The sequence below is a fragment of the Flammeovirga sp. SJP92 genome (genome assembly GCF_001583495.1).
Lineage (GTDB): Bacteria > Bacteroidota > Bacteroidia > Cytophagales > Flammeovirgaceae > Flammeovirga.
In genome coordinates, this window is the sequence record NZ_LQAQ01000100.1 from 1 (window position 1) to 230686 (window position 230686).

Here is a 230686-nt window from a genome sequence, read left to right on the forward strand (position 1 = left end):
TCGATGTCGGCTCGTCACGTCCTGGGGCTGGAGAAGGTCCCAAGGGTTGGGCTGTTCGCCCATTAAAGTGGCACGCGAGCTGGGTTCAGAACGTCGTGAGACAGTTCGGTCTCTATCTGTTGCGGGCGTAGGAAATTTGAGAGGCTCTGACTTTAGTACGAGAGGACCGAGTTGGACACACCTCTGGCGTACCGGTTGTTCCGCCAGGAGCATCGCCGGGTACCTATGTGTGGAGCGGATAAGCGCTGAAAGCATCTAAGCGCGAAACCCACCTCGAGATGAGATTTCCATATAAGGGTTGTTAAAGATTATGACGTTGATAGGCTTCAAGTGTACGTGTAGAGATACATTCAGCTGAGAAGTACTAATCGCCCAATAGCTTTTTCTTTTACGGTTGAGGTAGTAGGAATACTACCTCAGCAAAGTTTTTCCTTTTCACTGTCAATGAAGTTATAAACAACTTCATGATAGTGATTAAATTCTAACTCATTAGATCATTAAGAACTTGATGGTGCCAATGACGTAGGTGTTCACCTCTTCCCATTCCGAACAGAGCAGTTAAGCCCTACCGTGCTGATGGTACTGGGTTAACCCCCGGGAGAGTAAGTCGGCGCCACATTCATTAAATATAGAAGGTTAGTTAACACAAGATGTTGACTAACCTTTTTTTGTATTATAAAAAATAAATGTTTAAATCTTTTTATATTAAAAGGACTTAAACTAATATTACATCAAGCAAACAATTTTTTAATTTTTATTATAGACTACGATGAGAAAGATTTTTTTTAGTATCTCTTTATTAATGTGTTGTTCATTTTTAATGAATGCGCAAAGTATCAAAGTGAAAAAAGGCAAACTATCAGCTTTATCGAAAGTGACTTCGTATGATGTGGTTTTTTCATATGAAAATATGAATGTAGGTAAGATGACAGAAGAAGATTATGTTGCCGAAAAAGTAAAAGCCTACAATAAGAAAGAAAAAGGAAGAGGAGATGAATGGAAGGGAAAGTGGATCGCTGATCGAAATGAAAGGTTTGAGCCTAAGTTTATAACTTTATTCAATAAAAGCTCCGATGGACAGGTGAAAATTAAGGAAGGTGATTCAAACTGCCCTTATGAAATGCATGTGAGAACTACAGACACAGAACCTGGTTTTAATGTAGGTGTGATGAGAAAAAATGCTTACATCTCAATGGAAATTTCTTTTATTGAAAAAAAGACACAAAAAGTATTAGTGCTTATCGAATTATTGGATGCAAGAGGTAGAAGTGTTCAAGGGTATGATTTTGATACAGGTACACGCTTAGAAGAGGGCTATGCAAAGGCCGGCAAAGGATTAGGCAATTTCTTTAGAAAAAAAGTAATGTAGCAGGAAATAATGCTAAAGTAAAACAGAAAGTGAACTATAAACAGTTATCACTTTCTGTTTTTTTGTGATAAAGCAAGTAGAATAAACTATTATTTCATTGAGTTGAAATCAAGAAATGATACTTAATTACCTTGCTGAATGTTGTGTGATTTTGTTGATATCATTTTTAGCATAAGTGGGGCAAGTCTTATAAGTTCTACAAGATGTAAGACCTAATAACAATAGGCCAATGCAAAAGATAAAAAAGCGTTTCATTATGTTTTAATTCTAATTTATTGTATCATTAAATTACAACCCCTGACATCAGAATTATCAAACCTTCCTAGGACGTAAAACTGATTGGGGGTGTCGCCGGGAGCACCGATATCTTTTGTTTCAATAAAACAGCAAGATTCAATATTTCCCAAATCAACAACATTAATTCCGCCTCTTTTTGTTGTAGATAACGAAAAAGGGTCATTAATTTCTCTAAAAAATACCTTCATCCAAGGAGGGCACTGGAACTGTTCATCACCCAATGAGTATCCTTGTGACAAAAGTTCTGTCATACCATATTCTGAATGAATATTGTCAGTTTGAAAAGCTGATTTTAAAAGTTGATGAACTTCACTTCTTGTCATTTCTTTTCGCCTTCCCTTCATTCCTCCTGTTTCCATTACAATAATATCAGAAAAGTTGGATGGAAAATGCTCAGCGAAATCAAGAAGAGCAAAGGTGACACCAAATAAAATAGCTTTCTCCCCTTTTGCTTGAATTTCAAGCAATTTATGAGCCAACCTTTCATGGTCATTTAGGTAAAAGTCAGAGTATTGACCTGAAGAATCCATAAAATCACTTATCATACAAATCAAAGAAGCATCTTTACGTTCTAAATAACTCGGTAAAAGTGCTAAAATATGTATTTTTTCAAGAGGGCCGTAAATCTCTTGAAAATAGGTTGTTGTAATATTTTTATAATGTAATAAGTCAGAAACATAGTGCTTACTGCGGACAGATCCTGTAGTTCCACTGCTTTGAAAGACACGTTCTACAGGTGAATTATTACATAATACCTGTTGTGTCTTAAAAAATTCAATAGGCATAAATGGAATTTCAGTAATCTTATGTATCTTATTATATGAAACGTTTAGGTAAGAAAGGTATTGAGCATAAATAGGATTTTCTTTTGCTTGAAAATGAAAAGCTTCTAGTGCTGCTTCTTCAAAATCTCTTTCGTCCTTGATCGTAAATATTTTCTTTTTGAATTGATCTATAAATTCCATTAATATATATTGGATTAAACTATTGGTAATAAACTATTTTACCTATTGAGTTCGATAAGCAAAATAACAAAAATTGTAGATAATAATATTAACCACTCTGATAAATCAATTATTAATCATATGATTTCGCAAAGATATAGAACACTATTCATCAAGCTGCCGATTGGAATGTTAATGCTTTCAATATTAATATCCTGTTTTGGTGAACCTGAATTTCCTCTTGAACCAGAAATCGAGTTTGCTTGGATAGAAAATAGTAATACTGAAGCAACACAAGACGATGTCTATCTCGCAATTAAATTTAGAGATGGTGATGGAGATTTAGGGTTGGGACAAATGGATACTGTGGGCCCTTATGCTCCTTATGAGGAAGATAAGTTGCCGGAGGATACAGTGAAAAATAAATACCATAATAATTATTTTGTAACTGTATTGAGAAAAGAAAATGATGGCGTTTATAGACCTGTTGTTTTTGAAGCAAATCAAGATTTTAATGGTAGATTTCCAATGCTGAACAACTCAGACAGAGAACGCCCTTTGGAAGGTGAATTGAGATATGGAATCGTATTATATTATGATGGTACTTTTGAATCTCCATTATTGAAAGGTGATTCTGTAAAGTTCAATATTCATATTGCCGATAGAGCTCTCAATGAGAGTAATATAATCACTACAGAGGGAGTGGAAATTGGGAGCCCAAAATCCAAAGATGATCCAAATACACCACCTCCTGGAGGAGATTGATGAAATTATTGGCAATAAGCGGAAAGTGGTCTTCTTTATGTGATTTTGACCAAAATCAAAGAAATATTTTATACCGTGAAATCTCCTTTGTTATTATCCTTCAAAGTTAATAATAAAGGAGATTTTGTGTAAGCGGATAGCGTCTACAAACGGCATGTAGAGTGATTCTCCTGAGTGATCTGCCACATTCATTAAACCGTGGGAAATACGGACTTCTGGTGAAAGACAGAACATTCGATTATAAATATGCATACCAAAACCCCATGTGAAAGAGACGTTATAACTTTGCAGATTAACAAAAAACTCTTCTCTAGTGGATTCTTGTTTTGTGGCAACCGTAAATGATGGAGTGATACCTCCTAATAAATAGAATCTATGATTTTTTCTTCTGTCCGACTGGTACTTTAGCATGATTGGAAATTCTAAAGTAGTATTAGACTGCAATTGTACCAAATCCTCAGGCTTGACAATGATACTGGAAGGAGGAAGTTGGTAACCTAATGTGTCCATGGTAAACCTTCTTGAATAAAAGGAAACATTAGGAGAGAATCTTAATGCCCAGTGACTGTCTTTGGATAATTTGACATTGAGTAGAAAACCTAGTAGGAAACTCGCTGTAGTTTGTGGAGTAATATAAACAGCGGTTGTATCCGTCCCTTCTACACTGAAGGCATTTTGGGAAGGATCTAATCCTACAGGAGAGGAAACGAAGCCTATTTGAAAACCGTAATGAAATTTCTTTTTATCGAATTTCGGTAGGTTTATGACAGTATCTAATGTTTTTCCAGTGTACTGACTATAGGAGTGATGTTGAAGTCCTAATGTCAGTACAAGGAAAAAAGCTGAAAAAATTATTTTTGACCAGTGTAAACTGAGCTTATTCCAAACGTAAGTGAAGTACATGTTACCTTGTTATAGCCTAACTTCTTCATGATACCAGTGAAAGCATCACCATACGGGAATTGCTCAACTGACTCAGGAAGATAAGTATAAGCGGAGTTATCTTTTGAGACAATCTTTCCAATTAAAGGCAAAATATTCATCGAGTAGAATCTGTAAAGCTGTTTAAAAGGGAAGGATTGTGGTTGTGAGAATTCAAGTACAACTAATGTGCCATTAGGTTTAAGAACTCTTTTGATTTCTGATAGACCTTTTTCAAGATTCTCAAAATTACGCACTCCAAAAGCAACTGTCACAGCTTCAAAGGAATTATCTTCAAAAGGAAGATTTTCAGAATCTCCAATTTGCAAATCAATTTTGTCTGATAAACCTCTCTTCGCTACTTTTTCACGACCTACTTTTACCATACCTTCAGAAATATCAGCACCAGTGATTTTGTCTGGACTTAAAGTAGCCCAAGCCTGTAATGCAAGGTCACCAGTTCCTGTAGCAACATCCAAAATTGTTTTAGGTTGTTGTTTTTTAAGCTTGTTGATTGCAACTTTTCTCCAGTATATATCAATACCGCCACTTAAGACTCTATTCAACAAATCATACTTTGCTGATATATTGTCAAACATGTTTGCAACCTGCTCTTTTTTTCCTTCTTCTCTGTTTTTATATGGGAGTACTGTCATGATTTCTTATTTTTTTATCTAACGATTGTTAGAATAATAGATATGATCTATATTGCTCGTTTAAAGCACTTTTAACATAACTAGAACTTCAAACGTGCCACAAAATTATAACTTTTAGAGTGTAGATCAATTTGTTTTGTATATAAACTTTAAATACTATGATTTTGTTGACAAAATTCCTGATTAAATGACTTCAAAATTCACTTTTATTAAAATTTACGGTAGTAGAATTTTATTTTTTGTCTCGATAATTTTTCTTTTTTCAACTCATCATACTTCAGCTCAGAAACTTAAAAAATCATCTGAACTTAAAAAGTATCTCAAATACGCCAAAGAATCCATTGAATTCAACTTATACAAGGATGCCATTGATGCTTTGTTAGAAGTAGAAGAAGAAGGCCGAAAATTTGATGAATGGAACTTTATGATGGGGTATGCTTATCAGCATGCTTTATACCTCAATAAGAGTAAGTCATTAGGCTACTTTGAAAGTATACAAGATAGAGAAATCTATTACGACATTGATTTTTATGTAGCTAAGGCTTTACATCTGAATCATCGCTTTGAAGAAGCTCATAAATTATTTGATAAGTTTTTGAGAGATTATGAGGAGCTTGATGAAGAAACTGTAGCAATGGTTGAAAGATACAAATCGCAATGTGTGGTTGGACAACAGCTCATGAAAGATTCTTTAGACCTTTTGATCGTTAATTTAGGTGAAAACGTTAACACTAAATACACGGAGATTGCACCTGTTCTTTCAGCGGATGAAAATATGATGGTAATTACTTCCAGAAGAGATGGAGGAGTGGGTGGCGAGATTGATGAGCTATCTGGATTATATTATGAGGATGTGTACGTAACACATAGAAATAAGGAAGGAGAATGGAAGAAAGTAACATCAATTAGTAATAACATTAATTCGGTTCACCATGATGCGGCTGTAGGTCTTTCTCCTGATGGTAATACACTGTTTTTATATCATGCTGATGGGAAAATTGGGAAAAACGGAGAATCAGGTGGAGATATCTATCAAAGTAAATGGAATGGTCTTGATTGGTCAAAACCTCAACCTTTGCCATCTACTATCAACTCTGCTTTTTCTGAAACACATGCTACGATTTCTGCAGATGGAAAATCACTTTACTTTACAAGTACAAGAAAAGGTAAAAAAGCTTTAGGCGGACAGGATATATATGTTTCCCACTTACAGGCAGACGGCACATGGGGTGATGCTGAAAATTTGGGTCCTAATATCAATACAGAATATGATGAAGAAGGGCCTTTTGTTCACCCTAATGGAAAAGTATTGTACTTCAGTTCTAAAGGCCATGATGGAATGGGAGGCTATGATATCTTTTATTCTGAATGGGATGAAGAATATCAGAAATGGGGAAAAGCAAAAAATATTGGCTATCCTATAAACACTGCGGATCATGATGTGTTTTATGTGATTTCTTCTGATGGTGAAAGAGGGTATTTTTCATCCATTAGGGAAGACAGTTTTGGAGGGCCAGATATTTATATGGCAATGATTCCATCTAAAACAATCACATTGATTGCGATGAACGGTGAAATTAGAGATGCAGAAACGAATAACCTTATAGAAGCACAAATCAAAGTTATTGATAATAATACAGGAGAGGTGATTCAAGATCTGAAAGCAGAAGGAGGAAAATACCTGTTTTATTTAGATCCATTTAAAAACTATGGAATAAGAGTAATGCAAAATGGTTATTTATTTCACTCTAAAAATGTCTACATTCCAGAACAGACAGATTACATAGAAATCTCTGAAAATATTGCATTACAAAAAATAGGAGACTTAAAGAAAGAAAAATTAAAAAATATCTTTTTCGAAGATCAAGGTCTCACTCCAACGTCAGAGTATGAGTTGGACGATCTTGCAAAATTTATAAAAAGTGTAGAAGGTTATGTAGTTGATGTCAACGTACATTCTGCAAAATATGAAGGAAAAGATTCTTTAGAAGTATTGAAATTGTCACAAAAAAATGCAGAAAATATTTTTAAAGAATTAGTAACCAGAGATGTAGATATGGAGAAGCTCTCTGTCCATGGCTATGGATGGCAACATCCAATTACTTCTAACCTTTCACAACTAGGAAGACTTAAAAATGAAAGAATTGAATATGTAGTAAGAACACCGGAGGAAATTGTAGTATTTGAAGAGATTATTGAAGATGTAGAAGAACCTTTGCCTCAACTTACCCCACATTTAGGCGAGGTTATGGATATTGCAGGTACAATTACTTTTGCCTTTGGAAGTAATACAATTACAGAAGAAAGTTATAGAATTATTGCTCAAGTTTTTGATGTGATGTACAGATATCCAAATCTGGTAGTAGAAGTAGGAGGACATACAGACAACAGAGGTTCAAAATCTTTCAACTATAAATTAGGAGAGAAACGAGCAAGGATAGTTGTTCAAGAACTTGTAAGAATGGGTATAGAAAAAGAAAGGTTGAAATATAAAACTTTTGGATTCGATATGCCTATAGCTGACAATAACACTGAAGAAGGGCGTAAAAAGAACAGAAGAATTTCTTTTACCCCTCTAATGTTTAAATAATAAATTAAATAAATAATTAACAGACAATATTATTTAAAGAGCGGTTCTTTAAAATAACTCAATAAACTAAAAGAAAGGTAGGAGGTTTTATATTAGAATCATCTATTACTGGAGTCGTACACTTTAAATAATATTGTTTTAGTAATTATTATAAGCTAACAATAATAAATCATGTTTTGGTTCGTAATCAAAACATAACGCTGTTTTATCACTTTAAATTAATCATGAATCTGACTTATAAGATTAACATTATGAAAACCTTTCCCATCTACTTCTTATTACTCTTGCTAGCATTCAATATTACCTCTTTCGCTCAGAGTGATGCTAACAAAAATAAATTAAGAAAAGCACTGAAAGAAGCAGAGACTTATCTTCAATTAGAGGAATATCATTATGTAGAGGAAGAAATGTTAGAAGCAGTAAAATATGCTCCTGAAAACATTCTCTGTAACTACTATTTAGGTATTGCTATTTACAATGATCTAACAAAAAATAGAGTTGACGCTCTGCCTTATTTCCAAGTTGTTTATGACAAAGATCCCGATTTCAGACAAGTGGGCTATTGGATGGGTAAAACCTACCAGTTGTCTCATCAATTTACAAGAGCGAGTGAAATGTACTCCCTTGAAAAGAAGAAATTAGCTTCTTTGAAACCGGAGCAAAAAGCATTAGAAGAAAAAAATATTGGTTATGTAAAAGTAACTGAAACAGAACTCGACCGCTATCTTGACCAGTGCGAGAGAGGGCCTTCATTTATGGCTAATGCTGACAATAAGAATTTATTGAACTTGTCGTTAGCCAATACTTACCTTCCAGATATAACACCGATTATTACGGTGGATGGACAAAAGTTGTTTTTCACTTCTCACAGACAGGATATTTCAAGTCATCACGAGCTAGATCCACATGATCAATTGCCTTATCAAGACGTTTTTTATATGGAGCGAAGAGAGGATGGCTTTTGGTCAACGCCTAAGCCAATGGATGAAATTAACACTGAAGAACATGATGCAGCGATTGCATTATCTTCTGATGGAGACCGTTTGTTTTTATATAGAAGTGTTGGTGCCAGTACATTGAATCCAGGTGATATATATGAATCCAATGATTACAGTGGTAAATGGACTATTCCAAGACCTATTGATGCACCTATCAACTCTTCAGCATTAGAGACACACATGAGTATGTCTTCTGATGGTAAAGTTATTGTTTTTACAAGTAACAGAGAGCAAGAAGATGCTCAGGGCGGTATGGATTTATACATCATTCGTCAATTGCCAAATGGAGATTGGGCACTTCCTCAGAATATGGGTAAAAAAATTAATACTGAATTGGATGAAGAATCACCTTATATTCACCCAAATGGGAAAACTTTATATTTCAGTTCTCAAGGGCATAATAGTATAGGAGGCTTTGACGTATTCAAAGTTGATATTGACCTTAAAACTGGAGATTTAGGAGAAGTAATTCAATTGAACTACCCTGTAAATACAGCAAGCGACGATTTATTTTATGTAATGTCGGCCGACGGTTCAGAATCATACTTCAGTTCAGTGAGAGAAGAAGGTATGGGAGGGTATGACATTTATTGTGTGAAAAATAATGAGTCGAATGCCAGAAGCGTATCTTTCTTTGATTTGGAATTTGAAACTGAAGATAGAAGAAATGTAGACGTCTTAGTGAAACTCATCAATGTTAGAACACAAGAGGTTGAAAAAGAACAACTCTTAAAAGCGAATAGAGGCAAATTGGAGTGGATGCATAGATGTAGTGGAAAATATGCACTTGAAGTTTATGCAGATGGTTATTTATTAAAAACAGATCGTTTTGATTTTGCGAAAATTAATAAGCCGACAGTAAATATTCAAGAAACGTATGAGCTTCAAAAAGTTGCTGTAAACAGATCGGAGCCATTGATGAATGTGTATTTTGATGAGGATCAAACCATCAATATGTCATCATCTTCAATGGAATTGAAAGCGTTAAAGAAGTTTATTGAAGATAATGAAGACTACAGTGTTGAAATAGTGGGACACTCTAATTATAATCCAGAGAAAAGTAAACTGGTTTTAGAGTTTATGTCAAAAACTAAAGCAATGGAAACATTGGAGGCATTGAAAACTGTAGGTATTTCAGATGAGCAATTGGTGGATGAAAATACTGGATATGGCATAAGATATCCTATGTATTTACCTGAAAGTGATTATGCATGGAAAAATGAGCGAATGGAGTACATCGTAAGACCAAAAGGATATTCAAAATTAGCCTCAAGAGCATCTGATTGTAGTGTAACTAAGTATGACACTAGTACTTATGTGGTGAAAGAAACAGAAGCAGTAAGTGATGTGGTAAAAGTAAATGAGGAGTCAATCAGCTATTTACTGTCTGAGTTAAGACAATGTTCTTTCTTGGAGTTGGTTGTTGCTTCCGATGCTAATCAAGAGTATTTAGATTTTTCGAATGAGATATTTACTTATTTTGAAAATAATGGAATTCCGAGAGAACACCTTACACTGCAAATGCAGAAAGATGCTCCTCTTTCAATGCGTTTGAGATATAAAGAAATGAATGATTATGCAGGTGCAGGAACTGTTGCAATATTAAATGCTACACAAGATGAAACTGCAACTGATGATGGGATGACTGTTATATCACCATCTGATGAGATGATTGCTGGTAATAACAATAACAGTGTAAACCCTGAGAATCAAAAAGCTTTACAAACTGCGTCAATTGCTAAAGGAACTGAAGATCTTATTTTTGAGAAGGAGATTGAAGATATGACTATTATCTTCCCATTTGATTCTAAAGATTTTGGACATAGTAAAGATGATACACTTCAAAAAATCAAAGACTATTTGAATGCTAACCTTTCTAAGTCTCTTAAAATCACAGGGCATACAGATAGTAGTGGTCCTGAAGTATACAATCAGTACCTTGGTATGGAAAGAGCAAAATCAGTCGCTTTTTTCTTTAGAGATATTGAAAACCCAAATAGAATTTATGTTGACAGTAAAGGGGAGTTAGAGCCTCTTACTAGTAATGCAACAAGAGAAGGAAGAGCACTGAACAGAAGAATTCACTTTAAATTTGGTATCGTTAATACAGGTGATGCTAAATAGATCTTATAGCATAGATAAAAAAAATAGGCTTCCAAATACTGGAAGCCTATTTTTTTATGTCTAAAGAAATGTAGATTAGTCTACAAATTCATCATATACAGCTACTAAGTGCTCTGAGATCATCTCTGCAGAACGTCCTTCGATGTGGTGTCTTTCAATGAAGTGTACCAACTCACCATCTTTGAATAAAGCAATTGATGGAGATGAAGGAGGATAAGGAAGCATTAATTCTCTAGCTTTTGCAACTGCTTCAGCGTCTACGCCAGCAAATACAGTAGCTAATTGAGAAGGTTTTTTAGTTGATGTTTGTAATGAGTGTAAAACACCTGGTCTACAAGTACCAGCAGCACAACCACAAACAGAGTTAATGACTAAAAGAGTAGTGCCTTCTTTAGCAACAGTCTCTTCCACTTGAGTAGCTGAAGTTAAATCAGCAAAACCATTGTCAGTTAACTCCAATTTCATAGGAGTTGTTAAATGTTCAGGATACATAATTTATATAAATTAAATTTTTCGTTATTCTATAAAAATCCAAGTTCTAATTTGGCCTCTTCAGACATCATATCTGTAGTGTAAGGAGGTTCAAAAGTTAACTCGATTTCAACTTCACTTACTTCTTCAACAGCTTTAACTACTTGTTCAATTTCACCAGGAATTTGCTCCGCTGAAGGGCATGAAGGAGTAGTCAATGTCATAAGAATATGCACTTTATTGAGCGGAGGAATAATATTGATATCATAAATTAATCCCAACTCAAAAACGTCTACAGGTATTTCTGGATCATAAACTGTTTTGATCGCAGTAACAATTTTATCTTTTAAGCCTTCTGTATTTTCCACTTTTGTCTAATTTTTAGATTAACCCTTTGCACTATAAGCTAAAGCGTAAAACTTCATTTGCTTAATCATTGAAGCAAAACCGTTAGAACGTTGCGAACCAATTACACCGTTCATACCAATTTTGTCAAAGAAGAATAAATCTGCATTAATAATTTCTTGAGGTGTTCGGTTATTTAAAACACGGATCAATAAGCTGATAAGACCTTTTGTAATGTCTGTATTACTGTCTGCATTGAAAATAACATGACCGTCTACAAAATCAGTAGTTAGCCACACTTTTGACTGACAACCTTTGATGATGTTTTCATCTACTTTGTCACTTTCATCTATAGCAGGAAGGTCTTGACCCAATTCCATGATATAGAAAATTGTTGATTCTCTATCTCCATCTAAAAGATCAAATTCATCAATGATCTCATTTTGGATCTCCTCTATATTTTTTGTCATTACTGCCATTGTATATCTTAAATTTTAACCAAACATTTTAACTATACGTACCAACCCTTCAATAAATTTATCAACTTCTTCAAACGTATTATAAGCGGAGAATGAAGCCCTAACAGTTCCTTCAAGTCCGTATCTAGCCATGAGTGGTTGAGTACAATGATGTCCTGTTCTTACAGCGATACCACGGGCATCCAACATCATTCCGATATCATAATTATGAATATTTTCAATTACAAACGATAGTACACTCACTTTGTTTTGAGCTTCGCCGTAAATTTTTGCAGTAGGAACTTCTTTCTTTAATTTCTCAGTAGCATAGTCAAGCAATGCTTTTTCGTGAGCGGCAATATTCTCTCTTCCCCACTTATTAATGAACTGAACAGCTACACCAAATGCAATTGTGTCTGCAATATTGGGAGTACCTGCTTCAAATTTATAAGGGAGTTCATTGAAAGTTGTACCATCAAAAGAAACCTCTTTGATCATTTCGCCACCGCCTAGGAAAGGAGGCATAGCATTTAAAAGTTCTTCTTTACCATATAAGAAGCCCATGCCTGTTGGTCCAAACATTTTGTGGGCTGAAGTAACAAAGAAGTCACAATCCATAGCTTGAACATCTACAGTAAGGTGCGCTGCCGATTGTGCTCCATCAATCAATACTTTTGCGTTTACTTCATGTGCTTTTTGGATAATTTCTTCCACAGGGTTGATGGTACCCAAAGCATTTGAAGCATGGTTTACTGCAACAACTTTTACTTTGTCCGAAAGTAATCTTTCATATTCTTCGAAAATAATTTCACCTTCTTCACTAATAGGAATAGGGATTACAGAAGCACCTTTTTCTTTGGCGATCAACTGCCAAGGTACAATATTGGAGTGGTGTTCCATGGTAGATACCAAAACGATATCACCTTCATTCAACACCATTCTTCCGTAAGTTTGAGCTACTAGGTTAATTCCTTCAGTAGTTCCCTTTGTAAGAATAACTTCCTCAGATTTTCCCGCATTAATAAATTCTTGAAGGAGCGTTCTAGTTTCTTCAAATGCCTTAGTGGCTTTATCTGCTAAAGTATGAGCACCTCTATGAACATTGGAATTGTATCCGTCGTAATATTCTTGCAATGCATCAACTACCACTTTGGGCTTTTGATTTGTTGCGGCATTATCAAAATATATTAAAGCATGTCCGTTTACCTCAGTGCTTAGAATAGGAAATTCTTTACGAAGTTGTTCTACATCAATCATTTTCTCTCTTATTTAGAATGAATCTACTCTAATTAAGTTGCAATTTTATATAAAAGTTCGTCTTGTTCAAGTTTCTTAAGCTATTCGTATAAAATAATTGCAAAAAAAGATGATTATATGAACAATTATTAATATTTGGAATAAAATGCTCGAAAAAAAGTCACTTTTTAAGTAAACTAATTTAGACTTCAAAAGTTCTTTTTTCTGCTTACTTTGGAATTATTACCTTTTTGCAACAGCGTCATACTTGCAACATTTTTGCAAATTAACTTTCTAACTATTTATTTTGCAGTATGATTAAAACAATGAGACAAAATATCGTTAAATACGCAGATCAAATAGGATTCACTGGATCTTTATTCTGCCTGATACATTGTATTCTGACTTCAGGAATAATTGTTATCAGTTCTGCTGTGTCTCATAGTGGTGAACATCATCATGATCATGCACATACGCTTGACGTCTGGGGCGTGCTTGATATCACTATGATTTTGATTAGTGGCGTGGCAGTTTTTTTTGCTACCAAAAAGACGAAATCCGATCTCTTAAGAAATGGCATGTGGTTATTTTACACTGTTTACGCCTTCAGTATGATGGTAAAATATGTGGGATATGAACCGCTATGGTTAGCTATTGTTTCTTATGGTGCGTCTATTGGTTTGATTGTTAGTCATTTGATTAACTTAAAGCAAACACATACAAAGCAATCTGAAGTTTGTACGTGTTAGCTCTATCTATTTCTTATTAATTTAAAACTTCTACTATTTCCGTGTTTTTCAGTCGGTAGATAAGACTGAAAAAATCATCTCTATTTAATTCTAGCCTACCTTTTACAATTACCTTTTTGTTGACTAGGTTTTGTCGTTTTGGAGTGTCCAATTCCATCACGGTTTCAGGGCCTGCATTTCCACAGAAAAAACAGTTGGCAAAAGCCATGTAGGAAAGGATACTAGTCCCGTCTTCACTATCAACAGGCAGTATATACCCGCTGATAGTGATCATAGAACCATCAATCATTTCCACTTCTCCACCAAAAATAGGTTCTGAAACTTCAAAGCCTAAGGTTTCATCCATGTAGGTTTTCATTTCAACATGACTGAGCGTTTTCCAAACTTCCTCAGGAGAAATTTGTGCCCATGATGAAGTGGAGAGTATTAGAAAAAAGAGCGATGCGATATATAAAAATTTCATATTATTCTGATAATGCCTGTGATATGTTTGTTTTAGCTGCTTGTATGGCTGGAACAATGGAAGCTATAAAACCAATACTAATAGTGCCAATAAATAAGTACAATTCACCAATAGTAAACGTAAAACTACTAATATTTAAGGATTGGAGCGCTTCAATAGAAGTAGATGCTACCCCAATAGTTGCGTGACTTATTGTTATGCCAATGATGAAACCTAAAAGAGCACACAATAATCCTTCGGTCAATAATAAACCAAAAATATAACTCTGTTTGGTGCCTAGTGATCTCATGTAAGCTAATTCATATTTTCTTTCCTTTAATGAATTATATAAAGAAATGAAGATACTTAAGCCTGAAACAATAATGATAGCAATGGCTAAATATTGTAAAGCTAGGATGACATCGCCTACCAAACTTAATAGTCGAGCAGTTTCATAAGCAGGACTAGCCGCTTGCATAGAAGTTTGCTCATTGATCATTCTTGGTAGTGCTATGGCGCCCATTGGGTTTCTGAACTTAACCAACAAAGTTGTGATTTCTTTTTCAGCATCCTCATGATCGTCATGATAGGTATGTGTTTCATGGCCGTCATGGCCGTCATGGTCGTGCTCATCATGATCCTCATCCTCATCTCCATGGTCATCATGTTTATGAGCATGCTTTTTATGATGTTTATCCTTCTTTTTACCAGACAGGTTACCATAATTTACTTTACTCTTTGGCTCATGTTTATGGACATCCCAAATTGAATTCAAACTGGTCATAATTAAATTATCAATGACAGTTCCCGTTGTCTTTAGAATTCCAACCACCACAAAGTGTTCATCATCATGACTGTGTCCTTCTTCACCCATACCATGAGAACTATGGAAATCATCACCAATTTTCAACCCTAACTTTCGGGCGACGTTCGCTCCAATTGTAGCTTCAAAAGAACTCTTTTCATTCCACATTTTTCCTTCCAAAAGCTGAACTTCGTACAAGTCAGTGTATTCATGAGTGGTTCCGACAATTCTGTAACCTTTATAATTATCACCTAATGACTGTGGAATAGCTTTATCAATAAGTGGGTGCTTTTTTAATCTCATGGCATCTTCAAGTAGTATATTTCCTGTCGGATTATCTACCTGATAAATTGCACAAAGGATTAATTGTAAAGGACTTCCTTTTGCTCCGACAACCATTCCAATGCCAGCTTTATTCTTCTCAAGTGTAGTTTGAAAATAATCTTGAGCCAAAAGAAGTGCAGAAATGATACTTACTCCAAAAGCGAATAATGTAAGGTTGAGTGAAGTGCTAAGAGGTTTGTGCCAAAGGTTTTTCCAGGCAAATTTGAATATATTCATGATTATTGGATACTTTTTAGCGTTAGGATGTGATCTTGAAATTCTTCTTTTAATCGGCTGTCGTGAGTGACAATCACTAAAGCACTATTTTCTTCAGAAGCTATTTCTTTTAATAGGCGAATGACTTCAAAAGCATGGCCATCATCCAAACTTGCAGTAGGCTCATCTGCTAATAGTAAGGCAGGTTTATTAATCAAAGCCATAGCTACAGAAAGACGTTGTTTTTCACCTTCACTCATTTTTTTAGGTGATCTGTCCTTGTGTTTCACTATACCTAACTTTGTCAACAAATGATCAATTCTATTTTTATCAACTTTTTTACCGCCAGCTTGTTGTGCAAAAGCTAGATTCTCAACAACAGTAAGGGCCTGTGCGAAATGAGGTTTTTGGAAAATAATCCCAATATTTTCGCCTCTGAATTGATCCATTTCCTTACTTTTCAGTGTAGAAATATCAATATTATTTATGCTGATTTTTCCTTCTGTACAAGGCAGTAAACCTCCTAATAAGTGCAGTAATGTGGTTTTTCCGCACCCAGAAGGGCCCAATATTAATAATTTATCTCCGGAAGAAATCTCAAAATCTGGGAATGAGATAGTACTTCCTTTTGGATAAGTGTATTGCAGTTGACTCGTTTGTATCATTATGTTTATACTTTGTGACAAAAGTAATAGGAAAGGAAGATTAAATATAACATTCTGATTGATATTGGATAAGATTTATAATTTTAAAAGAACTTTTATAAAAGAGAGCGGAAATGAATGAGAATCGAGAGATATTTTTTTGTACTATATAAAGATTGATTTTTAATGTTTCAATAAATAGAATATTCGCTTTTTGAAAAAGGATGCTCTGATATATTTTTTCTTATGTTTGCTTTACTTAAAGTGTATTCTACTAAATAAATCCTCAAATTTTTTAATCATTTAAAGTATGTACAAAAAACTAATCATTGCAATGACTTTTTTATTCATTGCACTTCAATCTTCGGCTCAGCAATTTCAAACTCCTTCATATGCTTTTTCACATAAAAAAACGGCTTATATCACATTAAATGATGGTACTGAACTGAAAGGTATTTTAAAAGACTTAGACAGAAAGAAGGGTATCATCAAAGCACTTAAGTTTGAAGATGGTGAAGGGAAAAAGCACAAACTATTGGCATCTGATGTAAAGTATATGTACTTACCTCCAAGTGGCTTGGACAAGCTTCAAAAAACAATGGATTTCTTGGGAGATTCTAGAAAATGGAACGATGAGAAATTGGATCAAGATTTATTGAACAAAGGTTTGGTTTACTTTGAGCAAGCAAATGTAAAAATAAAGAAAAAGGAAATGCTTTTATTAGTACAATTATTAAACCCTATGTTTAGTAAAGTAGTGAAAGTATACCATGATCCAATAGCTGGTGAAACAACATCTGTAGGTGTAGGTCCTATGAAAGCTGGTGGTATTGCAAAGTCTTACTACATCAATGTAAACAACGATAAGGCTGCTTACAAAGTAGCTAAGAAAGATTACAAAAAAGAATTTGTTCCAATGTGGAAATCATGCTCTAAAGTAGCAGAACAATATGGTGAAGATGTGAACTGGAGAGATTTAGCAAAGCATGTTCTTTTATACTCTGAGTGTTCAGACGAGAAAAAGGAATTAAAATAATCTACTTTAATTCATAATACACTTATAAGTAGTTCTTGGTGAAATTTTCAAGATATATAAAAAAGACTTTCTTTTTACATGAAAAGAAAGTCTTTTTTAGTAGTACTTTTTTTGATCTAGTTCACTGGTGTTGCTAAAGACCTAGTTTTAGTTCTACCGTTTGTTTTTTGAATGTTCTTGATGGCACTATCAATTTGCATTAAATTATATTTCATAGAACCTTTAGTGAAAGTACTTGAGTTTTCAAGTTTTTCATAGTCTGGAATAAGCTTGGAATATTTTAAAGCATCCTCAACATTATTTTGTAGAATAGCTACAGTCGCTAAGTTGGCGTGCATTTTTTCCAAAAGTTCTGGATTGTCTACTTTAGAAAGAGCCGCTTCCCATTCTTTTTGCAGTTCAGCCAATACAGGTTTTACATCATCAAACGATTTTCTTTTCTTTTTACTTAAAGACAGCAAAGCTCTGATTTCATTAGCAGCTTTTTCAGTTGATGCTTCTAGCTCAGCGATTTCCTTCACACTGATTTTGTAGATAACACCAGTAAACGTTTGTGTGTACCCGACAATCTGATCTTTTAACTCGATTCTTGCATCCTTAATCATATCACGGATAATGTCTGATTGATAGTTTCTTAATTTTCTTTCAATCAACTTCTGACGTTTTTCGGGCTTTTTTGTCATTCTAAGTTGTTGTCTGAAAGTAGGATTAAGCATAAAATCTTTCAGCTTGATGTAGGCTACATCACCTTCCTGTTGATCATTGACTAAAAATTTAATTCTCTTTTCTAAATAAACATCCCCTTGAGCATTAGAAACTGTAAGAAGAGATGAAATATTTGTTTCACAGATGATACTTTCCTTATCAGACGGATCAATGTCCAGCTGAATATTATTGACTTCAAACTTGTCATTAACAAGCTTCACAATAATATCTGGTTTTTGTTCATTTGAAGTGTAAAGTGGTTTCAGTGTTAAATATTTATCAGCAATTTTGTTGAGTGTATCCACACGGCATTCTTCAAGTTGCAAGCCTCTTTTATTATAAGGTAGACTTTTATACTTTTCCTCTAGATTCCTCCAGTCACTCTGATAAATAGGGTTTAACCCAGATTCAATTTCAACAGAATAATATTCCCCTCCTGAGTCGATTGTTTTGGCTGGCGATGTTTCTAGTTCCCAGCTGATATAGCTTTTAGACGCCTTGAATTTTTTTTGAGCATTACAGATGTCAGCAGTAAATAGAATGCAAAGGAGGATTGATAATTGATAAAAAATATGATTTCTCATTGTAAAAAAATAAAGTATTAAAAAGTTGCTTTAAAGTACTACTGCCGTAAATATAGAGATAAAAAGTGATCACATACTTTGTTATATTTTTAAGTTCATCAAAAACTTAATGAAATATAATTTGTATAAAATTTCATATTTAATTGTGAAATTCGTCCATTATTCATAGTTTTATTGCGAAATGAGAAATTCAGTAGAAAATATCGTAAAGTCATGGTGGTGGCACTCAGTTAAATCAAATTGAGTGGCAGACGCGTATAGGCTTTATTTTAAAATATATATTGAAGGCTCGCTGTTCACTCAGTGAGCTTTTTTTGTGCCTTATTTTAAGGTAACAAAGAAAAAATTGGAATGAGTACCTAAAAAACAAAATTAATATACTACGTCATGTATCGATTTAATAACACACATGCACAACTACTGGCAGACACGGTGACACCAGTGAGCATCTATCTTAGAGTAAGAGATAGATTCGCAAATAGTTTATTATTAGAGAGTTCTGATTACCATGGAGCGGATAATAGTTATTCTTTTATTTGCTGTGAACCCATCGCAGAATTTTCAGTTCAGGATAAATTATTAAGGGTTCAATACCCGAATAAAGAAGAGGAAAAAAGAGAGTTAACAACACATGCAGAGGCATTAAAAGAACTATCGACTTTCTCAAAATCTTTTGAATACGAGCAAAAAGAAGATCAGAAGTTTCCTTCTCATGGACTTTTCGGTTACATGACGTATGATGCGGTACAGTCCTTTGAGGAAATTACTTTTGATGATGATAAAACAGATACAGGTATTCCTCAAATCAGATATCAAGCATTTAGATATGTGATTGCGATAAATCACTTTAAGAATGAGTTGCATATTTTTGAACATATTCCTGAAGGGGCTGATTCGGAAAGCAATATTGAGGAAATTAAGTCTTTGATCAAAAGTAAAAACTTCCCTGCTTACCATTTCTCAAGAACAGGAGAGGAGACGACAAACTTCACAGATGAGGAATTTTTGAAAGTAATAAAAAGCGGAAAAGATCACTGTTTCAGAGGGGATGTATTCCAGATTGTACTTTCAAGAAGATACCAACAGGATTTCCAAGGAGACGAGTTCAATGTGTACAGAGCATTACGTTCTATCAACCCTTCTCCTTATTTATTCTATTTCGATTACGGTACATATAAAATCTTTGGTTCTTCTCCAGAAGCTCAGATTATTATAAAAGATAAAAAAGCGACGATTCACCCTATCGCGGGTACTTTCAAACGTACAGGTAATGATAAAGCTGATGCAGAAATTGCTCAAAAGCTTTATGATGACCCAAAAGAGAACTCAGAACACGTTATGCTTGTTGATTTAGCAAGAAATGATTTGAGTAGAAATGGCGATAATGTAGAAGTAGAGGTATTCAAAGAAATTCAATATTACTCTCACCTGATTCACTTGGTTTCTAAAGTAAATGGTCAATTATCAGAAGGAACTGATCCTTTAAGAGTGGTTGCTGACACATTCCCTGCAGGAACACTTTCGGGTTCACCGAAATACAAAGCCATGGAATTGATTGATAAATACGAAAACGTAAGAAGAAGTTTCTACGGTGGAGCGATTGGTTTTATGAGCTTTGAAGGTGATTTCAACCATGCCATTATGATCCGTTCATTCTTGAGTTTGGACAATCAATTACACTACAGAGCAGGTGCAGGTGTAGTCGCTCAATCTTCTGAAGAAAGTGAATTGCAGGAGGTGCATAATAAATTAGCGGCATTGCGTAAGGCAATGGATATGGCAGAAGAACTATAATACAGGGAAGAAAATTTGATGAAGGCAATGAAAATACTTGTTCTAGATAATTATGATTCGTTTGTGTACAACCTAGTACATTACTTAAGAGAATTAGGGCAGACGGTAGAGATATATAGAAATGATAAAATCACTTTGAAAGAGGTAGGGAAATATGATAAAATCCTTCTTTCTCCAGGTCCTGGTATTCCATCGGAAGCGGGAATTATGCCTGAGGTGATCAAAGAATACGGTTCGTCTAAAAGTATTTTGGGCGTTTGTTTGGGACATCAAGCGATTGGTGAAGCATTTGGAGCATCGTTGGAAAACAATTATCCTTTACATGGTGTTCAGGATAACGCTCAAGTAGTAACGCCAGATGCGAGATTATTCCAAGGCTTACCCAATACTTTTAAGATTGGGCATTATCATTCATGGGTGATTCAGTCAGACAGTTTAGAAGGAACACCTTTGAAAGTAACAGCACGTGACGAAAATGGATTTGTGATGGCTGTTCAACACAATGAATTTGATGTACAAGGTGTACAATTTCATCCAGAGTCTGTATTGACAGAACACGGGATGGCAATTCTTAAAAACTGGATTCAAGGCTAACTAATAAAACAACCATGAAAAAGATATTAAACAGACTTTTTGAATACGGTTCTTTAACGGAACAAGAAGCAAAAGAAACGCTTACTAAACTAGCACAAGGGGAGTTTAATCCTAGTCAGATTGCTGCTTTCTTGACAGTATATTCTATGCGTAGTATTACGGTAGAAGAGTTGACTGGTTTTAGAGATGCCATGTTGGAGTTGTGCTTGAGAATTGATTTGGATGACTATGATGCCATGGACCTTTGCGGTACAGGTGGTGATGGTCAAGATACGTTCAATATCTCTACACTATCCTCTTTTATAGTGGCAGGTGCTGGTCAAAATGTGGCAAAGCACGGTAACAATGGTGTTTCATCAGTATGTGGATCATCAAACTTAATGGCTCATTTCGGCTATGAGTTTACAAACGACATTGATACACTAAGACGCAATTTGGACGAGGCAGGGATCTGCTTTATTCATGCTCCATTGTTTCATCCAGCAATGAAAAATGTAGCGCCTATCCGTAGAGAATTAGGAGTGAAAACTTTCTTCAATATGTTGGGACCAATGGTGAATCCATCATTCCCGAAAAAGCAAATTGTAGGGGTATTCAGTTTAGAAATTGCACGTTTGTACGGTTACTTGTATCAACAAACTGACAAGCAATTTGCCATCCTTCATTCATTGGATGTGTACGATGAAATCTCATTGACTTCTCCATTTAAGATTATCACAAAAGAAAGTGAGCGTCTATTGAAGCCGGAAGATTTAGGTTTGCATTACCAGACAAAAGAATCACTTTTCGGTGGAGGAACAATTGCGGAATCAGCAAAAATTTTCACTGATGTATTGGAAAACAAAGGTACACTTCCGCAAAAAGAAGCAGTACTAGCCAATGCCGGTGTAGCGATTGCGACAGGTAAAGGTTTAGCATTTGAAGAAGGTGTGGCACAGGCCAAAGAATCACTGGAATCAGGTGCGGCACTGAATGCATTTAAAAAATTGATTAATTCATAAGGACTATTCGTCTAAATAATAAAAGAGAAATGACAATTCTAGATAAAATTGTTGCCCATAAAAAAATCGAAGTAACAGCAAGAAAAGAGTTATTAAGTGTTCAAGATTTAGAAGGAAGACCATTATTTGACAAAGAACCTGTTTCTGCCAAATCATGGATTACAAGTCCGAATAGATCAGGAATTATTGCTGAATTCAAAAGACAATCTCCTTCAAAAGGTTTGATCAACGGAACTGCCAAAGTTTCTGATGTAGCTGAAGGGTATTATAAAGCAGGTGCATCTGCCATGTCAGTTTTAACAGATCAAGAGTTTTTCGGTGGAACAGTGGATGATTTATTGGCAGCGAGATCTGTTTCTCCAGTGCCCATCATCAGAAAGGATTTTATCGTAGATGAATATCAAATCATTGAAGCTAAATCAATCGGTGCAGATTTTATTCTTTTGATAGCCTCTTGTTTGACTCCTGAAGAAAGTAAGCATTATGCTACAGTAGCAAGAAACTTAGGTTTACAAATTCTTTTGGAAGTACATGACGAGCAAGAATTAGAAGCTCACGTTTGTGATAAAATGGACTTGATTGGGGTGAACAACAGAAACCTGAAGACTTTCGAAGTAAGTATTGAAACGTCAAAAAGGTTAGCTGAATTGATTCCAAATGAGTACGTAAAAGTATCAGAAAGCGGTATCAGCAATATTGAAAATATCAAAGAATTAAAGAAATACGGTTATCAAGGTTTCTTAATCGGTGAGAACTTCATGAAAACGGAAGATCCTGCCAAAGCAGCCATTGATTTTATGAAACAACTGTAGGGGTAGACCTATGTGTCTACCCGAAATATTTTTTAAATATTTAAAATATTTTCCATTTCTGATTGTCAGTATGAAAACGGATACGGTTGATTTGAGGGTAATAATCAAAGCTTCTGTAAAACTGTTCTCTAGCTCCTGACATTTCATATTTACCAAGTACTTTGACATTACTTTGCTTCAAGTAAATCTCAGCAGGAGAGTCTTCCGTTCCATAAACGATTACTTTCCCAGACTTATGGTGAATATCAATGGAGTCCGCTTTGATTTCGATAGATGGATCAATAAAGTAAGCCTTTCCTCTTAGACATAACAGGTGTTTTGGAGCATCAATGTAAGCATTATCAGCACTGTATTCTAGCGATCTTTCACGATCATAGAATTGTTGATTGCAACTAATAATTAGTAAAATGAAACAAGAATATAGTGCTGATTTGATCATGTTCTCAATGAATACATTTTGTGCTCACAAAGATATTTAATCTTGAGGATTTATCTTATTGAATTAAGTCCAATCTATTATCTAATACATTGAACACACAGTTTTTATTGATCTTGAATTCACCTTTTTTGGAAAGCTTATTTACGATTGAGGTAGAATTTGAAGAAAGTATGTTCAAGGGGTTAACAATTTGAATTGTGATTGGATCTTCTTTAGATCCATAAATAATAAGCTCATTGGTAGTAATATTTTGTTTTACTTTAGAACTCTTGATAATTAAATCTTCAAAAGTAATGGATACATTACCGTAATGGGAAATGTATTGTTTATTACTTTCAAAAGTAGAAGAATCTGATTCGGAGATTGGGTATGTAGGTATTCTAATATCTTGTTCATCTTTTTGAGGTAAGATATTAGGGTTGATCAGTAAGTCCAATTTATAGTCTGAATCTAAAAATATTGGTTTTACAAACTCATCATTAAGATCAATGATTTTAATAGGATTGGCTTTTGAAGCATAAAAAATGATCACTTCATCAAAAGCATTGTATTTGACACTGTCATTTACAATTAAGAAATGGCTGATTTCAGTTTGAACATTTCCACTATGTAAGTAGATCTCTGTTTTCTTATCAAAAGAGGAGTGTTCTGATGTGAACTTTGGAGTTAGATTATTTTGTGCAAATATGATGTTTGGAATAATTGAAAGACAAAGAATGAAGATGCTTGCAATAGTTGTTTTCATTTTAATAAAGTATAAGTTATAAGTTTCGTAACATGAATACTGACAAAAAAATAGGTGAAGTAGTCAATTGGAAGGTCTGCGGAATGCGCGATAAGCAGAATATTTCTGATGTTTTAACATTGAAACCAGACTATTTAGGCTTTATTATGTATCCACCTTCAAGCAGGTATATTGAAAGAGAAGACGTTTCTTTTTTAGAGCAAAAATGGAACAGCTCAACCAAAAGAGTAGGAGTGTTTGTGAATGAAACGGTTGAGAATATTCTAGCTTCAGCGAAGAAGTATCATTTTGATGTGATTCAATTACATGGAAGTGAAACACCGGAAGAAGCAAAACAATTGAAAGAAGAAGGGTTGGAAGTTTTCAAAGTGTTTGGAATCAAAGATGAATTTGACTTTTCAGTATTGACTCCTTACGAACCTTATGTGGATTACTTCCTCTTCGATACAAAGTCACCTCAACATGGAGGCACAGGCGAAACATTTGATTGGGGAGTATTAGAACAATATAATTCCACAAAACCTTTTCTTCTAAGTGGAGGGCTTTCACTTGGAAATATTAAGAATATCAGAAAGTTAGATCATTTACCTTGCAAAGGAATTGATGTAAATAGTAAATTTGAGGTATCACCTGCTTTCAAAGATATTGAGCAGTTGACTTCTCTAAGCGATTGGGTGAAATCTATCAACAACAAAAACAAATAATACGATGACATATCAAGAACCAGATCAGAATGGCTATTATGGCCAATTTGGAGGGGCATATATCCCAGAGATGCTTTATCCAAACGTGAAAGAATTGAAGGATAATTATGAGGCTATGATGGCCGATCCAAAATTTAAGGAAGAGTTTGATGGTTTATTAAAAGATTATGTTGGTAGACCTACTCCTTTGTATCACGCAAAGAAGCTTTCAGAAAAATATGGTGCGAAAATCTATTTGAAAAGAGAGGACTTGAACCATACGGGAGCACATAAAGTGAACAATACAATTGGTCAGATTCTTTTAGCGAAAAGATTAAAGAAAAAGAAAATCATTGCAGAAACTGGTGCAGGTCAACATGGTGTGGCAACAGCTACAGTTTGTGCGTTGATGGGATTGGAATGTATCGTGTACATGGGTGAAATTGACATTGCTCGTCAGCGTCCAAATGTAGAGCGCATGCGTTTGTTGGGAGCAGAAGTAATTCCTGCCACAAGTGGTTCAAAGACTTTAAAAGATGCAACAAACGAAGCAATGCGTCACTGGATTAACAACCCAGATGATACTCACTATATCATCGGTTCAGTTGTAGGACCTCACCCTTACCCTGATATGGTAGCGAAATTCCAGTCTGTGATTTCTGAGGAGATCAAAGAGCAATTAAAAGAGAAGGAAGGAAAAGAAAACCCTGATCACGTGATTGCTTGTGTTGGTGGAGGAAGTAATGCGGCAGGAGCATTCTATCATTACTTAAATGAATTGGATGTAAATCTTGTAGCCGTTGAAGCAGCCGGTCTAGGTGTAGAATCTGGTGAGTCTGCAGCAACTACAGCTTTAGGTACTCCAGGTGTATTACATGGTAGTAAAACGATCTTAATGCAGACAGAAGACGGTCAAGTAGTAGAGCCTTATTCTATTTCTGCAGGTTTGGATTACCCTGGTATCGGACCAATCCACGCTTTCTTGTTTGACTCAGGTAGAGCGCAGTTCAAATATGTGACAGATGATGAGGCCATGAATGCAGGTGTTGAGTTGTCACGTTTGGAAGGAATTATTCCAGCCGTAGAATCAGCACACGCTTTTGCAGCATTAGCAAAAATGGATTTCAAGAAAGATGATGTGGTAGTAGTCAACCTTTCTGGTAGAGGAGATAAAGACTTGGAGACGTACATCAAGTGGGGTAATTACTAGAAAATCCTCAAAACATAGATATTGAAGGCTAGCATTCTTTAAGGGTGCTAGCCTTTTTTGATACTTTTTCGGAAGTAAATGACCTCATTACGGAAAGCATAATAGTAAAAGGTTGCGTTTTAAATCATTATTAAAACTCATCTTACAATTACTAAAACAAAAACCAAAATGAGAGATTTATTATTATACATCGCTTTTATACTGTTCATGTCTTCTACTGCAAATGCCCAACTGATTCCAGTAGAAATCGACCTTTCCAAAAAGAATCCTACTTATCCTTTTTTGCCAAAGGATATGCCGTCAGTGATCAATGACCTAGATCAAATCAAACTATCTTCACCTGTATCTGTGCTGACTGAAAATGAAGATTATATCTATGGTACTATCAAGTTCATTCAAGGTGGAACGAATAACCTTATTACTGTTATTCATGTGAAAGATCAGCTGACTGGAGATAAAGTGAAGTTGAAATTGGAAGACATTAAGTCCATCATTCTTACAGGAGAAAAAACAATTTCAGTAGAACAGCTTTCTAATCAGCATAAATCCATCAACTATGTGGGCGATAAAGATATTTCTAGAGTAAAGAAGTTAGGATTTGCTCAAAATCAAGTAACCTATTTTGAGAAAATAAAGATCAAAAAAGGGAAAAAAGAAAAAGAAGCTTTACTGCAGGCTGTGAACTATGAATGTATGGGCTATAATCAAGTGACGTTATATTTTGATCCTCAGTCAAAACCTACTCAAGTAAAGGTTAATTTGGACATCAAAGAGCAAGGATATCGTTACAAAGGTGCAGTGATGGAATTTGTACCTGATGCTTACTATGTGAAAAATAACACCACTGACGAAGTGATTCATATTTCTCAAAAATCATATAAACAATCGAATGGTGAGTATGTGTCATCGGTTTATGAGAATGCTGAATTGGTAAGCAACCTAAAGAAAGGGAATGAAGCGTCTGTGAGTAAATACAGTGAGCAGAACTGGGCTTTCTTTTTATTGAACACAATCAATTACAATAATCAATTGAATGCAACAGTAGAAAGTAAATAGATAAAAGTCTATTTTATTCAGAAAGATAAGTGTAGATTTAAGCAGTAAATCCTAAGTATAGAATGAGGTTCTAACTTTGGGTTTACTGCTTTTAATTTATAGATAAATAAGATGAAGATATATTTTTCAGGTTCAATCAGAGGTGGTAGGGAAGACGCCGAGCTGTATGCCCAAATTATTGAAGAACTAAAGCAATACGGTGAGGTATTGACAGAACATATTGGCCAAATGGATCTTCAAGAAGAGGAAATCACTGATGAACAAATTCACAATCAGGATATGGCTTGGCTGACGGCTTCAGATATAATAATTGCAGAAGTGACGGTTCCTTCATTAGGTGTGGGTTACGAGATAGGAAGAGGTTTGGAGATGAAAAAGCCGATCTATTGTTTTCATAGAACTGAAAAAACTTCAGCTATGATTTCAGGGTGTAAAGAAATAAAAACATTTAAGTATGCTCAATTGGAAGAAATAAAAATACTTTTTTCAGAAATATTTAAAGAGCTGTAAAGTATTTTCAATGAAGATGTTAATAGGGTATGAAGTTTATTGGGAGGCCCAAAGATCCAATTAAATTATTGAACATGTTCATGCTTTTAGATTGGGTTTTTTCTATATTGTATTATTAATACTCTTAGTTTTTATAATTTTCTACTACAATAGATAGAATTACAAGCGATACAAAATTCAAAATTTCATGGGAAAGCGACTTACTTTTTTACTTTATTACCTTATGTCCTCATTGCTTGCAGTAGCTCAATTAGCCAATACAAATCATAATACATTATCATCAAAAAAAGGACAGGTATTGGAGTTTAAAGATCAGAATCAATTACTTTCTCCAAGGTTAGGTTTCGGTTATGCCAATGATGCTAACTACATTTACGTCACTTCAGGTGTTACTGTGAATAAAGAATTTCAGAATACAATAGAAAGATATGATCCTAAAGAAAATCAATGGGAATTGCTGTCAAAGAAGCTTTCACCGCTTCAATATTCAAGCCTGTCACTGAGTAATGATAAATTGTATGTCATTGGCGGTGTCAATAAGAATGGCAGGGTCAGTTCAAAAGTAGTAATATATGATTTAAAGACTGGAGACTTCTCAAAGGGAACAGAACTGTCATCTCCAATATATAGTTGTGGCTCTGCTGTTTGGGGTGGACATATTTATGTTTTCGGAGGAGCCTATGATAAAACATTTTATTCTAAGTCATTAAAAAGATATGATCCCAAAGCAAACACTTGGGAGACACTGACCGATATGCCGTCAAAGAAAAGCACTAAAGGTGAAATCATAGATGGTAAATTGTATACGATAGGAGGTTACAATGGGAAAAAAGCGTCAAACAGTGTGGATGTATATGATATCTCAACAGATAAATGGGGGCATGTATTTGATTTGCCGGTAGAAGTTTCAGCACATGCCACTGCTGTTATCGATGGTAAAATTTGGATTGTAGGCAATTACAATGAAGAAAGTTACTTAGCTTCTATTGATCCGATCAATAAGATATATATTGAGTACAACTCCAATATGAAAGTCAGCCGTCATGGTGGTTGTGCGTATATCAACAATGAATTGTATATTTTTGGAGGAATAACTTCTACGACCGGTAAGGCACTTAGCAGTGTACAGAAGCTTGAAATGTAATTATAAAAAGACATTATAAAGCAAGGTCAATCAGAGCATTATAATCTGATTGACCTTTTTTATTTTAAGTCAAATTAAATTGAAATTTTGAAAAATCTACTATATTGAGTTCGGAAAAGGACGTTTCTATACAGGAATGCACCTTTTGCTTAAAGCTCCTTCAATAACCCAATTTAAAATGAGAAAACTACTAATTATTCTTACAGCATTATTTCTTTTACCGTTATTTTCTTTTGCTCAATCTGATTCATCTAATGTAGAAAAAGAAGTATATCCTTATACTTTTCCTATATGGGGGCAAAAAGTACTAGATAGAGGAATCAAGATGCCCAAGCCAGCAGGTATAGGATTCAATTATGTTTTTAATGAAATGTACCTCAATATTTCAGAATTTAAAATGGCTATAGGAGGTGTTCCTTTAGAGTCTATCGGGGTGGAGGAATTAGGTTTTAAAAAGACAAGAGCTTATGCTCATGGCGGAAATTTTAGAGCTGATTTGTTCATTTTACCTTTTCTTAATGTATACGGATTATTTTCCTATTCTTATGGCGGAACTGCTGTAAATCTGCAACCTCAGATTGGTGGTGTTACATTTCCAGAGTTTAGTTCTGATGTACAATTCAACGCCACAACATTTGGGGGAGGAATGACCTTGCATTATGCCATCAAAAAGTTTTTTATCAGTGCCGATGCTAACATCTCTTCTTCTAAAAGTGCGTTGCTCAACCAAAATGTAGGAGTGATAACATCTTCCTATCGTTTTGGTAGAAGGTTTCAATTTAAGAATGGAACCAAGCTCGCCTTCTATGTAGGAGCCATGTACCGTAACTTTATTAATCATGAAGGGAACACCGGTAGTATTACTCTTGGAGAGGCACTTCCTAATATAGAAGAGAAATATCAAAACTGGTACGATGGGTTATCACCAATTCAAAAAAGATTGGTAGATGAGGTAGAGCAAAAACTAGAAGAACGTTTAGGAGATACACCTTACGACAAAATCACTGATTTACCGATTTCATATTCCATCAAAAAAGATTTGATCAAAAAGTGGACTTTCCAGTTTGGTGGCAACTATGAAATCAATGACCGATGGATGGTGAGAGGAGAGTATGGAGTTTCTGATTTCAGTAAGTTTTTGATGACTGGTGTGAATTATAGATTTGGTTTTTAAGAGCATGTTTGGAATTTTTACTTAAAAAATGTTTCAAAAATGCTCTAAAACCAGCTTTTAGATTTTCAAATAACTAATGAAAAATTAGATACTATCAATATTCTGAAACAATTCAAAGGACTTATTGATTATATTAAGTATCTTATTGATAGATGAAACGTTATTGTGAAGCAAACCAATTTCAATCATGAGAAAGACTATCTATTACATTATCTTATGGTTTATCTACAAGGTATTTTTAAGTGCTTATGATAGATCATCAAAAGTATTAATCAGGTTTAACTATAAATTTTAACAGAAAAAAGCATTGCTGGTTCAGAACCAAGCAGTGCTTTTTTACACATGAAATACAATGAGCTTATCTCAAGCTACTTTCAAAAGTAGTTGAACTGATACTCCAAACTGATTTTACTTTTCTTTCTTTCATTGAAAGCCCTCTTGTATTCGTATTGATACTATTGAGGAGATTGACTAAAGGATCTCCACCTACACCTGATCTTGTAGAACGAACACCGTTTACATTAAACAATTGTTCTGGATTTGGAATAGCCTCTTCTGAAGCTAAAACAAACATTTTATCAACACCAGTACCTTCAACAGTAAATTCAATATAGTTTCCTTCAAGATCAACTGGCACTACATCCTTTTCATACCCTTCAAGAATATTGTCAGATTTATTATCAGAAAAATCAAAAGGTAGTAGTAGTTGCATTTGCCCATCGTTGTCAATCATAAAAACATACAAGAACATATTTCTTTTCTTCCAGCGGGCAAAAAGGGCAGGGTCTTTTTTGAATGCCAGACGCATATTTTGGCCTTCATAAATTTTACCTCCATCAATAACATTTCCGTTATCCAAGTCTTGTAGACATAATTTATAAGGAAAGGCCATATTTGCTGGAGACCTTAAAGTCATCCATTTTTTTAATGCTCCAATTTTTTGAGCTTGATCAGTCAGATTATACTTGAAAGATTGGCTGTTTACATTTACAGGTTCAGCGTAAGTTGGGAGTGTTTTTGTCTCTTCGCTTTGTGCGTTGGCAGATTGTAAAGTCCAAGCATATTTTAATTTTCCATCTTCATAAAAACCGCCTAAAATATATGAAGCATCAAGACTACTTTTAGAAAGCTTAGTTGCTGACTCTCCAAATTCCCCCTCAAGCATTTTATATTTATCACTTGACAGAGGTAGGTTGATAAACAGTTTTACATTTTTCTGTCCATTGCAAAGCATACCATTTACTGTTTTTTGGACTACAGCTGGAGATGGGTCCTTGATGACAGTTTGTTGACCGCAAGTATTTGAAATCATCCATTGTGACGTACTTTCATTGAACGCAAGGGTATGTGTTCCCACTTCCCAAGGTTTTATGATAGAAAATGAAGAGGACTTCAAAGTTTGCAATTCATGGCCAATGCTTGTGATTTGAATATCACTTAACGAGCTTTTAGCTGCATATACTACCAAGTTTGGGTGATTGGCATGTGCCCAAACCTTCACTTCAAAAGCATCACCTTCTTTGATATCATTTAAGTTGCCATTGATTACTTTAGCATAAGAACTTGTCATCCCATCTAAAGTAGAAATCTCGAGTTCAATGCCTTTATCACTTTTCAAGGTTGTTCCTTTATTGATTTTTAAAGCGGCGCCTCCAAGTAGTTTTACTTCTCCAGATGAAGCATTAATTTTCTCTACAAACAATAGAGGATTGTCAGAAGTAGAAACATCTTCACCGAATAAAGCTTTATTCATACGGTTTTCTTGTGCTTCAAATGTTGGAGTCTGTACTTTTCCGTTGAACCTTAATAATGAACGTACTCTTTTTTCTAATGTCGCAACATTTTCTACAGAAGGTGAAGCGTTGATAGCCTGAAGAAAGGCATCTGTAAATGCACCTTGAGGAAGCCCTTCTGTATTTACAGTTTCAGAAGCAGTTTCATTATTTTGAGCGGCAGAAATAATCAATGCCCCTCTTGTAGAAGGAGGAATAGTTTTAGGAACAGAAGTCTTGATATCAGGAAATTTATGATTCAAGCTTCTTGTAACAGGAGTTTCTGCAGTAATGGCATTTCTACTTACAGAACCACTATGACAGCTATCAAAAATAGCCGTAACTGTTGCTTTTTTATTGGTCAAAGAAAGTAAAAAAGCATTTATCTCGGTGTCAAGAATATAATTCTGCTTTCCTTTGTAGGCATCTGAGGGGACAATACATTCTTGTGTTTTATCCGCTTCAAAGTGTCTACTGTTTTCTACTTGAGAACCATGTCCTGCATAATAGAAAAATACAATGTCGTTGGATTTGGTATTATCTTGAAGCCATTTGAATGCTTCCTTCAATCCTTTGGTGGTTGTTTCTTCAGGAGTGTCCAATACTTTAATGACATCAAATTGATATTTGCATTTCAATACATTAGACATGGCGTTAGCATCTCTGACGGCACCATTCAGGTTTCTCCAAGTTAGTGTCTCCCCTGTAGGAGTATCAGGTACATATTTGTCAATGCCAATGATAAGTGCAATTTTCTTGGCATTAGCATCTTGTAAAAGACAAGTAATGGCAAAGACGACGAGTAAAATTGTTTTTTTCATAAAAAAGGAATACAACAGAAAAGGTATTGTTTGTACTATTTATCAAAAATACTAAAATATATAACATCCTCAGATATTAAATCATTGTAAAAAGGAATGTAAATCACTTATTTTATTGAAATATTTTATTAAATGACTATATTTGCTTGTAATATTTTCAATAAAACACGATTATCTTTTACGGATATATCAATGTGATGCGAGAACGAAAAGAAGAAGTAAGATGATCTATTATAGCACTAAACGACAAGCTGAAGAGGCGAGTTTAAAGAAAGCACTCTTCAAAGGGTTACCAGAAGACAATGGTCTTTACATGCCTGAGACAATTGCGAAATTACCTCAAGAATTCTTTGACAATATTGAGAACTTATCATTTCAAGACATTGCTTTTGAGGTGACAAATGCTCTATTGGGTGGAGATGTTCCTTCAGAAGAAATTCGCAAAATTGTAGATGATGCCGTTAACTTTGACGCGCCAATCGTGAAAGTAGTAGATCAAATTTACTCACTTGAATTATTCCATGGTCCTACTTTAGCATTTAAAGATTTCGGTGCAAGATTTATGGCTCGTTTGATGTCGTATTTCTTAGACAAAGGTGAAAATCTACACATTTTAGTAGCAACATCAGGTGATACTGGTAGTGCAGTAGCACAAGGTTTCTTTGGTGTGGAAGGTATTCAAGTGACCATTCTTTATCCTCAAGGAAAAGTAAGTCCTATTCAAGAGCAACAATTGACAACAAATGGTGGAAACATCAAAGCTGTTGAGATTGAAGGTACATTTGATGACTGTCAGCGTTTGGTAAAAGAAGCGTTCCTTGATCCGGAATTGAGTGAGGCGTTGAACCTTACTTCTGCCAACTCAATCAACATTAGCCGTTTGATCCCTCAGTCATTCTACTACTTCAATGCATTTGCACAATTGAAGAGAGAAGGCTTTAAGAAAGTAGTATTCTGTACACCAAGTGGTAACTTCGGTAACCTTTGTGGTGGATTGATCGCTAACAGAATGGGATTGAAGGTTGAAAACTTTATTGCAGCAACCAACTCCAATAAAGTAGTTCCTGTTTACTTGAAAACAGAAGTATTCCAACCGAAAACTTCGATTTCAACAATTTCAAATGCCATGGACGTTGGAAATCCTTCTAACTTCCCTCGTTTATTAGAATTGACAGGAAATTCTTATGAGAAATTGACAAAAAGAATTTCTGGAGCTTGGTATAGCGATGATGATACGGAAGAAACAATGAAAGAGGTGTATGATGAAACACAATATGTAATGTGTCCACATACAGCAATTGCTTACAAGGCATTGAAGGAATATATGGATTCAAATGATTTAGGTAAAAAGACAGCAGGTGTTTTCTTATCTACAGCACATCCAGTGAAATTCGTAGAAATTGTTGAGCCAGTAATCAACAAGAAAATCGAAATTCCTCAGCGTTTGCAAGAAATCATTGACAGACCGAAAGAGGCAACATTAATGCCTGCTAGTTTCAAACAATTCAAGAAATATTTGTTGACTGAAACAGAACTTGTAAAGAGTTAATCAGAAGAATACATCACATTCTTCTTCTTAAAATATATAAGGTGAAAAGTAGTTATTTCAATTACTTTTCACCTTTTTTGTTTTAGTTGAACGCTTAATATCCTTATTTCATTATTATAATGTTAGTAGAAATTACAGATAGAGATGCATGGTTGGCAACAATTGCAAAATCTTTAAAGGCTAATCTTAAAGAAGGTGATGACCGTTTTACTTTCGATAATGAGGTGGGTAAAGGGACTTTCAGCTGTTATAATATTGAAGATGGAATTCAGGTTCGAAGTATTAGTTTCACTTTGAATGAGGAGATTTTATTTAAAGAGCAAGCTAGAAAAAACAAACAGACAATAATTATTAGCTTTTCATTTCAAGGGTTTCCAGAAGGGACTGTTTTTGTAGAGCATCCACAAGAAGTTTTGGGTGAGGAAAAGCAGGTTTTAATTTATTCAGATAATTCCACAATGATTGGTCGGTTTCCAGTGGATAAGCCTAGGATGTTTATTGAAATACACATTCGATTGGATTGGTTGAAACGTAATTATAAGGACTTTATAAATAAAAACCCCAATGTGGATGTAGGTCTTACCACAAATAGATCCTATTTAGCTCGCCAATCTTATACTTTAAAACATCAAAGATCATTAGAAGAGTTGATGTTTACAGAATATCCTGATGAAATCAAGACACCGGTTTATAAGGGTTTAGTTTTAATCATAGTAGCAGACATCTTGAATCAGTTACAAACGTCTACTGAAGTTGTCAAGAAGTTTACATTTTCTAGAGAAGTTCAAGTAGAGTTGGATGATTTGGAAGAGTATATTAAGAGTAACTTGGATAGAGAAATAACGATAGAGATGCTTTGTAAAAAAATTGGTTATTCTAAGACAAAATTGCATAACCTGTTTAAGTCCTACTTTAATTATTCGATGTATGATTACATAAAATACTTGAGATTATCGAAGGCAAAATCCTTATTGTTGACTACAACTTTACCAATATCTGAGATTTCAATACAAGTTGGTTATCAATCTATCCCTCATTTTACTAATAGGTTTAAAAAAGAATTTGGAGTCACACCCGTTCAATTTAGAAAAGGTTATAATACAGAAATGCTTTAATATTCAATTTTTTAGACCTTTTGACTATTTAAATCTAAAAAAAATCAACTTTTTATCTCTCTTCTATTCATCACTCAAAAAGAAATTCTACATCATTTACCCATTCTATTGGTGTTTTTGGTGATAATTATCATTAATAAGTTTGTTTAAGTGTGAACAATTTTGAAATGAACAATCGCATAATTATAAATGGATTTTCTAATAATAGTTTTGTTAAACCATAAACTATATTTGACGTATCAATTAAATAAGTTGCACGTTTTCAAAGAGTTGTTTGTACCTAATTTTATACTAATAAATGATTAATGCATAAGGTCATTTGAACGATTGTATATAAATGTTCTCATTATCCTTAATTAATCAAAATTCTTAATTCCATTATCAAAGTACCTTTTAATACACGAGGAGAGGTACTTGAAATTGATACCTAATAAAATTCTTATTTGAGATGAAGAAGAAAATTACCTTTTCGTTTTTATTCCTGATGTATGTATTGGTGACAATGCCTACTTCTGCATTTGCTATGATTAGCCCTGATAAAGTAAATGCCTTTGCTGATATTATGGCTTGGGTAGTGATTAGTGTTGTTCCTATTGTAGCGGCTGTTATATTCTGGAAAATTCATATCATTCCTGAAGAAATTGCCAAAAAAAGAAATCACCCTCAAGCGGATTCAATTCATATGATGTGTTTACTTTCATTAGTTATGGGCGGTATGTTATGGCCTGTAGCATTGATTTGGGCTTATTCTAATCCACATCAAATTCATGTAACTGATAAACAAGCTTTTGGAGCAGATTCAGGTACAAATGAATCCGAAGAAATTAATAAAACAGACGTTGCTTAATCAAAGCCTAATCTTCAAAATCTTATAAAATCAATAATCATGGTAGATTTAATATTAATTGTTTATTGTCTTATCGTTTGGTTAGTATTTATCAAATTCAAATTACTAGCCTGGAACACTACATCAAAAATTATCGTTTTCATCATTCCTGTAATTGGGGTTTCATTCCTGATTTTAGCAATGAACGTACTAATGCCTTCATCAGATGATGTGAGGGTTTATAATAAAACCGTTCAGATCAAAGCCAATGTTCGTGGACGTGTGCAAGATGTTTTAGTACAAGAAAATTCAAGAGTGAATAAGGGTGATACTTTATTTGTTATTGAACAAGCACCTTTCTTAGCTCAGATTGAAGGATTGAATGCTTCAATCAAAAAAGCGGAAGCGTCAGTAAGTGTACAGTATAAAAATGTTGATGCTTTAAGAGCAAGCAGAAGAGCTGTGGAAGCTCAGTTGGAATTACAAAGAACACGTGAGCGTCAATTCCAAGAATTGGTAGATGCTAATGCAGGTAACAAATTTGATTTACAACAAGCTCAAAATAATGTAAAACAATTAGAGGCACAGTTAGCTCAAGTAAGAGCTCAGGAAGCATCTATTTTAGCTAATATTACTGCTGAATACAATGGTCAACAAGTTTCTGTAGCAGAGCTTGAAGCGAAGTTGGAGCAAGCAAAATGGAACTTAGATCAGACAATTGTTAGAGCTCCGATTGATGCGACTGTAGTCAATTTACAGTTACGTCCAGGTGCAATGGCACTTCCTTTAGCGGATTTGATGTCATTGGTAGAAGGCCGTCAAAATATCATTGCATCATTTGATCAAAATGAGTTGCATAAAATTCAAGAAGGTAATGAGGTTGATTTAACTTTCGTGACTCGTCCAGGGGAGATTATTCCTGCAAAAGTAGAGTCTGTAGTTTGGGCATCAAGCAGAGGTCAGTTATTGCCAAGCGGTAGAGTACCGGAGATTGATCAGAACTTACAGAAAAGAGGAAAATATTTGGTGAAATTCTCTACAGAAGAAGATTATAATATTCCAATGGGTGCCAATGGATCTGTAGCGGTTTATACTTCTACAATGCAACCTTTCTATGTGGTTCGTAAAGTAATGATCCGTCTTTCAGCGAAAGTGAACTACTTAATCTTGAAAGCTCACTAAAACTAGACCTTCATTATGCATTTATATAAAAAAATAATCATCTCGCTAAGTGCCTCAATGGTACTTAGTGGATGTCTTAATCTCAAAGATGCCCCCACAGCTGATGAGATGAAGGAAGATAACCAAGCATTGGAGAACATGCAGATTCCTGATGATTGGGTATTTCAAGAAATTGATTCTTCGGCTATTGATTTGAGCTGGGCAAAAGAGTGGGAGACAGCCGAATTGGATTCTATCATCGCAGAAGGATATCGTTTCAATGCTGATATTAATATTGCAGCCTCTAGAATTGAACAAGCCAATGGTGCTTTGAAAATCGCCAACTCAAGGTTGTTGCCAATGATTGGAGCTGGTGCTCAGAATGGTTATAACTTCAACGGCGGTAATCAGACCATCGGATTTGGTATGGTCAACATGTCATGGGAAGCGGATCTCTGGGGGAAACTTCGTTATGCTAAAAAAGGCACTGAAACGATGATTTATTCTGCCGAGTATGGCAAGCAGAAATTAGAACAGGTATTGGCGGCTACTATCGCAAAAGCTTGGTATACTTCTGTCTTTATTAATCAACAGAAAGAATTGGTCAATAAGGCTATTGAAGCAACTTCTGAAATGGCGACTTTAAATGCCGCTAGATTGAAGATTGGTGTAGCAAAAGAGTCGGATGTATTGCAAATGAATGCTCAAGAAGCAAAGTTCAGAGAAACTTTAGTGAAACTGGAGCAGATTGAAAAAGATACAAAACGATCAATTGAGTTATTAATCGGTAGATACCCTAAAGGGGAGATTGAAGTAGCATCGGCTCTTCCTGTATTAACAACTGAGGTTCCAGAAAATCTGCCAATGCGTATGTTAGAGAATCGTCCTGACATCATGATCAGTCAATTTGCGGTTGAAAGAGCATTCTACAATACAGAAGTAGCAAAAGCAGCACGTTGGCCACAAGTCAGCCTTAATTCTTCTTTTGGTGCGGTAAACGGAACGACACAGGCACTATTTGGTTTGTCGAATCCATTGGTTACTGTAGGTGCAAACTTAGTTACACCAATCTTCACTTGGGGTGCAATCAAATCGAACATTGAGATCCAGAATGAAGCACAGAAACAAGCAGTTTTATTTTACGCAAAATCGTACCTGACTGCATTAAGTGAGGTGGAGACAAGCTTAAACGGTATCAATGCAGTGGAAGGTAGATTTGTTCAGTCGTCTATTGCATTAGAAAACTTAGAACGTACTTACCAATTGTCGGAGAAGCAATTCAAGATTGGTAATGAAAATATGTTTACCCTATTACAAAAGCAATTACAGCTATTGAATGAAGCGACAAATCAGTTGAACTTGAAGTATGAAAAGATCTCACAGAGAATCAATCTTTATCTTGCTTTAGGTGGTGATTACATTGCGAAAAACTAAAAGCATGTTTGAAACATCTCTTTTAGTAAAAATCTATCCTTTCAGAACGTGAGTTTATTCATTTCCTCACAACCTAAAATGGACAATTTTTACTTCTAAAATATACATTCCAAACATGCTCTAATAGTTTAAATTCAATGAAATTATTTTTATTGAATTCGAATAAATAGGATGAATAATTTGTAATAAACTCTTAGTGTAATTAAGCTCCGTATCATATGATGCGGAGTTTTTTTGTATCTAAATCTTTCTTTTAATTTTAAATAATATATATCGTACGCTTTATATAAGTTAGCTGTTTGGTTTGAGATATTGGAATTTATAAGATGGACAATAGTATTCTATATGCATCAGTTTTAATCCGAATGATTATAGGTAGAAGCACAGTATTTTTTAATTCACTATCAATACTATAGCTTGTAATAACATGTAAAATGCCTTTTTGATTGTGTAAATATTTGTTGAAATGTTAAGCTGTTGATTATAATCATTAACAATTATTGATGAATATCATTAACTAAAGTGTATAAAATACGCATATTTGGATATGTTATTAACACTTACCAAGATTTGACAAAAATGAAATCGCATAAATTATATGCTTTCTTTGTTCTTATCATTGTTGTGACGCTACTAGGTTTGTCTAACCTGAGCAATAACAAGGATGGTCAAAAAGAAAACAAAGAAGTAAAGACAGAACACACGAGTGATGTGCATAATGCACAAGAGTAAACGCAATTGAAAAAAGTATATTTTAGCAGGGTATACTTGTGACAACTTAGTTGATTACCCAATGTTTCGATTAATACCAAGATTAACTCAAGCCTGAGAATTTGGACTATCATAAATTCTGTCATCAGCATATGCTAACAACAAACTATCAGTGCTTGAGTACTGGAGTGAGGTTGTCTTTTTAAGATAACCTCTTTTCGTGTGTATTATTTTCTGAGAAATGCAATTCTGAAAAGAAGAGTGTCACCTTCAAATTTTATCAATAAAGGAACTAAAACAGCATTTGATGGAGGTTTAAAATAGCATTTCAGTTGTGAAGCTGTTAGTAAAAGTTAAATTTTGTTTAGGTGCAAATGAATATCAATAATAATTCATTTCAGGGTGTAAATTGCATATCTGTACATAGTGAGCATTTTATCGATTATGCTTGATATGTCAGTATTAAAACAAAGAAAAGTTTTTGTAAGCAATAATATGGCAGATCATAAAGTACTTCATGATAAAATCCATGAAGTGATTACGGAAGTAGGAAAAGTAGTCGTAGGTCAAGACTACATGGTTAATAGATTATTAGTTGGACTTTTTACCAACGGTCACGTACTTTTAGAAGGTGTACCCGGTTTGGCAAAGACCCTTACAGTAAACACTTTGTCTAACGTACTGGATTTGGATTTCCAACGTATTCAGTTTACGCCTGACTTATTACCTTCTGATTTGATTGGTACAATGATCTACAATCAGAGAGAAGGTAAATTTGAAGTGAAGAAAGGTCCTGTATTCTCTAACTTAGTATTAGCAGATGAGGTGAACCGTTCTCCAGCAAAAGTACAAGCGGCACTTTTGGAAGCCATGCAAGAGAAGCAAGTAACGATTGGTGAAACTACATTTAAGTTAGACCGTCCGTTCTTGGTATTGGCGACTCAAAACCCGGTAGAACAAGAAGGTACTTACCCTCTTCCTGAAGCTCAAGTTGACCGTTTCATGTTGAAGGTATATATCAACTACCCTCGTAAAGAAGACGAATTAGAAGTGATGAGAAGAATGTCGAATCAGTCGTTTGATGATTCTGTTCGTTCTATCTTATCAAAAGAAGATATTTTCGCTATCCGTGATGCGATTAATGACGTGAAAGTGAGTGAAAGCTTAGAGCAATATATTATTGACCTTGTTTTCGCAACACGTTTCCCTAAAGAGTACGGATTAAATGAGGAAGCACAATACATTCAGTTTGGTGTTTCTCCTCGTGCCTCAATCAACTTGCACAGAGCAGCAAAAGCAATCGCTTTCTTCGATGGCAGAGACTACGTTCTTCCAGAAGATATCAAAGAAATTGCTTATGATGTATTAAACCACCGTATCATCCTTAACTATGAGGCGGAAGCAGATGAGGTGAGTACAAAACAAGTTATTGATGCAATCTTGAATAAGGTGAAGATTAGTAAGTAGTTCTGATTTTTATTCTTTAAAAAGGCCAAAGAGTTGTGTTATTTATAATTCTTTGGCTTTTATTTTTTAACTTACAACTACTTTGAAACTATACTCAACTAATATTTTAGTTGCTAACACGATTTATAAAGTAAACTATTTAATTAATGACAACTAAACTGTTACTCGGCGATACATTTCATAGCGGATGTATCCACGAAAGTGCCATCGGTAATTATGCTTTATTTTTTCAAGAATTCTTTGAACGAAATCTGCCTCAGGTTAATGAAGAGGGTATTCTGGTTTATAAACATGAAAAAATAAACATTGAACAACCTGTTGCTCCACAATCTAGTAATTTAGGACAGCTGACTCACACCTTTGGGTTAAGTGAGAAAGAAGAAATGTTGATCGCTTTTTTTTACCTTGCAAAAACAGACCCTCAACTTTTTTCTCCATTTACTTTAATTTTCGATCAGCTTGATGTTCGATTTACATTTGGAGGTCAACTAGAGGGGGATAGACATTTTTATATACCTACTTTGTATACTTTTGTAAGTTTATTTTTTCCTTCAGAAGACAAGCATAAAGCATTATCTTTTCTTTCAAGCAATAATCATATTCTAATTAAGAAAGAGGTAATCCTGTTTAATAAAAATAATTTAGATAATGGAAATAGATATGATGCAGAAATTACAGTTTCAGATAATTATCAAACTTTCCTTTTAGGAGGGAATTTCCCTTCTCCTGATCAAAACCATGACTTTCCAGCTAACAGAAGTAATTCATCGATTCCTTATGAAGATATTGTGCTTTCTGAAAATACTAGAAACGAATTAGTACATTTTGAGAGGATTTTAAAGGTTTACCCTAAACTCTCTAAAAACTCCCCGATCTATAAAAAAATTAGAAAAAGCCACGTAGTTGTTTTTACAGGAGCTCCAGGTACAGGTAAATCATTAACAGCTACAACATTAGGAAATCTATATAATATACCGACCTACACCTTAGATATATCACGAGTAGTCTCTAAATATATTGGAGAATTTGAGAAATCGATGGAAAAGATTTTTTCACAATTAGAAGGTTTTCCTTCTATTCTATTTATTGATGAGGCAGATTCCATTTTCTCAAAAAGATCCGACAATGTTAAAGATTCTAAAGATAAATATGCTAATCAAGAGATGTCATATCTTTTACAACGTATTGAAAGTTTTGAAGGGATAATAATATTAGCTAGTAATGTAAGAGATATCAGGTATAATATGGACCAAGCAATGTTAAGAAGAATCTCTCAGATTATTGAATTCAGTTATCCATCAGAGAAAGAAAGAAAAGAGCTATGGTTGAAAGCTCTAGTGGATGGGTATCAATATGAAAATGAACTTTTGACTGTATTGGCCAGAGATTATCAGTTGACAGGTGCAAATATCAAGAATATTATCTCTGAAGTTTATATTGATTGTATTTTAGAAGATGAATTCTCCATCACATTTGATATGTTGAAACCTTATATAGAAAGAGAATTTTATAAAAAAGATGCTCCTATGGGTGTTTGTACAGATCAAATGCCTGGTCCTACATTGTTAGCTCATAGATTAGGTAGATTAGCAATGCATACAGGTAAAAGAATGTAATATTTTCCTTTAAATGAAAATTCTTCTTTTTTAGCAGAACCTACTGATAATATGGAAGAGTTTTCATTACTCATTCAATAAACTCAAATACGCTATTATTATTGATAAGAACCAAAAAACAATCCAATCAATTTACCTCAAAAACACAAAATATCTTCAAAGTCAGATAAACCTAGGATGCATAAAAATCTCATTTTTTAAGAGATCATTATTTCTATGATTAAATATATGGTGTATTTTGAAATGGATATCAATAAAAGAATAATCATCTTATTATTACTAATTATCTGTAATAGTTGTTTCGGACCTTCTACCAAAGAAAAAGAAGAGTGGTTAAAACTCCCTCCTGAATCTCGCTTTTCCGAGAAAAATATGAGAAGAGTATGGGGACACGCACTTAGAGGAAATAGCGCTGAAATGTATTATGGGTCTAATATTTATGATTTGGCAGTAGCCATAAAAAAGAAAAAAAGTAATGAGAAAATAAAAGAACATCTTTCTAAATTAAATAAAGACGATTTAAATTATAGAAACGATAATATGGGAATGACAATTCTTATGTTTTCTATTTGGTTCCATAATTTTGAGGCCTTTAAATTACTCATACAAGCTGGAGCAGATCCCAACCTTTATAACTATGTATCTGATAATAATGCTATGTTGGAAGCTTCTAGTTTTGCATTCCTTGATGATCGTTATATGAAATATTTAATTAATAATGGAGGTGATGTTAATTCTTTTTCAGATAAACCAAATGACCTAACTCCATTAATGGCAGTTCTAAGTGGTCATAAAGCTTTGGAACATGCCAAATTGCTAATTGAAGCTGGAGCAGATCCTAATTTCGTTCATTACTTTTCAAGAGATACAAGTAAGGTAAGTCCTTGGTCAGGTCTTACAGACAGTTTTTTACATAAGCAAATGGACGTTGCCTATTTTTTTACTTACCGAACATAATTCAGATTATAAAATTTTTAATTACACGAAAAATTATGAAGAGACAAGGGAAGTATCTAAAGCAAAACCTATTTATAAAGAAAACATGATATTAACTGAGCTTCGTTTTCTTGATTTTTCTCTTGACAGTGAAGATTATACCTATAAAATGAAAATTGTTACATTTCTTAATGAAAAAGGATTAGATTATTGGAATTCTAAAATCCCTGAAAAAATACAAGAAAGGTATAAGGATGATCCAGAGTATCTATCAAAATATTAAATGAAGCGGATATTTCAATTCAGAATAAATACAATTTTAGTTTTTATAATTTCACTGATTTGTATTGCATGCAATGAAGAAAAGAAGGAAACAATCAATAATGATATTTCCACCTTATCTAAAATTATAAACCTGACTGTTGTTCCCAATAGTGCAATCTGGGAGGTCAATTCAAAATCAAATGCAGATGGTTTTACTCCTGGCCCTACAGATTATCAACTTTACTGTGTTTTGGATTATGATTCTACTCAAATCCAAAAACTGATGCAGTCGCTTGAAAATCATGATGACTTAAGTGAAGCCAAATTTCTGAATAAGAAGTTCATCAAGAAATGGTACCCTATTTCAGTGCAAGAACAGTTTTACAGCGATGGTAATTATTTGAAATTGAAGTCAAATGTCTATCAGGGACAACCTTTTTATAAAGGTGCCTATCTCAATGGTTTTTTCTTTGTGACTTATGATTATAAGGTTTTTGTTTACTTATATTCAATGTGATTTTTATTATAACAGGTATCAAAGAAAAGTTTCAGAGGCTATATCATGAATATTGATATAGCTTTTTTTATAAACTTACCTCAATAAGACATGATCGGTCACGTCATATTATTATCTTTGTTTCGATAAAAAAGAATTATGGAAGAGACATCATTATATATAGTTCCAACTCCTATCGGGAACCTTGAAGATATAACTGCAAGAGCATTACGTATACTGAATGAAGTAGATACAATTCTTGCAGAAGACACTCGTAATACGGGTAAATTATTGAAGTATTTTGACATTAAAAGCAACTTGCAGAGTCATCATGCTTTTAATGAGCATAAAACGGTAGAAGGATTGATTCAGCGCCTTCAGAAAGGGGAAAAAATTGCTTTGGTTTCAGATGCGGGAACACCTGTTATTTCTGATCCGGGTTATATTTTAGTGAGAGCATGTGGAGAGACTGGCATCAAAGTGGAAACGTTGCCTGGACCGACGGCTTTTGTACCTGCTTTAGTCAACTCTGGTTTGCCGGCTGACCGTTTTACGTTTGAAGGTTTCCTTCCTCACAAAAAAGGAAGACAGACTAAAATCAAAGAGCTTGAAGAGGAACAACGCACAATGGTGTTTTATGAATCACCTCACCGCTTAGTTAAGTTTTTAGAGCAATTGGCTGAAGCTTGGGGCGGTGAAAGAAGAGCGAGTGTTTCTAGGGAGTTGTCAAAGTTTCATGAAGAAACTATGAGAGGAACACTCTCAGAATTAGCACAATATTATACAGAAAATCCTCCAAAAGGCGAGATTGTTGCAGTGGTGGAAGGAAAGAAAATTGAGAAGAAACCAAAAGGCAATAAGTATAAATACAAAGATCAGTAATGAGGAAATTTATTTACGACTTTATAACAACAAACAGTGAGAAGAAATGGTACCCATGGCTATTAGCATTGCTTAGTGGTACTTTTCTAGGGCTTTCTTGGCATGGATTTCTTCCTTTAGTATTTATAGGATTTGTTCCTTTATTGGAAATTGAAAGAGTGATTTCTCTTGACAGCAAACGTTTCAAAGGATGGAGAATTTATGGTTTTGCTTTCCTAGCCTTTTTTACCTTCAATATTGTTGGATACTGGTGGCTTTGGTATGCATCTTATTGGGCTACTTTTGGTGCTTGGGGAGCTAATGCTGCTTTGATGGCATTGCCGTTTTTAGCTTTTTATCATACCAAGAGAATCTCTCAAGGTAAATTCCATCATATTGATTTTGTATGCTGGTGGATCACTTTCGAATATATCCATATGTTCTGGGAGTTTTCATGGCCTTGGCTGAACATTGGTAATGTATTAAGTTTTACGCCTTCTTTAGCACAATGGTATGAATACACAGGTGCATTTGGAGGTACATTATGGATTGCATTGATCAATATCTACTTCTTTAGTTTCATGGTCAATGGGCGAAAAATTGTTTCTATTTTCTTCTACTTATTGATTCCAATTTCTACTTCATTGTATATGTATTACACTTATGAAGGAGTGGGTGAAGAAATTGAAGTAGCGGTAGTACAGCCTAACATTGACTGTTACTCGGAGAAGTTTAGATATAACGCTAGAACTGGAGAACAAAATACAAAGACTTATATTCCTCCACAGGAGCAAGTGAAGCGTATGATGGATCTTACAGAACAAACTATTACTCCAAATACAAAGTTTGTTTTCTGGCCTGAAACATCCATCAGTAACAATATAGATGAGGACCACACGAATAGAAGCCCTGATTTATTACAGATCAAAAAAATGATGTCAAAGTATCCAAATACCACCTTGGTTTCGGGTGCGGATACGTATAAAATTTATGGTGACTCTTCATTGACATCTACAGCAAGACATTCTCAAAATGTAGGTTATTATGATGTTTTCAATACAGCATTAAGAGTGAAGGGTAAAGATCCTATTACTTTTTACCATAAATCACAGTTGGTAATTGGTGTGGAGACCATTCCATTTCCTACTATTTTAAAAGCAATCATTCTCAACTTTGGTGGTAGTTCAGGAGGTTTAGGAAGACAAGAAGAGAGAGACGTTTTTGCTAATGGAGACATTAATGTTGGACCAATTATCTGTTATGAGTCTGTGTATGGAGAATATGTGACCGAATATGTAAAAGCAGGAGCAGATTTTCTTACGGTAGTGACCAATGATGGTTGGTGGAATGATACTCCAGGACATACACAACACCTCGCTTTTTCATCTTTGAGAGCGATTGAAACCCGAAAGGATATTGCAAGATCAGCCAACACGGGCATTTCTTGTTTTATTAATCAGAAAGGTGATATTTTGAAGCCAATTGCCTACGGTGAAATGGGCGCTGAAATTGGAAAAGTGAGAATCAATAAAGAAGAAACTTTCTATACATTATACGGTGATTACATTGCAAGAGTGGCAAGTGCCTTAGCGGTGACAATGCTTCTTGTTGGGTGGTCACGAAGAAAAAACGCTTTACCTATTTAAAAAATATGGAAACTGTTTTCAGAGATTATATTGAAACTCCTCTAGGGCTTATGATGGTGGAAGCCAGTCCTAGAGGAGTTTCAAAAATTCGTTTTCAGGAGGAAGGCGAAGAAATCCTTGATGATATGCCTAACCCGCATACGATGGATGCTATTGAATGGATTGATAATTATTTTCAGGGCAATAGTAAATTGGGATTTGACTTTGCAATTGATTTATCGGGTACTACTTTTCAAAAACAAGTTTGGAAAGAGTTGTGCAAAGTCAAATACGGTAACGTGGCGACTTATCTAGATATTTCAGAAAGAATTGGTAATCCTAAAGCGATCAGGGCTGTTGGTGCTGCCAATGGGCAAAACCCTATTGCACTGGCAATTCCTTGTCACAGAATCATTGGTAGTGATGGCACGCTTACAGGTTACGCTGGAGGTTTAGGTAGAAAAAAGTGGTTATTACAGCACGAAGGGTATATTAAATACGGGCAAGAACAGCTCAGCCTTTTTTAGCCGAATATACTTTTGAAAAAGCCTTTTTTATCTTCTTTCTTATGCTCTTCCTGACCAACAAATGCATGCTCGATATCAAAATTCCTTACAAAAGGAATAAGAGATTCATCAAACATACAAATCAATTCTAAATTGACTCGTGATTTAAAAGCACCAAGTTCTGCTTTCAGTGCATAGGAAACATTCATTTCTTGCTCTCTTTCATGAATGAATTTATCGAAGTTTTCCAATGACATTTCTTGTACGCTAGGTACGTGCCCATAGATCATATTATTGAAGAGGTTGGCAAATTTTGTCACAAACGCTGCAATTAAGATATTGTCCAGTTCCAATAGCATTGCTTCTCTCATCTGCTTTTTGCCCCACTCTGTTCTTGGCAGTGTACTTTCTATAATGCTTTGTTCATCTTCACCGTGCACAATCAGCATGGTTTCAGCTTTCATATCGCCAATAATATCCGTAGTCAATACAAACACATCTTCTTTATAATCTTGACGTAAAAGTCGTTTTTTATCTAAGTCTTTTACTTCAGTGACATTCCGAACTAATATTTCATCTTTCAAAACAGTAGACAAAGCATTGGCTACGTTTCTTAATGCAATATTCGTTATATCATTTATTAAATAAGATTTCTCTATTGAAAATTGGGACTGAATCATAATGATATCTTTGTTCTAATCTAAGTTAATTATACTGTTGCAAAAGTTGGTTTGAATAAAAATTCTGATATATCATTAGCATCTAAAACAAGGCAGACATTTCCATTACCTAAAATTGTGGCACCACTGATAAAACGAGCATTTTCTACAGGTTTACCAAGTGGTTTTTCAATTATTTCTTTCTGTTGCAATAATCGGTCTACAACAAAGCCAATCATCTTATTATCTACAGAAACTACAACAATATTGATTTTGGCTTCTGGGTCTTCTATTTGATCAAAAGAGCGATGGAGTAATTGAGGATTTTGTAGCTCATCTGAAGTATGGCAATCAAAAATATCTCTCAAAAACATCACCGTAATGGTATCATCCAAGTGAGTTGTAACCAAACCACCACCCACTTTGTGGATCGATGATTTTTTGACCGAAATTACAGCTTCTGTGAAGGATAATGGAATAGCATACTCTGTATTATTAATAATGAAAAGTAAGGCAGATTTCACAGCCATAGAAGAAGGCAAGCTCAGACTGAAAGTTGTACCTTGGCCTAATACTGTTTTGATGTTGATTTTACCACCTACAGCATCTACCGCTTTTTTTACAACGTCCATTCCCACGCCTCTGCCACTAACAGAAGTAACATTGTCAACACTGGAAAAACCAGGTTCGAAAATAAATTTCACTACATCGTCATCAGAAAGCGATGCAATGGCCTCTGGAGTTGCCAGCCTTTTTTCAACAACTTTTTTTCTGATTTTATCAGCATCAATACCGTTTCCATCATCAATCACTTCAATTATGACATATTCTTTGTCTGAAGTGGCTTTGAGCTGGATGGAACCTTGTTCTTTTTTTCCGTTTCTTTTTCTCTCTTCAGGCCCTTCAATACCATGACTTACCGCATTTCTGACCAAGTGAATCATTGAATCACTGATAATCTGAAGTACATTTCGGTCAATTTCAATTTCCGTTCCCTGAAGATCAAGATTTACTTTTTTGTTTTCTATGGAAGCAACATCACGGACTATCCGATGAAACTTGTGGAACAAAGCACCTACTTGAACTAGTCGAACACCCATTACAGAGTATTGTAAATCAGATGTGATTCGGTAAAGGCGGGTGTATTCATTGGTTGCTCCCAAGCTTGCACCTTGAGCAATAATTCGATCTTTTTCGATGGCCAATTCCCCTACCAAGTTCAATAAAGTATCCAGCTTAGCCACGGGTACTTGCACAAAATCAGAGAAGGTTATTTTCGATTTTTTATCCTCATCATCAGAAAACTCATCAGCCAGCGGTACCCCCAGAGGTACAGGATGTTCAGAAGCCAGAGCCTCTTTTTGACTCTCGGTCAATTCACCTTCTAACTTCTGTTGGAGCGACTGATCTAACTCTTTATCTTTCTTTTCAGATGATTCTCCTCCTTGGGTTGCCTCAAACTCAATTTCCCCTTTAAGGTTTCTGAGAATAACTTTCAGTTTAGCTCTCATTCCTTTATAAGGTACTTTTTTGTTCACCTTCACCCCTTCAATCATTTCTCCTAGCTTGTCAATCGCTTTGAAAAGATCATTGAAAACCATAGAGGTCAGGGCGATATTCCCTTTTCGAATTTCACTGAAAATATCTTCCAACAGATGCCCAACTGAAGCTACGTCTTCAAAACCCATAGCGGCGGCATTGCCTTTGAGTGTATGGATTATTCTAAAAATTGCTTCCGTGGCTTCTCTGTCAGCATGATTTTTTTCCAACTGGGTAAATAACCTGTTGAGCTGTTCAAAACTATCCTGAGCTTCTGCGAGAAAAATCTGTTTAAGTTCTTCTTCTTTCATTCGGGTAAGTACATGATAAGTAGTAGGTCAAAATTAGTTTTTCAGGTATTATTGTGAGTAAAAGACATACAACGGTTGCTTAGAAAATTGGTTCAACGTTATTAGCAAATGCGACTCACAAAACAACACATATGAAGTAGTGTAAAGTAATTTTGATTTTCTACTTAAGATTAAATAATCTGTCCTATTGCTTCAGTTAACTGTTCAGTAGTGAAAGGCTTCACTAAATAACTGTCCAGTCCTAAGTTCATACCTTCATCAATCACGGCCTGTTGTCCAACGGCACTGATCATGATAATTTTAGAAGTCAGGTCTTCTTCTTTTAGAGTTTTTAGAATATCAAGCCCCAGCATGTCCGGAAGGATATTATCTAGGGTGATTAAGTCGGGTTCTGAGTCTAATGCTAGGTCTATTGCTTCTTCACCATTTGATGCTTGTCCTATTACTTCAAACCCTGCTTCTTCTAGTGCGTCTTTGATAATTGATCGCATGTACAAAGAATCATCAACAATTAATACTTTTTTAGCCATGGGTAAATAAACATTAAATTTTAAATCTTAGATCCTAAAACAGTTTTTAGGTCGTCTTTTGTGATAATCTTAAAGATATCAATCAAGATGATCAGTCGATCTTCAATCTTGATAATACCATTAATATAATCTTGCTCTCCGTGCATTTCAGTAACAACAGCCGGAGTGTAATCTATATCAGCATCGGCAACAGATAAGGTATTAGGTACATCCTTTACCAGAATTGCCATATTGAATTCATGGCTTTCTACTACTAGAGTATAGCCACTTGTTTCGTTGATTGTATTATTGAGAGAAAACTTATCTTCCAGGTCAATAATAGCCAATATATTACCTCTGATATTGGCTACTCCACGCACATAAGAGGGCGTTAAAGGTATTTTTGTGATTCGGGGAGTGATAACCACTTCTTTGATTTGATCTATCCGAAGTCCATATTCTTCCTCTCCTAATCGAAATACAATAATATTACTTTTCTTTTCTTGCTCATCATCAATGGTCACTTTAGCCATATCTACAGCCTCAGCAATTCTTTCTTCTCTTGATGGAGATGCATTGCTTGGTTCTTCCACGTTCATAATAGTGAGGTCTTTTTATTGGGGAGGGGCACTGCAGTACAGCGCCCCGGTTTCATTATTTTAATTTAAACTTACCAACACCCTCCTTCAGTTGAGAGGCTACTTGGTTTAGTTCCTCGGATGTTTCACCCATTTCTTTTACTGATCCAGACATTTCGTCGGCAACACCAGCCACGTTTTTGGTTCCTGCCGCAGTATCTTCTGATACTACTACAATCTTCTCGATGTTTTGTACTACCGAATCAATTGAACCTTTTTGTGTATCCGTTGCTTCCAATACATCTTTAGAAAGTTTCAAGGTTTCCTCACTAGAGTCTAAAATGGTTTTAAATACCTCTGATACATCTTTTGTTGCATCATTACCTACTTTTACAGACTCCTCCATTTTGTCAATGGCTTTTGTGGCTAATCCAACGTCTTTTTGTACATCTTGGATTACTTTCTCAATACCACCTGCAGATTGCCTTGAATCTTCGGCCAGTTTACGAATCTCTTCGGCTACAACTGCGAAACCTCTACCTGCATCACCTGCTCTAGCGGCCTCAATAGCGGCGTTCAATGCGAGTAGGTTGGTTTGTGAGGCAATATCTGTAATCACTGTCAATGCTCTTGAAATTTCTTCTGATCGTTTAGCCAGAATTTCAATAGATTCTGAAGTAGATCCGGCAGAGTTTTCAATGGCGTTCATGTTTTCTACCAAGTGCTTGATGATCATCATACCATTCTGACAAGACTCCATACCAGATTCAGCAGATCGGTTAATGACGTGAGCTTTATTACCGGTATCTTCAGCAGCAGAGAGAATTTCATCTACTAGTTTCGATGATTCATCTGTTCTTGCTACCTGTTCCAACATACCTGATGATATTTCTTGAATGGCAGATACCACCATGTCAGTTGATTTATCCATGATGCCGAATTTTGACTTCATTTGATTCGAAGATCCTGCCACTGTATTGGACATTTGCTCAATTTCAAGCAATAGGTTTTGTAACCCATCCAGGGCTTCGTTCAGACCTTGGGCCATCTGCCCGATATCACCTTCTGCTTTCCCTGTAAATCTTTGAGACAAATCACCTTGAGCCATTGATTTAGTTAGTCCTTGGAACTCGAGAATTGGCTGTGATATAGAAATCAATAAGTTATTGAATGCATCTGCTAATTCTTTCCAAGCACCTTGAGCACTTTCAATTTCAAGACGTTCACTCAGCTTCCCTTGTTCTCCGGCAATTTGTACTACTCGGTTGATTTCTGTGATGAAGTTTTTCAGGTTATCTCTCAATGATCTGTTGTTTTCAATCATTCTACCAATATCTGAATCCAGATTGATATTACCGAGATCTATTCTAGCATCGAAATTACCTTTTGCTAACTCATCTAAGAAATCAGATAGGGCGTTATAAGCTGTTTTAAACTCTGTCACATCCGTAGCATATTTCACTACTTTGAAAATTTTTCCTTCAGCATCCTCAATCGGGTTGTAAGTAGCTTGTAACCATATCTCCTTGCCCGCTTTATTAATACGTTTGTATTCACCGCTGTCAAATACACCATTTCTCAGTTTCTCCCAGAAGTTCTTGTATTCAAAAGTGGTTACATACTCTGGATCCACAAAAATACTATGGTGTTTGCCTAATATCTCCTCTTTTCTATAACCAGTAGTGGTCAGGAAATTATCATTACAATCAGTAACATGGCCTTGAAGGTCAAATTCTACAGAAGATTGTGCTTTCAAGATCGCATTGATTTTACCTCGGTTTTCAGCGTTAGCTAAACGTCTTGCGGTTACATCCTCTGCAATTTGTACCACCTTATAGTAGTTTCCTTCGTGGTCTTGCACTGGGTTATAAGTGGCTTGTAGCCATATCTCATCTCCTGATTTATTCAACTGTTTGTAGACATCTCTATCAAACTCTCCATGACTCAGTTTATCCCAGAAGGTTTTATACTCTTGAGAGTGAGCATATTCTTTTGCAACTAATTTACTGTGGTGAGCTCCCACTAATTCTTCTTTGTTGTATTGTGTATTTTGACAGAAAATATCATTACAGTCAAGAATATTTCCAGAAAGGTCAAACTCTACACGCATGTAACTAGCATCAATCGCAGCAATTTTACCTCGGTTATCCGCGTTGGCAATTCTTCTTGCAGTAATGTCATTGAGGTAGGCGACGATCTTTACATAGTTGCCATCGTAATCTTGAATGGGGTTATAAGAACCTTCTAGCCAAATCTCTCTGCCGTCTTTAGTGATACGTTTGAAAGAATCTACAACATACTGTCCTTTCTGCAACTTGGCCCATAGTTCTTTATTTCTAAGAACTGTATCCTGATCAACTCCCACCAGCACATCGTGTGGATTATTGATCACTTCACCTTCGTTGTATCCCATTACTTCAAGCAATGTGTCATTCATTGCTGTAATTTCACCTTCCATAGAAAGTTCCATTACACCAGAAGATTTTGAAATCGCTTCATCCAAACCATCTTTCTCCACTTGTTGGTCCATTTGAGCGGTCACATCAAATCGAATACCGATATATTTGATAGGTTTACCACTTTGATCCAATACAGGGGCAATTGTAGCATCTACCCAATAATAACCGCCGTTTTTCTTTTGGTTACGGTATTTTACTTTGAAAATTTGTCCCGCTTGTATCGTTTCCCACAGTTCCTTAAATACAGCTTTTGGAGTAGAAGGGTGACGTACAATATTATGAGGTTGCCCTAACAGTTCTTGTTTTGTAAATCCAGAAAGCTCAGCAAATGTGTCATTTACAAAAGTAATATTACCATATAAATCTGTTTCCGACATCAGCGCAGCAGAGTTAAAGGCTGTTACTCTTGATTCAAGCTCGTTCTTTAAAGCTTCAGCTCTTCGTTGGTTTTCGATTTGTTCTGTAATGTCAGTAGCATATTTCACTACTTTCATTGCTTTATTGTTCAAATCAAAAATTGGATTGTAAGTCGCCTGCAACCAAATAATGCTTCCATCTTTCTTCACTCTTCTGTAGACACCTTCATCGTGAACACCTTGTCTTAACTTATCCCAGAAGCGTTCGTATTCTACTGAGTTAGAAACATTATCTTCAACTAATATTCTATGATGTTTACCCATCAACTCATTCTTCGAATAACCAGTGGTTTGCACAAATAAGTCATTACACTCGATCATGAGGCCATCCATATCAAATTCCACAACAGCTTGTACTTCACCAATTGCTTTGATTTTGGCTCTGTTTTCTGAGTTATTCAATCGACGTTGAGTAATGTCCTGTAGGTAGACAACGATTTTCACATAGTTGCCATCGTAATCTTGAATTGGGTTGTAAGAACCTTCTAACCATACATCACTTCCATCTTGTTTTTTCCTTTTGAAGGAATCCACGTAGAATTGGCCTTTTGATAATTTATTCCAAAGCTCTTTATTTTTAGTTATGGTATCTAGATCAGAAGTCAACAATACATCGTGATTTTTTCCTAAAAGGTCGCCTTCGTTGTATCCAAGTGCTTCAAGAATAGTATCATTGGCAGTCATGATTTCACCATTCATCGAAAGTTCAAGTACACCAGATGATTTAGAGATCGCAGCATCTACACCATCTTTCTCAACTTGCTGATCCATCTGAGCAGTGACATCAAATCGAATACCAATATATTTGACTGGCTTGCCTTCTTGATCCAATACAGGAGCAATAGTTGCCTCTACCCAATAATAACCACCATTTTTCTTCTGGTTACGATATTTTACCTTAAAGATTCTTCCAGATTGGATTGTTTCCCAAAGTTCTTTGAATACCGATTTTGGAGTAGAAGGGTGACGTACAATATTGTGAGGTTTTCCTAATAACTCCTCTTTAGTGTAGCCAGAAAGCTCAGCAAAAGCATCGTTGACGAAAGTAATATTACCATGTAAATCTGTCTCTGACATTAAAGCAGCAGAGTTGAAGGCATTTACTCTTGATTCAAGCTCGTTTTTTAAAGCTTCAGCTCTACGTTGTGTTTCAATCTGCTCCGTAATATCAGTAGCGTATTTTACAACCTTAAATACTTTCTCATTCAAATCAAAGATGGGGTTGTATGTCGCTTGAAGCCACATAATACTTCCATCTTTTCTCACTCTTCTATAGACGCCTTCATCATGAACACCTTGTTTCAGCTTATCCCAGAAACGTTCATATTCAATAGATTTGCTATAACTTTCTTCTACCAGTATCCTATGATGATTGCCCATCAATTCTGATTTTGAATACCCTGTAGTTTCCTCAAACAGGTCATTGCAGTCTTGCATTATTCCATTCAAGTCAAACTCAACAACAGCTTGAACATTTCCTAGTGCAGCAATTTTTGCTCTAGTTTCAGAGTTTCTCAAACGTCTTTCTGTAACATCTTCAGCAATCATCACTACCTTATATACTTCACCTTCCTGATTTCGGATAGGGTTAAATGTACCCTGCAACCAAACTTCCTTCCCTTCAGCGGTAATTTCTTTGTAGACATCTTTATCAAAGTTGCCATTTCTAAGTTTATCCCAGAAGTTTTTGTATTCTAGTGACTCACCATGAATTTTCTCTACAAGGTTGATATGGTCTAAACCGATCAATTCATCTTTACTGTAACCCATTCCTTCAGAGAATAAGTCATTGCATTCAATAATACGGCGGTTCAAATCAAACTCCACACGCATGTAGCTCGCATCTATCGCTGCAATTTTACCACGGTTGTCAGAGTTGGCGGTTCTACGAGCTGTTACATCTTCCGCTACTTTAATGATTTTATAAATGTTGCCATCATGATCCCTCACTGGGTTGTAAGTAGCTTGCAACCAAACTACTTTTCCATTGGCATCCTTTCGTTTGTAGACACTTTTATCTGATGCTCCACTTCTTAGCTTATCCCAGAAAGTTTGGTACTCCTGAGACCTGCCATAAACGTCATCTACAAAATTGATATGGTCAAAACCAATCAGTTCTTCTTTGGAGTAACCTACACCTTCAGCAAACAGGTCATTGCAGTCAATAATACAACGGTTAAGGTCAAATTCAACCCTCATGTAACTTGAGTCAATCGCAGCCACTTTACCTCTGTTATCAGCATTGGCCAAACGTCGTTCAGTTACATCTTGAAGGTGAGCAATTACTTTGGCTACATTCCCATCATAATCTTTTACGGTGTTGTATGTTCCTTCAAGCCATTTCACATTGCCGTTGGCATCAATTCTCTTAAAAGTATCTTTGACCGCTTTACCTGATTTTAATTTCTCTTTTCGATTGTTGTCTACTCTAATATGGTCGGATTCTTTAGGAACCAGCAGGTCATGACTTCTGCCAACTAATTCATCTTCTCTATACCCCAAGTAATCCAAGATCTTTTGGTTGACAATATTGATATTGCCCTCTAAATCCATCTCAAGAATACCATTGGAATTTGAAATCACTTCCTCTATCGCCTCTCTCTCTTTCTCATTGTCCATTTGATCCGTTACATTAAAACGAACTCCAATGTATTTGACAGGCTTTCCTTCTGCATCCAACACTGGTGCAATAGTGGCTTGTACCCAATAGTGACTCCCATCTCTGGCTTGATTTCTATAGGTGCCTTGGAAGATCTGCCCATTTTGAACTTTATCCCATAGCTCTTTAAATAATGACTTAGGATTGGCAGGGTGTCTTACAATACTGTGTGGTTTTCCTATTAATTCTTCAGGTGTATAACCTGACAGTTTAGCAAAAGTCTCGTTTGCAAAAGTAATGGTTCCATAAAGGTCAGTTTCTGAAACTAAAGCCGCCGTGTGAAAGATGTTAACAGTAGATTCTAATTCACTTTTTACATTTGAGAATTCTTGCTCTTTCATTGCAATGTCTGTAACATCTAAACCTAGTAATAGGTATTTGTAGAGCTTATTGTTCTCATTGTAGATCGGTGAAATAGTGATCTCCATCCAGGTTGATCCTCCTTCTTTTGTAAGGTTTTTCGTTGTGCCAGTATACGTTTCTCCCTTTTTTACAATGTTAAGAACACTTTCAGAAAAGTTCTTTGGGGTGTCTGGTGAAAGGATTTTTGATAAAGGCTGATTGAACAGCTCTTTGGGTTTGTATCCTAATAACTGTGCAAATCTGTCATTACATGAAAGGATAGTGCCATCTAATTCGGTCTCAGCAACCAGAATTGTTTTGTTTAAAGCTTTTGATTTTTCACGAAGTTGAAGGACTTCTTTCTTCAAGTCATCGCAATCTTCATTTTGAATCTTTTTGGGTCTTTCATTTCCAGCAGAAGAATCGTCACGGCTTAACAAACGATCCTTTTTGATGTTATCTCCTAGTGCCATAGTAGAGCTAATTTTTGATACGGGTAATTTTATGGGTTATAAAGAAAGTCTAGTGATCTCTCAACTTGGTTTTAGAAACTATAGATCAACTTCTACAATCAAATTACGACTTTTTCAAAACAATATTATGGTACAGTTTGTCCAGCTAGGAATATTTATATAGATACTTTAAAAATCCTATTTAAGTTTTAGTTTTTAGGTAGTATTGATATCAATTCTCTGGCTACGCGCATGTAAGCCATTGCTCCAACAGAAAGAGGTGAATATTCAAAAATAGATTGTCCAAATGAAGGAGCCTCTACTAATTTTACATCAATTCCAATGTAATTTTCAAAAACTCTTATCCCAAATGTTTCCTTAATATGAGTGTGGATTTCATGTGTGACGGTCCTTCTTGTATCAAACATGACAGGAAGAATTCCAAGTATAGTAAGCTTGTTATTCAACGATTCTTTGATCTGGAACACGGTTTCAAGGATTTGAGAGAGCCCTTGCATACTTAATACCTCCATTTGCAATGGCACAAATATATGATCAGAGGCGGTTAATGCATTAATACTTAATATAGAAAGAGCGGGAGCACAGTCAATTAATATAAAGTCGAATTTATCACGTACTTTATCAATTGCGTTTTTCAAAATAAACTCTCTTTGCTCTGCATTGATCATGTTTACTTCAGCATCTGCCAATGAAACATCAGAAGGTGCTATGTATACTTTTTCTTTTTTAAGTGCAATTTCTTTGAGATTAGCTTCTTCTGTAAGAACGTGAGTGACTGACTTCTTGTATTCATTTTGAATTCCGAAGTGAAAAGTCATGTTGCCTTGGGCGTCCATATCAATTAACAGCACCTTATAGCTTAGTTTTCCTAAAGCAACACCAAGGTTTGTGGTGGTGGTGGTTTTTCCTGTACCTCCTTTCTGATTTACAATAGCTATAACTTTTGCTTGACGCCCCATATACTAAAAAGTCTTACTTCCTTTGATTGATATTTTTTACCCGCTTAAGTGATTCAATTTTATATGAATTTTCTTTCTGATTGATGAAGTTCGAAAAAAATCTTAAATAATTAAAGTTCAAACTATTTTATTTTCAAAATAAAAAGGCTGTCCATCACTGAACAGCCTCTTTGTACTTTATTTATGAATTACTTAATTCTTAATTAGATTAAGCAATCACCTGTCATTTCTTCAGGTTGATCAACACCAACAATTTTCAATACTGTTGGAGCGATGTCACCTAACTTACCGTCTTTGATTTCACCGTCAAAATCAGGATCAACAAAGATACAAGGTACCAAGTTAGTTGTATGTGCTGTGTTTGGAGAACCGTCAGGGTTTCTCATAACATCTGAGTTACCGTGGTCAGCAATAACGATTGATGAATAACCGTTATCTAAACCAGCTTCAACTACAGCTTTAGCACATTGGTCAACAGCCTCACATGCTGCTACTGCCGCTTCGAATACACCTGTATGACCTACCATATCAGCGTTAGCGAAGTTCAAGCAAACAAAGTCAGCTTCACCTTTTTGTAATTCAGGAACAATTTTGTCTCTGATATCACCTGCACTCATTTCAGGTTTTAAATCGTAAGTAGCTACTTTTGGAGAAGGAGCTAATAAACGAGTTTCACCTTCGAATTCTTTCTCACGTCCACCAGAGAAGAAGAAAGTTACGTGAGGGTACTTTTCAGTTTCAGCAATTCTGATTTGCTTTTTACCCGCACCTTCTAATACTTCACCTAATGTTTGTGATAAATTATCTTTATGGAATAATACATCAACACCTTCGAATGTCTCATCGTACATTGTCATTGTAAGGTATTTGATGTCTAATTTCTTAGTTCCACCCTCTTCAATATCTCTTTGTGATAAAGCTTGAGAGATTTCACGACCACGGTCAGTACGGAAGTTGAAACAAAGCACTACATCACCTTCTTCAATTTTCGCTACAGGCTCGCCGTCCACTGTATTTACTAATGGCTTAACGAACTCATCCGTTACATCAGCATCATAAGAAGCTTGGATAGCGTCTTGGATGTTCGTTACTTTTTCACCTTCAGCGTTAACCATTACGTTGTAAGCTAAAGCAACTCTTTCCCAACGGTTATCTCTATCCATTGCATAGTAACGACCTACAACTGAAGCAATTTGACCAGTAGTTTTAGCCATATGCTCTTCTACGTCAGCAATAAAACCTTTACCTGACTTAGGGTCGCAGTCACGACCGTCAGTGAAAGCATGAACGAAAACTTGATCTTTATCAAAACCTGCAGCACTTGCTGCAGTTAATAATCCTTTTAAATGTCCAACGTGTGAGTGAACACCACCGTCAGAAACAAGACCCATGAAGTGAACTTTTTTGTTGTTCTCTTTCGCGTAAGCAAATGCATCTTGTAATTCTTTAATATCAGCAATAGAACCATCTTGAACAGCTTGGTTGATTCTTACCAACATTTGGTATACCACACGGCCAGCTCCAAGGTTCATATGACCTACTTCAGAGTTACCCATCTGACCTTCAGGAAGACCTACTGCCAAACCAGAAGCCTCTAATTTACTGTGCTTATATTTTTCATATAATGAATCTACGAAAGGTGTATTAGCTTGTGCAATAGCAGACACTTTAGGATCAGGACCAATTCCCCATCCGTCTAAGATCATTAAGATTGTTTTCTTGTTCATGATGATAATTTTATCGTCTTCTTTTTATAATAAAAATGAATGTGGCAAATATACAGTTTGTTAGCACTTTTATAAATGATATTCATCACAATGTAGGTGCAAGATTGGGGCTTTTTAAAGTGTCAAAAAAACCTTTAAGGTCTTCGAAAAGTTAATATGACAAACAAACATGTTACACTAGAATAAATAGAGAAGTTATTCTTGAAATAGTCCTATAAAGTTACAATGTTTTAGTGTATATTTCATGTATCAACTACACTTATACTTAAAAACCCTTATCACACTTATGAATAGCATACCCAAAGCGCTTATTATCGTATTTTCACTTCTATGTTTTTTTAGTTGTGAAAAAGCAGACATTGCAAACACTGCTTCAGCAGTAGAAGGAAATTACCTTGTGACCTCTATTAATGCAAAAACAGGTCAAGGCCAATCCACTTTGCAGACACTTTCTGACAATGATATTATTATATTGAAAAAGGTGGATGATCGTTTGGTTGATGTTCAGATTGCAATCCAATCTGTAGCTGTAAAATTAGGCTCTTCTCAAACAGATTTCCTCAAAACAACGTATCCAGAAGTGACTGTGGAGGGAAATAGAGAGAATGGATCTTTCAAGCTGTCCAAGATCACAAGTTATGACACTAACGCTTCATTGTCTGGTGCTATTAGCGATGACGGACGATTGACAATTTCTTACCGTATTTCTGGTACAGAGTTTTTTTCAATAGCAGCGGTAAGAAGATAAATTTTTGCATAATATTTGTCTAACATCTTTTAACGTTTGTCTTACTTAAACCTAACCTAATAGGTTTTGTGGATTTTTTATTTTTACATATAAAACTAAATATGAAAAAGCTTTTAATACTATTCGTCTTACCTTTAGCTTTATTGACTTCTTGTGGTTCTACTGATGATTTAGCTAATCAAATCATTGATGCTATTGTTTCTTTTGGTGAAGCCTCAGCTAAAATTGATGGTGTTTCTACTGAATTGAATAACTATGCAGGGTATAGAACTTCTGATAACATCACATCAATTTATTTTTCAGACATTAAGTTTGATCTTGCAAATACGGATTTAAAAGGTGAGGCAATCCTTTGCTTCTTACATTCTGATTTAGTGACAGAAGGTAGTAACGTCAATATTTCGATTTCGAATATTGTAGAAATTGGTTTAAATCCTAAAATGGCGGGTGTTGGTATCTTATATTTATCAAATGTTTCAGCAAAAGATCTTTATGATTTAGTATCAGAATACAATAACAGCCAAAGTATTACAAATGTAATCCAAATAGCTGGACAAAAAGATGTAGATGTAAAGCAAGCATCAGTTGCAAATATCTTAGAAGGATACATTAACTTCAGTTTCTCAAAAGTTTCAACGGATAAATTGTCAGGTACATTTAGCTTCAAGGCTTTCAACTCAGATAATGAATCTGTTGAAGTTACAGAAGGTACTTTCACTGATACTCCTAGAGATACAACAAATCTTTAATTAAGTACTAAGTCAAAAATAAATCATAGTTAATTTTGAATTTGTACTTAGATTGATATAAAATACAAAAGAGACGTTTAATGCACTTAAGCGTCTCTTTTTTTTGTGCTTAATTTTCAGTATATTATAGAGCGCCCGATTAACAATAAAACATCTCATGCTATGCTCTATGTACTCTTAGTTACCCTTCCTATTTTCTCCTTTTTTTTACCCCAAGAAAAAGAAAAAAACAACACGTCCAAAGTACTTTTTGAAGTCATTAATTATGATGCAAAACAACTTAATGGACTAGAACTTGAAATCTATGATCAAGAAAAATTAGTAGCTCGTATCAATACCCATAACATTACTTCTATATCCTTACCTAAGGAAGAATATGAGTTTATCCTGTATTATTGCAATGATGTATTTAAAGTAAAAAAAGAAGTAAGTGCCCAAAGCCATCATTTAGTGTTCGTAGTAGGAGAGAAAAATTGTAAAGAAAACTTACTATTCAGTAAATAATCACAAGTAATGGCATTTAATACCTGAAAAGAAAGGAAGTATTCATTCTAAACCTTAATTTCGCAGTCTACAATCTAGATTCGAGGATAAAAAATTAGTAATTAGAATGGAATCAAATACTGAAACAAAACTTACCTTATCAAACCGATTTGATAATATTACAGAGTCAGCTACTTTAGTGATGGCTGTAAAAGCAAGAGAACTTCAAGCTAAAGGTGTCAATGTGATCAAATTGAACCTTGGAGAGCCTGACTTTGCCACTCCACAATATATTCAAGACGCCGCTAAAGAGGCTATCGATGATGGTAAGTTCTTTTCATATCCTCCTGTACCAGGCTACCCTGAGTTAAGAACAGCAATCGCTGAAAAATTACAAACTGAAAACGGTTTGGATTATAAGATGGAAAATGTAGTTGTATCTGCGGGTGCAAAACACTCTATCGCTAATGTGATGCTCAGTATTCTTAATGAAGGTGATGAAGTGATTGTCTTCTCTCCTTATTGGGTGTCTTACACAGATCAGATTGTTTTGGCAGGAGGTAAGCCTGTTATTTTGAAAGGAGAGATTGAAAACGATTTTAAAGTTTCCGCTGATCAATTGAGAGCGGCGATTACTCCTAAAACAAAAGCGATATTATTCTCTTCACCTTGTAACCCTACAGGTACTGTATTCACAAAAGATGAGCTGAGAGAGATTGCAGATGAAGTAAAAAAACACGACGACCTTTACATAGTTTCAGATGAAATCTATGAATACATTAACTTTGGTGGCCCTCACGTGAGTATTGCTTCTTTTGATGACGTGAAAGATCGCACAGTAGTAGTGAATGGTTTCTCAAAGGGTTTTGCAATGACAGGGTGGAGAATTGGCTATATCGCTGCTCCAGTTCATGTAGCAAAAGCGTGTATCGTTATCCAAGGTCAAGTGACTTCGGGTATCAATACGATTACGCAACGTGCGGCTTTGGCGGCATTAAAAGGTGACCGTTCGGTAATTGAAGAAATGAGAGCAGCTTATTTGAGAAGAAGAGACTTACTAAAAGGATTGTTAGATGATATTGAAGGTATAAAAACAAACCTTCCTCAAGGAGCATTCTATATTTTCCCTGATTTCAGCTCTTACTTCGGTAAATCATTCAACGGCCAAGTGATCAAAGATTCATCAGATTTAGCATTATACTTCCTAAACGAAGCACATGTTTCTACAGTAGCAGGTGCAGCTTTTGGAGCACCAAATTGCATCCGTATTTCTTATGCGGCTTCTGATGAAGAACTGGTAGCAGCTTGTGAAAAATTAAAAGTTGCATTAGCAAATTTGAAATAATTGGAAGAGAATAAGAACATGTGAACAGCATGTTCTTACTCATTTTATATGAGTTATCTCTTTTTGTAAAATATTGATATAAATGGCACTAAGTATAAGAGAGGCCTTAGAGAAATTTAATGGCCTAAAAGCTTTAGTTATTGGAGATGTAATGATTGACTCTTACATATGGGGGGCTGTAGATCGTATTTCTCCAGAAGCTCCTGTACCAATCGTTAATGTCAAAGAAAGAGAATCAAGAATGGGAGGAGCGGCCAATGTGGCCAAAAACTTACATTACCTTGGTGCTCAACCTATTTTATGTGCTGTTATTGGCAAAGACAGTCAGGCAGATACTTTTTTAGAACTTTGTGATCAGTTAGGTATTCCAAAAGAAGGATTGATCCAAAGTGCTCAAAGAGTGACTACTGTAAAACACCGTGTGATAGCTAGTGCTCAACATGTGTTGAGAATTGATAATGAAGACAGTTCTCCAATCAATGCTGATGATACAGCTTTGTTGCTTGAAAGAATTGAAGAATTATCAGACCAAGCCGATGTAATTATTTTTGAAGATTATGACAAAGGTGTATTGACACCGGAGTTAATTCAGAAAGTCGTGGAAATTGCTCGTAAAAAAGGTATTCCAACAACAGTTGACCCTAAGAAGAGAAATTTCTTGTCGTATGAAGGTGTAACGCTTTTCAAACCCAATCTTAAAGAAATGAGAGAAGGTTTGAAATTTGATTTCGACGGAGATGTTATTGACGAAGTAAAAGCAGCGACTAAGCTTCTGAAAGATAAAATGGATAATGAACACACAATGGTCACTTTATCTGAACATGGTGTATTTATTTCTAATCATTCCGATGATGTGCATATTCCAGCTCATAAAAGAGAAATTGCAGATGTCTCTGGAGCAGGTGATACAGTGATCAGTATTGCGTCATTAGCTTTAGCAGTTGGTTTGCCTATGGATAAGGTAGCAGGATTAGCTAACTTAGGCGGTGGCTTGGTGTGTGAGCACGTAGGAGTAGTGCCAATTGATAAAGTGGCGTTGCTGGAAGAAGCGGAAAAGAAACTTTAAATATGATTTCAAAAGAAGAAAAAAAAGCTGCATTTAAGACGACTTGGCTGAGCATATTCGGGAATATCATCCTTACCATAACCAAAGGTACAGTAGGGATTCTTGGAAACTCACAGGCGATGATAGCCGATGCCATAGAATCTTGTGCAGATATTATTTCTTCTTTTGTTGTTTTAGCGGGTTTGAATTTCTCAACCAAGGCTCCTGATGATAATCATCCCTATGGTCATGGAAAATTTGAACCTATTGCAACCTTCATTACTGTAGGTTTTTTAGTTGCTTCAGCTTTGATTATTGCAGAGCAAAGTATAGAAAGAATCTTGTCGGGTGCTATTGAGACGCCTTCCTCTTATACATTAATTGTATTGGGAGTGATTATTTTGATTAAATATTTTCTGTATCGTTTTGTAAAATACAGAGGAAAAATTCTCAATAGCTCATCATTGGAGGCAGATGCTGGTCACCACAAAAGCGATGCATTGATTTCATTGTCGGCTTTTATCGGAATTGGAATCTCTATTTATGGTGGTGAAGGTTATGAAGCGGCAGATTCTTGGGCCGCACTCTTTGCAGTAGGAATTATCCTTTTCAACAGTTACTTGTTGTTTAGGCCTGCCTTTGGAGAAATAATGGACGAAAATCTATATGACGATCTTATTGATAAAGTAAAACAGGAAACCGTGAAAGTGGAGGGAGTAATTGACACAGAAAAGTGTTTTATTCGCAAAATGGGTTTTAAATTTTATGTAGATCTTCATATTATTGTTGACGGTGATATATCAGTGAGAGAAGGTCATGATATTGCACATAATGTCAAAGATTCATTGAAAGCTGATTTTAATGAAATTGCTGATATTCTTATTCATGTAGAACCAAGTCCACAACAAGACAAACAATATACTTAAGACTTCCTCTTATTATGGGTTTTAAATCTTTTTTAAGTAAGCCATTGGCCGCTTACATTGTAAAGCAACAAAATGAATGGGCCAATAATCCAAGCCGTTCTCAAGATAAAGTTTTTCAATCTTTGGTTCAAGGTGCGAAAAATACAGCCTTCGGGAGAGATCATAATTTTGGAGATATCAAAAATTATGAAGACTTCAAGAAGAATGTACCTATAGTAGATTATGAAGCCTTACGCCCTTATATAGATAGAATTATCAAAGGTGAGAGTGACGTGCTTTGGAAAGGAGCACCTGCTTATTTTGCAAAAACTTCAGGTACCACTTCCGGGGCCAAATATATTCCTCTGACAAAAGAATCAATTCCTAATCATATTAATTCGGCTAGAAATGCTATGCTGAATTACATTCATGAAACGGGCAATTCGAAGTTTTTAGATAAAAAATTAATTTTCCTTTCTGGCAGTCCTGTATTAGGAAAATCAGGAGAAATTCTTTCTGGTAGACTTTCAGGTATTGTCAATCACCACGTACCGGGGTATCTGAGAAGAAATCAAATGCCAAGTTATGAGACCAACTGTATTGAAGACTGGGAAATTAAGTTAGAGCGAATTATAGATGAAACAATCGCTCAGGATATGTCCTTGATCTCGGGTATTCCGCCATGGGTTCAGATGTATTTTGATCGTATTATTGAAAGAACAGGAAAGTCTATTCAAGAGGTTTTTCCTAATTTCGAGTTGTTTATTTACGGTGGTGTAAATTTTGAACCTTACCGTAAAAAGCTGTATGACTCTATTGGTAAGAATTTACCTTCTATTGAGTTATTTCCTGCATCAGAAGGTTTCTTTGCCTTTCAGGATTCTCAACATGAAGAAGGTATGTTGCTGCAATTGGATTCAGGTATTTTTTATGAATTTATTCCTTCAGAAGAATACTTTGATGAAAACCCGACACGTTTGAAAATTGATGAAGTAGAAGTAGGTAAAAACTATGCATTGATCATCAATTCTAATGCAGGACTTTGGGGCTATTCCATTGGAGATACCGTGAAATTTGTTTCTACCGATCCTTACAGAGTAATTGTATCAGGCAGAATCAAGCATTACATTTCTGCATTTGGAGAGCACGTTATTGGTGAGGAAGTGGAGAAAACAATGAAGTACGCTTTAGAACAACATCCTGAAGTGAAAATCACAGAGTTTTCAGTAGCTCCTCAAGTCAATCCTGCAGATGGATTGCCTTATCATGAATGGCTTATTTCCTTTGAAAATGCCCCTAATGATTTAGATGCTTTTGCACTGACACTGGATAATAAGCTCAGAGAACTGAACACTTATTATGATGACCTGATTACGGGTAGTATCACAAGGACAATCGTAATTACACCTCTTCAAAGAGATGCTTTCCAGCAATACATGAAATCAATTGGTAAACTAGGTGGTCAAAACAAGGTTCCTAGATTGGCAAATGACAGAAAAATTGCTGATAAGATCGTTGAATGGAAAAAATAAATGCAATCTCTCAATAAAAGCTAATATTTATTGGGAGATTTTTTTTATTTTCGATTTCAGAACGAATAAAAAAGTACAGTTTAAGAAATTCTTTAAATTATAAAAGAGCTAATAGTATTTAATTGAGAAATTGGTGCAATACTTATTATAATTTTTGTATTTTAAAGTAGAATTGAATCTTTAATATTAAACCAAGCTAGTTAAAAAATCAAACTACTATCAGGGGTCCAATTATGAGTAAAAAAATAAAAACTATATTACTTGTTGATGATAATGATACGGACAATTTTATCAACAATAGAATAATAGAGCTAACTGATTTCGCTGAGGAAATAGTCATTAAGAACTCTGGTAAAAAAGCGTTAGAGTTCCTTCAAGAACGTTTTGATTACAAAGGTAATTTGCCAAGCTTAATCCTTTTGGATATTAATATGCCAATTGTGGATGGGTTTGTATTTTTGTATGAGTTTGAGGCATTTCCTGAGGAATTAAGAAATCAATGTAAGATCGCCATTCTTTCAAGCTCAGATAACGAGTCAGATATAGAAAGAATTGTCAATAATGAATATGTTATTAAGTTTATAACAAAACCACTTACCGAAGAAGGATTATTAGAAGTGGGAGAATTGCTTTAAGTATAAACCTAAGATATTAAATCAAAAAAGGTACTTGTTTTAGAAAAAGCAAGTACCTTTTTATTTTGTATTCACCAATGTGACAAAACTCTTTTTAGTAGATTTATAATTGATATTTTGATTAATGATGAATTGCTACAAAAACAGTAATATCATCCCTTTGTTCAAAACCTTCAGTTTCATTATCCAGTAAAGTTTCCAGTTCATTTACACAATCTTTGGTGTATTTTAAATAGTATTTCTTCAAGACCTCTCTGAAGCGTAGAGATCCAATTTTACCATCAATACCATTTTGATCTACATATCCATCCGTATACAAACAGATAAGTGTATCTGGCTGTATTTGCATTTCCGTCACTTCAAAACCTTTGCTCTTTTTAATACGTCCGCCAATTGATCTGTTCGTGGATTTTAAAGGAACAATACCATTATTATCTACCAGTAAACCTTTACCTTTTGCACCAGCATATTGGAAACGATAATCGTGGTCTATATATGCCACAGAAATGTCCATTCCGTCATTATTTCCATCTATGTTGGACTGACGTAATTTTTCAAAGAAATAATGATCCAACTGTTCCAGTAATTCAGCAGGAGTATTAGGCAATTCTTCCAAACGGTCTAACGCTTCCAAACCTACCATAGATAACAAGGCACCAGGTACTCCGTGGCCTGTACAATCCCCAACCACTATAAGTGTTCTGTTATCAAATTTTCTTGCGAAATAGAAATCACCTGAAACGTGATCTTTAGGTCTGAATAAGATATTGACTTCTTTGAAAATCTTCTTCAATTCTTCCTGAGATGTCAGCAGTGCCATTTGTATGGTTTTCGCATAACGGATAGAATCAGTCACATTATTCAGTGATTTGGCTAATTCGAGATGGTTTTTCTCAATTTTATCCCTCTGTGATTCTATTTCCTCTTTTTGAGCATTAATCTCTTCATTGGTTTGAGAAAGCTCTTCCCCAAATTGAATTAATTCATCTGTATTTTGCTGTAACTTATTCTGGAAGATGGAAGTTTGGAGATCAATAGCTTTAACATCGTTACTGATATTCAAAAGAATTCCTAAATCGATTGTCCAGTTAAAGATCACTTGGTGTGCAGGAGATAAACTATCCATGATAGGACCGCCATTAATTAACTCTATGGCTAACAGACTACAAAGCAGTATGAAACTGAAGAGAAGAATGTATCTGCTTCTCTTTTTGCCTAGAAACCAATAGGAGGTGACAATGGTAGTGGCCATCCATGCAACCGCATGAGATTTCATTCCTCCAGTTGTCAATGCCAGAACATACAGCATGACATTAATATAGAATAAGTAGAATGTACAGAGTGCCTCCCAATTGACTTTTTCTTTTAGAAGAAAGATACCGATAATGGCCAATATCCCAAAGGATGAAATGATAGTGCCAGGAATAAAACTGATAAAGAAAAATCCAGCGAATGCAAAGAATGTAAAAAGTAAAAAACTATACTTCACTTTTCTCCAAAAGCTTTTCTCTTTGTCTAGCTCAATTTTATTGCCGTACAATAATTGAGTATGAGGGGTAGAATTCATCAAAAAAATATCTTAGTAAAGTAATCATGAAACCTTCTGCAGTAGATCACATCAATGAATAGAAGAAAAATGCATTAGGTTTGTTTGGTATATATAAGTGATAATAAATTATGTAGCAATAATATGACACTTTTGTAGCTATTACGCAGTGTTAAGTGATATTTTTTATTAATAAATGTTTATAAAAAGAAAGTTGAAAGGTGAGGGGTAATAACAAGCTTTTACATTGTTATATGTTCAACAAAAAAGGGTACCTTTTCAGCACCCTAATTAAGTTTTTATTTTAAGCCATAGGCTCCACGTATCATTTTCTCCGCTACTTTGTCTGGTAGGAAGCGTTTTGCGAATGCTAATAATCCGGCATTGCCACCAGAAACATAAATTGGTGATGGTGCCTTCTTTTGGATTACTTTCATGACAGTATCTGAAATTACTTTTGAAGATTCAGCTTCAGACATACTGCCTTTTACACTTTGACGAATATTGTCAGCATAAGGAAAGTATTCAGATCCTTCAGAGCAATTAAAATCAGGTACAATGTTGGATGCAATATGGTTGGGTTCTACCAAAGCTACTGTTACATTGAATTCTTTCATCTCACTTCTGAGTGATTGTGTAAAACCTGATACAGCAAATTTAGTGGATACATATGCAGAATAATATGGAGCAGCAAAACGCCCGTTGAGTGATCCAATATTGATAATAGTTCCTGCACGTCTTTCTCTCATTTGAGGTAAAATCTTTTGAGTTAAATCAATCAAACCAAAGAAATTTACTTCAAATAAGTACCTATATTTTTCCATACTGGTTTCTTCAACGGGACCAATCTGCGATTGACCTGCGTTGTTGATCAGTACATCAATTTTTTCATCTTTTATTTCTTCCCAGCATTGAACAATACTCTCAGGACTGGAAACGTCCAATGCTACATAACGAACTCCCTCTAATTTGTCTTTCGTTCTGTCTGGATTACGAGAAGTGCCAATGACATTATATCCATTTTCTACTGCCGCTTGTGCAATAGATTTACCTATACCTGAAGATGCTCCAGTAATGAATAAGGTCTGCTGATTTTTCATAGTTTATTTATTTTTCACAAAGTTAAAAAGATATGTGAATCAACAGTGAAATAAAAAAAGGTTATCCATCTCAACTTTTCTTAATGTAAACAACTAGAGAGCTGAACAAAACCTGTTCATTATTTTTGATTCATTCCAAATGTAGGGTCAATCTTCAGTTTCAGGCTCCATAGGAAAGCAGGAACTCCAGAACAGACAACAAACAAGAAGAAAGTACTATACCCTAAGTGCTCTTGAATGTACCCCGAAACCATTCCTGGCAACATCATTCCTAACGCCATAAAACCTGTACAGACTGCATAATGTGCAGTTTCATTTTTACCTTTTGAAATATAAAGCATATACATCATTAAGGCGGTGAAACCAAAACCATAAAAGAACTGCTCAATAGCAATTACAAAAGAAATGGCTATGGTATTTTTTAATTCAAAAAAGGCCAACGCCCAATATCCTAAATTGGGTAAATTGAGACAGACTAACATTGGAATCAGCCAAAACTTCAATCCTTTTTTATAAATGGCAACTCCGCCAAGTATTCCTCCAGCCACAAGACAGATAAAACCAATGGTGCCGTACATAAAACCTAAGTCTTCATTGCTCAATCCCATTCCTCCATTCTCGATACTGTCTATTAGAAATGGAGTTGCAATTTTGACTAACTGTGCTTCACCGAGTCGGTATAACAGAATAAATACAATGGCGATATAGATGTCTTCTTTTTTGAAGAAAGTAATAATGGGTGAGTTTAAGATTTTAGAGTCTTTCTTAGCTTTCTTTTTTAAATCAAAGTAAACATAAATAATCACTAAACCTCCAATGACTAGATATGGAATGGTAGACTCAATCTCCAAGAATTTATTGGTTAGCCATCCTCCAAGACCAATAATACAAAGTTGGCTTGCTATAATGGCTACTTCCTTTAATCCTTTGTCTTGTTCTTTTTGTGGTTTTAACGCCTCCTTATTGGGTAAAATAAATTTATGTATAAAAGCAAATAAGACGGTTACAACTCCTAAACCAAGAAAACAATAACTCCAAATGCTAGTATAGTTTTGATCATATTTATATAAAACGCCTGTAAGTGTAACAATCAGTCCTTGACCAACCCACATGCCTATTTTATAAAAAGTACTTCTTATTCCAATAAAAAAAGCTTGTTGGTCATCCCTTAAACCTATCATATAAAAACCATCTGACGCTATATCATTGGTGGCTGATGCAAAGGCTATAATCCAAAAAACAGCAAGAGAATATTGGAAGAAATTTTCCATGGGCAGTGTAAAAGCAACGCCTGCAAAACCACCTCCAATGATAATCTGCATCATGGAAATCCACCATTTTTTAGTGCGTAATACATCCACAATAGGACTCCATAGCGGTTTTATCACCCAAGGCAAGTAGAGCCACGACGTATAAAGAGCAATCTCTGCATTGCTGATCTTTAAGTTTTTATACATGGTTAATGCTACCACATTAACCATAATATAAGGTAAGCCCTCTATTATATATAGACTTGGTAACCACTGCCATGGATTTCTTTCCTTTTGCATCTGTAGAGTAGTTTATATTAGTGAAGTACTTTGACTTTTTTAGATAAAAAGCCACCTGCCTTAAGCATAATCGCATTGCTTATACCGCTTTCATTATAATTGCCATCCAATGCTGTAACAATGTAAGTATATTTTTTTCCTTTTTGAAGGTCGCGGTCCACATAAACCTGCGTTTTATAAGGTTCTTTCTTTACGATAGCATGAATATACTTACCATCTAAATGCCCAAATCCACCCTCCTCATAGCGGTAGATTACATATTTTTTGATGTCAGATCCTCTTTCTCTGTCTTCCCATTGCAACGTAACCCCACGGTCAACGTGCCCGTCACTCCCCGTAATTCTTACTTTTGAAGGAGCTTCCAGTTCTTTAGTTGTCACAGAAGGAGGAAGGACATAGTTTTTATAATTGACCTTGATGGAAGTCGTAACATTCATGGGGTCTTCAAACAGGTACTTCGCACTGAAGAAAGCATTTCCTTTTACTTTGTCATATTTTCTATTGATGTACATTTGTTCCGAAATCTCCTTAGGATCTTCCCACTTAGTGCCTACTTTATATAGCGCTTGACCGATGTATAAATTGGTATTGTAGCAGTTATTGTTCCACCACATCACCACTTCTTCATAAGGAGCAGCACCTAATTTTCTATGCCAGTATACTTGAGGAATCACATAATCAATCCATCCTCTTTTCATCCATTTTACAATATCAGCGTGCAGGTCATCATAATTTGTGATACCGGCTCTTGTATTGGAACCTTTCGGATCTACATTATTATTTCTCCATACACCAAAAGGACTGATGCCAAATTGAACATCAGGTCGTTCTGCTTTCAGTTGCATAGATAAGCTTTGTACAAAGTAATCTACATTATCTCTTCGCCAAGCGTCTTTGTCTTGGAACTGACTTCCATATTTTTGAAATGATTCTTCATCAGGAAATTCTTCACCTTGGATTTTGTAAGGGTAGAAATAATCATCAAAGTGCACACCATCTAAATTATAATGTCTTGCTACTTCCATAATAGCTTCTAATACAAATTTCCGCCCTTCAGGATGTCCTGGGTCGAAGTAGTATTTATTACCATATTTTACAAACCATTCTCTATGATGGAAAAAAGGGTGTCCGGGAGCTAAAGCTGTCGTATCGGCATTCATTGTCACTCTATAAGGATTGAACCAGCCGTGAAAATCCAAATTTCTTTTGTGCGCTTCCTCAATCATAAATTGAAGCGGATTGAAATAAGGGGAAGGTGCTTTGCCTTGCTTTCCGGTAAGGTATTTACTCCAAGGTTCGTATGATGATGGGTAAAAAGTATCAGAAACGGGTCTTACTTGAACAATAACAGTGTTGAAACCAAGTTCTTGAATTTTGTCAAGATAACGGACGTAGTCTTCTCTTTGTTCTTCCGTAGTCGTAAGGTTAGGGGCAGGGAAATCAATGTTGTTCACCGTGGCAATCCATACACCACGAAACTCTCTATTACTTTGGCCTAAAAGATTAGAACAAGTACATAAAAGAGTAATAAAAAAAAGTTGAAGTTGTAAAAAATGCTTCATGTCTGTTGGTAAAATCAATTAAGCCATGAAGATACAGCATTTAACTACTACGACAAATGATATTGAATTAATCCTTCTGTAGGCGATTGAATAATTTCTGGGGCTTCTAATTCACAACTTTCAAAAGCTTGTAGAAGTAAAGGAGAGAAATGATGAGCAATAGAGCCAGTGATTTTTACTTGGGTTGTATTCTTGTTGAAAAAAGGGAGGATGTAATATTGAATAAATTGATGAAACTGTTCTAAAATTAATGCTTTTAGTCGTTCATCATATTGATGATGCTCAATAATAAAAGGAGCAAAAGAAGCGCAGAAGGTATTAGGGTTTTTCTTTTTATAAAGTGCTTCTAATATGTCTTCAGTAGTCAGATTAAAAGTATCTATGAAGTGACTGATCGTTTCCATAGACAGCTGAGTAGTCAAGAGTTTTTGGAGGAAAGCGAGGCCTAAAGTGGCACCACTACCAAAATCACTCAACATATATCCCAATGAAATCGGCTTTTCAATAATTTGTTCTTGTCTATACAGGCAGGAGTTGGCACCTGTACCTAGAATTGCAGCAACACCAGACTGTTTACCCAGCAAACCCCTAGCGGCTCCCATTAAATCTGTATCAATAGTAATATCAGTGGCAGGCAATACAATAGACAATGCATTTTTGACTTTCAATTGTCTTTCCTCAGTACTGCATCCAGCACCATAGAAAAACACCTTCTCTATTTCATTGATTTCAATAGTTTCCTGTAAAGCATTCAGATCTTGTTGAAATGCTTTGCTCAGCTCTTCTTTATCCCAGAAAAGAGGATTGTACCCTGCTGATTTGAAGGTGGAGACTACTTTTTTTTCTGAAACATTCAGTAAAGTCCAGTCTGTTTTAGTTGATCCGCTGTCTGCTATTAATTGAAAAATAATGGAATGATTTAAGTTGAAAAAAGTTTAATCTTTATCCTGAGACTTTTGGAAAACCATCAAGTCTGTGCCATTTCTTTGAAGTGCAAAAACAACGAAGATGATCAGTGCAATGACAAGTACAATGCTTGTAGCGGCCATAATCTTATAAATATCAGTATTGGCCTGTGTTTCCAATTGTTTTTCTTTCAGCTGAATTTGTTGCTGTTGCAATTCCTTTTGCTGTGCTAGCTGAAGCTGAAGGTCTTTATCATTTGCATTAAGTACAGCAGAGTTAAGTTCACCTCTTGTTTGAGCAAGTTCTTGCATTAGACTATTTGAAAGTTCTTTTTGTTTTCTCAACGCTTCCTGTGCTGCAATTTCAGATTGCTCCGCTAATTTCTGTTCTTTTAAAGACTGTACATGTTTAGATTGAGCTTTCTCCAGCGACTCTTGCGTTTCAGCAAGTTGTTGCTGTGTACTTTTCAGCAATTCATTATGTTCTTTGGCACGTTGACTCATATCCTGAATCACGCGGTTATTTTCATCAATATTTCTTTGAAGACGGAATTTATCATCCTTCAGTTCAGAGATTCTCATTTCCAGTGATCGGATAGACCCTTGTTTCATGTCCAGCTTCTGATCATTGGTATTGAGTTCCGCTTCTCTTTCATTCAATCGTTTTTCTAATCGGAGAATATCATCTTTCAGATCAAGGATGCGGTCATTCTGATGTTTTATCTTAGAAAGGTAAGCACCACTTTCAGCTTCAATTTGAGCATTTTTCTTTTCCAACTCATTGATTCGCATTCTTTGATGTTTAGAACCGTCGGCACCAGAAAAAGCGGCATATACACCAAGTACCCCACAGACTAGTAGTCCTATGACTCCCACTCTTACCCAACTTTTTTGTTGAACGAGTTCTTCTTTGAAACCATTTGTATTATTTCTCATTGACTGTTTCGCGAACAATAAATATTAATATGACAGATATATAGAGGAAAAATAACTGAATTAAGCTAAGATAAATTTCCTGAATTTTAAACAGAATGTGATCAACATCCTCTAAGGAATAATGTACTTTAAGTTGAATTATAATATTGTGATTTTCAATTTGTATTCAAAATAAAAATAAAAAAATCACAGGCAAAATATACTTTCATTATACCTGCTTATCACCTGCAATAATTAGTGTAATTAGTACTGTTAATGAGGTGTTTAACTTAAAAATAGATACAAATCCCTTATTTGTTACACAAATTTAATAATAAAACTCGATTTTTTTTGCTTCAAAACCTCGAAATGAAACTTATAAAACTGCTTATCGTACTATGTAAAATGCAATTTTATATGCGTTAAATCATGTGACCTTAGAATAGTACAATAAAAGATTTGTATTGTATAAAATATAGGTTTCAAATAAGTGTTAAAATACTATTGTTATATTACAATTGTATGTTATATTTGCATCCAATATTTTAATAAACGAAAATTATTAGAATAACTCGCTGATAATCAGCACAAGCGTCAGACGGACACTTGATCTTTTTACGAAATAAACTTTTAATGAGAAAGTTTTTACTTATTTTAACCGCGTTTGTATTAAGTATAGGAACCACTGATTTTGCAGTAGCATCTTCAAATAATTCTATTACAAGTGTAAAGGATACGGATACAATAAAGAGAGAAGATTATATAAGAACTTTATATAAAGCTTTCGATCCAATCTGTAGAAAATACGGCATCAATACAAAAGTGGCTATATCCCAAGCAATAGCTGAGCAAGGTTGGGAACTGAGAAAAGACTTCAGAATTTTCAACATTGCATCCACAAACCCTACTAGAAGTAAATTAGTTTACGACAACGGGGAGCAACGTTTCAGACGCTATAGAGTATATACGTCTTTAGAACAAGCGGTGGAGGACTATTGTAAAGTGCTAACTAGTTTCCACACTTACCGCAAAAACGGATTGTTTGAGACCTTAGATCCAAACATGCAAATCGAATCAATTGCGAAAGGTGGATATGCAACAAACCCAAAGTACCAGCAATTGGTAACTGCGGTAATGGAGAGATTTGTATCTCCTGTTGTAGATTATTTACGTGAAGAAGAGGCCCTAGCGAGAAGATCAGAAGAACTTCAATCTGTGGCATCAATTAGTAGCGTGGAAGCACAACACATCCGCTTCTGTTTACCTTCAGGGTATTAGAAGCTGACCCTTTTGACCTAACATATCGAAATTATACGAAACAGGAGATCCTACGAATTGTAAGATCTCCTGTTGTTATTTAAAGGGTGGAACAAATTTCTGTGTTAAATTTTCGTTATCTGATAATTTCTTGATTTTTTTCAAATAACGTTACTCGGGTTTAAGAATAGAGTTAATTGTGCCGTCCATATCTTTATACCCTCTGCGTCCAAGGTCGCGGACAACTTCTCCTTGTGCAAGGAGATCATCCCAGATGTTCATCTCTACGATTTCATAGAAATTTCTTTCATCTTCCTCAGTAGCAAATTGGTAAAGATCTTTCAGACCTTTGCGCTGAATCTCATCTTTGATCAAGATGTCTTTCATGCGTTGAATGAGTTGAGCACATACACCTAATTCAAATTCTGAATTAGCACGGATGGAAACATTAAATTCATAACTGTCTCCTTGGGCAGTGGCCGTAACGCGGGGTTTGATAAAATGCTTCATGAGGCTCTGTTTACATAGTTTTTTGACTTTTTTCTAGACCGGTACACGGTAATGAGACGGGTGTCCTCAAAGATAAATATGTACGATTTGTACTTCCTTTTATCCCTTCGGCAGTGTGAACCATAGCTCTCTGATTTATACGCCTGGTACACGATGTTTAGATAATCTCTTTTTCGCCAATGACGACATCTTTTGGACATCGCATTATAGGCATGGGTGCTGATTTCAATAAACATATAAGCTAGAAAATAAAAAAACGCACAGTCTCCCGTCTAGAGCTTGCACGTCGATGATAAAAATAGATAAGTAACTAGAGTGCCAAGCACTTACATATAATTTAAGAAAAAAAAAGGAGAAATGCACTTTTTGAAGGTGAGCGCCTCTTTGTAATAGGATAGGGCAGGTGAGTTTGGATTTTTCCTAAATCAGATTTCATGAAAAGTTGACCCCATTTTTATTGTATTCTCAAATATGTTGCGTATTTTGAAAGTCCGTGCTCTTAAGTTTAGTAACTTGCACAAAAAATAAATTTAAAGGTATGAGTAAAACTCCTCTCGAAGAAGGGAAAGATTATTACATTGAAAACGGCTTATATGTTTTCACAAAGGAGTATCACTTGAAAAGGGGATATTGCTGTAAGAATCAGTGCAAACACTGCCCTTGGGGATTCAAAAAGAAAAAGCAGAAAACCTCGGTTTTTTAATCAGGTTGGAAACCATAAAAAAAGGATAGATTAAATGTTTGAATTTAATCTATCCTTTTCTTTTTTCTATTGAAAAAAAGTAGGAGGTAAGAGTGAAGTACATAACTTACCTCTTACCTCTTTAGTAAGAATATGTTCCGTAAGGAGAGTGAATGTCTAATGACTTACTTCCTTCTTTTGTCTCTACACGACCAACGATTTGAGCATCAACATTGAATGACTTCGAGATGTCGATGATTGTCTGAGCATGTTCAGGAGCAACATAGATTTCCATACGGTGCCCCATGTTGAATACTTTGTACATTTCGCTCCAATCTGTACCACTGTTCTTGTGAATCATTTCGAAAAGTGGAGGGATAGGGAATAAGTTGTCTTTTACAACATGTACATTGTCTACGAAGTGCAATACTTTCGTTTGAGCACCACCGCTACAGTGAACCATACCGTGAATTTCTGGTCTTAACTCGTCCAATACCTTTTTGATGATTGGAGCATAAGTTCTTGTAGGAGATAATACCAATTTACCAGCATCTAAAGTTAGATCAGCAATGGCATCTGTAAGTTTTTGCGTACCCGAGTAGATCAAGTCATTTGGAACTTGAGGATCGAAGCTTTCAGGGTATTTCTCTGCTAAATATTTTGCAAATACATCGTGACGAGCAGAAGTAAGACCGTTACTTCCCATACCGCCGTTGTATTCAGATTCATAAGTTGCTTGACCGTAAGAAGCTAAACCTACAATCACATCACCACCTTGGATGTTGCTGTTGTCGATTACTTCGTCACGTCTCATTCTTGTAGTTACTGTACTGTCTACAATAACAGTTCTCACTAGATCTCCAACGTCTGCAGTTTCACCGCCAGTACTGTGAATATCAAAACCATTGTCGCGAAGCATTTGTAATACTTCTTCCGTTCCGTTGATTAACTCAGAGATAACCTCACCCGGAATAAGGTTTTTGTTTCTACCAATTGTAGAAGATAAAAGTGTACTGCCTGTTGCACCAACGCAAAGCAGGTCATCCGTGTTCATGATGATTGCATCTTGAGCTATACCTTTCCAAACCGACATATCGCCCGTTTCTTTCCAGTATAAATAAGCCAAAGATGATTTAGTACCCGCACCATCAGCGTGCATGATTGCACAGTAATCTGAATCGCCTGTTAGAATATCAGGAACGATTTTACAGAATGCTTTTGGAAATAAGCCTTTATCTAATTGCTTGATGGCATTGTGAATGTCCTCTTTTGAGGCGGAAACACCGCGCTGTGCATATCGCTCTTGCATGAGATTCAATAGGTTGTAATGAAAATGAAAAGCCCATACCCTGTTATTATTTTAATATTCAATGGGAATGGGCTGATGGCGCAAAATTATACTTTTTGCGGGGATTATTAAATGTTTTGTGTAAGAAAATCTATCTGACGGCTGACTTTCGTTTATATTTTAAATTAATTACAATGTATTAACGCTCCATTGCCACATCATCGGCAGTGATTATCGGTGCTTTATTTCCCCAAGAATTTCTAATATAATTCAATACATCAGCTGCTTCTTGATCAGATAATGCACCTTGTTCAGGCATTGCTCCCGTATACGTCACTCCATTGATCGTGATCGGTTCTTCTAACCCATGCAAAACCTGACGGATGGCCTGATGCTTATTTTCAACTAAATATTTAATGCCTGATAATGGGGGAACCTGTGGCTCAATTCCTTGTCCTTGCTCTAAATGACAATGCATACAGTTAACCATATATACCCCTTGACCTCTTTTAATACTTTCTTGTAATGGATTATAATTTATAAATGAAAATAAGGTTATGGCAGTTAATAATGATAGGTATAGTGTGATTTTTTTCATGATGAATATCTTTAGGTGTTAATTTTACAATTATAATTCAAATGTACTCTTTTTTACAATTACCACAAGTGATAATTATCAATATTCTGAGAAGAATTTTAAGGGTTAATATTCTATTTTCTTCTTGAAAAATGGGCTTTTTGAGTGAATTGAAAAGTATTTCTTAAGAAGACGCAAACTTTTCTAAACCCAACCCAAATAACGCGAAATCATATTTCACAGGGTCATTTTGATCAATCTTTTTTAAATTATCAGTCAGTTCTACTGCCGCCTTCCAATCGGACTGTTTTCGGGTCAATAACTTCAACTTTCTGCTCACTCTTTCTACATGAACATCCAATGGACAGATCAGCTGATGAGGCTGAATGGTATTCCAAATTCCAAAATCTACGCCTTGATCATCTTTCCTGACCATCCATCTCAAAAACATATTGATTCTTTTACAAGCCGACTTTCTAGCAGGCGTAGCAATATGCTTCCTAGTACGCTGTGGAGCATCTTCGTCTTCAAAGAAATAATCATGAAAGGCGATAAGGGAGTTCCCTACATTTTCATCTTTGTCAGAATAACCAATCAGAAAAGCATCCTCTAGTGAATTGTATTTTTGATAATGCTTTTGGAAGAAAGAAAGGAAATACAACGTGTCCACATCATTGAAGGTGCGGTGCTTGAAATTCAGAAAAGGTTTTAAATCACTTTCTGTATGATTGATAATAAAGTCATGAGGAGCATTGTCCATCAAAGTCACTAGCTCTTTGCACTTGTTGATGATGGTTTTTCTTTGCCCCCAAGCTAATACGGCCGCCCAGAATCCCATGATTTCAATATCTTCTTTTTTTGAAAAAGAGTGAGGGATACAGATAGGATCATCTGGTATAAAATTAGGCTGATTATATTTTTCGTAACTGTTTTCAAGAAGTTCGTACATGTCAAAATTATATTTTTGAGTGTTTAGACCCCGAAAAATAGCCCTAAATCACCTTTTTTTCTTAATGATTGTAATATTTCTTCTTTTTTTTTGAAAAAGGTTTGGAGTGAATAGGGTTTTCAAATACCTTTGCACTCGCAAAAAACAGTTGCTCCGTTCGTCTAGGGGTTAGGACGCCAGGTTTTCATCCTGGTAGCACGGGTTCGAATCCCGTACGGAGTACAGGTCTGATTGAGGCTTAAAATCAATACCCCGCTCCGTTCGTCTCGGGGTTAGGACGCCAGGTTTTCATCCTGGGAGCACGGGTTCGAATCCCGTACGGAGTACAGGTCTGATTGAGGCTTAAAATCAATACCCCGCTCCGTTCGTCTCGGGGTTAGGACGCCAGGTTTTCATCCTGGGAGCACGGGTTCGAATCCCGTACGGAGTACAGGTCTGATTGAGGCTTAAAATCAATACCCCGCTCCGTTCGTCTCGGGGTTAGGACGCCAGGTTTTCATCCTGGGAGCACGGGTTCGAATCCCGTACGGAGTACAGGTCTGATTGAGACTTAAAATCAATACCCCGCTCCGTTCGTCTAGGGGTTAGGACGCCAGGTTTTCATCCTGGTAGCACGGGTTCGAATCCCGTACGGAGTACAGATCCTGTTTCAGAAATGAGACAGGATTTTTTTTTTGCTCATTATTTTCAACCTCTTCTTTGCAATTTGTACTGTCATCGCGAACCACAATACATAACTTTTTTTCATCAAAGGATTCATCAAAATTAAGAAAGCTTAGTTTTAATGTACTAATTGTATTAGATCTAATCTTTATTAGGTGTCATTAACATAGTATAACGATGTCTAATCGAGAGCTTAACATTACACAACACCAACTATGGATTTAGGTCGTTATATTGATAAAAACGATGTTCAATCAAATTACTCTTCCATGAAAGTTCAACTATTACTACTATTCTTGCTGGTATCCGCTACTCTAAAAGGGCAAGTTATCCTTATCAATAATAGCGAAGGAGACTCAGTCGCGTTGAAAAAACTCTACATTGATGTGGTAGTCTTAGACAATATCGCTACTACTAAAATGGAAATGCACTTCTATAATTATGGTAGCAGGGTGCTGGAAGGAGAACTTAATTTTCCTTTGGAACAAGGTGCTACAGTCTCCGCTTTTTCACTTGATATTGGTGGAGAATGGAGAGAAGGAGTGGTGGTAAAGAAAGAGAAAGCCACTGAAGTTTTTGAGAACATTGTAAGGCAAAATGTGGATCCGGCAATATTAGAAAAGACTGTCGGTAATAATTTTAAGACAAGAGTTTATCCTATTTTCCCCAAAGAATATAAAAAGTGTATTGTCGCTTTTGATCAAGAATTAAGTAAGAATGATAAAGGACATATTCTTTACAATCTTCCAATGTATTACAAGAACCTACTAAAAGAATTTGAGGTGCATGTAGAAATCATCAATAAATCAGATGTGGAAGTAGATAGTGACAATGCATTGGATATTCAATTCCAAGATGTACACGAATCTACAATTGCGAATTACACAGCTAAAGATACTTTCGTTCAATCTAACTTATCTTTTACATTACCTCAAAAAGGAAAAACCAAAAAGACCAAGTCTACTAAAGGGAAGTTCTCGGCAGATCAGTTTTTCTATGTACAAAGTCAGCCCAAGGCTGTTTCAAAAGATAAAAAGAAACCGAGTAGTATAACTTTCCTTTGGGATGTTTCGGCACATTATAAAGGAAGAGATCTTGAGAAAGAGAAGGAATTGATTAATGAATATTTCAAGTGGAATCAAAATGTAAGTGTTGAGGTAAAGACCTTCAATTATGAAGTGACTACTTCTAAAAAGTTTCAAATCAGAGATGGGAATACATCAAAATTGCTTCAATATATTGAGGGTTTAGAATACGATGGTGGTTGTAAGCTAGGTGAATATTTAAGTAAAGGTATAGTTTCAGAAGAGGTGTGGTTGTTTTCTGATGGTATTTCTAATTTATCAATGGAAGCACTCTTCAGTTTCAATCAACCTTTATATACAATTTCCTCAAGCAGTAGTGTGAATCAAGCTTATTTATCAGCCTTGGCTAATCAAAATTCAGGCGATTATCTTAACCTTTCTTCTCGTTCACAAAAAGACCTTTTAGAGAAAATCAAACAACCTGCGATCCGTTTTTTAGGCATTGAAGTGATTAATGGAGAAGTGGCAGAGGTATATCCTAGTAAGGTAGCTTTGGTGAAGAAGAATTTTGCAATTGCAGGAAAATTGAAGTCGAAAGAAGCGACATTAAAAATCAATTACGGTATTGGTGGAAAAGTCATGGGTTCTGAGCAGGTAACGATTCAGTCATCTGATAAAAAATATGAAATGGTTGAGAAACTTTGGGCACAGAAACAGATTGATGAGTTGAGTGAGTTATCAAAACAGAATGAGGAAGTGATCACTAATTTGGCTTTAAAATATGGTATTGTAACTGATTTTACCTCTTTTATTGTATTGGACAATTTAGAAGATTATGTAACACATGAGATCGTTCCTCCTGCTTCTATGCGAAAGGAGTATTATGCGAAGCTGAAAGAAAAACAGGAGCACAAAACAAAAGAAATGACGACTCGCAAGGATCGTATTTATGCGTCTTTTCAAGAGGATATAAAATGGTGGGAGAATTCTAAGGACATGAGTGAAGTCATTCGAAAGGAAAAATTGAATAAGCCAAAATCTCTTGGGCAGAACAATCGTCAACCTCTTCCTCCTAGAGAATATGTTTCGCAAAAGAAGATTGTATCTGGGATAGTAAAGGAAAACGGAGTGAATCAAGTATTACCTGGTGTGCAGGTGAAGTTAAGAGGAACTTCTCAAAGTGTAGTGACGGATTATCAAGGGAAATTTAGTATTGAAGTGCCACTCAATGGGATATTGGTTTTTACTTTTGAAGGTTTTGATAGTCAAGAAGTAGATGTGCATCAACTTAGCAGGGAACTTTTGGTGACTATGGTAGAAACAATACAGTTTTCTGATGAATTTTTAGATGAGGAAATGATTGAAGTAGGTGTTTCTAGGCAAGCACCTGCACGTACTCAGGCGGTAGAGAGTTTTGCTATTACAGAAGAGTTTGCAGAGGAAACAGTGGTTGAAGAAATGGAGATGTCGGATTCATGGGGAGGCTCAGCAGATGAAGCTGCCGATGTGAAAAGGAAACGCAAACCAAAGAAGACTGTAAAAACTACTTTGATTCCTTATGAGTCAGATGCGAAGTACTTGGAAGCATTAAAGTCGACAGAAAAAAGTAGAAGGCCGTCCAAGTATTATGAATTGAAGAAGGAATATAAAAATGCACCATCCTTCTACTATGATGTCGCTTCCTATTTTTACAGCGAAGGGGACCAGAAAATGGCCTTTCAAGTGTTGAGTAATTTGGCAGAGATTGATTTGGAAAACCATGAAGTATTAAGAAATCTAGGAAGGAAACTACAAGAGTTTGAACGTTATGAAGAAGCGGAATATATCTTTAAGAAGCTGATTGACTTAAGACCTTTTGAACCTCAGAATTATAGAGATTTGGCTTTGTTGTATGTCGATAAAGGAGAATATCAAAAAGCAGTGGATCAATATTACAGTATCATAGAGAGTGAATGGGATGCTGATATTATTTCCCGTTTTGGGAATATAGAGTTAATCATTTTACATGAAATGAATAATTTAATCACCAAGTATCCAAAACAGATTGATACCTCTAAAATTGATGCTCGTTTTATTCATGCCATGCCTTTAGATGTCAGAATTGTGATTGATTGGGATATGCTGGATACAGATATTGATTTATGGGTGATTGATCCTATCAATGAAAAGTGTTTCTATTCTCATAAAAATACTAGAATTGGAGGGAGAATGTCCAATGACTTTACGAGAGGTTATGGACCTGAAGAGTTTCGTTTGAAACACGCTATCGAAGGGCAATATATCATTAAGGTCAATTACTTTGGAAGCTCTAAGCAGTCGTTGTTTGGGCCTGTCACGCTCAGAACCTTCTTGTATACTTCTTACAGTAATTCAAAGGAAGAAAGACAAGAACTAAGTTTACAATTGAAGAAGGCGGGTAAAAGTGTTTATGAGGTTGGAAGTTTGGATTACAAAATTGCGAATTAGGAATGTTAAAAAATAAGCTCACTTGAAACACTTATCATTTAAATTCGTTAACTTATTTATTGAACTAAAAAATTAAGTTGAGTCAATCAACATGTCAAATTAATTAAATCAATTATGAGTAGAAAAGACAATCCATTTGAGGATATTCTTAGAGATTTTGTTTTCCCACGTATGACGGATGAACTCCAAAAAGAGAAAGTGAAGTCAACGATCAAAAACGTTTTCGAAGCTGTACAAGGAGCAGTGGAAGAAGCACAAGAAGCATCAAAAACAGTTGATGTGGAGGTAAACGAAATTAATACTGATGATCCAGAAACTCGAAATATCAGAGTGGACATCAAACAAAAGAAAAAGAAGAAGAAAAAAGTTGAGGAAGCTCAAGAAGAAGTCACCGCTTCGGATGAGGTAGCCCAATTGAAGGAGCAGGTAAAACAATTAAAATCTCAATTAAAAGACAAAGAAGACATTATTCAACTGTTGAAAGATCAGGTTGAAATGTTGAAAAAATAACTTTATACAAAGTCGTCCAATTTAAGGCATACTCTACGGGGTGTGCCTTTTTTTATGCCCGTTCCGCATTCATCATTTGTAATCTGCACTTATCAAATAGTGATACCGAATCGAGAGAATAAATGTGATCATTGTAGTGTAATCATTAATCACTCCAACGAAAACAACGATGAAAAGGAAAACAATATTTTTAGTGCTGATGTTAGTCTCTCAAGTAGGTTTCTCTCAAACTTTCAACTCCATCAAGACAGAAACGAAAAGTGTCATTGACAGTATTTTTAATGCTAAGATAGAAAAGAAGAAAGCGGTAGGAATGAGTATCGCAATTGTTGATAATGGAAAAATAGTTTACTCTAATGGCTACGGTTTTTCAAACAGAGAAAAAGGAATAAAGGCAAATGATCAAAGTAATTACAGAATTGGTTCTATCACGAAGTCTTTTACTGCCCTTTCATTATTAAAACTTCAAGAAGAACAAAAATTATCGATAGCTGATCCCATTCAGAAATACATACCAGAGTTGACCATTACTTCTGACTTTGATACAGATAATTCTATTTATATACAAGATATTTTAACGCATACCTCAGGCTTACCCAATGATATATTTAATGGAACCCTTGCAAAGGATTTGCCTACTAACGAATGGATCATACAAGCCTTGAATAAACAAAAAATGGCTTCGCCTAGAAATTATTTAAGTTCTTACTCAAATGCTGGCTATTCATTATTTGGTGAACTCATTGAACGTGAAAGTGGATTGACCTACGAAGAATATATCAGCAAAGAGATTTTTAATCCATTAGGAATGAAAAATACAAATATCAATACTGACATTCCTGTGGGGTACGCAGATAATAAACAAGTTCAAGAGTCAGGGATTATTTCTTGTATTGGAGGAATTAATTCAAATGTATTGGATATGAGCCAATTCATCATGATGATGATTAACGAGGGAAAGCATGCTTCAGGAAAAATAGTAAGTGAGTCTACAATCAATGCAATGCAAAAAGAAAGGTCTTCTAAAATGACATTAGTGGATGATTGGACAGGAGATGCTTATGGATTGAAGGTGCAGGAAGTAAATGTAGAGACTGAAAATAATTCACCCCAAAAGATGAAAATATATGGACATGGGGGAGATACGCCAATATTTCATGCAGATTATAAATACATTCCAGCACTAAAAGTAGGGGTAGTGGTCTTATCAAATACAGATAAAGGATATGTAAATGCGAGGTCATTATTATTTAAATATTTAAAATATGATAAAGACCAAAAGCTGAAATTATTAACAACGAAGAGATTTTTAAAGCAAAAAGAACTAGCGGTCTTGCCACAAGAAGAAGAAATAAGTGGGAGCTATGGTTTTGGGCCTTACAAATTAGATGTAGATTGTACTGAGAAATTTAAATTGAAAATTGGCAGGTTTGATGTCGTTTTTGAAAAGAAAAATGATTCTTTAGAGTATACGATGAAGGTAAAAGTCTTTAATTTTATTACACTACAAAAAGCTGAAGACATTTATAAATTTGTGAAAGTAGAGGATGAAATTTTATTAAAGATGGTGAGTGGGTATTCCCAAAGAGAATCCTATGTCGGAAAGAAAACCATCTATAAAGAAATTAGTAATTCATGGAAAAATCGATTGGGGACATATGAGGCAATCAATGCGATATCATGTGAGGGGGCTAAAACTTTCAATTTTTCGTCAGCTACTTTAGAACTGAAAGAACGAAAAGGTGTATTGAAAGTAAAATTAATTCCTCTTTCTAAAGATGGTTTGCCAGAACATGTATTAAATATAGTAGATGATCGCTCTGCTATTGAGACTGGAATTGGAAGAAATACGGGGACTTCATTGATGGTACTTGAAAATGGGAACTTATATTGTAGCGGGTTTGAATTTAAAAGAATTAAACCATCTATTTAAAGCTTAAAGATATGAAACAGTCTGTTAGTGAGTTGTGTATTTAGGCATTTTGGAAGTACAGTGTTTCATTAAGAATGTAATTATTTAGAGGAAGGATTGAGCTAAGCTTGATCCTTTTTTGTGTTATATAAAATATATTTTTGTGCTGTAATTTTCTCAGGTATACTCTTTAGGCTGTACCTTTTTTATGTTCTTCCGCATTCATCATTTGTAATCTGCACTCATCAAATATTGATATCTATTTGAGAGAATAAACCTGATCATTGTAGTGTAATCATTCATCACTTAAACAAAAACGACAATGAAAAAGCAAGTTATATTTTTAGTATTGATGTTAGCATCTCAAGTAGGTTTCTCTCAGACTTTCAATTCCATCAAGACAGAAACGAAAAGTGTCATTGACAGTGTTTTTAATGCTAAGATAGAAAAGAAGAAAGCTGTAGGAATGAGTATTGCAATTGTTGATAATGGAAAAATTGTCTACTCTAATGGCTATGGTTTTTCCAACAGAGAAAAAGAAATCAAAGCCAATGATCAAAGTATTTATAGAATTGGGTCAGTTACAAAGTCATTTACGGCTTTATCTCTTCTTAAGCTTCAAGAGAAAAATAAATTAAGTGTTGAGGCTCCTCTTCAGAAATATATCCCAGAACTGACAATTCAAAATGATTTTGAGCAAGATCAGAATATTTATATCAAAGATATCTTGACGCATACTTCTGGACTTCCAAATGATATTATAAATGGCATGTTTGCAAAGGATCTGCCAAGCAATGAATGGATCATTGAGGCTTTGAACAAGCAAAGAATGGCTTCCCCAAGAAACTATATTACATCTTACTCTAATGTTGGATATATTCTTTTGGGAGAATTGATAGAAAGAGAAAGCGGGGTGTCTTATGAAGAATATATCAACGAAGAAATATTTGCTCCATTGGGAATGATCAATTCTTCAATCAACCGACAAATACCAGTAGGTTATTTGAATAATGAGCAAATTCAAGAGGCAAATGTGATTTCGTCTATTGGAGGTATTAATTCAAATGTATTAGACATGAGTCAGTTCATGATGATGCTGATCAATAAAGGCAAATATCCATCAGGAAAAATTGCTAAAAAATCTACAATCCATGAAATGGAAGAAGACAGATCATCTAAAATAAAGTTGGTAGGTGATTGGGAAGGTGATGCTTATGGATTGGCGGTTCAAGAAGTACATTTTGACGATAAGGATCAATCAAAAAAAGAAATGAAAATGTATGGTCATGGTGGAGATACACCAACTTTTCATGCAGATTATAAATACATTCCAGAATTGAAAGTAGGAGTAGTAGTACTATCAAATACAGATAGAGGATATGTGAGTGCTAGATCGTTATTATTAGAATATTTAAACTCAGAAAAAGAACTTAATGCAAAGCTTAGTGTAGTACGCCGAGATCTTCGTCAAGCGGGGGTGTCTGAGATTCCAACTGAAAGTGAACTATTGGGGAAATATAGTGTTGGAACTTATATGGTGGAAGTAGATAGTGTGGAAAGATTTCATTTAACGATCGGAAACTTTACTGCAGATTTTGAAAAGGTTAATGATTCATTGGAGTACGTTATACCTCAATTGAATCAGAAATATAGATTTGTGAAGGTGGATAATGAGATTTTAGTGAAATCTGTAAGCGTATATACTGGTAGAGAGGAATATGTTGGAAAGAAAATTGATGATATAAAAATGACCAATTCATGGAAAAGCCGATTAGGTAAGTATGAGGCTATCAATGCTTTCTCAAGTGGTGATGCTAAAACTTTCAATTTTTCAACTGCTAAATTAGAACTTAAAGAAACGGATGGAACTCTTCAAGCTATTCTTCAATCACAAACGAATGACGCTCTACCTCAACCATTTTTTGTAATCAAAGGTGATAACTCTGCTCAGGAAGTAGGAATTGGTAGAAATACAGGTACTTATCTAATGGTACTGGAAAACGGTAATTTATACTACAATGGATTCGAATTCAAAAGAAATAAATCAGCTCTTTAAAGCAAGAAAAGAGTTTTGGGTAACAAACGCGATAGGTTGGGTAATACTGTACGTTATCAATGTTACATTCCAAACACAATACTTTACATGCAATTTTGAAGCAATATATTATACAATAGTTATCGCAGGAACAGGCTTATTAATAAGTCTGTTCTTGAGGTATTTTTACTCAAAAATTATTCTTCAAAATGCACCTATTCTCATCACAATACTAAAAGGTATAGCAGTGTTAATGATAATATCTTTCTTAAAGACGGTTATTGACCCATGTTTTTTTATTGTTTTTGGGTTTGAAGAGTTGAATTATCTTGAAGGTAATTTCGAAGTTCCTACTTATATGTTCAGTATGTTGATGGTGCTTTCGATTTGGTCTCTGATTTATTTTAATTATAAATATTTCGAAAACCAGAAAAAGATAGAGACAGATAAATTAAAGTTATCTCTAGAGTTGAAACAGTTGGAACTTTCCAATTTAAAAGATCAATTAAGCCCTCATTTCCTTTTTAATGCCATCAATAATATTCGCTCATTGATCTTGATTGACCCTGAAGGAGCAAGAGATTCCCTTGTAAATGTATCCGAGTTATTGAGGTACATTTTAAACTATCAGAATAAAACCTTGGTGAGTATTGGGGAAGAAGTAGAAGTGGTGAAAAGCTATATTCAGCTTAATCAATTGCACTTTGGGAATAAAGTAGATTTTATTTTGAATGTAGATGAAAGCTTAGATTCTATTGAAATTCCACCGCTTTCTATTCAGCTTTTACTTGAAAATGCGATTAAGCATGGCGAAATAAAAAATGGCAACAAGATTGAAGTCAATGTTTTTGAAGAGGAAGGTAAAGCTGTGATCACAGTAAAAAATGCGGGAGAGTTGAAGGGAGATTTAAATAGTGGAATTGGTCTGAAAAACTTAGTACAAAGATTAAAATCTGAACTGTCAGAAAATGTAAATTTTGCCATATTTCAAACTCAGAATATTGTCACTTCTCAAATCACTCTAAATACAAACTAACATGAAAACTTTAATCGTAGAAGATTCTCATTTGGCGAGGCTAGAACTAAAGCACTTACTCAAAAAACATAAAGAAATAGAAGTCCTAGCCGAAGCCGACACAGGGGAAGAGGCGATCAAGCTGATTGATGAATTAAACCCTGATCTGATTTTTCTAGATATTCATCTACCGGATATGGATGGTTTTAAAGTGTTGAATACCATTAATCATATTCCTCATATCATTTTCACTACCGCTTATGATCAATATGCCATCAAGTCGTTTGATTATAATACGATCGATTATTTACTGAAGCCCATCACACAGGAGCGTTTAAGTACAGCCATTCAAAAAATCAGAATTGAAGAAGAAGATATTCAAGAATTAAGTTTAGAAAACAGTATCTTTATCAAAGATTCAGACCAATGTTATGTGACAAAACTGTCTGATGTATCATTATTTGAGACGGAAGGAAATTATACTAAAGTTTATTTTAATGATCAATCCCCACTACTTCATAAGTCTTTGAATCAAATAGAAAACCGCTTAGATAAGAACTTTTTCTTTAGAGTAAACCGACAGCAGTTGGTCAATGTCAATCATATCAAGGATATCGATACATGGTTCAAGGGGAAATTACAATTGAAGCTGAGTTGTGGAAATGAAGTAGAAGTCAGTGAAAGACAAAGTGTCGCTTTTAAAAGATTATTAAGTATATAAATAAAAATGCTCAAGCTAAATAAATTACACCATATCGCCATTATCTGTTCAGATTATCCCAAATCAAAAAAGTTTTATACAGAAATCATGGGTTTTGAGATTCTTCAGGAAGTGTACCGAGAAGAAAGAGATTCATGGAAACTAGATTTGTCTTTTAATGGACAATACCTAATTGAATTATTTTCATTCCCTAATAATCCACCAAGAGTTTCATGGCCAGAAGCGAGAGGTCTAAGACATATTGCGTTTGAGGTAGACAGTATAGAAGACAGCATCGTTTTTCTAAAAGAAAATGAAGTACCCGTTGGTGATATTATGGTAGATCCTCATACGGGTAAAAAGTTCTGTTTCTTTGATGATCCAGATGAACTGCCGATTGAGTTGTATGAAAAATAAAATTAATTGAAATAATCAATATTCTTCCCTTTTAAGGCAGAAGGAGCATAGCCAAAGTGATTTTTAAAAGCTTGACTCAGATGTCCAACATGACTAAAATTTAAGTCCATGGATATTTCGGTTAAGCTTTTATTGGTATAAATAATTTGTCGGTGAGCTTCTTCTATTTTTTGCTGATTATAAAACTGAAGAATAGGTTTATCAAAAATTGATTTGAAGAGACGGTTTAATTTTGAAACACTCATGCCGTATTTATCACTTAATTCAGTAAGGTTGGGAATTTCTGTAAAATCAGATAAGTGACTATCTCTTAAGTCAATCATCAATTTTAGATCTTCTGGATGAATATTACTTTTATGCTTATCAGCGTCTTTTTCAATTTTTGTTTTTAATAGCTCAATAATTTCAATACTCTTTGTGAAAAAGAAAGCGTGTTTTCTTTTTTCTTTATCCACATTCTTAATGATCGCTCTTACTCTACTTTCGATTTCAGCGTTTTGTGAATAATAATTGATCCATGGACTGTCATTTTTAAAAAGCTCTTTCATTTTGAAATCAGTTTTTTTAGCAAACTGCAGAAAGAAGCTCAGTGAAAAACGAATAGAAACCCATTGACTGCCTTTACCCTGAGGAAATTCGAAGTCATGTACTTGTGTAGAGTTTAAGATCAAGATACCTGCATTATTAAACTTTTTGACAGTACCATCTCTTTTATAAGTAGCACCTAACCCTAATCGGATAGTAATGTAATGATCATCCGGTAGTACGGTATGTTTAGTGATGACTGGGCGATCGGAATCCATTTCAAAAACAGCAACAATGACTTTGTCTAAAAATTCAAAAGAATATCCTTTTATATCACACCAATCTGTTTTGATTCTAAGCTCTTCTCCATCCCAAGTGCCCCCTAAGTCATCAGCAAACTGTTGGTAGGCATCGTGTGGATGTGCTCCTTTAGGATCTATGGTGTATTTATCTTTTTCTAGCATTATGATTGATTTTGAGCTATAGGATCATTAAAAACATTATAAATAGCAATGTACTAATCTAATGAATTACAGGTTATTTTGTCAAAAAAGTAGGGAAATAAACTTAAGGTAAAATGCTCAAATCATATAAATACTTAACCAAACCGTGACAATAATTCCTTCACCTAACCTATAATTTTGCCTTATCAAAAATCAAATCAAAGAATTATGTTAAACGAAAAGTCAATCAATTTCTGGTCGAAGCTAGAGGTAAAAGTATTAAACGGGACAGCAAAAGAAGCGGCGGATTATCATACACAAAGAAGAGCTATTGAAGAATGTGCGGCTACAATTGATGGTTTCCAATATGGAGAGTTGATGTTGTCATCAGAAGATGATAGTGCATTCATGATATTATGTGGATGGCACTCAGAAGAAGATTATGTGGAGTGGTTAAAAAGCCCAGTAAGAACACAACAATTTGAAGACCTTTCAAAGTTATTGGAAGTGGAGACAAAGGAAAGTAAATATGATAGCTTCCATCAGTTCAGTCAGCTAAAACTTTCATAAAGAAACTAATCATCGCCTATTAGTATTATCCGCAATAAGGCCAAGGTGAAACCCACTTTGGTCTTTTTTTTATACAAAATGGGTGTTTTTGACTTTAACGAAAACGTACAACCTGATGCCTAATTCGTGAAAGTAAATGGAATACCAACCCTCTACCTTTGTAATGTAATCAAAAGGGAAATCAATCTATTCACCTTCACCGATTACAAAAATTAATTATTTATCATTCAAAAAAATAGTACAACTATGTGTTCAAGAATTATTTATGAAACAGGCAACCAAGAATTTATTACAGGACGTGGAATGGACTGGAACGATCCTAACGCTCAAACTTCATTATGGATTTTCCCTAAGAATATGAAAAGAGATGGAGGAGCAGGAGATAAGTCAATTCAATGGACTTCGAAATATGGTTCAGTTGTGGCAAGTTTCTATGATATCGCATCATCAGATGGTATGAACGAAAGAGGCTTGGTAGTCAACGCACTTTACTTAGCGGAATCAGAATATGGTGATGTTGCTCAAAGCGATAAACCTACATTGTCAGTTGGTGCTTGGGTACAATATTTCTTAGATAATTACGCATCAGTTGAAGAAGCTGTAGAGGCAATGCAAGATGCACCATTTATTATTTCCGCTCCATTATTACCTAACGGTAGAGGTGCTACAGTGCATTTATCCCTTTCTGATTCAACAGGAGACTCCGCAATTTTAGAATACCTAAATGATGGAGAATTAGTAATTCACCACAGCAGGGACTATAAAGTAATGACCAACTCACCGGTTTATTCTGAGCAAATTGCTATCAATAAGTACTGGGAATTGATCGGTGGCAGTAAAATGTTGCCAGGTACGATCAGTGCGGCAGACCGATTTGTGAGATTGAACTATTCATTAGAGTCATCACCAAAATATACAGATAAAGATATGGCAACAGCCTCAGTAATTTCTCAAATGAGAGCAATTGGTGTACCTCTAGGGATGGAAGATCCGGAGCATCCCAATATCTCAGCTACTCTTTGGAGAACAATCGCTGATAGCCAAACCAATAGATACTACTTTGAGTCAGCAGTAAAACCTGCTATTTTCTGGGTAGACCTTGATAATATTGATTTTGAGAATACAGAAGTAAAAACATTGGACTGCTGTTCAGATGCCATTTACTCCGGTGAAGTATCAAAAGAATTTACCCCTAAAGAAGCATTTCCTTTTTTATAGAAGATGGAATAATTTGATTAGACTTTTAACTTTTACCCCATTGATGAATTTTTCATTAATGGGGCTTTTTATTGAGTGCTAGCATGTATATGTTGTGCGTCCTAACTTCTACACCTTGCGAGTGCTAGCATGTACATGTTGTACGTCCTAGCTTCTACACCTTGCGAGTGCTAGCATGTACATGTTGTACGTCCTAGCTTCTACACCTTGCGAGTGCTAGCATGTACATGTTGTACGTCCTAGTTTCTACACCTTGTGAGTGCTAGCATGTACATGTTGTACGTCCTAGCTTTTACACCTTGTAAGTGTTAGCATATCAGCTTTTATACTGGAGGATTGGATTGCCGAAATTTTGTAACTACTTACTCAAATCTTGTATATCATTTGATTTTGAACCAGCGACATTTGTAATGTGATCAATAAGGAAATCAATCTATTTATTATCAGCCTATTTGATTACAGAAATTAATTATTTATCAATCAAAATATTGCTATTATGTGTTCAAGAATTATTTATGAAACAGGAAATCAAGAATTTATCGTAGGTCGTGGTATGGACTGGAATGATCCAACAGCTCAGACGTCATTATGGATTTACCCTAGAGGAATGCAAAAAGATGGAGGAACGAATAACAACCCTATCGAATGGACTTCAAAATATGGATCAATAGGAGCTAGTTTTTATAATGCAGGTACTGCGGATGGAATGAATGAAGCAGGTTTGACAGCAAATCTTCTTTACTTAGCAGAATCAAATTATGGTGATGTGGCAACAAGCAATAAGCCAACACTTTCTGTAGGAGCTTGGGCTCAATATTTCTTAGATAATTATGCAACTGTAGAAGAAGCCGTAGAGGCGATGGAAGATGTACCTTTCATTATTGTAGCACCAATTCTTCCTAACGGTAGAGGAGCAACAGTCCACCTTTCTATTTCAGATAAAACAGGTGATTCGGCCATTTTAGAGTTCTTGGATGGAGAATTAGTGATTAATCATAGCAGAGAATATAGAGTGATGACCAATTCACCAATATATTCGGAGCAGATTGCCATCGATAAATATTGGAAATTGATTGGTGGTAGCAAAATGTTGCCAGGAACGATTAATGCGGCTGACCGTTTCGTGAGATTAAGTTATGCTTTGGAATCTTCTCCAAAATATGCTGATAAAGCAATGGCTACAGCTTCTGTAATGTCTCAAATGAGAGCAATTGGTGTGCCTTTAGGAATGGAAGACCCTGACCGTCCAAATATCTCAGCGACACTTTGGAGAACAATTTCTGACAACCAAACCAACAGATATTATTTTGAGTCGGCATTAAAGCCTACTATTTTCTGGGTGGATTTGGATAAAGTAGATTTTTCAGAAGGTGCGGAAATTAAAGCATTAGATTGTGATTCAGATACAGTTTATGCAGGAGAAGTTTCTGAACACTTTACAGCTGCTACGCCATTCCCTTTCTTATAAGATTGAAATAGTATTTTAGGTTTATAAGTACAAAGTCAAAATTATCTCATACTAATTCTATTTATTTTTTGTGAGTACTGCCTTCAAAAAACTTTAAATAGAACCACTATTCATACGTTTTTTAGCGTTGTACTCACAAAAAATAAATTAGAATTAACTATGATTTATTTTTGACTTAGTACTTATATGAAGCCCCATCTTGTTTATAATAAGTTGGGGCTATTTGTATTCAAAAGAAAAAATACCCATCTTTTTTATTCTTCAGAAAACTGTCTTTTTAAGCCGTTAAACCCATATTTTTTATTTCTCATGAAAAAAAATCAAAAAAATATCACTTTTCTTAAAATATAATCTGCCCTTATCCGACTTAAGAGATAGATACAATAATTATGGCAGAGAAAAATCAAAATATAGAAAACACATTCCAGCAGGAACAAGGCCGTTTGAAGAATTACATCAAAGGAAAGGTTGGTTCTATGGAAGACGCTGAAGACATTGCTCAGGATGTGTTTTTGAGTTTTGTAGGGGGATTTGATGATATCTCTGATTTGCGCAAATCAATCTCCTGGCTCTATACTGTCGCGAAAAATAAGATTGTGGATTACCGTAGGAAAAAGAAACCGCTCTCTATTGAAGATCAAAAAGTAAATGATGAAGAGGAAGGATTGAACCTAATGGATTTATTGCCTTCGCTAGAAACAATGCCTGATGATCAATTGATGAAAGACATGATTTGGGAGGAAATACAATTGAGGTTGGAAGAGTTGCCCAAAGAACAAAAAGAAGTTTTTGAGTGGCATGAACTTGAAGGACTCAGCTTCAAACAGATTTCAGAGATGACAGGGGAAACGGTGAATACATTAATCAGCAGAAAGCGATATGCTGTATTGTATCTAAGAGAACAATTGGATAGTCTCTTCAAATTGATGAAGTCCTAATTGGTCAAAATTAATAGTACAACAGATCACTACAGGGTGGTCAAAATTGATAAAAAGACATGGAAAAGTTTTCAAAGAAAAAGTTTATAGCTAAAAAGATCGTATTTGGAGCAGTCATCATTACTGCCATTACCTTTATTTTTATGCAGTTATGGAATTGGTTGATGCCTGTAATATTTGGGTTGACTACTATTTCATTCCTTCAGTCATTAGGGTTATTAGCAATGTCTAAAATCTTATTTGGCAGGGGTGGAAGACCACGTTTCAAAGGTCGTGGTGGAAGTAGAGCCATGATGCATAGAGAGAAATTTATGCAGAAATTTAAGGCGAGAGAATCGAAATGTGCTGAAGAAAAAGAAGACAATAATGAATAATTTTTAGTGGTTTTTTGGTGGTTCGTGAGCCACAAGGCATTGTGGCTCTACAAAACGATACTCTTTCAATTTAGTATCTACATTTAATTGAAAGAGTGCCGTTGTAGAGACGCAATGCTTTGCGTCTTACGAACCATAACAAGAACCATAAGTAATATAAAATCTAACAAACAAAAAGACAGAATGGCATTTTTAAAGCGAAACTACGGGTGGATCATCGTCACGATCCTTGCGGTATTACCTCTGATTATTTTAAGTAAAATGATTCACATTGACTGGACGAATGGCCTATCAATGTCATTGGTAGAAAGTGCAGGAAAAGGGGATCGTACCACATTGGATATGTTGTATCATATCTCAGGTGAATTTGCCATCCGATGGTTGACAGCCGTTCTGACTTGTACTCCACTTTTTATACTGTTTGGAGTCACAAATCTTTTTGTTCGTCAAGCGATGGGTATTGCGGCTGCCGTTTGGAGTATTCTTCATTTTGTCATTTTTATAGCGATGGAAGGCTTTCTGGAAACGTTCACGGAGGTGAATTATGTAGCTGGTTTTATTGCTGTATTGATATTAATACCATTGTTATTTACATCGAATAGAAAATCGATGAAGCGTTTAAAAAGCAAATGGAAGAAACTTCAGAAGTATGCTTATATCGCTATCATTTTAAGTTTAGTGCATGTAGCACTTTTAGAAAAAACATGGATTATCTATGCTGTAGTGGTAGGAGTAGGTTTTATCATTAGAATACCTGCGGTGAAGGAACGCATCATAGGGTTCAGATTGAAAAGGAAAAAATGAAAATCATAGAAAATATATTGAAATCTGTCGTTTTGGACGAAGCCGTGATTTCAGAAAAAGAACAACTATCAAAATCTGCTTACAGAATTCGTATTCAAAGTGAAAAAATAAAAGGATTAGACTTTCACCCTGGTGCATTTCTGAGAATGGGTATCGGAATTGGAAAAGAAGAACTTTCCATGAAAGACAAAGTCAGAAGCTACAGCATTTGGGACATAAATCATCAAGAAGGCTTTATTGATATTGCGATCGCTACTCATAGCAATGGTATTGGATCACATTGGGTGACGAATTGTGAAGTGGGAGAAAAACTTTATTTTAAGTTGAAAAAAGGGAAGTTCTTAGCCGATGATTCAGCAGACAGTTATTTGATGATTGGAGACCTCTCGGCACTTTCACACCTTTATATGATTCAAAAAAATATTGGTGCAAATAAGAATGTCAAAGGGATAGTGTATAGTCATGATCAAAATGAATTGTTTGAAGATTTGGATGGGAATACTCCTTTCGACTTCTACGAATTACCTCAAAATCCATCTCAAGAAATCATTGGGAAAATAAAAGAGATCTTACCAGACTTGGAAGGGAAAAGGATGGTTTACATAGCGGGAGATAGCCGATTATGTGTGGCCCTTACTCAATTTTTCAGAAAGGAATTAAATTGGGAATCTTCTCAAATTAAAACGAAACCCTTTTGGAACCCTGAGAAGAAAGGTTTAGAATAGTTAAAAACAAAATAGCTTGTAAAGAAAATCTTCAGCAAGCTCTTTTATTTTCATTTATAATTAACTTATATACTGATAGTTGTAACCGTTTGACGATTTTTAAGGGAAATTCTTCATCTAGGAAATACAAGCTTCCCTACAATAAAAAGAGCCCCAAAAGCAAATACTCCTAGAAATAACAAAAATGACCCTATTTGCCCTGATCGTTGTATTTCAAGGTAATCTTCATAGCTTTTTATGACATCATCATTGATTTGAATAATAAAGTGAGCATTAACTCTTGGCGGATTGTTGTAAAGTTCTTTTTTGGGAATTCCTAATTTAAAAATAACAGATTGTGAATTACTCTCAATGTATTTATTAATAGTATGAATAGAAACATCATTATCTAGATTAAATTCAATTCGAGGGTAATTTTTTAGGTATATCAGTGTATTGGGAATCTTGTTTTTCCCAACCTCTATTTGTTTAAAATGTTTTAATTCTCCAGTGATAGTTACGAAATCATTTTCGGGGAGTGTAGGATCCGTGATAACTTCAATTATAGCTACAAAGGCTAAGATCGCGGACATAGCTATTATACTAAGACCTGCTATTGTATAGCTTCTGCCGTTCCTCTGAAATTCTCTTTCATTTCTAAAATCAATTAGTTCACGTAAAGTCATTTTATTAAAAAGTGATTGGTAATTAAGTTATATTTGCCGATGTATTTTGCCAAAATTAACCATCTAAATGAGAAGAATAATTAAACTAACTTTATTTTTTGTAGCTCTTTTTACACTAAAATCATTCGGTAGACAAAAAATCATTTTATCAGAAGAAAGCGAAATCAGTGTTATCACATGTGATATTGGAAAAGAACTTTATTCTTCATTCGGACATACAGCTTTGCGAGTGAAAGATGAAAAAAACAAATTGGATGTTGTCTTCAATTATGGCTCCTTTGATTTCAGTACGTCCAATTTTTATCTAAAATTCTCAAGAGGGTCCTTGAACTATTACCTGACAGTGACAACCTATGACAAGTTTATCAGAGAATATACTTATACAGATCGGTCTTTATTCGAACAAATCTTGGATTTAACAGTACAAGAAAAAAATAAGTTGTTTACAGTTTTAAGTGAAAATATAAAACCTCAGAACAGGTTTTACAGGTATCAATTTTTTAAAGACAATTGCACCACTCGTATTCGTGATTTTATTCAGAAAGTGACCTATTCCAATTTAGTACAAGACAGCAGTTATATTGAAGAAAGTAAAAGTTACAGAACACTATTTACGGGTTATTTGAAAAAAGGATCTTGGGTTGATATTGGATTAAATTTATGTTTAGGACTTCCTGCAGATCATAAAACAACATTTGATGAAAGCTTATTTCTTCCTTTTGAGTTGGAGAAAGCATTAGATCATTCTTATTTAAATGGACATCCTCTTGTAAAAGAAAAAAGAGTATTGTACTCTTCAAGAGCAGGTGCTTTTATGAACGCGTCTAAGAAGCAGGAAACGTTTAATCCTTTCATTTTGCTGACTTTACTTTCTGTGATTTTAGGAGGTTTAGCCTTCAATCAAAACTATGCTCCAAAGGTAGATGTATTAGTGTTTGGAGTTTCTGCATTGGTGGGGTTGATTCTTTTCTATTTGGCCGTTTTCTCACTTCATACTCCCACTCATTATAATTTGAACCTTTTATGGTTATCGCCTTTCAATCTTATTTTGATTACAAAAAAAGAAAAATTTAAAAAGATGTACTGTAAGCTTTATCTCATTCTGCTTGCACTCGTTTTTATCATAAATAGTATTGTAGGTTATTTCAATCCCATTTTCTTTCCCATTACAATTGTTTTGATGGTAAGGCTTTCTACCCTATCAGGTTGGTTGTACTACCCCAGACTTGAAGGGAAAAGCGTCACGTATTGAGCCGTTAAAAATATTTTTTGGTTTGAGCTTTAGCTAGTATATAATCATTTAGGCGAAAGAAATGGAATTTTACTTTTGACTTCAAAGCCTTGATTTTTTTGTTTCGTTTTTTGCTCCCCGTCCATAAACCTTGAAGTTGGAATTGTGATTAGAATTCAAGAATAAAAAAAGAGCTTGCAGAAACTAAATTCCACAAGCCCTTTCCCATTATTGTGCATTCTAAATTAGATACTCATTTCTACAATTTCTTGTACTTTTTCTAAAGTGATATCACCTCTTTCACCAAGTCCTAACCACTTTCTTTCTTCAAAGCGAGAGGTAATAGTCTTTGCTACTTCAGCGTGATCTTCAGTGTAATCAGAGATTTTTGTTTTGATGCCCATAGAGTGGAAGAATTCTACAGTTCTTTCGATAGTAGCTTGTGCTTTATCTTCTTCAGAACCTTCAGTAATTCCCCATACTCTTTCACCGTACTGTACTAGTTTATCTTTCTTGTTGTTGAACATTACTCTATACAAGTTAGGTCCAATGATGGCCAATGTTCGTGCGTGATCAATTTCATACAATGCTGTCAATTCGTGACCGATCATGTGAGTAGCCCAATCTGTTGGTACACCTTGCTGAATCAATCCATTCAATGCCATTGTACAGCACCACATAAAGTTACCCGCCAAAGTACTGTCGCCTGGATTAGCAATTACTTGAGGAGCAATTTCTACTAAAGTCTGTAAAATACCTTCAGCAAAACGATCTTGAAGTGGAGCTTGAGCAGGGTAAGTCAGATATTGTTCCAATACGTGAGTGAAAGCATCTGTAAGACCATTCACTACTTGTCTTTCTGGAAGAGAAGCGACAACTCTTGGATCAAGAACAGAGAATTTCGGGAAACAAAGAGGTCCGCCAAATGCTAATTTCTCTTTAGTGCCTTCTCTTGTCACAACAGAGCCAGAGTTCATTTCAGAACCAGTGGCAGGAAGTGTAAGCACAGTGCCAAATGGAACGGCTTCTGTCACTTTCTTACCTAATCCTTTTTTGATAATATCCCAAGGGTCACTTTCTGTAAATGGAATAGCAACGCAAAGGAATTTAGTAGCGTCAATCACAGATCCGCCACCTACAGCAAGAATAAAGTCAATATTTTCTTTGATGGCCAATTCTCTCGCTTTCATGATGGTTTCATAACGAGGGTTTGGCTCAATACCACCAAAATCAACAACATTTCGATCTGCCAGTGATTTTTTCACATCATCATAGATACCGTTTTTCTTGATACTACCACCTCCATATACTAAAAGGATGTTTTTAGCATCAGCGGGAATATGTTTGTTGACTTCCTCAATTCTGTTTTCACCAAAAACGAGACGGGTTGGGTTCCAAAGTTCAAAATTTTTCATTACTAAGTATGTATTATTAAGCGGTTATTGTAGTTGTGATTTCAATTCATCAACTACTTATGTGTTCTAACAACTATTTACTTAAAGTGTTCAAGAAAAGCTAGTAAAAGATTTAAAAAAATGGAGGTTGAAGAAAGATTTTAACCTACATCAATTTTTTATGAATTGATAAAAGAAAAACCTCCAGTAATATTGAATTACTGGAGGTTCATGATCAATGGAGAAAAAGTAATTTTTAGTTCATTTTACCAATTCCATCGATGGTTCCATCAATATTTTGTTCAATGATTGTATAGGTACCATCATTGTGTAAATGACCAACCGCAGTTTTACCATTATGTTGGGAAGTACCCCAGAAAATACTTTCTCCTAAATCATTAGAAGCAATATCATAAACAGTAATACCTTCAAATTGCATGATATGTTGTGATGAATAATCAACTGGATCGATCTTAAGCAACAGAGGATTACCAGTAGTATTGATTCCAGCAATTACCATTTTATCTTTTGACTTTTCAGTCGTTTGGTTATTGATAATATTAAAATCTCTCAGCGATGTAATTAAAACTTCTTCACTCTCTTCTGTATTAACAAGCTCATAGATTTCATTACAGCCAATACCCATGACCTTGTTTTCAAATGTCATTATTTTAGATAAACCACAAGAAAGTACAAAACGGTTGTCTCCATAATTTCTTGAAGTTTGCTGATCAGTATCTACTAACTGTACATTCGTTTCATTATCATTGTCTACAGGTTTGTAGTAGAAAAGTTCATTCTCATTTAAACCATTCCAAAGTACAGTAAATCCTACTTTATTGACGGTGTCAATTTTCTTTGATGAATTTGCTGTTTGCAGATGAATTTCGACAAAATTATCTACAGAGGCCGAGTAAAGGATATTACCTCTTGGGTCAGCAGCAAAACCTGTGATTGCACCATCGTGAGCAGTAGAAATAGGGACTTCAACTATTGAATTTTCACTTGTAACAATACTGTACAATTTACTATCATTACCAAGGTAAATTACCCCTGCACTAGTAGGAATAAATTGCTCACAAAAGAAAAACTTCCCTGAGATAGGAGGAGCTGACTGCATAGGAGTTGTGTTGCCATTTCTATTGTCTAAAATATAGTTTTCAACACCTTGAAACCCTAGGTAGAGTAGGTCATTATTGATTTGATGAAGATCAGTAGGTAACCACTGAGGAATAAAAGTTTCATCAAAATTATTGGTATAAGTCACCGTGTCGATCTCATTTTCATTGGTTACCTTATACAGTCTTTTTCTGTTTTCAGTATCCACCACATTAGGACCAATAAAGATGCTTGAAGCATAACTCAGGTCAATGTTTTTGATATGCTCTTGAGGGACTAGTTGATCGTTCTCCTTGTTACATCCAACTGCAAAAAGGATCACAGCAAGGATCATAGACAGTTTTGTCGTTTTCATTTTTTTAATTGTAGAATTAATAAATTATTAGGTACGTTAATAGATTGCCAATCAATTATATTTATGAGGTATTTACTCTCTTGTTTTAGTAAATTTGTAGTATAAAAATGAATATTTTTATTGATGAATAAAGAGGGTGTTTCTGTTTATTATCATTCCTTTAATTCATTTAACCATACGCAGGTTGATTTAAATAATTTTTATAAATACTTTATCAATCTTTAGGACGTGAGAAAAAAGTGGTGAATTACTTGCATAACTTCTCCCGTCTTTATTAATTATGAGGTTCTAGTTGATGAAGTTCATTCATCATTATTCAAAACCAACGATAAGTGGCAGATATACAGACAGCTGATGAATTAATACGAGAACTTTACAGGCATCGGAAAGTGATCAATCATCTTTTTAAGAAGAAGAGTGCTTCTTTTGATGAACTCACGGAGATTGCTGATGGTAAGGAAAAGGAAATCTTGCAGGCCAATGCAAGAGGGATTATCTCTTTGCAGGAAGGGGAACCTGTACGTTTAGACGAACGTCTACTTAATTTTGTAGAGGATTTTCTGGAGATCAATGAGGATATCCGAAATTTTGAGATTGATGAGAGCATCAGAATCTTGAAGAAGACGATTTACCTTTATGAAATTGATGAGGATAGCAGGGAGAGAGAGCGTTATTTAAATAGAGTAAAACGAAACCTGAACAGTATTGGGAGGGTAATTCGTAAGAATGCGGCCACGCTTAGTGCTTTAGTAAAACAAGAATATAAAACGGCATCTTCAATTGAACTCAAAAAAGTGAAAATTGAAGACCACAACGAACAAGCTGAAAAGCTTCTACAATTGATTCAAAACGCTGAGGAATTGCTGGAAAATCCATTCTTCAGAGTAGTACAAGACGAAGGACTTCGTACCATCGTCAATGAACTAAGAGGAAATCACCTGACCATGGCACGTCATAACTTGATTGCCTTACGTCAGGAAATTGTCCGCTTTATCAATCAGATTGCAGAGCTTGATCGTCAACATAAAAAGATCTTACAACTCAAGAAATACAGAGATTTGTATGAGTTGGAAGTGCGTACCAATGTGGAGGAAGTCTTCACACATGAAAATGCTTTGTTCTTCGATACGCAATTACGTTTTCAAACCATGTTGGATTTGGATTACCTAAGAGGTGATGAAGGGTTGGACATTATTGAAAGAGTAGCGATTCGTCGTCAGCACAAAATGAGAATGCAATTGCAGGCGGAGTTGGATATCGATGGGGATTTATTAGATCCTCAACAGCAGAAAATGTTGCATATCGATTTCAGTAAGCTGAAAAGAGCGTTCTTCTTACAGGACAAAGACTTATTCCACTTTGTGAAAGAATATGATTATGGATACGAAATGACAGAAGATCAATTGATCAAAATTTACTGTCAGGTGGCATTGATTTTTGAAGATGAAATGGATTTTGGATTACCGAAAAACCCATTTGATGATGCCAAACAAATCGAACTCAATGGAAAACAGTTTGCCTTTATTCGTCCAAAATCAACAGAAAAGAAATAACAAACAGCATGAATATAGATCATAATAGTACCCGTCGAGTATTTGAGATGCTCAGTCGAGGACAATTTTTGAGTGCTAATACCATAAGACCGGAATTCAGAAAACTATACGATGAAGTAGAGGAATATTTTTCTGCATTCGAAAGCGTCTATGCCCCACTTGGGTTTCACCTAAAGAAAGGAAATAATTACTTCTATTTTTCTCGTGAAGGTGGTCGTCAAACCATTGAAGAGAAAATCGAACGTTTCTATAAATACATTGATCGATTGGCATTTTTTGCAACCTTCGCTCCTGGATTTGGAGAAGGAATGCGTTTTTATGTCAAAGATATTGTACATAAATGCAATGTTGAAACCGACTTGAATGATCAGCTTCAACGTTTTGGCTCCGACAAATCGATCTCTACACATGATAAAGTAAGAGACCTTGTAGACGAAATGAAAAGACAGGGTTTTATGGAGTGTGAGGATGATGAAAACGAAGGTTATATCGTTTTATCTTCTTACAACTACCTGAAAGATATTGTTGATTTAATAGACATTGATCCAACTAACGAATAATGAATACAAGACAATCACCTAAAAGATATTTAAATAAACTCGTCCTGATTAAAAGTGCGGGTTTTGATTATGCTGAAGTGGATCTTGGAGGAAATGTTCACTTTGTGGGATCCAATGGTTTTGGTAAAACAACAGCATTAAGAGCCGTTTTATTCTTTTATCACGCCACTTCTGAAAAAAGGGAGTTGGGGATCAAAGAACAGCAAATGTCTTTTTCTGAATATTACTTTCAAGACCTCAATGCACGTCTGATTTATGAAATTCAGACACCAAGAGGAAAGCATTTACTGACAGTGTATAAATCAGGAGGTCGTTTGAGATTCCGATTTATCGATGCTTCTTACAACAAAGATTTATTTATCAAAGACCGAAAAGCATGTACGCATGATGAGGTTGTTGAGAACTTAGAAAAAGCAGAAATTCCTTTCTCAGATGAGATCAGAAGGTTTGCGGATTTAAGAAAAGTGATCTATGGTGTAAGCAAATACAATACACAATTCAGCCTATTAAAACCATCTGCAGGTGTAAAAAGCCATCACGTAGAAGGTATTCCGAAGGCGATTACCAACATCTTTAGAAGTTCTGGCTTAAAGTCAGATTACATCAAAAGAGCGATTGGCGAAGCGGCCTCTGCAGATTATGAAATGCAACCTATTTCTCTGGAGACGATTGCCAATTTCATTCATGAGTTTGATGATCAGTTAACCGACTTTGAAGACTTCGAAAGAAATAAAGGTAATGCTGAGGAAATCGTTTCATTAGAAGCTGAAATCACTCAACAGCAAGATTACCAACAACGCCTCGCCAAGCAGATTGGTGGTGGAGTTGCTTTAGCAGAAAAACACTTAGCCGACAGTGAAAAACTCTTAGCAGAAATGCAGAAAGAGGAAAATGAAATGAAGGCGAAGTACGAGAAAGCAGAAACCAACTATCAAGAGAAAACGGCTGAAGTCAATCAAGAATTAGGGGAGATTAAAGCGACCTTAAAGGAGATTGAAAGAAGAGAAAAGGAATATGAATCCATCAATATCGGTGGGGAAACATTCTCAATTGAGCAGGTTGTAGACTTGGTAGCGGAAGAACCACGTTTGAAAGATCAGTTGATTTATCAGCAGGAGATCAAGCAAATGTTGGTGGCGAAAACTGCTGAAGTGGAACGTTTGATTTCTGATCAAAAAGCGTCACTAGAGCAGAAGTTTACCTCAAGAAAAGGGGAGTTCAATGAGCAGAAGCAATTACTCAAAGAGCAATTACACCTTCAGAAAGAAAAACTTCAAAGCGAAAAACAGGAGAAGTTAGAGGAAGTAAGAACCAAGTTCTTTACGCAGGAAGGAGAATACAGAACAGAATTAGATCAACTAAAAGAAGCGAAAACGAGAGCGGATGTTGCTTTGGAAATGGAGCAAGACAAAGATTTCGCAAAGAACCTTTTAGTAGAAAATAATACCCTGAGATTTAAACTTTCATCTTCTATCAAAGAAAATAAACACACTTTGGTAGAGACAGAAAACACGATTAAAAACACCAAAGAACGTAAGCGATTAGAAGAGCAGATTATCCGTAATGAAGCGAGAAATCAGCAAATCGAATTGGAACGTCAGGTGAAGATCGCTTCTGATGAGGTGGAAGAATGGAAAGTTCGTCAAGAGAACTATGAAGGTACATTCCGTGAATTCTTAGATCAAAATAAATCAGATTGGGCTGAAAATATCGGTAAAGTTTGTGATGAAGAATTGCTTTCTAGAAAAGATTTAGAACCTTCACTTTTAGAAGGGGAATCTTTCTATGGAGTGAAATTGGACATCGCTTCACTGACTTCAAAAGTGACGGCTACTGATCATATTTCATCAACTTATGAAGCTAAAAAAGAAGCATTGGCGAAAGCTGAAAGTGATTTAGCGGAATTGGATGAAGTGATTGATAAGAAAGTTGAAAAGCTATTAGGAAACTATAGCAAGAAACTCGCAAAGCTGGAGCAAACGCTTTCAGACCTTTCTTCAGAAATTGTCAATCAGGAAAAAGAACTAAAAGAAGCAAGAGAGCAGGAAGCCTCAATCATCGAAAAAGGAAACACTCTGAAAGAGGAAGCCTTGGTAGATTTGAGAAGAAAGCTGAGAATTGCTCAAGAATCTTGTGATACTTTAGAAGGAAAACTAGCGGACTTAAAAGATGACCGTTGGGCACAAGAACGTGAGATTTCTGATATTTTCAACTCTAAAATCAATGCTTTAAAAGAAGAGATTGATGGAAAGCTAGCGAAGTTAGAGAAAGAATGGTCGGCATATCAAGGAGATCACGATAAACGTATTACTGCACTTGAAGAAGAGCGTAAAGGTTTATTGGAGGAAAAAGGTATTGATACCGATAAGTTAGCAGAGGTTGAGGAAGAAATTACAATTCTAAATCACAAACTGAAACAGGTTGAGGAAGCTCAAATTGTAAAAAGAGGGTACGAAAAAGACAAAACGTACTATTTGGACAAAGCAGAGGAGACAAGAAGTAGAAAGAAATTCCAAGATCGAGAGCTAGAAAAACTTAAAGAAGAATACGACAAAGCAGTTGAGGAATACGAAGAACAACTCAACTACTTGGATGATAAAAGAGATGCTTACCGCAGAACGAAAGATCATTCCAATCATCTTTTAAAACAATTCAAAGCGGCAAGAGAAGAAGACGAACAAGCCTACGAACGTCTTCAAAAATACTTTGATGAAGGTGTTGAAAACCTCAATGAAGCAGAAATCAACGACAGCGATTTATCTTTCTTATTGACAGAACTAAGAAAGTCATTAAAAGAAAAAGCACGTTTGGTTTCTACCTTTAAATCAAAAGGACAAATCTTTACAGGTGTCTTCAGAAGAGACAATCATTTGAAGATTCCAGCACTTTTCGCTCAATCGACTTTGCAAGAATTTATTTACTTGGCGAAGAAAGTCCTTCCGAGTTTATTGGATGGAGAGCGATTGTCACACATGAGGGATCAATTAGAGAAACAGCATAGAGAAATCATTAGTGCTGTTGCTCGTCAAGTGAAAGACCTTTCGGATACTTCAGATTTGATTAAGAAGATTGTCAAAGACATCAATAATGGGTTTGCGAAAAGTAACTTCGTGGGTGTAGTGAAGTCCATCGAATTGGAATACAATGAGAACAATACGCCATTGTTGACCACTTTAAAGAAAATCTACAAGCTCAATGAGAATGTATCATTCTCAGATCAAGGCGATATCTTTAAGGTCAATGTCAACTCTTCAGCAAAAGATTCTCGTTATTCAGTTCAGTTGTTGAAAGACCTTCGTAGAGTAATTAAAGAAAACGCTCAAAAGCAGATCACATTGGAAGATACTTTTATGTTACGCTTTAGGGTCATCGAAAATAATAACGATACAGGTTGGGTAGAGAAGTTGTCTAATGTAGGTTCGGAAGGTACGGACGTGTTGGTGAAGTCGATGATTTACATTACGCTCTTGACTGTATTCCAAGAGAACGCTTACAAAGAACAAGAGGATTACTTCGTACACTGCGTGATTGATGAGGTGGGTAAATTATCAGATCGTTACCTAAGAGATCTGATCCATTATACCAACTCCAAAAATATCCGCTTGATCTTCGGTTCACCAAACGAAAATGATCCATCGATTTACGATCACGTATTGAAATTGGAAAGAAATTCTAAGACAAATAAAGCAAGCGTTGTGAAGCTTGTGAGTGAGATATAGAGAAAAGCCTCTTGCTGATACAGTGAGAGGCTTTTTTGTACATGAATGAGGGGAGAATAATAAGTATAGAAGCAATCGTAGATACGTTTTATCTTCTTTTATAAATACTTACTACTCATGCTGGATACTGTTCAATTCGCGATTTAAAGGGAGAAGAAATTTTGAAATAAGGGGGGTATAATTTCGAATCCGAAGAAAAAAAACTTATTCGCCCCTATAAGGGGGATTAAAACCATAACTTTTTATTACACTATTAAATTATTATACGCACTTTGTTCAACAAATACTAACAAAGATTTTTTAAATACTCTTATTAAAGGAAATGAAATTAACTAGAATAAAATTATTAGCTCTCGTAACTATTATTCTAACTGCGCTTGGTTTTTCTTCTTACAAAAAAGTAGATGTAGGTAAAGATTCACTCGCCTTTTTTACTACATCAAACCTCGTCAAGATAGGCTATAGAGTTTTTATCCCAGTGGAATATCACAGCTCAAAAAAGCAATTTATCAACATTGCTGTGAAGGATAAAGATAACAACACTATAGGTTACGGAAGGCAAGACGCACAATTAGGAAAGAATATTACGTTCGTGCCTGTTCAGGTAAAAAATAACCTGAAAGAAAATAAAGGGTATTACATTGAATGCTTTTATACTGAGCCGAATAAGAAATGGGCTCAAAATAAATTAGTCCGCAAGTATGTTATTGCGAAGAAAAAAATTCCTTTCCACTTAAGGCAAAGTAATCTTTTCGATCAAAAAAAATGGGATCATTTAGAAGGCGATGTTATTACAAATACAGAAGAGAGTTCTTTTTATTTGAAAATGAAAGGAAAAGCATCTGCCTCTAAGAAAGTACCGATTTTACCCCACAAATATTATCAAGTTACTTTTAATGCCACCAATCATAATACGGCATCAAAAGCTCTTGTTTCTTTAAGAGGTGCTCAACTTGATAATTTACATATAGAGATCGATCAATCGGAAGATCAGCAATATGCTCTTGTTTTTAAATCAACAAACAATGAGGTCAAAGGAATTGATGTTGTTGCCTTTACAGAAGAGGGTGGATCGATTGAAATCAATAATATGGCGGTAACTCCCGTTGCCGATCAGTGGGTAAAAAGAATAGGATTTTATCAACAACAACCTTCCATCAGTTCATTGAAGTTTTTTGAACAGATAACAACCAACAATGGCCTTTCTCAAAACTCTATTCCTACAATTTTTCAGGATCACCAAGGTTTTATGTGGTTTGGCACTTATGATGGACTCAACAAATACGATGGTTATAGTTTTAAGGTTTATAAAAAAGACAATCAAGGCTCTTCCAAATCATCGATCAGCAGTAATCTGATTTATGCGATTGATGAAGATATAGACGGCAACCTTTGGGTAGGAACATCAGGAGGAGGACTTAATATGTTCAATAAGGCATTGCAAGAGTTTGTGGTGTATAAGAACGACCCTGAAGATCCGAATAGTATCACAAGTGATCATATCACAGATTTACTGATTGATTCGAAAAATAGATTATGGATCACTCACTCTAAGGGTATAGATTTATTGGATTTAAATCTTCCAATAGAAAAAAGAAGTTTTAGGTCCATTAATCTTCATGCAAGTGATAAATATCCAAAGAAAGTGTCATGTGTTTATGAGTCAAAAGCTGGAGAATTATGGTTTGGTGGTAGTGCTACAGCCTTGTATCGCTTAAAAAGCGAGCTGAATGGAGATTTTGTCTTCGAAACTTATAAGGCAACAGGATTGGTCAGTGATATTGAGGAAGATAAAAACGGAAGACTTTTGCTGGGAACTAATGCGGGTCTTAATTATGAGTTTAAAGATAAAGAAACAGGTAAATCCTACTTTTCAGTACTTGCTTATGGAGGTGTCAATGATTTAGAATTTACCAATGACAAAGAAGTACTGTGGATAGCAACTCGCGAAGGGTTGGTGGAGATGGATTATGATGAAAAGGGAAATTTAAAGTTTAAAGCAAAATATAAGGAGAACATTTACAATGAACATAGCCTAAACAATAGTGATATTTTTAAGCTTTATAAAGACAAGCAAGGTACGTTGTGGATTGGTACAGTAGAAGGTGGGGTTAATAAATTGGATGTTTACCGCAAACCATTCTTCCACATCAAAAAAGTAGGAACGAAAGGCAGTTTACTCGCCAATGCTACACGTGGTTTACTGGGAGATAGTAAAGGCGGTCTTTGGGCAGGAACAGGAACGAAAGGATTAAACTACTTACCTCCGAATCAAAATTATGATCAATTCCAGCATTTTGAAGAAATCAATAAGGTTTATGCCATCATTGAAGCAGAGTGTATTGGGAAGAAAAAGATCTTGATTGGTTCACGTGGAGGATTATTTGTGACAGACCTTAATGCTGATAAAAATATTCCATTGGCTGAAAGAGTACATAAAGTGGAATATGATTTTTCATCGATTATGACACTCTTTCAAGACAGCAGAGGTTTAGTTTGGGTGGGAAGCTACGGCAAAGGTTTGTTCAGAATGAATGATAATTTAGATCTTACAGCTGTTGTACAATTGCCCACTACACAACAAGAAGGACAGTTGAATAGTGAGATCATAAGAAGTATTCAAGAGGACAGCTTTGGTAATATTTGGGTAGGTACAGCGAGTGGTTTGAATAAAATTCCAGTAGATCAAATTTATGAAGACAATCCTCAAGTTGTGGTCTACGAAAATGATATAAATAATAAAAACAGTATCAGTCAGGATTATATCCTAGACTTATTGCCTACAAAAAATGGAGACCTTTGGGTGGGTACAATGGGTGGAGGCTTGAATAAATTTATAGCGAAAGAAAATAAATTTGTCAGGTTTATAGACGCCAATGGATTACCAAATAATACAATTAAAGGTCTTTTGAGTGATGACAAAAATCACATCTGGATTTCCACCAACAATGGTTTATCCAAAATACATGAAGAGACATTTGAAATAACGAATTACGACCGTAGTGATGGATTGCAAGGCAATGAATTCCAAGACCTCTCTAAATCGAAAACCAAGGACGGTTTTATGCTATTTGGCGGAGTGAATGGTATCACTATGTTTGAACCGGATAAAATCAAAGAAAACACTTTTGTTCCGTCTGTTGTTTTTACCAATTTTAAACTCTTCAATAAAATTGTACATGTTGGAGATTCTGTGAAAGGAGAAGTGATTCTAGAGAAAAATATATCTCTAACCAATTCTTTGGTACTTGATCATGATGAGAAAAACTTCTCACTTGAATTTGCAGCTTTACATTATGCCTCTCCACTTAGAAATAAGTACTCCTATAAATTAATGGGCTTTGACAAGGATTGGTTTGAAGTAACAGCTGAAAATAGATGGGTAAATTACACCAACCTTGACGCTGGAGAATATACGTTTATGGTACAAGGATCAAACAATGACGGTAAATTCAACCCTGTCATCACGGAAATGAAGATTAAGATCTTACCTCCATGGTGGGAAACGACGTGGTTTAGACTTATGTCTGCTATTATCTTGATCATATTGGCGATAGCTTTCTATCAATACAAAGTTTATTCCTATAAAAAGAGTAAGAAATTATTGCAGACATTGGTTAAAGAACGTACGGTTGATCTTCAAAGTGCTCATGATGAAATCATGTCGAATAATGCTAAATTAGAAGAGCAACATGAAGAATTAGAAATGCAGAGGGAGTCTTTATTGAGAAAGAATGATTTGATTACAGAGACCAATAATAAGCTGATAGATAGTATTCGTTATGCGAAAACCATTCAAAAAGCCATTCTTCCATCAGAACGTGATTTACGAAAAGCTTTTAAAAATATCTTCAGTTTATACCTTCCGAAAGATCTGGTCTCTGGTGATTTTGTTTGGTTGCATCAAGAAAAAGCACACACTTATTTTGTGGTGGCAGATTGTACAGGGCATGGCGTACCTGGAGGATTTATGTCAATGATTGGCTCATCGATTTTGAATAACTTGATCAGAGAGCAAAAAATGGAGGATGTGAGCAGTATTCTTGATAAACTGCATGATAAAATCTACAATGCTTTCCGTGATGATGACACCTTCAAGGATGCAGGAATGGATTTGATTATTTGTAAATTCACACCTCAAGGTGGATTGACAATTTTGGAATTTGCAGGAGCCAAAACGCCTTTATACCATTATGATAATTTCCAGAAAGAAATCACTGTCTACCCTACAACCAAAAAGTCAATTGGCTCTTCAAGAAAAGCAGACCTGAAGTTTGAAAAACATATGCTGACCATACTTCCTGATGATAGTATTTATTTAGCTTCTGATGGCTTTGTAGATCAAAATAGAACGGACCGTAAGAAGTTTGGTAAAGTGAGATTCTTAGAAATGCTCAACAGCAATTCTGCATTGGACTTTAATACGCAGTTTGAAAATATTCAAAGAGAATTTGAGTTCTTTAAACAAGATGAAGAACAACGAGATGACATTACTTTAGTCGGTATTGGATTCTAATCCTCCTTTCTAATAATATAAATAAGCAATTACGTAGCAGGCTACGTATCTACTCCCCGTAGATGCGTAGCCTGCTACGCTTTTTTTAGTACTACCCAGCGATGGTATTTTGATGCAATCACCTAAACCAAACAGTAATATTGTATCTCTTTTGATCAGTTATATAACAGGCAACGTTTCTACTTATATTTCAATATTGGAGCCCCTATTTTTACCTCTTTATTGATAGTTAAGGCTTTAATTACACCCTCACGTTCAGCCACAATCTCAAAAGTAGCTTTATCAGATTCAACTTCTACCAAAACATCATTAATATTGATATGGTCACCTTCCTTTACATGCCATTTTGTGATAGTGACTTTGTCGATATCAGGACTTAATGCAGGAATACGAACAAGATCTTCTTCATTCTCTTTTTTACGATTAGGATTATAGATAACCATAATGATATCATTGACCAAAACTTCTTTCTTGGGATTTAGATAAATGACTTCACCAGCTTCATAATTTTCTAATTCTATTGTCGCTTTGTCGGTTTCCACGTCAGCAATGATGTCTCCCACTTTCACAATGTCACCAAGTTTCACATGCCATTTAGAAATAATGGCTGATTTCATATCATCCATCATTTTTGGCATTCTAACCGCCTCACTGTCTTCAGGAATCTCCACTTCAGTCATTTCTAAGCTCTCAGGAGCTACTATATCTTTAGCAACCTTTTTGTCTGATTGATTATTTTTAAAACCTGTTACAGTCAAAATAATTTCATTTACCAATAATTCCTTTTTAGGATTTATATATGTAACTACTCCATCATCATAACTTTCTAGTTCCATAACGGCTTTTTCCGTTTCAACCTCAGCTAGAATATCACCAGCTTTAATTGTCTTACCAACTTCTGTGAAGACATGAATGATACGAGCCATTTTCATATTCTCATGCATTATGGGCAGTCTTACAGCTTCGCTTCCTTCAGGAATCTCCACTTCGGTTATTTCAAGGTCTTTGTATTCAAAAGTCTTTTTTAGGGTTGGGTTTTTAGATTTTATAATCATGATAACATCATTGACCAAAACTTCTTTCTTGGGATTTAGATAAGTGACTTCACCAGCTTCATAATTTTCTAATTCCATTGTCGCTTTGTCGGTTTCCACGTCAGCAAGGATGTCTCCCACTTTCACAATGTCACCAAGTTTCACATGCCATTTCGAAATAACGCCTGATTTCATATCATCCATCATCTTTGGCATTCTAACCGCCTCACTGTCTTCAGGAATCTCCACTTCAGTCATTTGAAGGTTTTGCCCTATAGGTTTTATGCTAGGTGTAGTTTCTTTAGAAGAAGAACTAAAGAATTGAAGTAGTTTGCTTAACATTTGTGGTAATTCAAAATTTTTGTCTTAGTACTTATTTAATATACAGAAGTAATATAACGAACTTTTTTATTAGTAATAACAGGTAACTTTAAAATCATCATAAACTATTCGCTAAAGCGTATTGGCTTTATCTTTGAACACATCAATAGAGCAAATTATATGTCATAAACTATGGATAAGGTAATAGTAGCTTCTCCAGAAGCTAGAGTGAAACTTTTCACGGAACACTGGTACAAACAGTGGAAAACCATTTCAGATAGTCATCAAAAGAATGATAAAAAAGATTTTGATTTTGAGGTTTGGAGAGAAATGGTCAATGAGGTTGATAAATCACATTTTCTTGAAAACTGTGGATCAGAGACACAGGGATCTTTTACTCATTCACAACCTCGTATACATAAAGATTTTACAGAAATATTGGATGTAAAAATAAAAGAAGATGAGGCAGATGTTATCACAAAGACGGAATATGAAACAAAGTATTCAGATAGTTTTCTTTTTTTTAAGTTGAAATTCATAGACAATAATTGGTTGATTCAGTCTATGGATGTACATGCAAACCATCCTCATACTCTGATGGTTTCGGATGAACATCAACAAGAAATATTCTCTAAGTGTTCAGAGAGTGCTCCTTTTGTAAAAGTTATAGATCAACTTGACCTGAATGAGAATATACTTTTCCAACATGGAAGAAAAGTGGAAACCAAAAGGTTTGGAGAAGGTGTGACAGAAATGAATACAGTAGGTAATCTAAATCTGCAAACAGGTGTCATGTCGATATTAGACATTGGTTATGATTTTAAAGATTTTGAACCCTTACATATTAAAGTAAAACCGGGGCAATACAAAGTAGAATCGTTAACCGCATTTGGTAAAAGTATAGGCGTACGAGTGTTATTTTCAGAAGAAAAGGCCGTGAAGTGGTATGCGGCAAACACATTGAATGGCTATGGAATTTATACTGTTGATGCTGGAAATTTAGCTATTTTCGATGCCGGAGATTTAACGAAACTCACTTTTGCACAAAAAGAATATGAGTTTAATAAATGGTCAAGAGTTGGAGGAACGCAATTGATCACATTAGAGAATAAAAATGACTGTGTTATTACTGATGGTGATGGAGATGGTTCTTATCCGGCACTTTGGGGAGTCAATGAAAACGAAGAAATAGTTTCTTTATATATCGATTTTATCATTTTAGTTGAAGAAAATGAAAATGAAGTCATATATTCTGTCTAAAGAGTAGAACTATACATAACATTTGTAATCAAATATCACTTGTTCAAGGTGGTATTTTTTATTAAAATTTGGGCATAAAAAAAGCATCAAACCGTAAGATTTGATGCTTTGTGTTTGCAGAGAGTGAGGGATTCGAACCCCCGGTACCTCGCGGTACAATGGTTTTCAAGACCACCGCATTCGACCACTCTGCCAACTCTCTATGTGCTATCTTTGTGTGATAGCGGGTGCAAATATGTAGGTTTATTTTTAAAGTGACAAGTCTATTGAGGATTAATTTTTAATAAAATTATTAATGCACTGTATTATAGTACTTTAAAATTATAATATTTCTTCTTTTTAATTTCAGGACAGCATTTTAACCTAGCTTATTAGTAATAAAAAAGCACTAAGTCTTGATTTTTTTCTTTTGCCAGATCAATCCAGCTTATGAATTGTAGGATTTGATCCTCCTCAAAGTCACTATTTCTGATAGAGTGGAGAGCGGTATTGAAATTATTTCTTTCAACGGTAAAAACTACAGGAAAATCATCAGAGGCAGGAAGACTTATTTTATTTTCGGAATCGATGGTATACATCTTAAATTCATTCAAATTGAATAAAGGGTCAATGCCTATTGGGTACCAATAAGAATTATTGCAGGTAAAGCCTAGTATTTTGATAAGGCTTTCGAGAATGTACCAATGCTTGGCTCCGTTATAAGCTTCTGATGCTTTACCGTCTAGAAACTCAGTTAAGATATCAACGGCCTTTTCCCAGCCATCTTCTACTTCTAAGTTATCGTCAATCCTTTCCAGTTCATAAGAAGTTTTCTGAATCAGTTCTTTTTTGACGTCATCATCATTTACCCCATAGCATGTTTTAATGTACCCTAAGTCTATTCTGTAGGGCATAATACCGTATCCCATACTGATTAATTGTTTTAGTTTTTATTTAAGAGTAAGTACATTGTAAGCTAAGCTTTCGTTAATTTTCAATCTATCTTTCTACATGAGCTTATAAGATTTACTTTCAAGTTTCCTTCATTTTGTCTTAACACAAAACAAAGCAAAAAAATCAAGGCTTGGAAGTCAAAAGCTAAATTCTATTTCTCTCACCTCAATGTTTTTAAACTCGCTTTATTCAAACAAGAGAATTACGGCTCATTGCATAAAAATCTTAATGCTTTTCCCTTCAAGGCCGGGAAAGTACTATCAAACGAATTAGGTAGAAAGCCTACTGGAACGAATGTTAAGCGTTAGCATCATTCGTGCCCTTCAGATCATCAGAAATCTCTTGATTTCTAAATACTATAAATAACTAAAACTTAGTTTACAATCTAGTAAGTTCAGAAAAAGATACATAAAAAAGCATCAAACCGAAAAGATTTGATGCTCTTTTGAATGCAGAGTTGATAGCGTTGAATGCTTCTTTCTGCCAATTATCTCCTGGGATAGGTTTTTATAAATTTGGAGGGAATAACTTCAGAAACGCCGCAATAAAGGGAGCAGAGAGTAATAACCCATCAAATCTATCTAGAAAACCACCGTGCCCTGGAAGTGTTTTTCCTGAATCTTTGATACTCATTGATCTCTTGAAAAGTGATTCAACAAGGTCGCCATAAGTACCTGTAACTACAATGATGATGGCGATAGTCACCCATCTCCATGCTTCTAGAGAAGTAAAGAAATGAGAGAAAATTAAGCTGACTGTTACGCCAAGTGCCGCACCGCCAATACTTCCTTCCCATGTTTTTTTAGGAGAAACTCTTTCAAAAAGTTTTCTTCGTCCAAATGTTTTACCTGAGAAGTAGGCACCCGAATCATTGGCCCATAAGATGAGCATAGCGCCTATAAGTATTTCATAATGGTATTTTGTATCAAAAAATACATAAGCATGAATCAACGAATAAGGTACTGCAACATACATCACTCCAAGGAAGGTGTAAGCTAAGTTTTTAAATGGTTTATCATCTTTTTTGTTGTAAAGCTTAATAAGATAAGCGGAAGAAAAACCCAAAAAGATGAGGTATAGCCATTTTGATTCAATTATATCTAATTCAATAAAAAATGTAAGACAGTAAATCAGAATCCCTAAGCAAGTACCATAAGTACGAAGAGGTAAGTGTGACTCCAAACGTAGCAGTTGATAAAACTCCAGAATGGTAGCAACACTGATAAATAAAAATAAAATAAAATAGGTCCAAACTCCGTAGTATATGGCGCCAAGCATACCAATACCTCCTAAAAATCCAACGATGACACGTTGGGTGAGTTCAGAGCTTTTATTCAAATTGAACATCTTGTTTAATAATTTGTGTTGCCTTCTCAGCAACAGATTTCTCAACATAAACTTCCCTATAACCGAAGTTATTGTAAGAAGAATCTCTTTTATCTAAAATAACGGCATTTACACCTTTTGCCTCTAATGTTTCTTTGACGATTTCAGCTTGGTATAGCTTTTCGCTGCTGAACACTTTTTCCCAATTATCCATGTTATTGTTTATTGAAATTTAGATTAGTGATTAAAAGATAATTTTTCACCTCGTTTCTTATATAAGAATAAGATTCCAAAGGCGAAAATTGTAGACAGTATTACAATATACCATTCCGGAGCTTCCGTTGAAAATGGATCTGCCATTTCTTTTAATATTTCTTCTTTATTTACATAAACACTGATAACAGTAATTGCATTATTTGTAATATGGGCTAATATAGCTGGATATAAACTTTTACCTGACCACAAAAATAAGTAACCTAGCAATACTCCCAAGAACATTCTTACAAAGAAACCATAAAATTGTAAGTGAATTGCCGAAAAGATGATGGCCGTCACCCAAATTGCTACGTGAGCATTTTTAAACATTCCTTCCAAATAGCCTTGGACATACCCTCTGAATAGTAACTCTTCACCAATGCCCGCAAGTACTGCAATGACAAGGAAGCCTACTAGAAATTCAGAAAAACTTTGGAAGTCAACTAAAAAGATGGTCAGTTTGGCCAGATCGAGTTCCGTGTTTTTCATGGCCATTTCTAGATCACGTAGTGCGGCAGGAAACTCAATATTTTGATTCCAGACCAGCATAGCGGACCCTAGCGGCAGAAAAACCGAAATCACAATCATACTCAAAAGTAATTGACTTTTTTCAGGAAGTCTTTTACTTAATTTCTCTGTGAAAGATGAGTCATAAAAATAGCCGAAGAAAAGCGGCCCTAATATAAAGGTGAAAAGTGCTGATATCCCTTGCACGGTCAATAGTACCATTCTGTTTTCTCTATGCTGTAGTTGTGCAAACACTTCTTGTACGTCAAAGTCGTAAAGAGGCATTAAAACACCAACGATAACAGCTTGTCCAACAAACGTGGCCATGATCACAAAAAGGATAAGTAAAAGAAATTTTTTAAAGAAATATCCAGGATTTTGCGCTTGAATATGGTCTGTCATGTTCTTTTATTACATTTGTATTTTAAAACAAATAAGACCTAATATTCCTAATAGTTGTTATGAATTGACTCATAATTAGGAATTTAGGAACCTAAAGTGTTTTAATAGAGTTCACTAATGATAGCAAAGATACACTTCTTTTAATAAGTGTAGTAATCGCACGATTGGAATCAGGAAGTTCATACTTTGCTAAACGTATTAAAAGCTATAGAAAAGTGGTAAAAATAGGGGATTTAGAAATAAAAGATTTTCCATTACTGTTAGCACCAATGGAAGATGTGAGTGACCCTCCTTTCAGAGCGGTTTGTAAGGAAAACGGTGCAGACTTAATGTATACAGAATTTATTTCTGCAGAGGGGTTAATTCGCGATGCAGCAAAAAGTCGTCAGAAATTAGATATCTACGATTATGAACGCCCGATCGGTATTCAGATTTTCGGAGAGAAAATTGAATCTATGAGAGAGGCGGCAGCCATTGCTGAAGAAGCAAATCCAGAAATTATTGATATCAACTATGGCTGTCCCGTGAAAAAAGTGGCAGGTAGAGGAGCTGGTGCAGGTATTCTTTTGGATATCGACAAGATGCAGAAGATGACCGAGGAAATTGTGAAGCAGGTGAAAAAACCTGTTACCGTAAAAACTCGTCTAGGTTGGGATCACGACAATATTCGCATTTTAGAAGTTGCCAAAAGACTTCAAGATGTGGGTGTGCAAGCATTGACAATTCACGGCCGTACTCGTCAGCAGATGTACAAAGGAGTAGCGGATTGGAACCCGATTGCTGAGGTGAAGGCGCATCCGGATATTCACATTCCAATTTTCGGAAACGGTGATATTGACTCTCCTCAAAAAGCGGTTGAATACAAAGAGAAATATGGTATCGATGGAATCATGATCGGTAGAGCTTCTATTGGCTATCCTTGGATTTTCAGAGAAATCAAGCACTACATGGAAACAGGAGAAATCCTTGATCCTCCATCAATGCAAGAAAGAATTGATACTGTAAAACGTCACCTGAATTTCTCAGTAGAGTGGAAAGGAGATAAAACAGGAATTTTTGAAATGAGAAGACATTACACGACTTATTTCAGAGGTGTACAGCATTTCAAGCCTTTCAGAACTCAGTTGGTGGAAGCAATGACTCATGATGAGGTATTAAATATCCTTTCAGAAGTAGAAGAGGCTTTTGATAAGCAAGTGATTTACTAGTTGTAAGGAGAAAAGTAAGAATATGGGATAAGGTTTTTGTACTTTATAGTATAAAATCTTATCCCTTTTCTATTCATTAAAAAATATTTTTTTCAAATGTGAACAACTTTTCACTTTCAAATGCAGTATAAGTACATAAATTAAAAAGTTGCCAACATTAGTGTTGGTATTTGATATTTCGCTCAAAATAATCAACTACTATGAAATTTAAATTGAAGGCACTGTTTGTATTCTTTTGTTTTTTCAGCTTTAATCAATGGAGTTATTCACAATCCACACAAGATTTGAACCTTTCGAAAGGAAAATTGGCAGTTGGTGGATATGATGTTGTGAGTTATTTCGATACAAAAGCGGTTGAAGGTGAAAAAGAGTTTACAACTGAGTATAAAGGTGCTGAATATCGATTTATTTCACAGAAACATGTTGATAAGTTTTTAGCCAATCCGGAAAAGTACCTTCCTGCCTATGGTGGTTGGTGTGCTTATGCCATGGCAGACAAAGGAGAGAAAGTAAGTGTGAATTACGAAACCTTCGTTGTACAGAATGGCAGGCTGATGCTTTTTTACAATAAGTTCTTTTCGAATACCAAAGAGTATTGGCATGAGGAAGGGCCTGATAAGTTGGAAAAGAAAGCAGATGCCAATTGGAATAAACTTGTCAATTAACATAAAAAGAGTAATCCTAAATAAATGGGATTACTCTTTTTTATTTTCTATCACTTCTTCAACTTAGTACTTACCAGCCCAGTATATAAGCAAACATCAGAGGAGCGACGATACTCGCATCTGATTCTACAATGAATTTAGGTGATTTGGTATCGAGTTTACCCCAAGTTATTTTTTCATTGGGAACTGCTCCTGAATAAGAACCATAAGAAGTGGTGGAATCTGAAATCTGACAGAAATAACTCCAGAACGGTGTGTCTGTTCTTTCCAAATCTTGATAAAGCATTGGTACTACGCAAATAGGGAAATCACCGGCAATACCACCACCAATTTGATAAAAACCAATTCCTAAATCTGTTGCATTTTCAGTATACCAATCCGCCAAGAAAGTCATGTATTCAATTCCTGATTTCATGGTAGAAGTTTTCAATTCACCCTTAATACAATAAGAGGCGAAAATATTACCGAGTGTTGAGTCTTCCCAACCTGGAACAACAATAGGCAAATTCTTTTTGGCTGCGGCCAGCATCCAACTATTTTTAGGATCAATCTCATAATACTGCTCCAAAACACCTGATAGCAATAATTTATAAAGGAATTCATGTGGGAAATAACGCTCTCCTTTATCTTCTGCCTCTTTCCATATTTGGAAAATATGTTCTTGTATTCTTCTAAATGCTTCTTCCTCAGGAATACAAGTATCCGTAACTCTGTTCAAACCTCTTTCCAGTAAATTCCACTCATCCTCAGGAGTAAGATCTCTGTAGTTGGGTACTCTTTCATAATGATTGTGTGCTACAAGGTTCATCACATCTTCCTCTAGGTTGGCACCTGTACAAGAAATGATCTGCACTTTATCCTGTCGGATCATTTCAGCAAAAGATCGACCGAGTTCGGCAGTTGACATAGCTCCAGCGAGAGAAACCAACATTTTTTTCCCATCACTGATATGTTTGACATAGGCTTCAGAAGCATCGATTAAAGTAGCGGCATTGAAATGCTTGTAGTGGGCAAGCATGAATTCGGTTACTGGTCCTTTATTTCCCATTGAATTTAAATTTATAGCTTAACAATTTATAGTAGAGTTTGGCAGCCAAGAAATCAGGACCTTTCAGGCCTTTGATTGGAGCCAATTCAACGATATCAAAACCCACCACATTTTTTTGCTCAAAAACTTTTCTTAAATATTGAATGGTTGGGTTCCAAAGTAAACCTCCTGGTTCAGGAGTACCGGTAGAGGGCATAATTGAGGGATCGAATGCATCGAGATCAATTGTGATAAAAACATCATCCGTCATTTGATCAATAGACTTTTGCATCCAATCTGTCGTGCCGTAAATCTCTTCAGCAAAATATGTTTTCTCTTTATTAAGATATTTCATTTCAGAAATGTCCATACTTCTGATGCCCACTTGAATCAAATTTGTATTCAGACTAGCATCATAAACAGCACATGCATGATTATAAGGCGTACCTAAATAAGAGGGACGTAGATCTGTATGAGCATCCAATTGTAATACCGTCAGGTTGTCAAACTTTTCATAGAAAGCCTTTATAATTCCAATACTAATGGAATGTTCACCACCGAAGAAAGTTAGAAACTTATCCGTCTTTAAAAGCTCTGTTGTGCTTTCATAGATGGCCTTAAAAACCGCTTCGGGAGTGCTTTTTTCAGTGATGGGATCAAGAATATGAACACCTTCATGATAGACTTCAGAGTCCGTTTCTATGTCATAAAGTTCCATATTTTCCAAGGCATCAAGAAAAGGAGCAAAGGACTTGTCAGCTCCTTTTCCCCATGTACTTGTACCATCATAAGGAATGGATTGCAACCATACTTTTGCCGTGTCTTTTTGGCAAAATTCATCTTCTAAACCTGCAAAATTTGGCATAAACTATTCCGTTTCGTTTGTTCCTTTATACCCTAATAAATGGAACATGTCTTCCACAGATTGCTCGTTTCTATAGACATAATCCACAATATTTCCTTTCTCATCCCTGTCAATAATCACATGTTTTGGTGAAGGGATAAGACAGTGTTTGATTCCTCCGTAACCTGAAATGGCATCTTGGTAGGCACCCGTATGGAAGAAGCCCAAGTAAAGCGGTTCTTCATCTTCATCACTGTATTCTGGCAAGAGAACTTCTTGATTGAGATCTTCAGAATTATAATAATCTGAATGATCACAAGAAATACCACCAATAATGACTTTCCTGTATCGATTTTGCCATTTGTTGATTGGGAGAAGGATAAATTTTTCGTGAATAGACCAGGCATCTGGGATCGTATTCATCAAGCTATTGTTAATGATGTACCAGCATTCGGTATCATTCTGATGCTTTTGGTCAAGGACTTGAAAAATAATAGCCCCACTTTCACCTACAGTAAATTTTCCGAACTCAGTAAATAAATGTGGATCAGGAATATTATGTTCAGTACAAGTTTCTTTGATGGTAGAGACGATATTATTGATGATTTCATCATAATTGTACTCAAATCCAAGGTTATTTCGGATAGGCAAACCACCACCAATATTAAAAGAATCCAAAGATTCAGAAACCTCTTTCAATTTGACATAGGTAAACAAGGCATTCTGGAACTCTCTCCAATAATAGAGGGTGTCCTTTACGCCGGAGTCTACAAAGAAGTGCATCATTTTGAGTTGGATATTCTCCAATGGATTGACTTCATTCTGTACAAAATCAACAATTTCATTACTCGGAATTCCAAGTCTGGAAGTATTGTAAGGAGAACCTGGTTCACCATTGATAGCGATTCGAACACCAATATTGAAGTTTTGATCAGAATCACTAACGAGATTTAGTAAACGCTGTAATTCATTTTTGCCATCTAGAATAATGGTGATATTAGAGAACCCTGATTCTTGAAGTTCAATGATCTTTTTGAGATAATTATCCGTCTTATAACCATTGCAAAGGATCTTTCTTTCCTTGTCTACTTTCCCCTCAGCATGTAAACTTTGGATCAAGTTGATATCAAATGTGGAAGAAGTTTCAAGGTTTACATTAAACTTTAGGGCTTCTGATACTACATGTGAGAAATGATTACACTTGGTCACATAACAGTAATTATAACTTCCGTTATATCCATGCCTTTTTCTGGCTCTGTTAAACAAGTTTCGAGCTTTTTTTATTTGTTCTCCGATTTTTGGTAGATAGAAAAACCGGAAAGGGGTGCCATACTTGTCTATTAAATGTTTCAGGCTGATTCCATGAAAAGCCAAAGAATCCTGTTTCAGATCAAAACCTTCTTGAGGAAAATAGTAGGTCTGATCAATCAAATCAAAGTACTTATTTTTCATCCAGTAATTAGAAAATAGTTAGTTAAATATTATCTGAGCATGTTGCAATATTCATTTCATAATATACTGAATTCTAACATGTTTAAGGATGATTTGTTTTAGATTGAGAAGAAAAAAAGTTTTTATGATAACGAAATCTTTTTAGAAAATTCTGATGGAGAAACTCCTTTGATTTTTTTGAAGGTACGATTAAATTGACTGATACTGTCAAACCCCACTTCATAGGCAATCTGACTTTTTGTAAGGGTAGAGTTTTTAAGCAGATGACAAGCTTGTTCTATTCTAAATTGATGAAGATAAGTTACAAAGCTGATGCCTTTTGCCTGTTTAAACCACCTACAAAAAGAGGTTTTGGTCATATTGACTTTTGTAGATAAAGTATCTAATTCAATTTGCTGTTGATAGTTTTCAAAAATAAATCGATGAATAATGTCTAGTCTTTCATTCCCAACAATTTGTTGCGTACTGTTTTTCATCATTGGAATGACCTCAGCTTTACATTTTCCTAATTGATGTATTAAATCCAGTAAAATCAAGAGCTGTTTTGGATTACTATCCTCTTGAAAAAGAGAAATACAATTCAACTTTAGTTTAGTTTTGAGGGCTGTAAAATTAAGACCGCTTCCATTTTGGTCAAGTAAGTCCAGAAGGCTTTTGATCTCAGGTATTTGATTGAGCTTTTGAATATCAATTTGAATTACATAAGCTTCCACTTCTTCTACTTCTTTGGAAGAAACCCACTGATGCGGAACATTGGGGGCCACCCAAATAAAATCTCCCTCTTCAAAAGTACTTACTTCATCACCTACAAATCGTAAACCTCTTCCTTTTGCAATATAGGTGAGTTCCACTTCCGGGTGATAATGCCAATACGCCGTGAAGGCTTGCTGTTCCACCTTAAAGATTTTAAAAGAGGCGGAAGATTGCTCTGTATATTCTCTTTTTGCTTTGATATTAGATTATATTTTCCTTGAAATTTACTGAATTATAATATAATGACAATATATGCATAGTAATTGAAAAAATATACAAAGTTTGATGCTGTTTCGTACATTACTTTTGAGTATTGAAAAAAAACTAAGATGTACAATATGAAGAACTTATACTTAACCCTTCCCATTCTAGTATTTCTTTTAAACGGATGTCATGAAATGAAAAAGATCAATTCAACAATCAAAACAGTGCAGTTTGGAGATGTTCATCCGGAAGGTTGGATCAAACAGCAGATGGAGTATGACCTGAAAGATGGATTTGTAGGACACTTAGACGAACTTGTTCCTGATTTAATCCTAGAAGATGATATTTACGGTAAAGACCGTTTAACCAAAAAAGTAAAATCAAAAGACGTAGGGGCTGTCAACTCAGAAGGTGAGTGGAATGTGCAGTTTCTGTGGTGGAATTCAGAAACTCAATCCAATTGGTGGGACGGCTATATCAGAAATGCTTTGCTGACAGGTGACAAGGAAGCGATAGCCAAAGTAGTGAAGTATGTCAATGAAAAACTGGCTACTCAAGATCCTGATGGATATATTGGTGTATATGCAGATGATTTACGCTATGATCATACTACAGAAAATGGTGAATTATGGGCTCAAGCTTCATTATTCAGAGGACTGTTGGCCTATTATGAAGCAACGGATGATCAAAAAGTGTTAGAAGCAGTGGTCAAAGCGGTAGATGTGACAATGCAGGCGTATCCTATTGGGAAATCGACTCCTTTTAAAACAGTAAAACCCTTTGCTGGAGTAGGTCATGGATTGACATTTACGGATGTTTGTGATCAATTATTTGATATCACAGGAGAACAGAAATATTTAGATTTTGCCAAATTCTTGCTGGATGATTATAACCTTCATCAAATGGCGGAAGAGGATATTTTACTGAAAAATCTGGCGGATAAAAGTTATAAATTTAAAGGTCACGGGGTACATACTTATGAACACTTGAGAAGTTTGACTTTAGCGGCTTATACATCGGATGATCCTAAATACAAAGAAGGTTTACAGCATTATTTAGAGAAGCTGAAGGATGTAGTCAGTGTAAGTGGTGGCCCTATTGGAGATGAATGGATTTTCGGCAGACATGCTGATGCAGATAGCACAGGCTATGAATATTGCTCATTGCAGGAATTGCTAGACAGCTATGCGGTGTTGAATAAATTTGATCATAACAGTGCATGGGGCGATAAAATAGAGTGGTTGCTGTTCAATGCGGCGCAAGGAGCAAGACATCCGCACCATTCTTCTATCGCTTATTGTAAGAGTGATAATTCTTATTCGATGTGCGGTCATATCAATGATCATGAATGTAAAGAATCGAAAGAAAATCGTTTTAAATATTCTCCAGTTCATAAAGATATAGCAGTTTGTTGTGCTCCGAATGCCGGAAGAATCTATCCTTATTTTATTCAAAATATGTGGCAGACGGATGGTAATACCTTGTATTTGGATTTATACGGTCCGTCAATTTTCACTTCAATTGTCAATGGAAAGAAAGTGAAGGTTCAGCAAGTCACCAATTATCCTGCTTCAGATCAGGTGGAGTTGAAAGTAGTGGGAAATACTGCTTTTGATTTAGCATTAAGAGTACCTCAGTGGGCAGAGCGATTTGAAGTAAATGGAAAAGAATTTTCAGCCAATAATAAAGGATATGTAATTATCCCTAGTGGTGTGGACAAGTCCTCTATTACTATTAAAATGGGCTTTTCACCTGAAATCCATCAAGAGTCACAAGGAGAATATGTTTCTTATGGGCCATTGTTATTTGCATTGCCTTTAGAAGGAACGGCAGAAGAAGTGAAAGTATGGAAAGGCGATTTCAAAGATCAAAAATATGCTTACACTCAAGATGAGAAAGCCACTTATAAATTAGTTTCTAATGCATCCATTAAAGTCAATCAAGTAGAGGGAAGTAACCCTTTTGAAAGTGTGGCTTTGGAAGTGGATTTCAAAAATACAAAAGGAGAAAAAGTAACTTCAACGATGAAGCCTTTAGGGGCAACAGTATTAAGAAAATCAGTATTTTAGAATTGAAATGAATAGAGAGAGCATGTTTGGCATTTTGTCAAGCATGCTCAACATATAACTACGAAATAAGAAATGAAAAATATTACGACCCTTATCATCACTCTTTCATTGAGTACCCTGCTGTTTTCTTGTCAGGAAAAGAAAATGGAAGAGAAAACGAAACGACCCAATATCATTTATATCATGTCTGATGATCACGCTTATCAGGCTATCAGTGCTTATGACACTTCGTTGATTCATACTCCCAACATTGACAGATTGGCCCATGAAGGGATGCGTTTTGATCATGCTTATGTTTCCAATTCTATTTGTTCACCAAGTAGAGCGGTGACTTTGACAGGGAAAATGAGTCACCTCAACTCGGTAAAAGATAATTTGGATGTATTTGATTCTACACAAATCACTTATCCGAAAATCTTACAGAATGCGGGATACGAAACGGCTATTGTGGGGAAATGGCACTTAAAATCTCAGCCAACAGGTTTTGATTATTGGGAAGTGTTGCCAGATCAAGGAAATCTTACAGAATGCGGGATACGAAACGGCTATTGTGGGGAAATGGCACTTAAAATCTCAGCCAACAGGTTTTGATTATTGGGAAGTGTTGCCAGATCAAGGAGATTATTATCAGCCTGATTTCAGAACGCCAAACGGAATGATCAATGAAAAAGGCTATGTAACGGATATTATCACTGATAAAGCCATTGCTTATCTAGACAAAAGAAAAGAGAACGAAGAACCGTTTATGTTGATGGTTCATCATAAAGCACCTCACCGTGAATGGATGGTGGCCATGGAGCACCTTCAAGCTTTCAAAGATCAGAAAATAAAACAGCCTGCCACTTTGTTTGATGATTATAAGGGCAGGGGAAAAGCGGCACAAGAGGCAGAAATGAGAATTTCAGATCATATGGGATTGACTAATGATACTAAAGTTGAACCCGAAATAAGAGATGCCAAAGGTCTCAAGCCTTTTATGGGATGGTATGATTTTGCCTATTCCAAGAACTTGAAAAGAATGACAGCTGAAGAAAAGGCAAAATGGGAAGAAGTGTATGGCCCCATCAATGAAGATTTTAAAAACAGTGATTTAAAAGGAAAAGAATTGACAGCTTGGAAATACCAACGTTACATGGAAGATTATCTTGGGACATTGGTGAGTGTAGATGAAAATGTGGGCCGTCTGTTGGATTATTTGGATCAAACAGGTTTAGCTGAAAATACAATTGTAGTTTATACTTCTGATCAGGGTTTTTACTTAGGTGAACATGGCTGGTTTGACAAAAGATTTATGTATGAGCAGTCTTTCAGAACACCATTGATGGTAAGATGGCCAGGACATATTAAAGCAGGATCAGTCAATAAAGATTTAGTACAGAATATTGATTACGCTCCAAGTTTTTTAGAAGCGGCAGGTGTGGCAGTACCTACAGATATGCAAGGAGCTTCACTGCTTCCATTGATGGAACAGAAGAAAACCGACTGGAGAGATGCTTTATATTATCATTATTATGAATATCCGGGCATTCACGGCGTAAAGCGTCATTACGGCATCAAAACAAAACGTTACAAGCTGATTCATTTTTACTATGATGTGGATGAGTGGGAATTGTATGATTTGGAAAAAGATCCTGATGAAATGCAAAATGTATATACAGATCCTTCTTATGCTGAGGTAAAGGATACATTGCATCAGAAATTGGAGGATTTAAGAAAGCAATACGGAGACTCTGATCAATTGACGCAAGAGATGCTGAAAGCAGATTTGAAGAGGTTGGAGGAGTTAGGGTTGAATTAAAATTGAAAACTAGCATGACAAAAAAATCCCATTGAAAAAGCATTTCAATGGGATTTTTAATTTAGTCAAAGAATGAATTATAAATTATTCTCAACAAATTCAGTCATTTGTTGGTATAAGTGAAGTCTTGTATTTCCACCATAGATACCGTGGTTTCTATTAGGATAGAAGAACTCACTGAATTGTTTTCCAGCTTGAATTAAAGCATTAGAAAGGTCGAATGAGTTTTGAACATGTACGTTGTCGTCACCCGTACCGTGGATCAAGAAGAACTTACCTTTTAGTTTGTTCACGTGCTGAATAGGAGAGTTATCATCGTATCCAGAAGGGTTCAACTGAGGAGTTTTTAAGAAACGCTCTGTGTAGATGGTGTCATAGTATCTCCATGTTGTAACAGGAGCAACGGCGATGGCCATTTTGAATTGATCTGCACCTGTAAACAAACATAACGATGACATATAACCACCAAAACTCCATCCCCAGATACCAATTCTACCAGCATCCACATAGTTTTGTTTTCCTAACCATTTCGCAGTTTGAATTTGATCGATGGCTTCTAATTTACCCAATTGAGCGTAAGTAGCATGTTTGAAATCTCTACCTCTCGAACCAGTACCACGAGGGTCAACCACGGCCACGATATATCCTCTTTGCGTTAGCATTTGATGCCAAGCAAAGTTACCGCCACCCCAAGAGTTAGCCACTTGATTAGAACCAGGGCCTGAGTATTGGAACATTAAAACAGGATATTTTTTGTTTTCATCAAAATCAGCAGGCTTCAACATATAACCGAAAAGTTCTACATTGTCTTCTGTTGTGAAAGTGAAATGCTCTTTTTTCACAAAACCATAGCTCTCAATCAACGTTTTAAAGTCAGCATTATCCTCTAAAACTTTTACTAACTGATTTTTCTTTGTCTTGTATAAAGAAGTAGATGAAACCTCTTCAGAGTTACTGTGCTTCGCAATGTAGTAGCTGAAGTCATTGCTCATATTAACATGAGTCTGACCGCTTTTAGTAGAAAGCTTTACTTTCTTTTTACCATAAATATCGATAGAGTAGAAGTCTCTGTCTAATGGAGCTACTTCATTTGAAACATAATAAAGAACTGCTTTTTTACTGTTTTCATCAATGCCTACAAGCTCGCTTACTTCCCAGTCTCCAGAAGTGATTTGACGTACTTGAGTACCATCAGTATTGTATAAGTAAATGTGCTTATAACCGCTCATCTCTGAAGTGTAGATGAAGTGTTTTCCGTCTTTCAAATAAGTAAGATTATCACAGTAATCCATGTCAACATATGTTTTACTTTCTTCCGTTAAAATCACTTTGCTGTTACCTGTTGAAGCATTAGCGTGTAAGATTTCTAATTTATTTTGAAGGCGGTTCATTCTGATAATAGACACTGTGTTAGCATCCGTAGTCCATTTCACTCTTGGGATGTAAATATCAGTTGCTATACCGATATCTAATTTTGTATGCTTATTACCATTTTCAAGGTCTACAACAGCTACAGCAACTACTGAGTTTTTCTCCCCTGCTTTAGGGTATTTGAAGCGGTAGTCATTAGGGTAAAGGCCACCCCAAAGTTGCATATTGTATTCTGGTACCTCTGTTTCATTAAAGATTTGATAAGCGATTTTACGGCTGTCAGGCGACCAGAAAAATGCTTTAGCAAAAGAAAACTCCTCTTCGTAAACCCAATCCGCTGAACCGTTGATGATATGATTGAATTTGCCATCAGTAGTCAATTGTGTCTCTTTCATATCCGAAAGATCCACTACAAAAAGGTTATTCTCTCTTACAAAAGCAACCTTCTTTCCATCAGGTGAAAAAGTAGCATAAGATTGTTTCCCTTTTGCAGATAACTTAGTCAATACCTTTGTTTCAAAGTTGTATACGAAGTATTCTGCTTTATAAGAACGGCGGTAAATTGCTTCTCTTTCGGTCATTAATAAGACTTGGTTCTCATCAGCCGAGAAAGAATAATCGCCAATATTGATTTGAGGAGATAATGTACTTCCGTCTAAGATTGTTTCTACTTCTTTTCCGGTAGTCACATCATTTTTAATGATTTTGTTGTCCTTAAGTTTTGTGTAAAACTGTCCTGCTTTCATCCAGCGAACAGCATTAACTGATTGAGGGTAAAACTTATAGTCTCTCCAGATGTCTTCAAGTGTTATTTGTTTATTCTGTGCTTGTGCCGATAGAAAAAGCACAAATAGGAATCCGATTAATAAGGATAATCGTTTTTTCATATTAAAAGATTGTTGATGGAAGTAAAAACCTGAGTTCAGGTTAAAAATTAGATAAAGTTTGATGTATAATTTCTAATACATCTATATTACCAGCCTAAATATATAGAAACTGAAGCGATTGAGAAAAAAATCAAGACATAAAAAAAATCTTACAACGCCCATTGACATTGTAAGATTTTAGTTCATGCTGTTTGAATAATTAAACGGCTTCGTCGTAAACCATTGTATTTAATTCTTGAGCATTGTTTTCTTGAACATTGTTATCCTGAGTTAATGCATACAACTCATCCTCTAAAAAGTAGATGTGATTTTGCATGTCATTAAGACGTCTGTTTTTGTCATAGACAGTTTTGTGTAATTTGTCGATGTACCCTTGGCTGTCGAGTAGCATTTTTTTAAGACGATCCATGTAAAGACGATCGGATTCATTCCATCCTTGTTCGAGTAATGTTACTTTTCTTTTGTTTAAATCGGCCTGAGGCGAGTTCTTCGGATAGTTAATACTCTGCTTTTTCATCATTAATTTAGAATTTATAAGTAGTAAAAAATCATATTTACACGTAAAAATAAGTAGTTATACTCGTGCAAACACACACGCAACCGGTTTAGCTAAACGGCCACAATGTTATTAGATTTTTGAATAGATTAAGTAATTCACGTACTGGATTTATATCACAAATTTAAAATGTTATATTATTTATACAAATAATTACACATATTTCTATTTGTTTTTTTTAACAAAATGTGAATTTTATTAAAAAATAAGGTTAAATGATAGGTTTGGCGTGATGCCTAGCTGTGAGATATCTGTGAGTACGTACTCATAATTATTGGTTACTTCTGGGCTGATTTGAGTGACTTGTCGTTCTTCTGTGTTTTGCTGATTGTATAAATCATAGATAGTGAGTACTATTTCACCCTTCATTCTTTTTCCAATTCTGAAATGATATTCTGATGAAAAATCTAAACGATGATAAAGAGGCACCTCATAAGGTTCTATATCAGTGGTTTTTGGTAATTCCTGATTGGGAGTTGAGGGTACATTTAATAATTCATTAAAATCATAAGAAGTGTTTTTAATTACCCAAGTGAAGCCTGCTTTCCATCTTTTCCTTTTATACATACTAGCAAGCTGAAGGATGTCCGTTCTCTTTTTTTCTGCTTCTTTTGGTGTATATTGTTTGTTATATTGATTGTGTCCATAACTAGCGTAGAAGTACCAGCGTCTAGCATTGTATTCGTACATTAAGTCTATGCCATAAGATTCTCCATCTCCAACGTATTTTTTGAAATAGACGGGATTTCTGAAAGTGAGATCAGACATTTCACCAGTACTTTGTTTGTAATAGGCTTCCACATCAAAAGCATGGTTGAGCCACTTGAAAGTACCGCCACCAATAAAGTGATTAGAAGTGATGACAGGAATATTGACATCATCAGAAATGATCCAGTAAGAATCATATGTCAACTCATCTGACAATTCTCTTATAAATTGATAATAACGACCAGCAGAGAATTTAAGACTAAACAAATTACTATTTCCAACAGGCATACTGCCTTGAATTCTTGGTGCTAAATAACTTTTTCCACTAGGTTGATAATACCAAAGTCTACTTCCAACAGTCAGTGAAAGTTTATTGAGCAAGAAGTTATATTGTGTATAAAGCCCTACTGAATTGGAATGAGTAAGACTGTCAACTTCTCTCATTAGAAATCCGTTTGGCTTCAAATCTTTCACCACCGAGTAATAGGTGTAAATGCCTCCCACATCCAAACGTCCATTTTTTAAGAAAATTTGCTGATCAGAATGAAAGCTGATATCCTGCATTTTCTGGTAGCTGAAAGTAGTTTGTTTCTTTAGTCTATTTTGTTCTGTTGTGTCTCTTCTATAAAAGATTTTATCGTTTCTACGTGTGTTATCAGAGTAAGTGAAATAAACACTTGAATTGACTTTTTTATACTTTGAATTCCATTCTAAAGACATGGCATTGTTGCTCCATTCTCTTGTATCAGAGTTCACTTTTGGCTGAGGAGGGGTGCCCCCGTTTCTTCTGGGTGGATCTCTTAATGGTCTTGGAATTTCAAAAGAGGAGAAGTAATTGTCTTGTGAATAAAGATAGCTGAATGACAACGAGTGATCTTTATTAATTTGATAAATTACCTTAGCGTTAGCATCATGATAGTTGATGTCAGGTTTTACACTTTGGTTATGAATACTGATGCTTTCTTCTCCTTCAGCAAATTCTTTACTTTCTCCACTTTGTAAATCTCTATCATACAACAGTCTTTCTATGGCTCCATGATACTTTCTGAATGTCCCTAAAACAGCCAGTTTACCTCTAATGATAGGTGTTGAAAGATACGCTTTGTAACCTAGAAGACTTACCCCAACATTCCCTTCTGTATGATGAAGTGTTGGATTTTTCAAGCCGATATCTAAAATACTGGATACTCTGGCACCGAATAAGCAATCATAACCACCAGGATAAAGGGTAGCCGAATTTGTAATATCAGGGTTCACCACACTCTGAAGTCCAAAATAATGATCTAGCTGATACATAGGATATTTATCAATGAGCGTGAGATTCTGGTCTGTCTCACCTCCTCTTACTTCCAAGGCAGAAGATAAGCCTGTAGTACTCACTCCTGGTAAAAGTTTTAATGCATAAAAAATATTCTCTTGATTTGAAGTAGGAAGGTTGCCAATACCTGCATTTTTTACATTCTTGCCTCTGCTTTGCTGATCAATCAGTGATGTAATAGAATCAAGCTGCGTTTCATAGACCAACTCCGGTAAGCTTTGCTTTTTTACTCTTAGAGCAATGTCCAAAGGTTTGGAAGTATCCAAATCTGTGACAGGAATAGCCAAATCTTCAAACCCTAGAAATTTGATAAGTAAAGTGTCATTGGCAGGGACAGAAACACTAAATTTCCCATCAGCATCAGAAACTGCATATTTGTTGGTCACCAAAGATTCGATGGTGGTATATGGCAATGTGTTATGCTCAGTGTCGCTGACTATACCTTGAATATTGATTTTTTGAATGACTCTTTTTCGAATGACGATAAATTGCTCATCCAAAACTTCATATTCCAAGTCACTGCCAGCAAGGGCCTGCACTAGTGATTTTTCTAATGTGGCTTCATCAAAAGCTATACTGACTTCTTTATTATCCAGTAATTTGTCATTAAAAGAAAAGTACACACCAAAGTGATGCTCAATTTCTTTGAGGACTTTTTTGAGCGGTTGACCGTGAAATTGAGCCGTAAAGAGTGGTCCTTGTGCCCAAAGTAACAATGGGCTCAAGAAAAGTAGTATAAGTAATAAGTAGCTATGTTTAATAAGAGATTTCAACTTCTTTTTTCTTGTTGTCGATCTTGTAATTGATATCCATTGATTTGGATATAATATCAAGTGCTTTTTCTAGATTCTTATTCGATATTGTTCCCGAGAAGCGTAATTTTTGAATACCTGAGTCTTTGTAAATAATTCGGATATCGAATTGTCTTTGAATTTCTTCAAATACACTTTCCAGCGGAGCATTAGAATATTTGAACAATCCTTTCTGCCAATTCGGCTGTGTATTGGAATGTGTATTGGTTACAAAGCTGCCATTTTTATAAACAGCTTCTTTTCCTTTGGTCAGGATAACTTGATTGCCATCCTTATCTTTCACCGCCACTTTACCCGTATAACAGCTGACTATCCATTTCTGCTTCCTCGCCAATATATTAAAGCTTGTCCCAAGCACAGTAACTGTACCAAGTTCTGTATTAACCTGGAAAGTTTGTCCTTTTTCTACGTTAAAGAAGGCTTCCCCCTTCAGAGAGATGTAACGTCCTGCTTTGAAACTTTTCTTGTCGTAAGAAATAGAACTTCCTGCATTTAAGTTGACTGTTGAACCGTCTGGCAGGGTGATATTATTAGTGAATCCCTTACGTGCAGTATCCACGTGATGCTGAGGTACGAAATTTCTGTAATAGAAATTGATAATTATACCCAGTACAATCACAGCGGCACCATATTTCCACCAAGTGTTCTTGAATGATATGGTTTTTGTTTTGATTGGAGAATTTGAATCAGCAATTTTCTGATCAATTTCTTTCCAGAGTTCACGTTCACGTTGTGCTGAGAAATAATGATCTTTTACTTTTACTTGCTTGACCCAATCTATGGCTTTATCAATATTTTCCTTCTCCTCAGGGTTCTCTTCGAGGTATTTATTCCAATAATCATCTTTAGAAACATCTCCTAAAACCCAAGTGACGAATTCTTTATTCTCTATATATTTATCAATTGCAGACATCTTATTTTCAATGAGGTATATTCAGTAAAGAGCTATAAAATTGATTTGTACTATATTTCAGTGAAAAAACTTTCAATTATTTTTCCAACTAACAATATAAGTAGAGGGTCGTCCATGTTGTTTCTCATTTTTTTCAATGCAGAAGCTTGAACATTTCTGACAGATTGATTACTGATTTGCATGATTTCACTGACTTCCTCAGGCGTAAAACCATTGTAAAACCTTAAGTAGATCACCTCTTTTTGTCTTCCAGAGAGTGTTTCCAAACATTCTAGAAGCTTATCTTTTGTGAGCTGATCCGTTTCAGAAGAAATAATTTGCTCTTCCATTGTAAAGGTCACATCAAATGTATCCTCAGGTACTTCTTCTGTAACTGTGGTTTTAGAATTTTTCTTCAGCTTTTCATAAATACTCCTTTTCAGAGAAACCATTAAATACAGTTTCACATTATCAGTATCTCCCAAAGAGGAGCGTTTTTCCCATAAACGGAGGAATAAATCTTGAACACAGTCTTCCACAAGACTAGCATCTTGACAAAAATGATAACCGTACTTGTACAATAATTTTATGTATTGATCATAAAAGTACTTGATGGCTGAAGCATCATTTTTTTCCTTAAGTTGTTTCCAATGTAAAAGGTCCTGTGACATTTATTGAAGCGGAACTAAGATGAAGTAAAAAAATACTTGAAGTATAAAAATGAGCAAGAATGATATGTATTTGCATGCTAAAAAGTCAATCTTATACTTGAAGCTGAAGAACTTATTATCACAGCTAAGTTAATCATTTCTTTTAACTATGAACAAAAAGTAAGGTTCAGACTTAGATATCAGGGTATTGTAATCACAATAATAAGTACTTCGCTAAAAATTGAAGCTAATTAATTCTTCATTAGAATCATAAAACAATAATTGGAGTTAGTATGAAATAATTTAGTCTTAGTACTTACTATAAATAATACAATAGATACACCTCCTACCCTCATATGAAAGTAGGGGGTAATCGTATCTAATTTATCTATTCGTTTGATAAGTGGCCAAAGTTATAACATTATTCGAATTGAAAAAGTACAATTCAAAGAATTATTAAAAAGAGAGCTGTTATTGAATGTATGTTAATCGTTTTGCTTTGAAATACTAAAAACACTTCTCGTTATATCGAATTCGGAAATTTTTTCATCGAATTTGGTAAATAAATAATAACAACATTGTTTAGAATGATTCTAGACAGTATTATTGTATTGTTATTTAAAATTAGTCTAAATAAAGCAAATGTGAGTTGTATGATACAACGCTTCTTCTTTTTTATTTTTTTACTTTTTATTTCAATCACGTTATCCTTTAGTCAAAATAAAGTAATCGTTTCAGGAAAAGTAATTGATAGTCAAACAAACGATAATATTCCTTTTTGTACGGTCCAATTGAAAGATCTCAAAAAAGGAGGTTATACTAATATAGACGGTTTTTTTAAGCTGCCTAAAGTACCCGTAGGAAAGCATGAAGTGATGGTTACGCACATGGGGTATTCGCCTTATTTGAAAACCATAAATGTCACTAAAAAAGGTATATCTAATTTAGTTATTTCATTATCAGAGAGTGAGGTAGAATTAGATGAAGTAATGGTTATTGGGGAGTCAGAAGAAACTCAAATGGAGAAGCAAGGGTTTTCAGCTCAAAAAATTGATACTGAAAAAGTAGCAATTCAATCTGTTGAACTCAATACTTTATTAGATCAGACCTCTGGGATTAACGTAAGACAAGAAGGAGGATTAGGGTCTAGAACAAAGTACAGCATTAATGGATTGAGCGGAAACGCAGTAAGAATTTTTATTGATGGAATTCCCATGGAATATTATGGACCATCTTATTCTATCAATTCTTTGCCTGTCAATTTGATTGAAGAAATAGAAGTATACAAAGGTGTTGTTCCTGTGACTTTAGGGTCGGATGCTTTAGGTGGAGCAATCAATATAAAAACTAAAAAAGGAAAAGAAAATACATTGGATTTTTCTTACTCCATAGGTTCCTTTAATACACATCAGGTAGCATTAAATGGGGCTCATAGAAATAAAGATAATGGTTTTACTTTCAGAGGCTCTTTATTTTATAATTATGCAGATAATAATTATGAGGTTTGGGGAGATGATGTAAAAGTGACAAACCCTGAAAATGGTAGAGTAGAAGAAGTAAGAGCCAAACGTTTTAATGATGGTTATGAGGCCTATGGTACAAAACTAGATATTGGGTTTACTGATACAAAATGGGCAAATCAATTTTTGGTGAGCTTAGTGTATTCCGATATGTATAAAGAAGTACAGCATGGTGCCACTATGAATGTGCCTTTTGGCGAAAGACATTATACACAAGGGAATATAGTTCCAAGTATTACATATCAAAAGAAGGATTTATTTACGGAAGGACTGGATGTGGATTTATTTTCTTCATATGCCATAAATTCTAGAACATTAGTAGATACTACGACCAACAAGTATAATTGGTATGGAGAAATTTGGGGAGAAAACCCGGGTGGAGGAGAAGCAGGAGGCCCTGTTCATTCTACCACTGATGAGGGAACACTGATCAATAGGTTTAATGTATCTTATGCTTTCAATAATGATAATATTTTAAACCTAAGTGGAATCATCACGGATTACAAAAGAACAGGTTTTAATAGAGAAGCTCAATTAGGAGGTGATACAAGTAATGATTATCAAAAAATCAACAAAAGTATTATAGGGCTTTCATATTCGAATAGTGCGTTTACCAATAAATTAAGAACGAACCTTTTCGTAAAACAATATGCGTATTCGGTAGATGCATTATATCATACTTACAGTGGTGGAGAATACCATCCTTTACCAAAGCAAACTTCGGATATTAATTATGGGTATGGTATTGCTTCAAGCTATGACTTGACTAAAAAATTGACAATTAAGTTTTCAGCAGAACAAGCAGTAAGATTACCTGTACCTGATGAAATATTTGGTAATGGTGCTGAAAATGCAATTTCCAATCTAGGATTAGAGCCTGAAATAAGTCAAAATATGAACTTAGGGTTTAGATATGGAGAACTGTATTTAGGTGATCATAGTTTAACACTCTCCACTACTTTATTTTATAGAGATGTGACCAATATGATTCAGAGAAGTGTGAATACACGAGGTGATTTATTTTTCTATGAGAACTTTGGGAAAATCCTGTCAAAAGGCGTGGATGTGCAGGTTGATTATGACTACAATAGAAAATTGTTTTTCACTTTCTCAGGCTCTTACAACGATACAAGATACAAGACAAAATATACAGCAGACGGATATAAAAACTTGCATTATAATTCACGTTTGAAAAATGCTCCTTATCTGCAATTCAATACCAATATGCGTTATGACTTGAGTGACTTATTAAGTTCAAAAGGTCAATTACAAGTGTATTGGAACATGAGATATGTATATGAATACTTCCGCTATTGGGAAAATATAGGGAGTGACAATAAAGACATCATTCCAACGCAGTTTGTAAATGATCTAGGAGCATCCTATCGTTTCCCTCAAAACAAATTGGCGTTAAGCTTAGATATCAAGAATTTATTTAATGAACAGGTGTTTGACAATTTCGCAATTCAACAACCTGGAAGAGGAGTATACTTCAAAGTGAGTTATTCCATTTTTTAGAAATCATATAATTTAAAATCATACAATGAAACTATCAACTACTTCAAAATTAGCGAGTTTGTTCGTGGCAACTGCTCTATTTGGTTTAACTTCATGTGAAAAGAATGATGAGCCTTCAGCAGGTGGTGAAGAAACTGAAAAAACAGTTTTTCATATTGCAGCAGATGTAGCTGATCCTGATGGTGACGCAACAGTATTTATGCAACCTACAGCCAACTTAGTAGATACAACGCTTACTTTTATCAATAATGGATACCAAATGGAAGGTGTGCGTTCTGCCAGAGTAACAACTGCAGGTGGAAGAGTATATAACCTTAATTATGGTACAGGTGAAATATATGAGTTGGAGCATGATGGCGGTTCAAGTTATACGAAAGTACAAACTGTAAACCTTAGCAAGTGGGTAGGTGAATATCCAAGATTTGCGGCGGTAAGTGATGATTATATTTTAGCACACAATGTATTACGTGAGACTTCAGAAGACCAAAGAAGTATTACAGTGACATTACAAGTTGTAAAAGTTGGTTTGCCAGGTTTGGTTTTCAATGAGGCAGAAGATTATGTACAACATGAGTTAGGTACATTCTCTGTTGGTGAAGATTATGTATTCAGAGTGGATGCTCCAGTGATCAGTGGTAATAAAGTATACTATGGTACTGGTTACAGAACTGTAGGTGAGCCAGATGCCGAAAGCACACCTCGTCCTGATGAAATGGCTTCTATCATTTTAGATTGGCCGTCATTGGCAAATCCAAAAATTGTAACAACTGATGCTTCTCAAGGTGATACTTATGGTTATAGAGGTACTGCAATGTTTGTACATGAAGATTATGTATATCAAATCAATATGACAACTGGAGGTTCAGATGCAGTAATCACAAGATTGGATGCCAATGGTAATTATGACGCTAACTATGAGTTCAATATCACAGATGTAATTGGAAGAGCTGTAGGTTCTATCAATTTCCATCATGTTGGTGGAGGTAAAGGTTACGTAGCATTAGATGATTTATCATTAGGTAGTGATGTAGAAGACACTTATGATATGGCTTATTTTGATGTGACTGCTAAAACAGTTGAAGTTCTTTCTGAAGTTCCAAAATCAAATATGTGGTACTACCAAAGCGGTGCCATTGAAGATGATAAGTTTTATATGGCTGTAAGTCCATCAACTGAAAATGCTTACATCTGGGAATTCTCTGGTACTGATGCTGTAAAAGGAGCTCAATTAGATGGAGGAAACGTATTTGTACAAGGCGTTTATAAATAAAGAAAATAAAGGTTTTTTAAGTTGATGAGCTATCCATCAGTTTAAAAGTCGTTTTGGAATAGAGAATAAAATAGGGAGGGTAAAGGTCTTGAGATTTTTAAGCCTCCTTATTTTTTAAAATTTAGAAAATAATATGAAAAAGCTAGTAGTACTATTAATGGCAGTTACACTTTTCTTTTCTTGTTCTGAAGAGAAAAGAAGAAGAGGAATTGATTTCTCTAAATTAAAAGCGGAGCTTAATCTAACAGATGCACAAGTTGAAAAATATGATGCTGTAGTTGCTTCAAGTGATGAAGAAAGACAAAAGCAGATGGAAGAAATGAAGGCTTCAGGTAAGATGAACCGTAAAGGTTTTATGAAAATCATGAAGACTTCTTACACAAAACAAGAGGCAGCGTTCAAAGATTTCTTGAATGAAGAACAACAAGTACTTGTGCATGAGTTCATCAAGAAAAATATGCCAGGTCAATCCGATTACTCTGATGAGTTGAAAGCAGAAATTATCCAGACGCTTGCTTTAGATTCTGCTCAAACTGTAAAGTATAAAGCAGTTAACCAGGCATTTGCAAAAGCATTCAGAGATGCTCATGATCACTATCATGGAAATGGTGAAGCAGCCAATATGTATTGGAATCAATTTAATGAAGACCGTAAAACAGCACTTCAAAAAATCTTCACTGAGGAGCAATACGCTCAATACTTGGAGTTGATTAAGAAAGAAAACTATAGAGGTAAAAACGAAAGAGGATAATGCGTCTGAAACAATCCTTATTCAGAAAAAAAAGAAAAAAGGAATCCCTTTTCAAATACATTATGTCCGTGTCACATCTGTGGCTCGGACTTTTATCAAGTGTAGTGGTTTTTGTAGTTTGTTTTTCTGGGGCAATGTATTCCTTCAAAACACAAATTTCAGAACTGCTCAATTATGAAGTTGTTTTCAATCAAGAAACGAAGCAAACAGATTGGATTCAACCTGATCAAATTAAAACCAATTTTCAGCAGAAAAGCCAAAACATCACCAACATTATTTACCCCAGTGATTTTTCAAGAAACATTTTGGTAGCTTATCATGATATAGAAGAAGAATTTGACGGACATTATTATATACATCCTTCTACAGGTGAAATCATAGGAAGTAGCAGCCGGTCTACAGGAGCTTTTTTTGATTTGATGAAGAGTATTCACAAAAACCTTTTACTAGGTAAAGTGGGAAATCATCTGGTAGGAATTTCGATTTTGATTTTTGTGATATTGCTGATTTCTGGGTTGGTATTATGGTTTCCAAAAAATAAAAAACAATGGAAGCAAGGCTTTAAAATTAAATGGTCAGCCAAATGGGCAAGAGTGGTTTATGACCTTCACAACACGTTAGGCTTTTATACATTCTTATTGCTACTTTTTATTTCTATCACCGGTTTATATGTTTCTTACGCTTGGGTAAAAAGTGCGGTAGTTGTCTCATTAGGAGGGCAACCCGTGTTGAATGCATCCAATGCAGAAGCAATGAAAGGTGAACTGTCGAATGTATTTGCATCCTTTTTGGAAGAGTCTATGGATAATCAGGAAGAAAAGAAAAAAGAGGCGAATGTTTCTTTAAATACTCTTCTGAAAGATGCCAGCCAACGTTTACCTTATAAAGGTATCACCACAATCCAGCTTCCAACAGAGGATAATCCTCTTTATCAAATCACAAAAATCAAACAGGAGGGTATTTTCTCTGCGGTGGTGCCTGACCATGTGAAATATGGTAAAGATGGTAAATTCAAAAAACTTGTCTTATTTTCTGATCAAAGTATTGCAGACCAGTTTATGGAAGTTTCTCTTCCACTTCATACCGGCGAAATTTTAGGTTTATCAGGTATTATCCTTTATTTCATTGTAACTATGATAGCCTGTTCTCTTCCAGTTACAGGTATATTGATTTGGGTGAAAAAACTGTAGATTACTTTTTAGTACCCAATAAATACAAAATCACCCCAGGACCTGATTTGACTTTGTTGACTTCCCAATCATACGATTCATGGTTTTCAACTTGTTGGATCAGGTCTTTCATTTCCTCAACAGAGTAGGTCCTGAAAGAAGAAACGATTCCGTCCCATAAGGCAAACAATGGAACAATAGGACATATATAAGTGAAAAATAATCTTCCAAAAGTAAAAGGTCTTATTAAAGGTGTAGTAAATAATACCGTCAATGGAGAAAACAGCATTGCAATTACACTTGGAAAACTTCTTTCCTGTGCTTCAAAAATGGCAATAGGTGCTTCTGCTTTTACTGCATTTTCTAAAATCAGTTTTGCATCAGAAGGTCGAAAATGATGGAATGATAAAAATTGTGTCCTCAAACCTTTCAATGACTCAGGAACATTTCGGGCATCAATTGACTGGTCAATAAATTCAAAATTATCAGATTGCTCTTTTGTGCTCTGGAAAGCAGGCAGGTTGGGGTAAAGGTCTGTGATCAATATTTTAAGATCATTTCCTCTTTTCAGTAGTTCTTCATTGAGCCAAACCAATCCACCTCCTCCGCCGGATCCCAAATCGATAATCTGTTTTGCTTCTGCTTTTGCAAGTCCTTTTTCAATAACAGGAATAATAGGTGCATACATTTTTGTTTTGTTGGACAGAAATTGCAGAAAGTCCGTTCCATAGTTTCTCAAAAAGGAAGGAAACCATTTTTGATCTTCAAATTCGAATAAATGTACTCTTCTCATTGGTGTAGTTTAGATAGAATTGGAAATAATGATAAAAAAAGATGAAATTAATTTAAGAAAAAATCTTTGATTCTGAGCTGTTTTGAGGGTTTTTGATTTTTTTTTTGAAAAAAGATGAAATTTTTTGAGTACAAAAATGAGGTGCCTCCCTTTCTATGAATGACACTGCAATAAAGCAGTTCACCAAAACAAAAAATCTATTTTAACTCTTAAAATATCTAACGAAATGAAATTAAGAAACATTGGAATCGGAATCGCTCTTTTATCTGTAATGGTTGCTTGTAATGATATGGACAACGGCTCTACAACGGACGCACAGTTTTCAGCTTTAGAAGAAGCATCTACAGAAGCTTCAGGACTTTCAGTTAACCTTGAAGTGCAAGATTATACAGATAATGTAACAGATGATGCAATGGAAAGAGGACTATCGTTGGAAACTTCTTCTAATGCTAGATCAGTAGGCGAAGGAGAAGAAGGAAGACCTAAAAAAGGAAAAGGTGAGTGTGGTAAGCGTTTCCATCTTAGACATTATGTAGAATGTGCAGATGTTACAAAAACGGAAGAAGGCGATACTAAAACAGTAGTATTTGACTTCAGTAATGGAGCATGTGAAAGCAAAGATGGCGAAACAGTATCAGGTAAAGTGACTGAGGTTCACACAAGAGTAGAAGGAGAAGTGAGTCATTCAACAACGTTTGAAGATTTCACTGAAAATGGAAGAGTAGTAAACGGTACAACTTCAATGGAAGGTACAATTGTATTTGAAGAAGGTACTGAAGAAAACGACAAGCCAAAGCCAGTTTCTTCAGATATCTCAAAGTCAGTAAACTTATCTTTATCGTTTGCTGCTACAGATACAACAGAAGCTTACACAGAACAAATTGTTAGAAATGTTGATGTAGAAACAATTGATGGTACGAAGACTGTCACAGGTTCATTAACAGTAACAAGTTCTTTAGAGGGTGAAAGCTTTACAACAGAGATTACAGAACCATTATCATATGTAAAAGATTGTGGTGGAGATAAGCCAGTATTGGCACCCGTATCAGGTATTGAGGTGATGACAAAAGGTGAATCTACAATTACGGTAAACTACGGTGACGGTACTTGTGATTACCTTGTAGAAATCACATTATCAGATGGTACAACAGAAACAGTTGACTTGAAAGAAGCGTACGACGAGTACGGTTTCAAAGGGGTGAAAAAATTAAAAAGGAGAAAAAAGTAAGTACAACTTACAATTTTAAATTACAGTAACATAGAATGGTAAAAGTTTCAATCACGAAATTTTTCACAATTAGGGGTACCGCAGTGCGGTATCCTTATTTTTTTTGTTCAATTTATAGTCAAAAACTGGCTAGGAAATGAATATTGATTCCCTAAACCAGTTTTTATAAGGGTGTAAATGAGTTAGGCTAATACGGCCTTACTTTGCTTATTTTTTCTTTGATTCTTTTTCTTCAATTTATTGATCCAAATAATTAAACCTGTTACAGGTAAAGTAGTTGCAATCAAGCAAGAAAGAAAATAAAGTAATTTTGAGAAACCACTGAATACATAACCCAAATGAATTGCTTTGACTAAGCTCATCAGTTGCTGTCCTAATGTTTTATCTTGGAAAAGTTCAGCTTTCACGATTTCTCCATTTTTGGGATTAAAGTAAAGCTGATCTGTAAATTGTAAACTGAAGAAAGAAGCCTTATTCGTTTTTCTTAGGGTAACAAAAGGAGATTTTTTCGAAGGTAAGCTTAATGATACATCACCTTTATAATCTAATTTGTTGTTGGCTTTTGCAAGAATTTCCTCATAAGTCACTGTAGAAGGTCCTTTTAAGGAAGCTTTATCTACTTTCGGTTTTTCTCCACGACTAAATTTTTCTTGCCCGGTTAGCATTTTATTCAATCCCGTTCGGTACCAATCAAAAGACCAGAAAGGTCCTGTGATGGCCATCAGTAAAATAAGAATCAAGCTATAAAAACCTAAGACATTGTGGAGGTCATAATTGATTCTTTTCCAACCGGCATTCTTTTTAAAAGTAAGACCACCTTTAAGCTGTTTCCATTTTTTCGGTAACCAAAGTACAAATCCAGTTAATGAAATGATGATAAAAATAATGGTTGACCACCCCACAATAGGTCTTCCAATATCCCAACCTAAACCTATATGACGATGTATCATCATCAATGTCATCATGCTTTTTTGAGCAGTGGGATTAGGTGAACCTAAAATTTCAGAAGAATATTGATCGACATAATATTGTCCACCAATTCTTCGTCTTCTTTCTTTACTGTCTTTTGCTTCCTTAATCTCCTCAGGCGTGGCCATATTGATCACATAGGCCTTTTCTTCCTCTGCCGGAATTTTAATAGAAAATACAGTGTGATCTTTAGATAATTTTTCTACTAATTGATCCACGCTCTCTTTTTGTCCATCAGTAGATTTTACTGAAGATACATGACGGTCATAAAAAGCTTTGATTTCTGCTTCATAGGTATAAATAGTCCCTGTAAAACAAACAATCACTAAAACAATACTTGTAGCAATTCCTAACCAAAGGTGTAAATCGGCACAAAGCTGTTTGAAAGAATATTTACTTTTCTTCATTTCATTAATTGGTTTTATACAAACAGGAATCACACTATTCACCAGAGATGTTTCAAACATGCTCTTAGGTAATTCCTATTGTTTTGGCTTTCTTCAAAGAGAATTTAGAAGATACCTTCAATTCTGATGTTACCTTCATCTAAAAGAAGACCTTCTTCCACTTCAGACGTTTCAATATCAATGATATATACTTTTGGAGTGATGTTCGTATCATTTGGAGCAATAGCCATATAGAACTTACCGTCTCTAGTTTGAGCCGTTTGGTAAGAGAACATATCTGCTTCAGGAACATCTACTTTAGTAACAGACTGTGAGTTAAGGTCGATACGAAGAAGCCCCCAGTTGTTAGAATCTCTTGTGTACTCTACAGACATGAAAATAATTCCATTACCTACGTGGTACCATTTGTTTGTTCTGATTTCTCCACCTCCAAATGCAGCAGTTACATCAAATGACCAGTCATTGTCATACTGACCATCTTTTAAACGAGTCATTACTGTAGGGTTACCATCTCTAGCATCATTGGCTTGATAAACATAACCGTTGATCTCTGTCATGTTCAAACCACGGTAACCATTTGTATTACCATGCCCTGCTTCAGAACGGATATAGTTAGGGTTCTCTAAAGAAGGATAATCCAATACTAAAGTATGCATACCTGTTAAACCATCCGAGCTATCGTCTACAACGTCTCTTCTGCCTACACCATAGTAAATCTTATTTCCCATTACAGTAGGTGCATCAATTCTAAACATATAAGATTGCTCGGCAATATCCCATTCCGTTTGAGGAACGTCCCAAGTTTCAGCAATATCAGCGATGGAAACTTCCGGAAGTTTCACACTTGTTACATACATAGTACCTTTTTTTGTAATACCTGTACCTGCTGTATCTTCAATATCTACTGTATTGATGTTGTGAATCAGAATTTTTTCTTCAGAAATTTTCCAAGGACGAACATGAGGGTTACCGCCCATTACAGGAGCAATATCCAACTCTCTTACTTGAGTATATTTTCCATCTTTGAAAGACAATTTTTGCAAAAATCCTCCACCGTAATCAAAACTGTATACCCAACCAATATTGTCTGTAAATATACGAGCAGAACGTACGGGATTTAGGTGATATCCATTGTTGATAAAAGATAGGCTCCCTTCTTCAAGACTTTCAGGTGATGCGATATATACTTGTGCATCATCATCATCAAAATAAGCCACAACGTGATCTGCTTTTACAGTTTTTTTATCACCATTTTCTGGGTCTGTCACTACATCATCAGTGGTACATGCAAGCATTGCAGTAGCAATAGCTCCATAAAAAAAGTACTTAAGGTTTTTCATTTTTAACTTTTTAAGTGAATAGGTTAATTAATACGATAAGTCAGCTTGCCAAAAATAGATCGGCCAGGCTTTTGGACGCCAAAGTTGTCAAATGCCATTTGATTGAAAATATTTTTACAGTCTAAACTGACAGTGGCTCTCTTATTAGAAAATGTGTAAGACACATTAATATCATTCAATAATTGCGAAGGGATAATAGGCTTATTTTGGTTGCCAATAATGTCCCAGTCAAAGTGGAATTCGTGGATATAATTCAAATACCAACTGATTTGAAGTCGATCTCCAGTAGAGAAAAGAGAATTGAAACCTCTTCCTGCACTAGCACTAAATGTGAGATAAGGCATATTAGGCTCACGAGACATGTAATGAAGGTTTTTCCTCCCCTCTGAGTTATACTCTTCCATAAATCGGGAATCGAGATAATACCCTTGGACCATAAAATCCCATTTGTTGTCAATGTTATAATCCAGTTGTAATTCCACTCCTTTAGAAACAACATGTCCAATATTCTCAAACATCGTGTAGCTTTGATCGTTTTGCTCCATGATTCTGCTTCGAATTCTGTCATAGGTATTTCTGAAGAAGAAGTTGGAGGTCAACCTTAGATCATTTCTTGTTTGATCAATCAGAGTGAATTGTCCTCCTAAATTTACATTGAAACTCTTTTCGGGTTGAAGGTCTATGGATTCGTAAATTTCTCTAGAAGCATTACCAAAAACTTCATTGGTACTGACCAACCTAACAGCTTGTTCTGCAGAAGCACTGATACGAGCTCTAGGTGAAATTTCAAATGAGGTAGTTGCACCATAGCCCCAGTTTGCATCAGGTCTGACATTAAAAGTAGTATCTAGAGTGTTGTCTAAATACTCGATTTTTTCTTGTTCCAATCGGTTGTAATAATGCTTTACAAATACCGAATTCTTTAAACGATCATTAAAAAAAGAATTCTGATAAGTCAGCCCAGTGATTTGTTTGTTGACAATATTGGCCGTATTAAAATCTCTTCTTTCTCTTTCAGCCATAGGATCATCAGAAGATCTATTATACTGGTTGAAAGAATAATTAAATCCTAATTGATGATTTTCTGCAAGAGCATATGAAGCTGAAATTCTAGCGATAATATTGGTATTCTGATCTTTATTTAAAGTTGAATTGTTACCTTCTCCTGGAAGAGGAGTAACATTGCCAATGGGAGGAATAACATTTCCATACCAGTCATAACGATTTGTAGTTGTATCTACAGTTGCTCTTTGGGAAACGGCAAATTGTACATTAGAAGTGATGTTTAACCCTTTAGTAAGAAAATCCCTTTTTTGATAATTCACACTAGGAGCAATGGTCCAGCCAGTAGAATAACGTTCGCCATAGGGCGTTAACATCCTTGCTCCATGTTGACTTTCATTGTAATCTTCAGAAGCATTGATGGATAAGAAAAGCTGATCCGCCCATTTCTTATTCGTCACTCCAACATCTACTTTAGCACCATATGACCTATAGGCATCGTTAAACCTTCTTACTTTTTCTCCAGTTTTGATGACCGATAAAAAGTCGGGGTTTCTAGATCCATCAGGCAGGAACTCTCTATAATCTTTAATTTTAATATCATCAGACCATACCCAGTAATCATTATCAGAATGATTATAAAATGCAGATACTCTAACTGTTTTTCCTGATTTATCTCTAAATGAGCCATTGATATCAGCACGATGTGTGTTGAATGAGCCATAAGAATAAGATACATTCATAGAACCGCCTTGTTCTTCATTTTTTGAAGCATCTTTTGTGATAATATTAATCGCTCCACCCATAGCATCATTACCTAGTTCAATAGGAACAACACCTTTGTAAACATCAATTCGTTCAATCAAAGAAGCAGGTAAACTATTGATAGAATAAGAAGAACCATAAGATTCCATTGGCATTCCGTCAATAAAAATTCTCACGGCATCACCAGAAAGTCCGTTGATATTGATTTGTGTCCTAGATCCTAACCCACCATCTCTTCTTACTCTTAAGCCGGCAGTTTGGTCCAAAATTTCGTTGATTTCAAGAGATTTCATTTGAAGATCCTTCATGTCAATAGAAGCAACAGCAAAACCCGATTTTTCAATTTCTTGTGATTTGCTTTCTCCCTTGACTACAACCTCGTCAAGGCTGACCAAATCTTCTTCGATTTCAATTTTATAAAAAGATTGAGCTTTTGTATCAATATGCAGTTGCGTTGATTTATACCCAGTGCATGATACATTTATCGTCAAATGATTGTGTTTAAAGTTTATGAGTGGAAATTGAAACTTTCCTTCTTCATCTGTTATTGCCCCTTCATTATCAATGCTCACTAATGCGAATGGTACTACTTCTCCAGTAGTTTTATTGATTACTTGACCTGAGATGTTTGTTGTTGATTGTCCAAGTAAGTTATTTGTAGTAATTGATAATAGTATTAGCATAAAACAGAAAAATGTTCTGTTTATTTTTTTGTCCATTTTTATTTAGACTGGTTTTAAATTAGCTGTCACAAATGTATAATTATCATGTTATTTCACCAATCTCAAACCTTCTTTTTCTGTGAATAATTATAAATGAATAGGAATGTATGAATAAGAAGTAGTTAGTATATAGTTAATTATTAAACAAAAAAGCACTCCCATATTGAGAATGCTTAATATTTTAACTTTTGATGATGCTTTTATTTTATCTATTTCTGAAATAACATTAAAAATCTTGATTGATAAAAGACGTTTTTCTTGCTTCCAATTTCTTATACTGAGCAATCAAATCTTCAAGTTCTTTCATAGAAACAGGTAAATATGAAATGTCTAATCTTTCCTCAAAATCCTTAGTGAAAAGGTGAAGCATAGGAACATATTTAGAACTATTTCCGGTCTTGATTCTTGTTTCTTCTATTTCAATACGTTTTACATCTTTCCATAAATGAAATCTATTTTTTCTGATCTGAATACCTTGTTCATTGATTCTTAATTTGATGGAAGAATCGAAAACATTCCAAAGTACTTTGATAAAGAAGAATATGGCAAGAATAGCAACTATAGGAATAAGATTTTTAAAATTGTCACTAAAATCTTTAAATTCTTTTGAGATACCTAGATAAAGAAAAATGATAAATAAGACTGCAGGAATTGTAAATGCTAATGTAGATTTTTCAATGAGTTTTCCTTTATCATTATAGAAGATGGTTTCCTTAAAGATTGGATTACTTTCCACACTACTTTGATTGCTTTCTTTAGCCTGATCGTAATACTTTTTAATCAATTCTTTCTCTTTTGAATTGGCATATAAAAAGTCAGTGTTGTATTGGAGGATGATTTTTGCCTCAACGGCTAATTTTAATAATTCCTTTTTATTCTTTTCATCTTTAAAAGCCCATAAAAACCACTTGAGTTTATGTAATGGATAAATCACTAAGGCATATCCTCCTATCAAAGCTATTATGGTGATTAAAATCCCATAAGGTCCTTTCAAGACAGATGTATAACTTAACTGGAGAAGGATGATTGTAAAAGTGAAAAGAATCATTCCTGTTAGAATCAGCTTATGTTGTCTTTTCCATTTTTTGATTTTGTCATTAGGTTGCATAGCATCAGCTTAAAAAATGATAGAATTGATTAGTGTGCTAAGTCAAAAAATAATTTTTCATATTGTGAGTATCTTCCCAAAAGGTGTAGTAGTAATGGTAGTTTAGTATCTTTTTTAGAAGAAGTAATCACAAAAAGTCTTTCGTCTTCACACATTAACAATATAAGTTTTAAGGGTGAATAAAGCTACTCAGTCGTTTGAATTTTAGTCTTTCAATAATGAAAATCACTGTTTAGGAAAATAAAAAAAGCATTCTCAAAAGAGAATGCTTTGATGGTTGTTTATATGATAACCTTGAATTGGTAAATTAATATGTGCTCTTGATTGCAGCAACTTCATTAATACGTTGCTGGGCAATGTCGATTGCTACCTCTTGAGCATTTTTGCCCGTAGCTTCTGATTGCTCGAATACTTTTAAAGTCTGGTCATATACAAATTCACATTTGTTCCAAGACCACTCCTTAGAAGTTTTGATTACTTCAGCATATACGTTGATTACGCCACCTGAGTTGATCAAGAAATCCGGTGCATAAAGAATACCTTTTTGTTTGGCCAAATCACCGTGGATTTTTTCGTTAGCCAATTGATTGTTGGCACAACCTGCAATGATTGAACATTTCAAACGTTCCAATGTCTCATCATTAACAGTAGCACCCAATGCACAAGGAGAATAAATATCTACATCAAGGTCATAGATTTCATCTAGTGCCACCCCTTTGATACCATATTTATTCACTACATCTTTTACACGGTCTTCATAAAAGTCAGATACATAAATTTCGCATCCTTCCTTTACAAGGTGTTGGATAATGTATTCTCCAACGTGTCCTGCCCCTTGAATAGAAACTTTCTTTCCAGCAAGGCTGTCAGAACCAAATTGTTTTTTAGCAGCTGCTTTCATACCCATATAAGTAGTATAAGCAGTAAAAGGAGATGGATCACCCAAACCGCCACGCGTCTCAGGCATACCACTTACATAAGAAGTTTCTGCTGCAATATGCTCCATATCGCTCGCATTCATTCCCACGTCCTCTGCAGTAATATATTTTCCATTAAGGTTTTTCAAGAAACGGCCATAAGCTCTCAACATCGCTTCTGACTTGTGTTTTCTTGCATCACCAATGATTACGGCTTTACCTCCACCAAGATTTAGTCCAGCAATAGAATTTTTGAACGTCATACCTCTTGATAAACGTAAGGCATCATTCGTAGCTTGCGCTTCATTCTCGTACATCCACATTCTAGTACCACCTAGTGCAGGGCCTAAAACTGTATTGTGAATAGCAATAATAGCTTTCAAGCCAGTTGATTTCTCATGGCAATAAACTACCTGCTCATGTCCCATGCTAGAGACCTCTTCAAATATTGAGATATCTTCCATTACTATACTTTGTTGTTGCTTTGATTAATTCTTGATAAATAGCACTTCACATTTCGTGAAATAGTGCTTGGAAATTTAAATGTGATGGCAATTTACATTTTCAAAATAGTATTGCAAGTTGCATTGAAGCAAAGTAAATTATTAGAGTTTGCAAAATATTATACTTATAATTTGAATTTTTTCAATTTATATGAATTATTATAGAATAAATCCATTTATTATTTAGAATAATCTATTGAATTTTAAAATCTCTCTTTTTTTTAGAAAAAAAGCCTTTAATTACGATTTCTAATGATTTGGAATTTAATAATGAGATTAAATCTTATTTATATTTATTGAATTTATAGGAAGTAATCTCAAAAAAATTAAAACATTCAATGCATTTTTGTATTTCAATAGAGTGGTTACCGTATCTTTATTGAATTAAAAATAAGTCAACTCGAACATAAGACATAAAGATTGTGGAAGTGATAAAAACACTTTGCAAGCAATAACTCATTAATCAGTGAAAAAAGAACAAAAAACAGGTCAGATATTTGACGGGGAGGTTTTATCAAGGATGATGCAATTCTTGAACCCTTACCTCAAGTATTTTATTCTACTCGTTTTCTTAACAATATCATTGGGCCTTTTAGCACCTACTAGACCCTATTTAATACAGTACACCATTGATAACTTCATTGTTGTGGACGATATGCCGGGATTGAATAAGATGGTTATTATCCTCATAGCAGTACAGTTATTACAGGCGCTAGTGCAATTTTGCCATACCTATTTATCAGGGTGGCTAGGACAGCACATTGTCAAAGACATGCGTGTGCAGTTGTATGAGCACATCTTGAAACTGAAGCTTAAGTTTTATGATAATACACCTATTGGGCGCCTCGTTACAAGGGCGGTGTCAGATATTGAAACGCTCTCTGAGGTATTTACCAATGGTGTGGCGGCTATGCTAGGAGATATCCTTCAGTTGTTCTTTATTTTTGTGGTCATGCTTTTCACCGATTGGCGATTAACACTCATTAGTTTATCAGTTTTGCCACTTCTTCTTTTCTCAACTTACGTTTTCAAAGAGAAAATAAAAGTAGCATTTGGTGATGTGAGAAATGCAGTTTCCAACTTGAATACATTCGTTCAAGAGCATATTACAGGTATGAATGTAGTACAGCTTTTCAGTGCTGAAAAAAGAGAACAGGAAGCGTTTAAAAAGATCAACAAAGAGCATAGAGATGCCAATATAAGTACCGTTTTATATTATTCTATTTACTACCCGGTGGCAGAAGTAATTGCTGCGTCAGGTACAGGTTTATTAGTATGGTGGGGAGCACACAGTGTATTAGACGGACATGCAACAATTGGTACTTTGATAGCCTTCATCATGTATATCAACCTTTTCTTCAGACCTATTCGTATGATTGCCGATCGATTCAACACGTTGCAAATGGGGATTGTCTCTTCAGATAGAATCTTAAAGCTGTTGGATGATAAGAGTATGATTTCAAATGAAGGAACTTATACTACAGATCATATTGATGGAGATATTGAATTCAAAAATGTATGGTTTGCTTACAAGAATGAAGATTATGTTTTGAAAGACATTTCGTTTAAAGTAAATCATGGTGAAACGGTGGCGTTAGTAGGAGCAACAGGTGCGGGAAAATCTTCGATCATCAATTTGATTTCCCGTTTTTATGAAATCAATAAAGGAAGTATTTGTGTCAACGGGCGTGATGTTAAGTCTTATGACCTATATAATCTAAGAAAACACATTGGTGTAGTATTGCAAGATGTTTTCCTTTTCTCCAGTTCAATAAGAGAGAATATAACTTTGGGTGATAAATCAATCACTGATCAACAAATTTTAGAAGCTGCAGAATTGGTTGGGGCCAAAACTTTTATAGATAAATTGCCAGGTGGTTTGGATTATGAAGTAATGGAAAGAGGTTCTACACTTTCAGTTGGCCAGCGTCAATTATTGTCATTTGTAAGAACAATGGTTTACGATCCAAAGATTATCATTTTGGATGAAGCTACATCTTCTGTCGATTCTGAAACAGAGGTATTGATTCAAGATGCCATCAAATCCATGATGAAAGGAAGAACAAGTATCGCTATTGCTCACCGATTAGCTACAATTAGAAATGCTGATAACATTATAGTGTTGGATAAAGGAGAGATTAAGGAGAGTGGAAATCATGAAGAGTTATTAAAAGTGAAAGGATTCTATTCAAGATTGTACGAAATGCAATATAAAGAGGTGGAAGAACTTTAAGGATTAATCCAATTTTAAAATATAGAGGTACAAATCAACTTTTTGGTTTGTGCCTTTTTTTTATCTAATGTAATGAATGTTAATCCGTTTTTTTATAATTAGTGGACTAATTAATTTACAATTGCTTTTCATCAGACGACTCTTAATTAAGAGAAACTATCCAACACAGCTTAAAGTGTACAACTAAATTTTACAATCTATTTTTCAAAACCTAGCAACAAATGAAAGTATCGTCTTATTTTCAAAGAATTCATTTTATTTTTGAGCAAACTAAAAGATATAATCCAAAAGAAGTACTGACATTACGCCACATTGTTATGATGATGGTATCTTTTGTATCAGTATCTATTTTTATCTCCTGTAATATTACCAATAAGGTAAATTATGAATACATCTCTAATACCAAAAGTGATACATTGACTTTAGATAAAATCAATGAAATCATAACAGCAATCGAAGAGGTACACCCTAATATTTATGCTGATGTAGGTAAGAATTCTATCGATTCGGCTATCAATGCAGTGGTAATAAGAAATGAAGGAGTGCTGTTAAATAATGCTGATTTTACATTAGAAGTTCGTTCTGTCCTTGATCTGTTACATTATGCTGATCCTCATCTTGTTTACTATCCTAACATACAATTGAGACCAGGTGATTATAACCCTAGAAAATATGCAAAGAGAATACCTCGGTTTCCATTTGATCTATTCAATATCAATGATTCACTGATCATCAAAACAAGTTACGCAGAACCTTTGCAGAAAGGAGATCAGATACTTGAGATTAATGGGCATAAAGCAGAAGATTTTGCAAAATATACTTATTCTGAATGGAGGTCAGTTGGAGGTAATATTATTCAAATGCAATCTCAGTTGGTCTATGATGAGCTTTTTAATATAAAAATAAATCGAAAAGGAAAGGAACAAGAAGTAATTGTAAAACCTATACCTTATGCGAAGTGGACAGGGGAAAGATTGTATCAGAGTAAATTAATTCATGAATACAAAACAGGGTATACTAAAATATTGAAGTTTTCTTCAAATACCACTATTCTCAAAAATCTTAAGAAAGGTATTGTGGCGGCGAAAGAGAACGGATATGAAAATTACATTATTGATATAAGAGGGAATCCTGGAGGGACAGGGTATAAATTGGAGAAAATCCTTTCTCTTTTATCTCCGAAAGATTCTCTATTATATATGGAGTCTCAAATTGTGAAGGTATCACCACGTAGTGTCAATGATTATGATTTTTTGAAAAATCATAAAATAGGTGAGTTAGTTCAATTGCCTGATAGTTTAATCATCAAACATATTCCTCTTCAAGAAGATCTTTATCAAGGAGATATGAATTATTTTGTGCTGATTGATAAATCCACGGGCTCAACAGCTGCTTCATTCGCCAATATTATTCAAAATAACAATATTGGTTTACTGGTAGGAGAGCCATTAGCACATAATGCTTTGATGTTTGGAGATGTCACTAAAGTTTCTAAATATCAAAATATGATTGTTTCTACTATGCAATATAATGAGTATACTCGCTCAAAGGATCGTCAAGTATATCCAGATATTTATATTCCGTATGTAGCGAAAGAGTTTATTCAAGAGCATGATCCAATACTAAGAAAGACACTGGAGTATATTCAACACCCGAAAGAGAATAACTTAATGAAGTAAATCCATTTGCCTTTTTGAAAAAAAAACACTGAAACACAAAGGGTTCTATTCTCGTTTATATAAAATGCAATGCAAAGAAGTTGAAGACGTTAATTGATATTTGAATATACTTATCGTATCTTTGCGACGTACGTAACAAACAAAATAAATACGATCATGGAATTGATTTCAGTTTTATTATTCGGTATGCCGGGTGGTTTCGAGTGGATAATCATCGGTTTGGTTGTTCTTTTACTTTTTGGTGCCAAACGTATCCCTGAGCTAGCTCGTGGCATTGGTAGTGGAATCAGAGAGTTCAAAGACGCAAAAAACCAAATCTCAGATGAGATTGAAAAAGGCATAAAAGAAGAAGACAAGAAGGAAGAAAAATAACCAATTGTCATATATCTTGATATATTTTTAATGAAATCTATTTTTCGTTAAATATTTCGTAATAACCGAGAGAAGTTTATCTTTGTCATTAGAAAAGATAAACTTCTCTTTTTTTATGAAGTTTTTCAGAGTAAACTAAAAGCTTTGGTTTAAGTACTTTTAGTCTTGGAACTTAAAAGCGGTCTAATAAAACGAACACAAGCTTATGTATAAAGCATTTGATGATATAAAGAAAGCACTCAGCGAAGGAAAAACGACTTGTGTGGCTTTGGTAGAGGGTTATTTGACAAGAATTGAAGAGAAAAAACATCTCAACGTTTGGAATGAGGTGTATAATGAAGAGGCTCTTCAGCAGGCGGCAAAGGTAGATCAGAAAATCAAAGAGGGTAATGCGGGACGATTGGCAGGAATGGTTGTCGGTCTAAAAGACGTAATTGCGTACAAGGATCACGGGCTTCAAGCTTCTTCCAACATGTTGGATGGCTATGTTTCTCCTTTTTCGGCAACAGCGACAGAACGATTATTGGCTGAAGATGCCGTAATCATCGGTAGACAAAGTTGTGATGAGTTTGCAATGGGATCATCAAATGAAAACTCGGCTTTTGGTCCTGTGAAAAACAATATTGATGAAACAAGAGTGCCTGGTGGTTCTTCGGGAGCATCTGCAGTGGCAGTTTCAGATGACCATTGTCTGGTTTCTCTAGGTTCTGATACAGGTGGATCAGTACGTCAGCCTGCTGCCTTTACGGGTACAGTAGGTTTGAAACCCACTTACTCTCGTATTTCAAGATGGGGGTTGATTGCATACGCATCTTCTTTTGACACCATCGGTGTAATTGCGAACAATGTTCCTGATGCTTCATTGGTATTGGAAATCATAGCGGGTGAAGATGATCAGGATGCTACTGTGGCACAAGAACCAGTACCTTCTTACAGTGCTACTGTGGAAGAGAAGCCTTCAGGGAAGTTAAAAATTGCATACATCAAAGAAACCGTTGAGAGTGAGCATTTGAACAAAGATATTTCAGAGAAGACTTTTGCTAAAATTGAAAAATTAAGAGCAGAAGGGCATGAAGTGGAAGCTATAGAGTTTCCTTTATTAGATTACCTTCTCCCAACATACTACATTTTGACAACTGCCGAAGCAAGTACCAACTTAGAACGTTTTGATGGGGTACGCTACGGTTACAGAACTGAAGATCAAGTAGATTTAGAAGGTTTATATAAGAAATCACGTTCGGAAGGATTTGGTGATGAGGTGAAGAGAAGAATTATGTTGGGTACATTTGTACTTTCAGCAAGTTACTATGATGCCTACTTCTCAAAAGCTCAAAAAGTAAGACGATTGATTAAAGAAACGACGGAGAAAATCCTTTCAGAGTATGATTTTATCTTAATGCCAACAACTTCAGCTCCATCATTTGAAATTGGAAAATATGGTGAAAACAACCTATTAGAATTGTATTTAGGAGACTTATATACAGTTCACGCTTCATTGGCAGGGTTACCGGCGATTTCTATTCCAAATGGAGAGGACAAAGACGGATTGACGATTGGTTTGCAAGTAATGGCGAATCGTTTTGAAGAAGAAAAAATGCTTCAGTTCTCGCATTATTTACAAGAACTTTAATCTATAGAAAGTTACTTCGGTGACTAAATAAAAAATCCAAATATGCTTTATTGAAAAGTGTGTTTGGATTTTTTTTAATCAATGCTTTGGGGTGAAAAGTAATACCAAACTTATAAATAAATGTAACATACAAATACTCCTTTTATTTTCTTGTATATCAGGTTTTACTTGTAGTACGCCCAAGTGGCATTGAATGGAAAAGCGTTAAGAATTTTGTGGAATAAGCCATTAAAAAATCTTCGTTTGTTTGAGCATTTCAAAACACTGAAGTTTTGAGAAAGTTTAAATTCGTTTAGGCTTATGGAATAAAATTTAGCTTTTGTATTCACAGCCTAGATTTTTTGCTTCGTTTTTTCATTAATGGAAAAAATGAAGAAGAGAGTAGCTTGAAATGATAAAGATGGGGTTATGCGACATTCTATTTTATAATTGGTATAAAACTCTTAATAGATTATTCTTTTGCTCACTAATAGATTATATTTGCTAAACAGGAGTAGGGAAGATTCATTTTAGTAACCTAAATCTTTATCGGTCGGAAATTAAGTGAAGCTTATAATCATCTCATTTCTTAATTAAATCCTAATACTTTACGTAACAAGTGATGCTTTTTAGACGCATTTTTAAATATACATTTGCATTCATATTTTCTTTATCATTTTCAGTAGCTTCAGCCCAAGATGAAGGTAGTATTTTGCCTACTTGGAAAGATAGTTTGTATACTGTAGCATTGCCTGAAGGGTATTTAATGCCTTCTGATACATTAGAAATTGTGGAAGCTGCACCATATGCCCCTTGGTTTGAAAATTTTGATGAATTTGATACTACAGAAGCTATTCTTGTAGATATTTCTGATCAGACTTATGATTATGTCCCCAACGTATCGGATAGTTTAGTAAGGGATAGGTTAAGCAAAATGCAGCAAGAAATTCCTTTGACATATCATGATAGAGTACGATTGTTTATTGATTACTTTTCAGTGAGAAGAAGGGATTATACATTGTCAATCATCCAAAGAAAACAAATGTACTTCCCAATGTTCGAACGTATTTTTGAGGAGGAGGGAGTACCAACAGAATTAAAATATTTAGCTGTTATTGAATCTGCCTTAAAACCTGTTGCATTATCAAGAGTAGGGGCAAAAGGGCTTTGGCAGTTTATGCCTCGTACGGGTAGAGCTTATGGATTGAAACAGACCTATCAGATTGATGATAGAATGGACCCGGAAAAAGCAACTAGAGCTGCTGCTAGATATTTGAAGTTTTTATATGAATATCATGGAGACTGGGAGTTGGCTATTGCAGCTTATAACTGTGGCCCGGGAAATATTAGAAAAGCACAAAGAAGGTCAGGTAAAAAGAAATTCTGGGATATTTATAGAAAATTGCCAAGAGAAACAAGGTCTTACTTGCCTCAGTTCGTAGCGATGGCTTATGTACTGACCTATGCAGAAGAACATAACCTGATTCAGGATCTACCAATGTACGAGATTCCTGCGGAAGATATCTTTGTCAGTCAGTCTATTGACTTAGGTAAATTAGCTGACGAACTGAATGTTTGTAGAGAAGATCTTCAATTGATGAATGCGTCATTGCGTTTTGGTTTTGCTCCTAATTATGTGAAGAACTTCAGAATCAGAATTCCTGAAGCTCGTTTTGAGTATTACTTGGAGCATCAAGAAGAGATTTTGGCCAATGTAAAATATACAGGAGAAGGAGCCAATATTGGGGACGGTTATTATTATCATTATGTAAGAAGGGGGGAGTCGTTAGGATTAATTGCGAGTCGTCATAGAGTCAAAACATCTAACTTAAGGGCATGGAATAACATTCGAGGAAATACAATTTACCCAGGTCAGAAGTTGAAGATCTATGGTAATGCCTATAGTCCAGGACCAGCAAAAAAATCAACAACATCTACGAAAAAAACATCTACATCTACTCCAAAGAAAACAAGTGGAGCGAGTATTTATCATACTGTAAGAAGTGGTGAGACTTTAGGCGTAATTGCAAAAAAATACCGTGTTTATGTGGCTGATATTCAAAAACTGAATAATCTAAGAAGTACAAGAATTAATGTAGGTCAGAAGTTATTGATCAAAGAAGGTAAATACAAAGCTCCTGAAACAACTCCACAACCTGCGACTACAGCTGTAAAAACACCTACAGTTTCTACAAGTGGATCATTGGTTTACCATACAGTTAGGAGCGGAGAAACTTTGGGTGGAATAGCAGAAAAATACAATACATCAGCTTCCCAGCTAAGATCATGGAATGGAATGAGAGGCTCTACCATTTATAAAGGGCAGAAGTTAAAGGTTTATACAACTTCGTCAAATGCATCTTCAAATTCAGTGGCTAAAGCCTCATTATCTTCAAACAATACAAACGGTTATGGCCCATCTGCCAATACAAGATACCATACTGTAAAAAGTGGTGATAGTTTGACTGAGATTGCAAAGTGGTATAGAGTGTATGTAAAGGATTTGAAACGTGTTAATAATTTGTCAGGTTCTTCTATTAATGTAGGACAGAAATTGACGATTCCTCCATCGCCGGCAAGTGTTTTGAATGAAGGTAAATCAACCCAGACAACCTCAACTTCAGAAAGTGGTTATTACACTGTGAAAAATGGTGATACCTTATGGCAAATTGCACAGGATAATGGGGTTAGCGTTTCAGAAATCAAACGACTAAACAATATGAAAAGTAATAATTTGAAGGTAGGACAGCGCTTAAAAATAAAATCTTAGGTAACATTAAATGGTCATTTGATCTTTTACTGTTAAATTGCGCATTCAAATTAGAAATACATTAGAAATGGCAGATATAAAAACAAACCTTATTGAAGAGTTGCAGTGGAGAGGAATGCTGCACGACATGATGCCGGGTACTGAAGATCAATTGAACAAAGAAATGACAACTGCTTACGTTGGTTTTGACCCGACAGCAGATTCATTGCACATTGGTCACATGGTATCTGTAATGTTATTAAGACATTTACAGAAAGCCGGTCACAAGCCGTTGGCGATTGTAGGTGGAGCAACAGGTATGATTGGCGACCCTTCATTTAAAGATGCTGAAAGATCACTTTTGGATGACGAAACTATCCAGAAGAACATCAATGGAATGAAAGCACAATTGGAAAAGTTCTTGGACTTTGATTGTGGTGAAAACTCAGCAGAGATCTTAAATAACTATGATTGGTTTAAGGACTTCAGTTTCATCGATTTCGCTCGTGAAGCAGGAAAGCACCTTACAGTAAATTACATGATGGCTAAAGATTCTGTGAAGAAGCGTTTAGCTACTGGTAATGGAATCTCTTTTACTGAATTTACTTACCAATTATTACAAGGTTGGGATTTCTACCATTTATACAAAACAAAGAACTGTAAACTGCAATTTGGTGGTTCAGATCAGTGGGGTAATATTGTAACGGGTACGGAACTAGTTCGTCGTAAGGCACAAGGTACTGCATATGCGGCAACTTGTCCTTTGATCACAAAAGCTGACGGTACTAAATTCGGTAAGACGGAAAGCGGTGCAGTTTGGTTAGACCCTGAGAAAACTTCTCCTTACCAATTCTACCAATTTTGGTTGAACGTAGCAGATGATGATGCGAAAAAATACATCAAAATCTTTACATTCATTGGTAAAGAAGAGATTGATCAATTAATCGCTGATCATGATGAGGCACCTCATACACGTATTCTTCAGAAGCGTTTGGCAGAAGAAGTAACTCGTGCAGTTCACGGACAAGACGAATTAGACACAGCAATTGCCGCTTCTAATATCTTATTCGGAAAGAACGTAACGGATCAATTGAAATCTTTAGACGAGCGTACTTTATTACAAGTATTTGAAGGTGTAATGCAGTCAGAGGTTTCTAAGGCTGATTTGGAAGGAATGGCTGAAATGGCTGATTTAGTATCAACTGGTACTGATAACCAATTATTCTCTTCTAAAGGTGAAGCAAAAAGAATGATCAAAGGCGGTGGTATTTCTATCAACAAAGCAAAACTACAAGGAAGTGAACTTCCAAAAGATGTAGAATTGCTTCAAGGTAAATATATTCTTGCTCAAAAGGGAAAGAAAAATTACTGCTTGATTAAAGTAGTTTAATTGATCTCTTGTAGATATAAAAAAATACCCTTCCGCTTATAAAGTGGTAGGGTATTCTTTTTTTAACTATCTATTTTCATGACTAGCGCATAGCACTAATAAGATTGTTGCTTTCTTCTAAATAGAAATTAAAATATCCGATTCTTGGAGAATCTGTAATGATAGACGCTTTGTACAATGACAATTTTGCTTCATAAAGGTCATTAGCTCTATAAGAAGCAACAGCTAAGTTATAATACTGCAATCCAGCGACATCTTTAATACTTAACGTTTCCGTTAAATTCATTCCATATCTACTATACAATAAAGAGTTTTCCAATCTCTTTTCATATCCTTTGATACGGCTTTCAATATTATTTTTACCAATCACATAACCATATATATCTGTAGATTCTATTAATGTTTTTCCCAAGTAAGGATCTTCTACAATAATATAGACATGACTATTGTTTTGATGGATTGAATACTCGTACCCTAATTCTTGAAAAATATGAGCAAATAAAAGTGTACCGCTAAGGCAGTCATATGTTCCATCCTCAAGTAAATCTGAGAATGTACTGCACTCTTTATATCCTTTCAAGAATTTTTGACGTGTTTTATTAAATAATTTTTTTGTGATTGAACGGTTATTTTTTTGCTCAAGAGCTTTCCATTGGTTCACCCAATCGTTTACTTCATTTTTCATTGAGTTAAATTCCTCGCCAGATATGTTTTCTTGCGGTGAAAAATAAAGGTAAAATGGATCTTTTTCCCATGCTTGTTCTGAATGATTTAAGGTATAATATTCCAGCATGGAATGCGATTGATTTTTAGATAAAGTTAGGCTTTCTTCTTGAGCATATACGTTTACTGTCATCAAAATGATGATGGTAAAGGTTAGGCGATATATGCTTTTGATGAATCTCATGTACTTTTAACAGCTTTGTTGTTAGTACAATATACGTAATCTTGTAATATTTAGTTAACATTAAGTTCATATTAGATGTGTTTCATGTAATATTTTATTAATATATAAAGAAAATGCAATTATTTTAAGCGTATTCTTAACATTTGAATTTTGTTTTGTAAACAAAAAAAGAGGGATGATTTTAAACCATTCCTCCTTGAAATATGAATACTGTAATAAAATATTACATCATGTTATATTAAGAAATAGACTTTAGAAGTCATAAAGTCTTTGCCCGATATTCCATCTAACAGCAGCACTTAGATAATTTTCATTCTGAGTATATCTAGCATCGTCACTTGATGTATTTCTAAACACACCTCTCAGATCGATAAATATGTTGTGAAAAGGTGAATACGTCAATGTAGCATCAACATACATTGTTCTTACTTTTGTTCCTTGGAGTAGTTTTACACCGAAAGTATCAGGACCTCCCGGGGCAGTATTGTAATCCAAGAAAATATTTGAACCATGGTTAACAAGAACATTTCCATCCTCATCTAATTCATTCATACCTTGTTCTCTATACATTCCTTTAATGGTAGCTGATACTTTTGGAAGAAAATGAGGTCTATATCTTAAGATACCAATTAACTCATAAAAGTTAGCTCCATTTGGATGTGTCAATTCTTGGTAATAATGAGCAGTATTTGTATAAAGCTGTCCATTAGGTAAATTACTAGATCCTGTAGTATTTTTATGGGAGTAGGTGTAAGGGTCGACAACATTCACTTCTCCTTGTAAATCAAGGTTAGGTAAGCCAAAAGCATCAATGTATTTAGCTCCAAACTGATAGGCGAATTTATTACCATAAAAGCCTTTACCAAAATTAGCAACACTCATGTCATCAACAACAAACTGACAATATAATTGTACTTTGTTCCATATATTCCATTTTGCATCTAAACCAATTTGAACATTATCAACATCTCCTAAACCATGTTCCAAAGAACGGTAGAAAATAAGAGGGTTAAGGTAAGAAATATCAAAAGTATTATTACCAATAGAGTCAGTTCTACTAAATATTATTTGTTCAAAAAGCCCAATATTTAAGTTCTTAGTAATATTCCAACCTAAATGATGCATAGCCATATACTTTTTAGGTAAATGTCCACCTCTAGGGTTTGTGTTGCTAGTATTCATTTGAGCAAAAATATTAGTATACTCTAAATGCCAAACTCTTGTATTTAATTTCCAGTATGTATAATCGTTGGCAAAATCTGATAGAATTAATGAGCGGTAGCCATTTCCAATAAAGTTTCTACCACGGCCAAATTCAGTTCCAATATAATCTTTCAATAACTGGAAAGTAATATAACCTTGTGCGTTAAAATAGTCCGCTACATCACCTTCAGTTTTATTCCATTGTTGCCCTGGAAATGTTCCATTACGCATTGCAGAGTATTGTTGAGCATAGAAAGGTAATCTTTCTTGGTTGTCAGATGCTTGAAGGTAAAAGCCCACTTTTCCTGCAATTGAACCTCTCATAACAACACCTCTTTGACTTACGTAAGGGCGTGAAGCATTAAGGTTATCATCACCTGCACTAAAAAGAACGACTGGATTAATATGAACATCAAAATCTTTTTCATGAACATTCGCAAAGTCAATTTTACTTCTGTAGAAATATTTTAGAAATGGCTTTTTGACATCTGCAATTGTAGAATCTGACATGTGTTCCCAATTGTCTAAAGCTAAATAGGATAAATTGTATTTATCTGCTTCAGATAAAGTTCCGTTGTAAGTTGAGTCAAAACCTTCTAAGAACGAGGCAATTTCTTGTCTGCTATATGGTTTTACAGCAGTGAAGATTTTACCAAAATTCTTTTGCTTGATTTCATATCTATCAATAAGGTGATAGTATTCAGGATCATAAGGAACATTTGAAGACTGTGCAAAAACCTGTAGTGACCCTAAAAATAATGTGAAAAAAAACAGGAATTTTAATGTAGTTATTTTAATCATTGTAATTGAGCTTGATTACCAATTTACTCTTTGTAAAAATAGATAAAAAATGTTAATCAATAAGTCTAGGTTTAGACTAAATGACGAATGAATACACATTTAATTAACAAAATGAACTTTTTTCATAAAGTATGCCAATAAATGTGTTCAAGCTCTTTGCGGAAAGTTATTTACAACTCATTGCGAATAATTTTCATCTTGATATCGATTTAGCTATAGATAGTAAATTCTTTATACATGGTGATTCTCTTGAGAAATAACTTCAACATCATCAACTTGTTTTTTTAGGAAATGTCGGATTGAAATAAAATACCTCATTCCTTTATTTTTAATTTTCTGTTGGAAGTGAAGACGGTTATAGTTTCTAAATTCTTTTTCGTTGTAAAAACCAGAATTGGATAAATAAAATTTGTTGGGTGTTTCTTCCCATTTTGGAATGGAAAATAAATTATTTCGAATCGCTTTATCAATATTTACGAAAGCAAAACTCCTCCTATTGAAATAATTAAAAATTCGTCCTTGGTTGAAGGAGATAATATTATCAGTAGTTAATTCCAATTCTGTATTTTCTAATGCAATTTTATCTTCATTTTCTGTAGGTAGACTTCTGTAAAAAGTCATATTGTTATTTATACCAGATAAGGTGAGCTGTGTGGGTTTGTTTTTAGTTAATTGATGAATGAATTTATAGAGATTACCATAGAGGAAATTACTACTTCCAACTCCCCAATAGGTTCTTGTAGAAGTAAACCATTCAAGGTTCTCACTTATATACCTTTCAAGGTTTTGGGGCTTATCTATAATTTTTGTTTCGATATGTGGGAGAAATTGATATTTCTCTAATTTTAAGTTGCTTAATATAAGAATATCAATATTTCTTTGATATGATAATTGATTTAAAAATAGGTCAAAATATACAGGTGTTTTATCAAATATGGGAACAATTAGAGCCACTTTAGTCATTTTCATAGTATTTTAATGCAGTAAATGTGAATAGCAGTAAAGTATATTTTTTTAGGGTTATATTATAAAATACGCATTAATTGTGACTTTAGTTATACTAGAGAGTATGTTTGGGATTATTATTAAATGGATTTCTTGATAAAATGCAAAAAGCCTTCGCTCATTATGAGCAAAGGCTTGAATGTATATTCTAATCAGTATTTTTTAGTATCCTGGATTTTGTACAAGGTTATCGCTTTGATCAATGATGTCTTGAGGAATAGGCATGAAACCTCTAGATGGAGCATAGAAAGTGGTTTCAAAATCGGCTTCTACACCAATATCTCCAGTAAGATTTTTTCCATTGCTAAAGTACTTTGAATCATGATGTTGGGATTCATATAAGGTATAATTTGAAACTGTTATTTCATTAAGGAAATTACTTCCCCATCTCATAAGGTCAAAATAACGATGCCCTTCAATAGCAAGTTCATGATATCTTTCCTCTACTATATCATCAAAGGTGACTGTTGATTTTGAATAGAGACCTGCTCTTTGTCTTACAATATTTACATATTCAGTTGCTTTAGCCTGATTTCCTTCAGCAAGATATAACTCAGCACCAATTAAATAAATATCTGCAAGGCGGATGTAATGATAGTTTTGGTCATAATGCATACCAGAAGTGCCTATATTCTTATTTGACCCATCATTTGTTTTATGGGTGGTGTATTTATAATTAAATAATCCAGTATGGTTGAAAGAGTTATCCATAGGATATGTATTTGAAATATTCAAGCTGTCAATCAGTGTTTTAGCAGTGATAATTGTTGAGTTTAATCTTTTATCACTATTATCAAAACTATCATATAGTTTTCTAGTTGGAATGCCAAATCCCCATCCGTTATTGATAAATGAATCAGAATGGAAATACCCTCTAGGTCCTGTCACCAAAGATTTTACATTACCAATCGCATATTCAGACCAATTTAAATGTAGTCTTTTTTCATGAACAATTTCAAAAAGGACTTCTTGATTGAAATTATTCTTACCGAGTAAACTCTGAAATAGTTCTCCAAAATTGGGAGAAAGTGAGGCTCCAGATTGTTGAATTATCTCTTCAATAATATTGATAACTTGATTACGGTTTAATGTACTACCATCCTTCAACGTGAGATTTTCCCTGCTGTAAACTCCAGAGTAAAAGACATAAACTTTCACTAACTCTGCTAAAACACTATATTTTCCAAGTCTGCCAAAATCATCTTGGTGTTTTCTCATTTGATCACTTACCTCAAAAAGTTCAGAGGCAATAAAACTATAGAGCTCTTCTTCAGAGGGTTGTTTGTAATTATATCCTTCAAATTTTCCTGCAGGAATAATAGGAGGTCGTTCAAAAAATCGAGCAAGTTCAAAGTAGAAGTGTGCTCTTAGTGCTCTTGCTTCAGCCTTGTAATACTCTTTTTCCTGTTGTAAATTTTCAGGGAAAAGGTCATCATTGAAATTTGAAAGAAGAGCATTTGCAACCCGTATACCATCATAATTCTTATTCCAAATTGATTTAAGAGTTGAATTATAATTATTTATAGTGTGTTTCTGAAATTCAAAAGCTTCTGACCAGTCATAAGCCACCGCACCTCCTTTGTAAACATCCCCTGCTAAAATATCAGCGATAAGATCAATTGAAAGTATTTTACTATTATAATAATCATTTGATAGTAGATGATAAAGAACATAGAAAGCATCTTCATGTTGCTCTATTGTGGTATAAGGAGCAGCAATTTCTATATCCTTGAGATCTAATGTTTTTCGATTAGAATTATCATCATTAATAGTTGTGTCAATATTATTGATTTGACACCCCCACAGTGAAAGAAAGGATAATAAGAGGCAATATTTTTTTATAGAAGTCATGTTTTTTTAGTTTTCGATGTGGTATTCAATAGTTACTTTTTTATTCTCTTCGAATGATGAACTGTTGATTTCTATAGGATAACCCAATTCATTGTATTCATAAGTTTGAGTACTTTTCTCTGGAGTACTATTAGAAAAGTTCCATACTAATTCTCTTGATGTAATATTATTTTTTGTCTTAGGTAGGAAATAAGTTGATGGAAATAATGAACAGTTTATGACATGGTAGTCAATGATATCATAAGGGTTGTTTTTATCATCATAAGTATAATTGATCCAATATATAAGTGTGGTTTCATCAATTGTAGGCTTACTTCCATTTCCACGGTATACTTTTTCTTGTATAATGTTCTCATTTTCCCAAATGTAGAGACTGAATTGATGATAATTCTCAATGCTATCATTCTTTATATCGTAGCTTGAAGTTAACCATCTCCCTTTAATTCTTCCAGTTGAATCTAATGTGTTAATCTGTAATTTATTGTAATTATAGAATTGAGACTTTGTTAAAAGTGAAAAGGAAGAATCAGTGTCTATGATTTCTTTTTCCGAAATTACTCCCTTTTGAAGCCCGTAATAATCAATTTCAGATAAGGTTTCGTTGATGACTGTACGAACAGTATCATTTACGTAGATGAATGAATCGATAACTACTTGTGAAAGAGGAAGACGATCTGTGTCAGGTAGCATAATTTGATCCTTATATTCATAAGAAATCACTTTCGTAAGCTGTCCACTTGTGGAATTATAGCCGAATTCAATATCATTAGTGGTCTGTCCTAATGTACTATGTGTGATATGAATGGGGTAAAGTCCTTTAGGTAACTTCATCTCTGGCTCTGGAGTGAGACCTTCTTCTTCTTCTGATAAGCTGCAAGAGAAGAAGAGACTGCTTATAAGCAGTAGTAATAGTTTGTTGCTTAGCGTATTCATTTCTAATAAATGGTTTTGCTTTAACGAATTCATAAAATTAAAAAGGCGGGCTGCTCTACAATTAAAATTAGGTTGAAGAGGTCTAACATTTTATGAGTTAGTACCCTTTTTATAGAGTCAAAAAAATAGAGAATACCATTAGAGCATGTTTCAAATATGCTCTTAACCTTAATAAGTAGCTTAAAGTTACGGAATTTTAGGATATTTTAAAGAAAATAGAAAAGCCTTCACTCATTATGAGCAAAGGCTTTTCTAAGAAATGAAGGTGTCTGTATCTAACAAGCATCTTCCATTTATAAAAAAAGATTATTTCTTTCTTCTGATCATACCAGCAGCAACAGTATTGTTTGTTGCTTCATCTACAAGAATCAATGAACCAGTAATTCTGTTGGATTTATAAGGGTCCCAAAGAATTGGTTTTGTCGTTCTAAGTTGTACTCTAGCGATATCATTCATGTGTAAAGACTTATCCCCTTCAATACGGCTTAAGGTATTGATGTTCATCTTGTACTTGATATCCTTGATCATACATCTTGCCTCATTGGTAGTATGTCTTAAGATATATTTTGCTCTCGGTCTTGGAGGTTGATCATCCATCCAGCAAAGCATCACATCTAAATCTTGTGTTTGCTCCGGCTGATTGTTTGGACGAACCAACATATCACCTCTTGAAATATCAATATCATCTTCCAAAGTGATGGTTACAGATTGAGGAGGGTAAGCCTCTTCTACCTCTTTCATTCCGTTGAAGATGTTCTTTACTTTTGAAGTGAAACCTGAAGGTAAAGCTACAATATCATCACCTTTTCTGAATACACCTGAGCTGATACGGCCTGCGTAACCTCTGAAATCATGGAATTTGTCAGAGTGAGGACGGATAATAGTTTGAACCGCAAAACGAGGATCAATGTAGTTGTTATCACTGCTGATATAGATGTTTTCTAAAGTATGCAATAAAGTTTCACCGCTATACCAAGGCGTCAGCTCCGATCTGTTTACAACGTTGTCACCTTTCAATGCTGAAATTGGCACAAAACGAATATCCTTAAGGTTCAGCTTTGCTGCAAACTCTTTAAACTCCTCTTGAATTTTTTCAAAGATAGCCTCATCATAATCCACAAGGTCCATTTTATTCACACAAACAATCATGTGAGGAATTTGAAGAAGAGAAGCAATGATAGCGTGACGGTGAGTTTGTTCTACTAATCCTTTACGAGCATCAATCAAAATTAATGCAAGGTTGGCAGTAGAAGCACCCGTTACCATGTTTCTTGTATATTGAATATGACCTGGAGTGTCGGCAATGATAAACTTACGTTTTGGTGTTGCAAAATATCTGTAAGCAACATCAATTGTAATGCCTTGCTCTCTTTCAGCTCTCAAACCATCCGTCAATAAAGAAAGGTCAACATGCTCTAAACCTTTTCTTTTAGATGTTTCAGAAACCTGATCTAATTGATCTTCAAAAATTGATTTTGAATCATATAATAAACGTCCAATTAACGTACTTTTTCCGTCATCAACTGAACCTGCTGTTGTAAATCTTAATATTTCCACTTTGATGTTTTGGCTTAATGTTTAGAAATAACCTTCTTTTTTACGGTCTTCCATTGAAGTTTCAGAACGCTTGTCATCTGAACGGTTACCACGCTCAGTTTGACGCATAGCAGAAACTTCTTCTACTACTTTCTCGATCGTATCAGCGTCTGACTCAATACCACCCGTAATAGTGATGTCACCTAATGTTCTGAAGCGGATTTTTTTCTTTTCCACTTTTTCACCGTCACGTAATACGATGTGTTCTGACATTGGTAACCAAGTGTTATCTCTCCAAATTACATCTCTTTCATGAGCTAGGTATAAAGAAGGAATTTCAATATTCTCTCTCATGATATATTGCCAAACATCAAACTCTGTCCAGTTGGAAATAGGGAACGCTCTGAAGTGTTCACCTGGGTTGTATTTTCCATTGAATAAGTTCCATAATTCAGGACGTTGGTGTTTTGGATCCCATTGACCAAATTCATCACGATGTGAGAAGAAACGTTCTTTTGCTCTTGCTTTTTCTTCGTCACGACGACCACCGCCAATTGCTACATCAAAGTTTTCGTCTTCGATAGTATCTAATAAAGCTGTAATCTGTAATTTATTTCTACTTGCGTTAGCACCAGTTTCTTCCATTACTCTACCGTCATCGATAGCGTCTTGTACAGAACCTACTGCTAAACGAACTCCTAAGTCTTCGATTAAGTCATCACGGAACTTAATAGTTTCAGGGAAGTTATGCCCTGTATCAACGTGTAAGAAGGTAAAAGGAATTTTGGCAGGATAAAAAGCTTTCTTTGCTAAGTGAGCTACAGTAATAGAGTCTTTACCGCCTGAAAAAAGCAATGCTGGATTTTGAAACTGTGAAAACACTTCACGTAAAACGTAAATCGCTTCCGCTTCTAATTCATCCAAGTGTGAAAGTTGATAATTACTCATTGGATCTATGTTTGTAATTTATTTATTTTATCTAAGTAAAGAGAAGATATGACGTAAGAAACACTATATCTACGCAAAAGCCCTAAAGATAAAATGATATTATTAGGAAATGAAAAAATCGTGCTAAAAAGATGTTATTTAGATTTTTATTGTAATTCCAAGGATTTGAGCGATTTCGCTTCTCTGTTGGTTTAGTAATGACAGCAATTGAAATGCTTCCATTAGTTTCTCATCATTTGCTTCTTTTTCAGCTTTCAGTAAACTCTCATTACACTGCTCTATCAAGTCACTGATATATGTGAGTTTATAATGTAAAAGAGTAGAATAGGCTAATTTTCCTATATTTTCATCTTTTTTTGGAATAACAATTCTATGTCTTTTAAACCATTCTTCACTTGGAGTTTTCTCGTTCTCCGTTTTTAGAATTTGTTGTAATTTTTTTCGATCGAAATCACTAGCGTATTTTTCTGTAAAATAATGTAATGAAGGAATCTCACCCATAGCCGTTTCATTTTTGTAATCGACTAAGATTTGTTGGCAAAACTCATTTTCAAGCATCATTTCACCTAATTCGTCAAAAAGATACTCGTAGATGTACCCTACAGTTTCATCTACATACTCAGCGCCGAATAATACTAGTATTCTGACAAATTCTTCCTCATGGATTCCAAGCTTGGCAATTCGCTTTTCTGGAACTGATATTGGCTGAGGCTGACTTTCGGCAGGAATTTGCTCACCAAGAGGAGGAAGGCCATTGATTTCCTCAATGGGTGGAGGAACATCATGGATACTTGGGTCTTCTGAATAAAATTCTGGAGGTGGCGGAGGTAAATCATTGGGAGGAGTACTTACATATCCACTGCCAACGGAACCACCGTTAGGGTTTTCATATGATCTTCTTGCTCTCGTTTTCTCTTTCTCAATTCTCTCAATTTCTCTCTGCTTTAATGCATTGAGTTCTTTGATTAAACCATCAATTGAGATATCAAAAACGGTTGCACATTCTTTGATAAAAATTTCTTGTTGAATGGTATCAGGAATTTTCACAATACTCTTCAACACTTCTCTTACCTTCTCAGCTTTATTAAGAGGATCATTTTTAGCCTCTTCATTATATAGTTTCGCTGCAAAAAGGATAAAGTCAGTTTCTTCATCCTTTAAAAACTGAGAAAATTTATCACTCCCTAACTTTGTACAATAACTATCAGGGTCTTCTCCTTCTGGTAAACGTACGACACGGACATTCAAGCCCTGTTCCAAGAGCATATCTACACCTCTGATTGCCGCCTTCAAACCTGCCGCATCACCATCAAAAAGTGCAGTAACGTTATTTGTGAAACGTTTGATTTGCTTAATCTGTCCTTCGGTCAACGCAGTACCTGAGGATGCTACTACGTTTTCAATTCCAGATTGATGCAAAGAAATAACATCTGTATATCCCTCAACGAGATAACATCGATCTTTTACCCTAAGTGCATCTTTTGCATAATAAATACCATAAAGTGCGTCACTTTTATGATAGATTTCTGTTTCTGGTGAATTGAGGTATTTAGGTTTTCCATCCTTTTTTAAGGTACGAGCACCAAAGGCAATGACTCTACCTGAAAGATCATGAATAGGAAACATTACTCTTCCTCTGAAACGATCATATTTTTTTCCTTTGTCGTTTGCAGATCGAAGTCCTGCTAATTCTAGAGCTTCTTCAGTATAGCCTTTTTCAAGAGCACTTTTTTCTAATGCATCCCATGAGTCTAAACTGTAACCAAGATCGAATTTATTAATAGTATCACCTGTAAAACCTCTGTTTTTGAAGTAGCCGAGACCTAAAGATTTTCCTTCATCAGAAGTTTGCATGACACGCATGAAAAACTCCTTTGCGTAATTCATGGTAAGGAAAATACTTTCTCTTCTTTTGTGCTTTTCTTCTTCTTCAGGAGATCTCTTTTTTTCTTCTATTTTGATCCCATATTTGTTGGCCAGGTACTTTAAAGCCTCTACATAATTAAGTCCTTCTTTTTCCTGAACAAACTTGATTGCATCACCAGAAGCACCACATGAAAAACACTTATAAAGGTTCATGCTCGGTGTCACGTACATAGACGGCGTATTGTCGACGTGGAAAGGACACAATCCAATCCAAGATTTGCCCTTCTTTTTCAGAGTGACAAAGTCTTCCACAACCTCAACAATGTCTAAGGTTCTTTTTATTTCATCTACGGTTTCCTGAGGGATCATATATTTTTATCTACTTTTTTGTCAGAAAAAAGTATTTTAGTGGCGAAACATACTATTCTTTTACAAAGTTAAGAGTTTAAGTTAACTTCACTATTCAGAATTAAGAGAAGATGATTGAACAAACAAAAGCATTAACATTAAGTAGCGTAAGATTTCAAGAATCTTCCTTGATTGTTCATATCTATACAGAACGTTTTGGTAGAAGAGACTATATCATAAAGGGAGCTTTTAGTAAAAAAAGTAATAAAGCTTCATTTTATCAGCCACTCAATCTTCTAGAGCTGCAGGTCTATGAACAGCCCAATAAAAATCTTCAAATGATTAAAGAAGTTAGGATTGATCATCCGCTTTTATCTTTTCGGATTCAGCCCAGAAAGAGTATGATCCTTACTTTTTTGACAGAGTTTTTAGAAAAAGTATTGAAAGATGATGAAATTGGAAACTCAGAGCTTTTCGCTTTTCTGACAGAAAGTTTATTGAGTTTGGATGCCATGAACGAAAATTATAACTGTTTTACATTACAGTTTATGATTAGGATGAGTCATTTTCTTGGCATAGGAATTCATAGTGGTAAAATGCTGTTGGAAGAAACGGAAGTGTCTGCACATATTGACCCTGCATTAGTGGAAGCGGTAGATCAATTGATCGTAAAAGATTATCACGAAGCTCCTTCCTTTAACCTGTATACCCGTCGAATATTGATGGATAAAATATTATCTTTTTATGAACTTCAAATTCAGAGTTTTGGGAAAATGAAAACCTTAGAGGTATTAAGAAATGTTGGCAATCCCTTTAAAAAGCATTAACTAAAAGAAACTGATTGTCATGGAGGTAACAACGTATTAATAACTAACAAAAAATTATTAATACTATGAATAAGCCCACAATCAAAGCCATTATTACTTTTATAGTAATCAGCTTAACAGCCATCTCAATTAATGCTTCAACATTAGATAAAGGAAAAAATGTTTTCGTATTGAATAATGTGCCAACGATGACAGAAGTTCCTAGTATGATCCAAAGTTTGGAAGTGGCAACAAATACAAAATTCACACTTTCTTATTCCGATGACAACAAGGCCATTTATATGGCGGAGAAAACTGTGATAGTTACAGAAAACAATGACAGTGGCGTTGAAGTGAAAGTGTTATGTGGTTCTAGAAAACCCAATAAGGAATATAAAAAAGTAGTCAATGCATTTCAAAATAATCCAGCGTTGATTGCTCCTATAGAAGAATAAGATAGAAAAGTAAAGTATAAAAAAAGCACTTGTCAATTTGATTTGGCAAGTGCTTTTCTGTTATCAACGTTTTTTATTAAACAACTTTGATGTGTATCTCTTTATTTTGAATTAATGGATTACCATTGTCATCATTTTGATTACTCATTATAATTTCAATAGTGTAATCACCTTTCTCTACTAATTGAGAGTTGATGATTTTTTTCAAGTTTAAAATAACTGATTTTGAATGGTCAATTGGAAAATACAATCCCACAAGGCTGATATTTTCTGAAGTTTCACCATCAAAAGCAGCTCTTACCACTTTCTTGTTGCACTTTATATCCAGAATTTTTAAATAATCATCACTCTGTACTCTAAGAAAAAGATTATCAAATTCTCCTTGAGCACCGATAATGGTTTCTGTCAGGTTAACGTTTACTCCTTGAAGTCTAGGTTGATTTGTAATCTCAACATAGGCAACGTCATTGATAGAATTCTCAATCGGCTTCTGGAATTGATCTATATTAGAATCAATGAAGTAAGCATTGAATGAAAGGATACCAATAATAAAAGTAGTTGCTAGAAATGTTATTGACTTCATAATACATTGAGAGTTAGAAGAAAACAAAATTTTATAGTGTTTGTACTTAGTGTACTAGTACTTATCAACTCAAGCTTCAGATGAATGTTATGATAAAGTACTATAACTATAAGACGTTTTATTCAATCCAATAGACGATCTCATAACATTCTTTTAAACTACTTTCACTAAATATATGTTATCCGTGGTGTTGTTTATTATTTTTTGAGAAATGAAGTCAATAAAAGTCCTAAAAAAGTAAGCACCCCGTTCAATAATAGTAATTCATAACCGAATTTATAACCATCGAATAACGACGCTGAATTAGCTTGTAAGTAATAGCAAATTACAGGAGAAATGATACAAATTAATGGGACGAACATTGGTTTTCTATCTTCCTTCATGATAATACTAAAGGCAAATAAACCTAATAAAGGGCCGTAAGTATATGAAGCTAATTTCAAGATAGTATCTAATGCATTTGTGTTATTAATACTGTTGAAAAATATAACTAATAAGAATAAACCAAAAGCAAAACCAATATGAGTGATCTTTCTGACTTTTAATTTTTCTACATCGCTTTTTTGAGAATGGTCTAAATTTAGGAAATCAATACAAAAGCTTGTTGTCAATGAAGTAATGGCGGAATCTGCACTTGAAAATGCCGCAGCAGTCACACCCAATAAAAAGATACAAGCACCAAATAAGCCAAGTTTTTGCTGTGCGATCATTGGGAATAATTGGTCTGATTTTTTTGGTAATTCTAAAGATAAGAAATCAGCATATTGGTAAATGAAAACACCTAGGATTAAGAAAAGAGCAATTGTTCCAAATAAGATAAAACTAAAAAATACCATATTTTTTTGAGCTGCTTTTAATGTCTTTATCGTAAGACTTTTTTGCATCATATCTTGATCTAAGCCCGTCATTACAATCACAATAAAGGCTCCCGTGATAAACTGCTTCCAAAAATAATTGGTAGCTTTTATATCCCAGAAAAAAGCTTGTGTATAATTGGTCTCTTCTACAGCTTTTTGATAAATATCAGATAGTGACATGTTCATCTGATCAGCAATTAAATACAGTGTCAATACACCTGCACCAATCATGAATGTAGTTTGAAGTGTGTCTGTCCATACTACTGTTTTAATTCCTCCTTTTAGGGTATAAAGTGTGATGATAAGTAGAAGGATAAAAGCATTGACGGTATAGGGAATTCCTAGTGGCGTATAGATAAAAGTCTGTAAAACGGTTGCCATTATAAATAACTTTCCAGCCGCTTGAAGTCCTCTTGAAATGATAAAGAATGATGCTCCAGTTTTATAAGCACTTTTACCTAATCGTTTGTCAAGGTAGCCATAAATGGAAATCAGGTTATTTTTATAATAAATGGGCATTAAGATGTAAGCCACTCCAATATATCCTAAAATGTATCCTAAGCTCATTTGCAAATAACTGAAAGAAGCTCCTTTGACTATTCCAGGAAGTGAGATAAAAGTGATACCTGATAATGTGGTGCCGATCATACCGTACATTACAGCATACCATGGAGAATTTTTATTTCCGTTGAAAAAAGAAAGTGTGGAACTGTTTTTACTTGTCCAGTAAGAAATCAAAAACAATAATAAAATATAGGAAACAAAAATGAGTAAACTCTGATTGGCTGTAATGCTCATATTTAAAAAAATTGAATGGCTTAGAATACTAACCACAAATAACAATGTATGGTCTCTTTAAAAAAATATCTGAATGCGAAATAAGAAAAAAATATCAAAAAAAATAGTCTTCGTAATTCAATTGATTACGAAGACTATTTTTTTAGCATTAAACTTCAATACTGCTAGAAATTATGACCGGCGGCATCAAATGATGTTAACGTGTAGTACGGCAATACAATTGTTTCCCCTTTGTAGAATTGAGGAAGTTCAAGTGTTCTTTTTTCTTTGCCTCCTTTGATATTTGTCAATTCTATATCTATAGTTTTTTGTCCTTCTTTCAGAGGAACTCTAGTATAAAGAATATCTTTTGGAAGGGATTGCCACGAACGGGTATCTGCCGATTCTGTAGCAGAACCAAGAATACTTAAAGCAGCTCCCCAACCTTCATTTTCTTGTGAAACTCTTGCCGCAACACTTTGCTTTAGTGCCACACGAAGTAGGGTTTTACTGAATTCCAATAGCATTCTTTCTTCTAGAACTTTGAAAGAGATAGCATTAATATCTTGTGCAAAAGATAATGGATACTGCTGCCCTCCTTCTGAAAGTGACGCTTTGGTATAAAAGCTTTTTCTCTCAACATATTTAGGAAAAACAGCACGGATCCAAGTGACAGATAATTTGTCGTTTCCAGCATAATAAGGGAAACTCAAACCATATTCTTTGTTCACAAATGTCACCCATCCGTTACTTCCTTCAATAATGGCAAAATTAAGTCCCCATTCCGCTTTTACTGGAGACATACCATTGTTCCAAAGCAAAACCAAATTGGCATAGTTGTCTTCTTTTGAAAGCTCAATTCCAAAGTCTTTCGCATATTTTTTAGCATCATCCCACAGACCAGTTTCCTGAGCAGTTCTGACAAGATCATATTTCAATTGTTGTGGGACTGCCATTTTAAACAATCTAGCGTAATCGTTTTGATAGATTTCAAGTGCATTTCTATAAGCAATAAATGCATTGTTAGGATCTTTGTTTGCTTCATAAATAATACCCATCATTACATGGATAAAAGCATCGCGTTTGTATTTCTTCTCAGAAGAATACTTCTCACTTAGCCTGTTCAATGCAAGGTTCATACGCTTACATTCCACAATAGCCTCGTTGTATTTTTTTAGTTCTAAATAGTTAAGGGCTTTAAAATAGTTGACCATCAACTTCTCATGATCTTCACCTCCATAAGTAGAGAGGTTGGGATTAAGAAGTAATGCACCACCTTCTTCCAACACACTTTTTTTATGATCTTCAATGAAAATATCAGCTTTTTGGAACATCTGATTACTGTAATCAAATTTTTCCTGAAGAGAAGCCACCATTCCTGAGTTGACATAATACAAGAATTCCAGTCTGCCTGAAGCCATTTTGTCACTAGCTTCCATCATAACTGCGGCTTGATCATAATTGCCTTCCGCCAATGCTTTGTTGAACTCATACGTTTTTTCATAAAAAGTAGGAGCACAGGCATAAACAAGAAAAACAAGTGCAGTACAGAGATATATTCGGTAATTCATACTTGAGAGTGAATTGAATATTATATAGTAAGATGCGTAATTAACAGGCCAGTCCTTTGACCAGCAATGAGATTTATAAATCTCCCCTCAAATAAAAAAAACTGAGGTTATAAAACAAAAATAACCTCCCTAATTCATGTTTTTTATTAGGGAGGCAGGCATGGGTTACATCAAATTAATTTTTGATGTATTTTTTGATTTCTTTATCACCAATCCATACTTTTTCAGTAGACTCAAGGTCTGCTAACTCAAGGTTGATTTTGTAGTTAACAACTTTCTCTTTTCCTAATTCATCTACTGTAGAATTGATAGTACCGAACATGATGAAGTCAGCACCTAATTCTTGAGCAATTTTCTTTTGTGTTTCCTCAGTAGCGTTAGCTTGTTGAGATTGTTGTTCAGCACGGATTTGCTCACGGAATTGATCATTTTCAACAACTCTTACTTTACCAGAGTTAATGAATTCTCTCTCGATATCTTTGATGAAAGTTTCAGCTTCGATATGCTCATGAGATTTGTTGATCACACCACCAACAATAACTACAGGCTTTTTATTATTTGCATTTTCATAGTTAGGCAACCAAGGACGGCTCATAACGTCTGAAATCATATCTTTTGAAACTTGCTTAGAGTCTGTATCATTCCATCTACCACTGATGTCAATAGTTGCGTTAGGATCAACACGTGTTACTGATCTTGAACATGCTCCAGCAAAAAGTAAAGAAAAGATTGCAATAGCGAATGTAAATCTTCTTGAAAATTTCATTTTGAATTATTTGATATTATTGTTTTGTGATAAAATTCTGTGTTACTGCAAGACAAATTTTCCTTTCGGTTTGTCTAGCTTTTTGAGTATAATTCTAGTTTCAGAGATACTCACAATTTTAAAGCGAGATGAAGCCGTATCACTAGAACCATCTCCTTTGCCGTGAGTAAGAAGTAACTCTTTTTTACTTCCCATAATCCACTTACCTGCAAGATATTCGTTTGTATTGTTTTTAAAACCAAACTTTTTATCAATAGAGAAATGAAGGGTATTGCCTTCGTCTAAAGCATAGGTTTCTTGTTTACTTAATTTTTCTCTTTTTACGTCGGTAATAGTCCAGTCTTTACTTATAAGGATAGATTTTCTTTTCTCAAGATCTTGTGCCATTGATTCAGTGGACAGTAGCATCATAAAACCAAGTGAAAGCGAAAATAAACCTATAATTTTTGTAATTGTTTTCATAATTATTACGTGGTTGTTATTAAGTTCTATCGAAAACGTTTGATGTATAATAATGGTTTCATTAGAAACATTAATTAACGTTTAAATTTATTTTTTGAGTTAAACGCACTATTACAACATTAAAATCATCATCAACTTTTTAGCAATAGTACTTCGTATTTATTAATTCAATTTATTCAACATTCTTTTATTCTCCTAAATTATTGAGAATAGTCGTTTTAATTTCATTGTAGAGAGAGAATACATCATCAATGTCTTCATGCATATTGGTAGTATCTTCTGTTTTCAGTTTTTGTTCTGAATGCTTTGCCTTTTCTGACAATTTAATAATACCTAGTGTGGCAGCGGTACCTTTAAAAGTATGCATGATGGACTTTATTTCCGAGATGGAATTGGTACTTTTCGCTTCTACCAATTCATGAATTAATTCATCACCTTCTGTGAAGAAATCTTCAAATGACAACTGAATCAACTCAATACCACCATATTTTGCCAATTCAGCAGTTACAGCATAATCTACAATAATATGGCCATGTTCATCCAAAACTTGATCTGTTCTTGGCTCTTCTTCCTGTGATTCTTCAATAATGTCATCAACAGGGGCTTCTGTACTAATGACAGTTGACTCTTCCTCTGTGTCAAAAGCGGTATCAATTTCTTCAATTTTAGTAGGTGAAGATTCATTCATGATCTCCTCCACTTTGTTAAGTAAATCGAAGGCTTTGATTGGTTTTGGTAAGAAGTCATCCATACCAGCTTTCAAGAACTCGTTTTGCTCTTCCACCAATGTAAATGCAGTCATGGCTATAATAGGAGTTTTAAAGTCTTTAAACTGCTTATGAATGCGTTGTGTAGTTTCCATACCATTCATCTTCGGCATTTGAATATCCATAAAAATGATATCATAAACGTTGCCACTCTGCAGTAACTCTAAAGCCCTGAAACCACTGTTCGCCGCGGTAGTTTTACAACCTGCTTTTTTAAGAATACTTTCAGCCACCATGATGTTGACACTGTTATCATCCACCACCAATATGTTAGGCTGAATACTTCTGATTCTTTGTGAGAAAAGCTCTTTACTTTCCAAGTTGTTGTTGGTAGGAGGCAAGTGGTCTACTTCTTTTACCTCAATTGTAAACCAGAAAGTACTTCCTACATTCAATTCAGATTCTACACCAATGTCTCCGTCCATCATATTACAGAGTTCCTGAGAAATTGATAAACCTAATCCTGTACCACCTTTGGTACGGTTATAAGAATCTTCAACCTGACTGAATTGTTTAAAAAGTTGTGCTTGACCATTTTTCGATATTCCACATCCAGTATCAATCACATCAAACATTAGGGTATAAATACCATTAAATTTCTGAACACCATTGACATTGATTGTCACGGTGCCGTTTTCAGTAAACTTAATCGCATTTGAAGTGAGGTTGGAGAGAATTTGAAGTAATCGTGTCTCATCGGCAAGAATGACCTTAGGTACATTAACTCCCACGTTAGAAGTTAATTGTGTCTTCTTGTTTTTTGCATTTTGATGGAAGAGAGCAATGAGTTTTGAAATCGTTACTCTAATATCAATTGGCAATGGTCTAAGCTCCATTTTTCCGGCTTCAATCTTCGATAAATCAAGAATGTCATTCAAGATATTAAGCAAGATTTCCGATGAACGCTTGATGGTAGAGACGTATTTTTTCTGTTCCTGACTGAGTACTGTAGTACTTAATAAGTCTACCATTCCGATTACACCGTTCATAGGTGTACGAATCTCATGAGACATATTTGAAAGGAACTGTCTTTTTACTTCTAAAGATTTTTCAGCAAGGTCTTTCGCTTCTCTGAGTTCATGTTCGGATTGTTTGATTGGAGTGATATCTCTGGCCAATCCTTCCACTCCAGCAGGTTTCATTTTTTTATCATAAATCAACCTGAAGTTGGAAAGAATATAGCGGACTTCTCCTTTTTTATTTCTGATAATACTCTCATGGTTTTTCACTGCTCCCTTGATTGCCAGGATTTTCATTAACCTTGAGAGGTCTGATTCAGAAATATAATATTCAGTAACGTGCTTATCGATTATTTCGGTTTGAGCAACGCCCAGCATATCTTTCACAGATGGTGAAATCAGTGTGAAATTACCATTCAAGTCTGTTCTGAAGTAAACGTCTTGAAGTGTCTCAAATATATTACGGAAGAGTTCTTCACTGTCCGCAATATGGATTTCCATCTTTTTACGCTGCGTAATGTTTTGGGTAACACCAGCAATCTCTTGAATGATTTCTCCATCACCACTTTGCATTCTAACAGGGTTCAAAGAGATAGAATGCCACTGTTCTGTGCCTGAGAAAGTAGTGAATTTATATTCAAAACTGATGGACTCACCATCAAATACTCTTTTTAATATTTGATCCCAATGCTCTTCAAATCGGGGTGTAAATGGAATAATACTGTTCAACATCATTCCTGGCATCAATTCTATATTAGAGTATTGTTTGATGTATTCCGCAAAGTGTTGATTGTATCTTGTAACCATTCCTGATTTATTGAAAGTCCAGATCGCTTGTTCTCCACTTTCAAAAATCGCCTCCAACTGTGCTCTTTGTGCTCTTACTTTCAGCTGACTTTGGTCTCTAATAATTGCGGCAGCAAGAATACCCGTCGCCAGATCAAAAAGATTAAGGTCTGGCTTGCTGAAGGCTTTTCTATCAGAAAAAGACTGTACTACAATCATCCCCATTTTCTGATTATTGGAAATTAATGGAAGTCCCATCCAAATTTCTGGAACATTGACAAGGTTTAGGTTGTACTGTTTGGCCAATTTCTCAATGACTTCTTTGTACATGAACATGGGTCTGTTCAGTACATTGGCCATTGCTAAGGCAAACTCACTTGCTGGTACTTCTTCCTTCTCTGCTAGGTCAGATGTTTTTGTACTGTAAAAAGGAATATACATCCCTTGCCCCGAGAGTTTCAGGCGAAGTAACAGGAAGCTATCCATATCTACCACGAGTTTCATGGCTAAATAGACCTTTTCGTAGAGTTCCTGTATTTTGAGGTTTTCTTGAAGAAGTTTAGCAAAAGTAATACTAACTTCCTGTTCCAGTTCTTTCCTCTTTTTGTCAGTGATGTCAAAAAGATGTAGTCGATAACAGTCTTTAGAATCTTCTTTGTATGAAATATGACAGTCCGTAATTCTCTTTTGAGACTCACTTTCTATGGTCAATTCCATTTTATGTTCGTCCTGAGATTCTTCCGCCATTTTGAGGCCAATAAGAAGTCTCGTGCGGTGAGAATTAGGAATAAGATTAATAAAAGTGGTCCTCTTGAGTTGAGGATCCGTCATATTGACCAAATTTTTAAAAGGCTCACTCGCAAAGCTGATATTGCCTTTACGGTTGAACACTACCACCATTTCTCTAGAAGAACTGAAAAGCTCTTTCATCAGAATATTATTTTTCACCAGTTCCTGAACATGAACAATCTCTTTGGTGATATTCTGAACGGAAAGGTAAACGTGGTTGACGCCATCAAAACTTACAGGTGTTCCTGCAGTTCTTACTTGTAATTCGTAGCCGTTTCGGTCTTTAAGTTTACCCGTAAGGTTTTGAAGAAGTCCCCCAATGGAGAAGGTGTCTTCATAATAAAATATCTCTATAAATTCAGAATAATGTTTCCCAACTGCTTCTTCTGGATAATAGTCCGTAAGGTTCAACATTGCATCGTTCCAGAATACAATATTTCCTACTTCATCGAGTCCAAAAGTAGGAGCATCAGTAGCTTGATAGGCATCTTCAAAAATTTTGAAGTGACTATGTTCATGTGTTGATACTTTGGGTTTTTGGTCTGAATTATTCATTTTTTAATTTGTCTCAGTTGCTTTTGACTCCTCGTTGGCTTCTTTTGCAATGTGTATAGTCTGAGTAGGGAAGGCAAATTCAATTCCCATGCTTTCCGCTATACGCAAAATCTTGAGCATAAGATATTCACGAGACTGAAGTTCTTCGCTCCAATCTCTACATTCAAAGAAAATATACAACAATATTTCCAAAGCACTAGCACCAAAGTTGTTTAATCGCACCTCATAGAAGTCTTTTCTTGTGGTAGGATGGTCTTCAACTGCTTTTTTAACTGCTTTGATAAACATTTCTATCTTTTCGGTTGGGGTTCCATAAGGAATTGTAAGGTAGGTTTTGAATCTTCTATATTGTCTTTTTCCTAAGTTATCAATATCACTGTCAGACATGGACCCGTTAGGAATATTGACCAGAGAATTTGCAAAAGTCCTAATACGTGTTGTTCTAAAACCAATTTCCTCTACAATACCTTCTTGTCCTTTAACAACTATCCAATCTCCTACTTCAAAAGGTTTATCTGTAAATAACATCACTGAGCCTATAAAATTCTTGATGGTATCTTGAGCGGCAAAAGCTAAAGCTACACCACCAAAGGAGATACCGGTGATCAAATGTGTGATATCAAAACCATATAAATACAGGGTAGTCAAAACACCAAGTGCAATGGCAATAATTCTAAAAATCACTCTAAAAATAGGCAGAAGGTTGGCGTCTACAGCTTGTGATTTATTGGAAAAATAACCGATTCTGATGACTAATAAATCTGCTGAGTGTATAAATAAAATAGTGACGTAAAAACAAAATATAGCCTTGATGATGAGTGTAAGACCATAAGAAACAATACTCGGTAAAAGTAAAAACGGAGTAATATAGTACCACAACATCATGATAAACGAAATGGAAATAGGTCTTCTCCATTTCGGTAAAGCAATTTTTGCAAATTGTTCTTTTTTCAGCCTAATAAATATTCTCTGTACAATTTGGTCGGTGAACCAGAAGCTAATAATATAAAATAAATAGCTGAACAGAAGAATACCCAGAATTGTAATCCATTGCCACAATCTGATGCCTAAAAAACGTCCTTTACTCTGCTGAAGAGATGAAGTATAAACCACAAGTTCTCTTGTGAAAGAAGGGTACGTTTCCTTGAACAGTTCATGGATTTGATTGGTAGAATACACAGAGTATTTCCATTGTCCATTTCTCTGTTTTTCCAGATAAATATTGGGCAATCTATGACTGATACTATAACGCTCAGTTTTACTTTTAGGATCGATATAATTTTTCTCTAAAGGCAGGTCTTGAGAATTCAGGTAAATGCCTTTTTGAGTATAAACCAGCTTTAATTCAATGGCTAATTTCTTTCTCTCTTTTAAAGAAAACTGTTCCTGAGGGAAAGCCTGCGCCGCTACGTTCTCATGATAGTTATCATCTTCCAAGTTTTCCAAATGTGTATGCATAGTGTGGTAAGGAGAACTCAATGAATACTCTACACCACTCAACTCTTTGAAATTATAGAAAACATGATCATCAGGATAACTTGAAATTTCATCGTTGTTATCATCCTGAGCAATAGTAGCTGTAATAGTTGTTGCGAATAAAACTAAAATTAAAAATAAACGCCTAGCCATTAAATAAGACAGTTTGTTGGTATTATTTGATTTGACAATAGTAAGAGTGCTTACTGAAATATAAAAGGTAAAATTATAAAACTTATACAGATTATTGCTAAGTCCTAACCCAAATTTCCATCAATCCTGATTTTGTTTCAGTGCTTACTCTTGTTTCTTTTTATCATTCAAATGTATGGTTTGCGTAGGGAATGCAAATTGAACCTTAGTAGCTTCTGCAATTTCCATGATGGTAAACATCAGCTCTTCTCTGGATTGCAGCTCAATATTGTAGTCGTCTGTTTCAAAAAACACATTGAGGAGTATATCAATAGAACTAGGTGCAAATTGATAAAGACGCACTTGATAACCTTCTTTTCTCGTAGTAGGATGTTTATCAATCGCTTCCCGTACGCCTTCAATAAAAGCTTTCACATGATTTCGATCAGTACCATATTCTAAACTGATAAGTGTATTGAATCTTCTGAATTGTCTTTTACCAAGATTGTCGACTTCATTATCTGCCGCAATATTATTGGGTAAACTTACTAACGAATTATTAAACGTTCTGATTTTAGTGGTTCTAAAACCAATTTCCTCCACAATTCCAGATTGCCCTTTTACCACAATAGAATCACCAACAGAAAACGGTTTGTCGGTAAAAAGCATAATGGAGCCAATAAAGTTTTTGACGGTGTCTTGTGCTGCAAATGCGATAATCAATCCTCCAAATGATATTCCAGTTACAATATTGTTGATATTGTACCCCAATATTTTTAAGAATAAAAGAAATCCAATCATTAAAGCTACAATTCTCAATGATGATCTTAATACTGGAGTTAGATGAGCGTCAATATTCCATCTCTTTTTTCTAGTGCTTGGCGTCATTACTTTCAGCACCAATAAATCAGCCGTTCTAAAAACAAGAACAATGGCAGTGAATCCAAAAATAATTTTGCAGAGTACTGTTAATCTAAATGCAATAATGCTATCCAGTAACAATAATGGAATAAGCATGAAAAACAGGAAGTCGAGTATTGCAATGGTGAGTGGACGTTTATATTTTAAAATCACAGTACTAATGAAATACTGGTTTCCTTCTCTGGAGAAGAACTTTTTGATTAAAAAGGCAAGCAGTCGAATAATGATAAAATAAACGCAATACATCAAAACACAAATCACAGCCAGAGTGCCCCATTGCCAAACCTTTAGTCCTAATATATACTTGTTTCCTTTTTCTATTTTAGAGACAAATTTGATGATGTCTCGTGAATATGGAGGAAAGGTTTCCTTGAATATCTTATTGATTTTTAATGCAGAATAACTGGAATATCTCCATCTTTCACCCACTTTGATCAAATAGATCTCTGGTAATTTATCACTAATGATGAATCGCTTTTTTCCGGTATTCTTTTCCACATGATCCTTTTGCAGTGGAAGGTCTAATTGATTCACATAAATTCCTTTGCCGGCAAAAATCAATTTCAGTTCCTCTGCCAGTTCAACTCTTGTATCCAAATTGCCTACACTGGTGGGAATTACCCTTGCTGCCGTTTTGGGGTGATAATTTTGTTCCTCTAAAAAATCAAGGTGCGTATGCAACGCATGATAAGGAGTACTTTGAGAATATTCTACAGAATCATAAATGTAGAATTTATAAAAGTCATGATCATTGGGGTGACTTTCCAAAAGTATTTCTCCTCCTTCTTCTTCCTGAGCCTGCAGGTGTTGAGAAGGGTATATTAAAATTATTAATAATAAGGGGAATAATATTTTACTCATTTTTAAGAAACAGTAGTATATTGATTGGATTTTAAAACTGATATTGTTTTAATTCAAACGAAATTTCAAAAATTTAGTTTTTAGTGCAAAAGCAACCAATGGAATACAAAGCAATTATTTTTGATTTGGGAGGTGTTATTCTCAACTTAAGATACGAAAATACTTTAGAAAAATTCGCTGAAATCTTAGATAAACCAGTAGAACCTTTTTATACCAAAAAACAACAGACTTCATTGTTTGATGATTATGAAAAGGGACATATAACTTCAGAAGAATTCAGATTAGGGATCAGAGAGTTATTAAATGAGCCAATTACAGATGAGCAAATTGATTTGGCTTGGAATGCCATGTTATTAGATTTGCCTGTTGAAAGAATAGAAATGTTGAAAGCATTAAAAGATAAATACAGAATTTTCCTGCTGTCCAATACCAATGCGATTCATATTGAGGCTTTCAATGAGATTGTTAATAATACTTTAGGGGAAGATTTTGGAGATTTTAAGCAACTTTTTGAACAAGCTTATTACTCTTATGAGATGGGAGATCGAAAACCTCACCCCAGCATTTTTGAAACTGTTGTTGCCAAAAATAATTTAGACAAAGCAACTACACTTTTTATTGATGATTCTATCCAGCATGTGGAAGGTGCAAAACAAGCAGGATTGCATGCACATCATCTTGAAGACTTAAATGTTATCGGATTTTTGAAGTCAGAAGGTATTTATTAATAATTAATGTTAAAAAATATAAAACTAGACCAATAATTGGTGAAATAAAGTGGGTTGCTAAATCTTTTCATTCAATAAGAAAGATTTTACCCTAATTTCGCCAATTGGAAAACATAACGAAATGAACGAGTTTAAGAGAATCAACAATCTAGTGGGGTGGGCACTTTTTCTAATATCGCTCGCTGTCTACACTATTTCAATGGAGGAAACTGCCAGTTTTTGGGACTGTGGTGAATTCATTGCTGTATCATACAAACTAATGGTTCCGCACCCTCCGGGAGCACCATTTTTCTTATTAATCAATAGACTTTTTTCTTTCCTAGCTTTTGGTGATGTGCTTAAAGTCGCTTGGTGGATCAATTTCCAGTCAGCGTTTATGAGTGCACTTACAATCTTGTTCCTGTATTGGACAATTGTAATGTTGGGTATGAAAATCATCAAGCCTTCTAAAGGAGAATACAGTTTAAAAGATAAAATCTTATTATTTGGTTCTGCTGCGGTAGGAGCATTAGCTTACACATTCTCAGATACTTTTTGGTTCTCGGCTGTAGAAGCGGAGGTTTATGCAATGTCTTCGGCAATTACAGCATTGGTATTCTGGGCAATTCTTAAATGGGAGTATATTGAAGATCATTCAGCATCTAACAGATGGCTGATCATGATTGCATATATTATTGGTTTATCAATTGGTGTCCATCTGGAAAACTTACTTTGTTTACCAGCTTTAGCCATGATTTACTATTACAAGAAGTTTCCTGATAATATCACTTTAAAAGGAACAATCATAGCAATGGGGATTGGCGGAGCCATCATTCTAGGGGTAATTATCATTGTAATTCCAGGTCTTCCATCTATTGCATTTGTATTCGATAAGATTTTTGTAAATACATTCGGAGCATCATTTGGTACGGGTGGTTTATTCTTCTCATTTGTTTTAGTAGCAAGTTTGGTTTACGGTATTTACTTCACACATCAAAAAGCGATGGTGACTGTAAACAACTTATTATTAGGTGTAGCATTTATCCTTGTAGGTTATATGAGTTACACTTTGGTATTAGTTCGTTCAAACCAGCATACACCAATCAATGAAAATGCACCTGATGATTTATTAGGTTATGTATCTTACTTGAAGCGTGAGCAGTATGGTGACCGTCCGCTTTTATATGGACCAACTTATGATGCACAGCATGTAGATACAAAAGAAGACGGCGATAAGTACCGTGAAGCTACACGTAATGGCAAAGACTATTACGAAGTATATGATCATAAAACAAAAGCGGAATATGCATCAAAAGATATGATGTTGTTCCCTCGTTTATATTCAAAAACAGGCCATCACCCTCAACTTTATAGAGAGTGGGCAGGGATTGAAGCTGGTAAGAAACCAACATTCGGCAATAACCTTTATTACTTCTTCAGATATCAAATTGGCCACATGTACTTACGTTATTTCATGTGGAACTTTGCAGGTAGAGAAAGTGATGAAAAAGATGCTGGATACTTAAAACCTTGGGATGATCTAGAGGAACTTCCTGAGTTGTTAGCGGAAAATAAAGCAAGAACAAACTTCTACTTCTTGCCATTGATCTTAGGTCTTTTAGGTGTATTCTATCATTATAAGAAAGACGAGAAAAACTTCTGGGTAGTAATGATTATGTTCCTTACACTAGGGGTTGCATTGGTTGTTTACTTGAACTCTCCTCCTGTTGAACCAAGAGAGCGTGATTACATTTATGCCGCCTCCTTCTATGCCTTTGCCATCTGGATTGGATTCGGTGCATTGGCGTTAGCAGAATTCTTCTCGGAGAAAATGAGTACAAATGGCGCCATAGCGGGTATTGCCTTAAGTATGGTGGTTCCTGTATTGATGGGAGCAAAAGGATGGGACGGACATAACCGTTCGAATAGATTCCACTCAGTAGATCAGGCAAGAAATACATTAGCAAGTTGTGCACCTAATGCTATCTTATTTACAGGTGGTGATAATGATACATTCCCATTGTGGTATGTTCAGAATGTAGAGGAATTCAGAACTGATGTTCGTGTTGCGGTATTGAGTTACTTCAGTACGGGTTGGTATTTGGATCAGATGAAGCAAAAGCAATATGAATCTGAGCCATTACCATTATCGATCAGCAGCCATAATTATAGAGAAGGTAAAAACGATTATATCCCATTAGTGGAAGACGAAAGAGCTCAAAATGGTGTTAATCTAAAAGCTTACCTTGCTTCTATTGAAGCGAACAATCCTGTAACTCAAGTTGGATTACAAGGTGGCCAAACAACTGCAAAATTACTTTCAAGAATCTTTATCTTGGATGTGGATAGTGCAGCTGTTGTGAAGAGTGGTATTATTCCAAAAGGCATGGAAGGTAGAATCAAACCTAAAATGGCTTGGAGATTAAAAGGCGATAAGACATACATCTTCAAAAACGAATTGGCATTATTAGATTTGATTGCAACAAACAATTGGGAACGTCCAATTTACTTCAACAATACTTCTGCCAATACGATCAATATGGACCTAAGAAGTTACTTATTCTTAGAAGGTATGACGTATAGATTACTTCCTATCCAAGCAAATACATTTGGTGAAGTAGGTGAAGTGAGCACTGAAGTGATGTTGGAAAATATCAAAAAGTTTGCATTCAGAGGTATGCAAGATGAAAGTGTTTATTATGATGATGAGTACAGAAAATTCGGTGCAAATACTCGTAATAATATTTATAGACTTTCTGAAAAATTATACGTAGATGGTTTAGCCAAAGAAGATGATGAGAAGTTGAAGCTTTCAAAAGAAAAGCTAGACTGGATTCTTTCAATGGTGCCAGATACTACAATTCCTTACAGTTTCTATGCTCCTAAATATATGGAGTTGTACTTTAAGCTTGGAGCGACAAAAGAAGGTAGAGAAATCTATGAAACTCTTCTTAGAAGAAGTCAGGAAAATGTAAACTACTATGCGAAGACAGGTAGAGGTACAGAAAGCGTAGCTCGTAGAAGCTTGATTGTTTTACAGCAGATGGCTCAGATTTTTGAATCGAACTTGAAGCTTGTAAATGAGAGATTAGCTGAACGTGCTAGCAGTGAGGTAGATCCTTTATCAGGTGATATCATCAATGAAGTGCCTTCTTACTCAGAGCATATCACTTCAGAATTGTTCTATAAGAATCTTTCAACAGAGCAATTGAAAGAATTACAGAAGACTTTCAAAGCTGACGCAATTCAAACAAGAGAGGCATTTGAAGCTTCTTATAGAAATATGATTGGAGATAGATAAGTTGCTTTAAAACTGAAGCAATTGATCCATTTTCATGGAGATAATCAAAAAATCCACATTTACTTTAGGTAGATGTGGATTTTTATTTAACTGAATTTCAGATATTTTAAATAAATATTTAAAAATATTTAATAAAACTGTCACAAATCATTTACTCGAACTGTTTTAAGGTCAGAATTGAATAATTTATTGACTTCAATATCTTTCACATGTATATCATTATCGCATTTTTTATATTGCATTGGTACAGTTCGCTGTTCTTCCAAACTTTTTTCTTACATCGTTACGCCGCACATGCGATGTTTACGATGTCTAAAACAACTGAAAAAATATTCTTTGTTTTAACATATATCTTTCAAGGATCTAACTATCTGAGTGCTTATGGGTACGGTATTATGCACCGTATGCACCATGCATTTGCAGATACAGAAGAAGATCCGCATTCACCAAAATACTCACCAACATTGTTTGCTATGATGTGGCAGACAAAAAATATCTATACTGATATTTGTAAGGGCAGAGTGGTTGTAGACCCTAAATTCACGAAAAATGTTCCTGAATGGCATTCATTCGACAAGTTCGCTAGTAGCTGGGTAAGTAGAATTGGATGGGGGTTAGTATATATTGCAGTTTATGTTTACTGCTATACAACCTATGATTTATCACCATTTATCTTCTTGTTATTGCCAATTCACTTTTTAATGTCTCCAGTTCACGGAGCAATTATCAATTGGTTTGCACATATTTATGGTTATAGAAACTTTGAAGTAAATGATACTTCTACGAACTTCCTTCCTTTTGACTTCTTAATGATGGGAGAATCTTACCATAACAATCACCATGCAAGAGGTTCAAGAGCGAACTTTGGAGGAATTCGCTGGCATGAAATCGATCCTACTTATTTAATCATCGTTGTATTGGATAAAGTTGGAGTGATCAAATTGAAACAAACATCAGATAAAAAATCAGATACTGTGGGCAAGAAAACGGCAGTAGCGGGGTAATAGAAATCTGAAATTCACATAAAAAGAAAGAGTCATATTCTAAACAGAATATGACTCTTTTTTATTGGACCTCCCAGAATTCCCTAAGGAGGAGAAGTTAGAGCTTTTAAAGACTAAAAGAGTTTATACCTAATAAAATTGATATGAAAATTTACCTTTACGTAATTATTATGCTTTACCTTTTGTTATAGGTTACCCTGCAAAAGTCCTTATTTTTTCTTTTGAAGGTTTACACGATTTGGTAAATTATATGCACAAAATCGTCAAATTGAAAAAAGACGCTAGGGAATAAGATTTTTTTTTTTGAAGATTTACACCTTCCCCGTTTATCATTTTATAATAAATAGAGCCAGATTTAACTGTTTTTGAAAATGAAGAAATACACAATCATATCTAATGAAGACGCCCCTCATGAGAGCTATGAGAGAATAGCAGAAGATTTTAATGGAACATGGGACGGAATAGAGTTGTCTGTAGATAGTGATGATATGAAACTGAAAATTACTTCCTTTGAATATATGGAAGGAATGTATGTGGCTCATTTACAATTACACAGTAATACACAGCTTATCTATTCTAATGTTCCGAATAAGGATAGAAATTTTGTGATTCTTAGAATTGGATACTCTGGTTCTTATTCAAAGAAAGATAAGTTTAGACGGTTCAATCACGATGGTATATTTCTTTACAACGCCAATCAATTATTTAATATAGAATACCCTTTTCAGATCAGTTGTCAATGGATTACTATTCGTTTTCCATTAGAAGCATTTGACTTTTTTGACGAGGGAGAAAACTCTAAACTCAAGGAATTATTAAGTGTAAAAGGAGATTGGTTTCATTATTTTACGCTCACTCCTAAAATAGAGGGATACGTTAATGAATTGGTAAAAGCCAGTAGCAATAAGACCAAAAGGAAATTCTCCTACTTCTCTAGAGCCTTGGATATTTTGGGTGCATTAAAAGAGAAAATGGAAAAAGGAGAGATGACGAAGTCCAATATTAAAATACACCCTGAAGATTTTAGTAGTATGGTATTGCTAAAGGATAAAATACTATCTGACTTTACCGAACCTCCTAACCTTAATGACCTTAGCTTTGAGTTGGGAATGAGTATTTCCAAATTAAATAGAAATTTCAAAGCAGTTTATCAACTTCCTATTCTCCAATATTTCAATCAACATAGAACCGAAGAAACTTACCGACAAGTAAAGTACTCAGATAAAAGTCTCACCGAAATAGCAGACGATTTAGGATACAGTCACGTAGGTCATTTGAGTAGAACTTTCAAAAAACACTTTGGCTACGCTCCGTCCTCAATAAGAGGAACACTGCAATGAGGTAAGAATTAAGAGGTAAGAGGGAAGATACGAACCACCTCTTCCCTCTTAATTCTTCCCTCTTCCCTCTTCCCTCAAAATAAGTTTGCCGATATTTTGTATACGCTTGCTCTAATCTTGTAAATCTTTCAAAAAATAGTCCCTGATCTTTGTAATGTGATCGGAGCGTAATAGAAATGAATATTTATTCATCTATTCGTTTTGACTCAAAAATTACTGTTTACAAACTATTTCAATTTCTATAATGAAGAAGATTACAAGTTTAATGAAGTGGAGGCGTCTGTCTCAATACTTTATCATTATCAATTGCTGTTTACTTTCTTTTCAAACCTTAGCTCAAGAAAAGAAAGAAGATCTAGTGGGCGTCAAAGGGGCAATTAACCCTCAGCAGATGAATGCTAGACAATTAGTAGGACAAGAATTAATCGATGATGCTTTTCCTAATTCCATTCCCATTTTTGGTTCGAAGTCGAGAATCAAGTTTGGTGGTTATGTGAAGATGGATTACATCCAAGATTTCAATTATATCGGTTCTGCTTATGAATTCGAAAGTGCTACAATTCCAATTAAAGGTTCACCTGAATCTTACCTTAAAGGTCAGTCTACATTCCATGCTAAAGAAACACGTTTCAACGTTGACTTTAGAACGGTGGTTAAAGGACTAAGGTCTGGTAAGGAAATGCCATTACAAATTTTTATTGAAATGGATTTCTTTGAAGACGATCCTTCATTATATCGTCAACCACGTTTACGTCATGCCTATGGTGTATTTGGAAATATCCTTGCGGGTCAAACATGGTCTATTAATGCCGATTTAAGTGCAATTCCAGGTATTATTGACTTTGCAGGAGGTGATGGAACGTATGGCGATCGTGTAATTCAAATCCGTTGGACCGATAAAATCACAAAGAACTTAAGTTATACGGTAGGTATGGAAGGACCAAAAAGTGGTATCGATAACCCTTATGAATTAGAAGGAGTTGCACGCACTACTATGCCTACGTTTGCTGGTAATGTGAGATGGGAAATGAATAAGTTTTCCCATATGCAGTTAGGTGCTGATGTATTTCAACATCATTGGCAAGGCGGTCAATATGGCCCAACGCAAAAAGCGTATGGTTACGGTATTAACCTAACAGGACGATTTGTATTGGACAAAAAACATCGTAATTCATTGATGTTTGGTGCCTCTACAGGTAAGGGTGCTGGACATAGAATATTATTCTTAGAGTTTTCCCCAAGTGATGGTGTGATTTCTGACAATCAATTGGAATTACTCAATGCCCATCAAGCTTATATCGGTTATAATCATTACTGGACGAAGAGCTTAAATACAACCGTTGCTGCTTATTATGCTTCATTGAATACAGTGGATTACCAACTAGACGAAACCACTCAACAAGGAGGTACATTCCACGCCAACCTAGTTTGGATGCCTTATACCAATGTATCATTTGGTGTAGAATATATGCACGGTGTTCACGTCGTAAAAGATGGAAGATACGGTCAGGCGAATCGTCTTCAGTTTATGACAAGATTTAGAATTCCTTAAATAAAATAATTGATGCTAAAAACAAGTATTGCAAACTAATTTTCGAATGTTTATACCATTTAGGTTTCTGAGATCTTTTAAGCACGAATGACGTTATCACTTCAAATTCTAACCAATGAAAAGATTACAATTTTAGTTTGGTAGTACTTCCTTCGGCCTTGAAGGGAAAAGCGTGAAGAATTTCATGAAATGAGCCGTTAGAAATGATTTTGTTGTTTGAGCTTTAGCGAGTTTAAAATCATTTAGGCGAGAGTAATGGAATTTAGCTTTTGACTTCTAAGCCTTGACTTTTTTGCTTCGTTTTTGTGTTAAGACAAAAATGAAGAAGAAAGAAGTTTGAAAGAATAATATAAAAGACTTGTAGATAGTCATAATAATTTAGTTTGTATTAAAACAAGAGGTATTGAAAACGATTTCCGATTTCTTATAACTACAATCTCAAATCTTGTAAATCATTCAATTTCAATACCCTGATATTTGTATCATCAACAAAACGAAAAATACATTTTAAATAAAAAATCAATCTAAAAGAAAATGAAAAATCAAACAAAACGTTTCTCAACAGCTAAAAAACAAATCATTAAATTTTCATCCATCTTATTGCCAATCAGCATGATGTTCAATACAAATTGTACTACTTCAAACGCTCAAGAAGAACATGAAGTAACAGTTCCAAAATCGGAAAAATATATTAGTAAAATTACAGAAGTTACTACTCCAATCTCTAAAGTGAAAGACGGTTTTCCATTAGATTTTATCAGAGAAACACATAGAAACTTCAGTACTCCCAATTGGCAGGCGGCAGGTGATCAATCAGTGTATATCAATATGAATATCCCAGAGTTTATCAATGTAGATATTGCAATGCCTACACATGAAGAACGTCATTTGGAGCGTAAAATTGATGCTGATTTAGGAAATACAAAATTCACTTTAGAAGACGGGTCTGAAACTCCTACTTTAAATGAATATCTAAATGATGATTACAATAGAGTACAAGGGATCATCATGGCACATAAAGGAAAAGTAATTTTTGAAGCTTATCCTGGTATGAAACCAACAGATTATCATGTATGGATGTCCGCTTCGAAAACAACAGTAGGTACATTGGCGATCTTGCTGGAAAGTGAAGGGAAATTGGATCTTGAAAAACCAATTACTTATTACGCAAAAGAATTAGCCGGAACAGCTTGGGATAAAGTATCCGTGAAGAATGCTTTGAACATGGCTTCTGGTTTGGACTTAGAAGAAACAACAGCGGCGTTCTCTGATCCTAATAGCTGGATTGAACAGTATTTTGCTTCTTTATTCGATATTGAAGGAACAGGTGACGGTTGGATTGAGGTGATGCGTAGAGTAAAACCAATTGAAGGTGAAGAGCCAGGTGATCGTTTCCGTTATTCAACGGCCATTACACAAGCTTTAGTATTGGCAATAGAAAGTGCGACAGGTCAAGCTTACAAAGATGTATTCAATGAAAAAATTTGGTCTCAAGTAGGTGTTCATAATCAGTTTATGGTGGGCTTAGCCTCCGATTACCATGCCGTGGGTGGTGGATTAGTCAACACTACTATTGAAGATGCATTGAAATATGCTATGATGTATACACCTAGTTGGAATGTGGTATCTGATAAAAGAGTAGTTACGCCTGAGATCTTAGAAAGAATCAGAACTTTAGGCGATCCAAAAGCTTACCAAGGAAGTGAAGAGGAAGGATATAGCTTAGAATGGACTGGTGATATTGGCGAAAGAAACTCTGCACAGTGGGATCAAGTTTGGGCTGATGGAGCGATGTTCAAGCACGGTAACATGCACCAAGGTATTTATGTTGATGCTGATAGAGATTTCTGTGCGTTTGTATTTTCAAACACACCTAATGAAAGATCAGATAAAGCTCCAGGTTTTATGCGTGCAGTTGCGAAAAAAGTAGCTGATCAATAAGAAAATATAGATTTATTAAATAGGATAGTAATTAGCTCATCAGGAGAGGTCTACGGACTGATTCTGATGGGCTTTTTGTTTATAAAAATTTTTGATGTAAAGGCGAAATTTAACGAAATCGTGCAAGTAGAATAAATATTTTGTACAAATAGTATGAAAATTAATTGAAGATCTTTGAGGCATAGAATGATACAAGCAGACTATCAATTATCACACAACTTAGGTGGGTTGAGTTAAAATGAAATCTCAATACAGCTACTGTCTTGAGACTAGGTTTACAACCTTTAAAAACTAAAACCAATTTAATGTAAACCAAAAGAGAATTTTAATAACCAACAATTTAATTTATCATGAAAAAGAATACACTAAAATCCATTGCTTTTGTGGCTTTATTTCTACTGTTTATAGGTTGTGATGATGCCGGAAATACGAAACAAAAAACTACAGGTTTTGATGTCGTAATCTTGAACGGTAGAGTAATGGATCCAGAAACAGATTTTGACGAAATAAGAAATGTCGGCATTAAAGATGGTCAGATTGAAATCATTACTTTAGAGAATATCTCAGGAAAAGATACGATTGATGCCACTGGGCATGTGGTTGCTCCTGGTTTTATCGATATACATTCTCATATTTCAGATGTTCCATTTGGACAAAAAATAAGTTTAAGAGATGGAGTGACTACGCCACTTGATATGGAGGCAGGTGCCTATCCTGTAGACAGTTGGTATGGAAAATTGGAAGGGAAGTCTCAGACCAATTATGGTGCAACCGTATCTGCTGCAGGAATTAGAGAGCAAATGGCTAATCCTCACTATGATACTAAAACGAGCTCTGTTTTATTAGATGCATTTGATCCACATAGTTGTAGTCACTTAGATATGCACTTTACCTCTTGGCGTCCAAATGATGCTGAAATCGATACCATGGAGCAAATGATGGAAGAGGGTTTAAGCCAAGGAGCAATAGGTATCGGCGCCGTGACAGGTTATATGACAAAAGGGACGACTAGCCGTGAAACGATGATGTGGCAAAGATTAATGGGTAAACATAATCTAGCAACTGTTTTACACGGAAGGTTTTCAAGTCAGAATCCACCAGCAACAGGTATTTTGGGAACTCAGGAAATGTTAGCTAGCCAAGCGGCTTACGGTGGTGGCCTTTACGTTTGCCATATTCATCAACAAGCTTTAAATCTAACACCCTATATTTTAGATTTAGTAGAAACTTGTAGAGAAAAAGGTCAAGATGCAGTCGCTGCAATTTATCCTTATTGGCAGGGGTCAACCATAGCAGGTGCAGATTATTTAAAGCCTGAAAACTATCAGGAAAATATGGGACGTCATTTTGATGATATCATCGAAGTGGCAACAATGAAACATCTTACAAAAGAACGTTATGAAGAATTGATGAAAACCAATCCAGGAACCTCGGTGATCTTTGGAGGTGTAGAAGAACAAGTAATGTTGAAGGCTTTAGCGGATCCAAGAACAATGGTTGAATCGGATGCTGTGCCATTGACAATTACGGCTACAGGAAACCTAGCGTTGGATTGGGATACACCTTATGAAAACTTACAAGGACATCCACGTGGAGCCGGTACGCATGCGAAGGTGTTAAGATTAGTAAGAGAGCAAAATCTAATGCCTTTGATGTTGGCGATCTCAAAAATGAGTTATATGCAAGCTCAGTTTTTAGAAGACAATGGATTGGATGTAATGGCAACAAAAGGTAGAATTCAAGAAGGTATGGATGCTGATATTACTATTTTCCATCCTGATCAAGTGAAAGATAATGCAACCTTCGAACAAGGAGGTTTACCGTCAACAGGTATTCCTTATGTTCTTGTAAATGGAACCATTATCGTTAAAGATTCTAAGGTTCAAAAAGGAGTTTACCCAGGAAAACCGATTAAGAGTGTCTATTAATTTATAGAAATTAAATAGTTAAAAGCTCATCAGAAGAAGTCTGCGGACTGATTTTGATGGGCTTTTCTTGTTATATCAAATAATCCAATCTGCCGACATCTTGTATACGCTTGCTTTTTTCTTGTAAATGATTCCACCCTCAAAGAAGGATATTTGTATATCATTAATAATCAATCAAATTACTAAGAAAATGAAAAGCTTAAATCAACAATCTCAAGAAAACAATATCATTGAAGCAAATGCTGAGAATTTAAAAAGCAATATCCCTTTGAATAAAACACAAGAGGTGAGCCAATTCTTTAATCAGCCAGAGAATAAAGTAAAGATGCAGTTTCCTAACGAAATGTCATCTTATGCATGGATAGAGCAATCAAAATATTATCCGACAGCACAAGTACCAAGAAGTGGTCAAGTAAGTGAATTGCCTTACAATGTAAATGCAAATATTGGAGAGATTCAGTATAAGAATAAAGACGACAATATGGTGAGTGTCAACCAACACTTTGATACGAAACCTATTGATGCAATGGTAGTCGTAAAGAATGGTGAAATTGTTTATGAGCGTTATAAAACAATGAAGCCAGATGAAAAGCATCTTTGGTATTCAGTGTCTAAAGTAACAGGAGCATTGATGTTGGCTTTTCTTGAATATGAACAAAAAGTAGATGTCAATAATTATGTTTCTTTCTACTTACCAGAATTGAAAGATTCCGTTTGGGATACTGTAAAAGTAGAAGAAGCATTGGATATGGCTACTGGCTTAAATGGCACTGAGCACGATGAGGAAATTCAGAATTCAAGAACTGATCCTGATCAAATTTGGTACCGTTGGGCGGCAACTTCAGCAGTGGGTATTTTGCCAGATGTAAAAGGTAGAAATGAAACTTGGGTGGATGTTTTAAGATCTATGGAAAGAAAAACTCCAGGTCATCAGAAGTTTGAATATAACTCTATCAATACTTTCGTAATCAACCGTATTGCTGAGAGAGTAGCAGACAAACCATTGAACGAAATGTTTGCAGATCGTATCTGGAGTAAAGCTGGAATGGAGCATGATGCCTTTTATATGATGAGTCCTTCAGGAAATACTTTAGGTTTTTTAGGGGTAAATTCAAGCCTTAGAGATCTAGCAAGATGGGGAATGGTATTTACACCAAGTTGCGAAAAAATTGCAGGAGAAGCACTTGTCCCACAAGAAATCATGGATAAGTTTTATGATAACAGATTTGTAGAAATGTATGATAAAGGGTGGATTGGTAAACAAAACACAGTTTCTTTCTATGATGAAGCAGGCAAAATCTACAATAGATATCAATGGGATGCTATTATGTCTGATGGAGATTTGTATAAAAAAGGAGTAGGAGGACAAGGTGTCTACATATCACCAGAAAATGATACAGTAGTAGCATGGTTCTGTACTAGTGATGGAGAAAACCAAGAAGAAGCAATGGCAAGAGCAATTGTCAAAGCGATTAATGCATAACAATGAGCAATAATGTAAGGGTCCTGATTTATATCTCTTTTGGTGATGAAGGAGGTAGATGGAAGGTATTGAATTGATTGATAAGCTCATCAGAAGAGGTCTGCGGACTGATTTTGATGGGCTTTTTTGGTATAATTCTAAATTCAATCTGCCGAAATTTTGTATACGCTTGCTCAGATCTTGTATATCATTCCTTCTAAAAACCATGACCTTTGTTTCATAAGCTATTAAGCAAAGAGGTACACTAACACTTCTTTGAATTATCATACTATTAAATATTCAATCAAAATGAAAAATCTAAAAAAAGTTACTGTTTTCACTGCTAAAAAAATTCGTACTATGGATCAAGGAAACCCAGAAGCGGAAGCAATAGCAGTGCTTGATGGAAAAATATTATCAATAGGTACATTAGAATTTATGAAGCCTTGGCTTGACAGGTATGATGTTACTTATGACGATACATTAAAAGATAAAATTATTCTTCCTGGTTTAATCGAACCACATTCTCACTGTTGGATGTCAGCAGGTTTTCTAGGTTTAGATTATATAGGCCCACTTCCTTGGCCAGGTTTGAATGGTATCAATCCACCTCACCCTCATTATGAAGATGTGATTGAATATTTAAAAGAAATTGATGCGAAGAAGGAAGACCCGAACGAACCAATCATTGCTTGGGGTTTTGATCCCGCCAATCAAGGAGGAAGTTTAGACCGTAAAGTTTTGGATGCTATATCTTCTACTCGTCCCATTTTTGTGATTGGCTTTGCTCCTCACTTTGCTTATTTAAATTCCCCTGCCATTGAGATGGCAAATATTCCAGAAGGCTTACAATCTCCTCATATTTTGAGAGAAGAAAACGGTGAATTGAAAGGTGTTTTCTTGGAATCTGATGGAGCTAAATTAGCCATCGCACCAATTATAGATGTTATCTCAGAATTGGGAGGAGAAAAAGGTTTGAAGTTTATGAGTGGAATTGGTCACCGTGCAGGTATCACCACTATTGCCGATTTGATGTTTGGTGTTTTGAATTATGATGAAGAATTAAAAGATCATGTCAATGCAACTAACGATCCTGAATTTCCAATTCGTATGTCATTAACTCCACATGCGATGTCGATGACATTAGCTCACGGAGATAAAGCACCAGAATTTGTAAAAGGGTTGAAGCAATATGAAACGGATAAGTTATTTTTCACAGGAGTAAAATTCTTGAGCGATGGTTCTTTCCCGTTGATGGGATCTCAAGTCAACTTCCCAGGTTATTTAGATGGAGGAAATGGTGTAGATGGAGATGCTTCTTTCAAAGAAATGCTTCCTTATTGGAAAGCTGGTTTTCAAATTCACTGTCATGCAAACGGCGATTTGGCTTTAGATAATTCTTTAGATATGCTAGCCAAATTACAGGAAGTTCATCCTCGTTTTGATCATAGATTTACCATAGAACATTATGCGATTAGTAATCCAATGCAAGCAAGAAGATTGAAAGCATTAGGAGGCTTGGCCAGTGTCAATAACTACTTCTCGCATTTTAGATCATTATTGCATTCTGAACATGCATACGGTCCTGATAGAGCACAGAGAGAAGCACGTTTGGGATCATTAGAAAGAGAAGGAGTTATCTTCGCTTTGCATTCAGATTACCCACAAGTAGTAGTACCAATGCATCCACTAACAGCAGTGTATGCTGCAGTCACAAGAATTGCTGAAGATGGAAAAACAGTGGTAGCAGAACACGAAAGAATTGGTGTAGAAAGAGCATTACGTGCGGTGACGATTGATGCTGCTTACATCTTAGGATTGGAGGATAAAATTGGTAGCCTTGAACAAGGAAAAATGGCAGACTTTACCGTATTGGATCAAGATCCGATGGAAGTTGAGCCAGAAGAAATCAAGGATATTCCAATCTGGGGAACGGTATTAGGTGGTAAAATCAATAAATGCTAGTAAGATGAATTCGATTAGAAAGACAATGACGAATCCATTGGATCAAGCTTTGGATGCAAGACAAACAATGTCGGGGTTAATATTTGCCGCTATGGCATTGAGAAATAAAAATACAGCACCTGTAAAAACAATTCCTCTTACCATTTTAGGAGGTTTTCTTGGAGCAGGAAAAACAACAATGCTCAATCACATCCTTCAAAATCCAGTAGGTAGAAAGATTACCGTTTTGGTTAATGACTTCGGAAAAATCAATATTGATGCTACAATGGTAGAATCGCAAACAGATGATATGATTAGCCTGACCAACGGTTGTGCATGTTGTGCGGTATCAAGCGATTTAACGAAAACATTAATCGACATTTCTGAAAAAGAAGAACAACCTGATGCCATTATTCTTGAATGTAGTGGTGTAGCAGAACCGGGTTCTATAGCACAAATCGTTTTGTCAAATAAAGCAATTCGATTGGATGGGATCATTACTTTGGTAGATGCGGAGACGTTTTTTGAACGTTTGGAAGATGAATCAAGCCAACAATTATTCATCAATCAACTGACTTCTGCAGATATCATTTCCATTGGTAAAACAGATTTAGTTTCTGAAGAAGAAAAACAAAAAATCAACCAATGGATCGCAAAACATCAACCCAATAAAGCTGTTTTGGAAACAGTGGAAGGTGATGTGCCTACTGATGTGATATTGGGCGTTGAGGCGGATCATAATTTGGAAGATGAAAAAACAAAATCCATCAAAAAAACGAATCACAAGCACACATTTGAGAGCGTTAGTTTTTCATTTGATCAACCCTTTAAGGAAGAAAAGATCAATGCATTTATAAAGAATTTACCCGCTCATATCATCAGAGCAAAAGGAATTTTGCAGATAGACAGTGATTTGAATAAAAAAATGATCTATCAAAGAGTAAGCAAACGCTGGTCATTGAAAAGTGATGAACAATGGGGTAGTGAAACGCCTATTTCCCAATTGGTATTTATTGCCAACAAAGGAACATTAGATAAAGAGCAATTAGAAAAGAGCTTGAGAGAAGCAATAGTTTGATAATAGTAGTAATGAAAATGCTCATTAGATAGAGAGTCACCATTTCATCTGATGGGCTTTTCTTTTCTCACACTTTCCATCTCATTTAATCTATTTAAAATATGAATACCCTAAAAAAAGAATTTTACAGATACACTGACCAAATAGGCATTACAGGCTCATTTATATGTTTAATCCATTGTATTATCACTTCGGGCTTGATGATAGGTAGTACAGTGATGTCAAATGCATCCCATCATCATGAACACGCGCATCATCATACTTTAGATGTATGGGGAATGATCGATTTGTCAATGGTAGTGGTCAGTGGCATTGCTGTTTATTTTTCCACATTAAAATCTACTGATGAAGAATTTCAAAATAAGCTGATGTGGGCAACATATATTGTTTATAGTTTTTGTATGCTTTCAAAATATATGGGTTTTGAACCTGTTGGCTTGACTTACCTTTCTTACCTCATGTCTTTCTCTCTAATAGGGATGCATACAGTGAATCTGAAAAGGTGTGCTCATTAATATTGGTGTATGTCCCTTTGGTTCATTTTGCCCAAATCATACAACCGCATGGAGATTTCTTGTAAATAGTTCGCTGATAAACAAAGCATCTTTGTATATCAATCAATCTCATCAAGAAAATAAAACTATGAACAATTTAGATATTTACTATACACTTGGTATGCTTGGAACTGTTGCATTTGCAGTGACGGCAGTATTGGCAGTTATTCCAAAACAAATTGATTTATTCGGTGCTATCGTAATGGGTATTGTCACTGCCGTTGGTGGAGGAACCATTAGAGATATGATTTTGGGAGCGCCTGTCTTTTGGGCATCAGACCTTAATTATATATGGGTGGCAATTGCCTCAAGTATTGTTGCTTTTTATGGTAATCAATTTATGTCTAGAAAAAATATATATGCCCTAATGCTTTATTTGGATGGCATCGGTATTGCCATGTTTGTGATTCAAGGAGCAGACAAAGCGTTGGCTTTGGACTTTGCATTGCCGGTAGGACCAGTCTTATTAGGTTTGATTACTGCGATTGGAGGAGGTATTACCAGAGATGTATTAGCGGGGAATACGACGCTTTTATTGAAGAAAGAACTTTACGCACTGCCTTTGACCTTTGGAGTAATCCTTTACTTAATATTGATTCAGGTGTTTCCTGAGAAAGTAAAATTACTGGGAACATTGTGTGCAACACTTACTTTCTTTATTCGTGCAGCTGCTATTCATTGGAAATTACATGTTCCAAAGTGGATGCTGACGCAAAAAAGGGGTATTTTCTCTAATTGATCAAAATGTGTCAATAGCTTATGCTTTCGTGTAAATAGTTTGATGTAAAACATGTGACATTTGTAACATAATCAGTGAGCCACACAGCTCGCAACTAATAAATCAAAATACTATTTATCAAAATGAAAAAGCTATTATTATCATCATTGTTAGCAGGTGCTACTTTATTACAAGTAAATGCCCAAGATGTAAAAGATCAAAACGCAGAAAACAAAATGACGCCCATTAAAGAGGTAGTCAGCGGTTTTCCAAAAGATTATGCAGAGCATGCTATTTCGACCTCATTTAATACTTGGCTCCAAGGTGGAGACGAATCGCTTTACTTCCAGATGAAGACTTCGGAGTTTTTACCGACTTCCATTGTCCCAAGGCGTATTCCAACTATGGAACTGGAAGAAAATATAAGACCTGAAGTTGGAGCTATTGAAGCTGAAACCATTAATTCTGGAAAGATGTCATTGGATGAGTTCTTAGCAGATCCAGAGTTTAGAGCGCAAGGTTATTTGGTTATCCATAAAGGAAAAGTCGTTTATGAATCTTACCCAGGAATGCGACCTTCAGATTCTCATGCTTGGATGTCTTGTGCAAAACCAACTGCCGGTTTATTGGTGGAGTTATTAATCAATGAAGGGAAAATAGATGATAGCCTTCCAATCTCACATTATGTAGAAGAATTTAAAGGAACCGCTTGGGAACATGTTACAATCCATCAGATTTTGCACATGGACTCAGGGCTTGATATAGATGAAACGGCTGAAACACGTGCTAATCCTGACGCATTTGCTCATCGTTACTATTTATCGGAATTCAATCAACCTTATAAAGGTAAAAAAGAGAAATTTATTGATGTAATGGCAAGTGCTCAGCCTGGCGAAGGTTCTGGGAAGAAATTTGTCTATACTTCGGCACATACTGAGGCATTGGTATTCTTAGTGGAGGCTGTAACAGGTGAGCGTTGGAGCCAAGTGTTTGATGAAAAAGTTTGGTCAAAAATGGGTGTAGAAGGTCCATTGCAAGTACAAACTACAGTTGATGGTGTAGCATTAGCTCACGGTGTAATTGGTAGTAGAATGCGTGATATGGCGAGATTCGGTATGCTTTATACACCAAGCTGGGATAAAATTGCAGAGGAACAAGTAGTGACTGAAGAAACGTTGGATCGTATTCATAGCGATATGAGAACACATGAGTTCTTAATGGCAGGTGAAGACGGACCCGTATTCGCGGATTGGTTAGAAGCAGGTCACCCAACTTTTGCTGGTAACTCACGTCAGTGGGATGTATTATGGCCTGACGGTGATATGTGGAAAGGGGGAATGCAAACACAAGGATTGTACGTTTCTCCATCAAAAGATCTTGTGATTGTATATATGTCAACAGCCGTTCAAGACCACTCTTTACACCGTTTTGTGCGTAAAGTAGCCAACTCTGGTTTATTTGAATAATCAAGAAACGATTAATTATAAGTTTAACGTCTTGCCTTTCGGGGTGAGGCGTTTTTGTGTTTCGGGCAACATGGCTAGTTTTAACTATGGAGTCCAAACATAAATTCATTTTGACCGAATCTTGTAAATAGTAGAAAAGATCTTGTAAATAATTCAAGTGGCAACAAGTGATATTTGTATCATGATCATTGAGTAATCGCTCATTGAAAATCAATCTAATTACTATTTCAAAGGATAATGAAAAAATTACTATTATCAACATTGTTAGCAGGATCAGTTATGTCACAAGTAAATGCACAAGGAACAAATGTTCACGAAACTGAAGGAGATTACAGAACTCCGATTAAAGAATTTGCAAATGGTTTCACACAAGAGCAAGTTCAAAAATTTAGAGACAATTATAATTTACCTCATTTATTAAAAGGTGGAGATGATGCCGTTTGGTGGGGATTAAGAACTTCAGAATTGTTCAATACGGCATTACTTGAGCCCAATCACAAAATGGAACTGGTTAAAAATATTAATCCAGCGGTAGGAGAGGTCAAAGCTCACACCAAGCATTTTGGAGAGATCTCATTAAACGATTTTATGGTGCATCCACATAGTTATGCACAAGGTTTCTTAGTGGTTCATAAAGGTGAAATCGTCTTTGAAAACTATCAAGGAATGACAGAAAGCGATCATCACGTTTGGATGTCAGCAGCGAAGATTATTCCTGGTCTTGCCGTAGACTTATTGATTTCAGATGGAAAAATAGATCAAGAAAAAACAATAGGGCATTACGTCCATGATTTTAAACATACAGGTTATGGCAATGTCAAAGTGAAAGATGTGATGGACATGACGCCAGGTCTTAACTCAGAGGAAAATGATGAGACGCGTTCTGATCCAAACTCTATTGCAACAAGATTGTTTCTTGCTGAATTAGATTTGCCTTACAACGGTAAAAATGAAAAAGTAAGAGATGTATTAAAAGAAGCAAAACAAACGCACCCTGCTGGAGAGAAATTAGAATATGGTTCTTCGCATACGCAGATGCTAGTTTTATTGGTTGAGGCAGTTTCAGGAAAACCATTTGCAGAATTTGTAGACCAAAGAATTTATTCAAAAATGGGAGCAGAATCGACCCTAAACATACACCTTTCGCCAAATGGTGTAGCAATAGGTCACGGTATTGTATCCAGTAGACTTCGTGATATGGCAAGAGTGGGCATGTTGTATACACCAAGTTGGAATAAAACGGCTATAGAGCAAGTGGTTTCTCCTGAAATCATCAGTCGTATTCAGAATGGTACAAGGTCAAGAGAGTTTTACAGAAAAGGCTTTGATGGTCCTGTATTCATTGACAGGTTAGGTGATGATAACGTGATTTCAAATGCAAGACAGTGGGATGGCGTTTGGGAAGATGGTGATTTTTGGAAATCAGGTCTCCAAAGTCAAGGGATCTATGTTTCTCCTAAAAAAGATTTAGTGATTGTATTCTTCTCTACTAATGTGCCAGATGATTCTATACATAGATACGCACGTCAGATTGCCAATTCTGGTTTGTTTGAAGAGGTAGAATAAGTACTAGGACAGAAGATTGTGGTGATATGAATATTTCATTTTGATGAAAATTAAAATGGGTACTCATTAGAGGTTTTTATCTTGGTATTCGTACCAAGGTAGAGCCTCTTTTAAAACAACTTTCTTTGAAGGGTTTAATCTATCAGTATCAGCCAACAGTTGAAGAGAAGCAATTAACATTCTCATTTTTAAAGACTCAATTATATTCTCATGAAGAAATTAATATTAATCACATTGTTATATTGTGTTGCCAATCATTATGTCTTCTCCCAAGAAGAGCAGACCGTATTAATTGAAAATGCAAATATTTTTGACGGTACAGCAGACACTCTTGCTATGGATATGTCGGTGTTAGTCAAAGGAAATAAAATTGAAAAAATCGCAAAAAAAATAAAAGCTCCCAAAGGTGCACAAGTTATAGATGCGAATGGAAGAACGCTCAGCCCAGGTTTTATTGGCACACATGAGCACTTGATGTTTCAAATGTCAGCAGGTGAATTGTTGACCTCAGACACAAGATACTTCGCTTATGTAGCCACCTCTACCGCAAAAAAATACTTGTATAGTGGTTGGACTTCCGTAAGAGATGCCGCTGGAAATACCTTTTCACTTAAAACAGCAATAGATAAAGGAATTGTAGAAGGTCCTCGTATTTATGCTTCAGGAGCCATGATTTCACAATCGGCAGGGCATGCAGACCATTGTCTTGGATCAAATCACTCTTCGATTATCAGTGAAGATCATGATATTTTAGTTGAGTATGGTGATATGGCTGTCGTAAATGGTGTGCCTAAAGTATTGGAAGCGGTAAGGGAACAACTTCGTTTTGGTGCCAATCAGATTAAAATCGCTGTTGGTGGAGGTACAGGTTCGTATGCAGATCCGTTAGATGTTGTGGAGTTTACACCTGAAGAAATTAAAGCAGCTGTTCAAGCAGCAGGTGACTACAATACGTATGTGATGGCACATGTCTATAATAATGATGGGATTAGAAGAGCCATTGAATGTGGCGTAAAAAGTATTGAGCATGCCAATTTGGTAGATGAAGCAACATTGCAATTGATGAAAGATAATGATGTATGGTTATCTGCTCAAGTAGGTGTTTACACATTCATTCCTCATGGTTACACAGAGGATCAAGCCAACAAGCACAGACAAGCTTATGCAGGTATCGACAACATGTTTAAAGCGGCAAAGAAGATAGGTTTTGATAAAATTGGATTTGGTACAGACATTATCACTGACCCTTCAAGAATAGATGCTTTGAATGATGAGTTTATCTTCAGACAAGATTGGTTTACCAACGCTGAAATTCTTCAACAAGCCACTTCTAAATCAGGTGAGCTCTTAGGAATGTCTCACCGTTTCAGTCCTGGTAAAATAGGAGTAATTGAAGAAGGTGCAGTAGCAGATATTTTATTGATTGATGGTAACCCATTGGAAGACTTGAAAATCCTCCAAGACCCTGAAAACAACCTTCATTTGATCATGAAAGATGGAAAGATCTTTAAGAACTTAGTGAAATAAACGACCATAATTAGGACTAAAACCAACTGTATTAAGGTATTATCTTGTAATGAGGTAATACCTTTTTTGATATAGAATAAGTGTTGCCGATTTTATACAACTACTTGCCGATATCTTATAACTCAAACCTTTTTCAATTGGTTAATTTTGAAGTACCAAAAGAGTAGAGAGCATTCATATTCTTTTGAATTAAGTTAAGTTGAAGAAAGCCCAAAAATAAAACTATTACTCTTTTTAGCAACCAGGTGAATTCATTACTAAACTATAGTATTTGAATTGACCTTTTTGTGTCATTCATAAATAAGACCGTGTAAATCATTGGGTAGCAATCTTTCTAGTTTTGCAATATGATATTAAAAAGGAACAACATATTGTACACCATGATTGAAGTCATGGGCTAGTGATTCCAACAACACTAAAGTGCTGTCTTCGTTTCCAACCTTTAAGACTTTAGTCTTGATTAGGTTGCCCTATCACCTGCCCATAGTTTTAACTATGGTGCACGAAACACAAGGAATGAAGAAAATGGATCGTATTGTGTTTTTTATGGTGGTCAGGCGAACGTTGCAATGCAACATCCCTACAACTGTATTCATCATAAATGATATTCCTCTTTAATATTCCAACAACTTGATTACAAAATTATTTTGAATGCTGTTTTATGAAAACTATACAACTATTCATCCTTGCGTTAGTATTGATGGCAGGGGATTTATTTGCACAAGGTTTTATTTCTGACCAAATCACCAAAAATAAAGACGGAATAGCCCTTGAAGATTCTACATTTATTGGGTCTTGGCCCATGTTTGGAAAAGGAAATGTAAGAATGAAAATCGGGGGTTATATGAAAAACGATTTTGTCTACGATGTCAATGGAACAAGAGATAAAACACAGTTTTTAATGTCCACCATTCCTGTACAAGGAGAAGCGGATTATGGAAGTACGGGTTATGTAAGTTTTTTCTCCAAAGAAACAAGAATTAATCTGGACGTCAGGAGTAAAGTCAATAATACGCCTGTACAGATGTTTTTCGAAGGCGATTTCTTTTCTTCAGTAGGAAATCAGTTTAGAATTAGACATGCTTATATCAAAGTAGGAGGATTTACATTTGGACAAACATGGACCAACCTTACTTTCTTAGAAACACTTCCCTTTATTATAGATTTTGCCGCTGGTGATGCTCTGTTTGGAGGTAGATCTAATCAGATAAGATATGAGACTAATATCAACAAAAATTGGCTTTTCGGTGCAAGTATTGAATACCTTGAAAACATGGGTATAGAAAATCCAAATACTTTAAATGGTGTGGCTCAAGCCCAACTTCCATTAGTCTCCATGAAATTTATTTATAGTAAGAACAATACAAAACTATTTTTCGGTGCAAGTGCCGCTCAACTGCATTGGACGGGAGGTCCTGAAGGTAAAAATGCTTCCACACCACAATTGGATGTGATTTTTGGAGGTAGAAGACAGATTGATAAAAAGAATTCAGTGTCTTTCAATGTAAATTATGGTGTGGGTTCAGGTGAAAATATCTTAGCGTTTATAGGCAGTAATGCCAATGCAGTACTCACACAAGATGGCGAATTGGTGGCCATGAAATCTTTTTCAGCCTTGGTGGGCTACACGCATCACTGGAATGAAAAATGGTCTTCCAACTTTTCCTATGCTTACGGTTGGCTGATGGATATTCCAAATTCAAGAGATCCATTTGCCTTGAAAGCGGGAGGTATTTCTCATGTCAATTTAGTTTGGCAACCATTAAAATATTTCTCAACAGGTATAGAATATATGAGAGGAGCACAGAGAACGGCCAATAGTAGTTTTGGTGTAGCCAATAGAGTACAGTTTATGACCAAGTTTGATTTCTAATTATATAATTGATCAAAATATAAAAGAACTATAAAAATAAATCTAAAGTATTGTGTTAAACTATTACTAAGTCATGTAATTACAATCACTACTACTATGTTCAAAGTATAGGTATAAAAGATAATGTATAAGAGGATGTTCGGAATATATATTTTAGCAGTGAAAATTTCCAATTTCAGATTGTGGGAAAATTAATTTTAGAGAAAATAGTGGTCCTATAATTGATGAAATTAATAAACTTACGTTTTGAAAGGGGGATTTTTTACTAAAAGAGATGTTTCAAACATGCTCTTACCTCTTCTATCAAATTTATGATGACTTAGAAGAGTTGGCTTACTAATACTTAAGGAAATAAAGAGTATTAAAAATCCCTAAACTCCCTTATCAAAAACTCAGGAGATAATATCCCTCTTGATTTTTGATAAGGGAGTTTTTTATATTCTCGCGATTCAAAATATAGTTTCCAATTACTCATCAATCAAAAACTACCAAATTGCCATTTTCTTTCAAGTACCTGACGATTCTTTTCAATCCTTTCTTTTTGAAAATCAAGACCTTTGTATTGTTCACTGATTGAAACACCAACAATTATAAATACTCTACTATTTAAGAGCACCATTTAATTGGTTGGATAATCAAAACAGAAATCATCTTTCATCTTAAGAAATTGACAATTATGTACGCTTTAAAAAGAGAATTCATTAAGTATACAGATCAAATCGGAATTACAGGATCATTTATTTGTTTGGTTCACTGCATTATTACTTCAGGAGTAATGATCGGTAGTTCATTCTTATCACATTCAGCACATCATCATCACGATCACATTCATCATGTACACCATTTAGATATGTGGGGAATGATGGATATATCTATGATCGTTATTAGTGGTATAGCAGTTTACTTTTCTACTTTAAAATGCAGTGCAGAATCACTTCAAAATAAATTGATGTGGGCAAGTTATATCGTTTATACTATTTGTATGTTATCAAAATATGCAGGTTTTGAACCTATTTGGTTAAGCGGTCTATCTTATGCAATGTCATTTACATTGATTGGTCTACATTTTAGAAACATCAAAAACTGTAATCACTAGGATATTCGTCAATAAATTAGATGAAAAAACAAGTTGAAGTTTTCTTACAACATCCTGCGTTTTTCATTCAAGAGATTCCTTTTTTAAACCCTGATATTTGTAATGTAAACAATGAAGGAAAGATCGAAAAGGATTTAAAATCAAATCTTTATATAAAAACAAATTCAAAAATTTATCATTCGTCTGCAAAGACACAAAAATTAAAATTATGTCAGAAAGAAATTACAAACCCGTACCAGTTTTCTCAATTAATCATGCTTCAATGCGCGTATCAAATCCAAAAATTATGGTGGAATGGTTACAAGGTATTTTTGGTTTCCCAATCGTTGCACGTCAAGGTGATAGCGTTGTATTTCGTATAGGTGATGGACCTCAATATTTTTCAATTTTAGGAGAACCAACAGATAAGCCAGGATATACACACTTTGGATTTTCGGTAGAAGATTTTGATCCAAACGACTTTATCCAACGCTTAAAATCATTAGGTTATGAGCAGTCAAATTATCCAGATGCAGGTAAATTTACATTAAGAAATAGAGGTACAGATAAAGGTGGTGCTGTAGAAGGTACACCCGAATTATTTATCGGTGATCCAGATGGCTTAATTGTTCAAATTCAAGATGCAAAATATGCCGGCGGTGGCGGACTTTTGGGTGATGTAACTTATGCAATTCCAGAGGAAGCACCAACAAAAGGATTGGTAGATACGATTGAGTTAAATCACTGTACACTTGGGGTTTCTAACGGAGCAGAGTCTTTAAAATTCTATCAAAGCATTTTTGATCTTCCAGTAGATACTTATCAAGGTCCAACACCTGTTTTGAGAGTGGGTACAGGCAATGCTTCATTGGTATTGTATGAATTAAGCGGTCCAGAAGCAAAAGGCGTTAAACCTCGTATTGACCATACTTGTTTTGCTGTGAAAGATTTTGATGTGAACCGCATTGAGAAAGATCTTGGAGAGTTTGGAATGAATGTTTTAGGTCAGGCTTGGAGAGCAACAGGTCCATTGCAAACGTACTACACACAGCGTATGCCTGATCGAGGTGGTGATGCTAGTGGAGATACCAAAGAGTTGTATTTAACGGATTTTGATAATAATGTGATTCAACTACAAGACATCCGTTACGCTGGTGGTTGTGGTGCATTAGGTGACGTTCGTGGAACTGGCGTAGACAAACCATTTGAGCCATGTGGTTGTGGTATGCACTAGGAGATAAATAGTATTAAGTTAAAAAAATAGACCCTTTCTGTAGTTATTCAACAACTATGGGAAGGGTTTTGTATTTTATTTAAAAACAAGAAAATCAATCAGTTAATAGTGTTTTTTACTTTAAATCACTTTTGACGATTTCTCACAACTACTTACATTTTTCTTTCAAGAGATTCCTTTTTTCAACCCTGATATTTGTAATGTAATCAAAAGGGAAATCAACTTCTTTTTGAAACATCATTTTGAAAAAAAATAAACTTTAAAAAAACAGAATTATGAAAACAGTAGAACAATTCATGTCGAACGCCAAATTTAATATCGGTCTTTATAACGTAGAAGATATCATTCAAATACCAGGTACTAACTGGATCGTTGGTGGAGGCATTACTTGTTATGGTCCTAATTTTTGGGATAAAGTAATTACAACAGGTTTTTGGCATTTATTTGACGCTGAAAAAGAAACAGGATTTAGAGTAGATTCTTCAACTATTGAAATAGCACCTGAAGGAGATCGTTTCCCATTGGCTACACCTCCGGTATGGAATGCATTTAGTCCTCACGGATTTGATTTCTATAACCAAACCGAAACTACTATTGAAGTGTATGTGGCAAGTCATAAAAGTGCTACAGGTGAAAGTAGAGAAGCTGTTGAGGTGTTTAGAATTGACTATTCTAAAGAAATTCCAACTTTCACATGGATTGGAGGTATTGAAGTAGCAGAAGATTTCTGGCCAGATGCAGTAGCCTTATTACCGGATGGTGGTGTAGTTGCAACATCGACAGGAAATCCATTAATGCCACAAGAAGAGTCCATCAAATTAGCGCTTTCAGGTGCACCGATTGGAAATACAAGAGTGTGGTATAAATCAACAGGTTGGCAAGAATTAGAGGGATCGGAAGGCATCTCCACACCAAACGGAATTGTCATATCAAAAGATGGGCAACAAATATATGTGGCAGCATCAACAGGTTTTTCAGTTGTAAAAATAGACCGAAGTGTATCGCCTGTCAAAGTAACATCGATGGACTTAGGAGGTATTCCTGATAACCTTCGTTGGTCAGAAGATGGAAAATCAATTTTGGCAGGTATTCATGTCGTAGAGAATCCAATGGATTTTGCCAAAGAACAGGAAGTGGCTGCAGAATACGGAGGTAACCAAATGACAGCCTTTAAAGTAACACGTATCAATCCTGAAACACTTGAGTTGACTGAGGTTATGCCTCCAGCCGTATATGGTGTTTTAGGAGCAGGAACAAGTGCAATAGAAGTAGGAAATCGTATATGGGTAGGAAGTACAAAATCCGACCGTGTAGGGATTTTCGATTTGAAATAATTAGATAGCAATTTTCATTTTTTAGAGGCTGTATCAATATGATATAGTCTCTTTTTTTTGTAGGGATGTTGCATTGCAACGTCCGCCGAACCACTTTACAAACCATTCCCATAACATAAGCATTTGTCCATATAAATTAGAATAAGTTGGCTAAAAAAATGATCTATGATATAGTGTAATGTATTGATATTCAAATAATTGAATTGATTAAACCAACTTGAAGTTTTCTTACAACATCCTGCTTTTTTCATTCAAGAGATTCCTTTTTTAAACCCTGATATTTGTAATGTAAACAATGAGGGAAAGGCCGAAAAGGTTTTAAACTCAAAGCTTTACAAATAACAAGTTCAAAAATTTATCATTCGTCTGCAAAGACACAAAAATTAAAATTATGTCAGAAAAAAATTACAAACCCGTACCAGTTTTCTCAATTAATCATGCTTCAATGCGCGTTTCAAATCCTAAAAGAATGGTGGAGTGGTTACAAGGTATTTTTGGTTTCCCTATCGTAGCACGTCAAGGCGATAGCGTTGTATTCCGTGTAGGTGATGGACCTCAATATTTTTCAATTTTAGGCGAGCCAACAGATAAGCCAGGTTATACACACTTTGGATTTTCGGTAGAAGATTTTGATCCAAACGACTTTATCCAACGCTTAAAATCATTAGGTTATGAGCAGTCAAATTATCCAGATGCAGGTAAATTTACATTAAGAAATAGAGGTACAGATAAAGGAGGTGCTGTAGAAGGTACACCCGAATTATTTATCGGTGATCCTGATGGAATTATTCTTCAAATTCAAGATGCAAAATATGCAGGTGGTAGCGGACTTTTAGGTGATGTAACTTATGCAATTCCAGAGGAAGCACCAACAAAAGGTTTAGTTGATACTATCGAATTGAATCACTGTACACTTGGTGTATCTAATGGAGCAGAGTCTTTAAAATTCTATCAAAGCATTTTTGATCTACCAGTAGATACTTACCAAGGTCCAACACCTGTTTTGAGAGTGGGTACAGGCAATGCTTCATTGGTATTGTACGAATTAAGCGGACCGGAAGCAAAAGGCGTTAAACCTCGTATTGATCATACTTGTTTTGCTGTAAAAGATTTCGATGTAAACCGTATTGAGAAAGATCTTGGAGAGTTTGGAATGAATGTTTTAGGTCAGGCATGGAGAGCGACAGGTCCATTGCAAACGTACTACACACAGCGTATGCCTGATCGTGGTGGCGATGCAAATGGTGACACAAAAGAATTGTACTTAACGGATTTCGATAATAATGTGATTCAGCTACAAGACATTCGTTATGCTGGTGGTTGTGGTGCATTAGGTGACGTTCGTGGAACTGGCGTCGATAAACCATTTGAACCTTGTGGTTGTGGTATGCACTAGGATATAAGTAATTCAAATTATAAAACCCTCTTGATAATCATTTTCATTCAAGAGGGTTTTCTTTATGTAAAGTAGTGGTTATTATAACTTTCCTTTATCCTTCTTTTCCTTCAATTCAGAGGGAGCATAGCCATAGTATTTTTTAAATACATTACTCATATGGGCATTATCACTGAAATTCAAATCCATTGAAACCTCCGTCAAACTTTTATCCGTATAAATAATTTGTCGGTAGACTTCTTCTATCTTTTGTTGCTTATAAAATTGAAGAATAGGTTGATCAAAAATTGATTTGAAAATTCGATTCAACTTCGAAATACTCATACCAAACTCATCACTTAAATCTGATAAGTTAGGTTGTTCAGAAAAATTAGAAAGATACTCATCCTTTAGTTGCATCATTGCTTTGAGGTCTTCAGGGTGAATGTTCTTTTTGACATTCGTACCCTCATGTTCCAATTTTTCTTGGATAATACCCACAATATCTAATGCCTTACTGAAAAAGTAAATATCTCTTCTTTTGTCTTTATCGACGTTCGCGATAATGGTACGTACAAAGTTTTCGATTTCTACATCAAGCGGGAGGTAATGGAACCAAGGAGTGTTATTTTGAAAAAGAGCCTTGATTTTAGAGTTTGCATTTTCTCGTGTGAATTGATTGAAAAAGTCTACAGAAAACCGGATAGTAACGTATTCATATTTTGCTCCATAAGGAAGCTCGATCTCAAATTGTTGAGAAGAGTTGTAGATAAATACGCCCAGATTATGAAATTTTTTGGTGTCCCCTTTACTGAAGAAAGATCCTGTAAAACCGATACGTATACTGATATAAGTTTTATCTTCATCAGGTTCATATTTTACGGTAATTGGTCTTTTAGAATTGAGTTCAAAAATACCTACATACATTTCTTCTAAGAAACAGAAAGAATGTCCTTTATAAGTACACCAACCTGTGTCGATATTAAGTTCCTCACCATCCCAAGTACCTTTTAAATCCTTGGCAAATTTCTCATAGCTTCCGTGAACTGTATGTTCACTTGTCTCAAACGTATACTTATCTTCCATTTCCAAAAATTTGTCCTTATTAAAGATACCAAAGAAAATGTATCCGTATGCATTTTTCTAGAAAATAAAGTTGACGATTTCACACAACTCTATAATTTTTTTCATCAAGAGATTCCTTTCTGTAAATCAGATCTTTGTAGTGTATTCAAGAAATGAAAAGTACTTTTTGATACATCATTATTGAAATAACAAACAGAGAAATAAATTTATTATGAAACTCAATATTCAAGGTGTCAATCGAAAATTTCATAGAATTAATGGAAAGCTTTATGAACTATTTGAAATTTTGGATGAACAGGGGAAAATACTTAGAACCATTGATATTCCACTTAAAGTTGAATTCAGGATTAATGACCTTTTGGAAATTATTGTAGGTGCAAGTATTCTGGCGGTACCCACTGCATTCACGGAAGAAGTTTGGACTATGGGAGATGAATTACCGTGGCTAAATACATTCCTTTTAAGTGTAATATCCATCGTATTTATAGCCGGCTTTGTTTATTATTCCTCTTACAAAATGCGACTTAAGCTATTCAAAAAAGAATTTGTAATTAGAATACTTTCTACCTTTATTTTATCTGTGATGATTGTAGGAATATTACTTACTGTAGTCAATAAATGTCCTTGGTTTTTAGATTTTAATTTAGCCTTAAAACGTACTTTAATTGGTGCTTTTCCGGCATCTCTGAGTGCAACTTTGACAGATCAGTTTGGGGAATAAATGTCAAGAGTGCAGTTTATGACCAAATTTGATTTTTAGTAGCAATTGGTTTTAGACCAGAATATACAAATGCTTGACATTTTTATGTAAATGATTCATGAATGAAACCATGATCTTTGTAACATGCTCATTGCATATCACAGTAATAAATTTTCAATCTAATTATCTCATAAAAATGAAAAAGCTATTCTTCTCATTGCTAGTTTCTGTCAATATTTTCAATATCAATGCACAAGATATTCTTCCTTCAAAAGAAAAGACTTTAGTCAAGGAAATTTCTTTAGAAACAAGTCATCATCATATATCTAAATTGGTAAGAGATATTTGTTTTTCTAATTCAATTAATGGATTCGGCCATAATGATTGGAGAAGTATGGAATCAATAGATTTACTGAAAAAAGATTTAATTGGGTTAGATCAATCAACAGTTTCTGATCAGAAGGAGAAAAAGGAGATAAAACTTCTCAATGAATTACAATTGGGTCAGTCATTAGATCAAATTCATTTAAACATTAGAGATTATTTTGGTTCTGAAGCGAGTGTGCTTCATCTTGAAACTAATCGATTTATAAAATAAAAAACACAGTGTAAAGTAAGTTTTTAGCTATTTGTAGTTTTAGAAATCAGGAGATTTCTGATGATTTGTAGGACACGAATGATGCTATCGCTTAACATTCGCACCAGTCAGCTTTCTAACATTTTAGTTTGGTAGTACGATTCCCGGCCTTGAAGGGAAAAGCGTTAAGAATTTCATGTATTGAGCCGTTAAAAATGATTTTCTTGTTTGAGCAAAGCGAGTTTAAAATCATTTAGGCGAGAGGAATGGAATTTAGCTTTTGACTTCTAAGCCTAGATTTTTTGCTTCGTTTTTCATCAATGGAAAAATGAAGAAGAAGGAAGCTTGAAGGAGAATCTTAGAAATCTTTTAGAAGGGTCGATTGAAAGTAGATGAAAACTTAGTTTACAGTGAAATGAGTTTTTGATAATAAAAAAAGAGGTTGATACCAGTGCGGTATCAACCTCTTTACATTTCGTCAAATCCTTCATTAAAACTCTTTGACTTTTATGATTTTTACAGGACAAGCCTCAGCTGCCTTGATGTTTTCATCTAATTCAATAGGACTCACCTTAGTAGTATAAAAGCCTTTTTTGTTGACTCCACCCACCAAAGTAGCTTTCCCATCTCTTTTTGACATCACCCATCTGTCAGGAGCAAACTCCACACAGTAGTTACAGCCAATGCATTTATTTCGTTGATGCGTAATTGTAATTTTACTCATAATCGTTTTTGACGAATTAAGCTTCTACAGTTTCTGCATCCACTAATTTATACAATTTGTCTGAAGGACGGATTTGCGTATCCAATTTGATACTGAATGTATCGCCTTTTACCGCCATCTCTTTCTTTCCTTCGTCGTTGACGTGAAGTTCTTCCACTACAGTTTCTACCACACCAGTAGTAGGGCCAGTAATTAATAAACGATCACCTACTTTTACTTTTTGAGTCTCCAATTGGAATTCCGCCACTTGAATATTTTTGAAATAACGACGACCGTTACCCAAGAATACTTTTCTAGTTTTGGCTTTAGAACCGTGCTGATCTGTCCATTTACCCATTTCTTGACCAAGGTAGTAACCACCCCAGAATCCACGGTTGTAAACTTCAGTCATACGCTCTTTCCACTGCTCACCTTTCTCTTTTGTGTAAGTACCTTCGAAGTAGCTGTCAATAGCTTCTCTGTAGCATTGAGCAACAGTCTTCACGTATTCAGGACCTTTACCACGACCTTCAATTTTCAATACTTTCACACCAGTATCCAATAATTGATCTAGGAAGTCGATAGTACATAAATCTTCCGGCGACATGATGTACTCATTGTCGATTTCTAATTCGTGACCGTCTTCGATGTCAATTACCTTATACTTTCTACGGCAGTTCTGCACACAAGCACCTCTGTTTGCAGATGAGTTTTGCGTATGCAATGATAAGTAACACTTACCAGAAACTGCCATACACAATGCACCGTGAGCAAATACTTCCACTTCTACCAATTCACCTGAAGGACCCGTGATGTTCTCGTTTTTGATCGTATCACAGATGGTCTTCATTTGAACCATAGAAAGTTCTCTTGAAAGTACCATTACGTCTGCAAATGTAGAGTAGAAGCGTACTGTCTCCGCATTTGTAATGTTTACTTGCGTTGAGATATGTACTTCAACACCGATTCTGAATGCATAAGCAATAACAGCTTGATCAGAAGCGATGATGGCAGTAATACCAGACTCCTTTACACGATCCACAACTCTACGCATAATTGATAAATCATGCTCATAGATAATTGTGTTAAGTGTTAAATAAGATCTTACGCCATTCTCATTACAGATGCGAGCCACTTCCTCAAGATCATCAAGAGTGAAGTTCATAGAGGCACGAGCTCTCATATTGAGCTGTTCTACCCCAAAATATATAGAGTCGGCTCCACCTTGGATGGCAGCCATCATTGAGTCAAATCCGCCTGCAGGCGCCATTAATTCTACTGGACGTTTTGTTGCAGGTTTTTTAAATTTATGCTCCACTTTATGTTTATTTTAAAATTCGGTTTGCAAAAATACGACGAAAATCATCGTTAATCAATTTTTTTCGTAAAATAGCTTACCTTTAACCTATGATAATCAACGTAATAGTATGTAAAACTATTCGTAAATCAATAATTATTCACAAATGAAGGACCTATTGACCCTAAGAATTAAAAACATGGTTTGCCCAAGATGTGTGCAAGCTGTTTGGAATATTTTGGATAAAAATGATGTTATGGTTGACCGTGTTGAGTTAGGCGTCGCTTATTTACAACTTCCTTTACAACCAGAACAAAGGGATAATGTTACAAAAGATTTAGAAAATCTTGGATTTGAAATTCTTGATGACAGACAGTCTATTTTAGTAGAGAAAATAAAAAATTTAATTCATGATAAGTTTCAAAACCTTTCACAACAACAGTGGAATAGGACTTTTTCATCTGAGTTAGAAGAAACGTTGAAGAGAGACTATTCAACAATTAGTCATTTATTTTCTTCTACCGAAGGAGTGACAATTGAAAAATACCTCAATCAGCAGAAAATTGAAAAAGTAAAGGAATTTCTGATTTATGATGAATTAAGTGTAAAGGAAATAGCTGATTTACTTGGGTTTAACAGTACACAGTATCTATCAAGTAAATTCAAACAAGCTACGGGGATGACGCCAAATTCTTTTAAAAAAATGAACCCAATACACCTGAGAAATTGTTTAAGTAAAAAGGTGTAAACATTTGTTAATTATCAAAATGTGATGTACCTTAAGAATTGTACTGAATCATTAATAACTAATACCTAACTAATAACATTGCTTTTAAAGGTTAGTTTTTTTCTATTCCCATGACAAAGAAGGATCAATTTTATCATAACCTATTACGTATACAACGCTCATTGTCTGATGATAACATTAAAGACTGTATGGAGTCACTCTTATATTTCGCTCAAGAATATTTAGAGTCAACTTACAGCGTACTTTGTAAAGTGGGGGCTTACGGAGATGTATACCATTGTGTATCAAGGTATGATAAAGGAAAAAAAGTAACCTTGCCTTCTTTGGAAAAAACAATCACAAAAGTACTTAACGATAAAGAAATCGTTGTTGATCAAATTGAATCCCATGATGTTATTTGTCTTCCCATTAAAAACTTTAATAAAAACAAAGTTTTGGGAGTGCTGTCTTTTGTACAGCCAAGGGATTCCGAATACGATTATTTTGCAATGGAACAGGTGGCTTTAGTTGGTGAAGGTTTATTGGATGCTTTGACGAAGAGGAGCAGTACCAAAGTAGAGGTGCCGGTTAATAATTCCTTCAACTTATCTTTCAAACCCTTTTTTACTGATTCTTATAATCTTTGTTGTATTACAGATTCAGACACTGGAAACTACTTGTTTATGAATCAGTCTTGGGAAAGAACATTAGGTTATTCAATTGAAGAACTGAAAGCCTATAATTTTTCCAATTGGGTACACCCTGATGATATAGATGAGACTATAAAGGTGTTTCAAGATGTATGTGATGGAAAAGTGATCAGGTCGTTTATTAATCGATACAGAACAAAATGGGGAGATTATAAATATTTGGAGTGGGATGCTACTTTGGATGAAGATAGAAGGGTGATTTATGCTTTGGCAAGGGATATTACGAGTCAACATGAAAATCACGAAAAGCTATTTTTCCAATCTACCATTCTTAAGGCGGTACAAGATAGTGTACTAGTAATAGATCTTTCTGGTAAAATCTCTTATATCAACGATGCCGTTATCTCTTTAACAGGATATCCAAAGAACTATTTGCTAGGAAGACCCTTGGATGTGATTCTGAAAGGAGTAGATAAGAGTAAGTCCATCAGTGTGGATGTCAATGATTTCTTGAAAGACCAGAATAATATTGAGTTTCAGATAGAAAGAAGAGACGGAGAATATATTTGGATTGAAGTCAGAACGAGTATTTTAGAAGATGTATACGGGGATCCAATTGGTTTCTTAGGTATTATCAAAGATATCACTCATCGTAAGGAGTATGAGGAAACTTTGATGAAGAGAAATGAAGAGCTGAGTAAAGCCAATAAAGAACTAGATAATTTTGTGTACAGAGTATCTCACGATTTAAGAGCTCCAATCACCTCAGCGTTAGGCTTAATTGAATTGAGTATGGAAGCTACTTTGGAGGAAGTATACGAATACCTGAAATTACAGCAAAGGTCTTTAATGAAGCTGGATGATTTTATTCGTGATATTTTGAATTACTCTAGAAACAATAGAATGGAATTGAAGCCTACTAGGGTGGATATTCAGGACTTGATTGAGGTGACTTTAGAGCAATATAAGTTTATCAGTAATTATAAACTGGTAAAAATCACGAAAGAAATTAATGTGGAAAACCACCTCTATTGTGATGAATCTAGATTAGCTGTTATTCTGAATAATTTAATTTCTAATGCCTATAAATTTACAACATTGGTGCCCAATCCTGAAATAAAGGTGGAGGTTAATGTAACACCCAATGATTTGATTTTGGTGATTGAAGATAATGGCATTGGAATTAAAAATGATCATATCACCAAGATCTTTGATATGTTCTACAGAGCTACGGATGTGAATAATGGTTCTGGTTTAGGATTGTATATTGTAAAAGAGGCTGTCAAACGTTTGGGAGGTGAAATTGCAGTAGAATCCATCCTTAATGAAGGAACAAAATTCAAAATTACCATTCCGAACTTGTGGAGTATTTTTCCTAAAGAAATAAGAGAAAAAGCTACAAACTAACTCAAAGGAGAAGTCTGTAGCTTAAGTAATAGCTTTAAAGTGTTTAAAGGCTACACCATCATAACTAATTTAATAAAATGAAGTAAATTAATACTAGGGTACGACAAGCTACTGAACGTACCTCTAGAATTAATTTTTTTATGTTTAAATACTATGCCTTTTTGCGACTATAGAAAATACTAAAGAATACTGGGAATACGATTAGCGTTAAGACTGTGGCAGTAAGAATACCCCAAACAATCACGACCGCTAAAGGCTTTTGAGATTCCGAACCAATTCCCGTTGACATCGAAGCCGGTAATAAACCTACAAAGTCAGTCACTGCGGTCATTAATACCGGACGAATTCTCGATTTTACGCCATTGTGAACGGCATCGTCCAATCCCATTCCTTCTTGTAGATTACTCTTGAACTTGGAGACGAGTAGTACACCATTTTGCACACAAATACCAAACAAGGCAATAAAACCTACACCGGCTGAGATACCGAAGTTCATTGTAAAGAACGTCAAACCAAGAATACCTCCAATCAAGGCGAATGGTACGTTCATCATCACGATACTTGCGTCTTTCACATTATTGAACGTCGTCAATAACACCAAGAAGATCATGACCATCACGACTGGAACAACTTGCATCAAACGGTTTTGAGCACGTTCCATGTTTTCAAATTCACCATCCCATGAGAAGTGCATTCCTTTACTGATGTTCAAAGTACCTTCTACTTTTTCTTGAGCTTCAGCTACTGCACTACCTAAGTCTCTGCCTCTTACGGAGAAGGTAATGGCAACAAATCTTTCACCACCACTTCTGTATACAAAGGCAGGGCCTGTTTGCGTAGTGATATCTGCAATCTCACCCAATTGTACCATTCCACCGTCTAATGTCGGTACTTTGATGTGACCGATCATATCAGAGTCTTGTCTGAATTCCTCTTGGTAACGAACACGGATATCAAACCTTCTCTCGTCTTCATACAATTGAGTAGCGGCTTTACCACCAATCGCCATTTCGATTACGGATTGAGCATCAGCAGTAGCGACTCCATAAAGGGCCATTTTTTCCTGATTCAGATCGATGCGTAATTCAGGTTGACCAATTAATTTGATGACGTTAAGGTCAGTGATACCGTCAACGCCTTCCATGATGTTTTTAGCCTCATTGGCAAGATCTTCCAGTTGGAATAGATCATTACCATAGATTTTCAAGGCTAAAGCACCTTTCACACCGGTTACGGCTTCTTCCACGTTGTCCATAATTGGCTGTGAGAAGTTGAAAGAAACACCTTGGTAATCGTTTAATTTATCTTCGAGTTCAGTGATGATTTCTTGTTTGGATAGTCCTCGTTCCCATTCATCTTGAGGGTAAAGGTCTACGTGGAATTCGATATTGAAGAATCCCGTTGGGTCGGTACCATCATTCGGTCTACCCGTTTGAGATAATACACCTCTTACTTCAGGAGTTTCACGAATCGTTTTTCTAAGCTTTTGCGTCATATCATACGACTCACTCAGGCTGGAACTGATTGGCATAAAGGCTCTGATATAAATAGCACCTTCATTTAGCTGAGGTAAGAATTCTGTACCCAATCTTGATCCAAAGAATAAACCTACTGACAATACAGCACCGGATAATAGCACTGTTAATCTTTTACGCTTATATGCCCAAGAGAATGCACCGTAGAACATTTTCTGCATGAAACGAGTGAAGAAATTCTCTTTCTCTCTTACATTTTTCTTTAAAAGAACACTTACCAAAACAGGTACCAATGTCAGTGACATAATCAAGGCACCTAGTAATGCAAATCCAAAAGTATAAGCTAATGGGGAGAACATTTTTCCTTCCACTTTCTGGAACGCGAAAATTGGTACTAAAGCAAGGATTGTAATTAACTGAGACGAGAATAAATTGGCTCCCAATTTAGAACCTGCAGACTTGATCAAACCTAATTTTGAGAGTTTGTTGAATTTCTCCATTCCAAGCTCTCTCGCTCGTTTATCAAGAACCACAAATAGTCCTTCCACCATTACAACGGCACCATCGATGATAATACCAAAGTCAATGGCTCCTAATGAAAGAAGGTTGGCAGACATGCCTTTCATCCTCATACAGACTAATGCAAACAGGAGTGAAAGCGGTATAATGATGGAGACAATAAAGGTTGTTCTCCAATCGGCCATAAAGAGTAATACAAAAATGACTACGAAGAAAATACCTTCAGCCAAGTTTTTCATTACCGTGTCGGTAGTGTATTCGATTAGCTCGGCTCTATCATAGAAAGGTTCGATTTGTGTTCCCTCAGGAAGTACTCTTTCATTCAGATCTTGAATTTTCACTTGAAGTCTTTCGATTACCTCACTTGGGTTTTCACCACGACGCATTACTACAATACCTTGCACCAAATCAGGGTCATCATTCAAACCAACAATACCCAATTTAGGAGCAAATGTTTCTTGTACTTTCGCTACATTTTTGACCAAAACAGTTGTATTACCATTTCGCTCAATGATCACATTTTCGATTTCCTCTTTATTATTCAAAAGGCCAATCCCTCTGACAACATAGGCTTGATTTCTTTTCTCAATTACATCACCGCCCACATTAACATTACTTCTTTCTAACGCTTCATAAAGCTCCAATGCAGTAATATCATATTGTGACATCAAATGCGGGTCAGCACTTACTTCAAAGATTTTTACTTCACCACCAAAACTTACTACATCAGCAATACCTGGTACGGCTCTCAACTGTCTTTCAATCGTCCAGTCTTGAAGCGTTTTTAACTCTCTTACGGATTGATGATCTGATTTTAATGTATATCTAAAAATCTCACCGGTAGGGCCAGAAGAAGGTTCCATTTCTGAATCAACACCATCAGGAAGGTCCACGTTCATGATTCTGTTTGCCACCAATTGACGGGCTTTGAATTCATCCACATCATCACCAAAAGCGATAGTGACTACGGACAAACCAAACAATGAAATCGAACGGACTTCTGTTTTACCAGGGGTTGAATTAACCTCTACCTCAATTGGCAGGGTCACAAACTTCTCCAATTCTTCTGCACTCTTACCAGGCCATTGTGAGATAATTCTTACTCTAGGATTAGTAACGTCAGGAAATGCCTCGATAGGCGTATTTTGATAGCTAATCACTCCGGAAACGATTAGAATCAGTGTCATAAAGAACACAAAGAATCGGTTTCTCAGAGAGAAGCTAATGATATTTTGAACAAAGTTTTTCATTTCTTCTACAGTTTTTTAGCTGGTGACGGATTAGTTTTTAGCAAGTTGTTGTTCCATTAACTCATTGAATAGCAATAAAGCCTTCTCTGATACAACACGATCATTACTTTTTAAATCCCCCGAAATGAAAACTTTACCTTCATTGTTCCCTTTTACTTGTACAGGAACTACTTTAAATTCCTGACCAACTTTCTTAACAACATAGTCTTTGTTGTTGTGGAATACGATAGCATTGTCTGGCACTTCCAATACTTCTTCATCGAAGTTTTGGTAAACTACTACGTTCATTGCCATGTTAGGAAGTAATTTTTTATCCTCATTGCTCATTGCCACTCTAGCACTTAAAACCTTCGTCTCAGGATCAATCATTTTACTCATTTTCTCGATCTTCCCTGTGAAAGTTTCGTTAGGGTACGCCATTGCTTTCGCTTCTACTTTAGCACCTAATTGTACTTTGCTTAAGTCCGATTCAAATACATTGATTTTCACCCAAACATCACTCAAGTTGACAATTGTAAACATTGACTCTTCAAAATCATCACGCAATAACATATTAGCAGTAATGTTTTTCTCGATGACTGTTCCGCTCATTGGAGCTCTTACAATGTGAGTGGCATTGCTTGACTCACCCATCAACTTCAATGTTTGATTTACTTTTTCTAACTGAGCTTTTGCTGCTTCCAACTCACTTTTCGCTTGTTGTAATTCCAAAGCAGAACTTAAACCGGCATCAAATAATGAATTCGCTACTTCAAATTCTTTTTCCTCACGGTCAACATTGGCTTTTGCTTCAATCCATTCTTGCTTTACTTCCGCCATATCAGCAGAGTAAATTTTAGCTAAAACTTGTCCTTTTTTGACTTCATCACCGATAGATACCAACACGTTAGTCACCCTACCAGAAACGATAGCAGGAATACGGATTTGTTTGTTAGGTAATGCCTCAACAGTACCTGTCAATCTGATTTTATTGGAAAGTGTAGAAGATGTAACTGCTTCAGTAGCTACAATTTTTTTCATACTTGAGCTTAGCTCAGTAGTAGTTTCTTTTTTGTTTTCAGTTTTAGCTGTTGATGTAGAGCATGAATGAAAAGAAAGACTGATTGTTCCAGCGAATACTAGACCTGCAACTAATTTATATAAAGATTTCATGTGATTTCGAATTAAGAATTATTGAATAGGATAGATGTCTTTGCCAACCGTGTAGTTGACATTTTCTTGTGCTTGGAATAGGGACATTTCAGTGTCGTACCATTGTCCAAGGTTATCGCGGTAGCTTTCAAAGAAGTCAATGAATTCCAAAAGGCTCAACTGCTTGTGTTGGTAACTTTTGGTTACAGCACCCATTACTTCTTCCATTTCCGCAGACAATTCAGGATCTAACTGCTCATAAAGCGATCTTACTTGATTCAACTTTTGAGCGGCAGTGTAAACATCAATCTGAAGGTTTTTCTCTGCTTCATTTAAGCGAACTTGTTGTTGCTCCTGTTGAATTTTAGCCGCTTGAATTCCCCCTTTGTTTCTATCCCAAACTGGTAAATCAAAAGCAATTTGGATAGCCCAATAATCTGCTTGGTGAGCACCTCTACGGTCATACATTGTTCCTAAATGTAAATCCGGTACCGCCTCAGCTTTGGCTAACGCAAGACTCTCCGCTGATTGTTTCATACGAATATTTTCGATTTTGAAATCGAATCTATGATCTTGTGCTAGTGTGGCCCAAAGCGTCGGATCGGGTAAAGATTCACTTGGCTTGAATTCAGGAATTGTGATAGAAAGACTCACATTGGCCTGCACGTTTAAGAGCATTTTAATGTTCGCTTCAATATCAGCAGCCTCTTGAACCAAGTCTAGCCAACCTTTTCTGGCATCCAACAGAAGTGCTTTCAAACGCACCACTTCTGATTTAGATACATTTCCCTTTTGTGATTGTTCTTTATAAACAGCGACTAACTTTTCAACGGGCTCAATCGCTACTAAATAGCTACTCGCTTTCTCCTGTGCATAGTGCAATTCTACTAATTCAGAGCGAAGTTCAGTACGAAGTTCTCTCAATGTATTGTAGAATTCATACTCTGAGATTTCAGCTTCAATCTTGGCTACGTTGGTTCTCTTTTTTCTTTTACCCGCAGTCTCGATCATCTGTGAGATTTCGAATACTCTTTGAGCTTCTCTATCTGTTCTGAACCAGATATTATCCTCATTGTCATACATAGCGATCTCTATTCCAACCTCAGGGTTAGGCCATGCTTTTGCTTGAATGATTTCTGCTTTTGATATTTCTATATTTTGCTTTTCAGCGATTAGAGTTAAGTTGTTTTGAAGGAAGATTTCCTCCGCTTGTGGTATTGTTAACTGCATTTTTAAGGCTTCTTCTACCTCATTTTGAGCAGAGGCAGTAAGGCTTAAAATGCATAACATTAAACCAATAAAATACTTGTACATAGTATTATACCTAAATAATAATAATGAATAAGGTATCATGACTTACCAACAGAACAGATCTGTAGAAAGTTGATAAACATAAAATATTGAATAGGGAATGTCTTCTGAAAAGACATGAAAAAACCGTAAGTAGAGGCGTGTAAAGAAAGAAGCTATAAATTGATTATAAGCTACTTAAAAGCCATTACGGTAAAATAATACTATGCCATTTTAGGCGGGGGAGTATCTGTAGGGTAGGAAGGAGAAGTATAAAATAATGGACGAGCGATTGGGAGTTTTTCGTCCGTTGGCAGTTCATCAATATCAACTTGGGACGCTGGAGTTATGATGCTTGGGTTACTAAGGAACCAAGTAATATTGATTTGACCTACAATTACCTGTCCTTCATCTTCACCAGAAGGGTTATCAGGCAATGCTGCATCTTCTCCAAAAAGATGCATGGATACCAATTCGAAAATACTTTCAATCTCATTGGACATGTGTTTTGGCAATAGCCTGTCGTTTACATTCACACTTACGTTGAGTAAGTGAAATGCCATTAACAGCACTAAGCTTTTGATGATGCCACTATGTGAAAAATATCCTCTCATTAATTTTTTAACTACACAATAATAGTTCTCCTTTTCAACAATACGTAAGAATTTAAGAGACCATTAAGAATATTAACAGCTGTTATAGAAATGTGATAAAATTCGTAGCATCTATGAGGTAAGAATGCTACTATTACTTAACATTTATGTCAGTAGGCTTTCTCCTCAATTTGTTTGGTAGTTCTCTCCTCGGCCTTCAAGACTTAACTTATTTATTGATGATTAAAGCGACAGTCAAGTCCACTCTATCCAATCCCTCAGAAGTGCCTTCAGGTAGCTCAATAGTTTGTATTGTACCATTTTCTTCTATCTGAATTGTGGTTAAAGAACCCAATACTAAATCTACTTGAATACCAACACCTAATATATCGCTAATATCAAAATCATAACCCGCAGCAAGATTTAAACCTAATGTTTCTCCACTAATTGTAACGGGATGATAACCGGTAAGCTTGAAGCGATTCAAATAGTTCAAGTAACCAAAGCCAGCGCCAAAGATAAATGCATTATTGTTTTTATCACTGGCAATACGAGCCATAAAGCTAGGTCCTATATAATTCATTTTCACCACATCGTTGAGGGATGTATTACCCGTTAACTGTACTTCATGAGAAGCATGTGCGAAGGAATATTTCAACCCTACTCCAAAAAAATCATTGAAAAAGAAAGAAGCATTGGCCCCTAATGTATAACCTAATTTGAGGGCATCAAAGTGAGATTTTAGCTGTGGTCCTAAACTATTATCTACAGGTGAAAGCCTGTAGGACATACCGCCGTTTATGCTAAAACGGAATTTAGGCAAGGGCTTTTTTGTTGGACTTGAGGTTGTAATTGTGTGAGGATTATAAAAACCATACTCATAATAAGTCACACGATTCAAAGGCAGCAAAGAAGATTTCAATTCTTTTTTGTGCTCTAAGTTAAAGTAAATATGATCGTTATAGATTTCATCAATTTTACAACTGATGGAATCATTTCCTACAGTAACAATAAGGTCTTGGGCAAAACTGAAAGTGACATAAGTAAAGCAGATAAAAGTAAAAAAAATCTTTTTCATCATTCGTTGATTAGTGAAGTGCTTTGAGTAAATTTCTACAAATATAGGATATTCATGTAACATGCTGAAAAAAAGCGATTTAAATTAAAGTAGGATCTCGAATATGCCATCACCTATTTCACTGATACCAATGAAAAGACCCACGTTAAAAGTCAAAGCTTTTTTCCTTGAAAATAAAATTGTCAGCGGTAAACCTAATACT

182 protein-coding genes, 6 tRNA genes and 2 rRNA genes (1 of these 190 cut by a window edge) are annotated in these 230686 nt (G+C 35.2%); 109 read left to right on the forward strand and 81 right to left on the reverse strand.

Going from position 1 to position 230686, the window contains the following annotated elements; all coding sequences use genetic code 11:
• The 3 genes from AVL50_RS26290 to AVL50_RS26300 all read left to right on the forward strand — a co-directional run.
• Positions 1–389, forward strand: a 23S ribosomal RNA gene (locus tag AVL50_RS26290); the annotation flags it as partial.
• A 118-nt stretch (positions 390–507) separates the two neighbouring features.
• A 5S ribosomal RNA gene (rrf, locus tag AVL50_RS26295) occupies positions 508–619 on the forward strand.
• A gap of 150 nt (positions 620–769) precedes the next feature.
• A complete protein-coding gene (locus tag AVL50_RS26300) occupies positions 770–1369 on the forward strand; it encodes a hypothetical protein (protein WP_063850932.1) in 600 nt (199 codons plus the stop codon).
• 272 nt (positions 1370–1641) lie between these two features.
• On the opposite strand, the gene AVL50_RS26305 is transcribed toward AVL50_RS26300, so the two are convergent.
• Positions 1642–2631, reverse strand: coding sequence for a hypothetical protein (locus AVL50_RS26305; protein WP_062620053.1), 990 nt, complete (start codon positions 2629–2631; stop codon positions 1642–1644).
• Positions 2632–2751: 120 nt separating this feature from the next.
• Here AVL50_RS26305 and AVL50_RS26310 point away from each other — a divergent pair, with 120 nt between their 5' ends.
• Positions 2752–3375, forward strand: a complete 624-nt coding sequence (locus tag AVL50_RS26310; RefSeq protein ID WP_157491571.1) for a hypothetical protein — start codon at positions 2752–2754, stop codon at positions 3373–3375.
• 93 nt (positions 3376–3468) lie between these two features.
• Here the strand turns inward: AVL50_RS26310 and AVL50_RS26315 are convergent, their stop codons facing one another.
• Together AVL50_RS26315 and ubiE are read right to left on the reverse strand one after the other, a co-directional pair.
• Positions 3469–4278, reverse strand: a complete 810-nt coding sequence (locus tag AVL50_RS26315) for an outer membrane beta-barrel protein (RefSeq protein WP_062620057.1) — start codon at positions 4276–4278, stop codon at positions 3469–3471.
• Positions 4227–4952 carry a bifunctional demethylmenaquinone methyltransferase/2-methoxy-6-polyprenyl-1,4-benzoquinol methylase UbiE gene (gene ubiE / locus AVL50_RS26320; RefSeq protein WP_062620059.1) on the reverse strand — a complete coding sequence of 242 codons (726 nt, stop codon included), beginning with the start codon at positions 4950–4952 and terminating at the stop codon, positions 4227–4229. Before ubiE ends, AVL50_RS26315 begins: the two co-directional genes overlap by 52 nt.
• Before the next feature lie 187 nt (positions 4953–5139).
• On the opposite strand from ubiE, the gene AVL50_RS26325 reads away from it, so the two are divergent.
• On the forward strand, positions 5140–7542 hold the full coding sequence (locus AVL50_RS26325) for an OmpA family protein (protein ID WP_062620061.1): 2403 nt from the start codon (positions 5140–5142) through the stop codon (positions 7540–7542).
• 251 nt (positions 7543–7793) lie between these two features.
• Positions 7794–10664, forward strand: coding sequence for an OmpA family protein (locus tag AVL50_RS26330; RefSeq protein ID WP_172826923.1), 2871 nt, complete (start codon positions 7794–7796; stop codon positions 10662–10664).
• Between the two features lie 75 nt (positions 10665–10739).
• Here AVL50_RS26330 and AVL50_RS26335 read toward each other — a convergent pair whose 3' ends face one another.
• The 4 genes from AVL50_RS26335 to AVL50_RS26350 are packed head-to-tail and all read right to left on the reverse strand — an operon-like array spanning position 10740 to position 13195.
• On the reverse strand, positions 10740–11156 hold the full coding sequence (locus AVL50_RS26335) for a BrxA/BrxB family bacilliredoxin (RefSeq protein WP_062620065.1): 417 nt from the start codon (positions 11154–11156) through the stop codon (positions 10740–10742).
• A 29-nt stretch (positions 11157–11185) separates the two neighbouring features.
• Complete coding sequence (locus AVL50_RS26340) at positions 11186–11503, reverse strand: iron-sulfur cluster assembly protein (protein ID WP_062620067.1); 318 nt, start codon at positions 11501–11503, stop codon at positions 11186–11188.
• Between the two features lie 18 nt (positions 11504–11521).
• The gene (locus AVL50_RS26345) at positions 11522–11950 is read right to left on the reverse strand and encodes a SufE family protein (RefSeq protein WP_062620397.1); all 429 of its coding nucleotides are present in this window, start codon (positions 11948–11950) and stop codon (positions 11522–11524) included.
• Between the two features lie 24 nt (positions 11951–11974).
• Positions 11975–13195: an aminotransferase class V-fold PLP-dependent enzyme gene (locus tag AVL50_RS26350; protein WP_062620069.1), complete on the reverse strand. Its 1221-nt coding sequence runs from the start codon at positions 13193–13195 to the stop codon at positions 11975–11977.
• Positions 13196–13500: 305 nt separating this feature from the next.
• Here AVL50_RS26350 and AVL50_RS26355 point away from each other — a divergent pair, with 305 nt between their 5' ends.
• A complete protein-coding gene (locus AVL50_RS26355; RefSeq protein ID WP_172826924.1) occupies positions 13501–13923 on the forward strand; it encodes a MerC domain-containing protein in 423 nt (140 codons plus the stop codon).
• Positions 13924–13939: 16 nt separating this feature from the next.
• Here AVL50_RS26355 and AVL50_RS26360 read toward each other — a convergent pair whose 3' ends face one another.
• Genes AVL50_RS26360 through AVL50_RS26370 form a run of 3 tightly spaced genes read right to left on the reverse strand, consistent with a single transcriptional unit; the run spans position 13940 to position 16375 of the window.
• The gene (locus tag AVL50_RS26360) at positions 13940–14386 is read right to left on the reverse strand and encodes a hypothetical protein (protein WP_062620072.1); all 447 of its coding nucleotides are present in this window, start codon (positions 14384–14386) and stop codon (positions 13940–13942) included.
• Position 14387: 1 nt separating this feature from the next.
• The gene (locus AVL50_RS26365; protein ID WP_062620074.1) at positions 14388–15731 is read right to left on the reverse strand and encodes an ABC transporter permease; all 1344 of its coding nucleotides are present in this window, start codon (positions 15729–15731) and stop codon (positions 14388–14390) included.
• Positions 15732–15733: 2 nt separating this feature from the next.
• Positions 15734–16375, reverse strand: coding sequence for an ABC transporter ATP-binding protein (locus AVL50_RS26370; RefSeq protein ID WP_062620075.1), 642 nt, complete (start codon positions 16373–16375; stop codon positions 15734–15736).
• Positions 16376–16664: 289 nt separating this feature from the next.
• On the opposite strand from AVL50_RS26370, the gene AVL50_RS26375 reads away from it, so the two are divergent.
• On the forward strand, positions 16665–17390 hold the full coding sequence (locus AVL50_RS26375; protein WP_062620077.1) for a hypothetical protein: 726 nt from the start codon (positions 16665–16667) through the stop codon (positions 17388–17390).
• Positions 17391–17506: 116 nt separating this feature from the next.
• On the opposite strand, the gene AVL50_RS26380 is transcribed toward AVL50_RS26375, so the two are convergent.
• Positions 17507–18679: a hypothetical protein gene (locus AVL50_RS26380; RefSeq protein WP_062620079.1), complete on the reverse strand. Its 1173-nt coding sequence runs from the start codon at positions 18677–18679 to the stop codon at positions 17507–17509.
• A gap of 387 nt (positions 18680–19066) precedes the next feature.
• Between AVL50_RS26380 and AVL50_RS26385 the strand changes: the two genes are divergently transcribed.
• The 4 genes from AVL50_RS26385 to trpC are packed head-to-tail and all read left to right on the forward strand — an operon-like array spanning position 19067 to position 22880.
• Entirely contained in the window at positions 19067–20473 is a 1407-nt protein-coding gene (locus AVL50_RS26385) for an anthranilate synthase component I family protein (RefSeq protein ID WP_062620080.1), read from the forward strand.
• A 27-nt stretch (positions 20474–20500) separates the two neighbouring features.
• A complete protein-coding gene (locus AVL50_RS26390; protein WP_062620398.1) occupies positions 20501–21067 on the forward strand; it encodes an aminodeoxychorismate/anthranilate synthase component II in 567 nt (188 codons plus the stop codon).
• A 14-nt stretch (positions 21068–21081) separates the two neighbouring features.
• Entirely contained in the window at positions 21082–22068 is a 987-nt protein-coding gene (gene trpD, locus AVL50_RS26395; RefSeq protein WP_062620081.1) for an anthranilate phosphoribosyltransferase, read from the forward strand.
• 29 nt (positions 22069–22097) lie between these two features.
• Positions 22098–22880, forward strand: coding sequence for an indole-3-glycerol phosphate synthase TrpC (gene trpC, locus AVL50_RS26400; RefSeq protein ID WP_062620083.1), 783 nt, complete (start codon positions 22098–22100; stop codon positions 22878–22880).
• A gap of 40 nt (positions 22881–22920) precedes the next feature.
• On the opposite strand, the gene AVL50_RS26405 is transcribed toward trpC, so the two are convergent.
• Positions 22921–23319: a hypothetical protein gene (locus AVL50_RS26405; RefSeq protein ID WP_062620084.1), complete on the reverse strand. Its 399-nt coding sequence runs from the start codon at positions 23317–23319 to the stop codon at positions 22921–22923.
• 55 nt (positions 23320–23374) lie between these two features.
• A complete protein-coding gene (locus AVL50_RS26410; RefSeq protein ID WP_062620086.1) occupies positions 23375–24064 on the reverse strand; it encodes a hypothetical protein in 690 nt (229 codons plus the stop codon).
• A 32-nt stretch (positions 24065–24096) separates the two neighbouring features.
• On the opposite strand from AVL50_RS26410, the gene AVL50_RS26415 reads away from it, so the two are divergent.
• From AVL50_RS26415 to AVL50_RS26440, 6 genes are all read left to right on the forward strand, one after another.
• Positions 24097–24768, forward strand: coding sequence for a phosphoribosylanthranilate isomerase (locus AVL50_RS26415; protein ID WP_062620087.1), 672 nt, complete (start codon positions 24097–24099; stop codon positions 24766–24768).
• 4 nt (positions 24769–24772) lie between these two features.
• Positions 24773–25957 (forward strand): tryptophan synthase subunit beta, encoded by a 1185-nt coding sequence (gene trpB / locus AVL50_RS26420; protein WP_062620089.1) that lies wholly within the window; start codon positions 24773–24775, stop codon positions 25955–25957.
• 168 nt (positions 25958–26125) lie between these two features.
• Positions 26126–27013: a hypothetical protein gene (locus AVL50_RS26425; protein WP_157491572.1), complete on the forward strand. Its 888-nt coding sequence runs from the start codon at positions 26126–26128 to the stop codon at positions 27011–27013.
• Between the two features lie 111 nt (positions 27014–27124).
• Positions 27125–27523 (forward strand): nucleoside 2-deoxyribosyltransferase, encoded by a 399-nt coding sequence (locus AVL50_RS26430; protein ID WP_062620092.1) that lies wholly within the window; start codon positions 27125–27127, stop codon positions 27521–27523.
• A 187-nt stretch (positions 27524–27710) separates the two neighbouring features.
• The gene (locus AVL50_RS26435) at positions 27711–28667 is read left to right on the forward strand and encodes a kelch repeat-containing protein (RefSeq protein ID WP_082796019.1); all 957 of its coding nucleotides are present in this window, start codon (positions 27711–27713) and stop codon (positions 28665–28667) included.
• 178 nt (positions 28668–28845) lie between these two features.
• Positions 28846–29841, forward strand: a complete 996-nt coding sequence (locus AVL50_RS26440) for a hypothetical protein (protein WP_062620096.1) — start codon at positions 28846–28848, stop codon at positions 29839–29841.
• Positions 29842–30199: 358 nt separating this feature from the next.
• On the opposite strand, the gene AVL50_RS26445 is transcribed toward AVL50_RS26440, so the two are convergent.
• Positions 30200–32434 carry a caspase family protein gene (locus tag AVL50_RS26445; protein WP_062620098.1) on the reverse strand — a complete coding sequence of 745 codons (2235 nt, stop codon included), beginning with the start codon at positions 32432–32434 and terminating at the stop codon, positions 30200–30202.
• A 223-nt stretch (positions 32435–32657) separates the two neighbouring features.
• Here AVL50_RS26445 and thrC point away from each other — a divergent pair, with 223 nt between their 5' ends.
• From thrC to AVL50_RS26510, 14 genes are all read left to right on the forward strand, one after another.
• A complete protein-coding gene (gene thrC, locus AVL50_RS26450) occupies positions 32658–33983 on the forward strand; it encodes a threonine synthase (RefSeq protein WP_062620100.1) in 1326 nt (441 codons plus the stop codon).
• A gap of 119 nt (positions 33984–34102) precedes the next feature.
• Positions 34103–35098 carry an AraC family transcriptional regulator gene (locus AVL50_RS26455; RefSeq protein ID WP_062620102.1) on the forward strand — a complete coding sequence of 332 codons (996 nt, stop codon included), beginning with the start codon at positions 34103–34105 and terminating at the stop codon, positions 35096–35098.
• A gap of 448 nt (positions 35099–35546) precedes the next feature.
• Positions 35547–35945, forward strand: coding sequence for a DUF3302 domain-containing protein (locus AVL50_RS26460; protein ID WP_157491574.1), 399 nt, complete (start codon positions 35547–35549; stop codon positions 35943–35945).
• 39 nt (positions 35946–35984) lie between these two features.
• A complete protein-coding gene (locus AVL50_RS26465) occupies positions 35985–37106 on the forward strand; it encodes an HlyD family secretion protein (RefSeq protein WP_062620105.1) in 1122 nt (373 codons plus the stop codon).
• 15 nt (positions 37107–37121) lie between these two features.
• Positions 37122–38519, forward strand: coding sequence for a TolC family protein (locus AVL50_RS26470; RefSeq protein WP_082796020.1), 1398 nt, complete (start codon positions 37122–37124; stop codon positions 38517–38519).
• Between the two features lie 579 nt (positions 38520–39098).
• Positions 39099–39251, forward strand: a complete 153-nt coding sequence (locus AVL50_RS33145) for a hypothetical protein (protein ID WP_157491576.1) — start codon at positions 39099–39101, stop codon at positions 39249–39251.
• Between the two features lie 474 nt (positions 39252–39725).
• Positions 39726–40697 (forward strand): MoxR family ATPase, encoded by a 972-nt coding sequence (locus AVL50_RS26475; RefSeq protein WP_062620400.1) that lies wholly within the window; start codon positions 39726–39728, stop codon positions 40695–40697.
• A gap of 146 nt (positions 40698–40843) precedes the next feature.
• A complete protein-coding gene (locus AVL50_RS26480) occupies positions 40844–42313 on the forward strand; it encodes an ATP-binding protein (protein ID WP_062620109.1) in 1470 nt (489 codons plus the stop codon).
• Positions 42314–42556: 243 nt separating this feature from the next.
• Entirely contained in the window at positions 42557–43270 is a 714-nt protein-coding gene (locus AVL50_RS26485; protein ID WP_157491578.1) for an ankyrin repeat domain-containing protein, read from the forward strand.
• Positions 43271–43355: 85 nt separating this feature from the next.
• Positions 43356–43532: a hypothetical protein gene (locus AVL50_RS33150; RefSeq protein WP_157491580.1), complete on the forward strand. Its 177-nt coding sequence runs from the start codon at positions 43356–43358 to the stop codon at positions 43530–43532.
• The gene (locus tag AVL50_RS26495) at positions 43533–44030 is read left to right on the forward strand and encodes a hypothetical protein (protein WP_062620115.1); all 498 of its coding nucleotides are present in this window, start codon (positions 43533–43535) and stop codon (positions 44028–44030) included.
• A gap of 138 nt (positions 44031–44168) precedes the next feature.
• Positions 44169–44891: a 16S rRNA (cytidine(1402)-2'-O)-methyltransferase gene (gene rsmI / locus AVL50_RS26500; protein WP_062620117.1), complete on the forward strand. Its 723-nt coding sequence runs from the start codon at positions 44169–44171 to the stop codon at positions 44889–44891.
• Positions 44891–46516 (forward strand): apolipoprotein N-acyltransferase, encoded by a 1626-nt coding sequence (lnt, locus tag AVL50_RS26505; protein WP_062620120.1) that lies wholly within the window; start codon positions 44891–44893, stop codon positions 46514–46516. The genes rsmI and lnt overlap by 1 nt, the downstream gene beginning before the upstream one ends.
• Positions 46517–46521: 5 nt before the next feature.
• Complete coding sequence (locus tag AVL50_RS26510) at positions 46522–47022, forward strand: methylated-DNA--[protein]-cysteine S-methyltransferase (protein WP_062620122.1); 501 nt, start codon at positions 46522–46524, stop codon at positions 47020–47022.
• On the opposite strand, the gene AVL50_RS26515 is transcribed toward AVL50_RS26510, so the two are convergent.
• The 7 genes from AVL50_RS26515 to gpmI all read right to left on the reverse strand — a co-directional run bounded on the left by AVL50_RS26515 (position 47019) and on the right by gpmI (position 59632).
• On the reverse strand, positions 47019–47681 hold the full coding sequence (locus tag AVL50_RS26515; RefSeq protein ID WP_062620124.1) for a hypothetical protein: 663 nt from the start codon (positions 47679–47681) through the stop codon (positions 47019–47021). The genes AVL50_RS26510 and AVL50_RS26515 overlap by 4 nt on opposite strands.
• A gap of 29 nt (positions 47682–47710) precedes the next feature.
• Positions 47711–49510 carry a chemotaxis protein CheA gene (locus AVL50_RS26520; RefSeq protein ID WP_062620126.1) on the reverse strand — a complete coding sequence of 600 codons (1800 nt, stop codon included), beginning with the start codon at positions 49508–49510 and terminating at the stop codon, positions 47711–47713.
• 170 nt (positions 49511–49680) lie between these two features.
• Positions 49681–50040: a response regulator gene (locus AVL50_RS26525; protein WP_062620128.1), complete on the reverse strand. Its 360-nt coding sequence runs from the start codon at positions 50038–50040 to the stop codon at positions 49681–49683.
• Between the two features lie 20 nt (positions 50041–50060).
• A complete protein-coding gene (locus AVL50_RS26530) occupies positions 50061–50618 on the reverse strand; it encodes a chemotaxis protein CheW (RefSeq protein WP_062620130.1) in 558 nt (185 codons plus the stop codon).
• Positions 50619–50673: 55 nt separating this feature from the next.
• Entirely contained in the window at positions 50674–56946 is a 6273-nt protein-coding gene (locus AVL50_RS26535; protein ID WP_062620132.1) for a PAS domain S-box protein, read from the reverse strand.
• A gap of 188 nt (positions 56947–57134) precedes the next feature.
• Entirely contained in the window at positions 57135–57905 is a 771-nt protein-coding gene (locus AVL50_RS26545) for a ParA family protein (protein ID WP_062620140.1), read from the reverse strand.
• Between the two features lie 203 nt (positions 57906–58108).
• Entirely contained in the window at positions 58109–59632 is a 1524-nt protein-coding gene (gene gpmI / locus AVL50_RS26550) for a 2,3-bisphosphoglycerate-independent phosphoglycerate mutase (RefSeq protein WP_062620145.1), read from the reverse strand.
• A gap of 286 nt (positions 59633–59918) precedes the next feature.
• Here gpmI and AVL50_RS26555 point away from each other — a divergent pair, with 286 nt between their 5' ends.
• The 8 genes from AVL50_RS26555 (at position 59919) to AVL50_RS26590 (ending at position 67074) form a co-directional block, all read left to right on the forward strand.
• Positions 59919–60380 (forward strand): hypothetical protein, encoded by a 462-nt coding sequence (locus AVL50_RS26555; RefSeq protein WP_062620147.1) that lies wholly within the window; start codon positions 59919–59921, stop codon positions 60378–60380.
• Positions 60381–60481: 101 nt separating this feature from the next.
• The gene (locus tag AVL50_RS26560) at positions 60482–61129 is read left to right on the forward strand and encodes a hypothetical protein (protein ID WP_062620149.1); all 648 of its coding nucleotides are present in this window, start codon (positions 60482–60484) and stop codon (positions 61127–61129) included.
• Between the two features lie 162 nt (positions 61130–61291).
• Complete coding sequence (locus tag AVL50_RS26565) at positions 61292–61633, forward strand: hypothetical protein (RefSeq protein WP_157491582.1); 342 nt, start codon at positions 61292–61294, stop codon at positions 61631–61633.
• 106 nt (positions 61634–61739) lie between these two features.
• Entirely contained in the window at positions 61740–62957 is a 1218-nt protein-coding gene (locus AVL50_RS26570) for a pyridoxal phosphate-dependent aminotransferase (protein WP_062620153.1), read from the forward strand.
• A gap of 82 nt (positions 62958–63039) precedes the next feature.
• Positions 63040–64023, forward strand: a complete 984-nt coding sequence (locus tag AVL50_RS26575; RefSeq protein WP_062620154.1) for a bifunctional heptose 7-phosphate kinase/heptose 1-phosphate adenyltransferase — start codon at positions 63040–63042, stop codon at positions 64021–64023.
• Positions 64024–64025: 2 nt separating this feature from the next.
• The gene (locus AVL50_RS26580; RefSeq protein WP_062620156.1) at positions 64026–64928 is read left to right on the forward strand and encodes a cation diffusion facilitator family transporter; all 903 of its coding nucleotides are present in this window, start codon (positions 64026–64028) and stop codon (positions 64926–64928) included.
• Positions 64929–64942: 14 nt separating this feature from the next.
• The gene (locus tag AVL50_RS26585) at positions 64943–66439 is read left to right on the forward strand and encodes a GH3 auxin-responsive promoter family protein (protein ID WP_062620158.1); all 1497 of its coding nucleotides are present in this window, start codon (positions 64943–64945) and stop codon (positions 66437–66439) included.
• Positions 66440–66672: 233 nt separating this feature from the next.
• On the forward strand, positions 66673–67074 hold the full coding sequence (locus AVL50_RS26590; protein WP_044202301.1) for a response regulator: 402 nt from the start codon (positions 66673–66675) through the stop codon (positions 67072–67074).
• Positions 67075–67195: 121 nt separating this feature from the next.
• On the opposite strand, the gene AVL50_RS26595 is transcribed toward AVL50_RS26590, so the two are convergent.
• The 6 genes from AVL50_RS26595 to AVL50_RS26620 all read right to left on the reverse strand — a co-directional run bounded on the left by AVL50_RS26595 (position 67196) and on the right by AVL50_RS26620 (position 74673).
• Positions 67196–68641: a SpoIIE family protein phosphatase gene (locus AVL50_RS26595; protein WP_062620160.1), complete on the reverse strand. Its 1446-nt coding sequence runs from the start codon at positions 68639–68641 to the stop codon at positions 67196–67198.
• A 278-nt stretch (positions 68642–68919) separates the two neighbouring features.
• Complete coding sequence (locus AVL50_RS26600; protein ID WP_062620162.1) at positions 68920–69720, reverse strand: SDR family oxidoreductase; 801 nt, start codon at positions 69718–69720, stop codon at positions 68920–68922.
• A gap of 119 nt (positions 69721–69839) precedes the next feature.
• A complete protein-coding gene (locus tag AVL50_RS26605; RefSeq protein ID WP_062620163.1) occupies positions 69840–71270 on the reverse strand; it encodes an MFS transporter in 1431 nt (476 codons plus the stop codon).
• A 17-nt stretch (positions 71271–71287) separates the two neighbouring features.
• On the reverse strand, positions 71288–72832 hold the full coding sequence (locus tag AVL50_RS26610; RefSeq protein WP_062620165.1) for a glycoside hydrolase family 10 protein: 1545 nt from the start codon (positions 72830–72832) through the stop codon (positions 71288–71290).
• 47 nt (positions 72833–72879) lie between these two features.
• Positions 72880–73743, reverse strand: a complete 864-nt coding sequence (locus AVL50_RS26615; protein WP_082796021.1) for a BadF/BadG/BcrA/BcrD ATPase family protein — start codon at positions 73741–73743, stop codon at positions 72880–72882.
• A gap of 24 nt (positions 73744–73767) precedes the next feature.
• The gene (locus tag AVL50_RS26620) at positions 73768–74673 is read right to left on the reverse strand and encodes a hypothetical protein (protein ID WP_062620169.1); all 906 of its coding nucleotides are present in this window, start codon (positions 74671–74673) and stop codon (positions 73768–73770) included.
• Positions 74674–75285: 612 nt separating this feature from the next.
• On the opposite strand from AVL50_RS26620, the gene AVL50_RS26625 reads away from it, so the two are divergent.
• A complete protein-coding gene (locus AVL50_RS26625) occupies positions 75286–75930 on the forward strand; it encodes a glucosaminidase domain-containing protein (protein ID WP_062620171.1) in 645 nt (214 codons plus the stop codon).
• A 150-nt stretch (positions 75931–76080) separates the two neighbouring features.
• Here the strand turns inward: AVL50_RS26625 and AVL50_RS33155 are convergent, their stop codons facing one another.
• Positions 76081–76296 (reverse strand): hypothetical protein, encoded by a 216-nt coding sequence (locus tag AVL50_RS33155; RefSeq protein ID WP_157491584.1) that lies wholly within the window; start codon positions 76294–76296, stop codon positions 76081–76083.
• Positions 76297–76957: 661 nt separating this feature from the next.
• Here AVL50_RS33155 and AVL50_RS33425 point away from each other — a divergent pair.
• Positions 76958–77122: a DUF5522 domain-containing protein gene (locus AVL50_RS33425; RefSeq protein ID WP_169658940.1), complete on the forward strand. Its 165-nt coding sequence runs from the start codon at positions 76958–76960 to the stop codon at positions 77120–77122.
• A gap of 121 nt (positions 77123–77243) precedes the next feature.
• Here AVL50_RS33425 and AVL50_RS26635 read toward each other — a convergent pair whose 3' ends face one another.
• The 3 genes from AVL50_RS26635 to AVL50_RS26645 form a co-directional block, all read right to left on the reverse strand.
• Positions 77244–78410: an AIR synthase related protein gene (locus AVL50_RS26635; protein ID WP_044210748.1), complete on the reverse strand. Its 1167-nt coding sequence runs from the start codon at positions 78408–78410 to the stop codon at positions 77244–77246.
• A gap of 178 nt (positions 78411–78588) precedes the next feature.
• The gene (locus AVL50_RS26640) at positions 78589–78987 is read right to left on the reverse strand and encodes a cytochrome c (RefSeq protein ID WP_062620175.1); all 399 of its coding nucleotides are present in this window, start codon (positions 78985–78987) and stop codon (positions 78589–78591) included.
• A 163-nt stretch (positions 78988–79150) separates the two neighbouring features.
• On the reverse strand, positions 79151–79915 hold the full coding sequence (locus AVL50_RS26645) for a TIGR02757 family protein (protein WP_062620176.1): 765 nt from the start codon (positions 79913–79915) through the stop codon (positions 79151–79153).
• 150 nt (positions 79916–80065) lie between these two features.
• Here AVL50_RS26645 and AVL50_RS26650 point away from each other — a divergent pair.
• From AVL50_RS26650 to AVL50_RS26705, 12 genes are all read left to right on the forward strand, one after another.
• Positions 80066–80137, forward strand: a tRNA-Glu gene (locus tag AVL50_RS26650).
• A gap of 32 nt (positions 80138–80169) precedes the next feature.
• A tRNA-Glu gene (locus AVL50_RS26655) sits at positions 80170–80241 on the forward strand.
• A 32-nt stretch (positions 80242–80273) separates the two neighbouring features.
• Positions 80274–80345, forward strand: a tRNA-Glu gene (locus AVL50_RS26660).
• Positions 80346–80377: 32 nt separating this feature from the next.
• Positions 80378–80449: transfer RNA gene (locus AVL50_RS26665), tRNA-Glu, on the forward strand.
• Between the two features lie 32 nt (positions 80450–80481).
• A tRNA-Glu gene (locus AVL50_RS26670) sits at positions 80482–80553 on the forward strand.
• Between the two features lie 294 nt (positions 80554–80847).
• The gene (locus AVL50_RS26675) at positions 80848–84069 is read left to right on the forward strand and encodes a VIT domain-containing protein (RefSeq protein ID WP_172826926.1); all 3222 of its coding nucleotides are present in this window, start codon (positions 80848–80850) and stop codon (positions 84067–84069) included.
• A 114-nt stretch (positions 84070–84183) separates the two neighbouring features.
• Positions 84184–84579 carry a hypothetical protein gene (locus AVL50_RS26680; protein WP_062620180.1) on the forward strand — a complete coding sequence of 132 codons (396 nt, stop codon included), beginning with the start codon at positions 84184–84186 and terminating at the stop codon, positions 84577–84579.
• A 169-nt stretch (positions 84580–84748) separates the two neighbouring features.
• Positions 84749–86512, forward strand: a complete 1764-nt coding sequence (locus tag AVL50_RS26685; protein ID WP_062620182.1) for a serine hydrolase — start codon at positions 84749–84751, stop codon at positions 86510–86512.
• A gap of 301 nt (positions 86513–86813) precedes the next feature.
• Positions 86814–88547 carry a serine hydrolase gene (locus AVL50_RS26690; RefSeq protein WP_062620184.1) on the forward strand — a complete coding sequence of 578 codons (1734 nt, stop codon included), beginning with the start codon at positions 86814–86816 and terminating at the stop codon, positions 88545–88547.
• Complete coding sequence (locus tag AVL50_RS26695; protein ID WP_062620185.1) at positions 88510–89562, forward strand: sensor histidine kinase; 1053 nt, start codon at positions 88510–88512, stop codon at positions 89560–89562. The genes AVL50_RS26690 and AVL50_RS26695 overlap by 38 nt, the downstream gene beginning before the upstream one ends.
• Position 89563: 1 nt before the next feature.
• Positions 89564–90262 carry a LytTR family DNA-binding domain-containing protein gene (locus AVL50_RS26700; protein WP_062620187.1) on the forward strand — a complete coding sequence of 233 codons (699 nt, stop codon included), beginning with the start codon at positions 89564–89566 and terminating at the stop codon, positions 90260–90262.
• 6 nt (positions 90263–90268) lie between these two features.
• A complete protein-coding gene (locus AVL50_RS26705; protein WP_062620188.1) occupies positions 90269–90658 on the forward strand; it encodes a VOC family protein in 390 nt (129 codons plus the stop codon).
• Between the two features lie 2 nt (positions 90659–90660).
• Here AVL50_RS26705 and AVL50_RS26710 read toward each other — a convergent pair whose 3' ends face one another.
• Positions 90661–91647: a helix-turn-helix transcriptional regulator gene (locus AVL50_RS26710; protein WP_062620190.1), complete on the reverse strand. Its 987-nt coding sequence runs from the start codon at positions 91645–91647 to the stop codon at positions 90661–90663.
• 207 nt (positions 91648–91854) lie between these two features.
• Between AVL50_RS26710 and AVL50_RS26715 the strand changes: the two genes are divergently transcribed.
• The 7 genes from AVL50_RS26715 (at position 91855) to AVL50_RS26745 (ending at position 97723) form a co-directional block, all read left to right on the forward strand.
• Positions 91855–92196: an antibiotic biosynthesis monooxygenase gene (locus AVL50_RS26715; RefSeq protein ID WP_062620192.1), complete on the forward strand. Its 342-nt coding sequence runs from the start codon at positions 91855–91857 to the stop codon at positions 92194–92196.
• A gap of 246 nt (positions 92197–92442) precedes the next feature.
• The gene (locus AVL50_RS26720) at positions 92443–93414 is read left to right on the forward strand and encodes a linear amide C-N hydrolase (RefSeq protein WP_062620194.1); all 972 of its coding nucleotides are present in this window, start codon (positions 92443–92445) and stop codon (positions 93412–93414) included.
• A gap of 496 nt (positions 93415–93910) precedes the next feature.
• Positions 93911–94882 (forward strand): linear amide C-N hydrolase, encoded by a 972-nt coding sequence (locus AVL50_RS26725; RefSeq protein ID WP_062620196.1) that lies wholly within the window; start codon positions 93911–93913, stop codon positions 94880–94882.
• Positions 94883–95271: 389 nt separating this feature from the next.
• Positions 95272–95820 (forward strand): RNA polymerase sigma factor, encoded by a 549-nt coding sequence (locus AVL50_RS26730; protein ID WP_062620198.1) that lies wholly within the window; start codon positions 95272–95274, stop codon positions 95818–95820.
• A 59-nt stretch (positions 95821–95879) separates the two neighbouring features.
• Positions 95880–96194 (forward strand): hypothetical protein, encoded by a 315-nt coding sequence (locus AVL50_RS26735; RefSeq protein ID WP_062620200.1) that lies wholly within the window; start codon positions 95880–95882, stop codon positions 96192–96194.
• Between the two features lie 183 nt (positions 96195–96377).
• The gene (locus AVL50_RS26740) at positions 96378–96998 is read left to right on the forward strand and encodes a ferric reductase-like transmembrane domain-containing protein (protein WP_062620401.1); all 621 of its coding nucleotides are present in this window, start codon (positions 96378–96380) and stop codon (positions 96996–96998) included.
• Positions 96995–97723 (forward strand): siderophore-interacting protein, encoded by a 729-nt coding sequence (locus AVL50_RS26745; RefSeq protein WP_062620202.1) that lies wholly within the window; start codon positions 96995–96997, stop codon positions 97721–97723. Before AVL50_RS26740 ends, AVL50_RS26745 begins: the two co-directional genes overlap by 4 nt.
• 113 nt (positions 97724–97836) lie before the next feature.
• On the opposite strand, the gene AVL50_RS26750 is transcribed toward AVL50_RS26745, so the two are convergent.
• Positions 97837–98388, reverse strand: coding sequence for a hypothetical protein (locus AVL50_RS26750; RefSeq protein WP_062620204.1), 552 nt, complete (start codon positions 98386–98388; stop codon positions 97837–97839).
• A gap of 67 nt (positions 98389–98455) precedes the next feature.
• Between AVL50_RS26750 and AVL50_RS26755 the strand changes: the two genes are divergently transcribed.
• The gene (locus AVL50_RS26755; RefSeq protein WP_062620206.1) at positions 98456–99640 is read left to right on the forward strand and encodes a DUF4105 domain-containing protein; all 1185 of its coding nucleotides are present in this window, start codon (positions 98456–98458) and stop codon (positions 99638–99640) included.
• A 224-nt stretch (positions 99641–99864) separates the two neighbouring features.
• Here the strand turns inward: AVL50_RS26755 and AVL50_RS26760 are convergent, their stop codons facing one another.
• Complete coding sequence (locus tag AVL50_RS26760) at positions 99865–101034, reverse strand: iron-containing alcohol dehydrogenase (protein ID WP_062620209.1); 1170 nt, start codon at positions 101032–101034, stop codon at positions 99865–99867.
• 235 nt (positions 101035–101269) lie between these two features.
• Positions 101270–102487: a hypothetical protein gene (locus tag AVL50_RS26765; RefSeq protein WP_157491586.1), complete on the reverse strand. Its 1218-nt coding sequence runs from the start codon at positions 102485–102487 to the stop codon at positions 101270–101272.
• 332 nt (positions 102488–102819) lie between these two features.
• Here AVL50_RS26765 and AVL50_RS26770 point away from each other — a divergent pair, with 332 nt between their 5' ends.
• From AVL50_RS26770 to AVL50_RS26785, 4 genes are all read left to right on the forward strand, one after another.
• The gene (locus AVL50_RS26770) at positions 102820–104040 is read left to right on the forward strand and encodes a hypothetical protein (RefSeq protein WP_157491588.1); all 1221 of its coding nucleotides are present in this window, start codon (positions 102820–102822) and stop codon (positions 104038–104040) included.
• A gap of 8 nt (positions 104041–104048) precedes the next feature.
• Positions 104049–104600 (forward strand): hypothetical protein, encoded by a 552-nt coding sequence (locus AVL50_RS26775; RefSeq protein ID WP_157491590.1) that lies wholly within the window; start codon positions 104049–104051, stop codon positions 104598–104600.
• Complete coding sequence (locus AVL50_RS26780; protein WP_062620217.1) at positions 104600–108319, forward strand: ATP-binding protein; 3720 nt, start codon at positions 104600–104602, stop codon at positions 108317–108319. The genes AVL50_RS26775 and AVL50_RS26780 overlap by 1 nt, the downstream gene beginning before the upstream one ends.
• Positions 108320–108641: 322 nt before the next feature.
• Positions 108642–112835: a two-component regulator propeller domain-containing protein gene (locus tag AVL50_RS26785; RefSeq protein ID WP_062620219.1), complete on the forward strand. Its 4194-nt coding sequence runs from the start codon at positions 108642–108644 to the stop codon at positions 112833–112835.
• A gap of 179 nt (positions 112836–113014) precedes the next feature.
• Here the strand turns inward: AVL50_RS26785 and AVL50_RS26790 are convergent, their stop codons facing one another.
• Positions 113015–114211, reverse strand: a complete 1197-nt coding sequence (locus AVL50_RS26790; RefSeq protein WP_062620221.1) for a biotin/lipoyl-containing protein — start codon at positions 114209–114211, stop codon at positions 113015–113017.
• Between the two features lie 171 nt (positions 114212–114382).
• Here AVL50_RS26790 and AVL50_RS26795 point away from each other — a divergent pair, with 171 nt between their 5' ends.
• Positions 114383–115450 carry a DUF4241 domain-containing protein gene (locus tag AVL50_RS26795; RefSeq protein WP_062620223.1) on the forward strand — a complete coding sequence of 356 codons (1068 nt, stop codon included), beginning with the start codon at positions 114383–114385 and terminating at the stop codon, positions 115448–115450.
• A 117-nt stretch (positions 115451–115567) separates the two neighbouring features.
• On the opposite strand, the gene AVL50_RS26800 is transcribed toward AVL50_RS26795, so the two are convergent.
• From AVL50_RS26800 to AVL50_RS26820, 5 genes are all read right to left on the reverse strand, one after another.
• Positions 115568–115652, reverse strand: a tRNA-Ser gene (locus tag AVL50_RS26800).
• Between the two features lie 169 nt (positions 115653–115821).
• Positions 115822–116358, reverse strand: coding sequence for a hypothetical protein (locus tag AVL50_RS26805; protein ID WP_062620225.1), 537 nt, complete (start codon positions 116356–116358; stop codon positions 115822–115824).
• Between the two features lie 532 nt (positions 116359–116890).
• Positions 116891–117730: a phosphatidate cytidylyltransferase gene (locus tag AVL50_RS26810; RefSeq protein WP_062620226.1), complete on the reverse strand. Its 840-nt coding sequence runs from the start codon at positions 117728–117730 to the stop codon at positions 116891–116893.
• Positions 117714–117923, reverse strand: coding sequence for a putative signal transducing protein (locus AVL50_RS26815; protein ID WP_062620228.1), 210 nt, complete (start codon positions 117921–117923; stop codon positions 117714–117716). The genes AVL50_RS26810 and AVL50_RS26815 overlap by 17 nt, the downstream gene beginning before the upstream one ends.
• Before the next feature lie 23 nt (positions 117924–117946).
• A complete protein-coding gene (locus AVL50_RS26820) occupies positions 117947–118873 on the reverse strand; it encodes a CPBP family intramembrane glutamic endopeptidase (RefSeq protein WP_062620230.1) in 927 nt (308 codons plus the stop codon).
• A 215-nt stretch (positions 118874–119088) separates the two neighbouring features.
• Between AVL50_RS26820 and dusB the strand changes: the two genes are divergently transcribed.
• Together dusB and AVL50_RS26830 are read left to right on the forward strand one after the other, a co-directional pair.
• Positions 119089–120081 (forward strand): tRNA dihydrouridine synthase DusB, encoded by a 993-nt coding sequence (gene dusB / locus AVL50_RS26825; protein WP_062620403.1) that lies wholly within the window; start codon positions 119089–119091, stop codon positions 120079–120081.
• A gap of 200 nt (positions 120082–120281) precedes the next feature.
• On the forward strand, positions 120282–120746 hold the full coding sequence (locus AVL50_RS26830) for a YHS domain-containing (seleno)protein (RefSeq protein ID WP_063850934.1): 465 nt from the start codon (positions 120282–120284) through the stop codon (positions 120744–120746).
• Between the two features lie 70 nt (positions 120747–120816).
• Here the strand turns inward: AVL50_RS26830 and AVL50_RS26835 are convergent, their stop codons facing one another.
• The 4 genes from AVL50_RS26835 to AVL50_RS26850 all read right to left on the reverse strand — a co-directional run bounded on the left by AVL50_RS26835 (position 120817) and on the right by AVL50_RS26850 (position 124965).
• A complete protein-coding gene (locus AVL50_RS26835) occupies positions 120817–121794 on the reverse strand; it encodes a deoxyhypusine synthase family protein (RefSeq protein ID WP_062620231.1) in 978 nt (325 codons plus the stop codon).
• Positions 121784–122638, reverse strand: a complete 855-nt coding sequence (gene speB, locus AVL50_RS26840; RefSeq protein ID WP_062620233.1) for an agmatinase — start codon at positions 122636–122638, stop codon at positions 121784–121786. Before speB ends, AVL50_RS26835 begins: the two co-directional genes overlap by 11 nt.
• A 3-nt stretch (positions 122639–122641) precedes the next feature.
• Entirely contained in the window at positions 122642–124069 is a 1428-nt protein-coding gene (locus AVL50_RS26845; RefSeq protein ID WP_062620235.1) for an arginine decarboxylase, read from the reverse strand.
• Positions 124070–124191: 122 nt separating this feature from the next.
• Complete coding sequence (locus AVL50_RS26850) at positions 124192–124965, reverse strand: AraC family transcriptional regulator (protein WP_062620237.1); 774 nt, start codon at positions 124963–124965, stop codon at positions 124192–124194.
• A gap of 255 nt (positions 124966–125220) precedes the next feature.
• On the opposite strand from AVL50_RS26850, the gene AVL50_RS26855 reads away from it, so the two are divergent.
• From AVL50_RS26855 to AVL50_RS26865, 3 genes are all read left to right on the forward strand, one after another.
• Positions 125221–127095: a beta-L-arabinofuranosidase domain-containing protein gene (locus tag AVL50_RS26855; RefSeq protein ID WP_062620239.1), complete on the forward strand. Its 1875-nt coding sequence runs from the start codon at positions 125221–125223 to the stop codon at positions 127093–127095.
• A 72-nt stretch (positions 127096–127167) separates the two neighbouring features.
• A complete protein-coding gene (locus tag AVL50_RS26860) occupies positions 127168–127686 on the forward strand; it encodes a sulfatase-like hydrolase/transferase (protein WP_082796024.1) in 519 nt (172 codons plus the stop codon).
• Complete coding sequence (locus AVL50_RS26865; RefSeq protein WP_253764326.1) at positions 127646–128893, forward strand: sulfatase/phosphatase domain-containing protein; 1248 nt, start codon at positions 127646–127648, stop codon at positions 128891–128893. Before AVL50_RS26860 ends, AVL50_RS26865 begins: the two co-directional genes overlap by 41 nt.
• A gap of 77 nt (positions 128894–128970) precedes the next feature.
• Here the strand turns inward: AVL50_RS26865 and AVL50_RS26870 are convergent, their stop codons facing one another.
• The 5 genes from AVL50_RS26870 to AVL50_RS26890 form a co-directional block, all read right to left on the reverse strand.
• Positions 128971–131151, reverse strand: a complete 2181-nt coding sequence (locus AVL50_RS26870; protein ID WP_062620243.1) for a S9 family peptidase — start codon at positions 131149–131151, stop codon at positions 128971–128973.
• Positions 131152–131350: 199 nt separating this feature from the next.
• The gene (locus AVL50_RS26875) at positions 131351–131542 is read right to left on the reverse strand and encodes a hypothetical protein (protein ID WP_172826927.1); all 192 of its coding nucleotides are present in this window, start codon (positions 131540–131542) and stop codon (positions 131351–131353) included.
• 363 nt (positions 131543–131905) lie between these two features.
• The gene (locus AVL50_RS26880) at positions 131906–134506 is read right to left on the reverse strand and encodes a TonB-dependent receptor (RefSeq protein ID WP_172826928.1); all 2601 of its coding nucleotides are present in this window, start codon (positions 134504–134506) and stop codon (positions 131906–131908) included.
• The gene (locus AVL50_RS26885; RefSeq protein WP_062620248.1) at positions 134490–135458 is read right to left on the reverse strand and encodes a FecR family protein; all 969 of its coding nucleotides are present in this window, start codon (positions 135456–135458) and stop codon (positions 134490–134492) included. Before AVL50_RS26885 ends, AVL50_RS26880 begins: the two co-directional genes overlap by 17 nt.
• Before the next feature lie 50 nt (positions 135459–135508).
• Positions 135509–136108 carry an RNA polymerase sigma factor gene (locus AVL50_RS26890; protein WP_062620250.1) on the reverse strand — a complete coding sequence of 200 codons (600 nt, stop codon included), beginning with the start codon at positions 136106–136108 and terminating at the stop codon, positions 135509–135511.
• 632 nt (positions 136109–136740) lie between these two features.
• On the opposite strand from AVL50_RS26890, the gene AVL50_RS26895 reads away from it, so the two are divergent.
• The 4 genes from AVL50_RS26895 (at position 136741) to AVL50_RS26910 (ending at position 142336) form a co-directional block, all read left to right on the forward strand.
• Positions 136741–139125 carry a TonB-dependent receptor gene (locus AVL50_RS26895; protein WP_172826929.1) on the forward strand — a complete coding sequence of 795 codons (2385 nt, stop codon included), beginning with the start codon at positions 136741–136743 and terminating at the stop codon, positions 139123–139125.
• 25 nt (positions 139126–139150) lie between these two features.
• Positions 139151–140395: a hypothetical protein gene (locus AVL50_RS26900; protein WP_062620253.1), complete on the forward strand. Its 1245-nt coding sequence runs from the start codon at positions 139151–139153 to the stop codon at positions 140393–140395.
• A gap of 133 nt (positions 140396–140528) precedes the next feature.
• Positions 140529–141146 carry a hypothetical protein gene (locus tag AVL50_RS26905; protein ID WP_157491596.1) on the forward strand — a complete coding sequence of 206 codons (618 nt, stop codon included), beginning with the start codon at positions 140529–140531 and terminating at the stop codon, positions 141144–141146.
• 68 nt (positions 141147–141214) lie between these two features.
• Positions 141215–142336 carry a PepSY domain-containing protein gene (locus tag AVL50_RS26910; protein WP_172826930.1) on the forward strand — a complete coding sequence of 374 codons (1122 nt, stop codon included), beginning with the start codon at positions 141215–141217 and terminating at the stop codon, positions 142334–142336.
• Between the two features lies 1 nt (position 142337).
• On the opposite strand, the gene AVL50_RS26915 is transcribed toward AVL50_RS26910, so the two are convergent.
• The gene (locus AVL50_RS26915; protein WP_062620259.1) at positions 142338–143108 is read right to left on the reverse strand and encodes a hypothetical protein; all 771 of its coding nucleotides are present in this window, start codon (positions 143106–143108) and stop codon (positions 142338–142340) included.
• A gap of 226 nt (positions 143109–143334) precedes the next feature.
• Here AVL50_RS26915 and AVL50_RS26920 point away from each other — a divergent pair, with 226 nt between their 5' ends.
• Positions 143335–144336 (forward strand): hypothetical protein, encoded by a 1002-nt coding sequence (locus AVL50_RS26920; RefSeq protein WP_062620261.1) that lies wholly within the window; start codon positions 143335–143337, stop codon positions 144334–144336.
• Positions 144337–144518: 182 nt separating this feature from the next.
• Here AVL50_RS26920 and AVL50_RS26925 read toward each other — a convergent pair whose 3' ends face one another.
• The 5 genes from AVL50_RS26925 to AVL50_RS26945 form a co-directional block, all read right to left on the reverse strand.
• Positions 144519–145712 (reverse strand): PepSY domain-containing protein, encoded by a 1194-nt coding sequence (locus AVL50_RS26925; RefSeq protein WP_063850954.1) that lies wholly within the window; start codon positions 145710–145712, stop codon positions 144519–144521.
• 104 nt (positions 145713–145816) lie between these two features.
• On the reverse strand, positions 145817–147052 hold the full coding sequence (locus AVL50_RS26930; protein WP_062620264.1) for a hypothetical protein: 1236 nt from the start codon (positions 147050–147052) through the stop codon (positions 145817–145819).
• A gap of 23 nt (positions 147053–147075) precedes the next feature.
• On the reverse strand, positions 147076–149538 hold the full coding sequence (locus AVL50_RS26935; RefSeq protein WP_082796027.1) for a TonB-dependent receptor: 2463 nt from the start codon (positions 149536–149538) through the stop codon (positions 147076–147078).
• A gap of 229 nt (positions 149539–149767) precedes the next feature.
• Positions 149768–150649, reverse strand: coding sequence for a hypothetical protein (locus tag AVL50_RS26940; protein WP_062620268.1), 882 nt, complete (start codon positions 150647–150649; stop codon positions 149768–149770).
• Between the two features lie 307 nt (positions 150650–150956).
• Positions 150957–152030, reverse strand: coding sequence for a Glu/Leu/Phe/Val dehydrogenase (locus tag AVL50_RS26945; RefSeq protein WP_062620270.1), 1074 nt, complete (start codon positions 152028–152030; stop codon positions 150957–150959).
• A 559-nt stretch (positions 152031–152589) separates the two neighbouring features.
• On the opposite strand from AVL50_RS26945, the gene AVL50_RS26950 reads away from it, so the two are divergent.
• The 6 genes from AVL50_RS26950 to tyrS all read left to right on the forward strand — a co-directional run bounded on the left by AVL50_RS26950 (position 152590) and on the right by tyrS (position 162101).
• Positions 152590–154302, forward strand: a complete 1713-nt coding sequence (locus AVL50_RS26950; protein WP_172826935.1) for an ABC transporter ATP-binding protein — start codon at positions 152590–152592, stop codon at positions 154300–154302.
• A gap of 221 nt (positions 154303–154523) precedes the next feature.
• Positions 154524–155981, forward strand: a complete 1458-nt coding sequence (locus tag AVL50_RS26955) for a S41 family peptidase (RefSeq protein WP_062620273.1) — start codon at positions 154524–154526, stop codon at positions 155979–155981.
• 156 nt (positions 155982–156137) lie between these two features.
• Positions 156138–156353, forward strand: coding sequence for a twin-arginine translocase TatA/TatE family subunit (locus AVL50_RS26960; RefSeq protein ID WP_172826931.1), 216 nt, complete (start codon positions 156138–156140; stop codon positions 156351–156353).
• A 205-nt stretch (positions 156354–156558) separates the two neighbouring features.
• Positions 156559–157983: an Asp-tRNA(Asn)/Glu-tRNA(Gln) amidotransferase subunit GatA gene (gene gatA, locus AVL50_RS26965; RefSeq protein ID WP_062620274.1), complete on the forward strand. Its 1425-nt coding sequence runs from the start codon at positions 156559–156561 to the stop codon at positions 157981–157983.
• 601 nt (positions 157984–158584) lie between these two features.
• Complete coding sequence (locus AVL50_RS26970; protein WP_062620276.1) at positions 158585–160732, forward strand: LysM peptidoglycan-binding domain-containing protein; 2148 nt, start codon at positions 158585–158587, stop codon at positions 160730–160732.
• Positions 160733–160799: 67 nt separating this feature from the next.
• Positions 160800–162101: a tyrosine--tRNA ligase gene (tyrS, locus tag AVL50_RS26975; RefSeq protein WP_062620278.1), complete on the forward strand. Its 1302-nt coding sequence runs from the start codon at positions 160800–160802 to the stop codon at positions 162099–162101.
• A gap of 82 nt (positions 162102–162183) precedes the next feature.
• On the opposite strand, the gene AVL50_RS26980 is transcribed toward tyrS, so the two are convergent.
• The 8 genes from AVL50_RS26980 to dnaG all read right to left on the reverse strand — a co-directional run bounded on the left by AVL50_RS26980 (position 162184) and on the right by dnaG (position 173520).
• Positions 162184–163008, reverse strand: a complete 825-nt coding sequence (locus tag AVL50_RS26980; RefSeq protein ID WP_157491598.1) for a hypothetical protein — start codon at positions 163006–163008, stop codon at positions 162184–162186.
• A 252-nt stretch (positions 163009–163260) separates the two neighbouring features.
• Complete coding sequence (locus AVL50_RS26985; protein ID WP_062620283.1) at positions 163261–165012, reverse strand: hypothetical protein; 1752 nt, start codon at positions 165010–165012, stop codon at positions 163261–163263.
• A 231-nt stretch (positions 165013–165243) separates the two neighbouring features.
• Positions 165244–165981 (reverse strand): hypothetical protein, encoded by a 738-nt coding sequence (locus AVL50_RS26990; RefSeq protein ID WP_062620285.1) that lies wholly within the window; start codon positions 165979–165981, stop codon positions 165244–165246.
• Between the two features lie 198 nt (positions 165982–166179).
• Positions 166180–167868, reverse strand: coding sequence for a RagB/SusD family nutrient uptake outer membrane protein (locus tag AVL50_RS26995; protein ID WP_062620286.1), 1689 nt, complete (start codon positions 167866–167868; stop codon positions 166180–166182).
• Positions 167869–167874: 6 nt separating this feature from the next.
• Positions 167875–168801, reverse strand: coding sequence for a hypothetical protein (locus AVL50_RS27000; protein ID WP_157491600.1), 927 nt, complete (start codon positions 168799–168801; stop codon positions 167875–167877).
• A gap of 306 nt (positions 168802–169107) precedes the next feature.
• Entirely contained in the window at positions 169108–170358 is a 1251-nt protein-coding gene (gene cysN / locus AVL50_RS27005) for a sulfate adenylyltransferase subunit CysN (protein WP_216639091.1), read from the reverse strand.
• Positions 170359–170379: 21 nt separating this feature from the next.
• Positions 170380–171285, reverse strand: a complete 906-nt coding sequence (gene cysD, locus AVL50_RS27010) for a sulfate adenylyltransferase subunit CysD (protein WP_044202230.1) — start codon at positions 171283–171285, stop codon at positions 170380–170382.
• 138 nt (positions 171286–171423) lie between these two features.
• Positions 171424–173520 (reverse strand): DNA primase, encoded by a 2097-nt coding sequence (dnaG, locus tag AVL50_RS27015; protein ID WP_062620292.1) that lies wholly within the window; start codon positions 173518–173520, stop codon positions 171424–171426.
• Positions 173521–173630: 110 nt separating this feature from the next.
• On the opposite strand from dnaG, the gene recO reads away from it, so the two are divergent.
• Both recO and AVL50_RS27025 read left to right on the forward strand, forming a co-directional pair.
• Complete coding sequence (gene recO, locus AVL50_RS27020; protein WP_062620294.1) at positions 173631–174326, forward strand: DNA repair protein RecO; 696 nt, start codon at positions 173631–173633, stop codon at positions 174324–174326.
• Between the two features lie 65 nt (positions 174327–174391).
• The gene (locus AVL50_RS27025; protein WP_062620296.1) at positions 174392–174760 is read left to right on the forward strand and encodes a hypothetical protein; all 369 of its coding nucleotides are present in this window, start codon (positions 174392–174394) and stop codon (positions 174758–174760) included.
• A 76-nt stretch (positions 174761–174836) separates the two neighbouring features.
• Here AVL50_RS27025 and AVL50_RS27030 read toward each other — a convergent pair whose 3' ends face one another.
• The 8 genes from AVL50_RS27030 to AVL50_RS27065 all read right to left on the reverse strand — a co-directional run bounded on the left by AVL50_RS27030 (position 174837) and on the right by AVL50_RS27065 (position 187022).
• Positions 174837–175343 carry a hypothetical protein gene (locus AVL50_RS27030; RefSeq protein WP_062620298.1) on the reverse strand — a complete coding sequence of 169 codons (507 nt, stop codon included), beginning with the start codon at positions 175341–175343 and terminating at the stop codon, positions 174837–174839.
• 197 nt (positions 175344–175540) lie between these two features.
• A complete protein-coding gene (locus AVL50_RS27035; protein ID WP_062620301.1) occupies positions 175541–176998 on the reverse strand; it encodes a sodium:solute symporter in 1458 nt (485 codons plus the stop codon).
• 164 nt (positions 176999–177162) lie between these two features.
• Complete coding sequence (locus AVL50_RS27040) at positions 177163–178548, reverse strand: COG3014 family protein (protein ID WP_062620302.1); 1386 nt, start codon at positions 178546–178548, stop codon at positions 177163–177165.
• Between the two features lie 175 nt (positions 178549–178723).
• Complete coding sequence (locus AVL50_RS27045; RefSeq protein ID WP_062620305.1) at positions 178724–179314, reverse strand: penicillin-binding protein activator LpoB; 591 nt, start codon at positions 179312–179314, stop codon at positions 178724–178726.
• 42 nt (positions 179315–179356) lie between these two features.
• Positions 179357–179776, reverse strand: a complete 420-nt coding sequence (locus AVL50_RS27050) for a hypothetical protein (protein ID WP_062620307.1) — start codon at positions 179774–179776, stop codon at positions 179357–179359.
• Positions 179777–179963: 187 nt separating this feature from the next.
• The gene (locus AVL50_RS27055; protein WP_062620309.1) at positions 179964–183632 is read right to left on the reverse strand and encodes a PAS domain S-box protein; all 3669 of its coding nucleotides are present in this window, start codon (positions 183630–183632) and stop codon (positions 179964–179966) included.
• Positions 183633–183635: 3 nt separating this feature from the next.
• Positions 183636–185261 carry a mechanosensitive ion channel family protein gene (locus AVL50_RS27060; protein ID WP_062620310.1) on the reverse strand — a complete coding sequence of 542 codons (1626 nt, stop codon included), beginning with the start codon at positions 185259–185261 and terminating at the stop codon, positions 183636–183638.
• A 144-nt stretch (positions 185262–185405) separates the two neighbouring features.
• Complete coding sequence (locus AVL50_RS27065; RefSeq protein ID WP_062620313.1) at positions 185406–187022, reverse strand: mechanosensitive ion channel family protein; 1617 nt, start codon at positions 187020–187022, stop codon at positions 185406–185408.
• A gap of 98 nt (positions 187023–187120) precedes the next feature.
• Here AVL50_RS27065 and AVL50_RS27070 point away from each other — a divergent pair, with 98 nt between their 5' ends.
• From AVL50_RS27070 to AVL50_RS27165, 20 genes are all read left to right on the forward strand, one after another.
• Complete coding sequence (locus tag AVL50_RS27070) at positions 187121–187750, forward strand: HAD family phosphatase (RefSeq protein WP_062620315.1); 630 nt, start codon at positions 187121–187123, stop codon at positions 187748–187750.
• 121 nt (positions 187751–187871) lie between these two features.
• The gene (locus tag AVL50_RS27075) at positions 187872–191030 is read left to right on the forward strand and encodes a DUF2723 domain-containing protein (RefSeq protein ID WP_082796028.1); all 3159 of its coding nucleotides are present in this window, start codon (positions 187872–187874) and stop codon (positions 191028–191030) included.
• A 209-nt stretch (positions 191031–191239) separates the two neighbouring features.
• Positions 191240–192034, forward strand: coding sequence for an acyl-CoA desaturase (locus AVL50_RS27080; protein ID WP_062620319.1), 795 nt, complete (start codon positions 191240–191242; stop codon positions 192032–192034).
• A 371-nt stretch (positions 192035–192405) separates the two neighbouring features.
• Positions 192406–193374, forward strand: coding sequence for an AraC family transcriptional regulator (locus tag AVL50_RS27085; protein WP_062620321.1), 969 nt, complete (start codon positions 192406–192408; stop codon positions 193372–193374).
• Positions 193375–193618: 244 nt separating this feature from the next.
• Entirely contained in the window at positions 193619–194926 is a 1308-nt protein-coding gene (locus AVL50_RS27090; protein WP_062620323.1) for a DcaP family trimeric outer membrane transporter, read from the forward strand.
• 534 nt (positions 194927–195460) lie between these two features.
• The gene (locus AVL50_RS27095) at positions 195461–196867 is read left to right on the forward strand and encodes a serine hydrolase (RefSeq protein WP_062620325.1); all 1407 of its coding nucleotides are present in this window, start codon (positions 195461–195463) and stop codon (positions 196865–196867) included.
• Between the two features lie 350 nt (positions 196868–197217).
• The gene (locus tag AVL50_RS27100; protein ID WP_062620327.1) at positions 197218–198795 is read left to right on the forward strand and encodes an amidohydrolase family protein; all 1578 of its coding nucleotides are present in this window, start codon (positions 197218–197220) and stop codon (positions 198793–198795) included.
• A gap of 190 nt (positions 198796–198985) precedes the next feature.
• Entirely contained in the window at positions 198986–200278 is a 1293-nt protein-coding gene (locus AVL50_RS27105; RefSeq protein ID WP_063850958.1) for a serine hydrolase, read from the forward strand.
• A gap of 288 nt (positions 200279–200566) precedes the next feature.
• Positions 200567–202222 (forward strand): amidohydrolase, encoded by a 1656-nt coding sequence (locus AVL50_RS27110; RefSeq protein WP_062620331.1) that lies wholly within the window; start codon positions 200567–200569, stop codon positions 202220–202222.
• 4 nt (positions 202223–202226) lie between these two features.
• Entirely contained in the window at positions 202227–203279 is a 1053-nt protein-coding gene (locus AVL50_RS27115) for a GTP-binding protein (protein WP_062620333.1), read from the forward strand.
• A 101-nt stretch (positions 203280–203380) separates the two neighbouring features.
• Positions 203381–203794, forward strand: coding sequence for a MerC domain-containing protein (locus tag AVL50_RS27120; protein ID WP_062620335.1), 414 nt, complete (start codon positions 203381–203383; stop codon positions 203792–203794).
• A gap of 127 nt (positions 203795–203921) precedes the next feature.
• Positions 203922–204572: a trimeric intracellular cation channel family protein gene (locus AVL50_RS27125; protein WP_062620337.1), complete on the forward strand. Its 651-nt coding sequence runs from the start codon at positions 203922–203924 to the stop codon at positions 204570–204572.
• 122 nt (positions 204573–204694) lie between these two features.
• Positions 204695–206017 carry a serine hydrolase gene (locus AVL50_RS27130; protein ID WP_062620339.1) on the forward strand — a complete coding sequence of 441 codons (1323 nt, stop codon included), beginning with the start codon at positions 204695–204697 and terminating at the stop codon, positions 206015–206017.
• A gap of 237 nt (positions 206018–206254) precedes the next feature.
• On the forward strand, positions 206255–207583 hold the full coding sequence (locus AVL50_RS27135) for a serine hydrolase (RefSeq protein WP_062620340.1): 1329 nt from the start codon (positions 206255–206257) through the stop codon (positions 207581–207583).
• A gap of 210 nt (positions 207584–207793) precedes the next feature.
• Complete coding sequence (locus AVL50_RS27140) at positions 207794–209110, forward strand: amidohydrolase family protein (RefSeq protein ID WP_063850939.1); 1317 nt, start codon at positions 207794–207796, stop codon at positions 209108–209110.
• Between the two features lie 661 nt (positions 209111–209771).
• A complete protein-coding gene (locus AVL50_RS27145; protein WP_062620341.1) occupies positions 209772–210983 on the forward strand; it encodes a DcaP family trimeric outer membrane transporter in 1212 nt (403 codons plus the stop codon).
• Positions 210984–211659: 676 nt separating this feature from the next.
• Positions 211660–212079, forward strand: a complete 420-nt coding sequence (locus AVL50_RS27150; RefSeq protein ID WP_062620343.1) for a MerC family mercury resistance protein — start codon at positions 211660–211662, stop codon at positions 212077–212079.
• 208 nt (positions 212080–212287) lie between these two features.
• Positions 212288–213292: a VOC family protein gene (locus AVL50_RS27155; protein ID WP_062620345.1), complete on the forward strand. Its 1005-nt coding sequence runs from the start codon at positions 212288–212290 to the stop codon at positions 213290–213292.
• A 275-nt stretch (positions 213293–213567) separates the two neighbouring features.
• Positions 213568–214626 carry a hypothetical protein gene (locus AVL50_RS27160; protein ID WP_062620347.1) on the forward strand — a complete coding sequence of 353 codons (1059 nt, stop codon included), beginning with the start codon at positions 213568–213570 and terminating at the stop codon, positions 214624–214626.
• A gap of 391 nt (positions 214627–215017) precedes the next feature.
• Positions 215018–216022 carry a VOC family protein gene (locus tag AVL50_RS27165; protein ID WP_062620348.1) on the forward strand — a complete coding sequence of 335 codons (1005 nt, stop codon included), beginning with the start codon at positions 215018–215020 and terminating at the stop codon, positions 216020–216022.
• Between the two features lie 81 nt (positions 216023–216103).
• On the opposite strand, the gene AVL50_RS27170 is transcribed toward AVL50_RS27165, so the two are convergent.
• Positions 216104–217087: an AraC family transcriptional regulator gene (locus AVL50_RS27170; protein WP_062620350.1), complete on the reverse strand. Its 984-nt coding sequence runs from the start codon at positions 217085–217087 to the stop codon at positions 216104–216106.
• 211 nt (positions 217088–217298) lie between these two features.
• Here AVL50_RS27170 and AVL50_RS27175 point away from each other — a divergent pair, with 211 nt between their 5' ends.
• The gene (locus AVL50_RS27175) at positions 217299–217808 is read left to right on the forward strand and encodes a DUF2391 family protein (RefSeq protein WP_062620351.1); all 510 of its coding nucleotides are present in this window, start codon (positions 217299–217301) and stop codon (positions 217806–217808) included.
• A gap of 175 nt (positions 217809–217983) precedes the next feature.
• Positions 217984–218385, forward strand: coding sequence for a hypothetical protein (locus tag AVL50_RS27180; RefSeq protein WP_157491602.1), 402 nt, complete (start codon positions 217984–217986; stop codon positions 218383–218385).
• Positions 218386–218854: 469 nt separating this feature from the next.
• On the opposite strand, the gene AVL50_RS27185 is transcribed toward AVL50_RS27180, so the two are convergent.
• Complete coding sequence (locus AVL50_RS27185; protein ID WP_062620355.1) at positions 218855–219088, reverse strand: ferredoxin; 234 nt, start codon at positions 219086–219088, stop codon at positions 218855–218857.
• 16 nt (positions 219089–219104) lie between these two features.
• On the reverse strand, positions 219105–220385 hold the full coding sequence (locus AVL50_RS27190) for a peptidase U32 family protein (protein ID WP_253764327.1): 1281 nt from the start codon (positions 220383–220385) through the stop codon (positions 219105–219107).
• Positions 220386–220530: 145 nt separating this feature from the next.
• Between AVL50_RS27190 and AVL50_RS27195 the strand changes: the two genes are divergently transcribed.
• Positions 220531–221112, forward strand: coding sequence for an AraC family transcriptional regulator (locus tag AVL50_RS27195; RefSeq protein ID WP_063850941.1), 582 nt, complete (start codon positions 220531–220533; stop codon positions 221110–221112).
• 188 nt (positions 221113–221300) lie between these two features.
• Positions 221301–223148 (forward strand): PAS domain-containing sensor histidine kinase, encoded by a 1848-nt coding sequence (locus AVL50_RS27200; protein ID WP_172826932.1) that lies wholly within the window; start codon positions 221301–221303, stop codon positions 223146–223148.
• A gap of 151 nt (positions 223149–223299) precedes the next feature.
• Here the strand turns inward: AVL50_RS27200 and AVL50_RS27205 are convergent, their stop codons facing one another.
• From AVL50_RS27205 to AVL50_RS27230, 6 genes are all read right to left on the reverse strand, one after another.
• A complete protein-coding gene (locus AVL50_RS27205) occupies positions 223300–226392 on the reverse strand; it encodes an efflux RND transporter permease subunit (RefSeq protein WP_062620360.1) in 3093 nt (1030 codons plus the stop codon).
• Between the two features lie 30 nt (positions 226393–226422).
• A complete protein-coding gene (locus AVL50_RS27210; protein WP_062620361.1) occupies positions 226423–227544 on the reverse strand; it encodes an efflux RND transporter periplasmic adaptor subunit in 1122 nt (373 codons plus the stop codon).
• A gap of 18 nt (positions 227545–227562) precedes the next feature.
• Positions 227563–228837, reverse strand: a complete 1275-nt coding sequence (locus AVL50_RS27215; protein WP_062620362.1) for a TolC family protein — start codon at positions 228835–228837, stop codon at positions 227563–227565.
• 200 nt (positions 228838–229037) lie between these two features.
• Positions 229038–229427: a hypothetical protein gene (locus AVL50_RS27220; protein WP_062620364.1), complete on the reverse strand. Its 390-nt coding sequence runs from the start codon at positions 229425–229427 to the stop codon at positions 229038–229040.
• A gap of 208 nt (positions 229428–229635) precedes the next feature.
• Positions 229636–230487: an outer membrane beta-barrel protein gene (locus tag AVL50_RS27225; protein WP_172826933.1), complete on the reverse strand. Its 852-nt coding sequence runs from the start codon at positions 230485–230487 to the stop codon at positions 229636–229638.
• 81 nt (positions 230488–230568) lie between these two features.
• Positions 230569–230686: the 3' end of a hypothetical protein gene (locus AVL50_RS27230; protein ID WP_062620367.1), read on the reverse strand. The gene runs 959 nt beyond the window's last position; only the last 118 of its 1077 coding nucleotides appear in the window; its start codon lies beyond the right edge, outside the window — the gene reads right to left on this strand; its stop codon occupies positions 230569–230571.

Coding starts and splice junctions, on each gene's coding strand:
- AVL50_RS26300 (WP_063850932.1), top strand. CDS start 770: ATGAGAAAGATTTTTTTTAGTATCTCTTTATTAATGTGTTGTTCATTT.
- AVL50_RS26305 (WP_062620053.1), bottom strand. CDS start 2,631: ATGGAATTTATAGATCAATTCAAAAAGAAAATATTTACGATCAAGGAC.
- AVL50_RS26310 (WP_157491571.1), top strand. CDS start 2,752: ATGATTTCGCAAAGATATAGAACACTATTCATCAAGCTGCCGATTGGA.
- AVL50_RS26315 (WP_062620057.1), bottom strand. CDS start 4,278: ATGTACTTCACTTACGTTTGGAATAAGCTCAGTTTACACTGGTCAAAA.
- ubiE (WP_062620059.1), bottom strand. CDS start 4,952: ATGACAGTACTCCCATATAAAAACAGAGAAGAAGGAAAAAAAGAGCAG.
- AVL50_RS26325 (WP_062620061.1), top strand. CDS start 5,140: ATGACTTCAAAATTCACTTTTATTAAAATTTACGGTAGTAGAATTTTA.
- AVL50_RS26330 (WP_172826923.1), top strand. CDS start 7,794: ATGAAAACCTTTCCCATCTACTTCTTATTACTCTTGCTAGCATTCAAT.
- AVL50_RS26335 (WP_062620065.1), bottom strand. CDS start 11,156: ATGTATCCTGAACATTTAACAACTCCTATGAAATTGGAGTTAACTGAC.
- AVL50_RS26345 (WP_062620397.1), bottom strand. CDS start 11,950: ATGACAAAAAATATAGAGGAGATCCAAAATGAGATCATTGATGAATTT.
- AVL50_RS26350 (WP_062620069.1), bottom strand. CDS start 13,195: ATGATTGATGTAGAACAACTTCGTAAAGAATTTCCTATTCTAAGCACT.
- AVL50_RS26355 (WP_172826924.1), top strand. CDS start 13,501: ATGAGACAAAATATCGTTAAATACGCAGATCAAATAGGATTCACTGGA.
- AVL50_RS26360 (WP_062620072.1), bottom strand. CDS start 14,386: ATGAAATTTTTATATATCGCATCGCTCTTTTTTCTAATACTCTCCACT.
- AVL50_RS26365 (WP_062620074.1), bottom strand. CDS start 15,731: ATGAATATATTCAAATTTGCCTGGAAAAACCTTTGGCACAAACCTCTT.
- AVL50_RS26370 (WP_062620075.1), bottom strand. CDS start 16,375: ATGATACAAACGAGTCAACTGCAATACACTTATCCAAAAGGAAGTACT.
- AVL50_RS26375 (WP_062620077.1), top strand. CDS start 16,665: ATGTACAAAAAACTAATCATTGCAATGACTTTTTTATTCATTGCACTT.
- AVL50_RS26380 (WP_062620079.1), bottom strand. CDS start 18,679: ATGAGAAATCATATTTTTTATCAATTATCAATCCTCCTTTGCATTCTA.
- AVL50_RS26385 (WP_062620080.1), top strand. CDS start 19,067: ATGTATCGATTTAATAACACACATGCACAACTACTGGCAGACACGGTG.
- AVL50_RS26390 (WP_062620398.1), top strand. CDS start 20,501: ATGAAAATACTTGTTCTAGATAATTATGATTCGTTTGTGTACAACCTA.
- trpD (WP_062620081.1), top strand. CDS start 21,082: ATGAAAAAGATATTAAACAGACTTTTTGAATACGGTTCTTTAACGGAA.
- trpC (WP_062620083.1), top strand. CDS start 22,098: ATGACAATTCTAGATAAAATTGTTGCCCATAAAAAAATCGAAGTAACA.
- AVL50_RS26405 (WP_062620084.1), bottom strand. CDS start 23,319: ATGATCAAATCAGCACTATATTCTTGTTTCATTTTACTAATTATTAGT.
- AVL50_RS26410 (WP_062620086.1), bottom strand. CDS start 24,064: ATGAAAACAACTATTGCAAGCATCTTCATTCTTTGTCTTTCAATTATT.
- AVL50_RS26415 (WP_062620087.1), top strand. CDS start 24,097: ATGAATACTGACAAAAAAATAGGTGAAGTAGTCAATTGGAAGGTCTGC.
- trpB (WP_062620089.1), top strand. CDS start 24,773: ATGACATATCAAGAACCAGATCAGAATGGCTATTATGGCCAATTTGGA.
- AVL50_RS26425 (WP_157491572.1), top strand. CDS start 26,126: ATGAGAGATTTATTATTATACATCGCTTTTATACTGTTCATGTCTTCT.
- AVL50_RS26430 (WP_062620092.1), top strand. CDS start 27,125: ATGAAGATATATTTTTCAGGTTCAATCAGAGGTGGTAGGGAAGACGCC.
- AVL50_RS26435 (WP_082796019.1), top strand. CDS start 27,711: ATGGGAAAGCGACTTACTTTTTTACTTTATTACCTTATGTCCTCATTG.
- AVL50_RS26440 (WP_062620096.1), top strand. CDS start 28,846: ATGAGAAAACTACTAATTATTCTTACAGCATTATTTCTTTTACCGTTA.
- AVL50_RS26445 (WP_062620098.1), bottom strand. CDS start 32,434: ATGAAAAAAACAATTTTACTCGTCGTCTTTGCCATTACTTGTCTTTTA.
- thrC (WP_062620100.1), top strand. CDS start 32,658: ATGATCTATTATAGCACTAAACGACAAGCTGAAGAGGCGAGTTTAAAG.
- AVL50_RS26455 (WP_062620102.1), top strand. CDS start 34,103: ATGTTAGTAGAAATTACAGATAGAGATGCATGGTTGGCAACAATTGCA.
- AVL50_RS26460 (WP_157491574.1), top strand. CDS start 35,547: ATGAAGAAGAAAATTACCTTTTCGTTTTTATTCCTGATGTATGTATTG.
- AVL50_RS26465 (WP_062620105.1), top strand. CDS start 35,985: ATGGTAGATTTAATATTAATTGTTTATTGTCTTATCGTTTGGTTAGTA.
- AVL50_RS26470 (WP_082796020.1), top strand. CDS start 37,122: ATGCATTTATATAAAAAAATAATCATCTCGCTAAGTGCCTCAATGGTA.
- AVL50_RS33145 (WP_157491576.1), top strand. CDS start 39,099: ATGAAATCGCATAAATTATATGCTTTCTTTGTTCTTATCATTGTTGTG.
- AVL50_RS26475 (WP_062620400.1), top strand. CDS start 39,726: ATGGCAGATCATAAAGTACTTCATGATAAAATCCATGAAGTGATTACG.
- AVL50_RS26480 (WP_062620109.1), top strand. CDS start 40,844: ATGACAACTAAACTGTTACTCGGCGATACATTTCATAGCGGATGTATC.
- AVL50_RS26485 (WP_157491578.1), top strand. CDS start 42,557: ATGGATATCAATAAAAGAATAATCATCTTATTATTACTAATTATCTGT.
- AVL50_RS33150 (WP_157491580.1), top strand. CDS start 43,356: ATGATATTAACTGAGCTTCGTTTTCTTGATTTTTCTCTTGACAGTGAA.
- AVL50_RS26495 (WP_062620115.1), top strand. CDS start 43,533: ATGAAGCGGATATTTCAATTCAGAATAAATACAATTTTAGTTTTTATA.
- rsmI (WP_062620117.1), top strand. CDS start 44,169: ATGGAAGAGACATCATTATATATAGTTCCAACTCCTATCGGGAACCTT.
- lnt (WP_062620120.1), top strand. CDS start 44,891: ATGAGGAAATTTATTTACGACTTTATAACAACAAACAGTGAGAAGAAA.
- AVL50_RS26510 (WP_062620122.1), top strand. CDS start 46,522: ATGGAAACTGTTTTCAGAGATTATATTGAAACTCCTCTAGGGCTTATG.
- AVL50_RS26515 (WP_062620124.1), bottom strand. CDS start 47,681: ATGATTCAGTCCCAATTTTCAATAGAGAAATCTTATTTAATAAATGAT.
- AVL50_RS26520 (WP_062620126.1), bottom strand. CDS start 49,510: ATGAAAGAAGAAGAACTTAAACAGATTTTTCTCGCAGAAGCTCAGGAT.
- AVL50_RS26525 (WP_062620128.1), bottom strand. CDS start 50,040: ATGGCTAAAAAAGTATTAATTGTTGATGATTCTTTGTACATGCGATCA.
- AVL50_RS26530 (WP_062620130.1), bottom strand. CDS start 50,618: ATGAACGTGGAAGAACCAAGCAATGCATCTCCATCAAGAGAAGAAAGA.
- AVL50_RS26535 (WP_062620132.1), bottom strand. CDS start 56,946: ATGGCACTAGGAGATAACATCAAAAAGGATCGTTTGTTAAGCCGTGAC.
- AVL50_RS26545 (WP_062620140.1), bottom strand. CDS start 57,905: ATGGGGCGTCAAGCAAAAGTTATAGCTATTGTAAATCAGAAAGGAGGT.
- gpmI (WP_062620145.1), bottom strand. CDS start 59,632: ATGAACAAGAAAACAATCTTAATGATCTTAGACGGATGGGGAATTGGT.
- AVL50_RS26555 (WP_062620147.1), top strand. CDS start 59,919: ATGAATAGCATACCCAAAGCGCTTATTATCGTATTTTCACTTCTATGT.
- AVL50_RS26560 (WP_062620149.1), top strand. CDS start 60,482: ATGAAAAAGCTTTTAATACTATTCGTCTTACCTTTAGCTTTATTGACT.
- AVL50_RS26565 (WP_157491582.1), top strand. CDS start 61,292: ATGCTCTATGTACTCTTAGTTACCCTTCCTATTTTCTCCTTTTTTTTA.
- AVL50_RS26570 (WP_062620153.1), top strand. CDS start 61,740: ATGGAATCAAATACTGAAACAAAACTTACCTTATCAAACCGATTTGAT.
- AVL50_RS26575 (WP_062620154.1), top strand. CDS start 63,040: ATGGCACTAAGTATAAGAGAGGCCTTAGAGAAATTTAATGGCCTAAAA.
- AVL50_RS26580 (WP_062620156.1), top strand. CDS start 64,026: ATGATTTCAAAAGAAGAAAAAAAAGCTGCATTTAAGACGACTTGGCTG.
- AVL50_RS26585 (WP_062620158.1), top strand. CDS start 64,943: ATGGGTTTTAAATCTTTTTTAAGTAAGCCATTGGCCGCTTACATTGTA.
- AVL50_RS26590 (WP_044202301.1), top strand. CDS start 66,673: ATGAGTAAAAAAATAAAAACTATATTACTTGTTGATGATAATGATACG.
- AVL50_RS26595 (WP_062620160.1), bottom strand. CDS start 68,641: ATGAATTCTACCCCTCATACTCAATTATTGTACGGCAATAAAATTGAG.
- AVL50_RS26600 (WP_062620162.1), bottom strand. CDS start 69,720: ATGAAAAATCAGCAGACCTTATTCATTACTGGAGCATCTTCAGGTATA.
- AVL50_RS26605 (WP_062620163.1), bottom strand. CDS start 71,270: ATGCAAAAGGAAAGAAATCCATGGCAGTGGTTACCAAGTCTATATATA.
- AVL50_RS26610 (WP_062620165.1), bottom strand. CDS start 72,832: ATGAAGCATTTTTTACAACTTCAACTTTTTTTTATTACTCTTTTATGT.
- AVL50_RS26620 (WP_062620169.1), bottom strand. CDS start 74,673: ATGAGAAATAATACAAATGGTTTCAAAGAAGAACTCGTTCAACAAAAA.
- AVL50_RS26625 (WP_062620171.1), top strand. CDS start 75,286: ATGAGAAAGTTTTTACTTATTTTAACCGCGTTTGTATTAAGTATAGGA.
- AVL50_RS33155 (WP_157491584.1), bottom strand. CDS start 76,296: ATGAAAGACATCTTGATCAAAGATGAGATTCAGCGCAAAGGTCTGAAA.
- AVL50_RS33425 (WP_169658940.1), top strand. CDS start 76,958: ATGAGTAAAACTCCTCTCGAAGAAGGGAAAGATTATTACATTGAAAAC.
- AVL50_RS26635 (WP_044210748.1), bottom strand. CDS start 78,410: ATGCAAGAGCGATATGCACAGCGCGGTGTTTCCGCCTCAAAAGAGGAC.
- AVL50_RS26640 (WP_062620175.1), bottom strand. CDS start 78,987: ATGAAAAAAATCACACTATACCTATCATTATTAACTGCCATAACCTTA.
- AVL50_RS26645 (WP_062620176.1), bottom strand. CDS start 79,915: ATGTACGAACTTCTTGAAAACAGTTACGAAAAATATAATCAGCCTAAT.
- AVL50_RS26675 (WP_172826926.1), top strand. CDS start 80,848: ATGAAAGTTCAACTATTACTACTATTCTTGCTGGTATCCGCTACTCTA.
- AVL50_RS26680 (WP_062620180.1), top strand. CDS start 84,184: ATGAGTAGAAAAGACAATCCATTTGAGGATATTCTTAGAGATTTTGTT.
- AVL50_RS26685 (WP_062620182.1), top strand. CDS start 84,749: ATGAAAAGGAAAACAATATTTTTAGTGCTGATGTTAGTCTCTCAAGTA.
- AVL50_RS26690 (WP_062620184.1), top strand. CDS start 86,814: ATGAAAAAGCAAGTTATATTTTTAGTATTGATGTTAGCATCTCAAGTA.
- AVL50_RS26695 (WP_062620185.1), top strand. CDS start 88,510: ATGGATTCGAATTCAAAAGAAATAAATCAGCTCTTTAAAGCAAGAAAA.
- AVL50_RS26700 (WP_062620187.1), top strand. CDS start 89,564: ATGAAAACTTTAATCGTAGAAGATTCTCATTTGGCGAGGCTAGAACTA.
- AVL50_RS26705 (WP_062620188.1), top strand. CDS start 90,269: ATGCTCAAGCTAAATAAATTACACCATATCGCCATTATCTGTTCAGAT.
- AVL50_RS26710 (WP_062620190.1), bottom strand. CDS start 91,647: ATGCTAGAAAAAGATAAATACACCATAGATCCTAAAGGAGCACATCCA.
- AVL50_RS26715 (WP_062620192.1), top strand. CDS start 91,855: ATGTTAAACGAAAAGTCAATCAATTTCTGGTCGAAGCTAGAGGTAAAA.
- AVL50_RS26720 (WP_062620194.1), top strand. CDS start 92,443: ATGTGTTCAAGAATTATTTATGAAACAGGCAACCAAGAATTTATTACA.
- AVL50_RS26725 (WP_062620196.1), top strand. CDS start 93,911: ATGTGTTCAAGAATTATTTATGAAACAGGAAATCAAGAATTTATCGTA.
- AVL50_RS26730 (WP_062620198.1), top strand. CDS start 95,272: ATGGCAGAGAAAAATCAAAATATAGAAAACACATTCCAGCAGGAACAA.
- AVL50_RS26735 (WP_062620200.1), top strand. CDS start 95,880: ATGGAAAAGTTTTCAAAGAAAAAGTTTATAGCTAAAAAGATCGTATTT.
- AVL50_RS26740 (WP_062620401.1), top strand. CDS start 96,378: ATGGCATTTTTAAAGCGAAACTACGGGTGGATCATCGTCACGATCCTT.
- AVL50_RS26745 (WP_062620202.1), top strand. CDS start 96,995: ATGAAAATCATAGAAAATATATTGAAATCTGTCGTTTTGGACGAAGCC.
- AVL50_RS26750 (WP_062620204.1), bottom strand. CDS start 98,388: ATGACTTTACGTGAACTAATTGATTTTAGAAATGAAAGAGAATTTCAG.
- AVL50_RS26755 (WP_062620206.1), top strand. CDS start 98,456: ATGAGAAGAATAATTAAACTAACTTTATTTTTTGTAGCTCTTTTTACA.
- AVL50_RS26760 (WP_062620209.1), bottom strand. CDS start 101,034: ATGAAAAATTTTGAACTTTGGAACCCAACCCGTCTCGTTTTTGGTGAA.
- AVL50_RS26765 (WP_157491586.1), bottom strand. CDS start 102,487: ATGAAAACGACAAAACTGTCTATGATCCTTGCTGTGATCCTTTTTGCA.
- AVL50_RS26775 (WP_157491590.1), top strand. CDS start 104,049: ATGAATATAGATCATAATAGTACCCGTCGAGTATTTGAGATGCTCAGT.
- AVL50_RS26780 (WP_062620217.1), top strand. CDS start 104,600: ATGAATACAAGACAATCACCTAAAAGATATTTAAATAAACTCGTCCTG.
- AVL50_RS26785 (WP_062620219.1), top strand. CDS start 108,642: ATGAAATTAACTAGAATAAAATTATTAGCTCTCGTAACTATTATTCTA.
- AVL50_RS26790 (WP_062620221.1), bottom strand. CDS start 114,211: ATGTTAAGCAAACTACTTCAATTCTTTAGTTCTTCTTCTAAAGAAACT.
- AVL50_RS26795 (WP_062620223.1), top strand. CDS start 114,383: ATGGATAAGGTAATAGTAGCTTCTCCAGAAGCTAGAGTGAAACTTTTC.
- AVL50_RS26805 (WP_062620225.1), bottom strand. CDS start 116,358: ATGGGATACGGTATTATGCCCTACAGAATAGACTTAGGGTACATTAAA.
- AVL50_RS26810 (WP_062620226.1), bottom strand. CDS start 117,730: ATGTTCAATTTGAATAAAAGCTCTGAACTCACCCAACGTGTCATCGTT.
- AVL50_RS26815 (WP_062620228.1), bottom strand. CDS start 117,923: ATGGATAATTGGGAAAAAGTGTTCAGCAGCGAAAAGCTATACCAAGCT.
- AVL50_RS26820 (WP_062620230.1), bottom strand. CDS start 118,873: ATGACAGACCATATTCAAGCGCAAAATCCTGGATATTTCTTTAAAAAA.
- AVL50_RS26830 (WP_063850934.1), top strand. CDS start 120,282: ATGAAATTTAAATTGAAGGCACTGTTTGTATTCTTTTGTTTTTTCAGC.
- AVL50_RS26835 (WP_062620231.1), bottom strand. CDS start 121,794: ATGGGAAATAAAGGACCAGTAACCGAATTCATGCTTGCCCACTACAAG.
- speB (WP_062620233.1), bottom strand. CDS start 122,638: ATGCCAAATTTTGCAGGTTTAGAAGATGAATTTTGCCAAAAAGACACG.
- AVL50_RS26845 (WP_062620235.1), bottom strand. CDS start 124,069: ATGAAAAATAAGTACTTTGATTTGATTGATCAGACCTACTATTTTCCT.
- AVL50_RS26855 (WP_062620239.1), top strand. CDS start 125,221: ATGAAAAAGATCAATTCAACAATCAAAACAGTGCAGTTTGGAGATGTT.
- AVL50_RS26860 (WP_082796024.1), top strand. CDS start 127,168: ATGAAAAATATTACGACCCTTATCATCACTCTTTCATTGAGTACCCTG.
- AVL50_RS26870 (WP_062620243.1), bottom strand. CDS start 131,151: ATGAAAAAACGATTATCCTTATTAATCGGATTCCTATTTGTGCTTTTT.
- AVL50_RS26875 (WP_172826927.1), bottom strand. CDS start 131,542: ATGCTACTCGACAGCCAAGGGTACATCGACAAATTACACAAAACTGTC.
- AVL50_RS26885 (WP_062620248.1), bottom strand. CDS start 135,458: ATGTCTGCAATTGATAAATATATAGAGAATAAAGAATTCGTCACTTGG.
- AVL50_RS26890 (WP_062620250.1), bottom strand. CDS start 136,108: ATGTCACAGGACCTTTTACATTGGAAACAACTTAAGGAAAAAAATGAT.
- AVL50_RS26895 (WP_172826929.1), top strand. CDS start 136,741: ATGATACAACGCTTCTTCTTTTTTATTTTTTTACTTTTTATTTCAATC.
- AVL50_RS26900 (WP_062620253.1), top strand. CDS start 139,151: ATGAAACTATCAACTACTTCAAAATTAGCGAGTTTGTTCGTGGCAACT.
- AVL50_RS26905 (WP_157491596.1), top strand. CDS start 140,529: ATGAAAAAGCTAGTAGTACTATTAATGGCAGTTACACTTTTCTTTTCT.
- AVL50_RS26915 (WP_062620259.1), bottom strand. CDS start 143,108: ATGAGAAGAGTACATTTATTCGAATTTGAAGATCAAAAATGGTTTCCT.
- AVL50_RS26920 (WP_062620261.1), top strand. CDS start 143,335: ATGAAATTAAGAAACATTGGAATCGGAATCGCTCTTTTATCTGTAATG.
- AVL50_RS26925 (WP_063850954.1), bottom strand. CDS start 145,712: ATGAAGAAAAGTAAATATTCTTTCAAACAGCTTTGTGCCGATTTACAC.
- AVL50_RS26930 (WP_062620264.1), bottom strand. CDS start 147,052: ATGAAAAACCTTAAGTACTTTTTTTATGGAGCTATTGCTACTGCAATG.
- AVL50_RS26935 (WP_082796027.1), bottom strand. CDS start 149,538: ATGGACAAAAAAATAAACAGAACATTTTTCTGTTTTATGCTAATACTA.
- AVL50_RS26940 (WP_062620268.1), bottom strand. CDS start 150,649: ATGCAACCTAATGACAAAATCAAAAAATGGAAAAGACAACATAAGCTG.
- AVL50_RS26945 (WP_062620270.1), bottom strand. CDS start 152,030: ATGGAAGATATCTCAATATTTGAAGAGGTCTCTAGCATGGGACATGAG.
- AVL50_RS26950 (WP_172826935.1), top strand. CDS start 152,590: ATGATGCAATTCTTGAACCCTTACCTCAAGTATTTTATTCTACTCGTT.
- AVL50_RS26955 (WP_062620273.1), top strand. CDS start 154,524: ATGAAAGTATCGTCTTATTTTCAAAGAATTCATTTTATTTTTGAGCAA.
- AVL50_RS26960 (WP_172826931.1), top strand. CDS start 156,138: ATGGAATTGATTTCAGTTTTATTATTCGGTATGCCGGGTGGTTTCGAG.
- gatA (WP_062620274.1), top strand. CDS start 156,559: ATGTATAAAGCATTTGATGATATAAAGAAAGCACTCAGCGAAGGAAAA.
- AVL50_RS26970 (WP_062620276.1), top strand. CDS start 158,585: ATGCTTTTTAGACGCATTTTTAAATATACATTTGCATTCATATTTTCT.
- tyrS (WP_062620278.1), top strand. CDS start 160,800: ATGGCAGATATAAAAACAAACCTTATTGAAGAGTTGCAGTGGAGAGGA.
- AVL50_RS26980 (WP_157491598.1), bottom strand. CDS start 163,008: ATGAGATTCATCAAAAGCATATATCGCCTAACCTTTACCATCATCATT.
- AVL50_RS26985 (WP_062620283.1), bottom strand. CDS start 165,012: ATGATTAAAATAACTACATTAAAATTCCTGTTTTTTTTCACATTATTT.
- AVL50_RS26990 (WP_062620285.1), bottom strand. CDS start 165,981: ATGAAAATGACTAAAGTGGCTCTAATTGTTCCCATATTTGATAAAACA.
- AVL50_RS26995 (WP_062620286.1), bottom strand. CDS start 167,868: ATGACTTCTATAAAAAAATATTGCCTCTTATTATCCTTTCTTTCACTG.
- AVL50_RS27000 (WP_157491600.1), bottom strand. CDS start 168,801: ATGAATACGCTAAGCAACAAACTATTACTACTGCTTATAAGCAGTCTC.
- cysD (WP_044202230.1), bottom strand. CDS start 171,285: ATGAGTAATTATCAACTTTCACACTTGGATGAATTAGAAGCGGAAGCG.
- dnaG (WP_062620292.1), bottom strand. CDS start 173,520: ATGATCCCTCAGGAAACCGTAGATGAAATAAAAAGAACCTTAGACATT.
- recO (WP_062620294.1), top strand. CDS start 173,631: ATGATTGAACAAACAAAAGCATTAACATTAAGTAGCGTAAGATTTCAA.
- AVL50_RS27025 (WP_062620296.1), top strand. CDS start 174,392: ATGAATAAGCCCACAATCAAAGCCATTATTACTTTTATAGTAATCAGC.
- AVL50_RS27030 (WP_062620298.1), bottom strand. CDS start 175,343: ATGAAGTCAATAACATTTCTAGCAACTACTTTTATTATTGGTATCCTT.
- AVL50_RS27035 (WP_062620301.1), bottom strand. CDS start 176,998: ATGAGCATTACAGCCAATCAGAGTTTACTCATTTTTGTTTCCTATATT.
- AVL50_RS27040 (WP_062620302.1), bottom strand. CDS start 178,548: ATGAATTACCGAATATATCTCTGTACTGCACTTGTTTTTCTTGTTTAT.
- AVL50_RS27045 (WP_062620305.1), bottom strand. CDS start 179,314: ATGAAATTTTCAAGAAGATTTACATTCGCTATTGCAATCTTTTCTTTA.
- AVL50_RS27050 (WP_062620307.1), bottom strand. CDS start 179,776: ATGAAAACAATTACAAAAATTATAGGTTTATTTTCGCTTTCACTTGGT.
- AVL50_RS27055 (WP_062620309.1), bottom strand. CDS start 183,632: ATGAATAATTCAGACCAAAAACCCAAAGTATCAACACATGAACATAGT.
- AVL50_RS27060 (WP_062620310.1), bottom strand. CDS start 185,261: ATGGCTAGGCGTTTATTTTTAATTTTAGTTTTATTCGCAACAACTATT.
- AVL50_RS27065 (WP_062620313.1), bottom strand. CDS start 187,022: ATGAGTAAAATATTATTCCCCTTATTATTAATAATTTTAATATACCCT.
- AVL50_RS27070 (WP_062620315.1), top strand. CDS start 187,121: ATGGAATACAAAGCAATTATTTTTGATTTGGGAGGTGTTATTCTCAAC.
- AVL50_RS27075 (WP_082796028.1), top strand. CDS start 187,872: ATGAACGAGTTTAAGAGAATCAACAATCTAGTGGGGTGGGCACTTTTT.
- AVL50_RS27080 (WP_062620319.1), top strand. CDS start 191,240: ATGTATATCATTATCGCATTTTTTATATTGCATTGGTACAGTTCGCTG.
- AVL50_RS27085 (WP_062620321.1), top strand. CDS start 192,406: ATGAAGAAATACACAATCATATCTAATGAAGACGCCCCTCATGAGAGC.
- AVL50_RS27090 (WP_062620323.1), top strand. CDS start 193,619: ATGAAGAAGATTACAAGTTTAATGAAGTGGAGGCGTCTGTCTCAATAC.
- AVL50_RS27095 (WP_062620325.1), top strand. CDS start 195,461: ATGAAAAATCAAACAAAACGTTTCTCAACAGCTAAAAAACAAATCATT.
- AVL50_RS27100 (WP_062620327.1), top strand. CDS start 197,218: ATGAAAAAGAATACACTAAAATCCATTGCTTTTGTGGCTTTATTTCTA.
- AVL50_RS27105 (WP_063850958.1), top strand. CDS start 198,986: ATGAAAAGCTTAAATCAACAATCTCAAGAAAACAATATCATTGAAGCA.
- AVL50_RS27110 (WP_062620331.1), top strand. CDS start 200,567: ATGAAAAATCTAAAAAAAGTTACTGTTTTCACTGCTAAAAAAATTCGT.
- AVL50_RS27115 (WP_062620333.1), top strand. CDS start 202,227: ATGAATTCGATTAGAAAGACAATGACGAATCCATTGGATCAAGCTTTG.
- AVL50_RS27120 (WP_062620335.1), top strand. CDS start 203,381: ATGAATACCCTAAAAAAAGAATTTTACAGATACACTGACCAAATAGGC.
- AVL50_RS27125 (WP_062620337.1), top strand. CDS start 203,922: ATGAACAATTTAGATATTTACTATACACTTGGTATGCTTGGAACTGTT.
- AVL50_RS27130 (WP_062620339.1), top strand. CDS start 204,695: ATGAAAAAGCTATTATTATCATCATTGTTAGCAGGTGCTACTTTATTA.
- AVL50_RS27135 (WP_062620340.1), top strand. CDS start 206,255: ATGAAAAAATTACTATTATCAACATTGTTAGCAGGATCAGTTATGTCA.
- AVL50_RS27140 (WP_063850939.1), top strand. CDS start 207,794: ATGAAGAAATTAATATTAATCACATTGTTATATTGTGTTGCCAATCAT.
- AVL50_RS27145 (WP_062620341.1), top strand. CDS start 209,772: ATGAAAACTATACAACTATTCATCCTTGCGTTAGTATTGATGGCAGGG.
- AVL50_RS27150 (WP_062620343.1), top strand. CDS start 211,660: ATGTACGCTTTAAAAAGAGAATTCATTAAGTATACAGATCAAATCGGA.
- AVL50_RS27155 (WP_062620345.1), top strand. CDS start 212,288: ATGTCAGAAAGAAATTACAAACCCGTACCAGTTTTCTCAATTAATCAT.
- AVL50_RS27160 (WP_062620347.1), top strand. CDS start 213,568: ATGAAAACAGTAGAACAATTCATGTCGAACGCCAAATTTAATATCGGT.
- AVL50_RS27165 (WP_062620348.1), top strand. CDS start 215,018: ATGTCAGAAAAAAATTACAAACCCGTACCAGTTTTCTCAATTAATCAT.
- AVL50_RS27170 (WP_062620350.1), bottom strand. CDS start 217,087: ATGGAAGATAAGTATACGTTTGAGACAAGTGAACATACAGTTCACGGA.
- AVL50_RS27175 (WP_062620351.1), top strand. CDS start 217,299: ATGAAACTCAATATTCAAGGTGTCAATCGAAAATTTCATAGAATTAAT.
- AVL50_RS27180 (WP_157491602.1), top strand. CDS start 217,984: ATGAAAAAGCTATTCTTCTCATTGCTAGTTTCTGTCAATATTTTCAAT.
- AVL50_RS27185 (WP_062620355.1), bottom strand. CDS start 219,088: ATGAGTAAAATTACAATTACGCATCAACGAAATAAATGCATTGGCTGT.
- AVL50_RS27195 (WP_063850941.1), top strand. CDS start 220,531: ATGAAGGACCTATTGACCCTAAGAATTAAAAACATGGTTTGCCCAAGA.
- AVL50_RS27200 (WP_172826932.1), top strand. CDS start 221,301: ATGGAGTCACTCTTATATTTCGCTCAAGAATATTTAGAGTCAACTTAC.
- AVL50_RS27205 (WP_062620360.1), bottom strand. CDS start 226,392: ATGAAAAACTTTGTTCAAAATATCATTAGCTTCTCTCTGAGAAACCGA.
- AVL50_RS27210 (WP_062620361.1), bottom strand. CDS start 227,544: ATGAAATCTTTATATAAATTAGTTGCAGGTCTAGTATTCGCTGGAACA.
- AVL50_RS27215 (WP_062620362.1), bottom strand. CDS start 228,837: ATGTACAAGTATTTTATTGGTTTAATGTTATGCATTTTAAGCCTTACT.
- AVL50_RS27220 (WP_062620364.1), bottom strand. CDS start 229,427: ATGAGAGGATATTTTTCACATAGTGGCATCATCAAAAGCTTAGTGCTG.
- AVL50_RS27225 (WP_172826933.1), bottom strand. CDS start 230,487: ATGATGAAAAAGATTTTTTTTACTTTTATCTGCTTTACTTATGTCACT.